At 64.9% G+C, this 226,666-nt stretch carries 206 protein-coding genes, 2 tRNA genes, 2 other RNA genes and 1 pseudogene (2 of these 211 only partly in view); 112 read left to right on the forward strand and 99 right to left on the reverse strand.

Annotated elements, in window-relative coordinates:
* Positions 1-1,012, reverse strand: the start of a protein-coding gene (locus OU426_RS01080) for a penicillin acylase family protein (RefSeq protein ID WP_267632000.1). The gene continues 1,454 nt to the left of window position 1, outside the view; 1,012 of the gene's 2,466 nt are visible here — the first part of the coding sequence; its start codon is at positions 1,010-1,012; its stop codon lies beyond the left edge, outside the window.
* Between the two features lie 128 nt (positions 1,013-1,140).
* Here OU426_RS01080 and OU426_RS01085 point away from each other — a divergent pair, with 128 nt between their 5' ends.
* On the forward strand, positions 1,141-2,013 hold the full coding sequence (locus tag OU426_RS01085; protein ID WP_267632002.1) for an NAD(P)-dependent oxidoreductase: 873 nt from the start codon (positions 1,141-1,143) through the stop codon (positions 2,011-2,013).
* 87 nt (positions 2,014-2,100) lie between these two features.
* Here the strand turns inward: OU426_RS01085 and OU426_RS01090 are convergent, their stop codons facing one another.
* Together OU426_RS01090 and hemB are read right to left on the reverse strand one after the other, a co-directional pair.
* On the reverse strand, positions 2,101-2,655 hold the full coding sequence (locus tag OU426_RS01090) for a lipid-binding SYLF domain-containing protein (RefSeq protein ID WP_267632003.1): 555 nt from the start codon (positions 2,653-2,655) through the stop codon (positions 2,101-2,103).
* A 114-nt stretch (positions 2,656-2,769) separates the two neighbouring features.
* Entirely contained in the window at positions 2,770-3,744 is a 975-nt protein-coding gene (gene hemB, locus OU426_RS01095; protein ID WP_267632885.1) for a porphobilinogen synthase, read from the reverse strand.
* A 157-nt stretch (positions 3,745-3,901) separates the two neighbouring features.
* Here hemB and OU426_RS01100 point away from each other — a divergent pair, with 157 nt between their 5' ends.
* Together OU426_RS01100 and mfd are read left to right on the forward strand one after the other, a co-directional pair.
* Positions 3,902-4,426 (forward strand): component of SufBCD complex, encoded by a 525-nt coding sequence (locus OU426_RS01100; RefSeq protein ID WP_267632004.1) that lies wholly within the window; start codon positions 3,902-3,904, stop codon positions 4,424-4,426.
* Between the two features lie 54 nt (positions 4,427-4,480).
* Positions 4,481-7,933, forward strand: a complete 3,453-nt coding sequence (mfd, locus tag OU426_RS01105) for a transcription-repair coupling factor (RefSeq protein WP_267632005.1) — start codon at positions 4,481-4,483, stop codon at positions 7,931-7,933.
* Between the two features lie 7 nt (positions 7,934-7,940).
* Here the strand turns inward: mfd and OU426_RS01110 are convergent, their stop codons facing one another.
* The 5 genes from OU426_RS01110 to purB all read right to left on the reverse strand — a co-directional run bounded on the left by OU426_RS01110 (position 7,941) and on the right by purB (position 12,586).
* Positions 7,941-9,233: an MFS transporter gene (locus OU426_RS01110; RefSeq protein ID WP_267632006.1), complete on the reverse strand. Its 1,293-nt coding sequence runs from the start codon at positions 9,231-9,233 to the stop codon at positions 7,941-7,943.
* 90 nt (positions 9,234-9,323) lie between these two features.
* Positions 9,324-10,394, reverse strand: coding sequence for a flagellar motor switch protein FliG (locus OU426_RS01115; protein WP_267632007.1), 1,071 nt, complete (start codon positions 10,392-10,394; stop codon positions 9,324-9,326).
* Between the two features lie 77 nt (positions 10,395-10,471).
* Positions 10,472-10,636: a hypothetical protein gene (locus OU426_RS01120; RefSeq protein ID WP_267632008.1), complete on the reverse strand. Its 165-nt coding sequence runs from the start codon at positions 10,634-10,636 to the stop codon at positions 10,472-10,474.
* A gap of 11 nt (positions 10,637-10,647) precedes the next feature.
* On the reverse strand, positions 10,648-11,190 hold the full coding sequence (locus OU426_RS01125; RefSeq protein WP_267632009.1) for a tetratricopeptide repeat protein: 543 nt from the start codon (positions 11,188-11,190) through the stop codon (positions 10,648-10,650).
* 91 nt (positions 11,191-11,281) lie between these two features.
* Positions 11,282-12,586, reverse strand: coding sequence for an adenylosuccinate lyase (gene purB / locus OU426_RS01130; RefSeq protein ID WP_267632010.1), 1,305 nt, complete (start codon positions 12,584-12,586; stop codon positions 11,282-11,284).
* Positions 12,587-12,661: 75 nt separating this feature from the next.
* On the opposite strand from purB, the gene OU426_RS01135 reads away from it, so the two are divergent.
* Positions 12,662-13,006, forward strand: a complete 345-nt coding sequence (locus tag OU426_RS01135) for a hypothetical protein (RefSeq protein WP_267632011.1) — start codon at positions 12,662-12,664, stop codon at positions 13,004-13,006.
* Positions 13,003-13,425: a DUF6314 family protein gene (locus tag OU426_RS01140; RefSeq protein ID WP_267632012.1), complete on the forward strand. Its 423-nt coding sequence runs from the start codon at positions 13,003-13,005 to the stop codon at positions 13,423-13,425. The genes OU426_RS01135 and OU426_RS01140 overlap by 4 nt, the downstream gene beginning before the upstream one ends.
* A gap of 4 nt (positions 13,426-13,429) precedes the next feature.
* Here OU426_RS01140 and dddP read toward each other — a convergent pair whose 3' ends face one another.
* Positions 13,430-14,776: a dimethylsulfonioproprionate lyase DddP gene (gene dddP / locus OU426_RS01145; protein ID WP_267632013.1), complete on the reverse strand. Its 1,347-nt coding sequence runs from the start codon at positions 14,774-14,776 to the stop codon at positions 13,430-13,432.
* Between the two features lie 108 nt (positions 14,777-14,884).
* On the opposite strand from dddP, the gene OU426_RS01150 reads away from it, so the two are divergent.
* Entirely contained in the window at positions 14,885-15,676 is a 792-nt protein-coding gene (locus tag OU426_RS01150; protein WP_324289790.1) for a heme-dependent oxidative N-demethylase family protein, read from the forward strand.
* Between the two features lie 9 nt (positions 15,677-15,685).
* On the opposite strand, the gene OU426_RS01155 is transcribed toward OU426_RS01150, so the two are convergent.
* The 3 genes from OU426_RS01155 to OU426_RS01165 form a co-directional block, all read right to left on the reverse strand.
* Positions 15,686-15,889, reverse strand: coding sequence for a hypothetical protein (locus tag OU426_RS01155; protein WP_267632014.1), 204 nt, complete (start codon positions 15,887-15,889; stop codon positions 15,686-15,688).
* A 160-nt stretch (positions 15,890-16,049) separates the two neighbouring features.
* Entirely contained in the window at positions 16,050-17,459 is a 1,410-nt protein-coding gene (gene glnA / locus OU426_RS01160; RefSeq protein WP_267632015.1) for a type I glutamate--ammonia ligase, read from the reverse strand.
* Positions 17,460-17,509: 50 nt separating this feature from the next.
* A complete protein-coding gene (locus OU426_RS01165) occupies positions 17,510-17,848 on the reverse strand; it encodes a P-II family nitrogen regulator (RefSeq protein WP_267632016.1) in 339 nt (112 codons plus the stop codon).
* Between the two features lie 168 nt (positions 17,849-18,016).
* Between OU426_RS01165 and OU426_RS01170 the strand changes: the two genes are divergently transcribed.
* Positions 18,017-19,633 (forward strand): NAD(P)H-hydrate dehydratase, encoded by a 1,617-nt coding sequence (locus OU426_RS01170; protein ID WP_267632017.1) that lies wholly within the window; start codon positions 18,017-18,019, stop codon positions 19,631-19,633.
* Between the two features lie 19 nt (positions 19,634-19,652).
* Here OU426_RS01170 and OU426_RS01175 read toward each other — a convergent pair whose 3' ends face one another.
* Complete coding sequence (locus OU426_RS01175; protein WP_267632018.1) at positions 19,653-20,147, reverse strand: Hint domain-containing protein; 495 nt, start codon at positions 20,145-20,147, stop codon at positions 19,653-19,655.
* 176 nt (positions 20,148-20,323) lie between these two features.
* Here OU426_RS01175 and OU426_RS01180 point away from each other — a divergent pair.
* The 5 genes from OU426_RS01180 (at position 20,324) to OU426_RS01200 (ending at position 26,752) form a co-directional block, all read left to right on the forward strand.
* Positions 20,324-20,408, forward strand: a tRNA-Leu gene (locus tag OU426_RS01180).
* 23 nt (positions 20,409-20,431) lie between these two features.
* Positions 20,432-21,766: a trigger factor gene (tig, locus tag OU426_RS01185; protein WP_267632887.1), complete on the forward strand. Its 1,335-nt coding sequence runs from the start codon at positions 20,432-20,434 to the stop codon at positions 21,764-21,766.
* Between the two features lie 181 nt (positions 21,767-21,947).
* A complete protein-coding gene (locus OU426_RS01190; protein ID WP_267632019.1) occupies positions 21,948-22,136 on the forward strand; it encodes a hypothetical protein in 189 nt (62 codons plus the stop codon).
* Between the two features lie 88 nt (positions 22,137-22,224).
* Positions 22,225-23,112, forward strand: coding sequence for a DMT family transporter (locus OU426_RS01195; protein ID WP_267632020.1), 888 nt, complete (start codon positions 22,225-22,227; stop codon positions 23,110-23,112).
* Between the two features lie 310 nt (positions 23,113-23,422).
* A complete protein-coding gene (locus tag OU426_RS01200; protein WP_267632021.1) occupies positions 23,423-26,752 on the forward strand; it encodes a PKD domain-containing protein in 3,330 nt (1,109 codons plus the stop codon).
* Between the two features lie 108 nt (positions 26,753-26,860).
* On the opposite strand, the gene OU426_RS01205 is transcribed toward OU426_RS01200, so the two are convergent.
* A complete protein-coding gene (locus OU426_RS01205) occupies positions 26,861-28,708 on the reverse strand; it encodes a monovalent cation:proton antiporter-2 (CPA2) family protein (RefSeq protein ID WP_267632022.1) in 1,848 nt (615 codons plus the stop codon).
* A 19-nt stretch (positions 28,709-28,727) separates the two neighbouring features.
* A complete protein-coding gene (locus tag OU426_RS01210; RefSeq protein WP_267632023.1) occupies positions 28,728-29,201 on the reverse strand; it encodes an Lrp/AsnC family transcriptional regulator in 474 nt (157 codons plus the stop codon).
* A gap of 116 nt (positions 29,202-29,317) precedes the next feature.
* Here OU426_RS01210 and hppD point away from each other — a divergent pair, with 116 nt between their 5' ends.
* Entirely contained in the window at positions 29,318-30,421 is a 1,104-nt protein-coding gene (gene hppD / locus OU426_RS01215) for a 4-hydroxyphenylpyruvate dioxygenase (protein WP_267632024.1), read from the forward strand.
* A 53-nt stretch (positions 30,422-30,474) separates the two neighbouring features.
* Here hppD and OU426_RS01220 read toward each other — a convergent pair whose 3' ends face one another.
* Positions 30,475-33,108: a hypothetical protein gene (locus OU426_RS01220; protein ID WP_267632025.1), complete on the reverse strand. Its 2,634-nt coding sequence runs from the start codon at positions 33,106-33,108 to the stop codon at positions 30,475-30,477.
* A gap of 159 nt (positions 33,109-33,267) precedes the next feature.
* Between OU426_RS01220 and OU426_RS01225 the strand changes: the two genes are divergently transcribed.
* The gene (locus OU426_RS01225; protein WP_267632026.1) at positions 33,268-33,954 is read left to right on the forward strand and encodes an SIMPL domain-containing protein; all 687 of its coding nucleotides are present in this window, start codon (positions 33,268-33,270) and stop codon (positions 33,952-33,954) included.
* Between the two features lie 40 nt (positions 33,955-33,994).
* Here OU426_RS01225 and OU426_RS01230 read toward each other — a convergent pair whose 3' ends face one another.
* The 5 genes from OU426_RS01230 to OU426_RS01250 form a co-directional block, all read right to left on the reverse strand.
* Positions 33,995-35,281 carry an O-acetylhomoserine aminocarboxypropyltransferase/cysteine synthase family protein gene (locus OU426_RS01230; protein ID WP_267632027.1) on the reverse strand — a complete coding sequence of 429 codons (1,287 nt, stop codon included), beginning with the start codon at positions 35,279-35,281 and terminating at the stop codon, positions 33,995-33,997.
* A gap of 70 nt (positions 35,282-35,351) precedes the next feature.
* Entirely contained in the window at positions 35,352-36,221 is an 870-nt protein-coding gene (locus OU426_RS01235) for a dimethyl sulfoxide reductase anchor subunit family protein (protein WP_267632028.1), read from the reverse strand.
* Entirely contained in the window at positions 36,221-36,955 is a 735-nt protein-coding gene (locus OU426_RS01240; RefSeq protein WP_267632029.1) for a 4Fe-4S dicluster domain-containing protein, read from the reverse strand. The genes OU426_RS01235 and OU426_RS01240 overlap by 1 nt, the downstream gene beginning before the upstream one ends.
* Complete coding sequence (locus OU426_RS01245; protein ID WP_267632030.1) at positions 36,952-39,741, reverse strand: molybdopterin oxidoreductase family protein; 2,790 nt, start codon at positions 39,739-39,741, stop codon at positions 36,952-36,954. Before OU426_RS01245 ends, OU426_RS01240 begins: the two co-directional genes overlap by 4 nt.
* A 163-nt stretch (positions 39,742-39,904) precedes the next feature.
* Positions 39,905-41,569, reverse strand: coding sequence for a Na/Pi cotransporter family protein (locus tag OU426_RS01250; RefSeq protein WP_267632031.1), 1,665 nt, complete (start codon positions 41,567-41,569; stop codon positions 39,905-39,907).
* Between the two features lie 225 nt (positions 41,570-41,794).
* Here OU426_RS01250 and OU426_RS01255 point away from each other — a divergent pair, with 225 nt between their 5' ends.
* The 7 genes from OU426_RS01255 to OU426_RS01285 all read left to right on the forward strand — a co-directional run bounded on the left by OU426_RS01255 (position 41,795) and on the right by OU426_RS01285 (position 48,829).
* A complete protein-coding gene (locus OU426_RS01255; RefSeq protein ID WP_267632032.1) occupies positions 41,795-42,697 on the forward strand; it encodes a LysR family transcriptional regulator in 903 nt (300 codons plus the stop codon).
* A gap of 173 nt (positions 42,698-42,870) precedes the next feature.
* A complete protein-coding gene (locus OU426_RS01260) occupies positions 42,871-43,356 on the forward strand; it encodes an ester cyclase (protein ID WP_267632033.1) in 486 nt (161 codons plus the stop codon).
* Positions 43,357-43,384: 28 nt separating this feature from the next.
* Positions 43,385-44,536 (forward strand): ABC transporter substrate-binding protein, encoded by a 1,152-nt coding sequence (locus tag OU426_RS01265; RefSeq protein ID WP_267632034.1) that lies wholly within the window; start codon positions 43,385-43,387, stop codon positions 44,534-44,536.
* Between the two features lie 104 nt (positions 44,537-44,640).
* Positions 44,641-45,633: an ABC transporter ATP-binding protein gene (locus tag OU426_RS01270; protein WP_267632035.1), complete on the forward strand. Its 993-nt coding sequence runs from the start codon at positions 44,641-44,643 to the stop codon at positions 45,631-45,633.
* On the forward strand, positions 45,630-46,574 hold the full coding sequence (locus tag OU426_RS01275) for an ABC transporter permease (RefSeq protein WP_267632036.1): 945 nt from the start codon (positions 45,630-45,632) through the stop codon (positions 46,572-46,574). The genes OU426_RS01270 and OU426_RS01275 overlap by 4 nt, the downstream gene beginning before the upstream one ends.
* Entirely contained in the window at positions 46,564-47,379 is an 816-nt protein-coding gene (locus OU426_RS01280; protein WP_267632037.1) for an ABC transporter permease, read from the forward strand. The genes OU426_RS01275 and OU426_RS01280 overlap by 11 nt, the downstream gene beginning before the upstream one ends.
* 13 nt (positions 47,380-47,392) lie before the next feature.
* On the forward strand, positions 47,393-48,829 hold the full coding sequence (locus OU426_RS01285; protein WP_267632038.1) for a gamma-aminobutyraldehyde dehydrogenase: 1,437 nt from the start codon (positions 47,393-47,395) through the stop codon (positions 48,827-48,829).
* A gap of 99 nt (positions 48,830-48,928) precedes the next feature.
* On the opposite strand, the gene OU426_RS01290 is transcribed toward OU426_RS01285, so the two are convergent.
* Together OU426_RS01290 and OU426_RS01295 are read right to left on the reverse strand one after the other, a co-directional pair.
* Entirely contained in the window at positions 48,929-50,086 is a 1,158-nt protein-coding gene (locus OU426_RS01290; protein WP_267632039.1) for a CaiB/BaiF CoA transferase family protein, read from the reverse strand.
* A gap of 93 nt (positions 50,087-50,179) precedes the next feature.
* Positions 50,180-52,024: an ABC-F family ATP-binding cassette domain-containing protein gene (locus tag OU426_RS01295; RefSeq protein WP_267632040.1), complete on the reverse strand. Its 1,845-nt coding sequence runs from the start codon at positions 52,022-52,024 to the stop codon at positions 50,180-50,182.
* 179 nt (positions 52,025-52,203) lie between these two features.
* Here OU426_RS01295 and ndk point away from each other — a divergent pair, with 179 nt between their 5' ends.
* Positions 52,204-52,626, forward strand: a complete 423-nt coding sequence (ndk, locus tag OU426_RS01300; RefSeq protein WP_267632041.1) for a nucleoside-diphosphate kinase — start codon at positions 52,204-52,206, stop codon at positions 52,624-52,626.
* A 63-nt stretch (positions 52,627-52,689) separates the two neighbouring features.
* Here ndk and OU426_RS01305 read toward each other — a convergent pair whose 3' ends face one another.
* On the reverse strand, positions 52,690-53,310 hold the full coding sequence (locus OU426_RS01305; protein WP_267632042.1) for a YdeI/OmpD-associated family protein: 621 nt from the start codon (positions 53,308-53,310) through the stop codon (positions 52,690-52,692).
* Positions 53,311-53,492: 182 nt separating this feature from the next.
* Here OU426_RS01305 and alaS point away from each other — a divergent pair, with 182 nt between their 5' ends.
* From alaS to OU426_RS01325, 4 genes are all read left to right on the forward strand, one after another.
* On the forward strand, positions 53,493-56,153 hold the full coding sequence (gene alaS / locus OU426_RS01310) for an alanine--tRNA ligase (RefSeq protein WP_267632888.1): 2,661 nt from the start codon (positions 53,493-53,495) through the stop codon (positions 56,151-56,153).
* Positions 56,150-56,446: a DUF1330 domain-containing protein gene (locus tag OU426_RS01315; protein ID WP_267632043.1), complete on the forward strand. Its 297-nt coding sequence runs from the start codon at positions 56,150-56,152 to the stop codon at positions 56,444-56,446. Before alaS ends, OU426_RS01315 begins: the two co-directional genes overlap by 4 nt.
* Positions 56,446-56,919: an MOSC domain-containing protein gene (locus OU426_RS01320; protein ID WP_267632044.1), complete on the forward strand. Its 474-nt coding sequence runs from the start codon at positions 56,446-56,448 to the stop codon at positions 56,917-56,919. Before OU426_RS01315 ends, OU426_RS01320 begins: the two co-directional genes overlap by 1 nt.
* Before the next feature lie 232 nt (positions 56,920-57,151).
* The gene (locus OU426_RS01325; RefSeq protein WP_267632045.1) at positions 57,152-57,949 is read left to right on the forward strand and encodes a class II glutamine amidotransferase; all 798 of its coding nucleotides are present in this window, start codon (positions 57,152-57,154) and stop codon (positions 57,947-57,949) included.
* Between the two features lie 70 nt (positions 57,950-58,019).
* On the opposite strand, the gene OU426_RS01330 is transcribed toward OU426_RS01325, so the two are convergent.
* On the reverse strand, positions 58,020-58,271 hold the full coding sequence (locus OU426_RS01330) for a hypothetical protein (protein ID WP_267632046.1): 252 nt from the start codon (positions 58,269-58,271) through the stop codon (positions 58,020-58,022).
* Between the two features lie 220 nt (positions 58,272-58,491).
* Here OU426_RS01330 and OU426_RS01335 point away from each other — a divergent pair, with 220 nt between their 5' ends.
* Positions 58,492-60,021, forward strand: a complete 1,530-nt coding sequence (locus OU426_RS01335) for a winged helix-turn-helix domain-containing tetratricopeptide repeat protein (RefSeq protein ID WP_267632047.1) — start codon at positions 58,492-58,494, stop codon at positions 60,019-60,021.
* 33 nt (positions 60,022-60,054) lie between these two features.
* Here OU426_RS01335 and typA read toward each other — a convergent pair whose 3' ends face one another.
* The 3 genes from typA to OU426_RS01350 all read right to left on the reverse strand — a co-directional run bounded on the left by typA (position 60,055) and on the right by OU426_RS01350 (position 63,853).
* Entirely contained in the window at positions 60,055-61,872 is a 1,818-nt protein-coding gene (gene typA, locus OU426_RS01340; protein WP_267632048.1) for a translational GTPase TypA, read from the reverse strand.
* Positions 61,873-61,937: 65 nt separating this feature from the next.
* On the reverse strand, positions 61,938-62,540 hold the full coding sequence (locus OU426_RS01345; protein ID WP_267632049.1) for a YitT family protein: 603 nt from the start codon (positions 62,538-62,540) through the stop codon (positions 61,938-61,940).
* Between the two features lie 98 nt (positions 62,541-62,638).
* Positions 62,639-63,853, reverse strand: a complete 1,215-nt coding sequence (locus OU426_RS01350) for an NADP-dependent isocitrate dehydrogenase (protein WP_267632050.1) — start codon at positions 63,851-63,853, stop codon at positions 62,639-62,641.
* 176 nt (positions 63,854-64,029) lie between these two features.
* Here OU426_RS01350 and OU426_RS01355 point away from each other — a divergent pair, with 176 nt between their 5' ends.
* Positions 64,030-65,211: a T6SS phospholipase effector Tle1-like catalytic domain-containing protein gene (locus OU426_RS01355; RefSeq protein ID WP_267632051.1), complete on the forward strand. Its 1,182-nt coding sequence runs from the start codon at positions 64,030-64,032 to the stop codon at positions 65,209-65,211.
* Positions 65,212-65,219: 8 nt separating this feature from the next.
* Here OU426_RS01355 and OU426_RS01360 read toward each other — a convergent pair whose 3' ends face one another.
* Genes OU426_RS01360 through OU426_RS01370 form a run of 3 tightly spaced genes read right to left on the reverse strand, consistent with a single transcriptional unit; the run spans position 65,220 to position 66,740 of the window.
* Positions 65,220-65,810 carry an HD domain-containing protein gene (locus OU426_RS01360; protein ID WP_267632052.1) on the reverse strand — a complete coding sequence of 197 codons (591 nt, stop codon included), beginning with the start codon at positions 65,808-65,810 and terminating at the stop codon, positions 65,220-65,222.
* A gap of 5 nt (positions 65,811-65,815) precedes the next feature.
* Entirely contained in the window at positions 65,816-66,076 is a 261-nt protein-coding gene (locus OU426_RS01365; RefSeq protein WP_267632053.1) for a hypothetical protein, read from the reverse strand.
* A 4-nt stretch (positions 66,077-66,080) separates the two neighbouring features.
* The gene (locus OU426_RS01370; protein WP_267632054.1) at positions 66,081-66,740 is read right to left on the reverse strand and encodes an alpha/beta hydrolase; all 660 of its coding nucleotides are present in this window, start codon (positions 66,738-66,740) and stop codon (positions 66,081-66,083) included.
* 190 nt (positions 66,741-66,930) lie between these two features.
* Here OU426_RS01370 and iscR point away from each other — a divergent pair, with 190 nt between their 5' ends.
* The 12 genes from iscR to OU426_RS01430 all read left to right on the forward strand — a co-directional run bounded on the left by iscR (position 66,931) and on the right by OU426_RS01430 (position 76,203).
* A complete protein-coding gene (gene iscR, locus OU426_RS01375) occupies positions 66,931-67,389 on the forward strand; it encodes a Fe-S cluster assembly transcriptional regulator IscR (RefSeq protein WP_267632055.1) in 459 nt (152 codons plus the stop codon).
* A gap of 124 nt (positions 67,390-67,513) precedes the next feature.
* Positions 67,514-68,524 (forward strand): cysteine desulfurase family protein, encoded by a 1,011-nt coding sequence (locus OU426_RS01380; RefSeq protein WP_267632056.1) that lies wholly within the window; start codon positions 67,514-67,516, stop codon positions 68,522-68,524.
* Between the two features lie 35 nt (positions 68,525-68,559).
* Positions 68,560-70,086, forward strand: a complete 1,527-nt coding sequence (gene sufB, locus OU426_RS01385; protein WP_267632057.1) for a Fe-S cluster assembly protein SufB — start codon at positions 68,560-68,562, stop codon at positions 70,084-70,086.
* Complete coding sequence (locus OU426_RS01390) at positions 70,086-70,283, forward strand: hypothetical protein (protein ID WP_267632058.1); 198 nt, start codon at positions 70,086-70,088, stop codon at positions 70,281-70,283. Before sufB ends, OU426_RS01390 begins: the two co-directional genes overlap by 1 nt.
* Positions 70,284-70,305: 22 nt before the next feature.
* Complete coding sequence (locus tag OU426_RS01395; protein ID WP_267632059.1) at positions 70,306-70,623, forward strand: heavy metal-binding domain-containing protein; 318 nt, start codon at positions 70,306-70,308, stop codon at positions 70,621-70,623.
* Position 70,624: 1 nt separating this feature from the next.
* Complete coding sequence (locus tag OU426_RS01400) at positions 70,625-71,533, forward strand: component of SufBCD complex (protein ID WP_267632060.1); 909 nt, start codon at positions 70,625-70,627, stop codon at positions 71,531-71,533.
* 141 nt (positions 71,534-71,674) lie between these two features.
* Positions 71,675-72,184, forward strand: a complete 510-nt coding sequence (locus OU426_RS01405) for a hypothetical protein (RefSeq protein ID WP_267632061.1) — start codon at positions 71,675-71,677, stop codon at positions 72,182-72,184.
* 79 nt (positions 72,185-72,263) lie between these two features.
* Entirely contained in the window at positions 72,264-73,019 is a 756-nt protein-coding gene (gene sufC, locus OU426_RS01410) for a Fe-S cluster assembly ATPase SufC (RefSeq protein WP_267632062.1), read from the forward strand.
* Between the two features lie 11 nt (positions 73,020-73,030).
* A complete protein-coding gene (locus OU426_RS01415; RefSeq protein ID WP_267632063.1) occupies positions 73,031-74,332 on the forward strand; it encodes a SufB/SufD family protein in 1,302 nt (433 codons plus the stop codon).
* Positions 74,329-74,817, forward strand: coding sequence for a YIP1 family protein (locus OU426_RS01420; protein WP_267632064.1), 489 nt, complete (start codon positions 74,329-74,331; stop codon positions 74,815-74,817). Before OU426_RS01415 ends, OU426_RS01420 begins: the two co-directional genes overlap by 4 nt.
* 8 nt (positions 74,818-74,825) lie before the next feature.
* Positions 74,826-76,046, forward strand: a complete 1,221-nt coding sequence (locus OU426_RS01425; protein ID WP_267632065.1) for a cysteine desulfurase — start codon at positions 74,826-74,828, stop codon at positions 76,044-76,046.
* An 80-nt stretch (positions 76,047-76,126) separates the two neighbouring features.
* Positions 76,127-76,203: transfer RNA gene (locus OU426_RS01430), tRNA-Arg, on the forward strand.
* A 98-nt stretch (positions 76,204-76,301) separates the two neighbouring features.
* Here the strand turns inward: OU426_RS01430 and OU426_RS01435 are convergent.
* The 14 genes from OU426_RS01435 to guaA form a co-directional block, all read right to left on the reverse strand.
* The gene (locus OU426_RS01435) at positions 76,302-77,690 is read right to left on the reverse strand and encodes an NAD(P)/FAD-dependent oxidoreductase (RefSeq protein WP_267632889.1); all 1,389 of its coding nucleotides are present in this window, start codon (positions 77,688-77,690) and stop codon (positions 76,302-76,304) included.
* Between the two features lie 57 nt (positions 77,691-77,747).
* Positions 77,748-78,323 (reverse strand): retropepsin-like aspartic protease family protein, encoded by a 576-nt coding sequence (locus tag OU426_RS01440; RefSeq protein ID WP_267632066.1) that lies wholly within the window; start codon positions 78,321-78,323, stop codon positions 77,748-77,750.
* Positions 78,323-78,940, reverse strand: coding sequence for a MarC family protein (locus OU426_RS01445; RefSeq protein WP_267632067.1), 618 nt, complete (start codon positions 78,938-78,940; stop codon positions 78,323-78,325). The genes OU426_RS01440 and OU426_RS01445 overlap by 1 nt, the downstream gene beginning before the upstream one ends.
* Positions 78,941-79,027: 87 nt before the next feature.
* Positions 79,028-79,255, reverse strand: a complete 228-nt coding sequence (locus tag OU426_RS01450) for a ribbon-helix-helix domain-containing protein (protein ID WP_267632068.1) — start codon at positions 79,253-79,255, stop codon at positions 79,028-79,030.
* Positions 79,256-79,263: 8 nt separating this feature from the next.
* Positions 79,264-79,455, reverse strand: a complete 192-nt coding sequence (locus OU426_RS01455; RefSeq protein ID WP_267632069.1) for a DUF4169 family protein — start codon at positions 79,453-79,455, stop codon at positions 79,264-79,266.
* A complete protein-coding gene (gene fumC / locus OU426_RS01460) occupies positions 79,455-80,849 on the reverse strand; it encodes a class II fumarate hydratase (RefSeq protein WP_267632070.1) in 1,395 nt (464 codons plus the stop codon). The genes OU426_RS01455 and fumC overlap by 1 nt, the downstream gene beginning before the upstream one ends.
* A gap of 91 nt (positions 80,850-80,940) precedes the next feature.
* Positions 80,941-81,495, reverse strand: a complete 555-nt coding sequence (locus OU426_RS01465) for a class I SAM-dependent methyltransferase (RefSeq protein WP_267632071.1) — start codon at positions 81,493-81,495, stop codon at positions 80,941-80,943.
* Positions 81,496-81,523: 28 nt separating this feature from the next.
* Positions 81,524-81,997 carry an SspB family protein gene (locus OU426_RS01470; protein ID WP_267632072.1) on the reverse strand — a complete coding sequence of 158 codons (474 nt, stop codon included), beginning with the start codon at positions 81,995-81,997 and terminating at the stop codon, positions 81,524-81,526.
* 79 nt (positions 81,998-82,076) lie between these two features.
* Complete coding sequence (gene chrA / locus OU426_RS01475; RefSeq protein ID WP_267632073.1) at positions 82,077-83,351, reverse strand: chromate efflux transporter; 1,275 nt, start codon at positions 83,349-83,351, stop codon at positions 82,077-82,079.
* The gene (locus tag OU426_RS01480; protein ID WP_267632074.1) at positions 83,348-84,157 is read right to left on the reverse strand and encodes a chromate resistance protein ChrB domain-containing protein; all 810 of its coding nucleotides are present in this window, start codon (positions 84,155-84,157) and stop codon (positions 83,348-83,350) included. Before OU426_RS01480 ends, chrA begins: the two co-directional genes overlap by 4 nt.
* Positions 84,158-84,271: 114 nt before the next feature.
* Positions 84,272-84,931, reverse strand: a complete 660-nt coding sequence (locus OU426_RS01485) for a DUF1194 domain-containing protein (RefSeq protein WP_267632075.1) — start codon at positions 84,929-84,931, stop codon at positions 84,272-84,274.
* A gap of 43 nt (positions 84,932-84,974) precedes the next feature.
* The gene (locus tag OU426_RS01490) at positions 84,975-85,400 is read right to left on the reverse strand and encodes an ester cyclase (RefSeq protein ID WP_267632076.1); all 426 of its coding nucleotides are present in this window, start codon (positions 85,398-85,400) and stop codon (positions 84,975-84,977) included.
* Between the two features lie 183 nt (positions 85,401-85,583).
* Positions 85,584-85,938, reverse strand: a transfer-messenger RNA (tmRNA) gene (gene ssrA, locus OU426_RS01495).
* A 79-nt stretch (positions 85,939-86,017) separates the two neighbouring features.
* Positions 86,018-87,574, reverse strand: coding sequence for a glutamine-hydrolyzing GMP synthase (gene guaA / locus OU426_RS01500; RefSeq protein WP_267632077.1), 1,557 nt, complete (start codon positions 87,572-87,574; stop codon positions 86,018-86,020).
* 211 nt (positions 87,575-87,785) lie between these two features.
* On the opposite strand from guaA, the gene OU426_RS01505 reads away from it, so the two are divergent.
* The gene (locus OU426_RS01505) at positions 87,786-89,327 is read left to right on the forward strand and encodes a trimethylamine methyltransferase family protein (RefSeq protein WP_267632078.1); all 1,542 of its coding nucleotides are present in this window, start codon (positions 87,786-87,788) and stop codon (positions 89,325-89,327) included.
* Positions 89,328-89,382: 55 nt separating this feature from the next.
* On the opposite strand, the gene OU426_RS01510 is transcribed toward OU426_RS01505, so the two are convergent.
* Positions 89,383-89,667: a DUF6477 family protein gene (locus OU426_RS01510; RefSeq protein ID WP_267632079.1), complete on the reverse strand. Its 285-nt coding sequence runs from the start codon at positions 89,665-89,667 to the stop codon at positions 89,383-89,385.
* A gap of 222 nt (positions 89,668-89,889) precedes the next feature.
* On the opposite strand from OU426_RS01510, the gene OU426_RS01515 reads away from it, so the two are divergent.
* Entirely contained in the window at positions 89,890-91,002 is a 1,113-nt protein-coding gene (locus OU426_RS01515; protein WP_267632080.1) for a DUF6456 domain-containing protein, read from the forward strand.
* Positions 91,003-91,046: 44 nt separating this feature from the next.
* Here OU426_RS01515 and OU426_RS01520 read toward each other — a convergent pair whose 3' ends face one another.
* Positions 91,047-92,423 carry a M20/M25/M40 family metallo-hydrolase gene (locus OU426_RS01520; RefSeq protein ID WP_267632081.1) on the reverse strand — a complete coding sequence of 459 codons (1,377 nt, stop codon included), beginning with the start codon at positions 92,421-92,423 and terminating at the stop codon, positions 91,047-91,049.
* A gap of 258 nt (positions 92,424-92,681) precedes the next feature.
* Between OU426_RS01520 and hemA the strand changes: the two genes are divergently transcribed.
* From hemA to OU426_RS01555, 7 genes are all read left to right on the forward strand, one after another.
* On the forward strand, positions 92,682-93,905 hold the full coding sequence (hemA, locus tag OU426_RS01525; protein ID WP_267632082.1) for a 5-aminolevulinate synthase: 1,224 nt from the start codon (positions 92,682-92,684) through the stop codon (positions 93,903-93,905).
* Between the two features lie 109 nt (positions 93,906-94,014).
* A complete protein-coding gene (locus tag OU426_RS01530) occupies positions 94,015-95,235 on the forward strand; it encodes a helix-turn-helix domain-containing protein (protein WP_267632083.1) in 1,221 nt (406 codons plus the stop codon).
* Positions 95,236-95,301: 66 nt separating this feature from the next.
* Positions 95,302-96,444 (forward strand): flavodoxin-dependent (E)-4-hydroxy-3-methylbut-2-enyl-diphosphate synthase, encoded by a 1,143-nt coding sequence (gene ispG / locus OU426_RS01535; RefSeq protein ID WP_267632084.1) that lies wholly within the window; start codon positions 95,302-95,304, stop codon positions 96,442-96,444.
* Positions 96,445-96,542: 98 nt separating this feature from the next.
* Complete coding sequence (locus OU426_RS01540) at positions 96,543-97,187, forward strand: hypothetical protein (RefSeq protein WP_267632085.1); 645 nt, start codon at positions 96,543-96,545, stop codon at positions 97,185-97,187.
* Complete coding sequence (locus tag OU426_RS01545; protein ID WP_267632086.1) at positions 97,184-97,897, forward strand: DUF3307 domain-containing protein; 714 nt, start codon at positions 97,184-97,186, stop codon at positions 97,895-97,897. The genes OU426_RS01540 and OU426_RS01545 overlap by 4 nt, the downstream gene beginning before the upstream one ends.
* A 22-nt stretch (positions 97,898-97,919) precedes the next feature.
* On the forward strand, positions 97,920-98,303 hold the full coding sequence (locus tag OU426_RS01550; RefSeq protein ID WP_267632087.1) for a HesB/IscA family protein: 384 nt from the start codon (positions 97,920-97,922) through the stop codon (positions 98,301-98,303).
* Between the two features lie 6 nt (positions 98,304-98,309).
* On the forward strand, positions 98,310-98,633 hold the full coding sequence (locus tag OU426_RS01555) for a TfoX/Sxy family protein (RefSeq protein ID WP_267632088.1): 324 nt from the start codon (positions 98,310-98,312) through the stop codon (positions 98,631-98,633).
* Between the two features lie 25 nt (positions 98,634-98,658).
* On the opposite strand, the gene OU426_RS01560 is transcribed toward OU426_RS01555, so the two are convergent.
* The 4 genes from OU426_RS01560 to OU426_RS01575 are packed head-to-tail and all read right to left on the reverse strand — an operon-like array spanning position 98,659 to position 105,968.
* Positions 98,659-100,932, reverse strand: coding sequence for a DNA/RNA non-specific endonuclease (locus OU426_RS01560; protein WP_267632089.1), 2,274 nt, complete (start codon positions 100,930-100,932; stop codon positions 98,659-98,661).
* On the reverse strand, positions 100,925-102,226 hold the full coding sequence (locus OU426_RS01565; RefSeq protein WP_267632090.1) for a hypothetical protein: 1,302 nt from the start codon (positions 102,224-102,226) through the stop codon (positions 100,925-100,927). Before OU426_RS01565 ends, OU426_RS01560 begins: the two co-directional genes overlap by 8 nt.
* Positions 102,227-102,234: 8 nt before the next feature.
* Positions 102,235-103,344: a trypsin-like serine peptidase gene (locus tag OU426_RS01570; RefSeq protein WP_267632091.1), complete on the reverse strand. Its 1,110-nt coding sequence runs from the start codon at positions 103,342-103,344 to the stop codon at positions 102,235-102,237.
* Positions 103,345-103,361: 17 nt separating this feature from the next.
* Entirely contained in the window at positions 103,362-105,968 is a 2,607-nt protein-coding gene (locus tag OU426_RS01575) for a DNA/RNA non-specific endonuclease (protein ID WP_267632092.1), read from the reverse strand.
* Positions 105,969-106,297: 329 nt separating this feature from the next.
* Between OU426_RS01575 and OU426_RS01580 the strand changes: the two genes are divergently transcribed.
* From OU426_RS01580 to OU426_RS01600, 5 genes are all read left to right on the forward strand, one after another.
* On the forward strand, positions 106,298-108,214 hold the full coding sequence (locus tag OU426_RS01580) for a trypsin-like serine protease (RefSeq protein WP_267632093.1): 1,917 nt from the start codon (positions 106,298-106,300) through the stop codon (positions 108,212-108,214).
* Entirely contained in the window at positions 108,211-109,101 is an 891-nt protein-coding gene (locus OU426_RS01585) for a S1 family peptidase (protein ID WP_267632094.1), read from the forward strand. The genes OU426_RS01580 and OU426_RS01585 overlap by 4 nt, the downstream gene beginning before the upstream one ends.
* A complete protein-coding gene (locus OU426_RS01590) occupies positions 109,083-110,396 on the forward strand; it encodes a DUF2059 domain-containing protein (RefSeq protein WP_267632095.1) in 1,314 nt (437 codons plus the stop codon). The genes OU426_RS01585 and OU426_RS01590 overlap by 19 nt, the downstream gene beginning before the upstream one ends.
* 152 nt (positions 110,397-110,548) lie before the next feature.
* Positions 110,549-112,768, forward strand: coding sequence for a peptidoglycan-binding domain-containing protein (locus OU426_RS01595; RefSeq protein ID WP_267632096.1), 2,220 nt, complete (start codon positions 110,549-110,551; stop codon positions 112,766-112,768).
* 13 nt (positions 112,769-112,781) lie between these two features.
* The gene (locus OU426_RS01600) at positions 112,782-113,471 is read left to right on the forward strand and encodes a hypothetical protein (protein ID WP_267632097.1); all 690 of its coding nucleotides are present in this window, start codon (positions 112,782-112,784) and stop codon (positions 113,469-113,471) included.
* Positions 113,472-113,641: 170 nt separating this feature from the next.
* On the opposite strand, the gene OU426_RS01605 is transcribed toward OU426_RS01600, so the two are convergent.
* From OU426_RS01605 to OU426_RS01665, 13 genes are all read right to left on the reverse strand, one after another.
* Positions 113,642-114,142, reverse strand: a complete 501-nt coding sequence (locus OU426_RS01605) for a hypothetical protein (RefSeq protein ID WP_267632098.1) — start codon at positions 114,140-114,142, stop codon at positions 113,642-113,644.
* Positions 114,142-115,134 carry a hypothetical protein gene (locus OU426_RS01610; RefSeq protein ID WP_267632099.1) on the reverse strand — a complete coding sequence of 331 codons (993 nt, stop codon included), beginning with the start codon at positions 115,132-115,134 and terminating at the stop codon, positions 114,142-114,144. The genes OU426_RS01605 and OU426_RS01610 overlap by 1 nt, the downstream gene beginning before the upstream one ends.
* A 21-nt stretch (positions 115,135-115,155) precedes the next feature.
* Positions 115,156-116,346: a PASTA domain-containing protein gene (locus OU426_RS01615; RefSeq protein ID WP_267632100.1), complete on the reverse strand. Its 1,191-nt coding sequence runs from the start codon at positions 116,344-116,346 to the stop codon at positions 115,156-115,158.
* A gap of 2 nt (positions 116,347-116,348) precedes the next feature.
* Entirely contained in the window at positions 116,349-116,885 is a 537-nt protein-coding gene (locus OU426_RS01620; RefSeq protein ID WP_267632101.1) for a phage tail protein, read from the reverse strand.
* Positions 116,872-119,421 (reverse strand): baseplate J/gp47 family protein, encoded by a 2,550-nt coding sequence (locus OU426_RS01625; RefSeq protein ID WP_267632102.1) that lies wholly within the window; start codon positions 119,419-119,421, stop codon positions 116,872-116,874. The genes OU426_RS01620 and OU426_RS01625 overlap by 14 nt, the downstream gene beginning before the upstream one ends.
* On the reverse strand, positions 119,414-119,845 hold the full coding sequence (locus OU426_RS01630; protein WP_267632103.1) for a GPW/gp25 family protein: 432 nt from the start codon (positions 119,843-119,845) through the stop codon (positions 119,414-119,416). The genes OU426_RS01625 and OU426_RS01630 overlap by 8 nt, the downstream gene beginning before the upstream one ends.
* On the reverse strand, positions 119,842-120,189 hold the full coding sequence (locus tag OU426_RS01635) for a hypothetical protein (RefSeq protein ID WP_267632104.1): 348 nt from the start codon (positions 120,187-120,189) through the stop codon (positions 119,842-119,844). The genes OU426_RS01630 and OU426_RS01635 overlap by 4 nt, the downstream gene beginning before the upstream one ends.
* A gap of 2 nt (positions 120,190-120,191) precedes the next feature.
* Positions 120,192-121,697: a phage baseplate assembly protein V gene (locus OU426_RS01640; RefSeq protein WP_267632105.1), complete on the reverse strand. Its 1,506-nt coding sequence runs from the start codon at positions 121,695-121,697 to the stop codon at positions 120,192-120,194.
* A complete protein-coding gene (locus OU426_RS01645) occupies positions 121,694-122,542 on the reverse strand; it encodes a CIS tube protein (protein WP_267632106.1) in 849 nt (282 codons plus the stop codon). Before OU426_RS01645 ends, OU426_RS01640 begins: the two co-directional genes overlap by 4 nt.
* Positions 122,543-123,658: 1,116 nt before the next feature.
* Positions 123,659-124,129 carry a phage tail protein gene (locus tag OU426_RS01650; RefSeq protein ID WP_267632107.1) on the reverse strand — a complete coding sequence of 157 codons (471 nt, stop codon included), beginning with the start codon at positions 124,127-124,129 and terminating at the stop codon, positions 123,659-123,661.
* A gap of 25 nt (positions 124,130-124,154) precedes the next feature.
* Positions 124,155-125,336, reverse strand: coding sequence for a phage tail sheath family protein (locus OU426_RS01655; protein WP_267632108.1), 1,182 nt, complete (start codon positions 125,334-125,336; stop codon positions 124,155-124,157).
* A gap of 84 nt (positions 125,337-125,420) precedes the next feature.
* Positions 125,421-125,882 carry a hypothetical protein gene (locus tag OU426_RS01660; RefSeq protein ID WP_267632109.1) on the reverse strand — a complete coding sequence of 154 codons (462 nt, stop codon included), beginning with the start codon at positions 125,880-125,882 and terminating at the stop codon, positions 125,421-125,423.
* Between the two features lie 335 nt (positions 125,883-126,217).
* On the reverse strand, positions 126,218-127,354 hold the full coding sequence (locus tag OU426_RS01665) for an aminotransferase class V-fold PLP-dependent enzyme (protein ID WP_267632110.1): 1,137 nt from the start codon (positions 127,352-127,354) through the stop codon (positions 126,218-126,220).
* A gap of 138 nt (positions 127,355-127,492) precedes the next feature.
* Between OU426_RS01665 and OU426_RS01670 the strand changes: the two genes are divergently transcribed.
* Complete coding sequence (locus OU426_RS01670) at positions 127,493-128,290, forward strand: crotonase/enoyl-CoA hydratase family protein (RefSeq protein ID WP_267632111.1); 798 nt, start codon at positions 127,493-127,495, stop codon at positions 128,288-128,290.
* 5 nt (positions 128,291-128,295) lie between these two features.
* Positions 128,296-129,222 carry a DMT family transporter gene (locus OU426_RS01675; RefSeq protein WP_267632112.1) on the forward strand — a complete coding sequence of 309 codons (927 nt, stop codon included), beginning with the start codon at positions 128,296-128,298 and terminating at the stop codon, positions 129,220-129,222.
* Between the two features lie 83 nt (positions 129,223-129,305).
* On the opposite strand, the gene dtd is transcribed toward OU426_RS01675, so the two are convergent.
* Both dtd and OU426_RS01685 read right to left on the reverse strand, forming a co-directional pair.
* Entirely contained in the window at positions 129,306-129,743 is a 438-nt protein-coding gene (dtd, locus tag OU426_RS01680; protein ID WP_267632113.1) for a D-aminoacyl-tRNA deacylase, read from the reverse strand.
* Positions 129,740-130,666, reverse strand: a complete 927-nt coding sequence (locus OU426_RS01685) for a carbohydrate kinase family protein (RefSeq protein ID WP_267632114.1) — start codon at positions 130,664-130,666, stop codon at positions 129,740-129,742. The genes dtd and OU426_RS01685 overlap by 4 nt, the downstream gene beginning before the upstream one ends.
* A 186-nt stretch (positions 130,667-130,852) precedes the next feature.
* On the opposite strand from OU426_RS01685, the gene OU426_RS01690 reads away from it, so the two are divergent.
* Entirely contained in the window at positions 130,853-131,281 is a 429-nt protein-coding gene (locus OU426_RS01690) for an Hsp20/alpha crystallin family protein (RefSeq protein ID WP_267632115.1), read from the forward strand.
* 2 nt (positions 131,282-131,283) lie between these two features.
* Here OU426_RS01690 and OU426_RS01695 read toward each other — a convergent pair whose 3' ends face one another.
* From OU426_RS01695 to OU426_RS01710, 4 genes are all read right to left on the reverse strand, one after another.
* Entirely contained in the window at positions 131,284-132,447 is a 1,164-nt protein-coding gene (locus OU426_RS01695; RefSeq protein ID WP_267632116.1) for a TFIIB-type zinc finger domain-containing protein, read from the reverse strand.
* A 2-nt stretch (positions 132,448-132,449) separates the two neighbouring features.
* Positions 132,450-133,583: an SPFH domain-containing protein gene (locus OU426_RS01700; protein WP_267632117.1), complete on the reverse strand. Its 1,134-nt coding sequence runs from the start codon at positions 133,581-133,583 to the stop codon at positions 132,450-132,452.
* Positions 133,584-133,607: 24 nt separating this feature from the next.
* Positions 133,608-134,477 carry a DUF2927 domain-containing protein gene (locus tag OU426_RS01705; protein ID WP_267632118.1) on the reverse strand — a complete coding sequence of 290 codons (870 nt, stop codon included), beginning with the start codon at positions 134,475-134,477 and terminating at the stop codon, positions 133,608-133,610.
* A 190-nt stretch (positions 134,478-134,667) separates the two neighbouring features.
* Positions 134,668-136,317 carry a pseudouridine synthase gene (locus OU426_RS01710; protein ID WP_267632119.1) on the reverse strand — a complete coding sequence of 550 codons (1,650 nt, stop codon included), beginning with the start codon at positions 136,315-136,317 and terminating at the stop codon, positions 134,668-134,670.
* A gap of 133 nt (positions 136,318-136,450) precedes the next feature.
* Here OU426_RS01710 and OU426_RS01715 point away from each other — a divergent pair, with 133 nt between their 5' ends.
* The gene (locus OU426_RS01715) at positions 136,451-136,903 is read left to right on the forward strand and encodes a nucleoside deaminase (protein WP_267632120.1); all 453 of its coding nucleotides are present in this window, start codon (positions 136,451-136,453) and stop codon (positions 136,901-136,903) included.
* A gap of 400 nt (positions 136,904-137,303) precedes the next feature.
* Positions 137,304-137,534: a hypothetical protein gene (locus OU426_RS01720; protein WP_267632121.1), complete on the forward strand. Its 231-nt coding sequence runs from the start codon at positions 137,304-137,306 to the stop codon at positions 137,532-137,534.
* A gap of 75 nt (positions 137,535-137,609) precedes the next feature.
* Here OU426_RS01720 and OU426_RS01725 read toward each other — a convergent pair whose 3' ends face one another.
* Positions 137,610-138,314, reverse strand: a complete 705-nt coding sequence (locus tag OU426_RS01725; RefSeq protein WP_267632122.1) for a metal-dependent hydrolase — start codon at positions 138,312-138,314, stop codon at positions 137,610-137,612.
* Positions 138,315-138,425: 111 nt separating this feature from the next.
* On the opposite strand from OU426_RS01725, the gene OU426_RS01730 reads away from it, so the two are divergent.
* From OU426_RS01730 to OU426_RS01765, 8 genes are all read left to right on the forward strand, one after another.
* A complete protein-coding gene (locus OU426_RS01730) occupies positions 138,426-138,983 on the forward strand; it encodes an RNA polymerase sigma factor (protein ID WP_267632123.1) in 558 nt (185 codons plus the stop codon).
* Complete coding sequence (locus tag OU426_RS01735; RefSeq protein ID WP_267632124.1) at positions 138,967-139,335, forward strand: DUF6768 family protein; 369 nt, start codon at positions 138,967-138,969, stop codon at positions 139,333-139,335. The genes OU426_RS01730 and OU426_RS01735 overlap by 17 nt, the downstream gene beginning before the upstream one ends.
* A gap of 88 nt (positions 139,336-139,423) precedes the next feature.
* Complete coding sequence (gene gatC / locus OU426_RS01740; RefSeq protein ID WP_267632125.1) at positions 139,424-139,711, forward strand: Asp-tRNA(Asn)/Glu-tRNA(Gln) amidotransferase subunit GatC; 288 nt, start codon at positions 139,424-139,426, stop codon at positions 139,709-139,711.
* 11 nt (positions 139,712-139,722) lie between these two features.
* Complete coding sequence (gene gatA, locus OU426_RS01745; RefSeq protein ID WP_267632126.1) at positions 139,723-141,210, forward strand: Asp-tRNA(Asn)/Glu-tRNA(Gln) amidotransferase subunit GatA; 1,488 nt, start codon at positions 139,723-139,725, stop codon at positions 141,208-141,210.
* Positions 141,211-141,245: 35 nt separating this feature from the next.
* Positions 141,246-141,980 (forward strand): hypothetical protein, encoded by a 735-nt coding sequence (locus tag OU426_RS01750; protein ID WP_267632127.1) that lies wholly within the window; start codon positions 141,246-141,248, stop codon positions 141,978-141,980.
* Between the two features lie 12 nt (positions 141,981-141,992).
* A complete protein-coding gene (locus tag OU426_RS01755; protein WP_267632128.1) occupies positions 141,993-142,676 on the forward strand; it encodes an N-acetylmuramoyl-L-alanine amidase in 684 nt (227 codons plus the stop codon).
* Between the two features lie 12 nt (positions 142,677-142,688).
* Positions 142,689-143,091: RNase P RNA component class A (gene rnpB / locus OU426_RS01760), an RNA gene on the forward strand.
* A gap of 67 nt (positions 143,092-143,158) precedes the next feature.
* The gene (locus tag OU426_RS01765; protein ID WP_267632129.1) at positions 143,159-144,979 is read left to right on the forward strand and encodes an ABC-F family ATP-binding cassette domain-containing protein; all 1,821 of its coding nucleotides are present in this window, start codon (positions 143,159-143,161) and stop codon (positions 144,977-144,979) included.
* Positions 144,980-145,101: 122 nt separating this feature from the next.
* On the opposite strand, the gene OU426_RS01770 is transcribed toward OU426_RS01765, so the two are convergent.
* The 9 genes from OU426_RS01770 to OU426_RS01815 all read right to left on the reverse strand — a co-directional run bounded on the left by OU426_RS01770 (position 145,102) and on the right by OU426_RS01815 (position 153,961).
* Positions 145,102-145,653 (reverse strand): fasciclin domain-containing protein, encoded by a 552-nt coding sequence (locus OU426_RS01770; protein WP_267632130.1) that lies wholly within the window; start codon positions 145,651-145,653, stop codon positions 145,102-145,104.
* A gap of 95 nt (positions 145,654-145,748) precedes the next feature.
* A complete protein-coding gene (locus tag OU426_RS01775) occupies positions 145,749-146,405 on the reverse strand; it encodes an anti-sigma factor (RefSeq protein WP_267632131.1) in 657 nt (218 codons plus the stop codon).
* A complete protein-coding gene (locus OU426_RS01780) occupies positions 146,402-147,016 on the reverse strand; it encodes a sigma-70 family RNA polymerase sigma factor (RefSeq protein WP_267632132.1) in 615 nt (204 codons plus the stop codon). The genes OU426_RS01775 and OU426_RS01780 overlap by 4 nt, the downstream gene beginning before the upstream one ends.
* A 91-nt stretch (positions 147,017-147,107) precedes the next feature.
* Positions 147,108-149,144, reverse strand: a complete 2,037-nt coding sequence (locus OU426_RS01785) for an ASKHA domain-containing protein (RefSeq protein ID WP_267632133.1) — start codon at positions 149,142-149,144, stop codon at positions 147,108-147,110.
* Positions 149,145-149,234: 90 nt separating this feature from the next.
* Complete coding sequence (locus tag OU426_RS01790; protein WP_267632890.1) at positions 149,235-150,401, reverse strand: low temperature requirement protein A; 1,167 nt, start codon at positions 150,399-150,401, stop codon at positions 149,235-149,237.
* 137 nt (positions 150,402-150,538) lie between these two features.
* A complete protein-coding gene (locus OU426_RS01795; protein WP_267632134.1) occupies positions 150,539-150,853 on the reverse strand; it encodes a hypothetical protein in 315 nt (104 codons plus the stop codon).
* Between the two features lie 46 nt (positions 150,854-150,899).
* Positions 150,900-151,547 carry an aquaporin gene (locus OU426_RS01800; protein WP_267632135.1) on the reverse strand — a complete coding sequence of 216 codons (648 nt, stop codon included), beginning with the start codon at positions 151,545-151,547 and terminating at the stop codon, positions 150,900-150,902.
* Positions 151,544-152,023 (reverse strand): arsenate reductase ArsC, encoded by a 480-nt coding sequence (locus OU426_RS01805; protein WP_267632136.1) that lies wholly within the window; start codon positions 152,021-152,023, stop codon positions 151,544-151,546. The genes OU426_RS01800 and OU426_RS01805 overlap by 4 nt, the downstream gene beginning before the upstream one ends.
* 162 nt (positions 152,024-152,185) lie before the next feature.
* Entirely contained in the window at positions 152,186-153,961 is a 1,776-nt protein-coding gene (locus OU426_RS01815; protein ID WP_267632891.1) for an extracellular solute-binding protein, read from the reverse strand.
* 376 nt (positions 153,962-154,337) lie between these two features.
* On the opposite strand from OU426_RS01815, the gene OU426_RS01820 reads away from it, so the two are divergent.
* From OU426_RS01820 to OU426_RS01840, 5 genes are all read left to right on the forward strand, one after another.
* Positions 154,338-155,111: a 3-hydroxybutyrate dehydrogenase gene (locus OU426_RS01820; RefSeq protein WP_267632138.1), complete on the forward strand. Its 774-nt coding sequence runs from the start codon at positions 154,338-154,340 to the stop codon at positions 155,109-155,111.
* A 115-nt stretch (positions 155,112-155,226) separates the two neighbouring features.
* Complete coding sequence (locus OU426_RS01825) at positions 155,227-155,616, forward strand: response regulator transcription factor (protein WP_267632139.1); 390 nt, start codon at positions 155,227-155,229, stop codon at positions 155,614-155,616.
* Between the two features lie 3 nt (positions 155,617-155,619).
* Positions 155,620-155,898 (forward strand): hypothetical protein, encoded by a 279-nt coding sequence (locus OU426_RS01830; protein WP_267632140.1) that lies wholly within the window; start codon positions 155,620-155,622, stop codon positions 155,896-155,898.
* Positions 155,898-158,627, forward strand: a complete 2,730-nt coding sequence (locus OU426_RS01835; protein ID WP_267632141.1) for an ATP-binding protein — start codon at positions 155,898-155,900, stop codon at positions 158,625-158,627. Before OU426_RS01830 ends, OU426_RS01835 begins: the two co-directional genes overlap by 1 nt.
* A gap of 72 nt (positions 158,628-158,699) precedes the next feature.
* Positions 158,700-159,785 (forward strand): FliM/FliN family flagellar motor C-terminal domain-containing protein, encoded by a 1,086-nt coding sequence (locus OU426_RS01840; RefSeq protein WP_267632142.1) that lies wholly within the window; start codon positions 158,700-158,702, stop codon positions 159,783-159,785.
* Between the two features lie 72 nt (positions 159,786-159,857).
* Here the strand turns inward: OU426_RS01840 and OU426_RS01845 are convergent, their stop codons facing one another.
* The 3 genes from OU426_RS01845 to OU426_RS01855 are packed head-to-tail and all read right to left on the reverse strand — an operon-like array spanning position 159,858 to position 161,144.
* Positions 159,858-160,265, reverse strand: a complete 408-nt coding sequence (locus OU426_RS01845; RefSeq protein ID WP_267632143.1) for a protein tyrosine phosphatase family protein — start codon at positions 160,263-160,265, stop codon at positions 159,858-159,860.
* Between the two features lie 14 nt (positions 160,266-160,279).
* A complete protein-coding gene (locus OU426_RS01850; RefSeq protein ID WP_267632892.1) occupies positions 160,280-160,714 on the reverse strand; it encodes a DUF6691 family protein in 435 nt (144 codons plus the stop codon).
* Between the two features lie 4 nt (positions 160,715-160,718).
* Positions 160,719-161,144 (reverse strand): YeeE/YedE family protein, encoded by a 426-nt coding sequence (locus OU426_RS01855; protein WP_267632144.1) that lies wholly within the window; start codon positions 161,142-161,144, stop codon positions 160,719-160,721.
* 130 nt (positions 161,145-161,274) lie between these two features.
* Here OU426_RS01855 and OU426_RS01860 point away from each other — a divergent pair, with 130 nt between their 5' ends.
* Together OU426_RS01860 and OU426_RS01865 are read left to right on the forward strand one after the other, a co-directional pair.
* A complete protein-coding gene (locus tag OU426_RS01860; RefSeq protein ID WP_267632145.1) occupies positions 161,275-161,634 on the forward strand; it encodes a TraR/DksA family transcriptional regulator in 360 nt (119 codons plus the stop codon).
* A 64-nt stretch (positions 161,635-161,698) separates the two neighbouring features.
* Complete coding sequence (locus OU426_RS01865; protein ID WP_267632146.1) at positions 161,699-163,792, forward strand: enoyl-CoA hydratase-related protein; 2,094 nt, start codon at positions 161,699-161,701, stop codon at positions 163,790-163,792.
* Positions 163,793-163,884: 92 nt separating this feature from the next.
* Here the strand turns inward: OU426_RS01865 and OU426_RS01870 are convergent, their stop codons facing one another.
* A complete protein-coding gene (locus OU426_RS01870; protein WP_267632147.1) occupies positions 163,885-165,942 on the reverse strand; it encodes an ArnT family glycosyltransferase in 2,058 nt (685 codons plus the stop codon).
* Positions 165,939-166,934, reverse strand: coding sequence for a glycosyltransferase family 2 protein (locus tag OU426_RS01875; RefSeq protein WP_267632148.1), 996 nt, complete (start codon positions 166,932-166,934; stop codon positions 165,939-165,941). Before OU426_RS01875 ends, OU426_RS01870 begins: the two co-directional genes overlap by 4 nt.
* A 307-nt stretch (positions 166,935-167,241) precedes the next feature.
* On the opposite strand from OU426_RS01875, the gene bcoG reads away from it, so the two are divergent.
* From bcoG to OU426_RS01910, 7 genes are all read left to right on the forward strand, one after another.
* The gene (gene bcoG, locus OU426_RS01880) at positions 167,242-168,159 is read left to right on the forward strand and encodes a 3-dehydrocarnitine:acetyl-CoA trimethylamine transferase BcoG (RefSeq protein WP_267632149.1); all 918 of its coding nucleotides are present in this window, start codon (positions 167,242-167,244) and stop codon (positions 168,157-168,159) included.
* 68 nt (positions 168,160-168,227) lie between these two features.
* Entirely contained in the window at positions 168,228-169,679 is a 1,452-nt protein-coding gene (locus tag OU426_RS01885; RefSeq protein ID WP_267632150.1) for a carnitine 3-dehydrogenase, read from the forward strand.
* Positions 169,676-170,428: an SDR family oxidoreductase gene (locus tag OU426_RS01890; protein WP_267632151.1), complete on the forward strand. Its 753-nt coding sequence runs from the start codon at positions 169,676-169,678 to the stop codon at positions 170,426-170,428. The genes OU426_RS01885 and OU426_RS01890 overlap by 4 nt, the downstream gene beginning before the upstream one ends.
* 10 nt (positions 170,429-170,438) lie before the next feature.
* Complete coding sequence (locus OU426_RS01895; protein WP_267632152.1) at positions 170,439-171,602, forward strand: acyl-CoA dehydrogenase family protein; 1,164 nt, start codon at positions 170,439-170,441, stop codon at positions 171,600-171,602.
* A gap of 45 nt (positions 171,603-171,647) precedes the next feature.
* The gene (locus OU426_RS01900) at positions 171,648-173,708 is read left to right on the forward strand and encodes an acetate--CoA ligase family protein (protein WP_267632153.1); all 2,061 of its coding nucleotides are present in this window, start codon (positions 171,648-171,650) and stop codon (positions 173,706-173,708) included.
* Between the two features lie 3 nt (positions 173,709-173,711).
* Complete coding sequence (locus tag OU426_RS01905; RefSeq protein WP_267632154.1) at positions 173,712-174,515, forward strand: carnitinyl-CoA dehydratase; 804 nt, start codon at positions 173,712-173,714, stop codon at positions 174,513-174,515.
* 48 nt (positions 174,516-174,563) lie between these two features.
* On the forward strand, positions 174,564-175,040 hold the full coding sequence (locus tag OU426_RS01910; RefSeq protein WP_267632155.1) for a hypothetical protein: 477 nt from the start codon (positions 174,564-174,566) through the stop codon (positions 175,038-175,040).
* Positions 175,041-175,054: 14 nt separating this feature from the next.
* On the opposite strand, the gene betC is transcribed toward OU426_RS01910, so the two are convergent.
* Entirely contained in the window at positions 175,055-176,557 is a 1,503-nt protein-coding gene (gene betC / locus OU426_RS01915; RefSeq protein ID WP_267632156.1) for a choline-sulfatase, read from the reverse strand.
* Between the two features lie 95 nt (positions 176,558-176,652).
* Between betC and OU426_RS01920 the strand changes: the two genes are divergently transcribed.
* From OU426_RS01920 to OU426_RS01955, 8 genes are all read left to right on the forward strand, one after another.
* Complete coding sequence (locus OU426_RS01920; RefSeq protein WP_267632157.1) at positions 176,653-177,546, forward strand: LysR substrate-binding domain-containing protein; 894 nt, start codon at positions 176,653-176,655, stop codon at positions 177,544-177,546.
* On the forward strand, positions 177,543-179,537 hold the full coding sequence (locus tag OU426_RS01925; protein WP_267632158.1) for a CocE/NonD family hydrolase: 1,995 nt from the start codon (positions 177,543-177,545) through the stop codon (positions 179,535-179,537). Before OU426_RS01920 ends, OU426_RS01925 begins: the two co-directional genes overlap by 4 nt.
* 95 nt (positions 179,538-179,632) lie before the next feature.
* Positions 179,633-181,219 carry an ABC transporter substrate-binding protein gene (locus OU426_RS01930; protein WP_267632159.1) on the forward strand — a complete coding sequence of 529 codons (1,587 nt, stop codon included), beginning with the start codon at positions 179,633-179,635 and terminating at the stop codon, positions 181,217-181,219.
* A 141-nt stretch (positions 181,220-181,360) separates the two neighbouring features.
* Positions 181,361-182,947 carry an ABC transporter substrate-binding protein gene (locus OU426_RS01935; protein WP_267632160.1) on the forward strand — a complete coding sequence of 529 codons (1,587 nt, stop codon included), beginning with the start codon at positions 181,361-181,363 and terminating at the stop codon, positions 182,945-182,947.
* 64 nt (positions 182,948-183,011) lie between these two features.
* Positions 183,012-183,968 (forward strand): ABC transporter permease, encoded by a 957-nt coding sequence (locus OU426_RS01940; RefSeq protein ID WP_267632161.1) that lies wholly within the window; start codon positions 183,012-183,014, stop codon positions 183,966-183,968.
* Positions 183,965-184,798, forward strand: coding sequence for an ABC transporter permease (locus OU426_RS01945; protein WP_267632162.1), 834 nt, complete (start codon positions 183,965-183,967; stop codon positions 184,796-184,798). The genes OU426_RS01940 and OU426_RS01945 overlap by 4 nt, the downstream gene beginning before the upstream one ends.
* A 1-nt stretch (position 184,799) precedes the next feature.
* The gene (locus OU426_RS01950) at positions 184,800-186,440 is read left to right on the forward strand and encodes an ABC transporter ATP-binding protein (RefSeq protein ID WP_267632893.1); all 1,641 of its coding nucleotides are present in this window, start codon (positions 184,800-184,802) and stop codon (positions 186,438-186,440) included.
* Positions 186,441-186,474: 34 nt separating this feature from the next.
* On the forward strand, positions 186,475-187,308 hold the full coding sequence (locus OU426_RS01955) for an alkaline phosphatase family protein (RefSeq protein ID WP_267632163.1): 834 nt from the start codon (positions 186,475-186,477) through the stop codon (positions 187,306-187,308).
* Positions 187,309-187,311: 3 nt separating this feature from the next.
* Here OU426_RS01955 and OU426_RS01960 read toward each other — a convergent pair whose 3' ends face one another.
* The 3 genes from OU426_RS01960 to OU426_RS01970 form a co-directional block, all read right to left on the reverse strand.
* Positions 187,312-188,064, reverse strand: coding sequence for a class II aldolase and adducin N-terminal domain-containing protein (locus OU426_RS01960; protein ID WP_267632164.1), 753 nt, complete (start codon positions 188,062-188,064; stop codon positions 187,312-187,314).
* Between the two features lie 11 nt (positions 188,065-188,075).
* Complete coding sequence (locus OU426_RS01965) at positions 188,076-189,020, reverse strand: alpha/beta hydrolase (RefSeq protein ID WP_267632165.1); 945 nt, start codon at positions 189,018-189,020, stop codon at positions 188,076-188,078.
* A gap of 84 nt (positions 189,021-189,104) precedes the next feature.
* Entirely contained in the window at positions 189,105-189,719 is a 615-nt protein-coding gene (locus OU426_RS01970; protein ID WP_267632166.1) for a hypothetical protein, read from the reverse strand.
* 261 nt (positions 189,720-189,980) lie between these two features.
* Here OU426_RS01970 and OU426_RS01975 point away from each other — a divergent pair, with 261 nt between their 5' ends.
* Entirely contained in the window at positions 189,981-190,583 is a 603-nt protein-coding gene (locus OU426_RS01975) for an outer membrane protein (RefSeq protein ID WP_267632167.1), read from the forward strand.
* A gap of 55 nt (positions 190,584-190,638) precedes the next feature.
* Here the strand turns inward: OU426_RS01975 and OU426_RS01980 are convergent, their stop codons facing one another.
* The gene (locus tag OU426_RS01980) at positions 190,639-191,490 is read right to left on the reverse strand and encodes a TPM domain-containing protein (RefSeq protein ID WP_267632168.1); all 852 of its coding nucleotides are present in this window, start codon (positions 191,488-191,490) and stop codon (positions 190,639-190,641) included.
* A gap of 220 nt (positions 191,491-191,710) precedes the next feature.
* Here OU426_RS01980 and OU426_RS01985 point away from each other — a divergent pair, with 220 nt between their 5' ends.
* Positions 191,711-192,346: a DUF6778 family protein gene (locus OU426_RS01985; protein WP_267632169.1), complete on the forward strand. Its 636-nt coding sequence runs from the start codon at positions 191,711-191,713 to the stop codon at positions 192,344-192,346.
* 11 nt (positions 192,347-192,357) lie between these two features.
* On the opposite strand, the gene OU426_RS01990 is transcribed toward OU426_RS01985, so the two are convergent.
* Positions 192,358-192,702, reverse strand: a complete 345-nt coding sequence (locus OU426_RS01990; protein ID WP_267632170.1) for an MmcQ/YjbR family DNA-binding protein — start codon at positions 192,700-192,702, stop codon at positions 192,358-192,360.
* Between the two features lie 224 nt (positions 192,703-192,926).
* Between OU426_RS01990 and cysS the strand changes: the two genes are divergently transcribed.
* The 3 genes from cysS to OU426_RS02005 all read left to right on the forward strand — a co-directional run bounded on the left by cysS (position 192,927) and on the right by OU426_RS02005 (position 196,922).
* On the forward strand, positions 192,927-194,396 hold the full coding sequence (cysS, locus tag OU426_RS01995; protein ID WP_267632171.1) for a cysteine--tRNA ligase: 1,470 nt from the start codon (positions 192,927-192,929) through the stop codon (positions 194,394-194,396).
* Positions 194,397-194,529: 133 nt separating this feature from the next.
* Entirely contained in the window at positions 194,530-196,149 is a 1,620-nt protein-coding gene (gene cimA, locus OU426_RS02000; RefSeq protein WP_267632172.1) for a citramalate synthase, read from the forward strand.
* Positions 196,146-196,922: a squalene/phytoene synthase family protein gene (locus OU426_RS02005; protein WP_267632173.1), complete on the forward strand. Its 777-nt coding sequence runs from the start codon at positions 196,146-196,148 to the stop codon at positions 196,920-196,922. Before cimA ends, OU426_RS02005 begins: the two co-directional genes overlap by 4 nt.
* 66 nt (positions 196,923-196,988) lie before the next feature.
* Here OU426_RS02005 and OU426_RS02010 read toward each other — a convergent pair whose 3' ends face one another.
* The gene (locus OU426_RS02010) at positions 196,989-198,209 is read right to left on the reverse strand and encodes an MFS transporter (protein WP_267632174.1); all 1,221 of its coding nucleotides are present in this window, start codon (positions 198,207-198,209) and stop codon (positions 196,989-196,991) included.
* Positions 198,210-198,302: 93 nt separating this feature from the next.
* Between OU426_RS02010 and OU426_RS02015 the strand changes: the two genes are divergently transcribed.
* The 3 genes from OU426_RS02015 to OU426_RS02025 all read left to right on the forward strand — a co-directional run bounded on the left by OU426_RS02015 (position 198,303) and on the right by OU426_RS02025 (position 200,644).
* Positions 198,303-198,932 (forward strand): DNA-3-methyladenine glycosylase family protein, encoded by a 630-nt coding sequence (locus OU426_RS02015; RefSeq protein ID WP_267632175.1) that lies wholly within the window; start codon positions 198,303-198,305, stop codon positions 198,930-198,932.
* A complete protein-coding gene (locus OU426_RS02020; RefSeq protein WP_267632176.1) occupies positions 198,929-199,591 on the forward strand; it encodes an alpha/beta hydrolase in 663 nt (220 codons plus the stop codon). Before OU426_RS02015 ends, OU426_RS02020 begins: the two co-directional genes overlap by 4 nt.
* A 453-nt stretch (positions 199,592-200,044) precedes the next feature.
* Positions 200,045-200,644, forward strand: coding sequence for an HNH endonuclease (locus tag OU426_RS02025; RefSeq protein ID WP_267632177.1), 600 nt, complete (start codon positions 200,045-200,047; stop codon positions 200,642-200,644).
* Here OU426_RS02025 and OU426_RS02030 read toward each other — a convergent pair.
* Complete coding sequence (locus OU426_RS02030) at positions 200,617-201,180, reverse strand: GNAT family N-acetyltransferase (protein WP_267632178.1); 564 nt, start codon at positions 201,178-201,180, stop codon at positions 200,617-200,619. The two genes, OU426_RS02025 and OU426_RS02030, sit on opposite strands and share 28 nt — an antisense overlap.
* Before the next feature lie 116 nt (positions 201,181-201,296).
* Here OU426_RS02030 and OU426_RS02035 point away from each other — a divergent pair, with 116 nt between their 5' ends.
* Positions 201,297-202,265 carry an agmatinase gene (locus tag OU426_RS02035; protein ID WP_267632179.1) on the forward strand — a complete coding sequence of 323 codons (969 nt, stop codon included), beginning with the start codon at positions 201,297-201,299 and terminating at the stop codon, positions 202,263-202,265.
* Here the strand turns inward: OU426_RS02035 and OU426_RS02040 are convergent.
* Positions 202,234-202,656, reverse strand: coding sequence for a hypothetical protein (locus tag OU426_RS02040; RefSeq protein WP_267632180.1), 423 nt, complete (start codon positions 202,654-202,656; stop codon positions 202,234-202,236). The two genes, OU426_RS02035 and OU426_RS02040, sit on opposite strands and share 32 nt — an antisense overlap.
* 182 nt (positions 202,657-202,838) lie before the next feature.
* Between OU426_RS02040 and OU426_RS02045 the strand changes: the two genes are divergently transcribed.
* The 14 genes and pseudogenes from OU426_RS02045 (at position 202,839) to OU426_RS02110 (ending at position 222,152) form a co-directional block, all read left to right on the forward strand.
* Positions 202,839-203,873: an ATP-binding protein gene (locus tag OU426_RS02045; RefSeq protein ID WP_267632181.1), complete on the forward strand. Its 1,035-nt coding sequence runs from the start codon at positions 202,839-202,841 to the stop codon at positions 203,871-203,873.
* A 141-nt stretch (positions 203,874-204,014) separates the two neighbouring features.
* Positions 204,015-205,079 carry a substrate-binding domain-containing protein gene (locus OU426_RS02050; protein WP_267632182.1) on the forward strand — a complete coding sequence of 355 codons (1,065 nt, stop codon included), beginning with the start codon at positions 204,015-204,017 and terminating at the stop codon, positions 205,077-205,079.
* A 56-nt stretch (positions 205,080-205,135) separates the two neighbouring features.
* Positions 205,136-206,149 (forward strand): annotated as a pseudogene (locus OU426_RS02055) (PstS family phosphate ABC transporter substrate-binding protein); the annotation flags it as partial.
* Positions 206,150-206,275: 126 nt separating this feature from the next.
* Entirely contained in the window at positions 206,276-207,454 is a 1,179-nt protein-coding gene (pstC, locus tag OU426_RS02060) for a phosphate ABC transporter permease subunit PstC (protein ID WP_267632894.1), read from the forward strand.
* Positions 207,451-208,755 carry a phosphate ABC transporter permease PstA gene (pstA, locus tag OU426_RS02065; protein WP_267632183.1) on the forward strand — a complete coding sequence of 435 codons (1,305 nt, stop codon included), beginning with the start codon at positions 207,451-207,453 and terminating at the stop codon, positions 208,753-208,755. Before pstC ends, pstA begins: the two co-directional genes overlap by 4 nt.
* 7 nt (positions 208,756-208,762) lie before the next feature.
* Positions 208,763-209,557 carry a phosphate ABC transporter ATP-binding protein PstB gene (gene pstB / locus OU426_RS02070; RefSeq protein WP_267632184.1) on the forward strand — a complete coding sequence of 265 codons (795 nt, stop codon included), beginning with the start codon at positions 208,763-208,765 and terminating at the stop codon, positions 209,555-209,557.
* Positions 209,558-209,567: 10 nt separating this feature from the next.
* Positions 209,568-210,293: a phosphate signaling complex protein PhoU gene (phoU, locus tag OU426_RS02075; RefSeq protein ID WP_267632185.1), complete on the forward strand. Its 726-nt coding sequence runs from the start codon at positions 209,568-209,570 to the stop codon at positions 210,291-210,293.
* 2 nt (positions 210,294-210,295) lie between these two features.
* On the forward strand, positions 210,296-210,985 hold the full coding sequence (gene phoB / locus OU426_RS02080) for a phosphate regulon transcriptional regulator PhoB (protein WP_267632186.1): 690 nt from the start codon (positions 210,296-210,298) through the stop codon (positions 210,983-210,985).
* A 178-nt stretch (positions 210,986-211,163) separates the two neighbouring features.
* The gene (locus tag OU426_RS02085; protein WP_267632895.1) at positions 211,164-213,566 is read left to right on the forward strand and encodes a glycogen/starch/alpha-glucan phosphorylase; all 2,403 of its coding nucleotides are present in this window, start codon (positions 211,164-211,166) and stop codon (positions 213,564-213,566) included.
* 4 nt (positions 213,567-213,570) lie between these two features.
* Positions 213,571-215,745 (forward strand): 1,4-alpha-glucan branching protein GlgB, encoded by a 2,175-nt coding sequence (gene glgB / locus OU426_RS02090; RefSeq protein WP_267632187.1) that lies wholly within the window; start codon positions 213,571-213,573, stop codon positions 215,743-215,745.
* A 4-nt stretch (positions 215,746-215,749) separates the two neighbouring features.
* Complete coding sequence (gene glgC / locus OU426_RS02095; protein WP_267632188.1) at positions 215,750-217,021, forward strand: glucose-1-phosphate adenylyltransferase; 1,272 nt, start codon at positions 215,750-215,752, stop codon at positions 217,019-217,021.
* A 46-nt stretch (positions 217,022-217,067) separates the two neighbouring features.
* Entirely contained in the window at positions 217,068-218,525 is a 1,458-nt protein-coding gene (gene glgA, locus OU426_RS02100; protein WP_267632189.1) for a glycogen synthase GlgA, read from the forward strand.
* A complete protein-coding gene (gene glgX, locus OU426_RS02105; RefSeq protein ID WP_267632190.1) occupies positions 218,522-220,513 on the forward strand; it encodes a glycogen debranching protein GlgX in 1,992 nt (663 codons plus the stop codon). The genes glgA and glgX overlap by 4 nt, the downstream gene beginning before the upstream one ends.
* Before the next feature lie 7 nt (positions 220,514-220,520).
* On the forward strand, positions 220,521-222,152 hold the full coding sequence (locus OU426_RS02110) for an alpha-D-glucose phosphate-specific phosphoglucomutase (RefSeq protein ID WP_267632191.1): 1,632 nt from the start codon (positions 220,521-220,523) through the stop codon (positions 222,150-222,152).
* Between the two features lie 63 nt (positions 222,153-222,215).
* Here OU426_RS02110 and OU426_RS02115 read toward each other — a convergent pair whose 3' ends face one another.
* From OU426_RS02115 to OU426_RS02135, 5 genes are all read right to left on the reverse strand, one after another.
* The gene (locus OU426_RS02115; RefSeq protein WP_267632192.1) at positions 222,216-223,214 is read right to left on the reverse strand and encodes an ABC transporter ATP-binding protein; all 999 of its coding nucleotides are present in this window, start codon (positions 223,212-223,214) and stop codon (positions 222,216-222,218) included.
* A 2-nt stretch (positions 223,215-223,216) separates the two neighbouring features.
* A complete protein-coding gene (locus tag OU426_RS02120) occupies positions 223,217-224,242 on the reverse strand; it encodes a Gfo/Idh/MocA family protein (protein WP_267632193.1) in 1,026 nt (341 codons plus the stop codon).
* A complete protein-coding gene (locus OU426_RS02125; protein WP_267632194.1) occupies positions 224,239-225,078 on the reverse strand; it encodes a carbohydrate ABC transporter permease in 840 nt (279 codons plus the stop codon). The genes OU426_RS02120 and OU426_RS02125 overlap by 4 nt, the downstream gene beginning before the upstream one ends.
* A gap of 7 nt (positions 225,079-225,085) precedes the next feature.
* Entirely contained in the window at positions 225,086-225,997 is a 912-nt protein-coding gene (locus OU426_RS02130; protein WP_267632195.1) for a carbohydrate ABC transporter permease, read from the reverse strand.
* Between the two features lie 97 nt (positions 225,998-226,094).
* On the reverse strand, positions 226,095-226,666 hold the end of the coding sequence (locus OU426_RS02135; protein WP_267632196.1) for an ABC transporter substrate-binding protein. It continues 682 nt past the right edge of the window; only the last 572 of its 1,254 coding nucleotides appear in the window; its start codon lies off the right edge, out of view — the gene reads right to left on this strand; its stop codon occupies positions 226,095-226,097.

The raw sequence follows: 226,666 nt of genomic DNA on the forward strand, positions 1-226,666 counted from the left end.
GGTCATCCGCGTAAGAGGCCGCGATACCCCAGCCGAAAGCCTCGTTCCGCCCGGCGAGGATCGCGGGAACGCCGGGGATGGTGGCGCCGATGACGCCGCCCGAGGCAAGCTCCAGCCGGGCGAGATAGAAGGGCGCGGGCGCAGTGAAGGCCATGTGGGGATCGTTGGCAAGAAGCGCCCCGCCAGCGGCCGCCCGTCCGGGCGCCGCCGCCCAGGCGTTCGAGGCGCCTGCAATGTCGCGTGGCCGCATCGCCAGAAGCGGATCGCGCGCCTCGTCATCGCCCGCATAGTGCAGCGCCGGATCCGGCAGAAGGCCGGGCGCAAGTGCCGCATAGGGGGGCAGGGCCGCGACCGGTGGGCCGGGCACGGCAGGCATCAGATCGTCGGCCCAATCGGCCGACAGAAGCGACAGGCGCGCGCGCATGACCTCGTTTTGCAGTTGCGAGGTTTCCTGAAAGGCGAACAGCTTCATGAGCGCGATCGAATCTGCGGGCTGCCAGACGGCGATCTCGGCGGGGAAGAGGAAAAGTTCCGGTGCGCCGCGCCCGCGCGCCTCGCTGTTCACTGTCTCGATCCAGGCGTTCACCCCGCGCGCATAGGCGTCGAGCGCGACCCGTGTCGCATCGTCCTGCGCCGTGACCGACTTTACGGCCAGCCCGTAAAGATCGAGCCGTCGCATCAGCTCGTCGCTCTTCACCGTCCGTTCGCCGAAAACCTCCGAGAGCCGCCCCTGCACCGTCCAGCGCGCCACCAGCATCTGCCAGAGCCGGTCCTGCGCATGGGCGTAACCGAGGGCGAAGAAAGTATCGGCATCGGTTTCGCCGAAGATATGCGGCACATCAGCCGTATCGCGCACGATCTCGACCGGTGCCGTGATGCCGGCCACCGTGCGCGCCTCGTCATAGTCCGGCAGCGAGCGTGAGGCGAAATAATAACCGCCCGTCGCGGCGAGGATCACCGCGAAGATCATCAGGGCGACAAGGCGGACGAGCCAGCGGAAGACAGAAACCATGGAAACCGGCCGGTTTGAGTGCAGCGCCCGAACCGGCGGGGTTGACGGAAGGGGCAGGGCGGTTAACTACGGCGTTTGAGGCCGATGCGCAATCGGGCGCGGCCACAGGATGGGAAGGACGGCGCGCAATGGCCAGGGTTGCATTCCTCGGGCTCGGGGTCATGGGCTTTCCGATGGCGGGGCATCTTATGGCCAAAGGCCATGAGGTGACGGTCTGGAACCGCACCGGAGCCAAGGCGGACGCCTGGGTGGCCAAGCATGGTGGCCGGGCGGCACCCACGGCGCGCGCGGCGGCCGAGGGCGCGGAGTTCGTGATGGCCTGCGTCGGCAATGACGATGACCTACGCGCGGTCTGCACCGGCGCGGACGGCGCCTTCGCCGGAATGGCGACGGGCGCGATCTTCGTCGATCACACCACCGTATCTGCCGCCGTGACACGGGAGCTGGCGGGCACTGCTGCCTCCCATGGCCTCGGCTTCGTCGACGCGCCGGTTTCGGGCGGACAGGCGGGGGCGGAAAACGGTGTCCTTTCCGTGATGTGTGGCGGCGACGAGGCCGAATATGCGCGCGCAGAGCCGGTGATTGCCGCCTATGCGAGGATCTGCCGCCGCCTCGGCCCCTCGGGCGCGGGCCAGTTGGCCAAGATGGTCAACCAGATCTGTATCGCAGGCCTCGTCCAGGGCCTCTCCGAGGGCCTTCACTTCGCCGAAAGGGCCGGGCTCGACATTGAGGAACTGGTCGAGGTAATCAGTCAGGGCGCAGCAGGCAGCTGGCAGATGGTCAACCGCCACAAGACGATGAAGCAGGGCAAGTTCGACTATGGCTTCGCCGTCGACTGGATGCGCAAGGACCTCGACATCTGTCTTCGCACAGCCGAAGAGAACGGCGCAAGCCTTCCGGTCACGGCCCTGATCGACCAGTTCTACAAGGATGTGCAGAAGCTTGGCGGCGGTCGTTGGGACACATCAAGCCTGATCGCGCGGCTTCGCGCGATCGGCTGACCGGACTCATATTCCGTCGGCCCCACTTCCGTTCACAAATATCCTCGGGAGAGCGCGAGAGGGCAGAAAGCCCGCTCGCTCCGCCATTCAGGGAATGATCCGCGTATATTTGGTGCCCTTGAGGGACACGCCCGCGATGATACCCGCCTGTCCGAAGACATAGGCGATGACCGGGGCGGTCGCGGTCGCGGTGCTGAGGCCGGCACTTTTGCCGCCATCGGGGAAAGCATATTGAACATCTGCGCCAGCGGTCCATCCGGGCGATGCACGGAAAGTCGCCAGCGCGTCGGGCGTCATGAACAACAGCACATGCGCATATTGCTGAGCACCGGCCTGCAGCCCCCAACTCGCCTGCGCGGCCGTGTAGTAATCCACCGTGACATCGTTGATCCTGAGCGCGCCGCGCCCGTAGGCGCCGCCAAAGATGAAGCCTGCTTCGGTCACGAGCGGCATGTAAAGGATGCCCTGTGCACGGCTCATATTCGCCGCTGCATCAGGGAAATTCGTGCGCATATAGTCGCGCGTCGCATCAACGCGCGCGTCGATCGTCGCACCGCCCTTGCTGCCCACGCCATTGCCGCAAGAGGCGAGGCCCAGGGCCGCGCCGCCCAGTATGAGTTCGCGTCGAGAAAATTTCATCATGCTCGTGCCCACCTGTTGTCATTGTCCCGCGCGGGTCCCTTAAGGGCGCTGACGGGATGTGCGAAAAGTATAAGCTACCGCAGGCGGCCTGTCACCCCGGGCGGGGTACCAAGCTCAACGACCGGCCAACATCCGCGCGGCCTCGGGCGCGAAGTAAGTGAGGATGCCGTCACAACCCGCACGGCGGAAAGCGAGAAGGCTTTCAAGGATCACCTCCTCCTTCACCCAGCCATTCAGGATCGCGCCCTTCAGCATCGCATATTCGCCCGACACCTGATAGGCGAAGGTCGGTGCGCCGAAGGCGTCCTTCACCTCGCGGCAGATATCGAGATAGGGCATGCCGGGCTTGACCATCACCATGTCCGCGCCTTCATCAAGGTCGCGACCGACAAGGCGCAGCGCCTCGGCGCGGTTGGCCGGGTCCATCTGATAGGTCTTCTTGTCGCCCTTGAGCGCGCCGGACGCCCCCACCGCATCGCGGAACGGGCCGTAGAAGGCGGACGCATATTTGGCGGCATAGGAAAGGATCGCCACATCCTTGTGACCCGCCGCCTCCAATGCCATGCGGATCGCCCCGATCCGGCCATCCATCATGTCGGACGGCCCGAGGATGTCAGCGCCGCTTTCGGCCTGCGCCAGCGCCATGCGCACCAGGGCCTCGACCGTCTCGTCATTCAGGATCACGCCGTCGCGCACCAACCCGTCATGGCCGTTGGCGTTATAGGGGTCGAGTGCCACATCCGTCATCACCGCAACTTCGGGCACCGCCGCCTTGATCGCCCGGATCGCCCGGTTGGTCAGATTGTCCGCGTTCCAGGCCTCGGCACAGGCTTCGGTCTTCAGCGCCGGGTCGGTATAGGGAAAGAGACAGACAGCGGGAATGCCAAGCCGCGCCGCCTCGGCCGCCGCGTGGACGGCACCGTCAATGGTCAGGCGGCGGACGCCCGGCATCGAAGGCACCTCGACATCGGCACCCGGCACGTCAGTGATGAACAGGGGCCAGATGAAGTCAGCCACCGACAATCTTGTTTCCGACACGAGTGAGCGCAGGGCACCTGTCAGGCGCAGGCGACGGAAACGATGGGACATCTGAAGACCGGTCACGGGCGACACTCCTTCACTCAGGGCTGCAGCTTTCCCCTTCCGCTGCCACGCTTTTTCCGCGATCACAAGGGTGGAAACCGTCGGAGGGCGCGGTTAGCATCCCGCCAACGGGCGCCGCCCGGTCCTTCGAGGGGAGATTCGCTTGAAACTGACGCAGCTTCTGCTCGATCTCATCGACCTGCGCTCGTTCTCCAATCTCTGGTACTGGATCGCCCTCGCCGTCACCTGGTCCACCGCCTCGCACTGGGTGCTTGGTATTCCGTTCGACATGGTGATCCGCGCGCGGCGGCAGGGTGGCGCGGCGATGGACGACCTGGTGGCACTCGCCCGGATCAACATCAACCGTATCCAGTTCATTGTTCGCGAGGCCGGGACCGTGCTCTCGGCCCTCGCGGCCTGCATCCATACGACCCTCGCGCTTCTCGGCTTCTGGTATGGGGTGGAATTCTGCCAGGCGGTGTTCCTTCTGCTGTTCCCGGTTACCATCGTTGGTATCTTCACCGCGCGCACCGCGCGGCGCATCCGTGACGAGGGGGGCGATGGAGAGCAACTGTGCCACAGGCTGCACTGGCACCGGATTCTCGTCCAGGCCATCGGCGTTCTGGCGATTACCATCACCGCGGCCTGGGGGATGCTGGTCAATTTCAACGTCTCTCCGCTTGGCTGAGAGGAACCAGCCGCTACGGCTTGACACGACCGCCGGGGCGGATAGGTCAGGCGCATGACGACCCCCGGCCAGATCACCCTTTCCGGCGCGCCCGAAGGTTTCGACGCCCGCCTTCTCGCCCGCGAGCTCGAGCGCGGCGCGACGGTCCTTTTCGTTGCCCGCGACGACAAGAGGATGGAGGCGATGCGGGCAGCCCTTGCCTTCTTCGCGCCTGCTGCCCCCGTCCTGACCTTCCCGGCCTGGGACTGCCTGCCCTATGACCGCGTTTCGCCCAATGCCGACATAGCCGCGGCCCGGATGGCGGCGCTCGCGACGCTCGCGCGCGGGCTAGCCGCACCGGTCGTGCTGCTGACCACGCTCAATGCCGCGACCCAGCGCCTGCCGGCGCGCGCGGTCGTGCGCGAGGCCGCTTTCGCGGCGAAGGTCGGCAGCAGGATCGACGAGGCGGGCCTGCGCGCCTATCTCGTCCGTATGGGCTTCTCGCCAACCTCGACCGTGTCGGAGCCCGGCGATTATGCCGTGCGCGGCGGCATCATCGACATCTATCCGCCGGGGCAGGGCGGGCCGGTGCGGCTCGACCTTTTCGGCGACGTGCTTGACGGCGCGCGCCGGTTCGACGCGGCGAGCCAACGCACCATCGAAAAGCTGGACCGGATCGAACTGGCGCCGGTTTCCGAAGTGATCCTCGACGAGGCGGCGATCACCCGTTTCCGCCAGAATTACCGGATCGAGTTTGGCGCGGCGGGCACTGACGATCCCTTGTACGAGGCGGTAAGCGCGGGGCGCAAGCACGCGGGGATGGAACATTGGTTGCCCTATTTCCATGAGGAGTTGGAGACGCTCTTCGACTACCTCCCCGGCGCGTCGGTCATGCTCGACGATCAGCTGACGCCAGCGCGGCTTTCCCGCTGGGAGGGGATCGAGGACCAGTATGACAGCCGCGCCGAGGCGCTGAAGCGTAAAGACCGGGTCGATACGATCTACAAGCCCTGTCCGCCGCATCTTCTCTATCTGGATGACAAGGGCTGGAGCGACGCCATCGCCGGCCTCCGCACCATCCAGCTCGTCGCGCTGCCGCAACCGACCGGCCCGGGCTTTCTGGACGCGGGCGGGCGTATCGGCCGCAATTTCGCACCCGAACGGCAGCTGGAAAATGTCAGCCTTTTCGGTGCCTTGTCGGATCATCTGAAAGCGCGGCTGAAGGAGGGACAGGTTGTCGTTGCCTCTTACTCCGAAGGGGCGCGCGAGCGGCTGAAGGGCCTTTTGGAGGACGAGGGCGTCAAGGGCGCGCATCTTGTTCGTGACATCCGCGAGGTGCCCGATGGCAAGGGCGCGCTGCATCTGGCCGTCTGGGCACTGGAACACGGGTTCGAGGCCTCTGGCCTGACCGTGATCTCGGAACAGGACGTGCTGGGCGACCGACTGATCCGGGGCGCGAAGAAACGACGGCGGGCCGAGAACTTCCTGACCGAGGCGCAATCTTTGTCGCCCGGCGATCTGGTCGTCCATGTCGAACATGGCGTCGGCCGCTACAAGGGTCTTGAAACCATCACGGCACTTGGCGCGCCGCATGAATGCGTGCATCTGGAGTATGCCGAGGGCGCGCGGCTTTACCTGCCGGTCGAGAATATCGAGCTTCTGAGCCGCTATGGCCATGAGGAGGGGCTGCTCGACAAGCTTGGCGGCGGGGCATGGCAGGCCAAGAAGGCCAAGCTCAAGGAACGAATCCGACAGATCGCCGAACGGCTGATGCGGGTGGCGGCCGAACGCGCGCTGCGCCAGGCGCCGATCCTTGAGGCGCCGCACCATGAATGGGACACGTTCGCCGCGCGCTTCCCATATCAGGAAACCGACGATCAGCTGGCCGCAATTGGTGATGTGATCGCCGATCTGGAGGCCGGGTCGCCGATGGACCGGCTGATTGTCGGCGACGTGGGCTTCGGCAAGACCGAGGTGGCTATGCGCGCGGCATTCGTCGCCGCCATGTCCGGGGTGCAGGTTGCGGTCATCGCGCCGACGACGCTGCTCGCCCGCCAGCATTTCAAGACTTTCGCCGAACGGTTCCGGGGGACGGCGATCACGGTCCGCCCACTGTCGCGCTTTGTCTCTGCGCGCGACGCCGCCCTGACGCGTGACGGGCTTGCCGATGGCACGGTCGATATAGTGATCGGCACCCATGCGGTCCTGGCCAAGGCGGTGAAGTTCCGCAACCTCGGGCTTCTGGTGATCGACGAGGAACAGCATTTCGGCGTGCAGCACAAGGAACGGCTGAAGGAGATGCGGTCGGAGATCCACGTCCTGACCCTGACCGCGACGCCCATTCCGCGCACGCTGCAACTGTCGCTGACCGGCGTGCGGGATCTGTCGATCATCGGCACACCGCCCGTCGACCGGCTGGCGATCCGCACCTATGTCAGCGAGTTCGACGCGGTGACGATCCGCGAGGCGCTTTTGCGCGAACGCTATCGCGGCGGGCAGTCCTTTTATGTGGTGCCGCGCATCGCCGACCTGCCCGCGATCGAGGACTTCCTGAAGAACCATGTGCCGGAAGTCAGCTATATCGTCGCCCACGGCCAGCTGGCGGCGGGCGACCTCGATGAGCGGATGAACGAGTTCTACGACGGCAAATATGACGTGCTGCTGGCCACGACCATCGTGGAAAGTGGCCTCGACATTCCCACCGCGAACACGATGATCGTCCATCGTGCCGACATGTTCGGCCTTTCCCAGCTGTATCAGATCAGGGGACGGGTCGGGCGTGCCAAGACTCGCGCCTATGCCTATCTGACCACCAAGCCCCGCGCGCCGCTGACGCCTGCGGCGCAGAAACGGCTCCGGCTGCTCGGGTCGCTCGACAGTCTCGGCGCGGGCTTTTCGCTGGCAAGCCAGGACCTTGACCTGCGTGGCGCGGGGAACCTTCTGGGTGAGGAGCAGTCCGGCCATATCCGCGAGGTCGGATACGAGCTTTACCAGGCGATGCTGGAAGAGACGATTGCGAAGCTGAAGTCGGGCGAGTTGCAGGGGGCGGATGCCGACGACGGGCAATGGGCGCCGCAGATCAATCTTGGCGTGCCGGTGTTGATCCCCGAGGATTATGTGCCCGACCTCGACGTACGGCTCGGCCTCTACCGGCGCCTGTCGCATCTGACCACGAAGGCAGAGCTTGAGGGCTTCGCCGCGGAACTGATCGACCGGTTCGGCGCGCTGCCGCGCGAGGTGAACACGCTTCTTCTGGTCGTGCGGATCAAGGGCACCTGCAAGCGGGCGGGCATAGCGAAGCTCGACGCCGGGCCCAAGGGGATTACCGTGCAATTCCACAATGACAAGTTTGCCAATCCGGCGGGGTTGGTCGAGTTCTTGCAAGCTCAGGGCGGGGCGGCGCGGGTCAAGGACAACAAGATTGTTGTCGCTGGCGATTTCCCGCGTGAGGGCGAGCGGATCAAGGCCGCCTTCGGCGTGGCGCGCGATCTGGCAGAGAAGGTGGCCGCGGCGAAAAAAGCGGGCTGAGACTCAGCTACTGGGCCGCCAGCGACGACTTCGCCGTTTCGGCCTCATCAGGCTGGTCCTTGCCGTCGAGCCGGTCGGCATCGCGCAGTTCGGGGAACCACTTCGCCCAAAGGCCGGTGACGACGAGCGTGCCGACCCCGCCGAAGATCGCCGCGCCCACCGGGCCGAGAAGACGGGCAGCGACGCCGCTTTCGAACTCGCCAAGCTCGTTCGAGGCCGAGATGAAAAGGCCCGAGACGGCAGAGACCCGGCCGCGCATATGGTCGGGCGTCACGATCTGCACCAATGTCTGACGGACATAGACAGAGATCATATCGGCGGCGCCGAGGATCGCGAGCGCGGCGACCGACAGGACCATCGACCGCGAGACAGCAAAGACCAGGGTCGCCACGCCGAAGAGGGCTACGGCCCACAGCATCCTGCGCCCAGCGTGGCGTACCATCGGCCGCCGCACCAGCAGGTAGGCGGCAAGTGCCGCCCCTAGGGCTGGGCCGGAGCGGAGAAGGCCGAAACCTTCCGGACCGACATGAAGCACGTCGGCGGCAAAGGCGGGCAGAAGCGCAATGACGCTGCCCAAGAGCACGGCGAAGAGGTCAAGCGACATGGCGCCGAGGATGATCTTGTTGGTCCAGACATAGATGAGCCCCTCGCGGATTTGGCGCATAGCGCTGCCCGCCTGCCGAACCGGCGTGGTCGAGATGCGGATCGCGAGGCAGATGACGATTCCGGTCATGTAAAGGCAGGCGACGATGCCGTAGGCAAGGCTGGGCGAGGCACTGGCGATGATCAACCCGCCAATCCATGGGCCGAGGATCACCGCGAACTGCCAAGCGAGCGAGCTGATCGAGATCGCACGCGGCATCTCCTCGCGCGGTACCAGCATTGGTTTCATTGCCGTCGAAGCCGGTTGCAAGAAGGCGCGCGCGGCACCGAACAGCGCGATACTGGCGAAGATCGGCAGGAAGGTTTCGTCGCCGCGGAGCGCGAAGAGGCCAAGTAGGATCGCAGTCAGCGTTTCGATCCCGAGCGCGCCGAGCACGATTGCCCGGCGGCTCATCCGGTCGGCGAGCGATCCGCCGATGAGTGCCAGACAGAAAAGTGGCAGAAATTGCGCGAGCCCCGCCATGCCGACGAGAAAGGCGCTTTCCTTCACGCCCATCGTGCGGCGCGCGATATCGTAGATCTGCCAGGCGATGGTCACCGCCTGGATCTGACCACCGATGTTGACGAAGATCATCGCGGTAAAGAAGCGCGCGAAATCGGGGTGGCGGGCGAGGAATCGAAGCGGGCTCGATGACATGATGAGGCTTTCCAAGTGCGCGGCACTCTGGCGCTGGCCCGCGCCGGGCGCAAGGGTCCGGGCGCGGTATTTTGCCGGCAACTAGACGTATCAGCCCTCTTCCTCTTCCTCCGGAACGATCATCACCAGTTCGCCCGCCGCCTCAAGGTCGCGGATCGCGATGACGACGGCGGTCTGCGCGACCTCGACATCCTTTTCCTTCAGGCGGCCGATTGCGGCCATCTCTTCGCGCAGGCTCCCGGCCATCCGCTGCGACATGTTCGCCAGAAGGAATTCGGCCGCATCTGCCGCCTCACCTTTGGCGCCTGCCAGCGCCTTGATCAGCACGTCCTGCTCGACCACCTTGATGATCTTGGGCACATCGCGGGTCAGGAGGCGCGCGGGGATATGGGCGAAGGTGAAGATGGTCTTGCGGACCTCCGCCGCAAGCACGCTGTCCTCTTCCTCCAATGCTTTCAGCACATCCTCACGCGTCGCTGCAGGCGAGACATTTAGGATCGCCCCCACCCGGTCCGCCGGGCTTTTTTCGAAAGCCGGGGTCTTGACCACCTCGATCTGGCCAAGAATGGCATGGCCGATGCGCTTGACCGTCTCGGGCTCGACATCGGCGGTCTTTGACATGGAAAAGGCGATCCGCCGCGCCCGGTCGCCGGGCAGAAGACCAAGGAGTTCGGCCGCGCGGGGTACGGCAATCTTCGACAGGATCACCGCGGCCACTTCGGTGCTTTCCTCTGTGATGATCGGCAAGAGCCGCTCGACCTCGACGCCCCTGATCTTTTCCCAGGGGTCGAGCTTCGACGCACCGCCCGCGAGCCGCCTGAGGCGACCCGCCGCCGCGTCGGAGATATGGCCGTCGAGCACCTTCAGTGCGCCATCAAGGCCGCCGGGGAAGGACAGTCCCATCCGTTCAAGCGTATCGCAAAACTCCTCGACCACGGCGGCAAGCGTGTCGCGGTCGATGGCGCGCATCGCCGCCATCTGTTCGGTCAGCGCCGCCTGCTGATCCTCGGGCAGGGCAGCGAGCGGTACGCTTGCCCCCTGCGCGATCAGAAGCCGCACGATTACAGCCGCCTTCTGGCGACCGGTCAGAGCATGGGCGGGCTGAAAAACCGCCGTGTCCGGTGGCGTGGCTGGGCGCGAAAGCGGGGCGACGGCGGGCATGGCGGCCTCTGGCACAGGAAATATGCCCCAGCCTCGCAAGTCAGGGTAAAGCCCGGGTTAAGCGCCGCCCGAGATCCTCAGCTGTCGAGCACGACGCAGCGCGCTTCCTTGGCGTCCCAGACCTGGCCTTCGGCGCAGCTGATTTCGGCCGATTGCTGGCGGGCATGGGTGCAACCTTCGGCCATCGCCAAGGCCGGGCCGAGCCCGCCCAGAAAGGCCGTCACAAGGGCAATGATACGCATTCTTGCCTCCCTCAGTAGCTATAGGTCACGCCGGTGGCGATTGCCTGCCGCAGCGAGCGTTCCGGCCAGCCGCCGGCGCCGCCCCGCGCGACGATCTCGTCGAGCTCAAGGCTCGCCAGTTCCATCTCGTTCATTTCGACATAGGCCTGGCCCATGTAGGAGCGTGCAATCAGGTTGTCGGGGTTCTGCGCCAGCGCCGCCTGATAGAAACCCATGCCTTCCTCGACATGGCCCGCCTTGCGGCTGGCAAAGCCGAGATAGGTCAGAACCCGGTCGGTCCGCCCCTCGGTCATCGCCGAGAGGACGATCAGCGCATCGTCGGCCCGGCCCGCATAGGCCAGTTCGCGCGCGCCTTCGAAAAGCGTGTCATTGTCCAGAAGCCCCGATTGCGCATCGACGCATTTCTGGGTCTTTTCGTCCCAGATCTCGGTCTTCTTGCATTTGGTCGAGGTCTCGGTCGGCTTCGGCTCCGACCCGCTATCCGATCCTGCCGCGAGCGCGATGCCGGGCAGCATCAGGCCCATGGCGAGCGCGAGCGGCGCGAGAATGGTCATGTCTGCCTCCGTCAAGGCGTTCCTTGCGGGATTTGGCCAGTCTTGGCAGCCTCTGGCAAATCACAAAGCCATGAGGGGGCAGGGGCGGCGGTCAGCCGCCGAAGACCCGGGCGAAGATCGTGTCCACATGTTTGGTGTGATAGCCGAGGTCGAACTTCTCCTCGATCTCGGCGGGCGACAGGGCGGCGGTGACTTCGGCGTCGGCCAGAAGCTCGGTCCTGAAGTCTGCGCCCTTCTCCCAGACCTTCATCGCGTTCCGCTGGACCAGCCGGTAGGCGTCCTCGCGGCTGACGCCCGCTTGCGTCAATGCCAGCAGCACGCGCTGTGACATCACCAGACCTTTGAACTTGTTCATGTTGGCGAGCATGTTCTCGGGGTAGATCACCAGTTTCTCGATGACGCCCGCCAGCCGGTTCAGCGCGAAATCGAGCGTTACGGTCGCGTCCGGACCGATACCGCGCTCGACGCTTGAATGGCTGATGTCACGCTCGTGCCAGAGCGCCACATTCTCCATCGCCGGAACCACAGCCATGCGGACGAGGCGGGCAAGGCCGGTGAGGTTTTCGGTCAGCACGGGATTGCGCTTGTGCGGCATGGCCGAGGAGCCCTTCTGGCCGGGCGAGAAGTATTCCTCGGCCTCCAGCACCTCGGTGCGCTGCATGTGGCGGATTTCGATGGCGACGTTTTCGATCGACGAGGCGATGACGCCCAAAGTGGCGAAGAACATCGCATGGCGGTCGCGCGGGATGACTTGCGTCGAGATCGGCTCGGGGCGGAGGCCCAGTTTTTCGCAGACATGTTCCTCGACGGCGGGGTCGATATTGGCGAAGGTGCCGACCGCGCCGGAGATGGCGCCGGTCGCCACTTCCCAACGCGCCTTTTCAAGGCGGTTCTTGTTGCGGTCCATCTCGGCGTAGAAGCGGGCGAAAGTCAGGCCCATGGTCGTGGGTTCGGCATGAATGCCGTGGCTGCGGCCAATGCGGACCGTGTCCTTGTGCTCAAAGGCGCGCTTCTTCAGCGCCGCCAGAAGCCGGTCCATGTCGGCCAGCAAAAGGTCCGCGGCCCGGACAAGCTGGACGTTGAAGGTCGTGTCAAGGACGTCCGACGAAGTCATGCCCTGATGGACGAACCGCGCCTCCTCGGCGCCGATATGTTCGGCGAGATGGGTGAGGAAGGCGATCACGTCATGTTTCGTCACCGCCTCGATCTCGTCGATGCGCGCGACGTCGAACTCTACATCTTTCGCCCGCCAGACGGCCTCTGCATTCGCCTTGGGGATCACGCCCAAGGCGGCCTGCGCGTCGCAGGCATGGGCCTCGATCTCGTACCAGATGCGGAACTTGGTTTCCGGCGACCAGATGGCGACCATTTCGGGGCGGGCGTACCGGGGGATCATCGCGGCCTCTTGATTGTTCGGAAATTCGCGGCTGTCCTAGACTGCATGACGCGGGGTGACAATGGGCGAGGCGGGATGAAAAGACTGATTGCGACGGTTCTGCTGTTTTCTCTGCCGTCGGCGGTGCTGGCGGAGGATTGGACGCGCCTCACGGGCAGCGATGTGACCAATGCGCTCAACGCCCGCCATCTGGTCTATGAGAGCGGCGCGACGCAGGGCTTTGGCGAAGATGGGAGCACGCGCTACACCGGCGGCGGGCCGACGATGGGGCAGTGGCGGGTGAAGGAACACCAGTATTGTTCGATCTGGCCGCCATCGGACGCTTGGACCTGTTACGATGTCGAACGCAGCACCGATGGCAAGTCCCTGCGCTTCACCGGCCCCGACGGCAGTCAGACGGTGGGGCGCTACGACCGGTGAAGAGGCGCGTTCAACTTGCCGATTTCGAAGGCCCTTGGCGGATCGAGAGAGAAATCGAGGACAGTCTCGGCGGAAAGCCAGGCCGGTTTTCCGGGACGGCGGTCTTTTCCGCCGATGGCGCGCTTCTGCGCTATCGCGAGACCGGGCTGCTGACCTATGGTGACGCATCGCCGCTTCATGCGACGCGCGAGTATATCTGGTCGGCGGACGGGGCCGGGATCGTCGTCACCCATGGTGACGGGCAGCCGTTTCACCGCTTCGATACGGCCGATCTGACTCCCGAGGCCGACCATCATTGCGCCCCCGACCTCTACCATGTGCGCTATGATTTCACCCGCTGGCCGGACTGGCGGGCAGAGTGGGCGGTCAGCGGCCCGCGCAAGGATTACCGGATGGTGTCACGTTATCAGAGGGTTTGAGGCCTCAGGCGGTTCCGACAAGCGCCGGGTCGAACGGATAGGTGGTGAGGTTCTCGCAGCCCGTTTCGGTGATCAGCACCTGATCCTCGAGCTTGATCGAGAAATCGCCCCCCTCGGGCGAGACCAGCGCCTCGACACACAGGACCATGCCCGGCTCAAGCGCCACTTCGAAAGCGCCATCCACCCAACCGTCAGGGTAGGGGACGAAAGGCCATTCGTCGCAGAGGCCGACGCCATGCATCTTGCAGGAATATTTCTGCTTCCAGTACTGCGCGCCCAGCTGATGGCCGCCATGCGTTAGCTCGCGGATGGTGACGCCGGGCCGCAGTCGCGCCTGATGGTCGCGGATATGGTCCAGCCCGTGGTTCATCGCGCTGATCATCGCATTCGTCGGGCGCTGATCGCCGATCCACCAGCTGCGCGAAATGTCGATGCAGATGCCGTAGGAACCGATCAGGTCGGTGTCGAAGGCGACGATCTCGTTATTCTGCACAATCCGTGGTCCGCATTCCTGAAACCAGGGGTTCGTCCGTGGTCCCGACGCCAGAAGCCGCGTTTCGATCCATTCCCCGCCGCGCCTTATGTTGCCCCGGTGCAGTTCGGCCCAGATATCGTCCTCGCTGACGCCGCCCCCCGGCACGTTCTCCCGCGCAAACGCCTCCATCTCGGCGATCGCCGCCTCGCAGGCGCGGTGGGCGCATCTCATCGCCAGAATCTCATCCGGCCCCTTGATCGAGCGCGCCCGCTCGGTCAGCTCCTCCCCCTCCATCACCTCGAACCCCGCGCGCTCCAGCGCGCGCAGCCCATGGATCATGATCTTGTCGACCGCGATCCGCCGGTTGGTGCCTGCATGAGCCGCCATCACCTCTTGAACCTGCGAGACGAAGGCCTTCGCGTCGCGCTCCGTGCCGTCGCCGCAGACATTGTAGAAGAACGAGGCGCCGGAGCGCAGTTCCTTGACCAGCGGATTGAAGGTCACGAGGAACGGGGAATTCTTGTATTCCCAGACGACCATATGGCCGTCGGCGCAGACCATGCAGGCGCGGAACGGATTGTGGCTGTTCCAGAGCTGCATGTTCGTCGTGTCGGTCGCATAGCGGATGTTCAAGGGATCGAACATCAGGACGGCGCCATAGTCGCGCTTGCCCAGGGCATCGACCAGCCGCTGCCAACGATACTCCCGCATCCGGTCGAGGTTCGGCAATGTCAGCCCCGCCGCCTCCCATTCGCGGAACGCAAGCTGCGTCGGTCCGATCTCTACCCGGTCATTGTCGTTGGGCGTGCCGTCGCCCAGCCGGTCCCCCCGGTTCGGATCGATCTTGCGGCGGGTCTGGGCGTAATGATCGTGCATGGCGTGGCCTCCCTTCGGCGAGCGTCGTCGCGCACGGCGCGTCACGCTTCCCCGTTTCCGACCCGGCCTGTCGGATTTGCCTTTCCGGCCTTTGAAAGAGGCGCTCTGATGACCGCCATGAGCGAACTGATTCTACAGGACCGGCTGCCCTTCGTCCCCTGGATGGACCCGCGCACCCAGCGGCTGCCGGGTATCCTGCCGCTTGAGGATGGCGCCTGGCTCGTACGCGACGAGGCGTTCGCGGGCCAGATGGCCGAGCGCGACCGGCTCGTCGCGACGATGCCCAAGGTGGTGACGGCCAGCACCGAAGGGGCCGGACCGGCGATTGCCGAACTGTGGGATTGTGTTCTGACCCGGCTGAGCGCTGATCCGGGCTATCGGATGTCGGAGGACAGTGTCCTGCGCCCCGACGGTGTGACAGTGCCGCTCGATCCCGGCGCAAAGCTCCTCACGCTCGGGCGGCTCGTCCAGGAGGATCTGTGCCTGATGGAGCGGCGCGGGGAAGAGCATGTGCTGACCGCCGCCGTTCTCTGCTTCCCGGCAAGCTGGACGCTTGACGAAAAGATCGGTCGGCCGCTTCTGCGCATCCACGAGACGGTCAAACGCTATGACGGCGATGTCGCACCGCGCGTCCAGCGGCTCTTCGACGCGATCCGGCCCGACCGGCCGCTCTGGCGGATGAATCATCTGATCTACCGCGACCCGATCCTGCATCAGCCCCGCCGCGAAGGCGATCCGCGTCTTGACCGGACCGGCGGGCAGTTCCTGAGGGCCGAGAAGCAATGTCTCGTCCGGTTGCCGCTTAGCGGCGCGGTGCTCTTTTCCATCCACAGCTATGTGGTGGCACTTTCGAGCCTTTCGGAAGAGAAGAGGGCGGCGCTCGCCGCCATTGTGCACTGAGAGTTGGGCTCAGCAGCCAAGCCGCCGCGACAGGTCTGTGAGCAAGCCGTCGCGCTTGGCGATATCGACGACACTCGGCAGTTCAGAGGGGCGCCGCGTCGCCTCGACCCAGCGCCTGACATCGCGGCTGTCCAGAAGTTCCTGCCAGGCAAGCACCTGTTGCAGCGTCGCGCCCTGTCCAGGCATCGTCATCGAACGGTGATGGCTTTTCATGATTCCGCCCCTCCGGTCCCATTCATCCACAATCCGGTTACCGAAGGATTACGACCGGATTGAGAAACGTTCGGGACGCTTTGTCGTTCAAATGACGGCGAATGAAAAGGGGCGCTCGACAGCGCCCCTTCCGGTTGTGCAATGCCGTGAACCATCGGTCTCAGCAGGAATAATACATCGCATATTCGACGGGGTGGGGCGTATGCTCATAGGCATAGACCTCTTCCCATTTCAGCGCCATGTAGCCCTCGAGCTGGTCGCGGGTGAAGACGTCGCCCGCCAGCAGGAAGTCCATGTCCTTTTCCAGCTCCTCGAGCGCCTCGCGGAGCGAACCGCAGACGGTCGGGATTTCCGCCAGTTCCTCGGGCGGCAGATCGTAGAGGTCCTTGTCCGACGCCGGACCCGGATCGATCTTGTTCTTGATGCCGTCGAGACCGGCCATCAGGAGCGCCGCAAACGCCAGATAGGGGTTCGCCGCCGGATCGGGGAAGCGGGCCTCGACGCGCTTGGCCTTCGGGCTTTCGGTCCACGGAATACGGACGCAGCCCGACCGGTTCCGCGCCGAATAGGCGCGCAGCACCGGGGCCTCGAAGCCGGGGATCAGGCGCTTGTAGCTGTTGGTCGCGGGGTTCGTCAGCGCGTTGAGCGCCTTGGCATGCTTCAGGATGCCGCCGATGAACCACAGGGCTTCCTGGCTGAGATCGGCATACTTGTCGCCCGCGAAGAGGGGCTTGCCGCCCTTCCAGATCGACATGTTCACATGCATGCCCGATCCGTTGTCGCCCTTCATCGGCTTCGGCATGAAGGTCACCGACTTACCGTAGGCATGGGCCACATTGTGGATCACATACTTGTATTTCTGGATATTGTCGGCCTGCTCGACAAGGCCACCGAAGATCAGCCCAAGCTCGTGCTGTGCGGTCGCAACCTCGTGGTGGTGCTTGTCGACCTTCATGCCCATGCGCTTCATGGTCGAGAGCATCTCGCCGCGGATGTCCTGGGCCGCGTCGACCGGGTTCACCGGGAAATAGCCGCCCTTGTGGGCCGCGCGGTGCGCCTGGTTGCCGCTTTCGTACTCGGTGTCGGTGTTCCACGCCGCGTCATGCGCGTCGATCTGGTAGGCGACCTTCTGCGGCGTGACCGAATAGCGCACGTCGTCGAAGATGAAAAACTCGGCTTCCGGCCCGAAATAGGCGGCATCGCCGATTCCGCTAGCCTTGAGGTAGGCCTCTGCCTTCAGCGCCGTACCGCGCGGATCGCGGCTGTAGGGCTCGCCCGTGTCGGGCTCGACCACGGTGCAATGCACGCACATGGTCTTTTCGGCATAGAACGGGTCGATATAGACCGATCCGGCATCCGGGATCAGTTTCATGTCGGACTGGTCGATCGACTTCCAGCCGGCGATCGAGGAGCCGTCGAACATGAAGCCTTCCTCGAAGAAGTCCTCGTCGACCAGATCGACGTCCAGCGTCACATGCTGCAGCTTGCCTTTGACGTCGGTGAAGCGGATGTCCACATAGGCCACCTCTTCGTCCTTGATCAGCTTCAGAGCATCCTTGACTTTGCTCATGCCTGTTCCTTTCGGGGTTGATACCTGGGGCCGGTCGCCCGGCCGGTTCTTCAGATCGCGTCCTCGCCGGTCTCGCCGGTGCGGATGCGGATGACCTGTTCGACGGGGGTGACGAAGATCTTGCCGTCGCCGATCTTGTCGGTGCGCGCGGCCGAAATGATCGCCTCGATCGCCTGTTCGACCATATCGTCGGCAAGGACGACCTCGACCTTCACCTTGGGCAGGAAGTCCACGACATATTCGGCGCCGCGATAGAGTTCTGTGTGGCCCTTCTGGCGGCCGAAACCCTTCACTTCGGTGACAGACAGGCCCTGAACGCCCACTTCCTGAAGCGCTTCCTTCACCTCGTCGAGCTTGAAGGGCTTGATGATGGCTTCGATCTTCTTCATGGGCGACTCCTTCCCCCTCGTCTCGGCGCCAGTCAGCACTTCCGCTTCGGGGGCACAATTGGTTAGGGTCGCAGGGCAGGGCAGGCGCCGGGGATTCCGGCGCTCTTGCTCAAAATTTGTGCAACTGGCCCGATTTGCGGGCAGAATGCGAATCCGAAGGGCTGGCGCATGACCGAACTCCTCACCGCTGCGCAGATGCGGGCCATCGAACAGGCGGCGATCGCCTCGGGAGAGGTCACGGGGCTCGAGCTGATGGAGCGCGCCGGGCGGGGGGTGGTCGAGGCGATCTTCGAGGAGTGGCCGGAGCTAAAGGCGACGTCACACCGGGCGGTGGTGCTGTGCGGCCCCGGCAACAATGGCGGCGACGGGTTCGTGGTGGCCCGGCTTCTGAAAGAGTGGGGCTGGGAGGTGGAGGTCTTGCTCTACGGCGACCCCGAGAAACTGCCGCCAGATGCAAGGGTGAATTACGAGCGGTGGCGGGGGATGGGGGAAGTTGTGGCCTGGAATGACAACGCTCAGAAGGTTCGTCTCGAAGAAGGCGGCGATTTTGATCTCGTAGTTGACGCTCTTTTTGGTACCGGCTTGTCGCGGCCGATGTTGGACGACACCAGTGAGACGTGGCAATCGCTCATGCCCGGGCCATTGGCACAATATGCGCATAGCGACGGCGACGTTCGTTTCGTTGCAATCGACGTTCCGAGCGGCATGTGCAGCGACAGTGGCAAAGATATGGGAGCGATGCCAGCGCACCTAACAGTGACATTTCATCGTCCCAAGGTGGGACACTATTTGCAGGAAAAGTGTGGACCCTACGGTGGGGCTAATTCCTGCAACAAGTTGTCTCTGATCGACATCGGTCTGCCCCAAGCCGCTATCGAGAATTCAGTCTGGCTCACGACGGGACATCACATAGACGTCAAAAAAATCTGTGGGCACAAATACTCCCACGGGTACGCTCTCATCCTTTCCGGCCCGCCCGGCCAAACCGGCGCTGCCCGGCTTGCGGCGCGCGGCGCTCTCCGGATCGGCGCGGGGCTGGTGACCGTGGGCGCGGTGCCCGACGCAATCCCCGAACATGCGGCACAGTTAACTGCGATCATGTTGCGCGAGGTGGCGAACGGCGCCGCGCTGACCCAGGCTCTCGCCGACCCCCGCATCAATGCCCTCTGTCTTGGCCCTGGCCTTGGCCTTGACGACCGGGCGCGGGGGCTGATGGGGGCAGCGCTGCAGAGCCTGGGTGATCCCGGACCGACGCGGGACGAGACTGTAGGTCGGGATTCACGCCGACTCGTCCTCGACGCCGACGCGCTGACGCTCCTCTCCCGGCACCCCGAACTATTCGCTGCCCTGAACGAAAACTGCATCCTCACCCCGCACGCCGGCGAATTCGCCCGCCTTTTCCCCGACATCGCCGAGAAACTCGCGGCGCCCGCCACCACAGGTCCCGCCTATTCCAAGGTTGATGCCACGCGCGAGGCCGCGAAACGGGCGGGCTGCGTCGTCCTCTACAAAGGCGCCGACACCGTCATCGCCGACCCGCAAGGCCGCTGCTCGATCAACTCCGCCCACTACGAACGTGCCGCACCCTGGCTTGCGACCGCCGGGTCGGGCGATGTGCTGTCTGGCTTTATTGCCGGATTGCTCGCGCGTGGCTTCACGCCGATGCAGGCGGCCGAAACCGCCGCCTGGCTGCATGTGGACTGCGCGCTGTCGTTCGGGCCGGGCCTCATCGCCGAGGACCTGCCCGAGGAACTGCCGAAAGTGTTCAGGAAACTCGGGCTCTGAGCGCCGCGGGCAGGGCTGCTCAGGCCTCGACCTCGACGTCCGCCTCGACTGCGTCGCAGCACAGTTCCACGCCCTCGGCATAAACCACCTGCGGCGTGTCGAAGAGCACTTCGTACAGGCGCAGGCTCTTCACCTCGGTCATCGCCACGAACTCGCCATCGACCAGCCGCTCGGCCGGGAGAATTGCGCGATCGGCGCCATAAAGTGCGCCCGCGCGCCAGTCGCGGATCAGGATGCGGGTCTGGGCCGGAAGGGTCAGATCCTGTTCGGGACGGTCATGGCCGAGCGCGGAAGCAGAGATGCGCACCGCGGGGCCGGAATAACGGTGGACGCGGACGGCACGCACAATACGCATGCCGTCCCGCGTCACCACCCGATCGCCGGGCTCGACGAAATCGATCGGCAGAAAGCCATCCAATGTGGCCAAGACCGTTCCCGAAGCGATTCCCTTCGGTCCCGTATCCCTTTGCGCCGCCGCCGCAACGCCCAAGGCCATACTGGTTTCCTCCTGCATCGAGCCTCCCTCGTCAGACCTCTCATTCTGTCAAGGATTGTGGCGGAAGTTCGTCTTTCGCGTGTGGAAAGCGAGGCGAGTACAAAAAACTTTTCCGCTCGCATCCCCGAAACCTTCTTGCTAGAAGGGCGCGGATTTCAGGGGCCGTTCCTTTTGGGGCGGCCCTTGGGGATATTGCGGGTGTGGCGGAATTGGCAGACGCACCGGATTTAGGTTCCGGCGCCTCACGGCGTGGGGGTTCAAGTCCCTCCACCCGCACCAGGATGGATATGAAGGACGAAAAGATGCAGGTCACCGAGACCCTGAAGGACGGACTGAAGCGCGGCTACACCATCACCGTCACTGCGGCGGAACTGGATGCGAAAGTGACCGAAAAACTTCTGGAGGCGCAGCCGGAAGTCGAGATAAAGGGCTTCCGCAAGGGCAAGGTGCCGATGGCGATGCTGCGCAAGACCTTCGGTCAGCGCGTCATGGGCGATGCAATGCAGGACGCGATTGATGGCGCGATGAAGGGCCATTTCGACGCCTCGGGTGACCGCCCGGCCATGCAGCCGAAGGTCGAGATGAAAAACGGCGAAACCTGGAAAGAAGGCCAGGACGTCGTGGTCGAGATGACCTATGAGGCACTGCCGGAAATCCCGGATGTGGACGTCTCGAAGGTGAAGCTCGAAAAGCTCGTGGTAAAGGCCGAGGACAAGGCCGTGACCGAGGCGCTCGAGAACCTCGCGAAATCCGCCCAGAACTTTGAAGAGAAGAAGAAGGGCACCAAGGCCAAGGACGGCGATCAGGTGGTGATCGACTTCAAGGGCTCGGTCGATGGCGACTATTTCGAAGGTGGCTCGGGCGAGGATTACCCGCTGGTTCTCGGCTCGAAAAGCTTCATCCCCGGTTTCGAGGACCAGCTCGTCGGCGCCAAGGCTGGCGACGAGGTGAAGGTTGAAGTCACCTTCCCGGAAAGCTATGGCGCGAGCCATCTCGCCGGCAAGGCCGCGGTCTTCGAATGCACGGTGAAGGCAGTCAAGGGCGCGAAAGCGGCTGAGATCGACGACGAGCTTGCCAAGAAGTTCGGCGCCGAGAGCCTAGAGGCCCTGAAGGGCCAGATTGCCGAGCGTCTGGAGGCCGAATATGTCGGCGCCGCCCGCGCTGTGATGAAGCGTGCGCTTCTCGATCAGCTGGACGGTCTGGTGAAGTTCGACCTGCCACCGACGCTCGTCGAAGCCGAAGCGCATCAGATCGCCCACCAGCTCTGGCATGACGAGAACCCCGATCACCATGGCCATGACCATGGCTCGATCGAGGCGACCGACGAGCACAAGAAGCTCGCCGAGCGCCGGGTACGCCTTGGCCTTCTGCTGGCCGAGGTCGGCCGCAAGGAAAAGGTCGAGGTTTCCGACGCCGAGATGACGCAGGCCGTGCTGAACCAAGCCCGCCAGTATCCGGGTCAGGAACGTGCCTTCTTCGAATATGTGCAGAAGAATCCGCAGATGCAGCAGCAGCTTCGCGCGCCGATCTTCGAAGATAAGGTCGTCGACCTGATTTTCGCGGGCGCCAAGGTGACCGAGAAGGAAGTGTCGAAAGACAAGCTCCAGAAGGCCGTCGAGGCGCTGGACGAGATGTAAGCCTGACGGTCGCGACCGTCGCGAAGGCCGCCCCAACGGGCGGCCTTTTTCTTTGGGCCGGGTGGAGGCTGCCCGCCGGGGCAGTCTGCTTTCCGCCGCTTTGATCCTGTGGGACCGCGCCGTCATGAAACCGTGCGCCCTGTGTGCCAGGGTGGGATTGCGGTCAATCTGGGAGGACGCCATGCATCATCCGGTAAACGCAGAGCTGATCGAAAGGGCGCTGGACCGCGCCGCTGCCGCCCCCGACCGCGTTCCTGCGCTGAAGCGGCTGTTGCGCCGGAGGCTGGAGGCGCCACCTTCGTCCGTCCGCGGACCTACCACAGCAAGCGACCCCTTGGACGACAATCTGTGGGACAATGTGCCGGTCTGACCGGTTCGCTCATCACGTCGGCGGCTTAACCGCTTGACTTCGCCTCGCGAAACCTGTGCGGTCCGCGAGGCAAGGGCAGGGCGGGCAGATGCGCAAAGATCACATGGACGCATTCGGGGCCGTCTCGTTGACGCTCTTCGGCATCTTTCTGGCTTTCAACCAGATCATCATCAAATTCGTCAATCAGGGCATACAGCCGGTCTTCTTCGCCGGGCTGCGCTCGGCGCTTGCGATCCTGTGCCTCGGGGCCTGGCTTGTCTGGAAAGGTCGCCCGCCACGGTTCGAGGGGCGCTATCTGGTACCCGGGATCGCGGTCGGGCTGGCCTTCGCGGGCGAGTTTCTCTGCCTCTTCCTTGCGCTCGACCTGACCACCGTCACGCGCACCTCGATCATCCTTTACTCGATGCCGGTCTGGCTGTCGCTCGCCGCGCATTTCGTCCTGCCCGGTGAACGGATCACGCCCATGAAGGCGCTCGGGCTTGCGCTTGCGTTCACCGGCGTTGCCTGGGCGATCCTCGACCGATCCTCGGCAAACGGGGAGGCGAGCCTTGTGGGCGATCTCTGTGCGCTTCTCGCCGCATGGGGCTGGGCGGCGATTGCGCTGATCGCGCGGGGCACGCGGCTCAGGGAAATGCGCCCAGAGATGCAGCTGTTCTGGCAGGTCACGATATCGGCGCCGGTCCTGATCCTTGCTGCACCTTTCTTCGGCCCGCTGATCCGGGCATTCGAGCCGATCCACATTGCCGGCCTGATCTTTCAGGCTGTGGCCGTTGTCTCTGCTGGTTTCGTTTTCTGGCTCTGGCTTCTGTCCATATATCCGGCGGCGTCGGTGGCAAGCTTTTCCTTCCTCACGCCCATCTTCGGCGTGGCGCTCGGCTGGCTCCTCCTCGGCGAGCATGTCGGGCCGGTGATCCTCGGCGCCGCCGCGCTGGTCGCCGTCGGCATCATTCTGATCAACCGCCCACGTCAGAGCTAAGGGCGGCACCCCGCTCAGTCGGGCGATGTTCACGCGTGTGTGACCGCCGTGACACGCTGTTTTCGGAATGAACGGTAAAATTCAAATATTCGTTTGCGTGCGCCCCAATCTTGACCGAATTCAACGTCAGACGTTTTCCGTCTGACGGGTATTTTGCCGATCAGAATCAACCGCACCTTTTGGTGCAGTGGAGAGGCGCGGACCAGATCCGGGCCACTGCGTAAGTGTGTCGGCGCGTAGGCCAATTTCACCAGAACAAGCCATTCTGCCGTGGGACGGCGGCGAGCGTGGCACAGCGCAGGGGTTGGGAATGCGGGTGCAGGCAGGAGTATTCGGTCGCGCGATGCGGATCGGTTTTGTCGGGTTCTTGGTGGCCTTGGCGATTCTTCGGGGTACGGCGGCCGAGGCGCAACATACATCGACCGAATGTCCCGCCCAGACAGGAACGGTCACAAGCGGCGGGACGGTCACGATCGATATCTCGGACTGCGAGTTTGCCTATCTCGCCGGCGGTGAAGGTGCGATCGACGGCGGTTCTTTCGGGTCTCCCGATTTTGAAAACCATGGCACGGCCACCACTCGCCACGCTGCAGGTCAATGGCTACTCGATTACAGCCACAATGGATCGACGGGCATCGGCGGCACAGATGTGTTCGAACTGACTGACGGGTCACTTCTCGGCAACGGCGACATCCTGTTCACGATCACCATCAACCCTGCAAGCTCTCCGGTAACGGTGTCGCCGGCGTCTCTGCCCACGCTCACCGCCGGAGTAGCCTTCTCACAGACTCTCACCTCTTCGGGTGGTACCGCGCCCTATACCTACACGCTGCAAAGCGGCACGCTGCCTCCCGGTCTCAGCCTGACCTCCGGCGGCGTGATCAGCGGTACGCCGACCCAGCGCGGCGCTTATTCCTTCTCGGTCCGCTCAACGGACAATATCGCCCAGTTCGTGGACAAGGGTTATACCGGAACCGTTCAGAACCCCACACTGACACTCAATACCGCCGCTGGAACGGCAGGCCAGAACAGCGCTTTCAGTCAGACGCTTAGCGTAACCGGTGGCGTTGCCCCCTATTCGTTCCTGCTCGAGACCGGCAGCCTGCCGTCGGGGATCACGCTCTCGTCCGGGGGTGTTGTCAGCGGTACGACAAGTGCGGCGCCCGGAACCTATCCGGTGACAATCCGGGTAACCGACAGCAGCACCGGACCCGGATCGTACTTCGAGGTCGAGAACTATACGCTGACGGTGACTACGAACCTCGCGCCCACGGCCAATGCCGGTCCCGACCAGTCGGTGGCCTCTGCGGCCTCTGTCAGCATGACCGGCGCGGGGTCGAGCGACCCCGAGAGCCAGCCCTTGAGCTACGGCTGGACCCAGACGGCGGGTCCGACGGTGACCCTGACCGGCGCCGCGACGGCGAGCCCGAGCTTCACGGCGCCGACGGTGGCGTGGAACGCTTCGGCGCAGGTCTTGACCTTCCAGCTGATCGTGAATGACGGCGTGCAGAACAGCGTGGCCGATACGGTGGACATCACCGTCAATCCGGCCGCGAACCTCGCGCCCACGGCCAATGCCGGGCCCGACCAGTCGGTGGCCTCTGCGGCCTCTGTCAGCATGACCGGCGCGGGGTCGAGCGACCCCGAGAGCCAGCCCCTGAGCTACGGCTGGACCCAGACGGCGGGTCCGACGGTGACGCTGACCGGCGCCGCGACGGCGAGCCCGAGCTTCACGGCGCCGACGGTGGCGTGGAACGCTTCGGCGCAGGTCTTGACCTTCCAGCTGATCGTGAATGACGGCGTGCAGAACAGCGTGGCCGATACGGTGGATGTCACCGTCAATCCGGCGGCGAACCTTGCGCCGACGGCCAATGCCGGGCCCGACCAGTCGGTGGCCTCTGCCGCCTCGGTCAGCCTGACCGGCGCGGGCTCCTCGGACCCTGAGAGCCAGCCCCTGAGCTACGGCTGGACCCAGACGGCGGGTCCGACGGTGACGCTGACCGGCGCCGCGACGGCGAGCCCGAGCTTCACGGCGCCGACGGTGGCTTGGAACGCTTCGGCGCAGGTCTTGACCTTCCAGCTGATCGTGAATGACGGCGTGCAGAACAGCGTGGCCGATACGGTGTCGATCACCGTCAATCCGGCCGCGAACCTCGCGCCCACGGCCAATGCCGGGCCCGACCAGTCGGTGGCCTCTGCGGCCTTGGTCAGCCTGACCGGCGCGGGGTCGAGCGACCCCGAGAGCCAGCCCTTGAGCTACGGCTGGACCCAGACGGCAGGCCCGACGGTGACGCTGACCGGCGCCGCGACGGCGAGCCCGGGCTTCACGGCGCCGACGCTCGGCTGGAATGCGCCTGCAGCGGTGCTGACCTTCCAGCTGATCGTGAATGACGGCGTGCAGAACAGCGCGGCCGATTCGGTCGACGTGACCGTCAACGCGCCCGTCGACACGACGGCACCCTCGGTCACGCTCTCGGGCTTGCCCGCGACGCTTCTGCCGGGGCAGGGGGCGAGCGTCACGGTGACCTTCTCCGAACCGGTGACCGGCCTCGGGACCGGCAGCTTCAGCCTGACGGGGGGCAGTGCGACCACGCTGACCGGCAGCGGCGCCTCCTATGTGCTGAGCCTCGTGGCCTCGGGCGCGGGCGGCGTGACGCTGAGCCTGCCCGCAGGCGCGGTGATCGACGTGGCCGCTAACGGCAACCTCGCCTCGAACGTGCTGCAGGCAAGCTCGGGCACCGCGACCGAGACCGGCAAGGCCATCGCCCGTTTCATGGAAACGCGCGCCAATAAGCTGGTCTCGGCGCAGCCGGGGCTCATCGGCTTGCTGACCCCGTCGGCAACGCCGAGCCTTTCGGTTTCGCGCGGCGATGTCACCTTTGCGCTCGGCGGCGAGGGCAATGTCTGGACAAGCCTCCGCAGCCAGTGGGGCGAAAGCGGCGGCGCCGACACGCGCTATGTGCTCGGCGCCGTCGGCACCCATATGTGGCTGAACGACCGCACGATCCTTGGCGCGATGCTGGAATTCGATCGGCTGACGCAGACCGAAACCGGACGTGAGATCACCGGTACCGGCTGGCTGATCGGCCCCTATGTGGCTGGTCGCTTCGAGGGACAGCCGCTGTCTTATGAAGCGCGGCTTCTCTGGGGGCGCACCGACAACGAGATCGCGCAGTTCGGCCTGCCCGCCGACCGGTTCGAGGGCGAACGACTGCTGGCGCAGATCAAGCTTCAGGGCGAGTTCTCGCTCGGCGAAACGGTGCTGACGCCCTCGCTCGACGCGACATATGTCACTGAGGCGCAGGACGCGTTCATCGACGGTCTGGGTAATCCGATCCCCGAACAGGAGATCCGCCAGACCCAGCTTGCCTTCGGCCTCGACCTGCACCGCAGCTTCGAGGTAGACGGCGGGACGCTGGTGCCGATGGCAGGTTTCGCAATCGTCTACAGCGACACAAGCGGTACCGGCACGGCGACCCTGGTCACGCCGCCGCACGACGACTGGCGCGGGCGGCTGAAAGCCGGGCTGACCTACAGCCGCGACCTGAGCACCTTCCAGGCCACGACCTTCTATGACGGTGTGAATGCCGACGATTATCGGGACTTTGGGCTGGAACTGTCGTTCGAGACCAAGTTCTGACGGGCTGGCGGCTGCGTCACGCGGCCGCCGTCGACGCGAAGTGGCGACGCCGGGCCAGACCTGCCCGGCGTCGCTTCCTTTTTTTGAGGCTGGGTGCGGGACCTGCCCTCAGTCGCCCTGCGATCCGTCGCGAGACATATGGTTGAGGAGCGCCGATTCCAGATCGCGGTTCAGTTCCTTGGCGCGTGCGACATAGTCGGGGTTCTTGTCCATCGGCACACCGGGCCGCCAGACGCTTGCCAGCTCTCGGACCGACGCACGATCGAGCTCGAAGAAGAGCTTCTGCAGCTCGTAGGCCTCATATTCTGAAAGGCCCATGCTCTCGAGCACATAGCGGGCGACACGCAGGCTTGAGTCGAAATATTCCCGCACGATGTCATTGGCGCCGGCCTGATAGAGCTGGAACACATGTTCGCGGTCATAGGCGCGGGCGATGATATGGATGTCGGGGCGCAGGCGGCGGGCGTATTTCGTCAGCTGCAACGCCTTCTTCGGGTCGTCGAAACAGATGACGAGTACCCTGGCCGTATCGAACCCCGCGGCCTTCAGAAGGTCGGGCCGGGTCGGATCGCCGACGAAGCCCTTGAAGCCAAAGGTCCGCATGACTTCGATAGTCCGGAGATCGGGGTCGAGCACGGTGGTGCGGAAGCCCGATTGCGTGACCATGCGGTTCACCACCTGCCCGAACCGCCCGACGCCAGCGATGATGATCGATTGCTTGTCGTCGATCTCATCCGCCTCCGTCGTGCCCTGTTCCTCCATCCGTCGGGTGAACCGGTCATAGGCCACGAAGAAAAGCGGCGTCAGCAGCATGGACAGCGTGATGACGAGCACGAGCATCTGTGCGGTCGGGATCGGCAGGATGCGCTGCGCAACCGCGAAGGAGGTCAGAACAAAGCCGAACTCGCCGGCCTGGGCGATCGACAGGGTGAAAAGCCAGCGGTTGCGGCCCTTGATCGAGAAAAGCCAGCCAAGCGCATAGAGGATAGCACCCTTGAAGAACATCAGCGCCAGCGTCAGAACCATGACCTTCAGCGGCTTGTCGAGAAGAAGGTCGAGGTCCATGCCGCTGCCGACGGTCACGAAGAAAAGGCCCAGCAGCAGGCCCTTGAAAGGGGCGATATCGGATTCCAGCTCATGCCGGAACTCGGAATTGGCGAGGATCACGCCGGCAAGGAACGTGCCGAGCGCGGGCGAGAGGCCGACGAGCGTCATCAGGGCGGCGATGGAAACGACGATCAGCAGTGCGAAGGCTGTCTGGATCTCTCTCAACCGCGCGGAATGAACAAACCTGTAGGCCGGGCGCACCAGAAAATGCCCGACCAGTGCAACGGTGGCGACAGCGGCGAGGGTCACAAGCGTCACGCCCCAGCCGGGCAAGTCTTGCAAGAAATTCATCGCTGCGTGGTCATCTCGCATCCTCTCGGCCAGGGCGCGTGCGGCGGGCAAGGCCAGAAGCGGCAAAAATGCGAGGATCGGGATCACTGCGATATCCTGCATCAGAAGAACCGCAAATGCGCCGCGCCCGCCCGAGGTTTGCAAAAGCTGCTTTTCGGTCAGTGTCTGAAGAACGATCGCGGTGGAGGAAAGAGAGAGCGCAAGCCCCGCTGTCAGCGCAACCTGCCAACTGAGATTCAACGCGAGCCCTACCGCGAAAATCACCGCTGTCGTCAGCACGATCTGCAACCCGCCAAGACCGAGGAGCTTCTTGCGCATCTTCCACAGCGCGCGTGGATCAAGCTCCAGTCCGATCAGGAACAGCATCAGGACGACGCCGAACTCGGCCACATGCTGAAGGTCAACGTTTTCGGAACCCACAAGGCCGAAGACCGGCCCGATCACGATCCCCGCCGCGAGGTAACCGAGCACCGAGCCGAGACCAAGCCGCGAGGCGAGTGGAACCGCCACGACCATCGCCAGGAGATAAAGCGTCGGCTGGAAGAACAATATGTCCACCTATCTTGCGCCCATTCCCTCAGGTTGGCAGCGGCGCGTCCGGCTTGAATTGGTCCATGACGATCTGGCTTTGCACGCGCGAAACCGCCGGATGCGCCAGAAGTACCTGATGAATCAATCTGTTCAGATCGGCAAGGCTTTCGCAATAGACCCGGAGGAGATAATCGGCCTCGCCGGTCAGAGTCCAGGCACTGACGATCTCGGGCTGCAGCGCGGTCAGGCGCCCGAAGGCCGCCGTCGTTTCCGCCCCGTGGCGGGCCATCTGCACCTGCACGAAGGCCTGTACGGCAAGTCCCAGCCGAGAGGGATTGAGCCGCGCGGCATAAGAGGTGATCAGCCCTTCGGCCTCAAGCCGTTGGCGTCGTCGGCCCGCCTGGCTGGCCGAGAGGTTCAGCTCCTCCCCCAGTTCCTGCGCCGTCAGATGAGCATTGCGCTGCAGAAGCGACAGGAGCCGCTTGTCGGTGTCATCTATGGTAACGCGGGTTTCATGCATGATTTCTAATCATAACGCAAAAGCTCGGCGTCATCATGTGAAATATCCGTGACTATGCGCGAAAACCGCGCGCTTCATGCGTCATACTGTCGCTGATACGCGCACAGGAGAGTTTCATGGGTCCCTTCCCGCATTCCGCCCCGAAATCGGTGATCTCTGCCGCCAACCCGGCAGGCACCGACGGATTTGAGTTCGTCGAGTTTGCCCATCCCGACCCGCAGGCGCTGCGCGATCTGTTTGCGCGCATGGGCTATACCCTGACCGGGCGGCATAAGACCAAGGATATCGAGCTTTGGCAGCAGGGTGACATCACCTACCTGGTGAATGCCGAACCCGGGACCCACGGCACAGAATTCGTCGCCGAACATGGACCTTGCGCGCCCTCGATGGGTTGGCGTGTTGTCGACGCTCGGAAGGCCTTCGACCATGCGGTTTCCAAGGGCGCGGAGCCCTATGAGGGCAATGGCAAGGTCATGGATGTGCCCGCGATTCGTGGCATTGGCGGTTCGCTCATCTATTTCATCGAGAACTACTACGAGACCTCACCTTACAACGAGGAATTCGACTGGCTGGCGCAATCGAAGCCCAGGGGCGTCGGTTTTTACTACCTCGACCACCTGACCCACAATGTTCACAAGGGCAATATGGACAAGTGGTTCCGCTTTTACGGCGATCTCTTCGGCTTCAGGGAAATCCGCTTCTTCGATATCGAGGGCAAGTTCACCGGTCTTCTCAGCCGGGCACTGACCTCGCCCTGCGGCCGCATCCGCATTCCGATCAATGAGGACCGGGGAGAGACGGGCCAGATCGTCGAATATCTCAAACGCTACAATGGCGAGGGCATCCAGCATATCGCGGTCGGGACCGAGGATATCTATGGCGCCACGGACGCGATCCACGACCGCGGCCTGCGTTTCATGCCGAAGCCGCCGATGAGCTATTACGAGATGAGCCGCGCGCGGGTGCACGACCATGACGAGCCGCTCGACAAGCTGGAAAAGCACGGGATCCTGATCGACGGCGAAGGCGTGGTCGATGGCGGCGAGACGCGGATCCTGCTGCAGATCTTCTCGAAGACCGTGATCGGACCGATTTTCTTTGAGTTCATCCAGAGGAAGGGCGACGACGGGTTCGGTGAAGGTAACTTCAAGGCCTTGTTCGAGTCGATCGAGGCCGACCAGATCGCGCGCGGCGTGTTGAAAGGTAGCGACGCCGCCTGATCAAGGCCGAGCGCTTCGCCGCCTTTGGACAAGGGCGGCGCAGCACCGGCGCATCAACCCTTATCCATGATCCGCAGGACGAGGGTCTTGCCCTTCTTCACATAGCGTAACTCGGTGTCGCCGATTGCGGCGACCTGGCCGCCGTCTAGCCGGTCGCCGACCTTGACCTTCACATAGCGCCCGCTCGGCAGGCGAACGAGGGCGCGCCTCGCCGCTGACGAGCCATAGACCCCGATCAGGTTGATGTCGCCGAGGTCGATGGCATTTGCGAAGGTGGATTTCTTGGCAACCGTCCGTGTCGTCGGCAGTGTGGCGATGCCCTCGGTGAGTTCCGGCTCGTCAATATCTTCTGTAGCGGGTGCACTTGCCGGTTCGGGTTCCGCGCTGGCCTGCGCTTCCGCCAGCGCCGCCTCGACCGCGCCGGAATCGACCGAGGCCGGGGCAGGAGTGGCCGCTGCCAGCCGGGCCGCTGCCGCAGCAGACACGGCGGCGGCGCTGCGCTGCGCGGGTTTGCGGGAGCTGGTGACGGCCAGCGGGCTGGCTGACTCCAGCGCCCGTTCTGCCGCTTCGGCCTCGGCCCGTGCCGCTGACGCGGCAGCCTCGGCTATTGCCTCGTCGGCGTTGCGCTTGGCTTCGGCGGCTGCAACGATCTTGTCAGGGCGCGCGGAGGGTCTCCGGGCGGCATGGCGCGGATCGACGGGCGGAGAGAGTGGCGGCAGGGTGGTCTGGTCGCCGGGCGCAGGCGATGCATCCGGCGCGTTCTCGGGCGCGGCTGGCGGTGTCGTCTCCACGGGTGGCGCGGGTACGACGAGCGTGGCGGGACGACCGCGCGGCGCCTTGCCGACCACGCGCGGATCAGGCGGCGCGACGGTTTCGGGCGCCTCGGCCGGGTCTGCCGACGATTCGGTCGGCGTCTCGGCGTCAGGCGTGGGTTGCGGCTGAGCGGCGGCAATGACGCTTTCGGGCCGTGCAGTCGGCAGACGGGGCGGGCGCCCGGCGAAGAGCGTGAAGCCGCCGGGTGTCGTTACACCATCGGGCGTCGCGATGATGCTGCCATCGGCAGCATAACGCAGCAGCGTGCCGAAGGGCGGCGGTGCGGGTTGCGGCGGCAGGGCCGGATCGCTCGCGGGCAGGGCGTCCGCGCCAGCCGGGTCGGCCTTGGCGCGCGCGACGGACGTGTCTGCGCCAAGATCTGCGGACCCGCTCGTGTCGGCAGCGCCGCTTGCCGTCGGTGCCGGGGCGGCGTCGCTGATCGTCGGTGTGGGCAAATCTGGCACCGCACGCGGCACGGGCGCCGGGGTGGGGTCGGCACCGGTCGTCACAGCCGGGAACGTGGATGACTCAGAGCCAGTGGCGGTCACGGTTTCCGGGGCGGCGGCGGTTTCGACGACAACCGGCTCGCGCAGGAAAAGCGCCCAGGCGCCGAGGGCGGTCACCGCCACCGCCGCGGCCAGTCCGGCGGGCAGTGCCCAGGTGGGAAGACCCGCGCGCAAACCGCTGGGGCGCGTAGCGGTCAGCCCCAGATCGGCGGTGCTGCCGCCGCGCTTTTCGACCACGAGCCGCGCAACCCGTGCCGTCGAACTCTCGGCCTCCGGCAGGGATGCGGCTCCGCCGAGCCGTGGCACGATCGTCGCAAGGCGGCTTCCCGCCTCGCCCTGCGGCTTACCACCTGCCTCACCGTGATCGCGCTGGCTGTGGAAGGTGGGTATCATCGTCGCAGGTTGCCCGACGGTGTCCTCATCGTCTTCCGTTTCTGCGTCGTCCTCAGCTAGCGCCGGATCAGCGCCGTCATCAGACGGGTCGGGGGCAGGCACGATATTTGCGATCGGAGACATCTCCGCCAGCAGCGGCTCGTCGACCGTTGCTGGTTCGACAGGCGGAACGGTTTCCGGCGGCGGGGCAGCCGTCTCGTGCTCTTCGTCCTCCATGACCGCAATGAAGGGTGCCTCGTCCTCTACCGGATCGGTGGCAGCCCCGTCAGCAGTCTCGGCCTTGATGTCGGCGCGCGGATCAGTCTCGGAGGCGCCTGTTTCGACGGTGGTCGCCTCTTCGCTCACCCTTTCGGCCGGAGTTCCGGCTTCCGGAGCCTCTGCGGGCAGCGCCTCCGGATCGATCTCGGGTGGGCTGGCATCCGATGGCAGATCGGCAACCACGCGCACCGGATCCTGATCGCGGTCAAGCCGGATGCCGTCTGCAAGATAGTTCGACACAACGGAAGTAGGGCCGAAGAACGGCTCCCCCGCGAACCGGTCGGGCTCGGGTGCCGCCACGAAAGCCACCGGGTTGAAACCGTTTGCATCCGCAAAAGCCTCGGCCTCATCCAGCGTCACGCCAGCAACGACCGCAACACGGGCACGGTTGCCCGAGCGCGAGAAATCGAACACCAGTTCGCTCAGCGGATAGGGCGTGCGTCCATCGAGCGCCGCGCGGATCTCGGCGCGCCGGGTCGCCTGATCGGGGCCGGTAACTTGGCATTCGAAGTAGAGGATCTGCGAATTGGGCAGGATGAGTTTCGAGGTGAAGCCTTCGGGCGCGCGCTTCTGCGCTATCTCCCTGAGCATTGCCAGCCGGGCGTCGAAATCCTCGGCATCAAAGGCGGCCTCGCCCAGCCGGACCCAGCCGTCCGGGCCGCGTTCCAGAAGCGAAACGGCCTCGTTCGTCAGCTCGAGAGCGAAACGTGGTTTCATTGCCCGCACTTAACATGGCGAGGGCAGCCACCCCAGCAACCCTTTCCTCACCATCGGTCCTAGAGCAGAAATTCGCCTATTGGAAGATCAAGCGCCAAGGAAAGGCTTGCGGCAGACGTCATACATCCGAAAGTTGACGCGCATCTTTGGAGGATTCCCATGCGTATGATGACCGCCCTCGCCACTGTCGCCTGCCTGGCGACCCCGCTTCTGGCCGAGGAGCAGAGACCGATGATCACCGTGACCGGCGAAGGCTCGGTCAAGGTCTCGCCCGATATGGCGACGATCTCGCTTGGCGTGATGGTCAACGGCGAGACGGCAAAGGCCGCGCTTGACGCGAACAGCACCGCCCTTGCCACCGTGATCGATCAGCTGAAGGCGGCCGGTATCGCCGACAAGGACATCCAGACCTCGAACCTGTCGCTGGGGCCGGTCTACGATTATTCGTCCCTGAGCGGGGTGCAGAAAGTCACCGGTTATTCTGCCTCGAACATGGTGACGGTTCAGGTGCGCGATATCTCGACCGTGGGCGCGGTGCTGGATGCATCGGTGACCGACGGCGCCAACACTTTGAACGGCATCACCTTCGGCCTGCAGGAACCATCGCCGCGGCTGGATGAAGCGCGCGCCGAGGCAGTCGCCGAGGCCCGGCGCAAGGCGGAGTTGCTGGCGGCGGCGGCGGGCGCAAGCCTTGGCCCGATCATCTCGATCAGCGAAACCGGCGGGTACATGCCGCCGGTCCCGATGGCCGGCATGGCGTTCGAGAAATCCGACGCGGTACCGATCCAGGCCGGGCAACTGGCGATCACTGCGGCGGTTTCGGTGACCTACGCGCTTGGCGAGTGACAGGTGAGTAGGGGCGCCGGGTGACCGGCGCCCCGTCTGATCAGGCAGTTGCCTTCGCCAGTGCCTGATCGAGGTCGGCGATGATGTCGTCCGCATCCTCGATCCCAATCGATACACGCACCACATTTGGCGCTGCACCCGCCGCGACCTGCTGCTCTGGCGTAAGCTGGCGGTGGGTCGTGGAGGCGGAATGGATGACGAGCGAGCGGGTGTCGCCGAGGTTCGCGACATGGCTGAAGAGCGCGAGATTGTCGACGAGCTTCACGCAAGCCTCATAGCCACCCTTGACCGCGAAGGTGAAAAGCGCGCCGGCGCCCTTGGGGGTGATCTTCTTCGCCCGCTTGTGATAGGGTGACGATTTCAGGCCCGCATAGGTGACGAACTCAACGCGCGGATCTTTCTCAAGCCATTCCGCCACTTTCTGTGCGTTCTTCACATGGCGTTCCATGCGCAGTGACAGGGTCTCGATCCCCAGAAGCGTGTAATGCGCGCCTTGCGGGTTCATCGTCATGCCAAGGTCGCGCAAGCCGACGGCAATCGAATGGAAAGTAAAGGCAAGGCCGCCGAGCGTCGGGTGGAAGGTCAGGCCGTGATAAGCGGGCTCGGGCTGGCTGAGCGAAGGGAACTTGTCCGAGGCCGACCAGTCGAACTTGCCCGAATCCACAACCACGCCACCGGTGACCGTGCCGTTGCCGGTCAGATATTTGGTTGCCGAATGAACGACGAGAGTCGCGCCATGCTCGATCGGGCGGCAAAGCCAGGGGGTGGCGGTGGTATTGTCGACGATTAGGGGGATGCCCTTCTGATCCGCGATCTTCGCAAGTGCGGGAATGTCGGTGACATATCCGCCGGGGTTGGCGATCGTTTCACAGAAGATCGCGCGGGTGTTCTTGTCGCAGGCCTTGCGGACGGCGGCGAGGTCGTCGGTGTCGACGAACTTGGCCGACCAGCCGAAGCGTTTGATTGTCTGGCTGAACTGGGTGATCGTCCCGCCGTAAAGCCTTGAAGAGGCAACGATATTCTTGCCCGGGCCCATGAGCGGGAAGAGCGCCATGATCTGCGCCGCATGGCCCGAAGAACAGCAGATCGCGCCCGCGCCGCCTTCCAGCGCGCAGACCCGCTCGGCCAGTGCCGAGACGGTGGGGTTGGTCAGGCGGGAATAGATATAGCCCACCTCTTGCAGGTTGAAGAGCCGCGCCGCGTGGTCCGCGTCTTTGAAGACATAGGCGGTCGTCTGGTAGATCGGCACCTGCCGAGCGCCGGTGGCCGGATCTGGCTTGTTACCCGCATGAACCTGCAACGTATCGAACCCGTAGGTCTTGGACATCTGCCCCTCCTGTGAACTTTCGGATTGGACGTTAGGGGAAGGTTCCCGCTGCGGCAACTGGCCTTCGCATTCAGCCGGGCGCACGGCCGTAATAGTGGCCGACGACATGTTCTGCCTCGGCGAAGAACAACCAACGTTGCACCATGGCCCCGGCGAGATGGCAGGCGAAGGCCGGAAGGGCGGCGACGGGCCCGGCGGGGAGGGCAAACAGCAGCGCGGCGGGCAGGAGGCAGGCCAGAACGATTGCGATCAGCCTGAGCTTTCGCGCGTGCTTGCGGCCGACCTGATGGATCATTTCCTTGGTCACGTAGCTTTGCGCAGTATGGGCGGCAAAGGGGCGGACCTCGCCGGGAAGGCCGGTTGCGGCATTGGGCGTCGATCCGGCCGTTGCAAAACGGTCGTCGCCGAGGCGCCAGGCCAGAAGCATCGCGGCCGCGAGCACGAGGCAGGCAAGTCCTGCGGCCCAGCCCCAGCCCGAAAGGATTGCCCCGCCTGTCAGGGCGAAGGCCGCATAGGTCAGGGGCGTTGTCCAATGGTTCCAGCGCGGTACCGTTCGCAACTGCGCATAGATCATCGCAGTCGCAAGCACCGTCGCCGCCGCCAGCGCCGCCCCGGCCAGGCCCACAAGGTCCGGCCCGCCACCGCCCATCCGCTCCAGCGCCGCAAATGCACTCAGGATCAGCGTTGCGCTCGAGAACCAGGCCTCGCGCGACAACCAGCTTGTCCGCCACTGGCTGAAGGCGCGCCACGCCCGCCCGGGATTGCCGAGATGGAAGGTCGATGCCAGAAGGCCCGCGACCGCGAGCGCGCCGCCTACGGCGTAAGCCACAAGGGCGCCAAGCCCGGTCCCTCCCGCGAGGCCAAGGTTCAGCAGAAAGAGAAAGCCGAAGCCAGCGCCGGACAGGGTGGTAAAGACAATGACCGAAGGCGCGGGATGCATCAGAACCTCTCCAACAGCCGGTCGAGCCAGCCCGCGAATCCGGTTGCCTCGATTTGTGGCAGGGGCGCGAGCGCAGGCCGCTCGGACGTGCCCTTCGGGCGCGGCGGCAGATAGCGGTTGACCGGCTTCGTACCAAGGTCGGGCATCAGTTCGAAGCCACCCCGCGCGGCGACAAGCTGGCTGACCGCGCTGTCGGGATCGCCGAGATCGCCGAAATGCCGCGCACCAGTCGGGCAGGTACGGACACAGGCCGGCACGCGATCTTCCTCGGGAAGGTTGTCATTGTAGATCCGGTCGACGCACAGCGTGCATTTCTTCATCACGCCCGCTTGGGCATCCAGTTCGCGCGCGCCATAGGGGCAGGCCCAGGCGCAGAGGCCGCAGCCGATGCAGGCATCCTCGTTCACCAGAACGATCCCGTCCTCGGCCCGTTTGTAGGAGGCGCCGGTCGGGCAGACGGTCACGCAGGGCGCGTCCTCGCAATGCAGGCACGACCGGGGGAAGTTCACAATCTCTGCCGCTCCCTCGGCAGGGGTGACCTCATAGCTGTGGACGCGGTTGAGGAACGTTCCGCACGGGTCAGACCCATATGCGTCATTGTCCGATAGTGGTGCGCCATAACCCTGATCATTCCAGCCTTTGCAGGCAGTCACGCAGGCATGGCAGCCCACGCAAGTGTCAAGATCGATGACGAGGCCAAGTTTCTTGGCGGAGGGGGGTGGAAGGGCTGTCACGGGCGGCTCCGCTTGGGTTTATCCACGGGCGAGCCAATGGGGGCAAATACTGGTTGGGCCTCGGCGGGGGGCGGGCACTTATCGACCCGGACGCGCAGGTCGAACCAGGCAGCCTGGCCGGTCACAGGGTCGGAATTCGACCAGCGGCGGCCATCGCCGCGATCGGGCAGCAGTTCGTCGATCAAATGGTTGAGCAAGAAGCCCTTTGTCGCCTCAGGCGCCTCTTCGGACAATCCCCAGGCACCTTTCCGCTTGCCGATGGCATTCCAGGTCCAGACGGTCTTTTCGTTCAAGGCCGCCATATGCGCGACCGGTACCGTGATTTCGCCGGACGGTGACGTGACACGCGCCCAATCGCCATCCTTGAATTCCTGCGCCTGCCAGACCTTCGTCGGCAGATAAAGCGGATTGTGGCCGTGGATCTGCCTCAGCCAGGCATTCTGGCTGCCCCAGGAATGGTACATGGCCATCGGCCGCTGGGTGATCGCATGCAGGGGAAAGTCGGACCCGGCCGCGGCACCAAGAGGGGGATACCAGATTGGCAGCGGGTTCATCGTGGCGCGGATCCGGTCGCGCAGATGCTCGGGGGGCTGGCGTTCATGGTAACCCTCGGCGGCAAGCTGGAAGCGCCGCATCGGCTCGCAATAAAGCTGGAAGAGATAGGGCTGCGGCTGGTCGTAGAAGCCCATGGTCACGGCCCAGTCCTGATAGGCCTTGTTCCAGGGTTTGAAGAAACGCGCCTCTTCCGGCACTTCGGCAGCGTAGAAGCCGCCATTGGCGATATAGGCGTTGAGTTGATTGGGGTTCGGTGCGCCTCGTCCGACGGCATCGCCGTTGCCCCGCCAGCCGATCAATGGCCCGACGCCGGGGCGGCGTTCGTGGCGGACGATATAGTCGGCATAGTCACGGTATTTCGGTCGGCCTTCGTCGGTCACGAAGCCGGGCAGGCCAAGCCGGCCCGCCAGATCGATCAGAACCGACTGGAAGCCGCGCACATCACGGTCGGGTTCCGTCACCGGCCAGCGGATTGCATCGGCGGCATGATCGGCCTCGCAAATCGGCCGGTCGAGAAGCGAAATGCAATCGTGACGTTCCAGATAGGTCGTATCGGGCAGAACGAGATCGGCATAGGCGACCATCTCGGAGGCATAGGCATCGGAATAGATGATGCGCGGGATCTTGTATTCGCCATTGCCGTCCTTCGCCGTCAGCATGGCCATGGTCTCGGCCGTGTTCATCGACGAATTCCAGGCCATGTTGGCCATGTAGAGCATCAGCGTGTCGATCGGATAGGGATCGCCCGCCACGGCGTTCGAGATGACCATGTGCATCATGCCGTGGCAGGACAGCGGATTTTCCCAGGTGAAGCCCTTGTCGATGCGGGCGGGCGTCTGGTCGTCGAGCTTCAACGCCAGATGTTCGGGGCCCTGCGGAAAACCCAGATGCGGTCCGTCCAGCGGGCGGCCGGGCATGAAATAGCTGTGGGGCGTCGGATGGGCGTGCGCGGGCTTGGGGTAGGGCGGCTTGAAGCGGAAGCCGCCGGGCACCTCGACCGACCCCAGAAGGATCTGCAGGATATGCAGCGCGCGCGCGGTCTGGAAGCCGTTCGCATGAGCCGAAAGCCCCCGCATCGCATGGAAGCTGACTGGGCGGCCGACCATCCTGTCATGGCGCTCGCCGCGGAAATCGGTCCAGGGCTGGTCAAGGGCGACGGAATGGTTGAAGGCCGCGTCGGCGATCTCGGCCGCGAGCGCGCGGATGCGCGCGGGGGAAAGGCCGCAGCGGTCGGCCACGGCTTCCGGGGCGAACTCATCCGCAAGATAGCGCTCGGCCAGATGTTGAAAGACGGTTCGGCAACCTTTCCAGCAGGCGCCAAGGTCGGGACGGACGCCTGGCTGATCGTAGGGGGCGGGCTGGCCGGTGGCGCGGTCGATAACGATGGGCTTGCCCAGTTCGTCGCGGATCAGAAGGCCCTTTTCCTCGCCTTCGGTCTCGTCGATCAGGCAGGGGGCATTGGTGTAGCGGGCGAGGTAGTCGAGGTCGATCTTGCCTGCGACGAGCAACTCGTGGATCAGCGCCAGGATCAGAAGCCCGTCGGTGCCGGGCGTGATCCCGTACCAGTCGTCGGCAACACCATTATAGCCCGTGCGAACCGGATTGATTGCGATCATCCGGCCGCCTTGCGCCTTCAGCTTGCCGATGCCGATCTTGATTGGATTGCTGTCATGATCCTCGGCGACGCCGAACAGCACATAGAGCCGCGTTCGGTCCCAGTCTGTCTGCCCGAACTCCCAGAAGGCGCCGCCCATCGTGTAGATGCCTGCCGCCGCCATGTTGACCGAACAGAAGCCGCCGTGGGCGGCATAATTCGGCGTACCGAAATTCTGCGCCCAGAAGCTGGTGAAGCTCTGGCTCTGGTCGCGGCCGGTGAAGAAGGCGAGCTTTTCCGGCGCCGTGGCACGCAAGGGCCCGAGCCATTGCACGGCGAGACCGAGCGCCTCGTCCCAGGAAATCTCCTCGAAGGCCCCCGATCCTCGGGGGCCCACGCGTCGTAATGGTGCCCGCAACCGCGAGGGCGCGGTGACCTGCATGATGCCGGAGGCGCCCTTGGCGCAAAGGACGCCCCGGTTGACCGGGTGATCGCGGTTGCCTTCGATGTAGGAAACCTTGCCTGACTTCAGATGCACATTGATCCCGCAGCGGCAGGCGCACATGTAGCAGGTGGTCTGCCGCATCTCGTCGGAGACCTTGGGCGATCTGTCCAGTTCCGGTTCGCGCAGAATCATGCCTGTCCCCATCCGCCTCAAGCGGATGTTCGGCGGGGCGGGGACGCATTGCAATCCAATGGTTATGTCTGGACCAATCGGTCGTTCGCCGAACCTTGCGGCTTTCCTCGCTGGGGTTGCCCGGCGAAGAGCTCCACAAAGCGCGATGAGCCGCCCCTTCCGGTCAGCCCTTGGCGCGGGTCAAGCGACTGGACAGGAGGTCGCCGGTCTCGGACAGGATCGGGTAGGCGACCTGGGTGAAGGAGGTGTTCACCTGCTTGAGGGCGCGGAGCGTTTCCTGATGGATGTTCGAGGTCTCGATCGATTCCGTCCGCCCCTCTTTCAGCCGCTCCAGATGCGAGCGCTGCAGCGCCTGTTCAATGTCGCGGACATGGTCCTTTTCCTCGACAAGCGCGCGGGCCGCATCGGGATTGAGCGTCATCAGCACATTCAGAGCCGCCTGGGCGTTCGACAGCACCCGGTCGTGGAAATCGCCGATCTCGGCCCGGCCGGTTTCGGAAAAGCTCAAACCCTCCTGATCCAGCCGCTGGGCGAGCGTCAGCATCGTCTGGCTGATCACATTCCCCGCGGTTTCGAGATTGACCGCCATTTCCGCGAGGTCGAGCGCCTTGTGGCGCATCTCGTCGCTGATATCGGCGCGCTGGAGCTTCGCAAGATAAAGCTTGGTGTCGAGGTGGATCCGGTCGACCTCTTCCTCCTTGCGGCGGATCGCGTCGGCGGCACTCGCATCCCAGCCGGAGTAAAGTCCGGTGACCGACCGCAGCATGGTTTCGACCTGTTCGCCCATTTGCAGGATCTCTCGCGCGGCGCAGGCGAGCGCGCGATTGGGCGTGCCGAGCGCCGCCGGGTCGAGCGCGCTGACCCGGTCGAGCCGGGCCGGTTGCTGTGGCGGGGCAACGAGCCGGTCCGCAAGCCGCATCAGCGGGCCGGTGAAGGGCAGGGCGAGAAGTAGGATTGCGAGGTTGAAAAGAAGGTGCAGGTTGATGACCTGACGTGCGGGCGTCGCGCCGATCGTGTCGAGGGGCAGCTGCAGCATCGAGAGACCGAGAAGCGCGAGCAGCGCGCCGCCGCCGCGGACGATCAGGTTCGCCATCACCACCCGCCGCGCGGCGATGTCGGAGCCGAGCGTCAGGATGAAGGCGATGAAGGACCCGCCGAGATTGGCGCCGAGCACCATGGCCGCGCCGGCGCTGACCGGCAACACATGGGCGGCGGAGAGGGTGACGAAGAGAAGGACGGCCGCGACCGAGGAATGCACAGCCCAGGCGAAAAGCGCGCCAAGCGCGAAAGCGGTGAGAGGATCGCCGCCCAGATAGGCCAGCGCCGCCATCACGCCCTTCGCCTCGCGCAAGGGCTCGGTCGCGTCGCGGATCATCGATAGCGAGACGAAGATGAGCGCAAGCCCGATCAGGACACGCCCTGCCATCCGCCATTCACGGGCGGTGGATTTCTGAAAGATCGCGACGCCCGCGACCAGAAGCACCGGCACCAGCCAGTCGGCGCGCGCGACGAGGATCTGCGCGACGATCGCCGAGCCGAGGTCGCCGCCGAGAAGGACGGCGAGGCCCGCCGTAGCCGCCAGCGTTCCGGCCGCGACGAAGTTCGAGGTCAGGATGGCAACGGCGGTCGAGCTTTGCAGGACCACAGCTGCGCCGGTCCCGGCGAGTGCCGCCGCGATCCGGTTCTGCCCGCCGCGCCTCAGCCAGCCGCGCAATTGCACTGCCCAGCCCCGCTCTACCCCCGTCCTGACCAGCCTGACCGCCCAGATGAGAAGGGCGGCGGCCCCGGCAACATGAAGGACGAAGAGCAAGGGCGAGGTTTCGGGCACAGGGCGGGTCCTTTCGACTCAGCAGATCATCAAGACTGTCATAAAACTGTTACAATCACGGACCGCTGCCCGGCGCAACGGTGCGCACAAGGAATTCAGCCGTAGCCTACAGATAACCCACCCGGTTGACAGCGCTGCAACAGCGGTCAATCTCGGCGCATGACCGAAATCGCTAAAGACGAAGCGAAGTCGAAGCTGCCCGCGCTTGATCGGGCTCTCTGAAGCATGGCCTTCACCCTTCGCCAGTTGCAGTTCTTCGTCGCCGCTGCCGAACAGGCGTCGGTCTCAGGTGCGGCGCGGGTGCTGTCGATCTCGCAATCTTCGGTGACCGAGGCGATCCAGGCGCTGGAGGACGATCTTGGCGTCACGCTTTTCGAACGGAAGGCGCGGGGGCTGGAACTGACGCACAAGGGATCGCTCTTCCTGCGCCATGCGACCCAGATCCTCGCCGATGTATCGACCGCGCGCATGGCTTTCCGGGAGGAAACCGGCGATCTCGGTGGCGCTTTGTCGCTGGGCGTCACCTCGCTGGTCGCGGGTTACGTGCTTTCCGATATTCTGTCGCGGTTCCGGCGCGCCTTCCCGAAGGTCGAGGTCACTGCGATCGAGGACAATGCCGATTATCTGCAGCATCTTCTGATCGGCGGTGAACTGGATGTTGCGGTCGTGCTGACGTCGTCGATCCGCGACCGGGCCGCGATGCAGGTCGAATCCCTTCTGGTCTCGCCCTACCGGCTGTGGCTGCCGACGGGCCACCGGCTGAACGAGGCAGAGGCGATCACGCTCGACGATCTGGCAGGCGAGCAGCTGATCGTGCTGACAGTGGACGAAATCGAGGAATCGACTCGGCGGCTGATGGCCGCCCTGTCGGTCAAGCCTGACATCGCCTTCCGCACCCGCTCGGTCGAGGCGGTGCGTTCGCTGGTCGCGACCGGGGCAGGCGTGGCGCTTCTTCCCTCGCTTGTATACCGGCCATGGTCGCTTGAAGGCGACCGGATCGAGATCCGCGATGTCTCGGGCGATCTGCCCTCGGTTCAGGTGGGCCTCGTCTGGCGCAAGGGCGCGCCCTTGTCGACCGTAGCGCGCAACTTCATCCGCGCGGCGCAGAGCGCGGTGCCAGAGCGCTGATACTCGCCGAGTGCGAAAAGGCGCGCGCTCCTCCGATCAAGAAACCATCCATCCATCGGCAAAACCGATTGCTCCGTTCTTTGTTTTGATATTGCGATTGATCCGCGCCGGGCGCAGAGTTTGCGTGAAGTTCTGGGGGCGCCAGCTGCGCCCATGAGGCCTTGGGGGGAAAGATGAGCTTCATCTCTATGACTTTGCGCGCCGCCGCCGTTACCGGCGCCTGCCTGCTCTCAACGACCGCATTCGCACAGGACGCGCTGTCGGTCGTAACTGGCTATCTCGCCGCCTGGAATGCCCATGACGGCGCGGCGGCCGCGGACTTTTTCGCCGACAACGGGACCTACTACGATGCCTCGGTCGGCACGCCGGTCGAGGGCAAGGAAGCTGCGAAAACCCAGGTGATCGACGCTTTCCTGAATGCCGCGCCGGATGCAGTCTGGCAGATGGACGGCGATCCGATCGTCGCGGGCGACGCGGTCGCTTTCGAATGGACTTTCTCGGGCACCAACAGCGGTGCCTGGGCGGACGGGACCGAAGCGACCGGCAAGAGCTTCAGTTTCCACGGCGCCTCGGTCTTCCGGATCGAAGGCGGCAAGATCGCGCATCAGGCGGACTATTACGACGCGCTTGGTTTCTACAAACAGCTCGGGCTGATGTGAACAACCCGGACAAACAGGGAGAAGGCTGATGAAGAAAATCCTGATTTCAACCACCATGCTCGCCTTTGCGGCATCGAATGCCGCGGTCGCACAGATGACCGCCGTAGGCGATGGCGAGGGCGAACTGTCGATCGTTGCCTGGCCGGGCTATATCGAGCGGGGCGAAACCGACAAGGCCTTCGACTGGGTGACGAAGTTCGAGGAAGCGACGGGCTGCAAGGTCTCGATCAAGACCGCGAACACCTCCGACGAGATGGTCGCGCTGATGAACGAGGGCGGGTTCGATCTGGTGACCGCTTCGGGCGACGCGTCGCTGCGTCTTGTGGCTGGTGGGCGCGTGCAGGCGGTCAATACCGACCTGATCCCGTCCTGGTCGAAGGTCGACGAGCGGTTGCAGAACGCGCCCTGGTACACGGTCGATGGCACCCATTACGGCGTGCCCTACCAGTGGGGGCCGAACGTCCTGATGTATAATACCAAGGTCTTCCCCGAAGCGCCGAAGAGCTGGTCGGTGGTGTTCGAGGAACAGACCCTGCCCGACGGGCAATCCAACAAGGGGCGCGTCCAGGCCTATGACGGGCCGATCCATATCGCCGATGCCGCGCAGTACCTGATGGCCCACAAGCCGGAACTCGGCATCACCTCACCTTACGAGCTGAACGAGGATCAGTACAAGGCGGCGCTCGACCTTCTGCGCCAGCAGCGCGAACTGGTGGGCCGCTACTGGCATGATGCCTTCATCCAGATCGACGATTTCAAGAACGAAGGGGTCGTCGCCTCGGGCTCCTGGCCGTTCCAGGTCGGGCTTCTGGCGGGCGAGGGCCAACCGGTCGCCTCGACCATACCGGAAGAGGGTGCGACGGGCTGGGCCGATACGACGATGCTCGCGGCGGATGCCAAACATCCGAACTGCGCCTACAAATGGATGGAACATACATTGTCCTCCAACCTGCAGTCCGACCTTTCGGTCTGGTTCGGGTCGGTTCCGGTGACGCCCGCTTCCTGCACGGACGGGTCGGGCATGCAGACCGCCGAGGGTTGCACGGCGAACGGTCTTGATGACTTCGACAAGATCCGCTTCTGGCAGACGCCGGTCGCCAACTGCAGCCAGGGCGAGGGCGCCTGCGTGCCCTATTACCGCTGGGTGTCGGACTATATCGGGGTGATCGGCGGGCGCTGAGCCTCCGTCCTCCCTGGTGCGCGGGGGCCACCCGCGCACCACAACCTGCCTTTCCTCCAGGACCACGCGCCCACTGGCGCGCTTGAAAGACTATTGGATCTGCTATGCCCGCTGCCGTCGAATTCCGTTCCGTCTCGCGCCATTTCGGCGCGGTGAAGGCCGTCGACTCTGTCGATCTCACCATCGCGGAAGGATCGTTCTTCGCCATGCTCGGGCCGTCCGGGTCCGGCAAGACGACCTGCCTGCGACTGATTTCCGGCTTTGAAAGCCCGACGGCTGGCGAGATACGCATCTTCGGCGAGGACAGCGGCGCGGTGCCGCCGAACCGGCGGAACGTGAACACGGTCTTTCAGGATTACGCGCTCTTTCCTCATATGAACGTGCGCGACAATGTAGCCTACGGGCTGATGGTGAAGGGCGTGGGCCGCGCCGCCCGCCATGCCAAGGCCGAGGAGCTTTTGGCGCTTGTCCACCTTGACGGGTTCGGCGACCGCAAGCCTGCACAATTGTCGGGCGGGCAGCGGCAGCGAGTGGCGCTCGCGCGGGCGCTGGTAAACGAACCCAAGGTGCTGCTTCTGGACGAACCACTCGGCGCGCTGGACCTGAAGTTGCGCGAGGCGATGCAGGACGAACTGAAAAGCCTGCAGCAGAGGTTGGGCATTACCTTCGTTTTTGTCACCCATGATCAGGGCGAGGCCCTGTCGATGGCCGACCGGGTCGCGGTCTTCGCCGAAGGCCGTGTCGCGCAGGTCGGCACGCCGGGCGAAATCTATGAACAGCCAGCGAACCGCTTTGTCGCCGATTTCGTCGGCTCCTCAAATGTGCTGCCGCCCGAACAGACCCAGCGCTTCGGCGGTCCCGCCCGTTGGGCGAGCCTCCGGCCCGAGGCAATCCGGCTGGAGCGCGGGCAGGGCGGAACGGTGCGAGGCCGGGTGACCGGCCTGCGCTATCTCGGCGCCGCCACGCGCGTCACCTTGGATTGCGGCGGCCACGAACTGGCCGCCCAGATCCCCGCCGGGATCGCCGTCCCGGCCGTCGGCGAGGAGGTGGGTCTCGGCTGGCAGGTCCAGTCGCTTCACCTGATGGAGAAGGCATGATGCCCGCCGCCTCGCAGCCCGCCCCCGCGCCGGGGATCGCCGAGCGGCTGACCGCGCTCTTCTGGAGGCGGCCGGGTCTCTTGCTGGCACTTCTCCTTGCGCCGCCGCTTCTGTGGCTTGGCATCGTCTATGTCGGCTCGCTCATCGCGCTTCTGTGGCAGAGCTTCTATTCGATCGACCCGTTTTCCGGCGTCGTGGTGCGGGAATTCACGCTGAAGACCTACGGCGAACTCCTCCTGCCGCAGAATTACGACATCATCCTGCGCACCGTAACCATGGCTGCCGCCGTCACTCTGGCGTCTGCTGTCCTTGCCTTCCCCATCGCCTTCTATGCCGCGCGCTTTGCGAAAGGTCGCTGGAAGGCAGTCTTCTATCTCGGCGTCATGCTGCCCCTCTGGTCCTCCTATCTGGTCAAGGTCTATGCTTGGAAGCTGATCCTCGCCAAGGAAGGGATCGTGACCTGGGCCGCAAACGGCATCGGCGCAGGTTCCGTGCTGGATGCGATCCTGTCGATCCCCGTGATCGGCGGCAATTCCCTGTCGACCTCCTTCATCGGCACTTTCATCGTCTTCGTCTATGTCTGGCTGCCCTACATGATCCTGCCGATGCAGGCCTCGCTTGAACGCGTGCCGAAGTCGATGCTGGAGGCCTCGGCCGACCTCGGCGCCGGTGGCCTGCGCACGCTCTGGAGTGTCACGCTGCCCTTGGCGCTGCCGGGCATTATCGCCGGCTCGATCTTCACCTTCTCGCTGACCTTGGGCGACTACATCATTCCCCAGATCATCGGCAATTCGGCGAATTTCATCGGCATGGCGGTCTATTCGCTGCAAGGCACCGCCGGGAATATTCCGCTTGCCGCCGCCTTCGCGGTGATCCCGATCCTGATCATGCTCGTCTATCTGGCCATCGCGCGCCGTCTGGGGGCTTTCGATGCGCTCTGACCGTCCTCCCTTTGTCCTCACACTCGGCGCCATAGGCGGGCTGATGTTCCTGCATCTGCCGATCCTGCTGATCTTCCTCTATGCCTTCACCACCGAGGAGAAATCCTATCAGTTCCCGCCGCCCGGGCTGACCACCGAATGGTTCGGCGTCGCCTGGAACCGCGCCGACATCTGGCCGCCGCTGTGGCTGTCGCTCAAGGTCGCGACCATCGCCTCGGGCCTCGCACTCATCCTCGGCACGCTGTGCGCCGCCGCAATGGCGCGGGCGAAGTTCTTCGGGCGCGACACGATCTCGCTTCTCGTCATTCTGCCCATCGCGCTGCCGGGCATCATCACCGGCATGTCGCTGCGCTCTGCCTTCGCCATCGCCGACATTCCCTTCTCGATGTGGACGATCATGCTCGGCCACGCGACCTTCTGCATCGTCATCGTCTACAACAATGCGGTTGCCCGTTTCCGGCGGTTGGGATCATCGATGCTCGAAGCCTCGGCCGATCTCGGCGCCAATGCCTTCCAGACCTTCCGACATGTGATCCTGCCGAACCTCGGCACGGCGCTGCTGGCAGGCGGCATGCTGGCCTTCGCGCTCTCGTTCGACGAGGTGATCGTCACCACCTTCACCGCAGGCACCGGTAATGCGGCCAAGACCCTGCCAATCTGGATGCTGGACGAGCTTGTCCGGCCGCGCCAGCGCCCTGTTACCAATGTCGTCGCCATCGTCGTGTTCATGGCGACCTTCCTGCCCATCCTCGCAGCCTATTACCTGACCTCCGGCGCCGAAGAGACGGCCGGCGGCGGCAAATGAAAGGACCGAACCCATGACCAAGCATTTTGACACGTCACTTCTGATCGGCGGCGCGCTGGAGGGCGGGCAGGAGACGGCGGAAAAGGTCCTGAACCCGCGTACCGGCGCGCTGATCCTTGACGTGCCCGAGGCCTCGACCGACCAGATCGACCGCGCGGTGGCCGCTGCCCGCAAGGCCTTCGTCAGCTGGTCGCGCACGACGCCTGCCGACCGGTCCGCGGCGCTCCACCGGATCGCCGATGCGATCGAGGCCGACGCCGACGCTTTCGCTGCGCTGGAGGCACTGAACTGCGGCAAGCCGATCAACGCCGCGCGGAATGACGAGATACCGGCCATCGTCGACTGCTTCCGTTTCTTCGCGGGCGCGGTGCGCGTCCAGCATGGCGCGGTGGCCGGGGAATATCTGGCCGGTCACACCTCGATGATCCGCCGCGACGCGGTGGGGGTCGTCGCCTCGATCGCGCCCTGGAACTATCCGTTGATGATGATGGCCTGGAAAGTTGCCCCGGCGATCGGCGCAGGCAACACGATCGTCTTCAAACCGTCCGAGCAGACGCCGCTGACCGCGCTGAAGCTCGCGGGCCTGCTTGCCGACGTTCTGCCTGAAGGTGTGGTGAACATCCTTCCCGGCAGGGGCGAAACGGTGGGGAATTACCTAATCAACCACCCCGGCGTCGATATGATAAGCCTGACCGGCGATGTTGCGACAGGCAAGAAGATGCTGGTCGCCGCCTCGAAATCGGTCAAACGCACCCATCTGGAGCTGGGCGGCAAGGCGCCGGTCGTGGTGTTCGACGACGCCGACATCGGAGCGGTCGTCGAAGGGCTGCGCGCCTTCGGCTATTACAACGCCGGGCAGGACTGCACCGCGGCCTGCCGGATCTACGCGGGCAAGAAAGTCTACGAAAACCTCGTTGCCGACCTCTCCGCCGCCGTCTCGACCATTGAACTCGGCAATGACGACGACAGCGTGAACGAGATCGGTCCGCTCATCTCGCTGCGCCAGCGCGACCGGGTGGCGAGCTTCGTCGAGCGCGCCCGCGAGCTTAGCCATGTCGAGGTCACGACGGGCGGCGCGGTGATGGGCAATGGCGGCTTCTACTACAAGCCCACGGTGATCGCCGGCGCGCGCCAGGAAGACGAGATCGTGCGCCGCGAAGTGTTCGGGCCGGTGGTTTCAATCACGCCGTTTTCGGACGTGGACGAGGCGGTCGGCTGGGCCAACGACAGCGACTATGGCCTCGCTTCCTCTGTCTGGACCCGAGACGTGGGCCGGGCAATGGAAACCGCGGCGCGGCTCCGCTACGGCTGCACCTGGATCAACACCCATTTCATGCTGGTCAACGAAATGCCGCATGGCGGGCTGAAGCAGTCGGGCTACGGCAAGGACATGTCGACCTACGCGATCGAAGACTATTCGGTCGTCCGCCATGTGATGGTGAAGCACTAGCGGGGCAAGCAGGCTCGTCCCGTCCTCTTTCGTTCCGAAATATCCCCGGGGGTCCGGGGGGCAGGGCCCCCCGGCGGGTCGGCGCCGAAGGCGACGAAATCAGCCTTGCCCCTCGTCCAGCCAATGCAGGATCGCAGCGCGGTCACCGTCGAGGCGTGGCGCGATTGCCCGGGCGGCTGGCTCCGCTAGCCCGGTCATCTTCACCGGGTTGCCCGCTGCCATGAAGTCGGGCCGACCCGGCTCCGAGGCGACAGGCAAGACCATATTGCGCGCCAGAACCTGGGGGTCGGCCAGTGCTTCGGCCATGTCCTGCACCTTGCCGGTCGGGACTCCATTAGCCTCCAGCAACCCGATCCAGTGGGCACTGGTGTGTTCCAGCGTAATCGCCTCGATCCGGCGCTTCAGCAGATGGACATTCTCGCAGCGCGCGGCATTGGTGGCAAAGCGCGGGTCCGTTGCCAGCGCAGGATCGCCGAGTGCCACGCAAAGCCGCGCAAACAGCGCATCGTTGCCCGCCGCGATCACGAAGAACCCGTCCGAGGCACGGAAGGTCGAGAAGGGCGTGATCGTCTGATGGCGCGCGCCGGTGCGACCGGGGGCAACGCCCGTCGCGGTGGTGATCGCAATCGCATGTTCCTGAATGGCGATTTGGGCGTCGAGCATGGAAATATCGATCTTTGCGCCCCGACCCGAGGTCTGGCGCGCGAAAAGCGCGGCCAGCACACCCTGCACCAGATACATACCCGCAACGATATCGCCGATCGAGGCGCCGACGCGCACCGGCGGGCCATTTTCCTCGCCGGTGATCGACATGACGCCGCCGCGCGCTTGCACCACCATGTCATAGGCGGGCTTCCCCGCCTCCGGACCGGTATGACCGAAGCCAGAAACCGCGCCATAGATCAGGCGGGGATGGTGCGCGCGCAGCGCCTCCCAACCATAACCGAGCTTCTCCATCGTGCCGGGCCGGAAGTTTTCGAGGATCACATCCGCTCGCGCGAGAAGCCGGTCGAAGATGGCGCGGTCTTCCGGGGCCTTGAGGTCGAGTGCGATCGACTGCTTGCCGTGATTGAGCGCCGCGAAATAGGCGCTTTCGCCCTGAACGAACGGGGGAAAGGCACGCGTATCGTCGCCGCTGCCCGGTCGCTCGACCTTGATCACCCGCGCGCCGAAATCCTGCAGCTGCGTGGACGCGAACGGTCCCGCCAGCACATGGGTCAGGTCAAGGACGGTGATGCCGTCGAGGGGCGCGGTCATGGTGGGCACCTGTTTCGAAGCGGATGATCCGAAGGTAGGCAGGAAGCTGGACCCCGGCAAGACAGGCTACGCAGTGCCTCAATCGGCGCAGGGTCAGCCCTCCACTGCCTCCAGCTTCTCGGCTGCCTTCATCCACAGGTCTTCGGCCCGGTCCAGCCCCTCCATCACCTCGGCATATTTCTTCTGCCAGACAACGGCCTCGTCGGGGCGCTCATAGAGCGCGGGATCGGCGAGTTTCACTGCCAGCTTGTCACGCATCTCATTCAGCTTCGCGAGCCGTTCCTCGCATTTCCGGACCTCGGCCTTCAGCGCAAGAAGTGCCTCGCGTGAGGGTTTCGGGGCCTTTTCCTTGACCTTCTCGGCGGGCTTTTCCGCTTCGTCGCCCAGCAGGAGTTCGCGGCGATAATCCTCAAGATCGCGCGCATAGGGCGCCACTGCGCCCCCCTTCACCAGCCACAGCCGGTCGGCCACAAGGCCCAGCAGATGCATGTCGTGGGAAACAAGGATCACGGCGCCGGAATATTCGGTCAGCGCCGTCACCAGAGCTTCCCGGCTTTCGATGTCGAGGTGGTTGGTCGGTTCGTCGAGGATCAGAAGATGCGGTGCATCAAGGGTGGCCAGCAGCAGCGACAGTCGCGCTTTCTGACCGCCGGACAGGCGACCGACCAGCGTTTCGGCCTGATCGGCGCCAAGGCCGAAGCCCGCAAGGCGCGCGCGCAGTTTCGCCTGGCCCTCGTCGGGGCGCTGGCGCTGGATATGCTGCAGGGGCGTTTCGTCGAGGTGCAGCTCGTCGACCTGATGCTGGGCGAAATAGCCGATGCGCAGCTTGGAAGAGCGGGTGAAGGTGCCGCCCTGCGCTGGGAGTTTCCCGGCGAGGAGTTTCGAGAGCGTCGACTTGCCTTCACCGTTGCGGCCCAGAAGTGCGATCCGGTCATCCTGGTCGATGCGGAGTGACAGGCGTTTCAGCACGGGCGGGCCGTCATAGCCGACCGACGTGCCCTCCATCGTGATGATGGGCGGCGACAAGGTCTCGGGTTCGGGGAAGCTGAAGACGACCTTCTTCGCCTCTTCGGGCGCAAGGATCGGCTGCATCTTTTCCAGCATCTTCACCCGGCTTTGCGCCTGCACCGCCTTCGAGGCCTTGGCCTTGAACCGGTCGACGAAGGATTGCAGATGCGCGCGCCGCGCCTCCTGCTTCTTGGCCTCGGCCGCCTGCACGGCGCGCAGTTCCGCCCGCTGGCGGGCGAACTGGTCATAGGGGCCCGACCAGTAGGTAAGCTTCCGGTTTTCCAAGTGCAGGATCGAGCCGACGGCCCGGTTCAGCAGGCCCCGGTCGTGGCTGATGATGATGACGGTGTGGGGATATTTCGCGAGGTAGCTTTCGAGCCACAGCGCGCCTTCCAGATCGAGATAGTTGGTCGGTTCGTCCAACAAAAGCAGGTCGGGCTGCGCGAAAAGGACGCCCGCCAGCGCCACCCGCATCCGCCAGCCACCGGAGAAATCCGAACAGGGACGTTTCTGTTCCTCGGGTTCAAAGCCCAGACCCCTGAGGATTGCCGAAGCGCGGCCCTCCGCCGACCAGGCGTCAATATCGGCCAGCCGGTGCTGGATCTCGGCGATCCGGTGGGGGTCGGTCGCATGGTCGGCCTCGGCCATCAGCGCGGCGCGCTCAGTGTCGGCGGCCAGAACCGTATCGAGAAGCGAGGTCGAGGAGGACGGCACTTCCTGCGCCACGCCGCCGATCTTCGCCCTTGACGGCAGCGCGATCTCGCCGCCTTCCAGCGCCAGCTCCCCCCGGATCAGCCGGAAGAGCGTGGTCTTGCCGGTGCCGTTCTGACCGACGAGGCCGACCTTGTGGCCGGCGGGAATGGTGGCCGAGGCGCCCTCGAACAAAGGGCGCCCCTCGACCGAATAGCTGATATCGGAAATCCTGAGCATAGGCGCGCCTTAGCAGAGGCTTCGCGTCCAAGGAAGCGCTCCTGCCTTCATAGTGGCTCAAATATCCCTGGGGGCTTGGGAGCAGAACCCCAACCCGCTTTCCTTCGCGGCCGAGCCATGCTAGGGCGCGCGCCATCAAATCCCCGGGCCGCCGCGCCCCCCATCGAAACGAGACCGACATGGCCACCGAACGCACCCTTTCCATCATCAAGCCCGACGCCACCAAGCGGAACCTCACCGGCGCCATCGTCGCCAAATTCGAGGATGCTGGCCTGCGCGTCGTTGCCTCGAAGCGCATCCACCTGAGCCCTGCTCAGGCCGGCGCGTTCTATGCCGAGCACAAGGAGCGCGGTTTCTATGGCGAGCTCTGCGCGTTCATGGCGTCCGAGCCGGTCGTCGTGCAGGTGCTGGAAGGCGAGGGCGCGATTGCCAAGAACCGCGAAGTGATGGGCGCGACCGATCCGGCGCAGGCCGCCGACGGCACGATCCGCAAGCTGTTCGCGCTGTCGAAGGGCGAAAATTCGGTCCATGGCTCCGACAGCCCGGAATCGGCGGCGCGCGAGATCAGCTTCTTCTTCTCGGGCCTCGAACTCGTCGGCTGATCGTTCGACTGTCTGAATGAAGTCGTGAGACGGGTCGCTTCGGCGGCCCGTTTTCGTTTCCGGTCAATATTCGTTTGCGCCCTTGCCTGCGAGGATGCGCTGGCGAAAGCCCTGGATGCGGTTCACCCGGGTTTCGGGTTTCTTTGCCGAACCGATGGCGATCGCGTAGCTTTTCTGTCGCCCCGGTGTCAGCGCCTGAAAAGCGTCCGCCAGCTCGGGGTCGGCATCGAGCGCGTCGAGCAGTTCGTCGGGCAGGTCGATTTCGCCCGCCTCACGCGGCGGCGTGATACCTGCCTCGGCATAGGCCATGGCTTCGGCGAGATAGGACAGGATCAGCGCCTCCCGCGCCGCGACCTGCGCGTTTTCGTCAAAGCGGATCATATCGGGGTGCCGGGTGTTCGGCCCCTGCCGTTCCAAGACGCCACTTGGATCTTTCATCAGCGCGGCATTGAAGAAGGTCAGCCGGAAATCGCCACGAAAGGCGCCGATGAGGGCGATGTTGCGGCCCGCGTGCATGTAACAGGGATGGCCCCATTTGACCGTCTCGGTCAGCCCAGCCGCACGACAGATGCGGCGGAGGTCGGCGAGGCCCGCGGCCCAGCGTTTCGTCGAACAATCCGGCGTGTCAAAGCGCGGGCAGCGGCCGCAGCCTCTGGTGAAGAAGTCCTCGATCTCGGTGATCATCCCGGCCGGCCCCCTTGACCCACTGCATGACCGATCCTGAAGCAGAACCGACGCTAGGGAAACACCCTCGCTTCAGCATCGGCGATCCCTTGCGCCGCAGTGCGGAAAACGCCGTGGACAGGGCATATCGCGGACGCTAAACCGGCAAGGCTAAGGACTTTGCCTTGAAGGACCGCCCGCCCATGGCCTCGCTGAACGACATCCGCTCGACCTTCCTCGATTTCTTCCGCCGCAACGGCCATGAAGTTGTCGCCTCCTCGCCGCTGGTGCCGCGGAATGACCCGACGCTCATGTTCGCCAATTCGGGCATGGTGCAGTTCAAGAACCTGTTCACCGGGGTCGAGACGCGGGATTACAAGCGCGCCACCACCTCGCAGAAATGCGTGCGCGCGGGCGGCAAACACAATGACCTCGACAATGTTGGCTATACCGCGCGGCATCACACATTCTTCGAGATGCTGGGGAACTTCTCGTTCGGTGACTATTTCAAGGAAAGCGCGATCCCCTTCGCCTGGGAGCTTCTGACCAAGGATTTCGGCCTCGACAAGTCGCGGCTTCTGGTCACCGTCTATCATACCGATGACGAGGCGGCTTCGATCTGGAAGAAGGTGGCGGGGCTGCCTGACGACCGGATCATCCGGATCGCGACCGACGACAATTTCTGGCGCATGGGTCCGACCGGCCCTTGCGGCCCCTGCACCGAAATCTTCTACGACCATGGCCCGTCGATCTGGGGCGGTCCGCCCGGTTCGGCCGAGGAGGATGGCGACCGGTTCATCGAGATCTGGAACAACGTCTTCATGCAGAACGAGCAGCTGCCGGACGGCAGCCTGCGGGTTCTTGACATGCAGTCGATTGACACCGGCATGGGGCTGGAGCGGATCGGCGCGCTTTTGCAGGGCAAGCATGACAATTACGATACCGACCTGATGCGGTCGCTGATCGAGGCGTCGGCGCATGCCACGTCGAGCGATCCCGATGGGCCGGGCAAGGTCCACCACCGGGTGATCGCCGACCACCTGCGCTCGACCTCGTTCCTGATCGCTGACGGGGTGATGCCGTCGAACGAGGGGCGCGGCTATGTGCTGCGCCGGATCATGCGCCGGGCGATGCGCCATGCGCATATGCTGGGTGCGAAGGATCCGGTCATGCACCGGCTGGTGCCCGCGCTTGTGCGGCAGATGGGCGGGGCCTATCCGGAGCTTGTCCAGGCTCAGGCGCTGATCGAAGAGACACAGCGGCTGGAAGAGACGCGCTTCCGCCAGACGTTGGACCGGGGCCTTGGTCTTCTGGAGGATGAGGTCGCGAAACTGGGCGAAGGCCAGCCTCTGCCGGGGGCTGCGGCCTTCAAGCTTTATGACACATACGGTTTTCCGCTGGACCTGACGCAGGACGCGCTGCGCGAGCAGGGGCGCGAGGTCGATGTCGTGGGCTTCGATCATGCGATGGCCGAACAGAAGGCCAAGGCGCGGGCCGCCTGGGCTGGTTCGGGCGAGGCGAAGGATGCGGCCATCTGGTTCGAGCTCGCGGACAAGCACGGGGCGACGGAATTCCTGGGTTATGACACCGAGACGGCCGAGGGTGAGATCACGGCGATTGTTGCCGACGGCAAGGAAACCGGCAGCGCCGCGACCGGCGCGAAGGTGCAGATCGTGGTGAACCAGACGCCTTTCTATGCCGAAAGCGGCGGGCAGGTTGGCGACAGCGGCCTGATCCGCACCGATACCGGGCTGGCAACCGTAACGGATACGAAAAAATCGCAAGGCGTCTTCATCCATATGGCCGAAGTGACCGAGGGCCAGATCGCCCGTGGCCAGCCTGCGAAGCTGGAAGTCTCGCACAAGCGCCGCAGCGCGATCCGCGCCAACCATTCGGCGACGCATCTTCTGCACGAGGCGCTGCGCCGCGCGCTGGGCGATCATGTCGCCCAGAAGGGATCGCTGAATGCCGAAGACCGGCTCCGGTTCGACTTTTCCCATTCCAAGGGGCTGTCGGGCGAGGAACTGGCGACCGTTGAGGCCGAGGTGAATGACTTCATCCGGCAGAATTCTTCCGTCGAAACGCGGATCATGACGCCGGACGATGCCCGGGCGCTGGGTGCGCAGGCGTTGTTCGGCGAGAAATACGGCGACGAGGTGCGTGTCGTGTCGATGGGCCGCCTTAGCGGTTCGGGCAAGGGCACGGACGGCGCGACCTATTCGCTGGAGCTTTGCGGCGGCACCCATGTGGCGCGGACGGGCGATATCGGCGCCTTCGTGGCGCTGGGTGACAGCGCCTCGTCGGCTGGCGTGCGGCGGATCGAGGCGCTGACCGGGCAGGCGGCACTGGATCATCTGCGCGGGCAGGACCGGCGTCTGATGGACGTGGCGGCGGCGCTGAAGGCCCAGCCGCAGGATGTGGCGGACCGGGTGAAGGCGCTGATGGATGAGCGCAAGGCGCTTCAGAACGAGGTTGCGCAGCTTCGGCGCGAGCTGGCGATGGGTGGCGGCGGTTCTGGCCCCGACGCCAAGGAAATCAACGGGGTGAAGTTCATTCCTCAGGTGGTTTCGGGTGTTTCCGGCAAGGACCTGCCGGCGCTTGTCGACGAATTGAAGGCGCGCGTCGGTTCCGGTGCGGTGCTGGTCGTGGCCGATACCGGCGGCAAGGCGGCGGTGGCGGCGGGCGTGACGGCTGATCTGACGGCGCGTCTGTCGGCGGTCGATCTGGTGAAGGCGGCGGCCGAGGCCTTGGGCGGGAAGGGCGGCGGTGGCCGGCCCGACATGGCGCAGGCCGGTGGTGCCAGCGCCGAGAACGCCGAGGGCGCGATCAAGGCCGCCGAAGCGGTGATTGGAGGCATGAAATGACCGAGACCAAGGGAGCCTTCTGGATCGCCCATGTGAAGGTGCTGGATGCCGAGCGCTACGGCAAATATGCGGCCTTGGCCGGTCCCGCGATCGCCAAGCATGGCGGCGCGTTCCTTGCGCGCGGCGGGCGCTACGTGCAGCTTGAGGGCAATGATCGGCCGCGCAATGTGGTCGCACGCTTTCCGTCCTTGGAGGCGGCGGTCGCCTGCTATCACAGTCCCGAATATCAGGAGGCGCTGAGCCACGCCAAGGGCGCCTCGGAGCGTGACCTGATGGTGGTCGAGGAAGGCTGATGGAAGGCGCGCTCGCCCGGCTGCTGGCGACGCATGCCGGGCCAGGGCGGGTGGACTGGATCGGCATCCGACCGGAGCGGCGGGCGCCGATGCAACCGATGGAACGTGCGGCGGTTGCTCTGGACGGGATCGCGGGCGATCATGCGAGGCCCGGCAAGCGGGCGGTGACGCTTTTGCAGGCCGAACATCTGCCGGTGATCGCGGCGCTGGCGCAGAGGGGTGCGGTGGCGCCCGATCTGCTGCGCCGCAACCTGCTGATCTCGGCGATCAACCTGTCGGCGCTGAACGGCCAGACGGTTCGGGTCGGCGGGGCGATGCTGCGCCTGACCGGGCCCTGTGCGCCTTGTTCGCGGATGGAAGAGGCACTCGGCCCGGGCGGCTACAATGCGATGCGCGGTCATGGCGGCTGGTGTGCCGAGGTGCTGGAGCCGGGAGAGATCATGCTGGGGGATGCGGTTCTGGTATCGGCCTAGCGGATCTGATTTCCGGCGGAAAACAGGGACTTTGTTCTAAATATTGACATATAAAAGGAACAATTCTCCCAAAACATTGGTATTGTCGGAACATTCATCCTTTGCTTTCCCCAAGATCCCTGATATTTTGCCACAATCCCGGCGAAAGGGTCTGGTAAGAACCCTGTAGCAGACTGGGAGGGCAGGCGCGCCACCGTTCGAGACTTGGGCGCGGAGTGAAGGGTGAAGGGCCATGTGCAGATGGGCCGCCTATATTGGGCAACCGATCTTTATTGAAGACATCGTCAGCCGACCTGGCCATTCGCTGGTTGAGCAAAGCCATTGCGCCAGCGAATGCAAGACTGCAATCAATGCCGACGGGTTCGGGCTTGCCTGGTACGGCGACCACCCTGAACCGGGCCTTTTCCGCGATATCCTGCCCGCCTGGTCCGACCCGAACCTCGCCTCGATCACAAGGCAGGTCAGGTCGCGTCTCTTCCTCGCCCATGTCCGTGCCTCGACCGGCACGGCCACCAGCCGCAACAACTGCCATCCGTTCGCGGTCGGGCGGTGGAGCTTCATGCACAACGGCCAGATCGGCGGCTACAGCCAGTTTCGCCGCGATGCCGAGATGATGATCCCTGACGCGCTTTATCCGCACAGGAAGGGCGCGACCGACAGCGAAGCACTGTTTTTGATCGCGCTCGGCGAAGGGCTGGACGATGACCCGAAAGGCGCGCTGGAACGGGCGACGGCGCGGATGGAGGCATTGTCGCGGCAGAAGGGGACGACACCGCATTTCCGGATGACGGCCGCTTTTTCGGATGGCGAACGGCTTTACGCGGTGCGCTATGCGTCGGACGATCATGCGCCAACGCTCTACCACCGCTGGTCCGACACGCGCGGGGGCAGGGCGGTTGTGTCCGAGCCGCTGGAAGCGGGCGAATGCTGGGAGGCGGTGCCGGCGGGGACGTTCTGCACGTTTGAGGGGAATGGGGTCAGGGTCGAGCCATTTCAACCCACGATGATGAAGGCGCTGGCTGCCGAATAGCCAACGCCTCAATCCCGGAGCCGATGTCGCGAGCAAGGCTGCATTCCTCGACCGCAACGCTCGGCGTCTTTCAAAGGTGCTTGAGCCGGTTTGCCTGGCGAACAAGTTCGTCCGAAGAGGCGTCCGCCGCGCATTCGATACCGATATCGGCCAGCAGGTGTGCGGAAAGTGACTGCATGCGTTCCAGTTCGTGGCGCAGAATCAGGTCTTGATCCGCAGTTTCCGTATCCTGTTTGCGGCTGAACAGGCGGCCAAGCCACAAGGGAAAGGACATGTTGATAGCGTGCGGACGGTCGGTCTGGCTGGTGAGGTGGTAGGACATTTTCAGCTCCTTCTGGTTGAGGGTCCGGATGTTCCGGGGTGAAGACATCCTCGCATCTGCGCCGCGCCTGATCCTGAAAGCGGTCTGAAATATTCCCGAAATCTTTCCGCAATTCAGCGTTTCAGAGAGTACCCGGCCTGTCCGTCGACATGCTTGACTCGCTTGGCCAATCCCTCGACCCTGCCCGAAGGGGAACGCGGGTGGCGGGGTTCTGGCCCACATGTCAAAGCTGAGGCTGAATGATGCTGTCCTTGATATCGCCGCGGGCACGCTGACGCGAGGAGGCAATGTCATTCCTCTTCGTGCAAAATCCTACCAGTTGCTCACTTGCTTGGCAGCACGGCCGGGTCAGGTGGTCACTAAGGACGAACTGATGGCGGCTGTGTGGCCTGACGTGTACGTCACAGAAGATTCGCTCACCCAGACCATTCGCGACATTCGGACGGCGGTGAACGATGAAGGGGCACGTCTGATCCAGACTGTAAGGGGGCGCGGATATCTGCTGGATATTTCGACAAATCCACAGATTCAGTCTGCTGCGCCCGATGTCCGGCAGCTTCCGCGATTAGCAATCCTGCCCTTTGCCATGCCGCCCGAGGCGCAGGACATGCGTTTCCGCGCAGACATGTTGCGCGAGGATGTCGCCGGCGGATTGTCACGTTTCAAGACGTTGCGCATGATTTCCAACGGATCGTCGAGTGTCGTGGCAAAGGAAAGCGGCGACCCCGATGTCATCGCCCAGAGGCTCGATGCGGACTATCTGGTCGAAGGCAACGTCTACCCCGCCCCTCAGGGTTTTCAACTGCGCCTGACGCTGACCAGCACGGCCGCACGCACCATGATCTGGAGCGACCTTTTCGATTGTACCGGTGCCGCCCTTTTGGACGCGAGCGGCGAAATCGCGGGACGGATCGTCGGTCGTCTGTTTGCCGGCCTGGAACAGGAGGCGATGGCGCGTGCCAATTCGCGAGCCACTGCGAACCTGACCGCCTACGACCACTTTGCGCGTGGTTACGTGCTGTGGACAACCGACGCGCCGGATATGGTCGGGGTGGCACGCGAGCATTTCCTTGCCGCAACACAGGCCGATCCCGAGTTTGCGGTTGCTTGGACCTATCTGGCCTGGACGGAGGTGTCGGCCAACGACTATGGGGCGGCATCGCAGGAGGTGTTCGCGCGTGCGCTCGAATACGCACGCACGGGCCTGCGGCTTGCTCCCAGCGAGGCGCGGACCTTGTCGGGGCTGGGCTATATCCAGGCCCTCATGCGTGACTTTGCGGCGGCCGAGGCGAACATCCGCAGCGGTCTTGCAATCAACCCCTTCAGTGCCGATACGCTGTTGGACTTCGCGCTCGTCAATATCTGCCGTGGCAGGCCGATGGAGGCTTTGCGGGCTTTGGACCGCATGCGCGAGCTTGATCCAATGCGCGTGGGCATGGAACCACATCTGAGGGGCGAGGCGCTTTATATGGTCGGCCGCTATGCCGAAGCGGTCGAGGTTTTTGCCCGGACCCCCGACCTGCCCGGCAGACGGCGGGCATTCCTGGCTGCCGCCTTTGCCATGGCCGGACGCGAGGATGAGGCAGTCGCCCAGCTTCAAATTGCTGCGCGCAACGAGGAGGAAGAACACTTCCTGGCGCTAGCGCGTGCTTGTTACCGGTACGAGAACAAGTCCGATGATGCACACTTCGAGGAAGGGCTCAAAAAGGCCGTCGCAGCATGGCACGCTGCAAGGCCCACAGGCTTCTGACCTGGGGCCCTAGCCGGTCTAACTGGCTGGCCATCACCCCGCCCGGCTCTGCCGCTTCCGCTCATGCGGATCAAGGAACCGCTTCCTCAGCCGCACGATCTTCGGCGTCACCTCGACCAGTTCGTCATCTTCGACATAGGCGATCGCCTCTTCGAGGCTCATGCGCACCGGCGGCGTCAGGCGGACGGCCTCGTCTGTACCGCTGGCGCGGACGTTCGTCAGTTTCTTGCCTTTCAGCGGGTTCACTTCCAGATCATTGTCGCGGGAATGTTCGCCGATGATCATACCCACATAGACCTGCTCCTGTGCGCCGATGAAGAGCTTGCCGCGCTCTTCGAGGTTCCACAGCGCATAGGCGACCGAAACGCCGTTCTCCATCGAGATCAGGACGCCCACGCGGCGGCCCTGGATCGAGCCCTTGTGCGGTGCCCAGCCGTGGAAGATGCGGTTCAGCACACCGGTGCCGCGCGTGTCGGTCAGGAACTGGCCGTGATAGCCGATGAGGCCGCGCGAGGGGACGTGGGCGACGATGCGGGTCTTACCGACGCCAGCGGGGCGCATCTCGACCAGGTCGCCCTTGCGCTCGCCCGTCAGCTTGTCGATGACCGCGCCGGTATAGTCGTCGTCAACATCGACGATGACCTCCTCGATCGGTTCCATCTTCTGGCCGTTTTCATCGCGGAAGATCACGCGGGGGCGAGAGATCGAGAGTTCAAAACCTTCACGGCGCATGTTCTCGATCAGGACGCCCATCTGCAGTTCGCCCCGGCCCGAGACAATGAAGGCCTCGCCGCCGGGCGTATCCTCGATCTTGATCGCGACATTGCTTTCGGCTTCCTTCAGCAGCCGCTCGCGGATCACGCGGGACTGGACTTTGTTGCCGTCCTTGCCGGCAAGCGGGCTGTCGTTGATGCCGAAGGTGACAGAGATGGTTGGCGGGTCGATCGGCTGGGCGGGAAGCGCGGTGTCGACGTCCAGCGCGCAGAGCGTGTCGGCGACGGTGGCCTTCGACATGCCGGCAATCGTGACGATGTCGCCCGCCTGTGCCTCGTCGACAGCAGTCTGGGCAAGGCCGCGGAAGGCGAGGATCTTGGTGATGCGGAACTGCTCGATCCGCTCGCCGGTGCGGCTCAGCGCCTTGATGCTGTCGCCGACCCGCGCCGTGCCGCTTTCGATGCGGCCCGTCAGGATGCGGCCGATGAACGGGTCGGCCGACAGGGTGGTCGCAAGCATCCGGAACGGTTCTGCCGCCTTCGCGACCTGTTTCGGCGCGGGGACGTGGCGGGTGATGAGGTCGAAGAGCGCGGACAGGTCCTTGCGCGGCCCGTCAAGCTCGTTGTCGGCCCAGCCCGAGCGGCCCGAGGCATAGACATGCGGGAAGTCGAGCTGTTCGTCGCTCGCGCCGAGGTTGGCGAAGAGGTCGAATACCTCGTTCAGCGCCCGGTCGGGTTCGGCGTCAGGTTTGTCGACCTTGTTCAGGACGACGATGGGGCGCAGGCCAAGCGCGAGCGCCTTCGAGGTCACGAACTTCGTCTGCGGCATCGGGCCTTCGGCGGCATCGACCAGAAGGCAGACACCGTCGACCATGTTCAGGATCCGCTCGACCTCGCCGCCGAAATCGGCGTGGCCGGGCGTGTCGACGATATTGATCCGCGTGCCCTTCCATTCGACCGAGGTGCATTTCGCCAGGATGGTGATCCCGCGCTCGCGCTCGATGTCGTTCGAATCCATCGCGCGTTCGGCCACCGCCTGATTTTCGCGGAAGGCGCCCGATTGCTTGAGAAGCTCGTCGACCAGCGTCGTCTTGCCGTGGTCAACGTGCGCGATGATCGCGATGTTGCGAATGTCCATTTAAGTCCGCCGTATCTAGGGTTGGCGGCGGGATAGTGGAAAAGCCCCCGATTGGCCAGAGCCAATCAGGCCGCGACGTAGCGGTCGCGGCGATGATTGACGGCGATTGTCAGGTTCACGACGAGCGCGCCGAGGGCCGAAATCGTGACCGTCGGCACATCACGCAGCATCAGTGCCGCCGCGAAGAGGGCCGCATCGAAGAGGAGCTGTGTCCAGCCCGCGCGAAAGCCGGTCCGGTCCTGCAGGTACAGGGCGACAATCCCGATGCCGCCGAGGCTCGCCCCGTGGCGGAAGAGCGCCAAGAGCGCCGAGCCCGAGATCGCGCCGAATAGGAGCGCGCCGACGATGGGATCGAGGGTTTCAAAGCTGACCCAGCGCGGCATCAACATCGACAGGACAGACATGAGCGTGACCGCCGCGAGGGTCTTTCCCACGAACCGTGCGCCCATGCGCCGGTAGCCGAGCCAGTAGAAGGGCAGGTTGATCGCGAAGAAGACCGGCCCAAACGCCCAACCGGTCGCGTAGGAGACAAGGACGGCAAGCCCCGCCGTCTGGCCGGTGACAAGGCCGAGATGGGTCAGGATGGTGATGGCGAAAGCCGCCATGCCCGCGCCATAGGCAATGCCCTGTGCGTCTTCGAGAAGGCTGTGTTGCTTGGGATCAGTCATGATGGCGACATGCATCGGCAGACATCAGACGTCCAGTGGCCAGCTTGTCGCAGGGTAAGCAGCACCCGGACGAGTCGCGCCGGGTGCTGCCAGAGATGTCAGCCCTTGAGGGCCTTGTTCAGGTATTCGTCGACCTTTTCCAGATAACCCATCGTCGTCAGCCATTTCTGGTCCGGACCGACCAGCAGCGCGAGGTCCTTGGTCATGTGCCCGTCCTCGACTGTCTGCACGGTGACCTTTTCCAGCGTCTGGGCGAAATTGGCGAGCGCCGCGTTGCCATCAAGCTTCGCGCGGTGCTTCAGGCCGCCGGTCCAGGCGTAGATCGAGGCGACAGAGTTCGTGGAGGTCTCCTTGCCCTGCTGGTGCTGGCGGTAGTGGCGGGTGACGGTGCCGTGCGCGGCCTCGGCCTCGACCGTCTGGCCATCGGGTGTCATCAGGACGGACGTCATCAGGCCCAGCGAGCCGAAGCCCTGCGCCACCGTGTCGGACTGCACGTCGCCATCGTAGTTTTTGCACGCCCAGACATAGCCGCCCGACCATTTCAACGCCGAGGCGACCATGTCGTCGATCAGCCGATGTTCGTACGTGATGCCCGCCGCCTTGAACTTGTCGGCGAACTCCTCGTCGAAGACCTTCTGGAACAGGTCCTTGAAGCGGCCGTCATAGGCCTTGAGGATGGTGTTCTTGGTCGAAAGATAGACCGGCCACCCCTTCACGAGGCCATAGTTCATTGAGGCGCGGGCGAAGTCGATAATCGACTGGTCGAGGTTGTACATCGCCATCGTGACACCGGCGCCCGGGGCGTCGAACACGTCTTTCTCGATCACCGTGCCGTCCTCGCCCACGAACTTGATCGTGAGCTTGCCCTTGCCCGGGAAACGGAAATCGGTTGCGCGGTACTGGTCGCCGAAAGCGTGACGGCCGACGACGATGGGCTGGGTCCAGCCTGGCACCAGGCGCGGCACGTTCTTGCAGATGATCGGCTCGCGGAAGATCACGCCGCCGAGGATGTTGCGGATCGTGCCGTTTGGCGACTTCCACATCTGCTTCAGACCGAACTCTTCCACGCGGGCTTCATCCGGGGTGATCGTCGCGCATTTGACGCCGACGCCATGTTTCTGGATCGCATGTGCCGCGTCGATGGTGATCTGGTCGTTGGTGCGGTCCCGCTCTTCAATCCCGAGGTCGTAATAGTGCAGGTCGATGTCGAGATAGGGCAGGATCAGCTTCTTCTTGATGAAGTCCCAGATGATCCGGGTCATCTCGTCGCCGTCAAGCTCGACGACGGGGTTGGCGACTTTGATCTTCGACATGTCTCTCTCTCCGCAGGGCGCATCGCTTGGCGGCTCATAGCTGAAAAGCTCGTGCATGAAAAGGAAGTATGCGATGGTATACTGAAAAAGATGATAAACCACTTCACGAAACGAGTGGCCTGATGCACGTTTGACGAGAGAAGGCGGCAAAATCTGTTTTGCGGGGTGTACCGGCGATGAAACGCATAGCTATTTTCTGTGACGGGACGTGGAACGGGGCCGAAGGCGATTGGCCGACCAATGTGAAGATCCTGGGTTACGCCGCCGCGATGAAGAGCTCGGCCTATCAACAGGTAAGTTACTTCAAGGGCGTCGGCGTGCCTGAAGGCGGCACGTGGCTGGAGCGACTGAACGAGAAGATATCGGGTGGCGCGATGGGATGGGGTCTGGATGCGAAGATCGCGCTGGCCTACGTCGCTCTGGCCAAGGCTTACGAACCAGGTGATCAAGTATTTATTTTCGGATTTTCGCGTGGTGCCTATACGGCGCGTTCGCTTGTGGGGCTGATCCGCTATTCAGGCATTCCGGCCTCTACAGCCAAGTCGGTGATCGATGCCTGCTTCGAGAATTACCGGGGGCAGAATCGAGGTGAAGCGCCCCCTACGGGTCGGTCACTCGCCGATACCGACCACAACCTCGCATTTCGCGCGCGGCTTTCTCCTCACGTCGCGACGAGCGCTTTTGAGCGTGACTGGCGGGTGAAAAGCGGTGAGCAGCCGCTGCCGTTGTTTTCCGTCGCCTACCTTGGGGTGTGGGATACCGTGGGCGCGCTCGGCATCCCCAGTTACTGGGGGCTGCCGGCGCGGATCCTGAACCGCAAATACCGGTTCCATAACACTGATCTCAGTTCACTCGTGCTCTCTGCCCGCCATGCCGTTTCGATCGATGAGAGGCGGAGGCCGTTCGAGCCGACGCTGTGGACCAATCTCGATACACTCGCTGCGGAAGGCGGAGATTACCGGCAGGAATGGTTCGCCGGGGATCACGGATCGGTTGGTGGCGGTGGCGATATCGAAGGGCTTTCGTCAATCACGCTCTCGTGGATAGCTGAAGGCGCGCGCGCAGCGGGGCTGGAGTTCGATGGCGCACGGATGGACGAAGCCTCCGCCCCTTGCGACCCGTTTGCAAAACTCAGGAACCGGTCAGCCACGCCAACGCTCGCCGAGCGCGTCATGAGCATCACCTCGCGGTGGCGGCGGGGACCCACGACAGCTTCGGATGTTTCGCATCCGGTTAAGAGCCGCTGGCTCAAGAAACGGGACTACCGGCCAAAACCGCTGCTCACCGTTGCAGGGGATCTGGACCAGACACCGCTAGCCGATCTCAGGGACTATCGTTGGACTGCGGGTCTGGCCTGACCCGCCAGCTAGCGACCGTCAAACCAAGCAAGGGCAATGGCGCGTACATGATCCCAGATCGCGGGCGCGCCGCGCGCCACCTTGTGGCCGACTCGCGTTTCAAGTTGGTCGAAAGTTACATTGTAGTCGGTCCAGCTGCCGCCGCCCGACGCGATATTGTGGAGGACCGGCTGAACCCGGTCGATCGACTTGGCGAAGATTGCGTCGGGGCTTTCGTTTGCCTCGAACTCTTCCCAAAGCGCGCGCAAGGGGGCGCCGATATCAGGGGGCAGGAGGCCGAAGATCCGGTCGGCGGCACGCGCCTCGGCCTCGGCGACCTCGGCCGATCCGTGCGCCTGACCGTTGGCGGAATGGATCGGCACGTCGCCCGTGTCGATCTCGACCAGATCATGGAGGATCAGCATCTTCACCACCCGGTCGATGCTGACCGCTGGTCCCGCGTGATCGGCCAGCACCATCGCATATAGCGCCAGATGCCAGCTGTGTTCGCCCGAGTTTTCGCGCCGCGACCCGTCGGCGATGGGGGTGGCGCGGAGCACCCGTTTCAGCCGGTCTGCCTCCATCAGGAAGGCGAACTGCTGATCGAGGCGCGCCGTCATCTGGATCAGTGCGAGGCGCTGTCGCGCGGGACTTCGGGTGCGGCGCCGCCCTCGCGCTTGGCCTTCAGCACCGCCTCGATGAAATCGAAGCCGCGCACCGAGGCAAGCCGGATGCGGATCGAGGTCATGAAGGCTTCCTGCATCGAGGGCGACAGCGCGCCGATCACCTTTGCCACGTCATTGTAGAACCGGTCGTTGCCGAGTTCCTCCATCGCCTTCAGCGTCTCGACCGCAAGCTTGTCGCCCAGTTCGTCGACGATGCCCATCGGCCTACCTCGTCTGCTCGCCGAGGCGGCGCTGGACATAGTCTTGCACTGTCTGGATCATCGGCATCATCTGGCTTTCCTCATCCTCGAAGAAATGGCCTGCACCCTCGACCTGATGGTGGGTGATGGTGATGCCCTTTTGGTCGCGAAGCTTGCCCACGAGGTTTGCCGTATCCTTCGGCGGCGCCACCCGGTCGGCGGTGCCGTTGATGATCAGGCCCGAGGAGGGGCAGGGGGCGAGGAAGGAGAAATCGTACATGTTGGCGGGCGGGGCGACCGAGATGAAGCCGGTGATTTCGGGCCGCCGCATCAGAAGCTGCATGCCGATCCAGGCGCCGAAGGAGAAGCCCGCGACCCAACAGTGCTTGGAATTGGGGTTCAGCGTCTGCAGATAGTCGAGCGCCGAGGCAGCGTCGGAAAGCTCGCCGATGCCCTGATCATATTCGCCCTGGCTGCGCCCGACCCCGCGGAAGTTGAAGCGCAGGACGGTGAAGCCAAGCTCATAGAAGGCATAGTGCAACCGGTGGACGACCCGGTTGTTCATCGTGCCGCCGAACTGCGGGTGCGGATGCAGGATGATGGCGATCGGCGCGTCTGGCGCTTTCTGGGCATGGTAACGGCCTTCAAGGCGTCCGTCGGGGCCGGGGAATATCACTTCGGGCATGTCAGTCGCGCGGCTTCTTCTTTGTTGGGGAAGGTGAGGCAGAAGGCGGAGCCATTCTTGACGATTTTTCTCAAGTTCCCTAGAATGGTTCTAAATCGCGGCCGCCCTACCGGGCAGGTCCAGCGGGCCGGATAGGGTGGAGTTAAGCGCGCCGCCGTCCGGCGTCAATGTTTTTGGGGGCCTGAGGGCAATGAAACTCTCGACGAAGGGAAGATATGCGATGGTTGCGCTGACCGATCTTGCCACGGCAGGGCCGGAGACGCTGACCTCGCTGGCCGAGATTTCGCGCAGGCAGGACATCTCGCTGCCCTATCTGGAGCAGCTGTTCGTCAAGCTGCGCCGGGCGGGTCTGGTGGAATCGGCACGGGGGCCGGGCGGCGGCTATCGTCTGGCCAGGGCGCCGGGCGAGATCAGGGTCAGCGATGTTCTGGGCGCGGTCGATGAGACGGTGAGCGCACTGCACACAGGTGCGGGTGCCACAGGCGGCGTGTCGGGCAGCCGGGCGCAATCCTTGACCAACCGTCTGTGGGAGGGGCTTTCGGCGCAGGTCTATGTGTTCTTGCATCAGACGAGCCTCGAGGATGTGATCGGCAATAGTCTGAAGCCCTGCCCGGCGGTGCCCGCGCTTTTCACCGTGGTGGATGAATGAGAGGGTGTGATCCAATTGCGGCGCCTGCGGCGCCACGCCTTTTGTCTCGCCGCCGCGCCGGTGGCGCGGTCGGCTCGGGGTGCCTCCGCCGGGAGAATTTTTGGACAGAGCGTGGAGGCCCGGCGTGAGCGGGCGCGTCTACCTCGACTGGAATGCGACGGCGCCTCTGCGGCCCGAGGCGCGGGACGCGATGGGCGCGGCGATGGATGTCGCGGGCAATGCCTCTTCGGTCCATGCTGAAGGCCGGGCGGCGAAGATGCTGATCGAGCGGTCGCGCGAGGAGATCGCGGCCGTTGTCGGCTGCAAGCCGGTCGAAGTGTACTTTACCTCGGGCGCGACCGAGGCGGCCGGGGTGCTGGCCGGGTTCGAGGCGGTCGAGGTCGAGCCCACGGCGCATGATTGCCTGATCGCCCATGCGAAGGGCGAGGGCGGCATTCTGGCGATGGGGCTGGCCAACAGCGAGACAGGTGCGATCGCGCCGGTGCCCGAGCGCGCCGGACTGCTTCTTGATGTGGTGCAGGCGGTGGGGCGGATGCCCTTTGCCTTCGGCTGGTCGGGGGCGGATTTCGCCATTATCTCGGCCCACAAGCTGGGCGGGCCGAAGGGTGTAGGCGCGCTGATCGTGCGCGAGGGCCTCGATTTTGAAACTCTCCGGCCCGGTGGCGGGCAGGAGAAGGGACGGCGGTCGGGGACCGAGAATGTTATGGGCATCGCCGGTTTTGCCGCGGCGGCGAAGGCCGCGGAGCGCGATCTGGAAGCCGGCGTCTGGGACCGGGTGCGGGCCTTGCGCGACGGGCTTGAGGCGCGGCTGCTGGACGGAGCGCCGGGATCGGTGATCGCCGGGGCGGATGCGGAGCGTTTGCCCAATACAACGCTGATCGTCACGCCCGGCTGGAAGGGCGAGACGCAGGTGATGCAGATGGATCTGGCGGGGTTCGCCGTTTCCGCCGGATCAGCCTGTTCGTCCGGCAAGGTCAGGCTCAGCCGGGTCTTGACGGCGATGGGATTTGACGATCTGGCGGCAGCCTCGGGGTTGAGGATTTCGCTCGGGCCGGTGACGCGCGAAGCGGATGTGACGAGATTTGCCGATGCCTGGCTTCAGGCGCAGGCCCGGTTCCGGGCAAGGGCTGCCTGAGGAAAGACGCGGAAGATATGGAAAAGGAACAGAAAATGGCGCTTGAATCCGAGCAGGTACTTGAGGTCCGCGAGGGCGTTGACCGCGAGACGGTCGAGACCGTGCAGAACATGGGCGCCTACAAATACGGCTGGAATACCGAGATCGAGATGGAGTACGCGCCCATTGGCGTGAACGAGGATATCGTCCGCCTCATCTCGGCCAAGAACGACGAGCCCACGTGGATGACCGACTGGCGGTTGCAAGCTTTCCGGCGCTGGCAGGCGATGGAAGAGCCGAAATGGGCGATGCTCCATTATCCAGAAATCGACTATCAGTCGCAGTATTATTACGCCAAGCCCAAGAGCATGGCGGAAAAGCCGAAATCCTTGGATGAGGTCGATCCGAAGCTGCTCGCCACCTACGAAAAGCTTGGCATCCCCTTGAAGGAACAGATGATTCTGGCCGGCGTCGAGGGGGCGGATGGCGTGCCGTCCGAGGGCCGCAAGGTTGCCGTCGATGCGGTCTTCGACAGCGTGTCGGTGGGTACGACCTTCAAGGAAGAGCTGAAGAAGGCGGGCGTCATCTTCTGTTCGATCTCCGAGGCGATCCGCGAATATCCCGATCTGGTGAAGCAATATTTGGGCTCGGTCGTGCCGCAGTCGGACAATTTCTTCGCTACGCTGAATTCGGCGGTCTTCTCGGATGGCTCCTTCGTTTATATCCCGCCGAACACCCGCTGCCCGATGGAACTATCGACCTATTTCCGCATCAATGCGGAAAATACAGGCCAGTTCGAGCGTACGCTGATCATCGCCGACAAGGGGTCTTATGTCAGCTATCTGGAAGGCTGCACGGCGCCGAAGCGCGACACCGCGCAGCTGCATGCGGCGGTGGTCGAGATCGTCATCCTTGAGGATGCCGAGGTGAAATATTCGACCGTGCAGAACTGGTTCCCGGGCGACGAGGAAGGCAAGGGCGGCATCTACAATTTCGTGACCAAGCGCGCCGATTGCCGGGGCGACCGGTCCAAGGTGATGTGGACACAGGTCGAGACCGGGTCGGCGATAACCTGGAAATATCCGTCCTGCATCCTCAGGGGCGAGGCGAGCCAGGGCGAGTTCTATTCGATCGCCATCGCCAACAACATGCAGCAGGCCGACACCGGCACCAAGATGGTGCATCTGGGTAAGAATTCGCGCTCGCGCATCGTGTCGAAGGGAATTTCGGCGGGCAAGGCGCAGAACACCTACCGTGGGCTTGTCAGCATGCACCCGAAGGCGAAGAACAGCCGCAACTATACCCAGTGCGACAGCCTGCTGATCGGTGACAAGTGCGGGGCGCATACGGTTCCCTATATCGAGGTCAAGAACAACTCCTCGCGCGTTGAGCATGAAGCGACGACCTCGAAGGTCGATGACGATCAGCTGTTCTACTGCCGCTCGCGCGGGATGGATGAGGAAGAGGCGGTGGCGCTTGTGGTGAACGGCTTCTGCCGCGAGGTGCTGCAGGCCCTGCCGATGGAGTTCGCAATGGAGGCGCAGAGCCTTGTGGCGATCAGTCTTGAGGGAAGTGTGGGGTGATGAGCGCCGCAAGCTTCATTGACCTTGCTTTCACGCCATTGGCGGGCGGCATCGGCGCTTGGCTTGGTTTCGTCGCGCTTGCTCGACGGAAGGATGCGGCAGGTGAAACTGTCGCGGTGCGACCGGTCGTCGTTGGAGTCATCGTTGCAGTCGCGCTTCTCGCGGCGAAACTGGTGCCCTTGCTCCGAGCGAGTTGATGGAAATGATCAAGGATTCCAGATGATTGTCACCACCACACCCTCCGTCGAGGGCCAGAAGATCACCCGCTACCACGGGATTGTCACCGGCGAGGCGATCCTTGGGGCGAATATCTTTCGTGACCTCTTCGCCCAGGTCCGCGACATCGTCGGCGGTCGCTCGGCCGCCTATGAGCAGGAACTGGGACGGGCGCGCGAAACCGCACTGCGCGAGATGGAGGATCGGGCGGCAGCGATGGGCGCCGATGCCATTGTGGGTGTCGACCTTGATTATGAGGTGATCAACAACATGCTGATGGTCTCGGCCTCCGGCACCGCCGTGTCGCTGGGCAAGGCCTGACATGCGCGCTATCGCGGCCATACGCACCAACAGGTGGGGTGAAGAGGAGGCGCGGCTTTTCTCGGCACTTCGGCCGGTGTTCGGTTCGGAATTGGCGGTGGTCTTCCACAATCGGCCGACAGACCTTTCCTTGCCTTTGCCGGTCGTGGATATCGGATCGGACTGGGTGACGGGGGCGGGGCTGGCGGCTGTGCCCGATTGGGGGTGGCGCTGCGGCGATTATTTCTACTATGCGCTGCGCGCGGCACGGCCGGACTATGACCAGTACTGGCTGATCGAGCCCGACGTCCATTTCACCAGCTCCCCCGCGGATTTCTTCGCGCGTTTTTCAAGCGTGACGGCGGATGTGCTGGCGTATGATCTTGGACCTTTCACCCGGGACATCCGCTTCACGAGGGGGCTGCCCGGGCTCAGCCACTATCAGGCGGTCTTTGCCATGACCCGGTTTTCGGGGCGGGCGCTTGACCGGCTTTTCGCCGCACGGCGGGATCTGTCGAGCCGTCCCGTTTCGCTGCGGAACTATCCAAACGATGAAATCTTTAGCTTCTCCAAGGTGATGAACGATTCGGATCTGGACTGCCGCCGCCTTGAGGAGTTTGCGGCCGATTGGTACGAAGAGAGCCAGTTCACGTCTGATCCCGATTTGTTGTACGATATGGTCGAGGCGTCTGCGCCTGCGGGAAAAGTCTTGCATCCCGTCCGCAGCCGAGGTGCGTTTGTGCGTTCCCTCGGCATGAGATTGTCGGCCAACACTGGAATCCTGAGCCGAATGGACGCGAGTATCGAGGCGCTTTCAGCCGAGGATATTGAGCGTGTGGCGCAGATATCGGCCGACAATGTACGTGCGGCATTGCAGGCCGTGCAACGCCGTCGCGCGCGCGGGCGCAGACGCGAGGCGCGAAACGCATGACCTCAGGTAAACTTTTGACCGTTCGGTGTGAATTGTGGCGAGGCTCGTCCAGAAGCGCCACAATGATTAGCGCTTTCAATCCTGAATTCCGCCAAGAATCTCCGTCAGTGTCGCGTCAAAGAATAAGACGGTGGCGACGGGATGACGGTGGCTGTGCTCGATCAGAAGGCAGCATTTGCGGAACGGCTGAAGCGGATCGGCTCCGGTCAGCAGTTCGAGCATGCCGACGTCGTTGGTTATCAAACCCAGAAGGCCTGGAAGCGCAAATATGGCGAAAAGGCGAAGCGGCCGAAACGGTCATTCGCCGACCGGCTGATGATTCTCGTCGCCTTCCTGTGCGGTGCATCCGCAGTTCTGTCGGGCAAGCTTGGCTATTTCTACCTGTCCAAACTCTCCGGACTGCCCGAAGCATTCTACGGGCTGAACGGGCGCGGCATGGCCTTGTTCGCCTTCGTCATGGCGCTGATCCTGATCGTGGTCTTCCAGCTCTTTACGCGCGGGCGGCTGCAGTCGCTGGCGCTCGGCTGCGCGCTGATGCATTTCGGCGAGGCCGCGGTGGCGCAGACTGTGCCGGAACTTTACGCCGAGATCTTCGCGGCGGACTATGTGGCGACGATAGCCGACATGTCGGCCGGTACGCCCCAGAGCTAAGTCATACCTATCCGATGAACCCTGCGGCCCGGGCGGGTGCCCGTCTGGCCGCCTATCCGCATTTGTGAAAGAGGCTCCGATGCTTGAGATCAAGAACCTGCATGTGAAACTGGAAGAAGAGGACAAGCCCATCCTCAAGGGGCTCGACCTCAAGGTCGGCTCGGGCGAGGTGCATGCGATCATGGGGCCGAACGGCTCGGGCAAGTCGACGCTCTCTTATGTGCTGTCGGGCCGGGACGGTTATGAAGTGACGGACGGTGCGGCCTCGCTTGACGGTGAAAGCCTGCTGGAGATGGAGCCGGAGGAGCGCGCAGCGGCGGGTCTCTTCCTTGCATTCCAGTATCCGGTCGAAATTCCGGGCGTGGGTAACATGACCTTCCTGCGCACCGCGCTCAATGCGCAGCGCAAGGCGCGCGGTGAGACGGAACTGAGCGCGGGCGATTTCCTAAAGCTGGTGCGCGAGAAGGCCAAGGCGCTGAAGATCGACGCCGAGATGCTGAAGCGCCCCGTGAATGTGGGCTTTTCGGGCGGCGAGAAGAAGCGCAACGAGATCCTGCAGATGGCGATGCTGGAGCCGCGCATGTGCATCCTCGACGAGACCGATTCAGGCCTAGATGTCGATGCGATGAAGCTTGTGGCCGACGGCGTGAATGCGTTGCGGTCCAAGGACCGGTCGTTCTTGGTCATCACCCATTACCAGCGGCTGCTTGATCATATCGTGCCCGACGTGGTCCATATCATGGCCGAGGGCCGGATCGTGAAGACCGGCGGGCCGGACCTGGCGCTTGAGGTCGAACAGAACGGCTATGCTGACATTCTGGCCGGGGCGAACTGATGGCGGCCCCGATGCGAAAGGATGCCGGGCGCGACAGCACGACGGCAGAACGGCTTGCGGCGCTCGACCTGCCGACGGGCGGCTTTACCGCGCCCGCGCGTGCGGCGGCCTTGGCGCGGTTCAGGGAAATGGGCCTGCCGGGGCGGCGCGATGAATATTGGCGCTTCACCGATCCTGCGCCACTGAATGCGACTTCGGCGCCCGAGGCCGCGCTCTTCACGGGCTTGGTGGAACCGCAACTTTTCGGTGAGCGCGACCGGATCGTCCTGACCTTCGTCGACGGGGAATTCGACCCGGCGCAATCCTCGCCGAATGTCGCCGCCGAGGGGTTGGAGATTTCGCGTCTCGCCGAGGCGGATCGTGTCGACCTGCATTGGGCGCAAGGCCTGTATGGCGTGCTGGAAGCGGCGGGCCAGCGGCCTGTCCCGCGCCCCTTCGCAGCGCTGAACACGGCGGCGGCGAGTGACGGCGTCCTGATCCGCGCGACGGGCAAGGTCGACCGCCCCGTTCACCTGATCTATGTCCATGCCGATACGCAGTCTGACGCGATATTGCATCATTGCGTTCGCGTGGAGGCGGGGGCGGAGCTGACGGTGCTGGAAACCGGCCCGGCGGCGGCGCGCTTCAGCAAGGTGATGGAGGTCGATGTCGCCGATGGCGGCCGTTTCCACCATATCCGCGCCCAGGGACGCGACCATTCCCGCCGCGCGATCACCCATATCTTCGCGCGTCTCGGGGCCGAGGCACTTTTCAAGAGCTTTACGCTGACCGCGAATGGCGTCCTGACCCGGAACGAGGCAGTGATCACGCTTGCAGGCGACGGCGCCGTCGCCCATGTCGCCGGCGCGGCGCTTGGCGATGGCGCGACCGGCGCTTTCCATCACGATGACACGGTCTTCGTCACGCATGAGGCGGAGGGCTGCGAAAGTCGTCAGGTCTTCAAGAAAGTGCTCAGGAACGGCGCGGTCGGCGTCTTTCAGGGCAAGATCCTCGTCCGGCAGGGCGCGCAGAAGACCGATGGCTATCAGATCAGCCAGTCGCTGCTGTTGGACGAGGACAGCCAGTTCCTGGCAAAGCCTGAACTGGAAATCTACGCCGATGACGTGAAATGCTCGCACGGCTCCACCACCGGCGCCATCGACGAGACCGCGCTTTTCTACCTGCGCTCGCGCGGCGTCCCGCGCGAAGAGGCGCAGTCGCTTCTGGTCCTCTCCTTCCTCGCCGACGCGATCGCCGAGATCGAGGATGAGGGCCTGCAGGCCGAGATCGTCGGGCGGCTGGAGAATTGGCTCGCCCGCAGGCGCAAGGGATGACCGTCACGGCTGAAATCCTCGCCACCTGGCGCGACCCGGCGGGCCCGGTCGGGCGGCTGGTGGCGACCGGCCCGCGCGAAGACCGGTCGCTTGCCATCCTGATGGCGGCGGCGGTCCTGATGTTCGTCGCACGCGCCCCCTCGGTCGCGCGCGCGGCGCATCTTGACCCGTCCGCACCTCTGGACGCGCGGCTTGGCATCACGCTGTTCGCGATGCTTTTCCTCTTGCCCTTGCTGGCCTACGGGCTCGCCCTTGCCCTGCACCTTTGCCTGCGTGCGCTCGGGCGGCAGGGCGCGGCCTCAGGCGCAAGGATCGCACTCTTCTGGTCCTTCCTCGCACTCAGCCCGGCGCTTCTCTTGCAGGGCCTTGCCGAGGGGATGCTCGGCCAGACCGGGGCGGTGCGTGCGCTTGGCCTTCTGGTCTTTGCGGCCTTTCTCTGGTTTCTCCTGCGCGGCCTCGCCGCTGCCTATCCGCGCGCAGATTGAAGGACAAAATGTACGACGTCGAACAGATCCGCGCCGATTTCCCGATCCTCTCGCGTCAGGTGAACGGCCGCCCGCTTGTCTATCTCGACAATGGCGCCTCGGCCCAGAAGCCGCGCGCGGTGATCGAGGCGATGAACCTTGCCTATTCCGAGGAATATGCGAACGTCCATCGCGGCCTGCATTACCTGTCGAACCTCGCGACCGAGAAGTACGAAAGCGTGCGCGGCATCGTTGCCCGCTTCCTTGGCGTGAGGGACGAAAGCGAGATCGTCTTCACCACCGGTACGACCGAGGGGATCAATCTTGTCTCCTACGCCTGGGCGGCGCCGCGGTTGCAAGCCGGGGACGAGATCGTTCTTTCGGTGCTGGAACATCACGCCAATATCGTGCCCTGGCACTTCCTGCGCGAACGTCAGGGCGTGGTGCTGAAATGGGTGGAGCCGGAGGCGGACGGCGGGCTTGACCCTCAGAAGGTCATCGACGCCATAGGCCCGAAGACCCGTCTTGTCGCCGTCACCCAGATGTCGAACGTGACCGGCGCGCGGGTGGATGTCGCGGCGATCGGGCTTGCCTGCAAGGCGCGCGGCGTGCCCCTGCTGGTCGATGGCTCGCAAGGCTCGGTCCATGCGCCTGTGTCGGTGCCCGACCTGCACTGCGATTTCTACGCGATCACCGGTCACAAGCTTTATGGCCCCTCGGGGTCAGGCGCGATCTGGATCGCGAAGGAGCGGATGGCAGAGATGCGCCCCTTCCTCGGCGGCGGCGACATGATCCGCGAAGTGTTCCGCGACCGGGTTACCTATGCCGATCCGCCGATGAAGTTCGAGGCGGGCACGCCCGGCATCGTCCAGCAGATCGGCATGGGCGTGGCGCTTGACTATCTCATGGCCCTCGGGATGAAGAATGTGGCGGCGCATGAGGCCTCCTTGCGGGACTATGCGCTGGAGCGGTTCAAGGGCCTGAACTGGCTAAACCTTCAGGGCACGAGCCGGGACAAGGGCGCGATCTTTTCCTTCACGCTGGACGGCGCGGCGCATGCGCACGATCTGTCGACCGTCCTCGACAAGAAAGGGATCGCGGTGCGCGCGGGCACCCATTGCGCCATGCCGCTTCTTCAGCACTTCGGCGTCAGCGCCACCTGCCGCGCCTCCTTCGGCCTTTATAACACCCGCGCCGAGGTCGATGCGCTGGTCGAGGCGCTGGAATTTTGCCACGAGCTTTTCGGCTGAAGCCTTTCAGCAGACCGGCGCCAACTATTTTCCATGGCCCGTTGAAACCCGCGCCCGCACTGGCTATAGACGCCTCACCGGCACCCGTAGCTCAGCTGGATAGAGTGCTGCCCTCCGAAGGCAGAGGTCACAGGTTCGAATCCTGTCGGGTGCGCCAGTTTCCAGTCATTGAATAGTTGGACCCGGCGTGTAGCGCCTCATCCGCCCTGACAGGTGTCTTCGGCGCGAAGTGGGCTTGAGCGGCCCGATCAGCGGCTAGCCCCGGCCGGTCAGCCAGTTGCCGAGGCTCGCAAGGCGAGAGGGCGGGCCTTGCCGGCGTGCTTCGCTGCGGTCCGCTGCGTTCAAAAGCGCATACATCCCGGTGACGCCGAGCCAGCGGAGCGGTTCCGGTTCCCATTTGCGGACGCGGCGGTTGACCCAGGGCAGGCGGGTCAGGTCGCTGGCCTCGCCCCGTGCCAGGTCGGCGAGCGTGCGGCCCGCAAGGTTCGAGGTCGAGACGCCGACGCCGACATAGCCACCGGCCCAGCCGATGCCGGTTCCGGGGTCGAAGCCCACGGTCGCGCACCAGTCGCGCGGCACGCCGAGGACGCCGCACCATGCGTGGGCAATGGGCACATCCTTCGCGGCCGGAAAATGATCGTGCAGGATCGCGACGAGCCGCCGCACGGTCTCGGGGTCCGGCGCGCCGGAACGGTCGAGCGACGAGCCGTAGAGGTAAGGCACGCCACGCGCGCCCACGGTGATCCGCCCTTCGCGCGTGCGCTGGCAGTAGCAATAGGCGTTCTTGAAATCGCCAAAGATCTCATGTCCCTGCCAGCCGATCTTCGCCCAGATGTCATCGGGCAAAGGTTCGGTTGCGATCTGCGCCGAATTGAGGGGCAGCCAGTCCCGTTTCAGGCCCTTCAATGTCGCGGTGAAGCCTTCGGTCGCCCGCAGGATCACCGGCGCGCGGACGGCGCCACGAGTAGTCGTCACGCGGCCTGGTGCGATCTCCAGCGCCTCGGTACCCTCGGCGATGGTGACACCCAATCGCTCGACAACCGAGGCGAGTCCGCGCACCAGTTTCGCCGGCTGCACCCGCGCCACGCCCTTCACGATCATGCCGCCAAGCGTTCCGGGCACATTCACACGCGCAAGCGCCTCGTCGCGGCCGATCTCGAAGACGCGCTCTTCCTCGCCCCAACCGCGCCGATGGGCGACCTCGGCCTTCATCCGCGCCACTTGGGCGGGGTTCTTGGCGATCATCAGCTCGTCTGCCGGCAATATATCGGCCTCGATCCCCTCGAGTGCCGCCACCCGCATCACCTCGGCCACCGTGCCATTCATCGCGCCGACCATCGCCCTCACAGCCTCGGGCCCATGGGTCGTCGCATATTTCTCGTGGCTCCAGGCGAAACCGCCGGTCAGCCAGCCGCCATTGCGCCCTGAGGCTCCGAAACCGGCGAAATGTTTCTCGACGACGATGATCCTGAGACCCGCATCCGCCTTCTTCAGGTAATAGGCGGTCCAGAGCCCGGTATAGCCCGCACCGATAATGCAGACATCGGCATCGCGGTCGCCCGGCAGGGGCGGTCGCCGCTCCGGCAGGCCGATATCGGCATACCAGAAAGATACATCGCCCAGCCTGCGCGGCTCTGTCATGATCGTCTCCCCGTTGCCCGGGGACGCTAGCGCATCATGCCCTGCCTCGCCAAGCCCGGCTCAGCGCGACAGGAGCAGTCTGTCGCCCTCGATTCTCATCGAGAAGTTACGCAGGTAGCTCATGCCGAGCAGCGAATCCGTCATCTCGCCACCATTGACCCGTGCCCTGACCGCGCTGTCGTTGTAGGGACCGAGAAGGATTTCGTCGATCTGGACGCGGGCGGTCGGCACCGGACCGTTCGCGGTATCGGCGATACCGTCAAAGCTGAGCGTTGCCGGGTCGATGCCGATGTGCGCAGCATCCGCCTTGCTCAGCACGATGTCGCTTGCACCGGTGTCGATCAGTAAGGTGATCCGCTGTCCGTTTACCTGCGCGTCGACATAGAAATGCCCGTCGCGCGCGCGGGAAAGCTCCAGACTTCCGTCGCGCGATACGGCGCTGCGCGGGTTGAGCGCGCGCTGGATGTCGGGCCAGAGGCCGTAGCCCGCCACAAGGCCCGCGAAGAGGAAAGCCCAGATCAGCACCTGTTGCAGGGTCTGGCTGGTGCGCTGCCTCAGGCCCGAAAAGAGCGCGCCCGAGACGGCGAGGAGCAGGAGGCTCAGATAGATCAGCCGGGCGGTCGTGTCGCCATCCATCACAGAAGCCCTGTGCCCTTGATGCCGTCGAGCACGAACTGGACGGACAGCGCGGCCAGAAGCATGCCGAGCAGACGCGTCACCACGATGATGCCGGTGCGGCCGAGAAGCTTTTCGATAAGGCTCGCCATCTCGAACAATAGGAAGGTCACGACGATGACAAGCGCCATGATTGTGAGAATCGCAAGCGTATGGGGCACGCCGGTCGCAGGCGTGTTGTTGATCAGAAGGATCATGGTGGTAAAGGCGCCGGGGCCCGCGATCAGGGGCGTCGCCAGCGGAAAGACCGACGGGTCGTGATTGGGATCGGCCTGCTGGCCCTCGCGCCGTTGGGTGCGGCGTTCGAAGAGCATGTCGAGCGCGGTGATGAACAGAAGAAGCCCGCCCGAAATTCGGAAGGCGGGCATCGAGATGCCGGTCACCTGCAGAAGCTTGTTGCCGACGAGCCCGAAGACGGCAAGCAGAAAGGCCGCGATCAGACAGGCGCGGAGCGCCAGCGTGCGGCGGTGGGCGCGGTCCATGCCGCGTGTCAGCGCGATGAACAAGGGTACCAGCGCGATCGGATCGACGATCACGAAGAGCGTGACGAAGGTCGTCAGGTAGAATTGCGGCTCCATCGGTCTTCCTTGCGCCCGTTGTCTGATCTTGGTCGCCTGTAAGCGCGCGCGATGCAAGCCTCCTCGCGCGTTGGTCGAACGGAAAGCCTAGCGCAGGCGCCGCCGGTAGTCGGCCAGAACGAACAGGCGGATCGCAGTGGCAAGGCCGCAATCGGCCGGGCGGTTCTCATCCACCTCGGCCGCCAGCGCGTTGATCGCAAGGCCGCGCTCGGCGGCGATGTCGGTGAACGCCTCCCAGAACGGCCGTTCGAGCGAGACCGAGGTGCGGTGGCCGCGCAAGGTTAGGGAATGTTTCTGGGGGCGGGCGCTGTCCATTCCGCGGGTTAATCGCTATCGGCGCCACTGTCGCGCCGGTGCTGGTCGAGATGCCTGACCGCCTTTTCGGCCTCCGCGAGATACCTGTCCCGCGCGGCTTTGGTCTCACCATGCCGCGCGGCATTTTCGGCGGAGCTTTCGCGGGCGGCCGCGCGGGCCGCCTGTTTGCGCTTGGTGCGAAGGTTGACGACCTCTGCCATCAGCCTTTGGGGCCGACCATGTCTTCGGGGCGGACGATGCGGTCGAAGGTCTCGCCGTCGACGAAGCCGAGCGCGATGGCCTCTTCGCGCAGCGTCGTCCCGTTTTTGTGGGCCGTCTTGGCGACCTTGGTCGCATTGTCATAGCCGATGGTGGGGGCAAGCGCCGTCACCAGCATCAGGCTTTCCTTCATCAGCTTGTCGATCCGCGCGGTATTGGCCTGTGTCCCCACCACCATATTGTCGGTGAAAGACCCCGCCGCATCGCCCAGAAGCTGCATCGACTGCAGCACATTGTAGGACATCATCGGGTTGTAGACGTTCAGCTCGAAATGACCCTGGCTGCCCGCGAAGCCGACCGCCGCGTCATTGCCCATCACATGAGCGCAAACCATGGTCAGAGCTTCCGCCTGGGTCGGGTTCACTTTGCCCGGCATGATCGAGCTGCCGGGTTCGTTTTCCGGCAGGATCAGCTCGCCCAGGCCCGAGCGCGGGCCGGAACCTAGCAGGCGCAGGTCGTTGGCGATCTTGAACAATGCTGCCGCTACGGTCTTCAAAGCGCCCGAGAACATCACCATCGCGTCATGGGCCGCGAGCGCCTCGAACTTGTTCGGCGCAGTGACGAAGGGCAAGCCGGTGATCTTGGCGATCTCCGCCGCCACACGGGTATCCCAGCCCACGCGGGTGTTCAGCCCGGTGCCGACCGCCGTGCCGCCTTGGGCCAGTTCATAGATGTCGGGCAGGCAGGCCTTCACCCGCGCGATGCCCTTGTCGACTTGGGTCGCATAGCCCGAGAATTCCTGCCCAAGCGTCAGGGGCGTTGCATCCTGCGTATGGGTCCGGCCGATCTTGATGATGTCCTTGAACTCGGCTGACTTGGCCCAAAGGGCCTTCGACAGCTTCTCCAGCCCCGGGATCAGCACATCGCGGGCCATCATGCCGATCGCCACATGCATCGCGGTCGGGAACGTGTCGTTCGAGGACTGGCCCATGTTGCAGTGATCGTTCGGATGGACAGGCTTCTTCGAGCCTCTCACGCCGCCCAGCATCTCGATCGCGCGATTGCTGATCACCTCATTGGCATTCATGTTCGACTGGGTGCCCGAGCCGGTCTGCCAGACGACCAGCGGGAAATTGTCGTCGAACTTGCCGTCGATCACTTCCTGCGCGGCGGCGGCAATGGTTTCGCCCAGTTTTGCGTCAATGTCGCCCTGCGCGATGTTGACCAGCGCGCAGGCCTTCTTGATGACGCCAAGCGCGCGGATGATCGCCACGGGCTGGCGTTCCCAGCCGATCGGGAAATTCATGATCGAGCGCTGGGTCTGCGCGCCCCAATATTTGTCGGCGGGAACCTCAAGGGGGCCGAAGCTGTCGGTCTCGGTGCGGGTGGCGGTCATCGTGCGTCTCCGGCAGAAAGGGTCGCGCCCGTCATAGGCGCGCGCCGGTCGCGATTCAATTGAAATGGCCAGTGCGCCCCAAAGGTTAGCGCTATTTCTGGAAGAACCGGTGAACGCGGGCCGGGGGAAGGTTGGCCCAGACAAAGGCGGTCTGTTCGACCGACAGGCCAAATTCCTCGATCACTGCGGCCGGGACGGAAGGTTTCGGCCCATAGGTGAACTGGATATAGGGCGCGCCGGGGGCGAGGATGCGGAAAGCCGACGCGACGATGGCGCGACTGACGGGGGCGGGCATCGACAGAAGCGGCAGACCCGAGACGACCGCGCCCACGCCCGGCGCGACATGGTCATGCGCCCGGTCGGCGGGCTGGTTCAATACGCGCACGCCGGGAAAAGCCGCCGACAAGGCGGTGGTGAAAGTCTGGTCCAGTTCGAAAAGCGTCAGGTCGGCCGAGGCCACACCGGCGGCAAGGATCGCACGGGTCAGGCTGCCGGTGCCGGGGCCGAATTCCACCACACGGCCGGTTTCTGGCCCGAGGCCGCGCGCCATTGCCCGGCCGAGAAAGCGCGAAGAGGGCGCGATGGCGGACACTTGTTTGGGATTGCGGATCAACCGGCGAAGGAACAGGGTCTTGTCCGCAAGCATGATATTCTCGGATAGGAGGGAGGGGGCGTCAGGTCTTGCGGAACTTGTCGAGGCTCACGACCTCGGCCTCGCGAGGAGCAGGTTCCTCAGCTTCGGCATCTTCCGCCATCGGCGCGCCGTCGTCCTCTTCCTCGTCGTCATCCTCGGCATCGTGGGTCTCGAACCTCAGGCCGAATTCCACCGCCGGATCGACGAAAGTGCGGATCGCATCGAAGGGGATATAAAGCGGCTCCGGCTGGTCGCCGAAATTCAGAGTCACCGAAAAGCCGCCTTCATCGACATGCAGCCCTTCGAACCAGTGCTGCATCACGACCGTCATATCCTCGGGGTAACGTTCGCGCAGCCAGTCGGCCAGTTCGGCATCGGGATGGGACGTGTCGAAGGTGATGAAGAAATGATGATTCCCCGGCAGACCATTCGCCTCGACATCCTTCAGCACCTGAATGATCAGGCCGCGCATGGCGCGGTGCATCAGGTTGCCATAGTCGATCTTGCGGGCCATGCCTCATCTCCTTCGCCGGTCAGCATAGGGCTTTTGACCCCGAAAGGAAGGGGGCGCAAGCCCGGGCGCGGGAAAGTTTTCAGACGGCGGCGAAGCCGTGCCGGAGAAGGCCGATGACCGCGCTGAGCAGAAGAACCAACGGCAGCGGCCAGTGCCGCCGGATCAGAAGCCAGCCACTGGCAAGAGCAAGAGCAAATGCTGCAATTTCAAAGCTTTCCGGGCGAGGCGCTGGGAGCGATACCGGACCTGCCTGCCACGTCCCGACCTCGGTAAAGACCACATGCAGCGCAAACCAGAGCGTCAGGCTGGCGATCGTGCCGACCACGGCGGCGCTTATGCCCGCGAGCGCGCCCTTCAGGCGCGGCCGGGCCGTGATCGCCTCGATCTGCGGCGCAAAGGCGAAGATCCACAGGAAGCAGGGCAGGAAGGTGACCCACAGGCAGAGAAGGCCCGCAAGGACGGCAAGCGACGCGCCGCCCTCTTGATAGCCGGCCAGTACCGCCACGAATTGGGTGACCAGAATCAGCGGTCCTGGCGTGGTTTCCGCCAGCCCCAGCGCATCCATCATCTGCGCGGTTGTCAGCCAGCCTTTGTCGGCGACCACGGCCTGCGCCATATAGGTCAGCACCGCATAGGCGCCGCCGAAGGTCACAAGGGCGAGCTTCGAGAAGAAGAGCCCGATGTCGAACAGGAACCGCTCCCCGGCGGCCCAGAGAAACGCCAGCGCGCCACCCCAGAGCAGCGCCCCCGGCAGGAGCGTGCGCCAGACGCCCGCAAGGGTGATGGGTCCGGCGGCTTTCGCCTGTGCCTCTGTCGCGGACAGGGCGAACGTCCCGAAAAGGCCGCCCGCTACCAGAACCAGCGGGAACGGCAGGGCGAAAGCAAAGACTGCCACAAAGGCCAAGACAGAGATGGCGCGTTCCGTCCGGCCCTTCAGCGCCCGCTTGGCCACCCGCATGAGCGCTTCAAGCACGATCGCGGCGACCGAAGCCTTCACTCCCCAGAAAAGCGCCGCAACCGGGCCAACCGCGGCCCAGAGCGCGTAAAGAAAGGCCAGAAGGAAAATAACTGCCGCGCCAGGCAGAACGAAGAGAAGCCCGGCTACCAACCCGCCGCGCAGGCCGCGAAGCCGCCAACCGCAATAGGTGGCAAGCTGCATCGCCTCCGGTCCCGGCAGGAGCATGCAGAAGGACAGGGCGCGCAGGTAGTCCTCTTCGGCGAGCCAGCGTTTCTCGTCGACCAGGATGCGGTGCATCAGCGCGATCTGGCCCGCTGGACCGCCGAACGACAGAAGCCCGATCCGCCCGAAGGTGCGCCAGAGCTCGCCCCAGCCGGGCGCGATTGCCGCGATCATTCCCGCCGCCCCGCGGGCCAGTCATGGCCTTCGTCAAACCCGTCACGTGCCCAGCGGTAGAGCGCATCGTAAAGCGTCATGCCCGCGTCGAGCTGCGCGAGGTCATCGCGATACTGGCGCGAGAGGCCAACCGACAGCGCAAGAAGTCCCGCCGCCTGCGGTGCCAGGTCGTGCCGGTCGGTATCAGCGGCACGTACCACGAGAGCCAAACGATCAAGGGCGGGCGTGTGCAGGCCAAAGTCGTCGAGGAAAGCGTCGAAACTGCACATTTCGCCCCGATGCGAATAGGTCACGCCTTCGATGTCGAACGGTGTTGCCCCGAACCGGTCTGCCACGGCCGCGACTTCCGAGGGCGCCACGAACAGGAAGCGCGCCGCCGGGTCGATGAAGCGCTTTATGAGCCACGGGCAGGCGATCCGGTCGATCTTCGGCCGGTGGCGGGTGACCCAAAGGCTTGGTTGTCCGGACACGGGCAGCAGGCGGGCAGGCAGGGCAGGCAGACCGGCGGCACGTGCCGCCTCCCATCCGCCTTCCAGGTGTTCCGCTGACACGCCTTCGGTGCGCAGAAGGGCTGCAGCACCCTCGGACAGTTTCAGCCCGCGCTGGCACAGAACGACGGCGCCCTGCGCGCCGAACCGCGACGCAAGCGCCGCCACTTCACCATGTTGGGCGCGAAGGCTGCAGGGCAAAAGGTACGGGTCGAGTGCGAAGTCCTCTGCCGTTCGCACATCGATGAGTACCGGAGCCTCCGGTGTGCCGATCAGGCGGGAGAGTTGAACAGACGTTATCGAATTGAAACCGGGCATGGCATCCTCATTCAATCGGGATGCGTCGCTTGGGCCGTAGCCTCACGGGGCGCGCCGCTTGGGCCCCATGCGATCTTGATGGCAGCGGCGGGCCTGCCGGTCAAGCCCTGCATCTTAGCCGATCGGGCGGACGAGTTCGCGCATGATCTTCAGACGTATGGCGCGCGGGTAATCGAGATGCCCGCCCGCCGTCACCACGAAGCCACCCTTTGTGATAACCGAGCGCAGGTAGAATTCGGTGATCGCGAAGCCCACGCCCTCGATGGCGATCGCATTGATGGAGATTCCGCCGTCGATGGCACGCTGGCGCGCGACGGCAAGCGAGCCACCGGCGTTCTGGACGCCGTCGCCCGAGATGTCGATCACCCGGCGCGGGCAGTCGGGAACCGCGGCGAACTGATCGACCGCAAAGGCAATGGCGTCGCCCACGGCGGTATCGGCCTTGCCGAAGGCCCGTTCCTGCGCCATCGCTGCCCGGGCGAAGGCAGCCGCGTCGCCCTCATTGCGGATCCGCCGCCACGGCTGCACCATCTTCTGCATCCCGACCGAAGACCATTGCATGACGCTCAGTGCTACTTCGCCCTGTACCAGCGCATCGACGATCACCGGATCCTCAAGCGCCGCTGCCGTCCCTTCGACCTGCAAGAGATATTCCGCATCGTCGACCGACCCGGATATGTCGATGGCCAAGAGAAGTGCCATGCGGCAGGCGGCCGTGGCTGGCGTCGCCAGCATCATGAGAGTGCAGAAAAGCCAAAGGCGGGGGCGTCGCATGGCCGGATCATGGCCTGCCACCCGGCGTCGGGCAAGGATTCTGTCAGCCCAGCCGTTCGCCCGAAAGGAGAAGAAGGAATGCCTCCTCCGGCAAGAGGCCGGCGCTCGCGAAGAAAGTGAGGAAATCAAACGAATTATAGGCCTCGACGATCTTGCCGCCCTCGAACCGCATGGCGACCTGCCCTGTGGTGCGCACCTCGCGCATGTCATGGGCGCCGAGCGCCTTGACCGAGATCTGCGCCCAGAGCCAATCCTCCGTTTCGAACGACCTGTCGAAGATGAATTCCAGATCCCGGACGAGCGCGGTCAGCGCGGGCACCAGGGCGCGGAAATCCTCGGGCCCGACCTGGCCATCGGGCATCAGCCCGTCGGCGCCGACATGGGGGGCGAAATAGGCGTCAATCGCAGCCAGATCCTGTTCGATCCAGATGCGGTGATACCAGTCCTTCAGGATGTCGAGATGACTCATCACACGTTCGCTTTCCAGTCAGTGCCCCACGGGAAAGAAGCGGCCGGAAAGAAGCACGCTAACCCTCGACACTCGCACCGTTTCGTCCGGCCGCCCGCACCGCATACCCGTCGCAGAACAACAGCATCCTGCAGGCCCGACCCTAGGGCCAAGGGATTGAAGAAACGTGAAGGGGAAAGGGAAAGTGCAGGTTTCTGTTGCCAGGTACCTGCGAACCCCGCCTTACGCGGCTAAGCGCAAGGGCTTAGTTTCGGCGACCCGAACTGCTTACGCAGCCAGAGCCATTGCCGGAGCACGGTTGTTATTGGCAACTGTACTTTGCGGACCGATAACGGTGGCACCCCGCCGAGACAAAGCAAACCCCTTTAGGCGTTCGTCGATCCTATTTCGGCCCCATGTCCCGCCAATACGGGGTTTGGTGGAGCCGCCGGGTACCGCCCCCGGGTCCGATCCGATTATTACGAGCGCGTTTATGTCCATAGTCCGGGCGAACCCGAACGGAAGGAATATAGGCGGCGGCCCGAGCGGGGGCAAGTGGCGGCCGTCCTGCCGCAGCTGATTGAAGCGCGCGGCCGGGGCAGAAAATCCTTTGCTAAGGATTTTCCGCGGCACCATTGCTATTCCAGCTCGATCGTTCCCGGCGGCTTCGAGGTGCAGTCATAGAAGACGCGGTTCACGCCCTTCACCTCGTTGATGATCCGCGTCGCGGTTTCGCCGAGGAAATCGTGGGTGAACGGGTAATAATCCGCCGTCATCCCGTCGACCGAGGTCACGGCGCGGAGGCCGATGGCGTAATCGTAGGTGCGGTAGTCGCCCATCACGCCCACGGTGCGCATCGGCAGGATCGCGGCGAAGGCCTGCCAGATCTCGTCATAAAGCCCGTGTTTGCGGATCTGGTCGATATAGACGGCGTCCGCCCGGCGCAGGATATCGAGTTTCTCGCGGGTGATCTCACCCGGGCAGCGGATCGCAAGGCCGGGGCCGGGGAACGGGTGGCGGCCGATGAACGACTGCGGCAGGCCAAGTTCGCGGCCAAGGGCGCGCACTTCGTCCTTGAAAAGCTCGCGCAGCGGTTCGACGAGCTTCAGGCCCATCTTTTCCGGCAGGCCGCCGACATTATGGTGCGACTTGATCGTGACCGATGGCCCGCCGGAAAAGCTGACCGACTCGATCACGTCGGGGTAGAGCGTGCCCTGCGCCAGGAATGTCGCGCCGCCGACCTCGGCCGCGTGCTTCTGGAAGACGTCGATGAAGAGCTTGCCGATGGTCTTGCGTTTCACTTCGGGGTCGGAAACCCCGTCCAGCGCGCCGAGGAAGAGGTCGCTTTCATCCGCGTGGATCAGCGGCATGTTGTAATGGTCGCGGAACATCGCCACGACCTGTTCCGCTTCGCCCAACCGCAGAAGGCCGTGATCGACGAAGACGCAGGTCAGCTGGTCGCCGATCGCTTCGTGAATCAGGACGGCGGCGACGGACGAATCCACCCCGCCCGACAGACCGCAGATGACCTTCGCATCGCCCACCTGCTCGCGGATCTTCTTGATCGCTTCCTCGCGGTAGGCGCCCATCGTCCAGTCGCCCTTGAACCCGGCGAGCCGCACGAAATTCTCGTAAAGCTTCGCGCCCTTCGGCGTGTGGTGGACCTCGGGGTGGAACTGCACCGCAAAGAAGCGCCGGTCGGGGTCGGCGGTGATCGCGAAAGGCGCGTTCGGAGAAGTGCCATAGACCTTGAAGCCCGGGGCGATGCGGCTGACATGGTCGCCGTGGCTCATCCAAACCTGTTCGGGACCCTCCTCGTACCATCCCTCCAAAAGTGGTATGGTCGCGTCGGTGGGCGTCACGAAGGCGCGGCCAAACTCCGCCGTGCCATGCCCGCCTTCTACCTTGCCGCCAAGGCAGTGCATCATCACCTGCTGGCCGTAGCAGATGCCGAGGATCGGCACACCCATGTCGAAGACGCCCTTGGGCGGCATCGGCGCACCCTCGGCGTAGACCGATGCGGGGCCGCCGGAGAAGATCACCGCTTTCGGGGCGAAATCCTTGAGGAAGGCATCGTCCACCCGGTTGAACGGATGGATCTCGCAATAGACGTTCAGCTCGCGAAGCCGCCGCGCAATGAGCTGCGTCACCTGAGAGCCGAAATCGATGATGAGAAGTCGATCATGCTTGGTCATGGCCAGCCAATATTGGCTTCGTCAGGCCTGCGCAAGGGGCGCATCCGGGCAAGCACGACCGCTGCCCGCCCAAGACGGACCAAGCCTGCCGGCGTAGGCCCGGACCGACATCGACCAATGTCGTTTTTGGGCGCCAAGTGCCGCTTGGCGCCGGAGGCCCGCAAGGCAAAGGCGTAAAAGCCGAAGAAGCGAATTCCAAGGAGCCGTTAACATGAGTGATGTCGTCGAGGGCCGCAGGGCAAGGGGTGGCGGCGGAGCCGCGCGCCGGGCGGAGCGGACCGCCGTCCGCATCGAGGCCGCGCGCTACATCGAGCGCAATATCCCGAACCTCGAGATCCTGAACGAGGAAGCGCTTCAGATCATCGAGGCGAATGCCGAGACGATTCTCGAAGAGATCGGCGTCAATTTCGTCGAGAACCCCGGCGCCCTGGCGCTGTGGAAAGAGGCGGGGGCCGATGTGCAGGGCGAGCGCGTCCGTATTCCGCGCGGCCTTGCCCGGCAGCTCTGCAAGACGGCGCCCTCGTCCTACGTCCAGCATGCCCGCAACCCCGAACGCTCTGTCACCGTCGGCGGTCGTGGTCTGGTGCTCGCGCCGGTATATGGCCCACCCTTCGTGCGCGATGAAAACGGCCGCCGCTATGCGACGATGGAGGATTTCCAGAAGTTCGTGAAGCTCGGCTACATGTCGAAATGGCTGCACCATTCCGGCGGCACGGTCTGCGAGCCGACCGACATTCCGGTGAACAAGCGCCATCTGGACATGCTCTATGCCCACATGACGCTGTCGGACAAACCCTACATGGGGTCGGTTACGGCGCCCGAACGCGCGGCGGATTCGGTCGAGATGTCCGACATTCTCTTCGGCGGGCTCGACGGGCGCACGGTGATGACCTCGCTCATCAACATCAACTCGCCCATGACCTTCGACGGGATCATGATGGGCGCGCTGGAAGTCTACGCCAAGGCGAACCAGGCCGCGATCATCTCGCCCTTCATCGTCGGCGGCGCCATGTCGCCGGTGACGGTCGCGGGCACGCTGACGCAGGTCATGGTCGAGGTTCTGGCGGGTGTCGCCTACAGCCAGCTGGTGAAAAAGGGCGCGCCGGTTATCGCGGGCGCTTTCGTGACGTCGACCGACATGGCCTCGGGTGCGCCGACCTTCGGAACGCCCGAAGCGAGCCTCATCACCTATGGCGCGGGCCAGTTGGTCCGCCGTCTGGGCGTGCCCTACCGGTCGGCCGGGTCATTCTGCGGCTCCAAGCTTCCCGATGCGCAGGCGGCTTATGAAACCGCGAACAGCCTCAACATGGGGCTGATGGCGGGGGTGAACTTCATGCTCCATGCCTGCGGCTGGCTGGAGGGCGGGCTGGTGTCGTCCTTCGAGAAGTTCGTGATGGATGCCGATCAGCTGGGCGTTCTGCATCATATCGCCAAGGGCATCGACATGTCGGAAAACGGCCTCGCGATGGACGCGCTCCGCTATGTGGGCTCGGGCGAGGCCAGCCATTTCCTTGGCACCGACCATACCCAGGCGAACTTCCGCAGCGCCTTCTGGAAATCGGACCTCTTGGACTACAAACCGTTCGAGACCTGGGAAGAGGAAGGCGCGCGCGACACGGTCCAGTTGGCGCGTGAGCGCGTGGCGAAGCTTCTCAATGATTACCAGAAGCCCGCCATCGACCCGGCGGTGGAAGAGGCGCTGACGGAATATGTGGCTAAGAAGAAGGCTTCGATGCCAGACGCCTTCATGTGATCTACCTCACGCGGACAGGAATTGAAGGGCGCGGCCTCTGCCGCGCCCTTTGTCGTCACACCGGCCGGGGCAACAGCCGCGCCTCGGCGATCATGGCGATCAGCACGTCGATATGGCGCGCGAAGGAATAGGTGGCGTCACCCTTGCGCCGGATATCCTCCAGCCGCTCCTCCTCCTGCAAAAGCGCCGACACCGCGGCCTCCGGCTGCGGAACCTCGGCGGTACGCATCACCCGTTTCAGATCGCGGCGCCGGTTATAGTCCATCAGCCCGGCACGGGCGGCGCGCACCAGAAGGGCGGGGCGGCGCAGATCGGATACGAGGCGGAAGAGGTCGGTCATCCTGGGTCTCCTGTTCAATACAACCCAAGAGTGTTTTCTGTTTTGGTGCCGTTGCGCACTGGCGCGAAACAGCGAACGTTTCGTTCGAAGAAATTTATAATTTATCAATAATTCTCTGGATCGAGCCGGGAATTAACGCCCGGGTAAGAATTGCAACCGACGGTTGCTATGGTCTGCAACCGCGCGGCCGGTCAAGAAAACCGCGCGACAACGGGGAAAATCATGCTGGTCAATGCCATAGGCCCGGCGGCTTTGCCCGCCTGGTTGCCGGAGGACGCACGCCTGTACCTCGCCCATGTCTGCGGCGCCCGCACGTTGAGAGAACTGGCGCGCGCCGAAGGCTGCCATGCCTCCACCGTAATGCGCCGGGTCCGCGCCTTCGAGATGCGCCGCGACGACCCGCTTGTGGACGAAGCGCTGTCGGCCCTCGAGGCCGCGCGCCCGACCGCGCTGGAAGAATCTGCAACGAAAGAGGGAAGCCCCATGTCCGCACCGATCCGCACCGGCCTGAAATCCCATCCCGATCAAGCCACCGTCGACCGCGAGGCGAGGCGCATCCTGCGGCGCCTCTGCGAGGCGGGCGCGGTTCTCGCCGTGGCGCCCGACATGGAAAAGGCCGTGGTCTTCAAGGGCACCGTGCGCACGGCGGTGGTGGACAGGACCGTGGCGCAGGCCTTCGCGCTGAAGGACTGGATCGCGGTCAGGGACAGCGGGCGGCTCATCACCTACGAAATCACCGGCGCCGGTCGCGCGGCGCTGAAGCGGCTTCTGGACGCCGAGCGCGCCCATCAGCCCGGCTTCGCCGAGGCCCGTGCGCCCTTCGCCGATCAGCACCGGACATGGGGCGAGCGCAATGTGATGGAGCCGGGCGAGGCGGAGCCCAAACGCATGCGCTACAACCTCGCCGAAAGCCCATTCGCAGCGCTGGCGCGGCGGCGCGACAAGGTTGGCAAACTGTTTCTTGAGCCCGATCTCGTGGTGGCGGGCGAGCGACTGCGCGAGGATTTCGAGCTGGCGCAGATGGGGCCGCGCGTCGCGCAGAACTGGGACAAGTTTCTGACAGCAAGCGGCCGGGGCAGCTTTCAACCCGATGCAGGCAAGGCCGAAGGTCCGGCGAAGGCCCGTGCCCGCGTTGCCGCCGCGCTCCGCGATCTCGGGCCCGGCCTCGGAGATGTCGTCCTGCGCTGCTGCTGTTTCCTCGAAGGGCTGGAGGTCGCCGAAAAGCGCATGGGCTGGTCGGCACGGTCAGGCAAGATCGTGCTCAGGATCGCGCTCATCCGGCTGAAGCGGCACTATGACGAAGTCTATGGCGGCAAGATGCCATTGATCGGCTGACCGCCGCGCGGGGGACGGGGGCCGCATGGCCCCCGTTTCGTTTCTCAGGCCAGCCGCGCGAGAACACGTGCCCAGCTGCGGATGCCCTTGTGGAAGCTTTCGACGTCGTACTTCTCGTTCGGGCTGTGGATCGCGTCATCGTCGTTGGCAAAACCGATCAGCATCGCATCCATACCGAGAACCGACTTGAAGAAGCCAGCAATCGGGATCGAGCCGCCCATGCCGACGAAGACCGCCTCGCGGTTCCATTCGTCCGAGAGCGCGGCGCGCGCTAGCTCGAACTCGGGCCGGGCGATGTTCATCACCGCGGCGGGCGAACCTTCAAGATCCTTGTCCCAGGTGACGTGGGCGTCTGGCGAAAGGCGTGCCGCGACGTGGGCGCGGATCTTCTCGCGCAGTTTGTCGGGGTCCATGTCGCCGACCAGTCGGCAGGTGATCTTGCAATGGGCTTCCGACGGGATCACCGTCTTCGACCCCGCGCCCTGATAGCCGCCCCAGAGGCCGTTCACTTCGAGCGTCGGGCGGGCCCATTGCAGTTCCAGTGTCGAATAGCCCTTTTCGCCGCTGGAAACCGTGTAACCCACAGAATTGAGGTATGTCTGTTCGTCGAAGCCACAGTTTTCCCACTGTTTCTTCAGCGCGGGCGACAGTTCATGGACGCCCTCGTAGAAGCCTTCAACCGCGACGCGGCCGGTCTCGGGGTCATGGAACGAGGCGACGATACGGGCGATTTCCTTCAGGGGGTTGAGGCCCGGGCCGCCGTAGTGGCCGGAATGCAGGTCGATGCGCGGCCCGCGGATGGTGAATTCGTCCTTCAACATGCCCCTGAGTTGCGAGGCAATCGAGGGGATGCCGGGCGAGACCATCGACGTGTCGCAGATCAGCGCAAGGTCGGCGGTCAGTTCGGAGGCGTTTTCCTTCATGAACGGGATGAGCGAGGGCGAGCCGCTTTCTTCCTCGCCCTCGAGGAAGATCGTCAGGCGGCAGGGCAGGGTGCCATGCACGGCCTTCCAGGCCCGGCAGGCCTCGATGAAGGTCATGAGCTGGCCCTTGTCGTCCGACGAACCCCGGCCGCGGATCACCTTGCCGTTCGGCGTCTCCTCGATCGCCGGATCAAAGGGCGGGCGTTGCCAAAGGTTCAGCGGATCGACCGGCTGCACGTCGTAATGGCCGTAGAAGAGGAGATGGCGGTCGCCCGCGCCGCCGTGGCCCACGACCATGGGATGGCCGGGCGTGGGCCGCGCGGCGGCGTCGAAGCCCAGATCGTTGAGGTCAGCGGCGATCATCTCGGCCATCCTGGCGCAATCGGCCTTGTAGGCGGGGTCGGTCGAGATCGAGGGGACGCGCAGCATCGCCATCAACCGATTGATGGCTTCGGGCAGGGTGTCGTCGATCCGGGAAAGGACGGCGTCGAGAGTCATGGCGGGGCTCCTTATTCTTGGCGCGACCATAGGCGCGGCGCCGGGCAGTGGCAATCGCTGGCCAAGGGCTTGTAGATGGCTCCTCGTCCTCTTCGAGGCTCGTCGCACGAAGAGCGCATGAAATGCGACGATGAGTGCCACTCCAACCGTGCGCGGCAATTTGTTCCCTCGCAAAGGGTTGACTTGACCTCTATCAAGGCGTCCGATTCCCTATCAGGCCTATCCAGCCAGGCAGAAGACCGACCGCGCGAGGACCAGATGAATTACGATACCGCACTCGACAGCGCGATTTCCCGCCTGCATGACGAAGGCCGCTACCGGACCTTCATCGACATCGAACGGCAGAAGGGCCAATTCCCGAAGGCTATCTGGAACCGGCCCGATGGCACGCAGAAGGAAATCACCGTCTGGTGTGGCAACGATTACCTTGGCATGGGCCAGAATCCGGTGGTGCTGGACGCCATGCACGAGGCGCTGGATGCGACCGGCGCCGGCTCTGGCGGCACGCGCAACATCTCGGGAACCACGGTCTATCACAAACGGCTCGAGGCCGAGATCGCCGACCTGCATCGCAAGGAAGCCGCACTTCTCTTCACCTCGGCCTATATCGCCAATGACGCTACGCTTTCGACCCTGCCGAAGCTCTTCCCCGGTCTCATCATCTACTCGGACGAACTGAACCATGCCTCAATGATCGAGGGCATCCGTCGCAATGGCGGGGCGAAGCGCATCTTCCGGCACAACGACCTCACCGACCTCCGCGCGAAACTGGAGGCCGACGATCCGGCGACGCCGAAGCTCATCGCCTTCGAGTCCGTCTATTCCATGGACGGCGACATCTGCCCGATGGAAGCGATCTGCGATCTGGCTGACGAGTTCGGCGCGCTGACCTATTTAGACGAGGTCCATGCCGTCGGCATGTACGGGCCGCGTGGGGCAGGGGTGGCCGAGAAACTCGGCCTGATGGGCCGCATCGACATCATCAATGCGACGCTCGCCAAGGCCTACGGGGTAATGGGCGGCTATATCGCCGCGAGCGCTAAAATGTGCGACGCCATCCGCTCCTACGCGCCGGGCTTCATCTTCACCACCTCGCTGCCGCCTGCAGTGGCGGCGGGTGCGGCCGCCTCGGTCAAGTTCCTCAAGACCGCCCAGCACCTGCGCGACAAGCAGCAGGAGCATGCGAAGATACTCAAGATGCGGCTCAGGGCGCTTGGCCTGCCGATCATCGACCATGGCACCCATATCGTACCGGTTCATGTCGGCGATCCGGTCCATTGCAAGATGATCTCCGACATGCTTCTCGAACAGTACGGGACCTACGTCCAGCCGATCAATTTCCCGACCGTCCCGCGCGGCACCGAGCGGCTGCGCTTCACGCCCTCGCCGGTTCACACGCCGAAGGATATCGACGCGCTCGTCGCGGCGATGGACCGGCTCTGGGCGCATTGCGCGCTGAATCGCGCCGAACTTTCTGCCTGAGGCGGCTTATCCGGTGCATGTGCCCTTGCGCTGTGCTAAACAATCCACAATAGGCGGACTGATTAACACGAATCGTTGACCGCCAAACTGGGGACAGGACGTAACAGGCATGATCGGGCGGAGGGCCAAACCTTCGACGGACGAGATGGACAAACCCAAGGGGTTTGACGATTTCGAAGTGCGCCTGGGCGATGTGATGCGCGGTGAACGCGCGACGCTGTCCAAGTCGCTTCTTGATGTTCAGCGCGAGCTCAGGATCAAGGCAAGTTACATCGCCGCGATCGAGAATTGCGATGTGGCGGCCTTCGATACGCCGGGCTTCGTCGCGGGTTATGTACGGTCCTACGCACGCTATCTCGGCATCGATCCCGAATGGGCCTTCGACCGCTTCTGCAAGGAAGCGAATTTCACCGTGGCCCACGGCATGTCCGCCGCTGCCTCGGGCAGCGTCGGCAAGGCGCGGCGCAAGGTCGAATATGCCGATCCGCTCGCCGATCCGAACGCCTCCTTCATTCCGCGTGCTGAAAGCCTCTTCGCGGGGTTCGAACCCCGCGCCTTCGGTTCTATCGCGGTCCTTGTCGCGCTCGTCTCCGGTATCGGCTATGGCGGATGGAAAGTCCTGCAGGAAGTGCAGCGCGTCCAGCTGGCCCCGGTCGCCCAGGCGCCTGGCGTGATCGCCGAACTTGATCCGCTGACCGGCGCCGTCGCCACACCCGCCCAACCCGCGATCGAGGTCGCAGCCGCCTTGCCGGGAACTGATCTTCAACCCGACCCTGAGGCGCTCGACCGACTCTATCGGCCGCAGGCGCTTGATACGCCGGTGCTGGTTCCGCGTGATGGGCCGATCGCGGCGATCAATCCAGAGAGTGTCGGCGTCCTCAGCGACCCGACCGCCAGCCGCGTTGCTGAGGCGGTTGCAGCCGAACCCGGTCTTGGTGAGACCCCGGTTCAGGTCGTCGCAGCAGATGCGCCCGCGGTCGAGCTGATCGCCGCGCGCCCTGCCTGGGTGCGCGTTCAAGCGGCAGACGGGTCGATCCTCTTCGAGGGCACGATGGACGCGGGCGACCGCTATGCCGTGCCCGCGACCGACGAGCCGCCGCTTCTGCGCGCGGGCGAATCCGGTGCGATCTATTTCGCAGTGAACGGAGCGACTTACGGACCTGCGGGCACTGCTGGGCAGGTGACGAAGAACATTGCCCTGACCCCCGAGGCGCTGACTGAACGCTACCTCGTCGCCGATGTTGCGGCTGACGGCGATCTGGCTCGTGCGGTTGCCATGGCCTCTGCGACGCCGGTCGCTCCGACAGAACCGGTAGCGCCGTCGCAATAGGTGCCGTTGCACCCGGGGGCCGCGGGGTCTATCTAGGCGGCTGACCGAGTGACGGAGCCGCGCCCCATGTCCCACAATCCCATCCGCCCCTGGCGTTCGATCGAGCGGCGTGTGTCGCGCCAGATCCGTGTGGGCAAGGTTCTGGTGGGCGGCGATGCGCCGATCTCGGTCCAGACGATGACCAACACGATCACCTCGGACGTGGCCGCGACCATCGAACAGGTGCAGCGCTGCGCTGTGGCCGGGGCGGACATCGTCCGCATCTCGACGCCCGACGAGGATGCGACCCGCGCCTTGAGGGAGATTGTCGCGGAAAGTCCCGTGCCGATCGTCGCCGACATCCATTTCCACTACAAACGCGCCATCGAGGCGGCTGAGGCAGGTGCGGCCTGCCTGCGCATCAATCCCGGCAATATCGGTTCGGCCGACCGGGTGCGCGAGGTGGTGAAGGCCGCGAAGGATCACGGCTGTTCGATCCGCATCGGCGTGAACGCCGGGTCATTGGAAAAGCACCTTCTCGACAAATATGGCGAGCCTTGCCCGGCGGCGATGGTCGAAAGCGGGCTCGACCATATCAAGCTGTTGCAGGACAACGATTTTCACGAATTCAAGATCAGCGTGAAGGCATCCGACGTTTTCCTTGCCGCCGCCGCCTATCAGGAACTGGCGCAGGTGACTGACGCGCCGATCCATCTGGGCATCACTGAGGCGGGCGGGCTTGTCTCCGGCACGGTCAAATCGGCGATCGGGCTTGGCAACCTTCTGTGGATGGGGATCGGCGATACGATCCGCGTCTCGCTTTCGGCCGATCCGGTCGAGGAGGTGAAGGTGGGCTTCGAGATCCTGAAATCTCTCGGCCTTCGCCATCGCGGCGTCACCATCATCTCTTGCCCCTCTTGCGCGCGGCAGGGGTTCGACGTGATCAAGACGGTCGCAGCGCTGGAAGAACGGCTGGCGCATGTCACCACCTCGATGTCGCTCTCGATCATCGGCTGCGTGGTCAACGGCCCGGGCGAAGCGCTGATGACCGATATCGGCTTTACCGGCGGCGGCGCGGGCAAGGGCATGGTCTATCTCGCCGGGCGCCAGCATCACACGATGGGCAATGACCAGATGATCGACCATATTGTCGAGCTGGTCGAGAACAAGGCCGCCGAGATCGAGGCCACGGCAGCGGCCGAGAGTGCAGGCGCTGCGGCGGCGGAGTAGGGCGCCAGCCCCTTCGACGCGTCCGGGCCAGGGCTTGCATTACATAAAAGCAAATCCACAGACTTGCATAAGGCGATTGCAAGCCCTATAGTTTGCACATGAGCGACAGATGCGCCGTCCTGACCGGAGATATCGTGCGTTCCTCGGCCGCCGGGCCAGAGGCGACGGATCGTGCCATGGCTGTCCTTTCTGCCGCCGCGCGTGATGTTGCGGGCTGGACAGGCGGTGACACCCGTTTCACCCGCTATCGTGGCGACGGCTGGCAGATCTATCTGCAAGACCGCCCCGGCCTAGCCTTCCGCGCCACGCTTTTCCTTGCCGCACGGCTTACCGCAACACTCCCCGGCATGGCGACACGCATCTCCGTCGGTATCGGCCCGGTCGCGCGGCTCGGGGCGACCGGCCTCTCCGGCGCAAGCGGTGCGGCTTTTGAAACGTCCGGTCAGGCACTCGACGCACTGAGCAGCGGTTGGCACCGCCTCGCGATTGCCGGCGAAGGTGTTCTCGGCTTGCACGCGGCGCTCTTCGAGGTTGCCGACTGGATGATCCGGCGCTGGTCGCGAGAACAGGCGGAGGCCGTGGCGCTGGCGCTAGAGCACGACGGCGCGCCGATGGCGGAACTGGCGGGCCGTCTCGACATCACACGGCAGGCTTTCGAGGCGCGGATCGCCGCCTCGGGCTTCCGGGCGCTCGCCACCGCCTTGCACGAGATGGACCGCGAAACCTTCGGAGGGGCGGCATGATCGAGACCTTCGCGGCACTGCTCTTTGCCCATGTGCTCGCAGATTTCGTCCTGCAGACCGGCTGGATGGTCGCCAACAAGCGCGCGCCCGCCGCGATGCTGTCGCATATTGCCGTGGTCTTCGTAACCGCTGCGGCGACCATAGGCACGCTCCATCCAATTCTTCTCGGCCTCGCGGGCGCGCATCTTCTCATCGACACGCTGAAGACCTTCTCCGGGCGGCGCGGCCTGATACCCTTCCTCGCCGATCAGGCGGCCCATCTGGCAAGCCTTGCGGCACTCGCCCGGCTCGCGCCTGATCTCTGGGACGGCGGGCAGTGGTCCGGCCTTACGGCCGCGCCCGCCTGCTTCGCCCTCGCGGCGGGCCTGATCCTCGCCACCCGGGCGGGCGGCTTCGCCGTCGGCTTCCTGATGGAGCCATGGGCGCCCGACATGCCGGTCGGGCTTCTGGGCGCGGGCCGCGCCATCGGCATGCTGGAACGGGGCCTCGTCTTCATTCTGGTGATGACCGGCCAGACCGGCGCCATCGGCTTTCTGATCGCGGCGAAATCGGTCCTCAGGTTCGGGGCCGTGGGCGATGACCGCAAGATCAGCGAATATGTGATCGTGGGCACGCTCGCATCTTTCGGCTGGGGGATCGTGACGGCCATCCTGACGCTTTCGCTTCTGACGTACCTGCCGCCGCTTGGAATTCCCGACCTTCCTCCTTAGATTAGAGGGAAGGAGACCTGACATGTTCGGCATACCCGGAAAACCACCCGTAACCCTCACGCCGCGCGCCGTCGCGCAAATCGCGCGCCTGATGGCCAAGGACGGCGCCCATGGCCTGAAGGTGGGCGTCAAGAAGGGCGGCTGCGCGGGCATGGAATATACGATGGAATTCGCCGCCGCACCCGGCCCGATGGACGAGGTGGTGGAGCAGGACGGCGCGCGGGTGATGATCGCGCCCATGGCGCAGATGTTCCTTTTCGGCACCGAGATCGACTATGAAACCTCGCTTCTGGAAAGCGGCTTCAGGTTCATCAATCCAAACGTCGCCGAGGCCTGCGGCTGCGGGGAATCGATCAAGTTCAAGGACGCGCCCGAGGCCGGTGCCGGTTCGGGTGCGGGTCTCTAGCCCGCGATGAGCGTCTCAGCCGCCGACATCGCCTTTGCCGAAGAGCTGTTCGAAGGGTTGAGGCCTCTCACCAGCCGCAAGATGATGGGCGGTCTTTGCCTCTACCGCGACGGCACGATCTTCGCGATCCTGCATGGCGACGGCTCGATCTGGCTGAAAGGCGCGGGCGCCTTCGCCGACCGGCTGACCGCCGAAGGCTGGGAACGCTGGACCTACAGCCGCGACGGCGGGAAGGTCACCGCCATGCCCTACTGGCGCCTGCCGCCCGGGTTGCTCGATGATCCGGATGAAGCCTGCCGCTGGGCGCGGCAAGCGCTCGCGGCCCTCTGAAGCCGGCCAAGCGCCGCCCACACCATCATGGCAGACGGATATCGATCCGCCCCGCGCTAGGCTTTTCCGGCGCTGTGGCTTTTGCCGGATAACCGGCGCTGGCAAGATCGGCGGCCAGCATTGAACCCGCCCCCTGATCCGCATCGGTGAAAGCAATCACGGATTGCTCCGGCCCGCTGCCCGTCCGTTCCGCTGCGCCAACCCGCCAACCAAGCCCCGTCAGATAGACCGCCAGCGCCTCAGCTTCCGCCCGCGGGGTCAAGGAGAAGCGGATCGTCACCTCATGCTCGGGCGGTGGCAGGATGGCGAGTGCGGCGGGCAAACCTTCGGGCAGCGCGGCGATCCCGCCGAGCGCTGCGGGCAGAGAGGCGACCGCGTGCCGCGCGCGGGCACGGATCGTCTGCCAAGCCGGATCGGCCCAGCGATCGGGCGGGACCAGCGCGAGAGCCGTCAGCAGATTGTCGCGGATCGCGGGATTGGCGGTTGTAGGCAGGGTTTCGTCGGCAAGCGCGACCAGGGCGGCGGCGAGGGCCGTCTGCTCCTCGGGAACGAACCCGCCCGGCGCGAAGGCGGCGGCCAAAGCGTCAAGGATCGACCCGCTCGTATCCCGGTCGGCGGTCAGAAGATCGCCAAGCCGGGCGGCAAGCGCCTCACCGGGCGACAGGTCCGGCGGCATTTCGCCGCCCGCTTCGATGCCGAAAAGTATGGCAGGGAATATGAGGCCGGTCTGGCGCTCGATCTCCTCCAGGCTCGTCCGGTGCGCCTCGGGTAGGAACGTGGCCGGAAGCGTGTCTGTCTGCATCAGGATGAACGGATCGACGATCAGGCCAGCACTGCCATTCCGGCGCGAAACAACGACCTTCCAGAAGCCGGACGGTACCTGGGTGCCGTAAGGGGCGGGATCCTTCTCGGTCAGGATCGGGCCGGTGAAGATCACGATCCGGTCGGCCGAGGGATTGTGCCCGGACAGCGCCCAGTTCTCCAGCCTGCTCCAGATGCCGCGATTGAACCAGCCGAACTGGGGGCTGGCGTTCGCGTAAGTATCCACGATGCCGTTCAGGCGCAGCGCCGCCGCTTTCAGATCGCCCTCGAAGACCGGACCCCAGGTGATACCGTTGCGCGGGATCAGATGACCGCGGTCGATATCCGGGCCGAGGAACCAGGCCGGATCGGCCTGCTGCTCTTGTGGAAGGCGCGGGTCGAAGGAGAAGGCCCCCGGTACGCGCCTGAGCGACAGGCGGGCCTTGCGGTCCACCATTTCGGCAGCAAAGAACGGCTGACGCCGGGCGGCGTTCATCACGAGGCTCGCATTCGGATAGTCGAGCGGCGCGCCGCCGAGGGCGGCTGACGGGCGCAAAGCCTCGCCGAGGGCGGGCATCGGCAAGTCGAGGCCAAGGAAGGCGGGATCGTAGCCACTGTAGCCACCTGCCTCTTGCGCTGCAGAAATCACCGCCGAGGTCTCTGGAAGGGCGTTCTCCACCGTTGCCTTCAGGTCGGGCGGCAGGTCTTCCGTCTCGACACCTGTTGCCTTGGCACCTTCGTTCAGCGCCGCCGCAAGGCGCGCATTCTCGGAGATAAGCGCGTCGATCCGCGTCTGACTCGATTGCGCATCGGCACGCGATCTCTCGATCGTTAGCTGAAGCTCAGCTTTTTCGAGCGACAGGACCTCGTTCGCGTTGGCGAGGCCCGTCCTGGCACGCTCTGCCGCTTGCCATTGGTACCACGAGATAACGGCAAGCGCGGTTGCGGCGACCAGCAGGAGCGCAAGAATGGTAATGACCGCCTGACGGCGGCGCGCCTGCTGGGCGATCGTCGCCTGTTCGTGGCGATTGCTCGCGGTGACGAAGGCCGCAATGTCAGGATCGCGATCGGTAAAACGCGCCGCCGCGAGGAGCGCGTCACCCTGCAAAAGGTAACCCGGCGCTTCGCCGGAAGTTTTCCATTGCCGGGCGAGGGCGGAAAGCCGGATCAGTTCGCGCGCCGCCTCGGCGCGGCCCGCGAGGTCTGTGGCAGCATCTGCCCTGTCGCCTGCCGCCTCTTCCCCGAACGGATCGAGAATCGCCGGGTTGAAATCCTCCGCCGTCAGGTCGCGGCTGCCCAGAAGTTCCGCCGACCAGAAATCGAGAATGCGCTGCGCCTCGCGCCGCTCATGCGCAGTTTCAGTATGGGCGCCGCTCGCGCGGGCGCGTCCGAGGAAACCGCGGATCGCGGCAGCGTCGCGGGTCTTGTCGTCCATGAACGCCAGATGAGCGGCGCGCAGATCGCCGAGCGTCGGAAAAGGGGCAGGGGACTCAGTCATCGGATAACTCCGCCACGAGAGACTGCAGGGGGGCGCTGATCGCGACGAGCGCCCCGCAGTCGGATTTCAGGCTCCGGTCGACCGCGAAGAACCGGAAGCGCGCCTTGACCCGGACATTGGCGAAGGCGGCGACCAGCGCGTCATCCATCTGGTCGCGCGTGATCTGGTCGTCGAGCCGCCCGGCATAAAGACCAGTGTCCTTGGCCCATTGCGCCTCCGGCTCGTAGGCCGAAAGATCAAGGATCGCGCGCTTGAGGTCGGGCCAGTAGATCGCGAACTCGGCGAGAGCATCCGGCCCGCGATGATCGCAGAGATCGTCGATATAGCCGATCTTTATGTCGATCTCCTGCCAGGCCCGATGTTCGGCGACCCGTCCGTGCAGGGCGGGCGCGATGAGGGTGAGCGCGGCGCCCGCCCGCGCCACCTCCTCGCCCGCAGGCGCGGGCAGGGCGGGGCGAATGCCGCCCAGCGCCGCGCCCAGCCGGTCAAGCTCCAGCGCGTCGGCGGCGACCACGATCTGTTCGTTCAGCCGCGAGGGCACGGTCGCAAGGATGCGCGCCACATCGGCGAGCGCCACCTGCGCGGGGCCGGATTGCCGGTCGGCCAGCGCCTGCCTCAGGTCCGCGTTCGCCTTCGCAAGCCGGTCGAGCCACGCCCTCTCCAGTTGTTGCGTCAGCCCGGTGGCGGGCAGATCGGCGATCCAGCCGTCGATCAGCGTGCAGGCACTGTCGAGCCGGGTCTGGTAATCGACCAGTTCCGCCTCGCGCAGCGGATCGTCCCCCAGCGCTCGCGCCGCGCCGCGCAGGTTGCTCAGCTGGCGAAACTGCAGCTGGTGAAGGCAGTCATGAATTTCCTTGTAGGTGCGAAGCGTGCCGACGGTTTCGGCAATGCCGCCGATCAGCCCTTTCGAGGTGGCAAGAGCTGCGCGCACCTCCGGATCGTTCAGGCTTACAGCGGCGGCGGCGAGCCCGGTCAGAAGCACGCCTACCTGTGCCTCGGTTGCGGGCAAGGCCTCCAGCGCTTCAGGGCAAGCGGTCCGGATCGCATCTGTGAGCGGGGAGTCGGTGCGCCGCCGCAAGGCGATCTCGGTCAGGACCGCGCGCTCGATTCCCCGGTCGGAGAGTTTGCGCAGGAGCTCCAGCACCGTGTCGCGCATCGGCTTGCCCTGACCGACCCAGGCCTTGAAGAGGCCGCCACCTGTGGTCTTGCGCATCACGATATCAAGCTCGTCGGGCCCGAAACCGTCGCCGATCAGGATGGAAAGCGCGTCGATGGCGGCGGGGTCCAGCGGCATCGCGCCCCTCAGCGGTCGATCAGCCCGCCCTGACCCATTGCGATCAGGCGGCGGGTGACAAGCGCGATGGGCACGCCCTGATTGAACAAGGGATGCTGCCAGGCCGGATCGCCATAATGGTGCAGCGCAAGGATCTGCCAATCCATCGAGAAACAGGGCGAGCCGGAAGAACCGCCCTCGGTATTCGTCGCATAGCGCAGGCGGCGGCCATCGCCCGCCGGACCGAGGATCGCCTCGGTGTCGATGGCAAGCTTCATCGGCGCGCCGTCGGGGTGCTGGACGATGAGGAGGGGCGCGCCCTTCGGCGCGGGCTGGTCGGCCTCCGGCAGGCGGACGAAGCCGCGCGCGCCACTTTCTACCGGATCGTCGCCCGCCGGTTCAGAGAGTTCCAGGAGCGCATAGTCGAGTTCGTCGGCGGTGGGCGGCGTTTCGTCGGGCTGGTTCTTCGCCTCGGCGGGCGAGTAGGGGCTGTGGTCGGCGACGGCGGCAACGCTGGCCGTACGGCCCTCGGACCGCCCGCCGGCAGGTAGGGTGACATAGTCGAAGCGGCAGGCGATCTTCGACGCTTCCGCCTTTTCGACCACATGCCAGTTCGTCAAGACCGCCCTCGGCCCTACAAGAAACCCCGTGCCCGCCGCCGCGCCGCCAATCTCGACCCTGCAGACGCGGGCCTGCGCCCGTTCCAGCTCGCTCAGCCAGACCCGCACGTCGAAGGGCGGCAGGTCCGGCTTGACTATCCGCTCGAACCCCGGCGCATAGGCGTTCTTCGAGGCGTCCGCCTCGGGCGCCCCTGCCGTTTGCAGCGACAAATCGGCCTTGGGCGGCGGGGGCGCAAGCGCCACCCCAGGTAGGGCGGCGGCGATCACCGCCTGCACATCGGCCCGGCCCGGTCGGGCGCGGTAGAGCGCCGACAGGACCGGCCCTTCGCCACCCCGCGCGCCCGCCTTGGTCAACAGCTTGAAGAGCGCTTCCTCCAGCGTGTCGGCCTTGGCGGCATAGTGCTTGAACAGACGGTCGCCGGTGGCGAGAAAGACGATCCGGTCAAGCTCGTCCGTGTCGTCGAGCGTATCGACGAGCTTGGGAAGAAGATCGCGGATCGCCTCTTCGCTCAGCGCCATAGGTCAGACCCTAGCTCTCACAGCACGATATCCTCAAGGCTTTCGACCGGCTGATAGGCAATGGCGCCCTGATCGATTGCCTCATTGCCGCCCCGGGCCTTGGCCAGCGGATCGGCATCGCGGAGCGCGGGGAAGGAGAGGGACGCCAGCTCCTCTATATGGGCGATGGCCACCTGAAAAGTGCGGAACTCGCCCAGGACGAACCCTTCTGCCGCCTCATCGAGATTGCGTGCCTCTTTCAGGTCGCGGATCAAATCGCCCTGACTGAGCAGATAGGCGGTCGCATGCAGGCGGCCCTCGGGCGTCGGCATGGCGATCACCTTCCAGAATTCGCGCGGAATGGGCGCGTTCGAGGGCGGCATCAGCATGTCATCCTCGCGGCAGACCGGGCCGGTGAAGACAGAGGCCCGGAAGCCGTGGGTGCGCGAGGAGTTGAGGATGTAGTTTTCCAGCCCCAGCCACATGGTCTTGGCGCGGTTGAGGCCGGAATGCTGAAGCGCGGAATTGGTATAGTGGAACGTGTCGAAATTCGCGCGCCTGGCCAGCTCGCCCCAGTTCGGATCCTCGCGCCGCACCATATGGCCGCGGTCAAGCTCGGGGTTCTTGTAGGCGCCAGAGCCGAGCTGGATGTCGCGGTCGATCCGGAGATCGTAGAACCATTTGTCGCGTTCGCGCTTGATGCGCACAGCCTGTTCGCCGTCGATATTGACCGCCGTCACCCGCGGACTGCGACGGGCGCGGGAATAGAGAACGCCGAAATGCGAATAACGCAGTTCGTAGTCTTTCTTGCTGCGTGCGTCGGACGGCTGCGCGAGATCGGCGACAAGTGCAGGCGCGAGGTCTGGCCAGGGCACCGATAGTCCGCCGCCAAGGAAGTCGGGATCATAGCCCTCGCGGCCCTGCAGGTCGGCGGCATCATGTTCGCCGTCCGCGAGCCCCTCGGCCGCTTCCAGCGCGGCGCCTGGCACGGTGACCCGCGCGCCCTTCAGGATGCGCTTCACCGTCTCGGCGCTTACGGCGGCATTCGCAACGCCGTATTGGCCGGAATAATGCAGGCCCACCACCGCCTTCTGCTCGAGGCTGAGAAGGCAGGAGCCGGAATTGCCGCCAAGCGTCGTGCAATCGTGCGACAGGATCGTGCCCGCGCCGCCGGTCTTGATCCGGCCTGGCGCGAAGCGTTTCACGTCGTAGAGATCGCCGAAATATTTCTCCATCGCCGCGCGGTCATTGCGGCTGTCGCGTGCCGGATAGCCGATCGTGGCGACCAGTTCGCCATCCTTCGCGCGCTTGTCCGCAAGCGGGATTGGCGCCGGCGCCAGCCCCTCGCGCACGGCGATTTCGAGGATCGCCATGTCGGCCTCGGTATCGTCGGCAATATATTCGATGCGGGTGACGGGCAGTTCGAACGCGTCGGACCGTGCCGCATTCGCCTCTTCGCGCATGTCGAGCTTGGCGCCATAGCGCGGCCCGAGGGCCGAGCGCAGGAAAATACCCGACCCGTCCGCCGCGCGGCGCGCGACGATCGAGGCGACGTGGCGGTTCGTCACCACCCGGCGGCGGCCGTTCGGCGCCTCTTCGACCACGAAACCGGTGCCGCCCCAAGCCATGTCGTGATTGACGAACTCGACCCGCCCGACCGAGGGCACGAACCGTTCGGCGCCCTGCGCCACCTTCTCGGTGAAGTCGGGCAAGAGGTCGATCTTTTGCCAGGCGATACGATCATTGCGGATCAGAAGCGGCGGGCGACCGGTCTTGAGGATGATGGCCTCCAGCCCGAGCGGGTTTTCATTCGCCCAAGCCTCGACATCGGGGCCCACACTTTCAAAGCCGCTGCGTGGGGCGAAGCCGAAGCTCTCTGGCGCGATCCTGCCTTCCCGGATCGCCTTTTCGGCGGCCTCGAGGCCTTCCTTGCCCCAGCGCGCCAGCCTGTCGCGCGACGCGGCCGCCTCGGCGCCGGTGAAGGGGGCGGCGCCGTCGCCATGGCTGTGATCGGGCATATGGCTGCGGTCAGCGGCCAGGCCTTGATCGGTTTCGGGTATCTCGTCGAAGGACCGGCCGCCCACAAGGCCCTCCTGACCGGTGAAGCTCATCAGAAAATCTACCTCATCCGCCGTATAGGCCGGATCCCAATGGGTGTTCTCGGGCACGTTGGAATGGCCGTAATGACCGCCCTTCGTGTCCCAGGTCTTGGCATCTCGGTTATGCCCGCCCGGGTCCTTGCCATTCTTGGCGGGCTTGGGGAGACCGTTCGGCCAGACCTTGGGTACGCCATGTGTCGCCTCGATCCAGCGGCAGAGGAGCGCCACATTTCGCAGGACGGCCTTCGACTTCGGCCGGTGGGCGAAACCCACGACCTCGATCTGGACGGCACTGTCGCGGTTGGTCTCGACCCCGCCTGGCGGATTGCGCAGCGCCCGCGCGGCCATGTCCGTGTCGATATGCTGGTAAACCGTCGTTTCATCTACGGTGAAATGCGGGTCCGACCGGTGGGCGGCGAAGGCCGAGAACGCGCCCTGCGCGCTTGACCCTTCGGTCGTGTGATGAACGATCTTGAACGGGCCGCCAAGATATTGGCCGGAAGGGCCGGAAATCGGGTGCCACTGCGCCAAAGGATAGATCGGCATTATCTCCTCCCTGGAAAGTTCCGAATAGAATTAAAGGCTGGTAACGGGCCGCCGCCCGGGGGCAATCGGGCTGGATGGCGGCGCACTCGGAAGCGAAAATCCTGACCCGAAGTCTCGCGCCGATAGAAAATTGACGCAAGGTCAGGTATCCCTTACCGCAAGCGCGCCGGAAAGCTGACGCAGGGTAAGGTTTTTCTGACTTTGCGTTCTGCAAATGCGGACGTAGCGTGAATGCAAGATTGCGGATGAGGGCCCAGGGGCTGGCCGAACCGCCGTATTTGACCATTTAGACCGTCGTTCTGGCCACCTTGGATTCCTGGGAGGAGAACATGCCTATTTTTGCCCGTGCTTTTTCGAAATCCATTCTTCGCTGTCTTTGCCTGATCGTTGTCGCCTTCGGCGTCGCGGGACCGGCGTCCGCGACGCCGGGGCTTTTGACAATGGAGGACCTGCAGAAGATCGCGCCGAATGCGCGCGTTGAATTCCTGCAGGCGATCCTGGATGCCGAACCGGAACTTGACGCCGCCGGGATCAACACAAGGCTGCGGATGGCACATTTCCTCGCCCAGGTGATGACCGAGACCGGCGGTCTTGGCCGTCTGGACGAGAACATGAATTATTCCTTCAAGACCCTGATGCGGGTCTTCAGCCGCAAGACAATTTCTGAAACCAAGGCCCGCCAGATCGCGGGCAAACCGGTCGAGATCGCCAACTGGGTCTATGGCGCGCGGTTGGGCAATCTCGGCCGCGATACGATGGACGGCTGGGACTTTCGCGGCTCGGGCTATATCCAGCTGACGGGCCGGTCGAACTTCCGGGCGCGGGGCGCAGAGATCGGCATTGACCTTGAAAGCGACCCCGAAGTGGCGCGACAGGCGGCAGAGGGCTTGCAGGCGGCGATCGCCTACTGGACGGCCCGCAACCTCAACCCGGCCGCCGACGACAACGACCACCATCGCGTGCGGCTTCTGGTCAATGGCCCGGCCGCCCATGGCGAGGCGCAGGCCCGCATCTGGTTCAACCGCGCCTGGACCCGGGTCTTCTCGGCGAAGGAGGCCGAAGGGTTTGAGGGCGGCGCGGTGCTGCCGGGTGGTCCGGTCAGCGAAGGCGCGCTTTTCGATCAGATCCTGACTGAAAGCGGCCTTGTGAGCGTCGAGGAACTTGGCAACGAGGCAGGTGGCGCGGACGCGCGCGGCGAGGCGCTCAAATCCTTCCAGGCCGAGGTCGGCTTGCCGGAAACCGGCGAACTCGATGAAGCTACGCAGGAAGCGTTGCTCGACCCGCGCGAATGGCGCTATCAGGAGGACGTGATCGAGGCCTCGGCCCCGCAAGCGACCGACGGCAATCAGAGCGTCTCGTTCGATCTTGCGGACGGCAGTGAAGAGGCGGCGCCCGCGCCGCGCGATCCGAATGAAGGCACCGGCGCGCTCGCCGCCGACATTGGCCTCGGGGCGGCGGAGCGGGAGTTTCTGGACGGCGCCCGCAGCATCTACTCTGACTACGAGATGGGAGCTTTGGCCGAGACGGCACCGGAAAGCTTCAAACCCTTCTCGGTCATTGGCACCGACGACCGGGTTGCGATCACCGATACAACCACCTTCCCAGCCCGCGCCATCGTGCAGATATTGTTCGAGAGCCCGCGCGGGCGGCAGCTTTGCACCGGCGCGATGATCTCGCCCGACACGGTGCTGACGGCCGCCCATTGCATCCATAGCGGCACGCTGTCCGGCGTTCCCTTCACCGATTATACCGTCGTTCCCGGCCGCAATCAGGGCGCGGCGCCCTTCGGCAGCTGCGGTGTCACGCGCAGTTTCGTCCTGTCGGGCTGGGCGACCTCGGCCTCGGTCAGCGAGGCGCGCTATTATGACCTTGGCGCGCTGAAGCTCGATTGCCGGGCGGGCGAGGCGACCGGCTGGTTCGGGCTGACGCCGCTGGCCGACACGGCAATGGACCTGCCGATCGTCATCGAAGGCTATGCCGCCGACCTTGCCCCCACCGGGCGCCAATGGCGCAGCGAAGACCAGATCCGGCTGCTGTGGGACCTGAAGGGTTTTCATCAGGCCGACACCTACGGCGGCACGAGCGGCGCACCGGTTGCGGCCCTCGACAACCCGTCGGTGATCCTGGGTGTGCATACAAACGGACTTTTCGGCGATGAGGAGCCATGGGCCGCCAACAATGCCTTCACCCGGCTGACGCCGGAACGGCTGGCGCAGATCCAGGCCTGGATCGGGGGCGGACCATGAGGGCCGCTCTTCGCGTGGCGCTTTCAGCGCTTTTGCTCATCGCCGGCGGCGCGGCGGTCCGGGCGTCCGACGATGTGACCGTCTATGTCGAATGCACGGCTGCCGGAAAGACATCGCGCGGCAGCGGGGTACTGGTCAGTGCGCAGGGCCATGTGCTGACCGCCCGGCATGTGGTGCCCGAGGGCGCGAGCTGCATGGGGTCCGTCGGTGTGGCCGACGCCAATACCGCCGCCAAGCTGATCGTCCAGCCCTCGAACCTGCCGGTCGACATGGCACTTCTGCGCTTTGCGAAGCAGGGAACCTATCCGTTCGCGCCCTATTGCCCGCTTCAGGACTGGATGGTCCGGCGCGAGATCGTGGTGGCGGGCTTTCCGGGCCGGACGGAAACCGGCGCGGTTTCCTACCGGCAGGGGATCCTCTCGACCGTCACGCCCAATCAGGCGGGGGTTCTTGAGACCGATGGCCAGACGGTCGCGGGGATGAGCGGCGGGCCGGTCTTCTCACGCAATCTGCGCGGCGTTCTCGGTATCGTCGCGGGCGCGGACTTCGCGGTGGACGGGACCGTCAGCTATTATGGCATCGTACCCCTGGCCGATTACGCCGGACAGCTGCACCTTACCGAAAGCCCGCTGCCCTGCTACCGGCAAAGCGCCGATCCGGGCCTTGGCGCGGGCTTCGACGCCGTTTGGAAGGCGGGCGATGCGCCCGTGGCACTCAATGTCAGCCCCGACGAAGGGGTCTGTTTTCTTTACGAGACCTTCGGCGAGTTCAACTCGGTCGGCGACCGGGTCTGGGTGATGCCGAAGGAGGGGCATTATGAACTTGCCGGCGCCGAGAAGGCCGGCGGCACCCATGGAGGGAGGGCGAGATGCGTCTTCTATCCCTGAAGCCTGCGCACCGGCGGATGCGGCGCATCCTGCCCGCCCTGTGTGCGGTCCTTGCCGTCACAGGCGCCGCCCGGGCGCAGGACGAGGGCGGGCGCGATGCCGACTGGGCCCGCTCCGTCGCCGCTGCCGCGCTCTTCGACCTCAAGGTGACCGGCACGTTGAGAGCGGCCGATGGGCAAGCGCCGCAAGCGGAGGAGCGGCATGGCAAGGCCTTCGCCATCGGTCCGAACCTCCTCCTGACCTCGAACCATGTGCTCGGCGACTGGTCGGAATGGGCAACGGCCGAGGAAGACCGCAAGGAGGTCGCGCGCGCCGTCCGGCCGATCGACCGCCATATCACCATGCTGACCGCCGACAGCGATCCGGACCGGCCGATCGCCGACCCGGTGGTGATCCCGCCCTTCTCGCCCTCGGTCGATGCCGCCACCATGGTGGTCCCGAGCCTTGATCTGCCGGGCGGCGCGGTCTTCCGGCTGAGCCTCTGCGCACTGACGAAAGGGGAAAGCTATGCGGCCCTGCTTGTGGGCGGCGACCCACGCGATGCGGGCGCCATGTCGAACCCCGGCCTCGTATCGCTGAAGGCCGAGGGCTATGACCCGTCGCATTACGGCGGCCTGTTCGTCTTTTCCGTCGAGGGCGGCGACCGGTTCGAACCCGAACCCGAGGGCCATGACGGGGCGCCGATCCTCGATCAGGCAATGGATGTCGTGGCGCTCGTCTCGGCGGTGACCCGCGACGCGGGGCGGACGAAGGTACTTGCGACCCCGATCCAGCCCCTGATCCCGGGGACCGACCTTCTGCTGTCGCAGGCGCCGCAACTCGCGCAGGGCGGCGGGGCACGGCCGCGCTGCTCGGTGGCCGAACGGGTAGGCGAGATCGACTACAACGTCAGCACCCACGCGGTCTGGAACGCCTCGCGCGATCAGTTCACCAGCCAGCTCCGGCTGACCTACGACAATATCTACAGCCGCGGCACGATCAGCAAGGTCTCGGTCCAGTATGATTTCTTCGGGCGGCGCAAGAAGAACAGCCGCTATGCGAGTCTGCCGCTTTCCGGCGGCGACGGCAATTTCGACGGCGAACTGGTGCTTGAATCGATCGACCCGAGCTCGCGCCAGTTTCTGGACAGCGAAGTGGTGGTGGCGGGGCGGAACCTGTCGAAGAAGCTCGATTCCGACGGTGGCTATATCTCCTGGGTACGGCTCTTGATTACGCCCACCTATTCGGACCTGGGCGTCGAGGCGGCGGACCCGGTTGAGATCGGCCTCGCCTGGAGCGAGCTGGCGGCGGAGTGAGGATGGTGCATATCGAGCCATCTGCCGACCGAACTCGTCGAGAACTGCGTGCACTCCTCGCCAGGGTGCCCGACGCGTGCACGCAGTGCTCGAAGAGGCTGGGTGCCTTACCGGCGGCAGGTGTGCGGGCATGAAGGGCAGGGGGTGAGCGGATGAGGGCGCGAATATTGCGGTACTATGTCGGCTTGCTCGTCAGGCTTGCGGTCGCCTTGGTGACCTCTGTCGCGTCCGCCTGGGCATTCGCGCCCCCATCTTGGTTCAGCGGCAGTGTGACGGTCGATGTGCCATTCGAGGCTTCGGGCCTCGTCCCCGGACCGGATGGGACGGCGCTTATCCTCGGTGCGGGCGGCGAGCTTGCGCTTTTCGACATTGCCACAGCTAGCATCGTCGGGATGGCCGAGCTCGAGGGCCAGCCGGTCGCCGTGGCGGCCGGATCGCGGATGCGGACCGAGGCGCGGATCGCGGTTGTCACCCGGGCGGCGGACGGTAGCCTGTCACTGACCGGGCTATCCTTGGGCGCGCGCGGGCCGATCGGCACGATCGCGCTGAAGCTCGACGAACGGTTCGCCGACGCGGTCGCACCCGGCGCCATCGTCATCGGTTCGGACGAGGATCGCGCGGCAGGTGGGCGGCGGCTTCTTCTGTGGGACCGGGCGCCGGTGTCGCCGATCCAGTATTTCAGCCTGTTGAAGCCGGGGGGCTATGTCGCGGTGCCGGTAAAGGATATTCCCCGCGCGCTTGCCCCGATCGGGGCGGGCAAGCTGATGCTCGGCATCCATCCCGAAAGCGATCTCCTCTCGATTGTCGATCCCGCGCAAGGCGATCTGATCGACCTCGTCTCAGTCGATGGCCTTGCCTACACGGCGCCGGAAAGCCTCGCGCTCTTCGCGCCGATGGCGCCGGAGGGCGGTTCCGGGTCGGTCGTGATCGCCAATGCCGAAAGCGGTATCCTCACGATCGTCACCGTCGGCGGCGTGTCGCGGCCCCGGCTTGATCTGCCGCTTCAACTCACATTGCCCGACCCATTTCGGGCCGCAGGCGCACGCCCTGCGGTGGCTGCCGATCACGATGCGCAATTCATCTTGACCGGTATCGAGGGCGCGGCCGAATTGCGTGTCGTGCAGCGCCTGAAAGGGGCGCTCAGCTTTGGCGATACTCTGGTGCTGGATGCACCCTTGCGCGCCCTGACGGCGGTGAGTCCGCCATCGGGTTCGGGCGAAGACGCTTTCTTGTTCATCACTGGCGACGGGCGAAGCCTGACAGTCAGCGATATCGCGAGCCTGCTGCAGCGCGCCCGCAATGGCGTCACTTTCCAGCCGCAGGTCGCGGCGGCGCCGAACGTGCCGCTTGAGGCGGGGTCACTCAATGGGCTCGCCACGATCGAGGTGATGCGGCTGCAACGCGCGCTTGGCGGGCTTGGCTACAAGATCGGCGCGGTGGACGGGATGGGCGGGCCGCTGACCGAAACCGCGCTGCGCGCCTTCCAATTGGATCAGGGGCTGGAGCCGACCGGCAAGCTCGATCCCGAGACGGCAAAGGCGCTGCAGGCCGCGCTGTCGGCCAGCGGCGGGCAGACGGCGAACGGCCGGGTGCTCGACGCGTTCGACCGGACGATTGACACAGCGCTTGGCGAGGATTTCGACAGCGGGCGGCTTCTGGCCATGGGGCCGACGCAGACCAATGTCGACCATCCCTGTTTCGGCATGAACGACGTGCCGCCCGAGGCGCTCTGGCCGAATGCGGTCAAGTTCGCCAATCTCCTGCGCCGGATCGAAGGCGAGCTCGGGCAGGCGGTCGAGGTGGTCGCGGGCTATCAGAACGAGGCACTGACCCGCTGCCTCGGCGTCGGTGCCCATCCGCTGCATGGGGCCTTCCAGGCTTTCGATATCCGGCTTGCCGGTGCGGGCGACGGCGGTGTGAAGGACCTGTCGCGCCTTCTCGACGGTCTGGAGGCACGCGGGCTGGCCAGTGTCGAGCTGCAGGCCGATGGCGCGCTTCTGCATGTCGGCATCGAGATCGGCCGCAATCTCGCGGTCGTCGCCTCGTACCCGGCCGGGCCCCGAACCTGCGAGGCGGCGAAAGCGGATGTCGACGAGTTCGCCCGGCTTCTGGCGGGCGGCGATCTGGCCGGGCGCGAGATATTCGTGGCCAGGCTTGCCGACCGCGACATCTATGCGGTGGTGGTTGACGCCAATTCCGATCAGCGCGCGGCGGATGCGGCGAGCCGGGAGATCGCGGCGGTGGCGCCGCAGAGCAGTGACCGCAAGACCGGCGCCGATTCCTATGTGATCCGCAATCGCGACCTGTTCTTCGATCCGGCCTGCACGCGCGTCGCGGTGATCCGCGATCAGGCGCAGCGCAAGAAATACTGAAGGGCGGGCGGACATGGTCAAGATCGGCCTCTTCCTCCTCGGCTTTCTCTGCTTTCTTCTGGCGGTGCTGGCCGAGGTCGGCCTCGGCCTGGGGCTAAGCTCCGGCGGCGTGGCGGCGACCGACCGCGCCACACCGGGCATCGGCATCCGGATGCTGGCGCTGATCGACGCGGGCCTCGCCTGGACGCTGCTTCTGATGGCGATCGACTTCATCCGCCCGATGAGTACTGTCGCCCGCATTCAGGGCATCGTGACGCTGATCCTGTCGTTCTTCGGGGTGCTGGGCGGGATCGTGCTGATCTTCACCACGCTGGCGCTGATCATGCTGATGATCTCGCTTCTACTGGCGGTGCCCTTCGGCACGCTCGCCTATCTCGCCGCCTGGGGCGATTTTCCAAAGGGAATGGCGCGGGCGGCGCTGGGGTTGATCATGGTGCTGAAGCTCCTTGGCGCGCTGTTCCTCGTGCTCGCGAGCCCGAGCCTTTTGAAGAACAAGGGGCTTGTGGTACTGCTCCTCTTCTCGATCGGCAGCACTTTCCTGACCGGATTCCTCATCGCTTTCGTTCCCGCCTTCGTTGCGGCGATCGCCGACGCGATCGGCGCGCTCATCTCGGCGATCCTTGGCACGATCTGGCTTGTGGTGATGCTGATCGGTGCCATCTTCGCGGTGATCCGCGCGATCCGGAGCTTGGCACCGGGGTAGGCGAGCCGCTCGTCGAGCCCTTGCGTGCTCTCCTCGCTCTGGCACCGACGAGGCACGAAGGTGCCGAGGAGGCCTGCGGCGAAGCCGCCGGGACAACGCTCGTCGCCTGCGCCTCGCACCGCGCCGACGAGGCACGAAGTGACCGAGGAGGCGCCGGGCCGGGTGGCGCGTCAATCGTCGATGGTGATCTGCGCCGGACCGTTGCCATCGTTCTCCACGGAAAGGCTGCCCCCGCCGAGCCGGACCGAAAAGCTGCCACGACCACTCGGCTTTTCCTGTTCGGAACAGTCACCGTGAAGCGGCGCGCCAAGGCACAGGACCTCTGTCCTGGCCTTGCAATCGCTTTTCGGTGCGGGCGCGCAGCGATAGCTGACCCGGACCGGTCCGCCCTGCACCAGCACCAGCGTAAGTAGCCGGTTGTCGCGCTTGGGATCGCGGGCGAGCGCGCGCTGCGCGGTCTCGCCCTTGGCGAGCGAGACCGATGTGCTGCCGTCGGCGAAGCTGTCGAGATGCGGGGCGAAGGCGGTCGCGACACCGCCCAGCGCCTTCGCCCAGCCGGGTGGGGGAGGGGCGTCCTCCCCCGTCTTCCAGCTCCGCCCGTTGGGTGCAAAGATCATCGCCGCGACGAAGATCAGGCCGAAAAGCCCCAGACCGATGAACAGCCAGCGCATCAGGGGAACCAGATGCGCCAGATGGCGAGCAGGATGAGGGCAAGCAGGATCGCCTCGCCGATCACCGACAGGATCACCTTCACCACCACCGGCCAGTCGAGCCAGCCGGTCCCGTCGCCCGCAGGCAAGTTGCCGGTCCGGCCGGTCGGGTTATGGGTATAGGCCCAAAGTTCCCACGGGTTGTTGAAATATCCCCACCACATCGGAAAATTGTTCGATATCCGGACGTTGGCGGAGTTCTTGCCCGGCGCGATCATGCCAATCAGGCCCGCTGCCCCGAAGAGGATCAGCCAGCCGAAATAGGTCATCCAGAAGAAGGGGCCAAAGAGGCGGTTCTGGAAGACATGGGTCTGTTCGTGGGTGTAGATGCCTGCGCCGGGACCGTTCCCGAGGCTTGAAAGGACATTGCCTTGCGTGAAGGCAAATCCCGGCTTGATCGCGAAGCCGCGCGCGTAGCGATGCGCGCCGCGCCGCCCGTCGCCGTCCTGAAAATTCCCCCAGCCGAGATTGATCAGATGGATGAGGAAGGCGTTGACATTCAAGGGCAGGCCCCAGGTGAAGTCCGAGAGGAAGGTGACGACCCCGAGCCCGGTCCAGTTGTGGACCTTGTGGAACCCGTCGAACCAGCCGCCGCCCGCGCCAAGCGCCATCGCGATCCAGAGATAACCGGGCACGCCCCAGAGGCTGTCGCCGGTCGCGGCAAGGCCGATCATGTCGATGATCCCCGGCCAGATCATCAGGAAAAAGCCTGTGCCGATCATCGCCGCATCGGTCGCGCCGCCAAGCCAGATGAAGAAGGCGACGATCAACTGGGCGAAGAGGGCGCCCACGAGTGTCGTCAACCCGGCCTCTACCGCGTTCTTCGCGGCCTCGCCCGCAGACTTGCCCTGGATCACACGAACGATCAGCGCCAGCAGGAAGCCGAGGACCGCGAGACCCAGCCAGACAAGGATGCGGATCACCGAATAGAATTCGAGGAATGGATTGTCCATGATGGCCTCCCAGCCGCCGGATCAGGGTTGCACGAACTGGCCCTTCATCGTCTTGGTCATGAAGGGCGACCAGATGACCGGGCCGTCGATGATCTCGATCCGGTCGAGGACGCCGCAGCGGATACCGCTGCAGGGCACGGGGTTGTAAAAGATCGCGACCGTGCTGCCCTGTTCCAGCCGCACCGGACCGGCGGGATCGCTGCGCTGGACAAGGCCGTTCGCGCTGCCGCTCGAGACCTTGTTGTAGGCGACGCCAAGGCCAAGGCCGCCTAGAAGCGTTACCGCATCGGCCACGCTCTTGCCCTTCAGGTCGGGCAGGTTGACCTGCGGTGCCGCAGGCGCGGCATTCTTGATCGCGTCAAGTCTTGCCGCGTCGAGCGCCACGACCCCGTCCGCCACAGAGAGGGCGGGGGCGTATTTCACGTCGAACCCTTCGGCCACCAGCGTGGTGATGACATCTGCCGGGAAGACCGCGCCGGGGAAACTGCAGACGAGCGAGGAACAGGCCGCATTCGGCGCCTGGATCGTCAGCGTTGCGTTCGCCGCCTCAGCCAGTTTCTTACCGGCCTTGGGCACGGTTTCCAGAACCGTCAGTTCCGTGGCCCCGCTTTGCCGGACGGTGGTGAAGGTCACGCCATGTCCCACGGTCGCCACCTGCATCGCTGCCGCCTCGGCGCGTTGCTGCAAGACATCCGGCATCTCGGCAAGGTCCTTGCCTCCACCGCCGCGCATTACGAAGAAAGCGACGGCGCCGCCGACCACGAGGATAAGGACCGCAGCCACCGCAAGGATCCACCAGGGGAAAGATTTCTTCGGCGCATCGACGACAGGGGGGGCGGCGAGGTCGAAAGCGACGGTCGGGCCGGTGACGAAATCGGTGTCGGGATCCTGTTCGGCCGTCACTTTCAGCTGGAAGCCGTACTTTCCGGCGGGCGCCCCTTTCGGTGGGCGGACGGTTACCTCCACCGCCTCGTTGCCGCCGAAATCGAACTCCTTTTCAACCTCGCTCGGCGATGTATCCGGCGCGCCGGCGATGGCGAACCAGCTTGCATCCGCGCCGCTTTGCGGCTCGATCCTGATCCGGCCGGTCTGGGCGCGCGGGCCCATGTTGCGCACGGTGAAGCCGACCTTGCCGGGCGGGATCGTGCCGTCGGGCCCGGGGGGCTGCATCTCAAGGCGCGTGGGCGCGTCGGAAATCTGGAATGTGGGCACTGTCAGTCCTCCTCTTCTGTCTTTCTCGGCGGCTGGGCGGCAGCGACGAGGTCGAAGGTCGCGAAGGCCGGCTTCTCGCCATGGATGATCGAAAGCACGAGTTCGCGGCGCGGGGCCGCCGCCTCGGGCAGGGTGACGCGGAAATGGAAGGGCTGGTGCGGGTCTTCCTCGACCGTGAAACCTGAAATGCCGGTCGCGGTCTCAAGGAAGCGCACCAATGTCGCGGCGCTGCCCCTGCGGCGGCCAAGTTCGGCGCCAAGGGCTGCCAGTTCGCGCAGATCGCCGGGGAAGGGACGGTCAGCGCTTTGATCGTCGGGACGGTCGAGATAGCGAGCAAGGCCCACCCAGCCCGCGAGCGTCGAGACCAGCCGGTCGGGCGCACGCCGCGGGTCGATCAGCGACGGCGGGTCGGCGATTGCCGCCTCAAGCGAGCCGTGCAGCGCCGACATAATCTCCAGCAGGGCCGCGAGCGGTCCGCCCTCATCCATGTTGGTTCGGTATATCTCCGGCAGAAGAAGCCCGATTTCAACCGCGCGCATTTGCCGCCTCCTTCTTGGCCTGAAGATCGCTCATGAAGGTCAGCCGGTGCTCGCCCGCGCAGTAAAGCCAGCCCGGCGGCAAGGGCGCGCGGTCGGTGAAGCGACGCCCGCCGACCGGATGGAAGGCAAGGCCCTGCGCATCGCCCCGGAAGAGGCCCTGCTCGGTCCCAGCCAAAAGAAGGGGCAGATCGCCCTGTCCGAGCGCGACGGCATCGACCGGCAGAAGCCGCGCGCGGTCGGCGTCGATCGGCAGGCCCGATGTCAGAAGCGGCGCCGTCCAGGCCGGATCGGCGGCGGACGCGTCCAGGATCAGGACGCCGCCGTCACGGGTGCCCGCCGCAACCCGGGCGCCCGCAACTGCGAACGACAGGCAGGAGCCGCCCTTCCAGCCCTTTGATAGAACCGTCCAGCCCTGCGGGTCGAGCCCGTCGGCCCGCACCGATATCCGCATCAGGCCCTTTCCGACCTCGCCGCCCTCGGTCCAGATCGAGGCCCAGAGCCAGAGCTGTCCGCCATCGCGCACGAATTCCACTGCGCGGATGTCCTGGCCCTGCGAGCCGGGCAGAAGCTGGAAGGTGCCGGGCACGCCAGCGGCGGCGGACAGCCAGACGCCCGCCTTGCCGCGCGCGGCCACGGCGGCGAAGCGCTGGCCGGACTGGCTGGTGCCTGTCGCAACCGCATAGAAGCCGCCCTGATCGACCGCGCCGCCATCGACCTTGACCGGCAGGATGCCGCGCGGCCCGTCGCGGTCGGTCTGGAACAGCCCGTTCTTCGCCGCGATCATCAGCCAGCGGCGGCTGTCATGCACCGTGACCGCCAGATCGTTCACCTGATGCTGGATACGTTCCAGCTCCTCCCAGGCCCCACCGCAGGTGTGCGAAACCACGATCCGCGACTGGCCGTCTGCGGTCAGGCCGACGACCGCCAGGAACCCCGGCAGGTCGGGATCGGCGGCAATCGCCATGGGCCGCGCGTCGGGCCAGGTCAGCACCCGTTCCCAGCTTGTGGCATAGTCGAGCGAACGATAAAGCCCGTCGGCCATCAAAGCATAAAGGCAGCGCGGCTGGTGCGGATCGGTGAACAGCCGCGCCGTGTCGCCCTCGGGGCCAAGTTCGGTCGTCAGCGTCAGCTGTTCGGCATAGCGCACGCCCGGATCGTCAAGGATCGCCTCATAGACGTCCGATACCCGCAGCGTCTTGCCGAAGGGCCAGTCACCCAACGGCGAGACGAGCGCATTCAGCCGACGTATCACCCGCCGTTCCACCGCAGCGAGATCCTCGGACGGTGCGGCAGCGATGCGGCCCGAGATCGACAGGGGCAGGCAGTTGGCCCATTTGACTTCGGTCCTGACGCCGATCGGGCGGCGGGCGTCGATGGTCATGCGGATGCGGTCACGCAAAGGCTCGGTTCGACCCGCTGCCAGCGCATCTGCCGACACTGCGCCGGTGTCTGGGTCGGGCGCCACGCCCGGGACGGCCAGAACCTCGACCACGCCATGACGGCCGAAGATCCAGGCCTCGCGCTCGGCATAGGCCTTGGCGCGGGCAACCCCGCCTGCCGACAGGGCAGCCTGGGTAAAATCGTCAGCCGTCACCGCGCATTCAAGATTCCGCACCGCATCCCGGCCACGTGCGAGGAAGGCGGCGATGGTCTCGCCATCCTCGCCGCCAGCCGCCCGTACCGGGTTGGTGATGCTGATCGCCGGTATCCGTTCGCGCAGTTGGGTGAGCGTTCCGGCCGCCACATTCCCCGCTCGCCCACCGCCGGTCATGTACCAGACGCGGACCTGCGCGGCGGCAGGCGGCACATCGGCCAAGGTCGCGGTCAGCGCCCGCGCCGCGCCGGTCGCGGGCGCGAAGGTGATCCGTCCGGTGCTCCGGTCGGCGACATAGGCACGGGCCGCGATGCGGCCGGCAAAATTCTCGACTTCCTGCCACAGAAGGAAGGTGCGGCCGTCCACCGTGACCGTCCGCGCTTCGGCGGGCAGATCGCCGCCCTGCCATTCGACGCCCACGCGCAATTCCTCGGCCGCGCCCAAGGGTCGCAGGATCGGCGCACGGCGCACCGCGAAACTTTGCCCGCCGTCGCCATTGCCGGTGCCGATCACCTCGGCCGCCACGATCTCGGCATTCACGGCCAGCACTTCCGCCTCGGCCGCGTCTTTCGGGAAATGAACCGGCGCGAGGGTCACGAAGGTGATCTTGCCGCTCGCGTCCGACACATGCAGGCCCTGCGGCAGCTCGGCCTCCGGCCGCTCGTCGCCCTCGCGGGTGAAGCGCAGTGTCACCACGGCGGCGGCGGGAGCCATCGGTGAGACGCCAAGGAGCTTCAGAAGCTCCGCATGCATCCGCTCTGGCAGGCGGTTCAGCCGGTAAAGCATCGTCTCGGTCAGCCAGGCATAAACCTCGACCAGCGTCATGCCCGGATCGCCCGGGTTAAGATCGGTCCAGCCCGGGCAGCGGGCGGCGATGATCTCCTTCGCCTCGGCCACCAGATCGGCGAAACTGCGGCTGTCGAGGGGCGCGTCGTCACGCATCTTCGCTCACTCCACTGAGGTCGAGCGCGAAGGAAAGCTCCCCCCGCACCTGGGACAGGCGCACCCGGTATTCGAGCCAGATGCGCAACCGTTCGGGGGCGCCCGATGGATCGGCGCCCGCGTCGAGCCTGAGGATCGTCACGCGTGGTTCCCAACGCTGGATCGCCTGGCGCACGTAATGGATGGCAAGGCCCGCCGTCGTCGCATCGTTTGGCGCAAAGACCAGCCGGTCTAGCGGGCAGCCGTAAAGCGGCCGCATCACCCGCTCGCCGGGGATGGTGGCGAGGAGGAGCATCAGCGACTGGCGGATCACCGCATCGCCCGAAACCATCGCGACCCCGCCAGCAGGTGTCAGAGCGACGGCGCGGCCCGCGACGGCCTCGCCGTTCAGTCCGTCGAATGTCCATCCGGTCAGCATCGTCATTCACTCACCGCCAGAAGCTCCTGCCGCGCACTGGTCACGCCGAACGGCACGATATTGAGCTGGCTCCAGTTGGTGCGGCCGGTGGCCGTATCCTTGCAAAGCGCCTTGCCCCCGATGGTGACGAAGGCGGAATAGGCGGGGCTTTCGTCGACCGCGACGGTCTTGGTGCAGGGGGGCGTCGAGGGGGTCGCGTGCGGGCAGGCGGCGATCGGGCGGTCGAGGAGGTCCGGTTTCACCAATGCAAGGACGCCGTCCACGGTGACGAAATCCTGTGAGGCGTCCAGACCGACCGTCCCGGAATGGGCGCATTGCAGGAACGACTTTTCGGTCAGCGCGAAGGCCATTTTCATCCCCTTTCGAACTTGATCGCATCGGCGCGGATGGTGATCACCTTGCCCGGCGCCTCGATCACCATGTCGGAGGCGGCGGCAAGCCGTGTACGGCGCGGCGTGATGTCAAGAAGGCTGCCCGAGCGGTTGGCGAGGCGCAGCGCGCCGTCCTTGCCCTTCAGCTCCAGCACCTGCCCATCCTGCGAGCGCAGGTAGAGGCCGCGTGGCTGATCCTCGGCGCCCTTCGGCAGACGTTCGGTGCCGTAAAGCCCGCCCACAACATAGCCGCGCGCGGGATCACCGTCGGGCAGAAGGACCAGCACTTTGTCGCCCCGGTCGGGCAGGGCGGCGAGGCCCTTGCGGGCGCCCGCGCCGGGGATGACGACATGCATCCAGCCCGCCGCCGCCGCGCCGAAATCGGTCAGCGTCACCGCACAGCGGCCGAGCCCTTCGGGGTCCTTCACATCGGTCACCTCGCCGATAGTGACCGATGTCGAGCGGGCGGGCGCGGGGCGCTTCGGCCGTTCGGTCGAAAACTCCGTCACATAGCCCTCGGCGGCAGTGATCCGGTGCAACGTGCGGGTCAGCGCATAATCGCCCGCGAACGGACCCGGCGTGCCCTCGATCCGGGCGATCCGGCCGGGCGCCAGCAGGGGATCGCCCTCGGCAAGCCCCTCGATCACCGCCACAGCCGCCGCTGCCCGGTCGATCCCGCCCTGAAGCTCTGCCTCGGCCCCGCCTGCGCTGTCGCTTGTCCGGTTCAGCCAGACGCGGTCGCCCATACCGAGATCGCCGCCGGGATCGCGCATCTCGACCCGGTCCTGACGGGCGAGCGACAGTTTCGCCTCGCGCGGGTCGAGCGTTACCGCGTCGCGGCCGAGATGCCTGCCGCCCGGCAGCCAGCCATCGCCCGAAAGGTCGGCGCGATAGGCCAGAAGGTTGCGGCCACGGGCGAGTGTGACAGGCTCCTCCCCATCGCCCGCAAGCGACAGAAGGCGAAGCTCGCCGTCGCGGAGGGTGGGGTAGAGGCCCGCCTCAGCTGCGATGTCGCAGAGAAGATCGAGGTCGGTCTGTTCGCCCTGCAGGATCAGATGGCGGGCGGGCGCGGCCTCGTCGACCCGTGCCGCGAGTCCGATGTCGCCCGCGAGCCGCCGGGCCAGATCGGCGGCGGAGGCGCTTTCCAGCGCGATCAGGCTCTGGCGGCGGGCAAGCTGGTGCAGGGCATCGCGGGCGATCAGCCGGAATAGGGCGAGCCCGTCTGCCGCTTCTTCCGCGGCGACCGCCGTGACCTTGCCTTCAAAGAGCGCCGCGGCCCCGGCGAGGCCAACGATAAGAACCGCGCCGGGCATCAGACCGGACGTCGCCCCGCCGGGCGGATCGGCGAAGACAAGTTCGGCGACGGCGGGTGCGCCAAGCGCCTGTGTCACCCTCACTTCGGTCAGGCGCGCGGCAAGCGCGCCGTCAAGGACAGCGCCGTCAAGCGTCAGCGTCAGGCGCGGCAGCTGGAGGAGCGCGAGCGTCATGCGCTGCCTCCCGCTGATGCCGTTGCCGTGCCTGCTGCGGGGATGGTGAGGACGGTTCCGGCCTCGATCCTCAACGGGTCCTCGATGCCACTGGCGGCGGCGATCGCCGACCATCCGGCGGGCGAGCCCAGATGATCGTTGGCGATCTGATAGAGCGGGGTCGCGACATTGCCGTCGGCGTCCGCGATCACCTCGACATAGGCCGCGTCGGTTTCGCCGCCCGCGCCCGGCAGCGGATAGTCGCCGGGCCCGGGCAGGGTGGGCGCGGGCTCGAACCGGTCGGGCGAGGGCGGCTGGGTATCCGGCACCCGGCGCAGCCGCAAGGTCAGCCAGGACCGCTGCGGCATGCCGCCGAGGCTGAACCGTTCCAGCCGCTCGGCGGCGGCGGTGACGACGGCGGGCAGATTCCAGGCCCGGCCCCAGATGAAGCGCACCACCGGCGCCTCGGTCGCCGCGCCGCTTGCGCGGGAAGGTTCGGCGAGACTCCAGAGCGGGCGCGTCAGGTCGCGCACATCCGGATCGGGCGGCGGAAGGGCGGGCAGGGGGGCTTCACCTCCGGCGCTCTGTCCGGCCGGAACGGGTGGGGTCACGGGCGCCGAGAAACTTGCGGCCGGATCGAGGCTTTGCGCCAGATCGGTATCGAAGAGAAGCTGCAATTCGACCTCGGTCACCCCGCCGCCGGTTACGATCAGGGGATCGTCCGCCCCGGCGGCGCCGAGGATCGTGCCGCCGCGCGCCATGCGGGTGCGGAGCCCCGCCTGCCGGGAGAAGGTCAGGCTTTCGGGGTTCAGAAGGCAGGCGATCCGCTCGCCAGTCGCTTCGATCAGAAAGACTACCCGGTCCATGTCGGCGCCTCCTGATCAGGGCGGGGCACTGCCCAGCGGACGGGCGAGTATGGGGGGGCGGGTTCCGTTCGGGCCGCCGCGGGGTCTGAGGGCAGGGTGGGCCAGACGGTCTCCGCCACCTGTCGCGGCTCCGCCTGTGGATCAGCCTGGCGCAAAGCCGGTGTCGCGCGGGGCGTCCGGACCTCGGGCGCTGGTGGCCGGGTTGGCGCGGTCCCACTCCGGTGCAGAGGCGGAGCCGAGGCGGCGACCGGGGCGCCGATGCCGGTCGGGCCATCCCGCCATGCGCCATATGCGCGTGGCGCCTGGGGCAGCGCGTCGAGCGTCCGGACGGGCGCGGCAAGCGGCCAGCCCCGAACATCAAGCGGGGCAGGGACGGGCTCTTCGGGCAGCGGCGGCACGAAAGCGGCGGCCCGCCCGCCCGGGCCGCTCGTCGAGCCCTGCGCGCTCTCCTCGCTGGGCTGGCCCGACGAGGGAACGAAGGGACCGAGGAGGGGCGCGCGCAGGAAGGGGGCCGCGTGTGGGCTTCGGGGCTGCTGCGCAGTGTCGACAGGAGGGGCGATATCGGCGACGTGGCGCGCCTTGGCGTCCGGCGCGAAGTCAAGCAGGGTCCGGGCCTGCCGGACGGGCGCGCTTGCCATGGTAGGACACGATGCCGGTGTGTCGCTCGCGTCTGAGAGGCCCGCAAACTCCGGTCGCGGGCGTAGTTTCCTCGCAATCGGCCCATGCGGTACATTCGTTGGCATCGGGTGCACCGACTTGGGCGCGGGTGTCGGAAGATGGGTGATTTGACCCTTCGCCGGTGAGGTAGGCACGCTATAAGGAGTTGGGTCGGTTGGCGTCGGAAGGTTTTTGTGGCTCGGGGCGTTCAGTTCACTGACCGGCGCTGATTTCCCGCTGCCGTCGCTGCCGACAGAGCGTTCCGCAGGCGTCGCCGCCGCGAGCGCGCGGAGCCAGACCTCCGGCGCTCCCGGATAGCGCAGGCGGAGCGCGGCGAGCGGGTCGGGGGCGACGTCCTGCCCAGCCACGGCCGCCTTCGGCGCAAGCGCGTCGGCGCAGCGGCGCAACAGCTCGGCCGCGCCCTGCCGGATATGGAGGATCAGCCCCACCGCCGCCCCCTCAGGCCCTTTCCAGCCGGTCGAAGGCGAGCCTCAAGGTTTCGACCGCGATCTCGCGCCCGAGCGCATCAAGGGGCGCGCCTTGCCATTCCGACGGCCAGGCCGCGAAGAGGTTCCAGCGCAGCGCCTCGGCCGAACCGGACGCATCGAGCATCAGGATCGAGATGTCGCGGCGTTCGACACGTCCCTCGATCGACTTGTGCATCCAGTCCCACAGTTCGCGACCGCGCGTCAGGCCATAGCGGAGCGTCACTTCCGCATAATCGACCCGGCCGGGAATATGGCGCACGATCTGATTGAGGCCGCCTTCGCGGTATTTGATCGGTTCGACCCGAACGCCAAGGCCGGTCACTTCGGTGAAATGCCCGGCGGTCACGCCGCCGATCTCGACCTGGAACTGAAAGGCGCGCAAAGGATCTTCGGGCATTGCTGCCTGGGCGGCATTGGTCTGGGCTTGGGCTGCTTCAGCCATTTTCTTTCTCCTTACGGGAAACGGGTCAGATCACATCGGGCGCGGCATGGCCGATGCGGAAGATCACAAACTCGGCCGGTTTCACCGGGGCGAGGCCGATCTCGATCACCACGCGGCCCGCGTCGATCACGTCCTGGGTGTTGGTCTCGGCGTCGCACTTGACGAAGAAGGCCTGTTCGGGCGTCGAGCCCATCAGGGCGCCCTGACGCCAGAGCAGCGTGAGGAAGGACGAGACATCGCGGCGGATGCTCTTCCACAGCCGCTCGTCATTCGGCTCGAACACCACCCAGTCGGTGCCGCGCTTGATCGAGGTCTCGACCATGGTGAAGAACCGCCGGATCGGGACATAGCGCCATTCGCTGGCTTCCGCCGCGAGCGTCCGCCCGCCCCAAAGGACCGTGCCGCGGCCGGTGAAGAAACGGATCACGTTAACGCTCTTGGGATTGAGCTGTCCCTGCTCGGCATCGGTCAGGCGACGGCTGAGGCCGAGCGCGCCGCGCACCACCATGTTGGCCGGTGCTTTGTGGACACCGCGCTCGGTATCGTTGCGGGCGAACATGCCCGCGATATGGCCCGAGGGCGGGATCGTCACCAAAACAGAGGCGTCGCGCGCATCGCGGATCTGGATATGGGGGAAGTAGAAGGCGCCATAGCCCCGCTCGCTTTCGCGCGGGCGAAGCGCCGCCTCGGCCTTCTTGTCGGGGGCGTCGGCCTTGCCCTTCTTGTCGCCATCGGCGGGCGGCGCACCGACCCGGGTCAGGGCGCCCAGATCGTCACTGTCCGCCGGGCCGTCGAGGATGGCAAAAGAGGTGCTGCCCTGCCGCTCGCAGAAGGTCAGAAGCAGGTCGGCGACCGCGAAGTCGCACAGGCCCGGCGCCGCGACCATCGCCACATCGTCGAGCGCCGCGAGCCGTTCCAGCGCCGCGGGAATATCGCCCGCGCCCGCGACATTGACCACATAGGCCCGCGAGCCGCCATTGAGAAAGAAGCCCGCCACTGCGTTCTCGAAGGGCGTGGCGCGCGGCGCCTCGGCCATGAACCGGTCGCGAAACTCGCCCCAGTTCACTACCTGTACCGGCTCTCCCCGCCGGAAATCCTTCGAGGCGGTGCCGATGAAGGCGGCGGTCGTGGTGCCGACGGCGGCAATCGGCCGTGCGCCGGTGCTTACCTCTTCGACATAGACGCCGGGGGTCAGATATTCACCCATTGCGACTTTCCTCCTGTTCGAGGGGCCTGATGCCCCGGTCGCGTCGATCCTTGCCGCCCGGGCGTTCGGCCCGGCGGCGACTAATCAGTTCATCCGCTTGGTGCGCAGCACCGGCGGCTCCTGCACCACGCCCGCGGTACGGCCCGGGCGGGCGCGTTCGATGGTCACATCGAGGTAAAGGCTCGCCGGATCGGCGAAGGCGCCGTAGCGCGCGATCGCCGCCTGACCCGAGACGAGAGCCATCGGCAGCGACAAAACATCGCCAGCGGGCGTGGTCACGGTCAGCACCGGGGTCGCAAGCGCGGCGAACATCAATTCGATCAGCGCGGCGTGCGCGGCGGCGGGCTCGTCATCCGAAACCGAGATCCGGTAGGTGAGGCACAGCCGGTGCGGCCGGACAGCGAGATCGCTGAGGCTCGTCGCCTCGGACGCCGCAACAAGGCGGAGCGTGATGCCGGTCCTGTCCTCAGCCGCACCTGCGGCGAGCGAGACGGGAAGCGCGCCCGCGTTGGCTTTGCACCAGTCAAGAAGCGCATGTGTTGCCATTTGCAATCCTGCAGTCAAAAGCGGTCAAGAATGGACAGACCCGGTCACTCGCTACGGACAGTCAATCAGACAGGCCCGGCGGCCGGGAAAATCCCGCCAGGCGCCGGAACGCTTGGGCGCTACCGGCTGGAAAACATCTTCAATATCGCAATCACTCGCATGCCGGACCTCCCGCGCCTGCGCCTCCTGACGCTGGAACACGAATGGCGAGGGCCCCGCACGGCCTGAACTGACGTTAGGTCACCTTTGCAAGCTGCAAAAGTCTGCAAAACCTTACCTTGGGGCAGATTGCACGCGGAAGGCGAAAAGGTCTGCGAAGGTCGATGGTTTCGAGGTCAGCGCAGGGCGCCCGCGAGGCTTGCGATCAGCGCCGCGACCCCGTCCATCGTCGTCATCACGCCGGGTGACAGCCGCAGCGTCTGCCCGCGCGCATCGCAATTTACTCCCTCCTGTCGCAGCCGGTCGACAAGAGCCGGGGCAGGCCGGCCTTCCGGCAAACGCACCATCAGCGAGCCGCCGCGCTGGTCCGGGTCGCGAGGCGAGGCGAGCGTCAGGCCGAGATCGTCGAGACCTTCAAGGATCGCGGCGGAAAGGGACCGGTTATGCGCGAGGAGCGCCGCCGGATTCTGCCCCGCATGCCAGTCAAGCGCGGGTAGCGAGGCGGCGGCGGCCATCACGCCCGGCGTGCCATGATCGAAGCGGCGCGCGTCGGGGGCAAAGGCAAATCGGTCGAGGTCCCAGCGGAAGGGATTGTCCTGGCTGAACCAGCCGCGCAGCAGGGGCTCGCAGTCGGGCAACAGCGTCGGCGCAACATAGAGCGCACCGGCACCCGGCGTGCCGCACATCCATTTCAGACTGGTCGAGACGGCGAAATCGACAGCAGGCGCGGTGACATCGAACGGCAGAAGGCCCGCACCCTGCGTGATGTCGACGCCGATCAGGCTGCCCATACGCCGCCCGTGCGCGACCAGCGGTTCAAGCGCAATCCGGTGCGACGATGTCGACGAAACCCAGGTGAGAAGCGCGAGACCGACACTTTCGTCCCAGCTCGCAAGATAATCCTCGTCCTCGACCCAGTGCGCGCCCTGCCGCAAGGGCACGGTGTCGAGCGTGAAGCCCATCGGCGCGGCGAGACCTGCAAGCAGGAAATGGACTGACGGAAAACAGTCCGCCGCGATCAGCAGCCGCTTGCCGCGCAGCCGGTCCGCGGGCAGGGCGGTAATGAGCTGCGACACCGCCGCCGTCACGCTTTCGGCAGTCGTGACGCTGCCTTCGGGCGCGTTCAATATCCCCCGCCAGCGGTCGATGAACCGTTGCCTGAGGCCGAGGACAGCAGGCCATTGTCCGTCATCAGCGCGGCCCCAGACAGCCGCAAACTCCGCCATCGCGCGGGTAAGATCGGCCGACTTGCCCTGATACTGGCCGATGGAGTGATAGAGAAAATAGCGCGATCCGTCGGGCAGGTCTGTCATGGGGCACCTCTCGGGCCGCAGATTGCCCTTCAGCGTAGGGTGTTTCAAGCTTGAAATACCGCTCGCACCAAGTTTTCCGCCGGGCATGGCCTTTGACTGCGGCCTCTGGCAGTCTCCGCCCGACGAAAGGAACTGACCATGCGCTTTCCCGATTCCCTGAAGCTTGAGAACCTCGCCGTTTCTGTAGATGACGACGGTATCGCGACAGTCGCTCTGAACCGACCCGAAAAGCGCAATGCGCTCGACAGCGCGACGGTGGAAGAGCTGGTCAATCTCTTCACTGCCCTGCCACGTTCGGGCGTGAAGGTCGTGGTGCTCCGGGCCGAGGGGCCGCATTTCTGCGCCGGTCTCGACCTTGTCGAACATTTCAACGAAGACCGGGAACCGGCCGATTTCATGCACCTGTGCCTCCGCTGGCACGAGGCGTTCAACAAGATGGAATATGGCGGCGTGCCGGTGATCGCCGCTTTGAAGGGCGCTGTCGTGGGTGGCGGGCTCGAACTCGCCTCCGCCGCCCATATTCGCGTGGCCGATGCCTCCACTTATTTCGCCCTGCCCGAAGGCCAGCGCGGCCTTTTCACGGGGGGCGGGGCGACGATCCGGGTGGCCGATCTTGTCGGCAAGGCACGGATGATCGACATGATGCTGACGGGGCGCATCTACAAGGGCGAAGAGGCGGTGGCCGTGGGACTCGCCCAGTATCTCGTCGAGGACAGCGAGGCCAAGGCGATGGAGCTTGCCCGCATCGCCGCCGCGCACCCGCCGCTGACCAACTTCGCCATCTGTTCGGCGATCAGCCATATGCAGAACATGTCAGCCCTCGATGCCGCCTACGCCGAAGCGGTGGTCGCGGGCGTGGTCAATACCCAGAAGGCGGCACGCGGGCGGCTTGAGGCCTTTGCCAACAAGACCGCCGCCCGGGTCCGGCCCGAGTAGCGGCGATGGCCCTGCAGGGCCCCCTGCGCGGCATTGCGCTGAAGCTTGCCTCGGTCGTGGTGTTCATGACCATGGCGACGCTGATCAAATTGGTGGCTGACCGGGTGCCCGCGGGCGAGGTGGTCTTCTTCCGCTCGGCCTTCGCGATGCCGGTGATCCTTGTCTGGCTCGCGGCCACGCGCAGCCTAGGCGCGGGCCTTAGGACCGATAGCTACATCGGCCACCTCTGGCGCGGGCTGGCGGGGACGACGGCGATGGTCTTCAGCTTCGCGGGCTACGGCCTTCTGCCACTGCCGGAGGTGACAGCGATCGGCTATGCCGCGCCAATCCTGACCGTGGTATTCGCCGCGATGTTTTTGGGCGAGGAGGTGCGCGCCTTCCGTATCCTGACCGTGGCGCTCGGGCTGTTGGGCGTGCTCGTCATCCTCTCGCCGCGCCTGACCGCGATGGAGGCCGAAGGGCTCGGCGCGCGCGAGGCGCTTGGCGCGGTCGTGGTGCTGACCGGCGCGGTCTTTGCCGCCCTTGCACAGGTCTTCATCCGCAAGCTGGTGGCGAGCGAAACCACAAGTGCCATCGTTTTCTATTTTTCGATGAATGCCGCGATCTTGTCGCTGGTGACCTTGCCCTTCGGCTGGGTCTGGCCCGACGCAGTGACCGCTGCGATCCTGATCGCCTGCGGTCTTCTGGGCGGGATCGGGCAGATCTTGCTGACCTCCGCCTACCGGTCCGCCGATGCCTCGGTGGTTGCGCCTTTCGACTATGCCTCGATGCTGCTCGCGCTTGCCATCGGCTATGTTGGCTTCGGCGAAGTGCCGACGCCCGCCGTCATCGGCGGCGCGGCGCTGGTGATCTTGGCCGGGATCCTTATCATCTGGCGCGAGCGCCAGCTCGGGCTGGAACGGGCGCGCCAGCGCCGGTCGATGACGCCCTGAAGGGGCGGCTCGTCGTCGACTTCGTCGCTCCTCGCCGGGCAGCCCTAGCGAAGAGAAGCCGAGGGCGCACGATGAGCGCCCCCTCAGACCTCAAGCCAGATCGTCACCGGCCCTTGATTGACGAGGCTCACATCCATGTCGGCGCCAAACTCGCCATTGGCAACGTGAATGCCCTGCGCCCGCAACGCGGCCGAGAAATGTTCGTACAGCCGCTTGCCTTCGTCCGGCGGGGCCGCCGCCGAAAACCCCGGCCGGTTGCCGCGCGACGTATCGGCGGCGAGCGTGAACTGGCTGACCACCAGTGCAGACCCGCCCATGTCGAGCAGAGACCGGTTCATCCGCCCTTCATCGTCGCGGAAAATCCTGAGTTTCGCGATCTTCGCGGCAAGCGCGTCTGCCCGGTCTTCATCGTCGCCCGCCATCGCGCAGACGAGGATCAGGAGTCCCGCGCCGATCGCCCCGATTTCGCGCCCGGCGACCGTTACCCGGGCCTCATGCACACGTTGAACGAGCGCCCTCACTGACCAAGCTCCGCCGCCCAAGGCGGGTTGGCGCCGGGGCGCGAGACCGTGACCGCCGCCGCCCGGACCCCGAGGTCCAGAGCCGCCCTGACCTCTGCCTCCGTAAGCTGCGACAGGGCCGCCTTTGTCAAAAGCCCCGCAGCATGAAGCGCAGCCAGAACTCCGGCATTGAACGTATCGCCCGCGCCGACCGTATCGGCGACCTCTACCTTCCGCGCCGGGACGAAGACCGACCCACCGCGCGTGACGCCGTGAGCCCCCTGCGCGCCTTCGGTGACGAGGACGAGTTTCGCCCCGCCCGCCAGCACCTCCTGCGCCCCGGCCTCGATGCCGCTCTCGCGATATAGCCAGCGCAGGTCCTCGTCCGAAAGCTTCACGATATCTGCAGCCGCGATCATCCGGCCGATCCGCGCCCGGTAGGCCGCTTCGTCCTTGATGAAGCCGGGGCGGATATTGGGGTCGATCATCGTGACCCGCGTGCGCGCCTCGCGCAACATCAACGCTTCATAGGCGCCGCCACAGGGTTCTGACACCAGGCTGATGCCGCCGAAGAACAGGGCCGTGACATGGGCGGGCAGGGCGGGCAGGTCCACTACACCCAGCATCCGGCCAGCCGTCCCCTCGTCGTAAAAGGCATAGCTCGCCTGACCATTCTGCAGCGTGACAAACGCCAGAGTCGTCGGCCGGTCGCTGCGCGCGAGAAGCGTGCAATCGACCTTTGACGCCGTCAGCACCTCTTCGAGCTGCCTTCCGAACAGATCGGTTGAGACGCCGGAAAAGAAACCAACCGGAGCGCCGAGGCGGCCTAGAGCGATGGCGGTATTGAAGACCGCGCCGCCCGCATGCGGGGCGAAGGTCGCCTCTCCGGCCGCGGTTTCGCGGGGCAGCATGTCGATCAGCGCCTCGCCATTGCACAGGATCATTGCATCCCCCTGATCTGATCCGACCGCTCACGCCTGATGTTCGCGGTAACAACGCCCTCTTAGCGACGCTCCACATGCCTCGCAACCGAAACTGGGTGCTGATTCCCATTGTTCTGTTGACGCAGGTCAAGGCGTCGCCCGGCGACATGCAGTAGAATGACGCATTCCCAACGAGAGGAGGCCATCATGGTCGAGAAAGCGTCCCTGCCGGGTCTGTCGGGCGGGTTCTGGCCGTCTTTCTACGAGCCCTTCCGCCAGTTCGGCGCCAAGATTGCCGAATGGGTCGCGCCCGCGTCCGAAGCCTCGTCCGACGACAAGCTCTACCGGATCTCGCTGGAGCTGCCCGGGGTCGAGGAGAAGGATATCGAGGTCACCATCGATGACGGCGTGGTCAGCGTGAGGGGTGAGAAACGCACGACCCGCGAGGAGAAAGGTGAAACCTGGTATTTCAGCGAACGCCAGTTCGGCAGCTTTTCCCGCTCATTCCGCCTGCCGCCCGATGCGGACGGCGGCCATCTGTCGGCGGCGCTGAAGGATGGGGTTCTGACGCTGACGGTGCCGCGCGCAGCCCCCGAGGCAACGAAGGTCCGCAAGGTGCCGATCGGCAAGGCCTGAGGTCAGCGCCCGATCAGCTGGCGCAGCGTCGCGAAGGCCCGGTCGGGGTCCTGCCCGATCCACAGGCCTGCGCCGATCACAAGCGCCAGAAGAACAACCGCAGCGGCGATCTTGACGCCCGACCAGGGCCTGTCGCCGCTGACCTTGCCGGTCTGGCCGTTCACGACAAAGCCGAAACTTCTGCCGCGAAACCGGTAGGCAGCGGTCCAGGCCGGCAAGAGAATATGTTTGAAGGTCACACCGGAAAGCTCTGTATTCACGTCGTTTATCTGCTGGCGGTCGCCGCCGATGTCGAAGCGGATATCACGCTCGATCGTGCGGTCCATGACCGCACGCGCCGCATCCATACCGTCGTCGAGCGTCACCGAATAGGTTTCCGACCGGAAGCCCGCCAGATATTCCGGTTGGTAGGGTTCCAGCCGCGTGAGGTCCCAGGGCGCGAGCGCCTCGCCGTGGCTCGCGGGGAGCGACCGCGAGGCGGCCACCAGAACATCGTCGAAATCGCGCGCGACCCGGCCTGAAACCGCAGTCCAGCGGATGTGCTGTTCGCGTCGCATCTCGGTCCGCATCCGCCCGGCCTGATCGCGAACCGTCACCGGGCGCTCGGTGTAATAGATCGTGCCGCGCCGACCGCTATAGTCCGACCGGGTGCGCGCGTCGAAGGTCCAGAAGGGTAGGTAAATGCCTTCCAGACGACGGCCCTTGCGGGCATAGTCGACAAGGCCGGAAGGCGCGAACCACAGGGAGCCGAGCCAACGGCTCATCGCCTGATGCGCCTCGTTTTCCGTGACAAGGAAAGGCGCAACCCCTTTCGGCCTGATCTGCCGTGTGGTGCCAGGATCGGCGACGACCGGCGTGGCGCAGAATGGGCAATCCATCGCGTGAAGGCCCGGATCGAAGGTAATTTCGGCGCCGCAATTGGGGCAGTGCGACAGGCGCTTTTCCTCGGTCTCGGCGGCGGGCAGTTCCGCCTCGATCCCGCGCCGGAAGGCGGTCTCGGAGATTGCGCCGCGTGCGGGGCTGGGCGAGGCGAGCGGTTCGGTATGACCGCAATGGTCGCAGATGAGCCGCCCCTCGCCGGGCTGGAAGCGCAAGTCCGCGCCGCAGCTCGGGCAGGGAAAGCGGCGGTCTGCTTTCGGCACGCCGCCCAGATCGCGACCGTCCATCCTTACTTCTCGGGTTCAGGCAGCACCGTGGGCGCAGAGGGCAGGGGCGGTGGCTGGACGGTGAAGAGCCGCGCGAGGTCGGGGATGTCGCCCGCCGGTTTCCAGCCGTCCTGTCCGGGGGTCCAGACCAGACTTTCGCGGCTGAACCGGCCCTCGGACACCAGCCGCGCCAGATGGGCACGGCCATAGGGGCCGGTGGCCTGCCCGCCTTCGGCCAGATGCCAGACAATTTCTGCCGCTGCTGGCGGCGGCGGAGCCGCCTGAGCGGGCGCGGCCCCCCATGGCCCGATCTGCGCGCCCATGTTCATCCCCATGCCTGCACCCATGCCAGCGCCGATCGCAGCCCCCATGGCGCCGCCCGCAGCGCCGCCGGGCTGGCCGAGCGCCTCTGCGGCGGAATACTGGGTGAAACGATTGAGATCGCCGACGATCCCCATCGAGGTGCGCTTGTCAAGCACCGCCTCGACCGCCTCGGGCAGCGAGATATTCTCGATATAGAACTCAGGGATTTCAAGGCCATAGACTGCAACGGCAGGCGCTATGCCCTTGGCCACCAACTTGCCCAGTATCTCGGTATTGGCGGCCATGTCGAGAAGCGGAATGCCGGAACTGGCGATCATCCGCGAGAAGTCCTGCACGATGATATTGCGGATCTGAAAACTGATCTCGTCGGCAGTGAACTCGCCGTCGGTGCCGACGATCTCCTTCACGAAGAGGCCCGGATCGGCGACCTTCATCACATAGGTCCCAAAGGCGCGAATACGGGTCGGGCCAAACTCCGGGTCGCGGACGATGATCGGGTTCTTGGTTCCCCATTTCTGATCGGTGAAGCGGGTGGTGTTGACGAAATAGATTTCCGACTTGAAGGGCGAGGAAAAGCCGTGGTCCCAGTGCTGCAGCGTCGTCAGGATCGGCAGATTGTTGGTCTCGAGTTGATAGAGCCCGGGGCGGAAGACATCGGCGATCTGACCTTCATGGACGAAAACCGCCGCCTGACCTTCGCGCACGGTAAGCTTCGCGCCGTACTTGATCGCGTGGTCATAGCGTTCGAACCGCCAGACCATCGTGTCGCGCGTATCGTCGGTCCAGTGGATGACGTCGATGAATTCGCCGGTGAGAAAATCCAAGATACCCATGTCACTCTCCCTGGAAGGTAGGACCTAACTGTCGCCGGGAACAAGCTCGGCTGCAATGGTGTCGATGATCGGTCGCGCCTCCGCGAGGGCCATGCCCGGCCTTAGGCGCGGATCGTAGAGGAGCCGGATCATCAATTCGTCCTGTCGCGTCAGTGTCCCGAATTCCTGATTGTCATTGAAGATCGACGGCCGTGCGCGCGAGCTGTCGTTCACAAGCCCGAGCGCCTGGGCGATCTCCTCCTCGATGCAGGCCTGCCGCATCAGGTCGGGCAACTCGCCGCGGATCACCGCAAGCGCGCGGTCATAGCGCCCGCTGCCGCCGGCAGTATAGCTGAAGGCGGTGCAGTAGGTGGCGGGCGCCATGGCGACGACCGACCGGATCGCCGCCTCGGACGTATCCGGCCGGAAGGCGCGGATACGGGCATCGAGCGAACGGCGCTCGGCCGGATTTTCGATCAGGACGAGGAAATTCGGCCGGTCGGCGACCAGCCGGATCGGCAGGCCGCTCAGCCGTGAAAGCCGCGCGATATAGCTCTGGATCACCGAGCGGTCGGCACGGCGCTGGTCGAGCGGCACCGAGGCGCCGAATTCCACCGCCAGCCGGATCGGCTGCGCCCAGCGGTGCAGCCGGTTCTCGCGGTTGCTGGCGACCAGCCTGCCGCCGATTTCGGAAAACTCGTCATGGAAGGCGATGGCCGCGACATTGCGGGCGAGGTCGGCCGCAGTGAAGGGCGTGTCCGGCCCGCCGCCATCGTTGCGAAGCTGGCCCCTGGACAGATAACCCGCCTCGATCCGACCGTAATAGGCGGCGGCGATTCGCGTCTCATCATCGAGCGGGGTCACCGTGGGATCGGGCGGCGGGTTATCGGCGAGGCCTGGCGGCTGGGGCGCCATGCCCGGTTCCGGCAGGTCGCATCCGCCAAGCGCAAGTGCTGTGCAAAAGGCGGCGATGAGCCCGCGAACGGTTCCTGACCCGCGCCCTGTCACCTGATACCCCACTCCAAGCGCCCGCCTTATTCTGCGGCCGCACTTTGCCACGGCGGATGGCCAAGGCCAAGCCGTTCAGCGGGATGACCTCTGGCGTTTAGCCTTTCCGGGGCTTGTCGCCGCCGGGTTTCGGTCTGGGGCCGCGCGCGGGCCGGTCGGCGCCGCCACCGGCCTTGAAGCCGCTGCCGCCCTTGCCAGCTGCCTTGGGCTTGCTGCCGGCGGCGAAGCCACCGCCTTCGCGCCGGGGACGGTCACCAGCTTTGTCGCTGGCCTTTGCACCAAACTTTCCACGGGGCGCATCGCGGTCTCCGAAGGACCGCCCCGCGCCGCCGCGCCCGCCAGAACCGCCACCAGCACGGTCGCCGAACTTGCCTTCGCGCTTCGGTCCGCGCGACGGGCGCTCCTCAGCGGCGCCGTCACGCGCAGGGCCTTTTCCGCCGCTGCGGTTCGGGCCACCAAAAGACTTGCGCTCGCCCGCTCCCTTGTAGCCGTCACGCCCGCCGGGCTTGCCGTCACGATCCTCACGACGGCCGCCGAAGCTGCGGGCAGGCCTGTCGCCATCCCGCCCCTCGGTCTTGCGCGGCGGACGGTCGCCCTGCGGGCCGCTGCGGCGTTCACCGCCACCGTAACCCCGATCCGCACCCCGATCCGCACCCGGCCTTGCGCCGGGTCCCGAGCCGTGGCGCGGCTTGCGCGGCCGTTCCGCACGCTCGCCCTGATCTCCATCAGACGCCGCCTGTCTGGGGCCACGTGGCGCGAACCCTTCGGACGGGCGACCGAAGGATTTGCGTGGTCCACCTTCACCCGGCGCACCGCCCGGCCTGCGGTCGCCCGCACCGCGCGCGGTGCCGAATTCCCGGCGTTCGGGCTTGTCCCGGCCACGCTCACCGCGGTCATCGCGCCGCTCTGGTCCGCGGCCACCCGGCCGCTCGCTTCGCTCGCGCGGGCCCGTGCCCGGCTTGCGGGCGGGGCGCTCGCCGCGTCCGCGTCCGGCCTCTTCATCCTCTGCCCGCGTGGGCTTCTCGCCCAGCTGATCGCGCAAAACGCGCGCCTTCACCTCAATCACTTCGCCCGGCTTCATCTCGTTCAGGCGGAAGGGGCCGTAGCTCACGCGGATCAGCCGGTTCACGGTCAGGCCCACCTCGGCCATCGCCCGGCGGATCTCGCGGTTCTTGCCCTCGCGCAGGCCGACTGTCAGCCAGGCATTGGCGCCTTGCTGGCGGTCGAGGTGGATTTCCATCGGCTGGAATTCCTCGCCGTCAATCGTAATCCCGCGCTTCAGCGGATCGAAAGTGGCCTCGTTCGGCCGCCCGTTCACCCGCACCCGGTATTTCCTGAGCCAGCCGGTCGACGGCAGTTCCAGCTTCCGCTTCAGATCGCCGTCGTTGGTCAGAAGCAGCAGCCCCTCGGAATTCAGATCGAGCCGCCCCACCGACATCACCCGCGGCATGCCGTCTGGCAGGCTTTCGAACACGGTCTGGCGGCCCTTTTCGTCTTTCTCCGACGTCACGAGCCCAAGCGGTTTGTAATACAGCCAGACACGTGCGGGCTGCGGCGCGTCAATCGGCTTGCCGTCGAGTGTCACTCGGTCGCCGGGCAGAACATCGAGCGCGGGGGAAGTGACTTTCTTGCCATTGACCGACACCCGACCCTCGACGATCAGCCGTTCGGCATCGCGGCGCGAGGCGACGCCTGCGCGGGCCATGACTTTGGCGATCCGTTCGCCGGTTTCGGGTCTATCGGTCATGGCCTACTCTATCGTTCGGGGGGCAACGAGGAAAGCGCCCCCATACAGGGCTTTTCGCTGCGCGTGAAGGCTTGATCGGCGGGCCTGATCGCGCGGGCCTTGATTGCGCGGGCCGCGCGGGGCATCAGGGGGCATGAGCGATTTTCGCAGTCAGATGGAGGCGGCGCTGGCCGAGGCGCGGGCGGCGGCCGGGCGCGGCGAGGTGCCGGTAGGCGCGGTCGTCGTGGCGCCGGACGGGCGCGTCGTGGCGGTCGCGGGCAACCGCACGCGCGAGCTGAATGATCCAACGGCGCATGCCGAGATACTGGCACTGCGTGCCGCCTGCGCGGCCATGGGCAGCGAGCGGCTGGAGGGGCACGACCTTTACGTCACGCTCGAACCCTGTCCGATGTGCGCGGCGGCGATCTCCTTCGCGCGGATACGCAGGCTATACTATGGTGCGTCCGATCCCAAGTCGGGCGGCGTCGCGCAGGGCGCGCGCATCTTCGACCATCCTCAGTGCCACCACCGACCGGAAGTCTACGACGGGATCGCCGGGGATGAGGCGGGCAAACTGTTGACGGACTTCTTTTCCGGGCGCCGTTGAAAGGGCTGTCACCGCAGGATTGTGGCAGCTCAGGCACATACAATCGCCCACCTTCGGAAGGTACAATCCAGCGCTTTGTAGTGCCGCGAATCCGTGTATTGTGCGCCTCAGGTCGCAGCTCAAAGAGAAGGAGGCGCGAGATGAATGTATTTCTGATCCATACGCGCCTTTGGGAGCGGACCGGAGCCTATTGCGCTTATGGGGTGACCCTCAGCGCCGCACAGGGCTCGCGCCGCGGCTAAGGCGCCAGAGACGGCACCGGACCTGATCCGGCCGTCATCTTTACCAACCAACCCCTAACGCCCTCGGCCCGGCAGCTTCGCGTCTTCGCACGCCCGCTTTCCGGTCCGCCCATTGACCCTACCGAGAGGACCAGTGCCAGACCGGCCTGGATACATCCATGAACGCACAATTCATTGCCCCGAACGAACGTCCGCCCTTCGCGGTCATCGACGGTCTCATCGCCGAATATGGCATCTGGCGCACGCTGCGCGCCGTCGTCGGCGCCATCCTGGCCCGCGACCGCAGGGTGGCGCGCCGGATGAACTACGAGCTGAACGCGCATCTGCAGCGTGACATCGGGCTCGTGCCAGAGGTGCATGCCCCGAAATACTGGGAACTGCGCCTGTGATTGGCCTGAGAGCCCGTGCGCCGCCTGTCCGTCTGCGAACCCGTGCAGCGTACAGGCGGCGCACAGCCTGCTCGGTCAGTCTTCTGCGCCGAAGGGGATTGGTTTCAGTACTTCGGGTTCTATCACCGACACGCCAGGCAGGCCCGCGACCAGCTCCTCCGCCGACTGCGCGAGAAGCGGGAAGGTGCGGTAATGGCAGGGGATCACGGTGCGGAAGTTGAAATACTTCCGCGCCGCCCAGGCCGCGCGCTTCATGTCCATCGTATAATGGCCGCCGCAGGCGAGAATGCCGATATCGGGTGCGTGATATTCGCCCATCCAGCCCATGTCGGCCATGATGTCGGTATCGCCTGACACATAGATCACATGGCCTTCGCCCGCGATCATGAAGCCGGTCTCTGATCCGGCGGGCACCGGATCGCCGCCCTTGAAATCGACCGACGAGGAGTGGCTGGCGTTGACCATCGTCACCTTCGCGCCGCCAAGGTCGATCGTGCCGCCCTTGCCGAAGCCGATCGACTGTGCCCCCTGCCTTTCGTACCATTCCGACAGTTCGTGGACGCAGGCCACCGCGATCCCGCGCTCCTTGGCGATCCGAAGTGTGTTTGCGGCATGATCGCCATGGCCGTGCGTGACAAGAATATGGGTCGCGCCCGCTACCGCCTCGGCTTGCCGCGCCTCGGGAAACATCGGATTGCCGGTGAGCCATGGATCGATCAGCAGGACCGCTTCCTCGATCTCGATCCGGAAGCCGGAATGGCCAAGCCAGATGATGTTCATCGCTCTCTCCCTGATGTCTGATCGCCCGGGGACTCCGCTGCGCGAAAATTTTCCGCCGGGCCCGTGAACTTTTGCGACTGCCCTGCCCACATGAAGGACAAAGGAGCAAGAATGACCGAGGCAGGCAAGGAAAGATTGCGCGACGCGCTGGACCTCGCCGCCTGGCGTGGCGGCGACGTGGCGGCCTTCGGCGATCTGGTGCGCCGCCGTTCGCCACGGCTTTACGCCCATGCCCGGCGTCTGTCCGACGATGCCGAGTCCGCGCGCGACACCCTGCAGGAGGCATGGGCGGAGATTTGGCGCGGGCTGCCCGGCCTGAGGGACGATCTCGCCTTCCTCCCCTGGGCCTATGCGATCACCACCCGTGCCGCCGCCCGCGCGGTCCGGCGACGTCAGGCGGGCAGGGCGCTTTCTGCCGATCTTGCGGTGCTTGCGCCGCGCACGGCTGCGCCGGATCAGGCCGAGGCCGCCCATGTCAGCGGCGTCCTCATCTGCCTGCCGGCGCCCGACCGAGCGCTTCTGGCGCTTGCGGTGCTCGACGGGCTGTCGCTGGGCGAGCTTGCCCAGGCGCTTCACATACCGGTCGGGACGGTGAAGTCCCGTCTGCATGCCGCGCGGGCCCGCCTGCGCGCCCTTCTGGACGGAGAGAAAGATGACCAAGGATCATGACCGCGCAGTTGAGGCCCGGATGGCCGAACTTCTGGGCGACGAGGACCGGGCCCTCATGGCCGAATTCGAAGAAAGACCCTTCGTCGCCGAGGCGTTGGGCCTGTTCAAGGGGCGCAACGGCTGGGTCGCCGCCGTCACCATGGTGTCCCAGATCGCGATGTTTCTCGCGGCCGTCTGGTGCGGCTGGCATTTCTATCGCGAAACCGACCTGCTTCTCGCGCTGAAATGGGGGCTTTCGGGCGCCACGCTCCTGATCCTCGCGACCGTGGTGAAGATGGCGCTTCTGCCGATGATGCAGGCCAACCGCATTCTGCGCGCCCTGCGTGCGCTTGAAGGCCTTGCCCGGCGCTGATCGCCTTCCACCGCTTGCAGCTTCGGGCGGGTGCGGCTAAACCCGCGCCCAGTCGAAAGCCTTTAAGGAACGGACGGAGTTTGCCCCCATGTCGATCGACAAGGACACGGCGCGGAAAGTGGCGCATCTGGCGCGCATCGCGGTCAAGGACGAGGACCTGCCCGCGCTCGCCGGTGAGCTTTCGGCGGTTCTGGCCTTCATGGAACAGCTGAACGAGGTGGATGTCGAGGGTGTGGAGCCGATGACTTCGGTCACGCCAATGCGGCTGAAGCGCCGGGTCGATCAGGTCACCGATGGGGGTATCCAGGCGCAGGTGCTGAAGAACGCCCCCGACGCCCGCGAAGGTTTCTTCGCAGTGCCGAAAGTGGTCGAGTGAGGGGCGGGAAGATGAGCGAGCTGAACAACCTGACCATCGCCGAGGCGCGCGACGCGCTCCGCAAGGGCGAAACCAGCGCCACAGACCTGACCATGGCCTGCCTGACCGCGATCGATGCGGCCGACGGGCTGAATGCCTTCGTCCACAAGACACCGACGCTGGCGCTTGAACAGGCGCGGGCAGCGGACGCGCGGCTGAAGGCAGGGGATGCGCCTGCCATGTGCGGCATTCCGCTGGGGATCAAGGATCTTTTCTGCACCAAGGGCGTGCCGTCGCAGGCAGCCTCGAACATCCTTTCAGGCTTCAAGCCCGAATATGAATCGACCGTCACCTCGAAGCTGTTCGACGCGGGCGCGGTGATGCTCGGCAAGCTGAACATGGACGAATTCGCCATGGGCTCGTCGAACGAGACCTCCTGCTACGGCAATGCGGTCAACCCCTGGCGCCGTCAGGGATCGAATGTGGCGCTGACGCCCGGCGGCTCGTCAGGCGGGTCGGCCTCGGCCGTTGCCGCAGACCTCTGCCTAGCCGCGACCGGCACCGATACCGGCGGCTCGATCCGTCAGCCCGCGGCCTTCACCGGCATCACCGGCATCAAGCCTACCTATGGTCGCGTCTCGCGCTGGGGCATCGTCGCCTTCGCCTCCTCGCTCGATCAGGCCGGGCCGATGACCAAGACGGTGCGCGACGCGGCGATCATGCTTCAGGCGATGGCCGGGCATGATCCGAAGGATTCGACCTCGGCCGATCTCGCCGTGCCGGATTTTGAGGCGGCGCTCACCGGCGACATTCGCGGCAGACGGATCGGCATTCCGCGCGAATACCGCATGGACGGCATGCCGGACGAGATCGAGGCCCTGTGGAAGCGCGGCACCGAGATGATGCGCGATGCAGGCGCCGAGATCGTCGATATTTCGCTGCCGCACACGAAATACGCGCTGCCCGCCTATTACGTGGTGGCGCCCGCCGAAGCCTCCTCGAACCTCGCGCGCTATGATGGGGTGCGCTATGGCCACCGCGCAAAGCTCGCCCAAGGCGACGGCATCACCGAGATGTACGAAAAGACCCGCGCCGAGGGGTTTGGCCACGAGGTACAGCGCCGGGTGATGATCGGCACCTATGTGCTGTCGGCTGGTTTCTACGACGCCTATTACAACCGCGCCCGCAAGGTGCGCGCCCTGATCAAGCGCGATTTCGAGACCGTCTTTGCCGAAGGAATCGACGCGATCCTGACGCCTGCCACCCCGTCCGCCGCTTTCGGTCTGGGCGAGATGGCCGATGCCGATCCGATCGCCATGTACCTGAACGACGTCTTCACCGTGACGGTGAACCTCGCGGGCCTTCCCGGCGTCGCCGTGCCTGCCGGTCTTGACGCGCAGGGCCTGCCCTTGGGCCTTCAGCTGATCGGACGGCCGTGGGAAGAAGGCGATCTTCTGAATCACGCCTATGTGCTGGAGCGGGCCGCGGGCTTTGTTTCCAAGCCCGGCAAATGGTGGTAAGTGGCGCTTCAAGCGTGACTTTCGAAGGTTTTGCGATGTCTCTTCGCCTTTCTCTGCCGGTTCTCGGTTCGGTAGCACTTCTTGGCGCCTGCGTGGCGCCTGAACATCTTCAGCCCCAGCAGACCACCGGCTTCGGTGCCGGGGCCACCGGCTATGGCGCCTATGTGCCCGCACCGACGGCGCAGCCGGCAGGCACCTATGCCCCGGCAACCGTCGTGCCGCCCTCGGGCGCGGCCAATGGCGCGATCCCGTCATCCGAGATCAATCAGGCCCTGTTCGGCACTCAGGCTGCTCAAGGTTACGCGCCGGTCACGACCTACCCGGCGGCGACGGCTCCGGCCGCTCAGCCCGTCGTGACTGTGGATCCGAACGCCACCGCCTCGGCGGGTCTCTCTGACGAGCAGGATTTCAGTGCGGTTTCCTCGCGCGAGACGATCGAAAGCGACAAGGCGCGGATCGAGGCCAACAAGGCGCAATACGTCCAGATTCAGCCCGGCGCCCTGCCGGAGCGTCCGGGCGAGGCGACATCGGCCGTCGTGGCCTATGTGCTGTCGGCGCCGAACAGCCTTGGCCAGCCGATGTATGACCGCCGCTCGGTGAAGGCAGACGACCATCAGCGCGCCTGCCAGAACTACACCAGCGACGAATCCGCCCAGGAGGCTTTCCTTAAGGCGGGCGGTCCAAAGCGTGATCCCAAGAAGCTCGACCCCGACGGCGACGGCTATGCCTGCGGCTTCGACCCGACGCCCTACCGCAGCGCCGGAAACTGAGCGGGCGCGCCGGTGAGTGCCACGCCGCTGCCCTCCCCGAATTTCGGCGACCGGCGGGGCGGCGTGCGGCCCGATCTGGTTGTGATCCATTACACGGCCATGCCTTCGGCGACCGAGGCGCGGGCGCGGCTGTGCGATCCGGCGGCGGAAGTGTCAGCGCATTGGCTGATCGCCGAGGATGGCACCACCGAGCAGCTCGTCGATGAAAGCTGCCGGGCCTGGCATGCCGGGGCAGGGGCCTGGGGCGGGGTGAGCGACGTCAACTCCCGATCTGTCGGCATCGAACTGGCAAATCCCGGTGATGCGCCTTTCCCCGAGCCGCAGATGGCGGCGCTGGAGAGGTTGCTCGCAGCGATCCTTGACCGCTGGTCGATTCCGCCCGAACGGGTGATAGGCCATTCCGACATGGCGCCGGGACGCAAGCGCGATCCGGGGCCGCGCTTCGACTGGCGGCGGCTTGCCCTTCAGGGCCTGTCGGTCTGGCCGGGCGTCTCCGGCGCGGATGGCTCAGCCGGGCCGCTGCGCGGCGCGCTTGCCGCCTTCGGCTATCCCGACGTGGGTGATGATGTCTTGCTTGCCGCCTTCCGGCTGCGGTTCCGGCCCTGTGTCAGCGGCGCGGAGGATGCGACCGACCGGGCGCTGGCCGCCGACCTCGCCCGCCGCTTTCCCGTTGACGGCGGCACTCTGAGCGCCTAACTCCCATCCCGCGCGGAGGGCCGGGTGATCGCGGGTCGCAAGACACGAGGAAAGTCCGGACTCCCTGAAGCAACGGTGCCGGGTAACGCCCGGCGGGGGCAACCCTAGGGAAAGCGCCACAGAGAAGAGACCGCCCCTGACCTCGGTCAGGGGTAAGGGTGAAACGGTGGGGTAAGAGCCCACCGCGGGACTGGCAACAGGACCGGCAAGGCAAGCCCCACCGGGAGCAATGCCGAATAGGGGTCTCGCGCGGGCCTTGGTCCACTGGCAACAGCGGATACCGCCGCAGGGCAGCTTCGGCCCGAGAGACCCGGGTTGGCAGCTTGATCCCGCCGGTAACGGCGGGGCGAGAGGAATGATCGCCCACGGGGTTTCGGCCCCTGGACAGAATCCGGCTTACAGGCCCTCCGCGCATATCTCACTCCGGTCGTCGGCAACCGCCCCGGCTTGACCGCCGCCGGGCGCCCGGATAGCTGACGCCCATGGCACGCGCACCCCTTCTTCAGCTCTCCTCGATCTCGCTCACCTTCGGCGGCAATCCGGTCTTTGACGGGGTCGACCTGACCGTCCAGCCCGGCGACCGGCTGGCGCTTGTCGGCCGCAATGGTTCTGGCAAGTCGACGCTGATGAAGATCATGGCGGGGCTCGTCGAGCCCGACAGCGGCGCGCGCAGCGTGCCGCCGGGCGTCAGCGTCGGCTATATGGAGCAGGAGCCGGATTTCAGTGCCTTCGACACGCTCGGCGCCTTCGCGGCCTCGGGCCTGCCCGATGGCGAGGCCTATCGGGTTTCGGTCGTGGCCGAAGGGCTGAAATTCGATCCCGCAACCCCGGTCGCCGCTGCCTCGGGCGGCGAGAAGCGCCGCGCGGCACTCGCGAAGCTTCTGGCCGAGGCGCCGGAGCTGATGCTGCTGGACGAGCCTACCAACCATCTCGATATCGAGGCCATCGGCTGGCTCGAACGCGAACTGATCGAGACCCGCGCCGCCTTCGTCGTCATCTCGCACGACCGCGCCTTCCTGCGCGCCCTGACGCGCGGTACGCTCTGGATCGACCGGGGAGAATTGCGCCGCAGCGACCGCGGGTTCGAGGCCTTCGAGGACTGGCGCGAGACGATCTGGGCCGAGGAAGACCTCGCCCGCCACAAGCTGGAACGCAAGATCAAGGCCGAGGCGAAATGGGCGGTCGAGGGCATCTCTGCCCGCCGCAAGCGCAACATGGGCCGGGTCCGCGCCCTGCAGGCGATGCGGGCCGAACGTGCCGCAATGATCCGGCGGCAGGGCACGGCGGACATGGCGCTGGAGGCGGGCCAAACATCTGGGCGGCTGGTTGTGGAAGCGAAAGGCATTTCAAAGGCTTTCGGCGAAAAGCTCATCCTCCGGCCCTTTGATCTGACCGTGCTGAGGGGCGACCGCGTGGCCTTCGTCGGTCCGAACGGCGTGGGCAAGACCACGCTTCTGAAGATGCTGACCGGAGAGGTCGCGCCCGACAGCGGCAGCCTGCGCCTCGGCACCAACCTTGAAATCGCGGTCTTCGATCAGACGCGCTCCGCGCTCGATTTCTCGATGACGCTTTGGGACGGGCTGGTGAATGACCCGGACATGGCGGTTTCCGGCCGGTCCGATCAGGTGATGGTGCGGGGCGAGCCGAAACATGTGGTGGCTTATCTCAAGGATTTCCTCTTCGACGAGGCACAGGCCCGGGCACCCATCGGCTCGCTTTCCGGTGGCGAAAGGGCGCGGCTGCTGCTCGCCCGCATCATGGCGCGGCCGTCGAACTTGCTGATCCTCGACGAACCGACCAACGATCTGGACGTCGAGACGCTCGACCTGCTTCAGGACATTCTCGGCGAATATGACGGAACCGTGCTTCTGGTCAGCCACGACCGGGATTTCATCGACCGGGTGGCGACGACGACCGTGGCGATGGAGGGCGACGGGCGCGCAACGCTCTATGCCGGTGGGTGGAGCGATTACCAGTCCCAGCGCGGCCCCCAGCCCGACAAACAGCGCGCGCCTGCGCCGAAACCGGTGAATATGCCGGTGCAAAAGGATGGGCGCGAGGTGAAGAAGCCCGCGCAAGGCCTTACATTCACGGAAAAACACCGGCTCGATACCCTGCCATCTCTGATCGAGAAGCTGGAGGCAGAGATTGGCAAACTATCGGATTTCCTGTCCGATCCCGACCTCTTTGCCAAGGCACCGGACAAATTCCGCAAGGCCTCTGAAGGCCTAGCGGAACGGCAGGCCGCGCTGAGCGCTGCCGAGGAAGAATGGCTGACGCTTGCCGAGCGCGCGGAGGGCTGAGCCCGGCAATAGCCAAGCCGCCCCTTTCGGGACGGCCCCGCCGCGCGGGATGACTAAGATTTCTGCTGAAATACGACCCGCGTGACGGTACGGCCCGGCGGGGCCGATACCGATAGGTGCGGTCACATCTTCGGCAGCAGCACCGTGTCGATCACATGGATGACGCCGTTCGACTGCATCACGTCGGCGATGGTCACGGTGGCCCAGTTGCCCTGCTCGTCGCCGATCATCACCTTGCCGCCCTCGGACTTGGCCCAGAGTTTGCAGCCGCCGACGGTATCGATCTCGTGCTTGCCGCCGTCCTGCTGGATCATCGCCTTGACCATTTCGGCATTGGCCTTGGCGGCCACCACATGGCAGGTGAGAATCTTGGTCAGCATCTCCTTGTTTTCGGGCTTCAGAAGGGTGTCGACCGTGCCTTCGGGCAGTTTCGCGAACGCGTCATTGGTGGGCGCGAAGACGGTGAACGGGCCTTCACCCGCCAGCGTGTCGACAAGGCCGGCAGCCTTCACCGCGGCGACGAGCGTGGTGTGATCGGCCGAGTTTACCGCATTCTCGACGATATTCTTGCTCTCGTACATCGCGGCGCCGCCGACCATCGGATTTTCGGCGAAAGCGGGCAGGGCGGTGCCGAGCGCGAGGGCGGCGATGGCGATACGGAAGGTGGTTTTCATCTGTCTCTCCTGTCGTGACCGAAGGGACCATCCCCTCGTTCCTGACCGGAGTTACGGACGCTGCCCAAAGGAAGTTGCAGGCGCGATGAAAAAAATCAGCCCTTGCCGATGACCGCTGCGACCAGAAGCGGCCCCTGCGCCACACCCGTGGGCGATCCGCCCTTCGTCTCAAGCGTTACGGCGAGGGTGGTGCCCGCGGGCAGGTCTTCAACGGGTACCCGCAGTTCACCGTCACGCAGAACGCCAAGCGAGATGGCGCCTTGGCCCTCGGGGATGATCCAGAGCTCGTAATCCTGCCCTTCGGCCGCCGCAGGACCCGCCGTTCGGACGAACGACAATTCGCCCCTGTCCTCGTAGAAGGCCGCAGCGACAGTCAGCGGCTGGTTCTCACCAGTGAGCGTTGCGGTTAGTGTTGCCTGTGGCTGGATTGCGGGCATGAAGACGGCGATCAGCATCGCCAGAAGCCCCGCCGCAAGCGCACCGAAGAGCGGCAGGCGCCAGCGCGGGGCGGCCGGAGCGGTGGGGAACAGCCGAGCCTCGATCCGCGCCTGCAGGTCGGAAGGCGGTTCAACGGGCATGTAACCTGCGTCGAGCGGTGCGAGATGCGCCTGCCAGCGCGCGACAAGCGTGGCGAAGTCCGGATCGGACGCAATCAGCCGCTCGGCCTCAAGCCGGTCGGGCAGGGGCAGCGTGCCGAGAACATATTCGGCGGCCAGCCCGTCGCGGTCGTCCATGTCCCGCCCTTCGGTCATGCCTCCAGACACTCCTTCAGTCGCAAAAGCCCCCGGCGCAGCCAGGAGCGCATGGTGTTGAGCGGCACCGCGTGACGCGCCGCCAGATCCTCGTAGCTCAGTCCGTTCAGATAGGCGCCCCGGATCGCGTCGGCGCGGGCCGGTTCCAGGGTGCCAAAACAATCGGCGATCCGTCCGGCTTCGCTTCGCGCGATGGCGGCGGCTTCCGGGCCGGGTGCGGGATCGCGCAGGCGCTCTGCCGCCTCGTCACCCTCGGCGGGGGCAGGGCGGGCGCGCAGCCGGTCAATCGCATGGTTGCGGGCCACTGCGATGAGCCAGGTCATGCCGCGCGCCCGTCCCGGTTCGAACCGGCGGGCGTTCAGCCAAATCCGTGTAAAGACTTCCTGCACCGCATCCTCGGCTTCGCTTCTGTCCTGTAGGATACGAAGCGCGACACCGAAAAGTTTCGCCGATGCCGCCTGATAGAGCGCGCGGAAGGCCGCGCGGTCGGACGCGGCCACCCTGAGGATCAGTTCGGCAATGGGGTCGCCCTCGCTCACCCGGTCCTTCTCCCGCCTGGTTCCGCTGACAGCATCGCCGGGGGTGCGGCGCTTGTCCAGCCTCTGTGACATGTCGTCCCGCGCGGGGCGCGCGCGGCCGATCCGTGCGAGGGGGCGCTGCCCCCTCGCGCTCCCCCGGGATATTTGGAAACGAAAGAGAGTATCAGGCCCGGCGACGACGTCTGCCGCCCTCGCCATCGCCGCCGCCGGTGTTGAAGGAGACGTCGGGAAGCGTGACGATCTTCATCAGTTCGGGGAAGGGGGCGGTGGCGTGCGGGATCGCGTTCGCGGCGACGAAATGTTCCTGGAAGCGCGGTTCGATCGCAGTTTCGACCTTGTGGATCCGCTTCACCTCGCCCTCGATCGCGGCGCGGGAGGAGACGTTGCAGAGCGCGATGCGGGCGCCGGTGCCAGCGGCGTTGCCGGCGGAGGTGACCTTGTCGAGCGGCACGTCGGGGATCATGCCGAGAACCATTGCGTGTTTTGGCGAGATATGAGCACCGAAGGCCCCGGCGAGGGTGACGCGGTCGACCTTCTCGATTTCGAGCTCGTCCATCAACAGGCGGGCGCCCGCGTAGAGTGCGGATTTCGCGAGCTGGATCGCGCGGATGTCGCCCTGGGTCACGGTGATCAGCGGGCCGCCGTCGGCGGTGCCATCGTGCAGGACATAGGCGTGGGTGCGCCCGGTCGGTACCGAGCGGGCGGTGCCGGTCTGTTCGGCCGAACCGATGAGGCCCGAGGGGTCGAGGAGGCCCGCGAGGCGCATCTCGGCCACCACCTCGATGATGCCCGATCCGCAGATGCCGGTGATGCCGGTCGTCGCCGTGGCGGCCGCAAAGCCCGGATCGTCGGACCAGAGGTCGGAGCCGATGACGCGGAAGCGGGGTTCTTTCGTGACCGGGTCGATCTCGACCCGTTCGATGGCGCCGGGGGCGGCGCGTTGGCCGGCGCTGATTTGCGCGCCTTCGAAGGCAGGGCCGGTCGGCGAGGAACAGGCGAGCACCCGGGTCTCGTTGCCGCAGAGGATTTCGGCATTGGTGCCTACGTCAACGATGAGGACCATGTCTTTGTATTTGTTCGGTTCTTCCGACAGGGCGACCGCCGCGCAATCGGCGCCGACATGGCCTGCGATGCAGGGCAGGATATAGACCTGCGCCTTGTCGTTCAGGGCGGAAAGGTCGAGGTTTGCTGCCGGGATTGACAGGCTTTCGGAGGTGGCGAGCGCGAAGGGCGCCTGGCCAAGTTCGACCGGGTCGATGCCCAGAAGCAGGTGGTGCATGACCGGATTGCAGACGAAGACCGCCTCGACGATGTGACTGGGGTCGACATTCGCCTCGGTCGCGATCGACTGGGCGAGGCCGTTGAGCGCCTGACGCACGGCCTGTGTCATCTCGCGGTCGCCGCCGGGGTTCATCATCGCGTAGGAAACGCGGCTCATCAGATCCTCGCCGAAGCGGATCTGGGGGTTCATGAGACCCGAGGAGGCGAGCACCGCGCCGTCGGTCAGGTCACAGAGATGCGCGGCGATGGTGGTGGAGCCGAGGTCGATCGCAAGGCCGTAGAGATGGCCCTCGAAGAAACCGGGCCAGATGTCGAGAAGTTTGGGCTGGCCGTGATGGTCGCGGTGGATGGCGACGGTGACTTTCCATTCGCCCTTGCGCAGGACCGGCTGCAGCCGCGACAGAAGATGAAGATCGGCCTGCAAGCCTTCGATCTGCCACTGTTCTTTCAGTGCTTCGCTCAGGCGCTGGAAGTCGCCCGAGGGTTCGTGCATGTCGGGCTCGGCCACTTCGACGTAATAGGTGCGGGTGGCAGGGTCCATCGTGATGTCGCGCACGGTCGCGGACTTGCGGATGACCTGGCGGTGGACCTGGCTTTCGGGTGGCACGTCGATCACGACGTCGCCCATCACCTTGGCCTGACAGCCGAGGCGGCGGCCCTGGGCGAGGCCGCGGATGCGGTTGTAGCGATCCTCGACCGCATTCCATTCGGACAGCGCGCCTTCGGCGACTGTCACGCCGTGTTTCGGGAATTCGCCGTAGCCCGGGGTGATCTGGCATTTCGAACAGATGCCGCGGCCACCGCAGACGGAATCGAGATCGACGCCGAGCTGGCGGGCGGCGGTCAGGACGGGTGTGCCCAAGGCAAAGCGCCCCCGCTTGCCCGAGGGGGTGAATATGACGAGCGCGTCTTCGGTCATGGTCGGTCTTTCGAACTGTTCGCCTGCCTTCGATAGCCGGATTTGCGGCAGGTGCAATGCCTGCAGGCGGCAGGTTGCGGTCAGGAGGCGTCAGCCGTGGGGCGCATGTGCCTGCCGGACCGGCGATGCCACCCCCCATGTGCGCCAGAGGACCGCAAGCGCAGACAGGAGTGCGAAGGCCCAGGCTGGCAGTCCGGTGAGACCAGCGGCGAGCATGACGAGCGCCATCGCGGGCATGGCAAAGCGGCGGCTGGCGGGCAGGACCATGACACGGTCGCGCACGAACCAGAGCGCGAGGTAGGTGAGCGCCAGCGCTGCGCCGAGATAGCGGGCGATCTCGGCCCCGGTCGCGTGGGCGTGATGGGCCGCCAGGTCGATCTCTGCCCCGATCGCGGCACCGGTCGCGGCGGTCGCGCCAAAGATGAAGACATGGCCGTAACCCCAATTGAAAACATAGAGAAAATCCATCTTGGCCAGATGATCCTTCTCGCAGAAATACAGCCACCAGATCGCATAGACGATGACGAGCGCGGCTGCCGAGGTGACGATGACGCCGCTGTCGGCCGTGCCTTCGTAAAGCAGACCGAACCCATGGGCGATCGACAGCATGATCTCGCCCAGAGAGATGATCATCAGAAGGCCGTAGCGTTCGATGATGTGATGGCGGTGGAAGGGTGTGCCATTGGCGCGCTCGGCGAAGGGCGGGACCGACCATTCAACGAGGAAGCAGAAGGCCCCGGCGACGAAGAAAGCGGTCGAGCCGGGCTCGGTCGCGTAATAGAAGACCGTCCAGGCGAGTTGCGCGATGAAGATGCCGCCCGCATAGCGCAGCGCCGTGACGCGGTGGTCGGGACTGCCTGCGGCGGCGCGCAGCCACAGGCCGATCATGCCGATCCGCATGATGATCCAGCCATGCAGGCCGTAGCCGAAGTCGAGCGTCTCGAAGATCTGACCGGCGCCGCCGGCAAAGAGCAAAGCGCCCCCCATGATCACAAGGACGAGGAGCCGGTAGAGCGCATCGTCATTGTCGAAGGCTGAGGCGAACCAGGTGAAATTCATCCAGGCCCACCAGATGGCGAGGAAGAGGAAGATGAAGCGCGGCAGCGCCTCGATCCCGTGGCCGTCCGCGATCGCATGGTGAAAGCCCGCTGTCACCGCAGCGATGGCGATGACGCTGACGAGATCGTAGAGCAGTTCCAGCGTCGTTGCCGGGCGGTGCTGTTCCGCCGGGTCGCGGGGGGTAAGTGCGCGTATCATGGTCGGCACGGCCTTCCTTTGAAGAAACCAGGCCCAATCTTGACCGCTGGATGCAGCGTGGCAACCCCCCTTGGCTGACGGGCAGCTCTTTACCCAAACCGGGCAGCTCTGGCGAAGGACGTCAGGCGCGGGCGCAGTCAGCCGTCGCCGTAGCGGGCGTCGTCGTCGGATTCGTCCTCGCCCTCGGGCAGGAACTTGGCCGACAGAAGGATGGAATGGTCGTCATGGGCAGGGTCCATCACCACGTCGGACGGCAATTCACCCGCCAGCCATTCCTTGATCTCGTCGCGGGCATCCTCGGGTGACTGGCCGGTCACCTCGGCGATATGGAGGACGAAGGCGCGCTGGTCACCGTCGATATCCTCAAGCGTTTCTTCGTCGCTTTCGGGCCAGCGGTCGATGATCGCCTCGAAGAAGGCGGGCCAGTTTTCGGCGACATGGTGCCATTTCATGACCGGATCCTCGGATGGTTCGCAGGTCCAGTGTGCCCCCAAACGCCTAGCGCGAAAAGAGTTTTGGCAAGGTGAGGGCGGCTACCAGTGCCGCCGCCAGTTGCGCGGCGATATAGGCGGGCGCGTTGGCGGGCAGGATTCCGGTGAACGTGTCGGAAAACATCCGCGCGACGGTGACGGCCGGGTTGGCGAAGCTTGCCGAACTGGTGAACCAGAAGGCAGAGGCAATCCAGGCGCCGACGAGCGCGGGCAACTGGCCCGGCGCATGCAGGCGTGCGCCGGCGATTGTCAGGCAAAGGCCGAAGGTGGCGATGGCTTCCCCGAGCCAGAGTCCGGGCGCAGCGCGTGCGGTCGTGGCGGTCTGCACGACCGGTTGACTGAACATCAGATGCGAAAGGCCGACGGCGAGCAGGGCGCCCGCGAGTTGCGCCACCACATATCCGCCGGCGCGGGCAGGGCCGATCTCGCGCGACAGAAGGAAATAGAGCGTGACAGCGGGGTTCATATGGGCGCCGGATACCGGTCCGAGGATCGTGATCAGCAGGTAAAGCACCAGGCCGGTCGCGAAGGCATTGGCGAAAAGCGCGATGGCAAGATTGCCCTGGGCAAGGTCGGTGCCCATGATCCCGGTGCCGATCCCGCACGTGACAAGGATCAGCGTTCCGATCAGCTCGGCGGCATAGAGGCGGGTCATTCGATGGTTCCGACGCGGGAGAGTTCCGTCTGAAGTGCGGCGCGGCTCAGGCGGCCGGGCTCAAGTGCCACAAAAGCCTCCGCGCGACGGTAGAGGCGGGCATGGGCGGCCTCGAAGGCCTCTTGCTGATCCGCCGGGGCGGCGGCGGCCGGGTCTTCCACGCCCCAATGGGCGCGGAGCGGCGTGCCGGGCCAGACCGGGCAGGCCTCGCCCGCGGCCGAGCCGCAGACGGTAATCACCATATCCATCTGGGGGGAGGACGTGCCCGCAAATTCGTCCCAACTCTTGGAGCGTAGGCCAGTCGTGTCGTAGCCCTTCGCCGTCAATAGTCGCAGCGACTGGGGATGGACGGCCCCTGCGGGCCGCGATCCGGCGGAGTAGGCCGTGATGCCGCGTGCGCGTCCAAGGCGATTGAGGATCGCCTCAAGCAGGATCGAGCGGGCGGAATTTCCGGTGCAGAGGACGAGGATGTTCATGCGCGCCCTCTTGCCCCGGAAATGTAACGGCCGTGCGACAGGCTCAGTTCAACGCATTCTGCGTCGCCCGCGCGCCGCCAGAAATGTCCTCGCCGATCCCGGCGATCGTGTTGCACCCGGCAAGTGCCGCGAGAAGCCCCAGAAGGATCAGTTTCTTCATGTCTATTCCTCGTACCACCAGACATCAGGCTGGAAACCCGGCCAGTCGCCGTATAGCGGAATGCGGTCCGGATGGTGAAGATGTTTCGAATAGGCCAGCCGCGAGACCTTGGAATACCAGACCGGGATCACATACCGCCCAGCCAGAAGCGCCCGGTCAAGGGCCTGGGTCGCGGCGGTGAAATCCTCGGTCGAGCGTGCGCCGACCATTGCGGCGATCATCGCGTCGATGGCGGGCGATTTCGCCCCCATCCAGTTGCGCGACCCGGGGCTGTCAGCCGCAGCCGTGCCCCAGTAAAGCGCCTGTTCATTACCGGGCGACAAAGACAGGGTGCGCCATATCCAGGTCATGTCATAGGCGAAATTGTTGGTCCGCTCCTTGTATTGCGGGCCGTCGACCATGGTCACGGTCGGGGTGATGCCAAGCTGCTTGAGCGATTCAAGGTAGATATTGACCGCCGCCTCCGCGTCCGTCGATCCGGCGGCAAGCACGATCTCGAAGGTGAAGGGCTTGCCGTCGCCGCCTTTCATCACCCCGTCAGATACGGTCCACCCCGCCTCTTCCATCAGCACGAGCGCCTTGCGGATATTCCCGCGATCGGTCGGTTTCGACGGATCGGCTACCGGCAGGTCATAGCCCTCGATCGTGCCGGGCGGCAGGTCAGCGGCGAAGGGCTGCAGAAGCTCCGCGACCTTGCCCGCGGCGGGGCCATGGTCGGTTCCGAGGACCGAGTTCGAGAAATAGGAGGTGATACGCGGCTCGGTTCCGCCGTTTACCGTCTGGTTGATGAACTCGAAATTGAAGGCGAGGATCATCGCCTCGCGCACCCGCCAGTCGGCGAACACGGGCGAGCGGCTGTTCATCACCAGACCCTCGATGCCCGAGGGTCGTTGATGCGGAATTTCTTCCTTGATCACGTCACCGGAGGCCACGAGTGGAACATCATAAGCGGTTGCCCATTTCTTGGCGCTGAATTCGCGGAAGGAATCGGTCTCGCCGGCGGTGAAGGCCTGGAAGATCACGTCGCCGTCGCCAAAGTAATCATAGCTGATCACGTCGAGATTGTTCTGGCCGCGGTTGAAGGGCAGATCCTTGCCCCAATAGTCAGGGTTGCGGCGGTAGGTGATCCGCTTACCCGGATCGACCGCGTCGATCACATATGGCCCGGATCCGATCGGCACTTCCATCGAGCTTTCCTCGATGTTCCGCCCCTCCCAGTCAGCCTTCTTCAGGACCGGCCGCAGGCCCATGAGAAGCGCGAGCTCCCGGTCGGCCACGTTGAAGGTGATCCTCACCTTACGCTCGCCGGTCTTTTCGATCTTCTCCACCTTCTTCCAGGCGCCCGCATAGCGCGGATGGACGGTGCCAAGCGTCTCGAAGCTCCAGATCACGTCTTCCGCCGTCACCGGACTGCCATCAGAGAATTTCGCCTCCGGTCTCAGGGTGAATTCGACCCAGGTCCGGTCTTCGTCCGTCTCAATCGATTCGGCCAGACGCCCGTAGAGCGAGAAAGGCTCGTCCATCGAGCGGCCCATCAGCGTTTCGATGGTGAAGATGGTGATCCCGTAGGGCGTGGTGCCCTTGACCGAGAAGGGATTGAGGCTGTCGAAGCCCCCCGGTTCGCCGAAACGCAACGTGCCGCCCTTGGGGGCGTCGGGGTTGGCATAGGGAAGCGCCACAAAATCGGGTGGAAGAGCGGGCTCGCCATACATAGCTATGCCATGTTTCGGCTCTGCCACGGCAACTCCCGCACCAAGCAATGCGACCATTGCAATCATCGGTGCCAGCGATCGTTTCAAGACCCATGCCCGCATACCGTCCCCCTGTATTATTGTTCCTGCGAGGCGCAACACTATCCGCTTGGCCATTGGCTTTCAAACTTTTCACTTGGACAACCGGCAACTTACCGCGTATAACGAAGGCACTGCTCGATAGGTTTCTTGCCTGTATGAAACCTGCCTCAATGACTGAACGCCCGCCTTGTGCGGGCGTTTTTTTCTGGGGTGCCCGGCGGGCCGCTCTTCGGTCGCGCCGCTCCCTCATCGCTGGCGAATCGGCTGGCGGTCAGGCGGTCGCGCGCGGGCGAAATTTCCACTCGACCTTTCGCACTCGCGGCACATATTCTCTGCCCCGCAGCATCAACGGGGACGGCGCATGACACTGGCGGGCAGAACGGCAATCGTGACGGGGTCGAATTCCGGCATCGGCCTGGGTGTGGCAGAGGCGCTTGCGGCGGCAGGTGCCGACATCGTGCTGAATTCCTTCACCGACCGCGATGAGGATCACGCGCTCGCTGAGGCGCTCGGCAAGCGTCACAAGGTCCGCGCCCGCTATATCAAGGCCGACATGTCGCGGGGAGAGGAATGCCGGGCGCTGATCGCCGCGGCGGGCGGGTGCGACATTCTGGTGAACAATGCGGGCATTCAGCATGTGGCGCCGGTCGAGGAATTCCCGGTCGAGAAATGGGACCAGATCCTCGCGATCAACCTGACGTCGGCCTTTCACACCAGCGCAGCCGCGCTGCCGGGGATGCGCGCGAAGGGTTGGGGGCGGATCGTCAATATCGCCTCGGCGCACGGGCTGACCGCTTCGCCCTACAAATCGGCCTATATCGCCGCCAAGCATGGCGTCGTCGGCCTGACCAAAACCGTGGCGCTAGAGGCGGCGGGGCAGGGGGTGACCTGCAATGCGATCTGCCCGGGCTATGTGCTGACGCCCTTGGTCGAGGCGCAGATCCCCGATCAGATGAAGGCCCACAAGATGGACCGCGAAACGGTGATCCGCGAGGTGATGCTCCTGCGCCAGCCATCGCGCCAGTTCGCGACGGTTGAACAGATCGGCGGCACGGTGGTCTATCTCTGCTCTGCCGCTGCAGATCAGGTGACGGGCACCACGATCAGCGTCGACGGCGGCTGGACGGCGCTCTGATCTCTCGCGCCCCAAAGCTATTCACGAAATTTCTTCCGGCTGCCTGCAGTCCGCGACCGGCTTTGACAGGAGCGTGGCACCTGTCAGATAGTGACCCCGGGGGGAACGGCGCAAAATGCTACCAAGCCTGCTGGTGATCGAGGACGAGGCCCATATCGCCGAGGCGCTGCGCTTTCTGCTGTCGCGCGCCGGTTGGCAGGTCGAGGTCCATGCCGACGGCGCGACGGCAGTCGAGACGATCCGGCGGCTTCAGCCTACGGCGCTGGTTCTCGATGTGATGCTGCCGGGCCGGTCGGGCTATGAGATTCTCGAAGAACTGCGTGCCGATCCGGCGCTTCGCGACCTGCCGGTCCTGATCCTCACCGCGCGCGGGCAGGAGCGGGAAAGGGCGCTGGCAGAGATGAAGGGCGCGAGCCTCTTCATGACCAAGCCCTTCGCCAATGACGAGCTGGTCGCCAATCTCAAGCGCCTCGCCGGCGATCCCGCCGCCACCCGGGCGGGCTAGCGCATGCGTCAGCCGCTCTTTCTTGCCCGCAAATCCTACCGCCTGAGACGGCTTGTCGACGCCGCGCGCCTCCTGCCCTTTCTTGGCGCCTTTCTCTTCATCCTTCCGGTCTTCTGGCGAGACCCGGCGAGCGGGCAGAGCCGGACGGCGCCGGGCGCGGTCTTTCTCTTCATCGCCTGGGCGGGGCTGATCGCCGCAAGCGCGCTCATCGCCCGCCGCCTTGCGCGGACAGAAAGCGGCGATCCGGACGGGCCGGGTGCGCCGGAGGAGCGGCAGGGCTGATGTCCTTCAACCTTCTCGTCATCGTCTGCCTTCTCTATGTCTCGCTCCTTTTCGCCGTGGCCTTCCTGGCCGAGCGGCGGGCCGAGGCGGGGCAGGGCGGCTGGCTGCGCTCGCCGCTGGTCTATACGCTGTCGCTGTCGATCTATTGCACCGCCTGGACCTTCTATGGCGCGGTCGGCTATGCGGCGCGTTCGGGGCTCGAATTCGTGACGATCTATCTCGGACCGACGCTTGTCTTCGCGGGTTGGCTCTGGATCGTGCGGAAACTCGTGCGCATCGGGCGGCGCGAAAGGGTGACCTCTATCGCCGACCTGATCTCGGCCCGCTATGGCAAGTCGAACCTGCTGGGCGTGGTGGTCACCGTGATCGCGGTTGCCGCATCGACCCCCTATATCGCGCTGCAGCTTCAGTCGGTGACCCTGTCGGTCGCGGTCTTTGCTGCCGACCGCCCGGCGGGATGGGCGCTGCCCGACGGCGGCGCTACGGCGGCCTGGGTGGCGGGGGGCCTTGCGCTTTTCACCATCCTCTTCGGCACTCGCAACCTTGACGCCGACGAGCGCCACCATGGTGTCGTCACCGCCATCGCGCTCGAAGCGGTGGTGAAACTTCTTGCACTGCTCGCGGTTGGCATCTTCACCGTCTGGACGGTGGCGGACGGCTGGGCCGATGTCTACGCAAGGATCGAGGCCTCGCCCGTCGCCGAATGGCCGCTGCGGCCCGGCCGCTGGATCGGCCTGACCTTCGTTTCCGCCGCTGCCGTCCTGACCCTGCCGCGCATGTTCCAGGTGATGGTGGTCGAGAATGTCGACGAGCGCCATCTGACGACCGCCGCCTGGGCCTTCCCGGCCTATCTTCTTCTGATGAGCCTCTTCGTCCTGCCTATCGCCGTCGTGGGGCTTGAGCGCTTGCCGCAGGGCGCAAATCCGGACCTTTTCGTCCTGACGCTGCCCCTGGCCGAGGGGCGGGGCGATCTGGCGCTTCTGGCCTTCCTCGGCGGCTTTTCCTCGGCCACTTCTATGGTGATCGTCGCGGCGATTGCGCTGGCGACGATGGTATCGAACCATGTCGTAGTGCCGCTCTGGCTCTCGCTTCGCCCCGCGGGTGCGCGCGCTACGGGGGATGTGCGGGGGCTCGTGCTTCTGTCGCGGCGATTGTCGATTGCCGCGATCCTCGGCCTTGGGCTCCTCTACTACCGGCTATCAGGCGGCTCCGCAGCGCTGGCGGCCATCGGCCTCATTGCCTTCGTGGGTGTTGCGCAGATCCTGCCCGCGATGATCGCGGGCCTCTTCTGGCGCGGCGCCACACGGGTCGGCGCTGGCCTCGGGCTTGTCACCGGCTTCCTGATCTGGCTCTACACGCTTTTCCTGCCCTCGTTCGGGGCCGACGGCATCCTGTCCGCAGAGATCATGGCGAACGGCCCGTGGGACATCGGCTGGCTTCGTCCGCAGGCGCTCTTCGGCACGGCCGCGCTCGACCCGCTTCTGCATGCGCTCTTCTGGTCGCTCGGGCTGAACAGTCTCGCGCTTATCACCGGTTCGCTTCTCTCCTTCCCCGGCCCGGTCGAACGCATCCAGGCTCTCGCCTTCGTCCGGGTATTCGAGGGCGACCGCGCGCGGCGCGGCTGGTCGCAGGGCGGCGCGGACGCCGAGGAGCTATTGACCCTCGCCCAGGGCATCCTCGGCGCCGACGAGGCGCTGGCTTTCTTCCAGGCCGAGGCGGCCTTTCAGGGCAAGGCCGGTTTCCTGCCCGACACGACCCCCGATTTCATCGAAGCCTTGGAACGCCGCCTTGCCGGCGCGGTTGGCGCGGCCACGGCGCATGCGATGGTCGCCCAGTTCACCGGTGCCGCTACCGTGTCGGCCGAGGAGCTGATGGCGGTCGCAAGCGAGGCAAGGGAGATCATCGAATATTCCGCCGAGATCGAGGCCAAGTCGGCCGAACTGGCCCGTACCGCCCGCGCGCTTGGCGAGGCGAACGACAAGCTGCGCGATCTGTCCGTGCAGAAGGACGCGTTTCTCAGCCAGATCAGCCATGAACTCAGAACCCCCATGACCTCGATCCGCGCCTTTTCGGAAATTCTCGGCGACCCCGACCTGCCGCCCGATCTGCGCAGCCGCTATACCGGCGTGATCCGGGAAGAGGCGGTGCGGCTCACGCGCCTCCTCGACGACCTCCTCGACCTCGCGGTTCTGGAAAACCGCAAGCTGCAGATGAATGTGAAGGCCGGGAACCTCCATGACCTGATCAGCCGCGCGGTCGAGGCGGCATCGAACACGCGGCCCGAACGCCAGATGGTGGTGCGCCGCGATCTGGGGGCGGAGTTCCTGCCGGTCTTCACCGATACCGACCGGCTGGTACAGGTCTTCATCAACCTCATCTCAAACGCGCGGAAATATTGCGACGCGCCGGACCCGGAGCTGAAGATCCGCGCCCGCCGCAAGGGCGGGCGGATCATCGTCGATTTCATCGACAATGGCGCGGGCATCCCGAAGAAGGATCAGGGCCTGATCTTCGAGAAATTCGCTCGCCTGACCGATACGGCAAAGGCGGGCGGCGCGGGTCTTGGCCTTGCGATCTGCCGCGAGATCATGGTCAACCTCGGCGGCTCGATCGCCTATCTGCCGGGGCAGGGGGGCGCGGCCTTTCGGGTGACCCTGCCGGTGCGTCCGCAGACCTCGGCCGGACTCGAGGCGGCGGACGGACCCGCGCCGAAAGAAACCCTTTCGTAACCCTGATCAGGCAGGCTTTGACCGAGCCCCGCACGCTGGCGGAAGCGTCCGGGCGGCATGATGAACGGGACGATGGACGCAAGCGACGACCAGATGCCTCTTGCCCGCAAGATCGCGGCGCACCGGCCGCGCCCGGCGGAGGATGGCTTCAGCCTGGAACGTGCGCTCTTCACCGCGCTCGCGCGTGTGGCGGAACGGCAGTTGCACCTGCCCGTCGCGCTGCGCGAGGGCGGGCTGGCAAGCCGGACCGGGGGGGAGATCGCCGAACTGCTGCCGGATCATGCGCTTGTCCTGTTGATCGAGGGACCGGAGGGCGCGCTTGGGACAGCCGTGCTTGATCCGGGCACCCTGTCGGGTCTCTCCGAACAGCTGATGCTTGGCCGGATCGGCGCCACGCCGCCCGACCCGCGCAAACCTACGCGCACCGATGCGGTGATGATGGCGGGTTTCCTCGATGCGGTTCTGACGGAATTCGACCAGCTTATAGCGGAGGAAGGCTTTTCGGGCGCGGGCTGGGCCACGGGTTTCCGCTACAGTGCCCACCTTTCCGATCCGCGCCCCTTGGCGCTGATGCTGGAAGCGCCGCTCTATCACGGCTTGCGCCTTTCGCTCGCGCTCGGTGGTGCCGAAGGACGGCCCGCACTCCTGTCGCTCGCCATGCCCGCCCGCGGCGCGCCCGCGCCGGCGCTGGCCGATTGCCCGCAAAGGATCGCAGCCGGGGCAGCGGAACCCTGGGGCGCGCCGCTTTCTCGGGTGATCGAACGGGTGGAGGTTGAGGTTGAGGCGGTTCTGGGCCGGGTCACGCTGCCGCTCGCCGACCTCCTGCGGCTCGAGGCGGGTCATTCCTTGCCGCTGTCGCGTCAGGCGCTCCATATGGTTCAGGTCGAGGGCGAAGATGGCAGGCTCATCTGCCTCGCCCAGCTCGGTCAGGGCAACGGCCATCGCATCCTGCGGCTGAGGCCCGCCGAGGAAGGGCAGCAGCCGATCGGCCTTGCCATCGGGCCGACGGTCGCGGTGCCTGCCTCCGAACAACCGCTCACACGCCCGCCCGCCCATGCGCCGACTGCGGCCGAGGATGGTCCGCTCGCCGCCGATCTGGCAAGCGCCGGTGGCCAGGGCGATACCGTCCCCGCCGGATTGTCGGAAAGGGTCGCCTGAGCCGCGCGCAGCGGCTCATCCGCCCTGACAGGCGTCTTCGCCGCGAAGAGGGCTGAAAGGCCCGATGAGCGGCTAGCCCAGCATCGGGCGCAATTGCTCCAGATTGTACCCCCAGCGCGCCGCCGCGCCAATCAGCTCATCCGCCGGGCGCTTGCCCGCCTGGGTCAGCGCCCAGGCGATGGACGAGCGGTTGCCGGACGCGCAATAGGCGAAGACCGGCCCGTCCGCCGCCATCGCCTCGGCCTGGCGGGCAAGGATCGCGGGTGAGAAATCGCCCGGCACGATCTGGTTGTCGACGAACTCAAGCCCTGCGGCCTCCACCGCCTTGCGCATCGCCTCCGAATGCAGCTCGGGCGGGATTTCCCGGTCGGGCCGGTTGCAGATCACCCGCACGAATCCCGCCGCCTTCAGGGCCGCGACATCCTCGGGCGCGATCTGCGGCGAGACCGCGTAACTCTCTGTCAGATGCCGGATTTCCATGTGCTTCCCTCCGCTCAGGCCGCCGCGCCGAGCCGGGCGATCCGGGTCTTGAGGGCAGGCGCGGCGACCATACCCGCCACCATGGCGAGAAGGAAGAGGAGACCGCCCGCGCCGGAGAAGGTCGCCGTCGCCATCGCCGGGCCGGGGCAGAGGCCCGCGAGCGCCCAGCCCGCGCCGAAGAGGATCGAGCCGAAGATCAGGTTCGGATCGAGGCGCACATCGGGTTTCGTCGGGAAGGCAGTGCCAAGCACCGACCCGCCGCGCACGCGGGTCATCTGCCAGGCGATCGCCATCGGCAGGATCGCTCCCGCCATCACGAAGGCCAAGGTCGGGTCCCAGGCACCGAACAGGTCGAGCCAGCCCTGGACTTTCAAAGTATCGGTCATGCCGGACAGAAGAAGCCCCAGCCCGAAGATCGCGCCCGCGAGCGCGGCGAAAAGGTTGCGCACCATCTCAGATCGCTCCCAGCAGATGACGGAAGAACAGCATCGCCGCGCCCCCCGCCAGAATGAAGGTCACCGTCGCCGCGATCCCGCGCAGCGAAAGCCGCGAGATGCCACAGACCCCGTGACCCGAAGTGCAGCCGTTCGCAAGCCGCGTGCCGATGCCGACCAGCACCCCGGCCGCGATGATGACCGTGAGATTGTCGGTCAGGTGATTGTCATATCCGCCCCGCATTAGCACGAGCGCGCCCGGCACCAGGATGAGCCCGGCGAGGAAACTCAGCCGCTCAGACGCATTGCCCCACCCCGAGCGGTCGACAAGCCCTCCGATCAGGCCCGACGCGCCCATGATCCGGCCGTTCACCAAAAGAAAGATCGCTCCGGCGAGGCCGATCATCAGCCCGCCCGCGAATCCCATTATCCAGTCTTGTTGCATTTCGCGCGCCTTTCAGACGTTTCTCTTCATACATATATTGAAATGAGAATATGACAAGAGCCGAAAGGTTTGACTTGCGTCAAAGCCCGGGCTTTTGCAGCCTCATATTCAGGCAGACGAAGGAGTTGCCATGAATTCGCCCGACACATCGCTCGACGCCCGCCGCACGCAGTTGACCGGCCGACAATCGTTCCTGCTCAAGCGTCTCAACAAGATCGAGACGGAGCTTGACGCGCATGAAGCCAAGGATTTCGAGGAAATGGCGACCGAGCGCGAAGGCGACGAGGTGCTCGAGGACCTTGGCCATTCCGCCCAGCATGAACTCAGGATGATCGAGGCGGCGCTCAGGCGGATGGAAGAGGGCGAATACGGCTATTGCACGACTTGCGGGTCAGAGATCGACGCCAACAGGCTCGACCTCATTCCGGCGACGCCTTTCTGTGCCTCCTGCGCCTCACGCCATGATGCCGATCGCGGCAGGCACGGATAAGGCGTTGAAATTGCCGCCGGTCTGACAGAGACTTGCCTTAACAGGCGGATAATACCGGGGCGTCATGGGAGATCTGGGCGGCGATCTGGTCGGATATGACCTTGCGAGCGGCGTGGCGACGATCACGCTGAACCATCCGCCTCTGAATGCTTTGTCCCACGCGTTGCGCGCGAGCCTCCTCGCGGCGCTGACCCGTGCCGAGGATGATCCCGCCGTCGGCGCCGTCGTGATCGAAGCAGCGGGCCGGAGCTGGCCGGTCGGTGCGGATATCCGCGAATTCGGCCAACCGCCGAAGGCGCCGGGCCTGCCAGAGCTATGTACCCGGATCGAAGCCTGTGCCAAGCCGGTCATCGCGGTGATGCATGGCACGGCGCTCGGCGGCGGGCTGGAGCTGGCGCTGGCAACGGCCTACCGCGTGGCACAATCGGCGCTGAAGGTCGGGTTGCCCGAAGTGACGCTCGGGCTTCTGCCCGGCGCAGGCGGCACCCAGCGTCTGCCGCGCCTGATCGGGCCCGAGGCGGCGCTGGAGATGATGCTCGACGGCGCGCAGATGGGCGCGGAAAAGGCGCTGGCGCTTGGCCTCATCGACCTCGTGGTGAACGAAAATCCCGGCGAGGCGGCGCGGCGGCGGGCCGCCGATCATGTCAGCGGCAAGCGCCCGCTTGCCACCGCGACCGAGCGGACGGCGCGCAGCGCCATGCCCGCCGGGCGCTATCTGCAAGCGATCGAGGATGCACGGGTCGAGCCGCGCGGGGCGCATGAAAAGGCCGCCCCCCTGATCATCGACTGCGTCGAGGCGGCGCTGCTTCTGCCGCCTGCGCAGGGCTATGCGCGCGAAAGGGCCGCCTTCGAAGATCTGATGGCGACCGCGGAATCGCGGGCGCTGCGTCACGCCTTTCTGGCGGAACGGATTGCCACGAAAAGCTTCGCGGCACCCGCAGATCTGCCGCAGATCGCCCGCGTCGCGATCATCGGCGGCGGCGGCATCGGCGCGAGCCTTGCGCCGCTTCTTTTGCGCAAGGGCCTCAGCGTCACGATCATCGAGGCCGACGCGACGAGCCTCGCGCGCGCGCTGACCATGATCGCACGGGCCGAGGAGGCGGCGGTCGCACTTGGCGATCAGACCGAGGCGGAGCGCGAAGCCTCCTGGGCGCGGCTGAGCGGCGCCCATGGCGCGATGAATGCAGCGGCGGCGGCCGATCTGGTGATCGACGCGACAGCCGACGATCTGGGTCGGCGTGCGACGCTGCTCGCGACGCTTGGCGGGCTCATGCCGCATGATGCGCCGATCCTGTCGGTCACGCGCGCGCTTGATCCCGTGGCGCTTGCAGGCGCGACGGGGGATGCGTCGCTGCATGCCTCGATTTACCTGCGCGAACCGGTCCGGCGGCAGACGATTCTCGAAGTCGCCGCCAGTGACACGGCGAGCCCCGTGGTTCTGGGCGCCGCCGCCGCGCTGGCGCGCCATCTCGGCTGGCGGGTGGTGCGGCCCGGGCCGGTTCCGGGCTTCATCGCGCCCTGGCTCGACAGCGCGCTTGCCGACGCCGCCGACCGTTGCCTCGCGCGCGGCGCGCTGCCGGGCGAGATTGATCGGGCTTGCAAGCAGCTCGGGCTTATCTCGGGCGCTTATGAGGCCGAGGATTTCTACGGACCCGCACATCCTCTCGTCGTGCACCGGCTTCGGCGCGCCGGCGTGAGCGAAGAACCTGTTGCCGCCGACCTGCGCCGCTGGCTGGTGGCCGAGGGCCGGTCCGGCCGCCGCCAGGGTAAGGGCTGGCATATCTACCGCGCCGACGGCAGCTGGCAGGCCGATCCGGCGATCGAGGCAGAGCTTTCGGGCGAACGGCCCCGGTTTCGCTTCCTGCCGGAGGATTTGCAGCGCCGCCTTCTGGCCGCGCTCGCCAATGCCGGGGCCTGGCTTCTCAGCGAGGGCCGCGCCCGCCGCCCGGCCGAGATCGACACGGTGGCGATGGCGCACGGCTTTCCGCGCTGGCGGGGCGGGCCGATGCGGGCCGCAGACGAGGCGGGGCTGCTTCTGATGCGCGATGATTTGCGGAAATGGGCGGACGAGGCCGGTGACGGGTTCTGGTCCCCCGCGCCGATCTGGGATGACTTGATCCGCGAGGGCCGGAGCTACGGCGATCTGAACCGCGACTAAGCCGGTTGATCGGGGCGGAACCGAAATCTTTCAAAGATCTCGGACCGGACCCTTTGGAAAGGGTCCGACCGGATTTCGTGACGAAAACCGGCTTAGCGTCCGGTCCAGTCCGCCCGGTAGCGCACGATCTCGCGCCCCGGGAAAGCGGCGGCAAGGGCAGCTTCGTCCAGCATCTCGCTCTCGGCCAGCCAGATCGTGCCGCGAAGCCAGGGATCGTTCAGCATCAGCGCCGACCCCTTGTCGCCATTCTTTTCAACGATCACGATCTTGCCGTCGAACCGTCCGTCCGACGCATCCTCGCGCACCGTCGGGTGGAAGCCATTATATTCGTAATATTTCGTCACCGCCCGCCAGGGCAGGAACACGCAAATCCCGAAGATGCAGGCATACCAGAAAAGTGCATCGATCTGCACATGCGCCTCTTCGCCCCGGTCGGGAAAGCGCTCGCGCAGCGCCATGTAGCCGCGGGCCGAGAGGTAGAAAAGGGGGAAGGCCGCGAGGAACCAATAGCGCGGACCGATGTAATAGCTGTCGGCGAACCAGTAGAAATACATGGCAAGAACGACGGCGGCGATCACCGCGATCATCGCCCAGTCCGCCCGGTTCGGCCGCTGCCAAAGCAGGAAGGCAAGGACGAGAGCGAGCGAGCCGATTGACCAGCCCATCATGTCGAACTGCAGGCTGGCGGCGAGGTTGATCACATTCACCAGCCCCTCGGTCGCCGAATGGCCAGGCCAGAGATCAAGCGCACCCCAGCCGCCCGGCGGCCCGATCTCGGGTCCGAACCCATAGGCATTGGCGCCGGGCAGCCAGTTCCGGTCGATATAGAGCGTCAGCGGCTGCAGGAAGGCCGAGCCGGTCACATGTGCGTTGTAGAAAAGGGCGACGGAACCGGTCAAAGCGCAGCCCGCGCCATAGATCAGCGCCCGCCCGGGCCCGCCCATCGGCGCGAGCGCCAGAAGCCAGAGCCCGGTCAGCCCGCCCGCCACCAGCCCGTCGAGCGGCCGGGTCACGAAGATCCAGCCCATGGCGAGACCGGCAAGAAACAAGCGCCTCAGCGCGCCGCGCGGCCCGTCACCGGCCCTGAGGATCAGCCACCAGGCCAGAAGCATGAGGAACAGGGTCAGCGTATGGGTCATGAGCGAGGCGGCCATCGCGGCAAGCCAGGGCGAGGCCGCCATCATCATCGCCACCAGATCGGCCTGATCGCGGTCCGATAGTCGCTGGGCGATCGCATGGCCCAGCAGCACCGACAGCGCCGCCAGAACCGGACCGATCAGCCAGGGCACGCCTGCCAGAACGCCAAGCGCCAGTACCGCGGGCCAACCCGGTGCTGTCGCCGCATACCAGCGGCCGTCGGTCTGATCAAAGAGGTAGTACTCCAGACCCGGAGCCGCTGCTTCTGGCGGGGCAGGGGCGGTCAGTGCGCCGCCCGCGAACGTTTTGGCCTGGAAGAGGTAGGCCACCTCATCCTCGACATGCGGCATCCGCTCGAACGCATAGAAGGACAGAAGCAGGCTGACGACGAAAGCGACGACCGCAGGCGCGAGGGCGCTCAACCTGTAAAGCCCGCTGATCGGGCTCTTCACCTGACTCATCGCCGCGAATGTCAGGAAATGGACAAGCGTAAGCCCCACCCCGAGAACTACATGCGCCGCATAAGCAGCGGCAGCAGTCCGCACCATATAGTCGAGCACTGGCACCGAAAGAATACCGGTCATGAGGACGAAAAGCGTGATCTGGGCCAGCCCGAGCCTCTCATTCGCGGTCCGCATGACGCCGCGCAGACCGGCCCAGCCCAGGACCGCAAGCGCCGCCATCGCCTCCGCCCCGATCACACCCCAGGTCGCCCATTCCTTCCAGTTCTTGGGTTGAATACGGATCTCCGGGAACCAATCCGGCCGGGTGATGTAAAGCTGCGCCGCGCCGCCGGTGACGAGGAAGAAGGCAAGAATGCCGAACGCGATCGCCTCGCGCCGCGCGCAGATGCCGAAGACGATCGCAGCGACGCCGCCGACGGTGAAATACCAGCGGTCGATCAGCGCCGAAGGGCGCCCGTACATCTCGTCGGTCACAAGGATCGCCCCGACGATCAGCGCCACACCCAGCCAGATGGCGGCCGCGCCCAATACCCGCATCTCCGCCCTCATGCTCGCGCCTTTGCCTTGGCGATCCGGGCCGGGGGTGCCTCGGCCGCGCTCTCGTTGCCGATGTTCACCAGCTCGCGTTCGATCACCATCGGCCCGCCTCTGACCTGATTGTGGATCGAGGTGATATATTCCCCGAGCATGCCGATGAAGAGAAGCTGGATACCGGAGAGGAAGAACAGCGCCACGATGATCGTGGTCGTCCCGCGTGGTCCTACGCCCCAGCCGAAAAGATAGGCCACAACCGAGAAAAGCGCGAAGAGGATCGAGGCCGCGGCAATCCCGGTTCCGACGAAGGTGCAGGCCCGCATCGGCGCCTTGGTGAAGGCGAAGATCGCATTCAGCGCCTGATCGACCAGCATGAAGAGGTTGTGCTTCGAAACACCCCGCTTCCGCGCCCGCCAGGTATAGGGGATGATGATCCGCTTGAACCCGACCGAGGCGATGATGCCGCGGATATAGGGGTAATGGTCATTGTGCTTCAGCACCGCTTCCAGCACCTTGCGGTCGATCAGCTGGAACTCTCCGACATCGGGCGACAGTTCGAAATCCGACAGCGCATTTACCAGACGGTAGAATATCTTGCGCGATGTTCTTAAGGCAAACGTCTCTTCCCGCGTTGACCGCGCGCCCGCCACGATCTCATAGCCCTGTTCCCACAGTTTCACGAACTCCGGCAGCAATTCCGGCGGGTCCTGCAGATCGACCGGCAACATCACGAGCGTCGCATCGCCCGTGGCATGGCGAAGCCCGTTGAAGGTCGACCGGAACACCCCGAAGTTCCGCGCATTCACCACGATCTTCACGCTCGGGTCCCTTGCCGCGATCCCTTTCAGGATCTCGACCGTGCGGTCGGAAGAGCAATTGTCGATGAAGATATGTTCGCGCTCATATCCCGGCAACTCACGCTCGAAGATGGCCCTGACCGTCTCGTGGCAGGCTTCGACATTGTCCTCTTCATTGTAGCAGGGCGAGACGATCGTGATCTTCTTCATGGGCTGCATCAATCTGTCGGGAAATGAAATGGGCACGACTCGGGCACGCTACGGGACTATTGTTGCACGCTTCTAGCATGGACGGCGGCGGGAACAGCAGTCGGGCGGAAATTGTTGCCAAAAGCGCGCGCTTCTAAGACGGGGCGCAAGATTGTTACTGCCGCAGCCAGGTGACAAGCGCCTCAGCCGGCCTCAGTTTCCGAGGAGTACCTCAGTCGAAACTTGCGTAATTCATCTAAACTATTTCGCTTTGGGGTGAGTGCGCTCTGATTCCTCGGCTATCCTTTCCCGAAACGAGGAGGATTCCATGCCGCTGTCCATGAACCGCGAAGTCTTCATCACCTGCGCTGTCACCGGATCGGGCGGCACACAGGACCGCAGCCCGCATGTGCCGCGCTCGCCCGAACAGATCGCGAATTCGGCGATCGACGCCGCCAAGGCCGGCGCCGCCATCGTCCATTGCCACGTCCGCGACCCTGAAACCGGCAAGCCCTCGCGCGACCCGAAACTCTACCGCGAAGTGACCGAGCGTATCCGTGACAGCGCGACCGACGTCGTCCTGAACCTGACGGCCGGTATGGGCGGCGACATGGTGTTCGGCGATGTGGAAAACCCGCTGCCTCTGAATCCCAAGGGCACCGACATGGGCGGCGCCACGAACCGCATGGAACATGTCGTCGACTGCCTGCCGGAAATCTGCACGCTCGACTGCGGCACGATGAACTTTGCCGAGGCCGATTATGTGATGACCAACACCCCCGGCATGCTGCGGGCGATGGGCGGCATGATGACGGCGGCGGGGGTGCTGCCGGAGATCGAGGCCTTCGACACCGGCCATCTCTGGTTCGCGAAGGAACTGGTGAAAGAGGGCGTCCTGAAATCCCCGGCCATGGTCCAGCTTTGCATGGGCGTACCGTGGGGGGCGCCCAATGACCTCAACACCTTCATGGCGATGGTCAACAATGTGCCCGCCGACTGGAACTGGTCGGCCTTCTCCCTCGGCCGCGACCAGATGGCCTATGTTGCCGCAGCGGTGCTGGCGGGCGGCAACGTCCGCGTCGGGCTCGAGGACAACCTGTGGCTCGGCAAGGGCCAACTCGCGACCAACGCCCAACTCGTCGAGCGCGCGGTCACGATCATCGAGAACATGGGCGCGCGGGTTGTCGGACCGGACGAAGTACGGGCGCGGCTCGGCGTGACTAAGCGGGCGCCGAGGGGGCGCTGATTGTCGGGACGCTGTCGGGACGGATGCCCGACGCGGGCGGGACAGAAAACAGACGGGTAGGGACGGCAATGGCACGGAAAGCGGCAATCATCGGGGGCGGGGTTATCGGTGGCGGTTGGGCGGCGCGCTTCCTGCTCAATGGCTGGGACGTGGCGGTCTTCGACCCCGATCCGCAGGCCGAACGCAAGATCGGTGAAGTGCTGGCAAACGCCCGTGCCGCACTGCCCGCGCTGTCGGACGTTCCGCTGCCGCCCGAGGGCAAGATCACCTTCTGCGGCACGATCACCGAAGCGGTGGAAGGCGCTGAATACATTCAGGAATCCGTCTCCGAACGACTTGGGCTGAAGCACCGGGTCTTCGCCCAGATCCAGCAGGCCTCGCACGGTGTACCGATCGGTTCCTCGACGAGCGGCTTCAAGCCCTCGGAACTGCAGGAGAACGCTGCCGACCCCTCGGTGATCTTCGTCGCCCACCCGTTCAACCCGGTCTATCTTCTGCCGTTGGCCGAGGTCGTACCTAGCGCGAAATCAGACGCAAAAGTCATTGAGAACGCTAAGGAAATTCTCCGTGAAATCGGCATGTTCCCGCTGCATGTCCGCAAGGAAATCGACGCCCATATCGCCGACCGCTTCCTCGAAGCCGTCTGGCGCGAGGCCCTTTGGCTGGTGAAGGATGGTGTTGCCACCACCGAGGAAATCGACGAGGCGATCCGCATGGGCTTCGGCCTGCGCTGGGGTCAGATGGGCCTCTTCGAGACCTACCGTATCGCCGGCGGCGAGGCAGGCATGAAGCACTTCCTCGCCCAGTTCGGGCCCTGCCTGACCTGGCCCTGGACCAAGCTCATGGATGTGCCTGAATTCAATGACGAATTGGTCGATCTGATCGCCGGTCAGTCCGACGAACAGTCGGGCAAATATTCGATCCGCGAGCTGGAGCGCATCCGCGACTCGAACCTCATCGGTTTCATGCGGGTCCTGAAAGACCGCAACTGGGGTGCGGGCAAGGTCCTGAAGGATCACGACAAGATGCTGGCCGCCAGGCTGCCCGAGCCCCCCAAGGCCGAGCCGATGGCGATGGCCCACATGCAGGTGCTGCCGGGATGGATCGACTATAACGGCCACATGACCGAAAGCCGGTATTTGTTCGCCTCTTCAGAAACTTCTGACAATTTTCTCAGGCTGATCGGGGCCGACATGGACTATGTCGCCGGTGGCCACAGCTACTATACGGCCGAGACACATATCATGCATCTGGGCGAAGCAAAGCTTGGCGACCGGTTGACCGGTTCGGTGCAGGTGTTGCATGCCGACGAGAAGCGGCTCCATGTCTTCATCCGCATCACGCGCGGGGACGAGGTCGTGGCGAGCCTTGAACAGATGCTGCTGCATGTCGACATGAAGGCCGGCAAGACCTGCCCGGCGGCGCCGGAGGTGCTTGCGAAGCTCATGCCCATCGCCGAGGCGCACAAGGCACTGCCCATGCCGAAGGACGCCGGGCGTTTCTGTGGGCAGCGCAAGTGAGACGGGTCCTGATCACCGCCGGCGCAAATGGCATCGGCCTGGTGATGGCGCGGGCCTTTGCGGCTGCGGGCGACCGGGTCTGGGTCACTGACGTCGATCCCGCGGCAGTGGGCGCGGCGCCGGCGGGCATCAGGGCGACAGTATGCGATGCGGCCGAAGAAGATTGCATGGCGGCATTGTTCAGCGAAATCAGCGCTGAATGGGGCGGAATTGATGTTCTGTGCTCGAATGCCGGGATCAAGGGTCCGACGGCGGCCATCGAGGAGATGCCGCTGGACGGCTGGCACCAATGCCTGGCCGTCAACCTCGATGGCGCAATGCTGGCTGCCAAGCATGCCGCAAGACTGATGAAGCCTACCGGGTCGGGTGTGATGATCTTCACCTCCTCGACTTCGGGCCTTTACGGCACACCTTACCGCGCGCCCTATGTGGCGGCAAAATGGGCCGTGATCGGTCTGATGAAGACGGTGGCGATGGAGCTTGGACCTTTTGGCATCCGCGCGAATGCCATCTGTCCGGGGTCGGTGAACGGCCCCCGAATCGACCGGGTGATCGAGGCGGAAGCGGAAGCCAAGGGCATGACGCCCGACGCTGTGCGGCAGGGCTATGCGGCGGGCACGGCGCTGAAACGCCTGTCGGACCCCGAAGACGTAGCCAGCATGGCGCTTTTCCTGGCCTCGGACGGTGCGCGCATGATCTCGGGTCAGGCGCTCGCTGTCGATGGCATGACCTACAACGTTGATCCGTAAGGAGAAGAAAATGCATTTCGGATTGACCGAAGAACAGCAGATGATCGTCGACATGACGCGGTCGTTCGTGGAGAACGAGCTTTACCCACATGAAATGACCGTCGAACGCACTGGCGAACTGCCGCTGGAGCTGATCAAGGAAATCCAGAAAAAGGCAATGGAGGCCGGGCTTTACGCGGCGAACATGCCGGCAGAAGTTGGTGGCGCTGGCCTAGATACGCTGTCGTGGCTGCTCTACGAGAAGGAACTGGGCCGCGCGAACTATGCGCTGCACTGGACCTGCGTCGCGCGCCCGTCGAACATCCTTCTGGCGGGGAACGAGGAGCAGCGGGAAAAGTACCTTTACCCCTGTATCCGGGGTGAGACCTGGGATTGCCTTGCCATGACGGAGCCCGGTGCTGGGTCGGATCTGCGCGGCATGAAAGCGAGCGCGCGGCAAGACGGCGACGACTGGATTCTCAATGGAACCAAGCACTTCATCAGCCATGCTGATATCGCCGGTTTCGCCATCGTCTTCATGGCGACGGGTGAAGAACAGACGCCGAGGGGTGCTAAAAAGAAGATCACCGCCTTCTTTGTCGACAAGGGCACGAAGGGGTTCACCGTCCGCGACGGTTACCGCAATGTCTCGCACCGGGGCTACACGAACGCGGTTCTGGAGTTCGACGATTGCCGCCTAAACAAGCGCCAGATCCTCGGCGAGGTGCATAAAGGGTTCGAGGTGGCGAATTCCTGGCTGGGCGCCACGCGGCTGCAGGTGGCATCCACGTGCCTCGGCCGCGCCGAGCGGGCGCTGGGGCATGCGATTTCCTACGCGGCAGAGCGTGAACAGTTCGGCCAAAAGATCGGAAAGTTCCAGGGAATTTCCTTCAAACTGGCAGACATGGCGATGGAACTTAAAGCGGCAGAGCTGCTGACCCGTGAAGCCGCCTGGAAATACGATCAGGGTTCGGTGACCGAGGCCGACATGTCGATGGCCAAGCTGAAGGCGACCGAGGTGCTGGCGATGATCGCCGACGAGGCGATCCAGATCCACGGCGGTATGGGACTGATGGACGAGTTGCCGCTGGAACGGATCTGGCGCGACGCGCGCGTCGAGCGCATCTGGGAAGGGACCAGCGAGATCCAGCGGCATATCATCAGCCGGGAACTGTTGCGGGCATTGGGAGCGTGAGATGCGGGGGCTCTGCCCCCGCACCCCCGGGATATTTGGACCACAATGAAGGATATGAATCAGGTGACGGTACGGCGGGACCTCACGCGGCTCTTTCGGCCGAAATCCATTGCGCTCTTCGGCGGCGGATGGGTGGGCAATGTCATCGCGCAGTTGCAGAAGTCGGGGTACGCGGGCGCGATCTGGCCGGTCAATCCCAAGCGGGCGGATATTCTCGGTGTGCCCTGTTTCGCCTCGATCGACGATCTGCCCGGCGCACCGGATGCGGCCTTTGTGGGCGTGAACCGCGAGGCTTCCATTGACGTCGTGGCGCGACTGTCTGCCATGGGTTCGGGGGGCGCGACCTGCTTTGCAAGCGGGTTCGCCGAAAGCGAGGCCGAAGGGACGGGGGGTGCCGACCTGCAGGCCGAACTGGTGGCGGCGGCGGGCGACATGCCGATTGTCGGACCGAACTGCTATGGGTTTCTGAACTATCTCGACAATGTCACCTTCTGGCCTGACCAGCATGGCGGGCTGACGGTCGAGAGCGGGATTGCCATTGTAGGGCAATCCTCGAACATGGCGATCAACATGACGATGCAGGCGCGCGGCCTGCCGATTGCCTATGTGCTGACCGCTGGGAACCAGGCGCAAACCTCGCTGTCGGAACTGGGGATGATGGCGCTGGATGATCCCCGCGTTACCGCGCTTGGCCTGCATATTGAAGGCTTCGGTGATATCCGGGCGTTCGAGGCGCTGGCGGCTCTCGCGCGGGCGAAGGGCAAGCCGGTCGTGGTGCTGAAGTCTGGTCATTCCGAGGCGGCTCAGGCGGCGACCATGACCCATACTGCCTCGCTTGCCGGCGGGGCTGCGGCCTCGTCGGCGCTGATCGCGCGGTTGGGGATGGTCGAGGTGCGGTCGCTGACGACCTTCCTTGAGGCGCTGAAGCTTCTGCATTTCGGCGGGCCATTGCGGGATGCTGGGATCGGCTCGGTCAGCTGTTCGGGCGGCGAGGCGAGCCTGATGGCCGATTGTGCCTTGGGGACAGCGATTGAATGGCCGGCCTTTTCATCCAAGGGCAAGGCACGGTTGAACGCGATCCTCGGGCCGATTGTGACGGTGGCGAACCCGCTCGACTATCACACGTTCATCTGGGGCGACACCGAGCGGATGACGGACTGTTTCGCGGCCGTTCTGGATGAACAGCGGGCGCTTTGCGTCTTCGTCCTCGATCTGCCGCGGCCGGATCGTTGCAGCCAGGCAGGCTATCGCTGCGCGGTCGATGCGATCATTGGGGCGGCGCGGCGAACGGGTGCGCGGGCGGCGGTCCTGGTCTCGATGCCCGAAAACCTGACCGAGGACCTGGCGGCCGAATTCTCGGCGGCGGGGGTCGTGCCTTTGTTCGGCATGGTCGAGGGGCTTGAGGCCATCGACGTGGCGATCCGGGCAGGGCGGCTGGCGGCGCGCCCGGCGGCTGCGCCGGTTCTGCTGCGCGGCGCGCCGGAGGGTGGTGTGGTTCTGTCCGAGGCCGAGGCCAAGGCCGCACTGGCGGCCCATGGGCTCGACGTGCCGCAATCGGTGACGGCGGCGAGCGCCGAGGCTCTGGCGGTGGCGGCGGGGCGACTCAGGATGCCGCTTGCGGTGAAGGGGCAGGGGATCGCCCACAAGACCGAGGCGGGGGCGGTGAAGCTGCATATCCGGTCGCCAGACGAGGCGGCGGCTGCGGCCCATGCGATGGCAGGCGCGACAGGTTTCCTTGCCGAAGAGATGGTGACGGGGGCGGTGGCCGAGCTTCTGGTCGGGATCACCCGCGACCCGACCGGGCTGATGATGCTGACGCTTGGCGCGGGGGGCGTGATGGCCGAGATGCTGGCCGACACTGCCTCGATCCTGCTGCCGGCGACGAATGACGACATCCGGGCCGCGCTCGGTCGCCTGAAGATCGCGAAGCTGCTGGCCGGATGGCGGGGCGCGAAGGCTGCCGACATGGGCGCCATCGTCCGCGCGGTGCAGGCGATCGCCGCCTATGCGGCGGCCGAGCCGGGGCTGCAGGAGCTTGACGTGAACCCGCTGATCGCGACGCCCGAACGAGCGGTGGCGGTCGATGCTTTGATACGAAAGGCGTGAGAGATGGCTGAGATGCAGATGCGGACCGAGGGGCCGGTCAAGACCCGGCGCGAGGGCGCGATCCTTGAGGTGACGTTGGAAGCGGGGAAGGCGAATGCGATCAGCCTTGCGACGAGCCGGGTGATGGGGCTCGTATTCCGCGATTTCCGCGACGATGACAGTCTCAGGGTCTGCATCCTGCGCGCGGCGGGAGAGAAGTTCTTCTGCCCGGGCTGGGACCTGAAGGCGGCCGCAGAAGGCGATGCAGTCGATGGTGATTATGGCGTGGGCGGCTTCGGCGGGCTGCAGGAATTGCCGAACCTCAACAAGCCGGTGATCTGCGCGGTGAACGGGATTTGTTGTGGTGGCGGGCTGGAACTCGCCTTGTCGGCAGACCTGATCCTTTGTTCCGACAATGCGACCTTCGCGCTGCCGGAAATCCGCTCGGGCACGGTGGCGGATGCGGCCTCGATCAAACTGCCAAAGCGCATTCCCTATCACGTGGCGATGGACCTTCTGTTGACCGGGCGCTGGTTCGATGCCGAGGAGGCGCATCGCTGGGGGATCGTGAAGGAGATCACCACGCCGGAAGACCTGCTGCCCAAGGCCTGGGCTTTGGCGCGGCTTCTCGAAAGCGGGCCGCCGCTCGTCTATGCCGCGATCAAGGAAGTCGTGCGCGAAGCAGAGAACATGCGCTTCCAGGATGCGCTGAACCGGATCACCAAGCGGCAGATGCCGACTGTCGACCGGCTTTATTCGTCGGAAGACCAGCTGGAGGGCGCGCGCGCCTTTGCCGAGAAGCGCGATCCGGTCTGGAAGGGGCGATGAGCCTGCGGGGGGAAGATTTCCGGTCATAGTGCCAGGAAAGGGGGGGCTATGGATTGGGGTTGGGAACAGGTCACCGCGATTGCCACGGTTCTCGGGGTGCTTGGCGGTCTGATCTCCCTTGGCTTTGTCGTCTACGAGGTTCGGCGCAACGCTGACGCGATCGAAGGCGCGACGGTTCAGGGCCTCATGTCGCTTGAGGTTCAGGTGTTCTCCATCCTGACCCAGCATGCAGACGTCTATGAGCGTGGAGCTGAGGATCTGGCGAACCTGACTTCGGGCGAGCGGTTCCTGTTCAACCGGCTGGTTGCCTGCAAGATATCGCTCTTGAACAGCGCCTATGTGCAGTTCGAACAGCAGCTCATCGATCTGGATGTCTGGCAGGCCTATGTCAGGGCCTTCCAGCAGGATGCCGAGGCACCGGGTTACATGACCACCTGGCAGGCGATCCGGCTCAGATATCCCGAGGGGTTTCGGGACAGTCTGGAACAGAACCTTCCTGCGGCCGAACAGGCAGGGTCCGCATGACGGACCGTCCCGGTCTACTCGCCGCGCGGGAACCGTTTCGATTCTTCCAGAATATTCAGATCCATGTGGTTGCGCATGTAGCGTTCGGAGGCAGCCCGGAGCGGCTGGTAGTCCCAAGGGAAATAGGCGCCATTCCTGAGCGCCTTGTAAACGACCCAACGGCGGGCCTGGCTTTGCCGGACCTCTTCATCAAACTGGGTGAGGGTCCAGCGTTCGTCGGCCAACGCGCGCAGGCGTTCGAGTGCCGAGGCGGCGGTGGGGTCACTGACGCGGTTCGCCCGTTCGGCGGGGTCTTCGTCGAGGTTGAAAAGCAACTCCGGGTCGGCCGCGCAGCGGATATATTTCCAGGGGCCGTCGCGCAGGGCAACGAGTGGGGTGATCGAACCTTCGGCGGCATATTCCATGGGAACCGGCGCGCGGGTGTTGCCGGCCGCAACGGGTACGAGGCTTTCGCCTGCCGTCCAGGGCGCCACCTCGTCGAGCGAAAGGCCGGCCAGTGCGGCGAGGGTCGGGGTCACGTCGAGGGTGGAAACTGGCGTGTCGACGCGGCCTGCCTCGATTTCCGGCGCGGCGATCATCAGGGGCACGCGGGCCGAGCCTTCGAAGAAGTTCATCTTGAACCACAGGCCGCGCTCGCCCAGCATGTCGCCATGGTCGGAGGTGAAGAGAATGACCGCCTCCTGCCGGGTCGCTTCGAGCACGTCGAGGATCTCGCCCAGCTTGTCGTCTATGTAGCTGATGTTGGCGAAATAGCCGCGCCGGGCGCGTTCCACATGGGCGGGCGTCACCTCAAGACTGCGCCAGTCGCAGGCATCCATCAGGCGCTGCGAATGGGGGTCCAACGCCGCGTAGGGGATCGGTTCGGGGGCCTTGAGATGCGGGCAGTCCTCGTAAAGGTCCCAGTATTTGCGGCGGGCGACGTAGGGGTCGTGCGGGTGGGTGAAGCTGACGGTCAGGCACCAGGGCCGGGCGTCGGCGCCGCGCGACAGATCGTAGAGCTTCTGGCAGGCCTGGAAGGCGACGTCGTCGTCATATTCGTACTGGTTGGTGATCTCGGCCACGCCCGCGCCGGTTACGCTGCCCAGATTGTGATACCACCAGTCGATGCGCTCGCCCGGTTTCCGGTAGTCCGGCGTCCAGCCGAAATCGGCGGGGTAGATGTCGGTCGTCAGCCGTTCCTCGAAGCCATGGAGCTGGTCGGGGCCGACGAAATGCATCTTGCCCGACAGTGCGGTCTGATAGCCTGCGCGGCGCAGGTGATGGGCGTAGGTCGGGATATCGGAGGCGAACTCTGCGGCATTGTCGTAAACGCGGGTCTTCGAGGGCAGCTGCCCCGACATGAACGAGGCGCGGCCCGGCGCGCAAAGCGGCGAGGCCGTGTAGCAGGTCGAAAAGCGCGCCGAACGGGCGGCGAGACGCTTCAGATTGGGCGCATGCAGCCAGTCCGCCGGGCCATCGGGAAAGAGCGTGCCGTTCAGCTGGTCGACCATCAGGATCAAAATGTTCGGGCGTGACATGGGCGGGCTCCTTTTTCTGTAGCTATGTCATTCAAACCTCATATAGTGCGGGGCGAAAAGCCCTTGAATCACGATGGGCATCATAAACAGGGATTATGGAAAAGCTCGACCTCGGAGCGCTGGATCTTGTGGCCGCGATCGTGCGGGCGGGAACGCTCACCGGCGCGGGGGATGCGCTTGGCATGAGCCAGCCCGCGGTCAGCACCCAGTTGCGGCGGATCGAGGCGGGGCTTGGACGCGCGCTCTTCCATCGTTCGCCCGGCGGATGCCGGCTGACGGCGGCGGGCGAGATCCTGTGGCGGGCGGCGGAACCGGCGCTAGCCCGGATCGAAGCGGCAGTCGATGAGATTGCGGTCATGGGGCGGGACGAAATACTGCGGGTCACGACCGATTTCGGTTTCGCCTCCCTCTGGCTTCTGCCCAATCTGGGTGCGTTCCGCGAGGCCCATCCGGGGATGGAATTGCAGGTCATCGCCTCGCAGGCGCCGCAGGCACCGCGCGTGGGCGAGGTCGCGGTGCGGTTTGCGCGCAAGGGTGCGGTGACGGCAGGCGCGCGGCTGTTGATCGAGGAGCGAGCCATGCCGGTTTGCGCCCCCGCCCATCCGGCAGCGCTTCGGGGACTTGACGGGGCGACGCTTCTGCATTTGCAGGCGAGGACCGATGCGCCATGGCTTGATTGGGACGGCTGGCTCGCCGATAGCGGACAGACAGCCAGACCGGGACGGGGCGACCTCAGGCTGAACACATATGACCTTGTCGTGCAGGCGGCGCGGGCGGGGCAGGGGGTTGCGCTTGGCTGGCTGCCCCTCGTCGAACCTTACCTTGAAGACGGATCGCTGGTGGCAGCGGGGCCGGTCGTGCACCGGACAGATAGCGGATACTGGCTGGAAGTGGGGCCGGGCGGCGGCCGGGCGGCGACGGCATTCTCGGACTGGCTTCGCGGCATGTTGCCCGAAGCGGCGCAACGGACAGAGTTGGAGACGGCATGAAGGTGCGGACGGATTTCCCCCGCAAGGTAGCAGAAACGGCGGACATGGGGATCGTCCTGCAGGACGGCACCCGGCTCTCTGCTCGGGTCTGGATGCCGGAGGATGCCGCCGACAATCCGGTGCCCGCGATCCTGGAATACATCCCCTATCGCAAGCGTGACGGGACGCTGGCGCGCGACGAGCTGATGCACCCGTATTTCGCTGGTCATGGCTATGCCGCGGTCCGCGTCGATATCCGCGGCAATGGCGACAGCGACGGGTTGATGGAGGACGAATACAGCGAGCAGGAACTGGCAGATGCCTGCCGGATCATCGACTGGCTGTCGCGTCAGCCCTGGTGTACCGGCGCGGTGGGGATGATGGGGAAAAGCTGGGGTGGGTTCAATTGCCTGCAGACCGCTTTCCTGCAGCCGCCGGCGCTGAAGGCGGTCATCTCGGTCTGCTCGACCACCGACCGGTTCGCCGACGATATCCATTTCAAGGGCGGCTGCCTTCTGGGCGAGAATTTCGGCTGGGGGATGGTGATGCTGTCCTATTCCTCGCGCCCGCCGGACCCGGCCTTGCGCGCGGACTGGCGGGAGGAATGGCTGAAGCGGCTGGAGGCGGAGCCGTTCCTCGCGCCCCGCTGGGCGAGCCATCAGGCACGGGACGACTATTGGAAACATGGATCGGTCTGCGAGGATTATGCCCGCATGACCGTGCCGGTGCTTTCGATCGGCGGCTGGGCCGACAATTACATGAATACGGTCGCGGCGCTTTGCGAGAATGTGCCCGCGCCGGTGCAGGGTCTCGTCGGGCCGTGGGTGCACCAGTATCCCCATCAGGCGGTGCCGGGACCGGCGATCGGTTTCCTACAGGTGGCTGTCAGATGGTGGGACCGCTGGCTGAAGGGCATCGAGAATGGCGCCGAAGAGGATGGCGCCTATCGTGCCTGGATGCAGCATTCCGCGCCGCCCGATGCCTCGGCGCCTTACCGGCCGGGCCATTGGGTGGTTGAGCGCGACTGGCCGTCAGCGCGCGTCCAGTCGCATCGGTTGCATCTTGGCCCGCAGGGGCTGGGCACATCCGGGCCGCTTCATCACGTGATCAACACGCCGCAACATGTCGGGTTGCAGGCGGGTGAATTCTTTCCGATGGGGCTGAACGCCGAAATGCCAGGCGATCAGCGCGAGGATGATGGCCTGTCGGTATGTTTTGACGGCGCGCCGCTCGACGAGCCGCTCGATCTGCTTGGCGCGGCGCGGATGTCGCTGACCCTGTCGTCAGATCGGCCCCGTGCCAATCTGATCGCGCGGCTCTGCGACGTGGCGCCCGACGGCTCCTCGGTCAGGATCGCGCACGGGATGCTGAACCTCTGCCACCGGAAGGATCGCGCGCGGCCCACGGACATGCTGCCGGGGCAGGCGGAAGAGGTGGTGCTGACGCTTGATCAGATGGCCTATCGGCTGGCACCCGGGCACCGGCTCAGGCTCGCGCTCTCGACCAGCTACTGGCCCTTCGTCTGGCCTGCGGCCGATGCAGCGACGTTGACCCTGACCGAAGGAACGCTCGATCTGCCGGTGCATGCGGGGTCGACTAGCGATGAATGGCAGCCGCCGGAACCGGAAAGCGCCCGCCCCTGGAACCATCGCATCCTGCGCGAGGGCCATGCCGCACGCCGGATCGAGCGCGATCTTTTGTCCGGTCGGCAGGTGCTGGTGGTCGAAGAGGACGGTGGTGACCGCGAGAACCTCGACCACGGTCTGATCAGCGGCGAGACCATGTCGGAACGCTGGGAGATCGACGCGGCCGACCCCCTGTCGGCGCGGGCGACGATCCGCTGGGAACAACGTCTCAGCCGGGGCGACTGGAACGTGCGGACCGAGGCCACAGGTGAGATGACCGCAACCGCCGATGCGCTCGTCACGAAAGCGCGGCTGACGGCCTGGGAAGGTGAGACGGTCATCTTCCAGCGGGACTACGAAGATAGTGTGCCGCGTGTGCACCTATGAAAATTTGCTCACGACGGCATTTTTTGTTGTCAAACCAAAGTGTCAGTGTTCATGATTGACTCGCAAATCAACAAAACCAAACCGGGGAGATGAGGATGAAAGACGATCTGGCCAAACTGCTGGATTTTATCGATGGCGCCGGCCTCAGCCGCCGCAGCTTTCTGACGCGCAGCGCCGCCTTCGGCGCGACGGCCGTTGTGGGTACCGCGCTGACCACCGGCCGCGCGTCGGCCGAAGAGCCCAAGAAGGGTGGTGTCCTGAAGATAGGTCTCGGTGGCGGCGAAGCCACCGATACGCTCGATCCGGGCCTTGCCGACAGCCAGGTACCCTTCGCACTGAACCGCAACTGGGGTGACACGATCGTGCGCGTCACGCCGGACGGCCAAATCGAGCCCCGGCTCGCCGAAAGCTTCTCGTCCAACCCCGAAGGCACGGAATGGACCTTCACCATCCGCCAGGGCGTGAAGTTCCACGATGGCAGCGATATGACCGTCGATGACGTTGTCGCGACCTTCAAGCGCCATTCGGACGAGAATTCCAAATCCGGCGCGCTCGGCATCATGAAGGGCATCAGCGACATTTCGGCCGACGGCCAGAATGTGGTGATGAAGCTCGAAACCGGCAATGCCGACCTTCCCTACCTCTTGGCCGACTACCACCTGGTCATCCAGCCCAAGGGCGGCGTGGACAATCCGGCCGCCGGGATCGGCACCGGCGCCTACAAGGTCGTCTCGGCTGAGGCAGGCGTGCGCTATGTGCTCGAGAAGAACGCCGACGACTGGGACACGACGCGCGGCCATTACGACGGTGTCGAGATTCTCGTCATCAACGATTCGACCGCGCGCAACTCCGCGCTGCAGGCCGGCCAGGTCCATATGATCAACCGGGTCGATCCGAAGGTCGCGCAGCTACTGTCGAAGACGCCGGGCGTGGTCGTCACCAACATCTCGGGCCCCGGCCATTACGTCTTCATCATGCATTGCGATACCGCGCCCTTCGACAACAACGACCTGCGACTCGCGCTGAAATATTCGATCAACCGTCAGGAAATGGTCGACAAGATCCTCAGCGGCTACGGCGGGGTCGGCAACGACATTCCGATCAACGCCTCCTATCCTTTGTTCGACGCGACGCTGGAACAGCGGCCCTACGATCTGGCGAAGGCGGCCGAACACTACAAGGCCTCGGGTCATGACGGCAGCCCGATCGAGCTTCTGGTCGCCGACGGTGCCTTCCCGGGCGCGGTCGATGCCGCGACGCTCTGGCAGGCAAGCTGCGAACAGGCGGGCATCCCGCTTGTCGTCAAGAAGGTGCCGGACGATGGCTACTGGTCGGATGTCTGGAACGTGAAGCCCTTCTGCGCGAGCTACTGGGGCGGGCGCCCGGTGCAGGACCAGATGTATTCCACCGCCTATCTCTCGACGGCGGAATGGAACGACACGCGGTTCAAGGATCCGGAATTCGACGCCCTTCTCATCGAAGCACGCGCCGAGACCGATACGACCAAGCGTCAGGAACTCTACAGCAAGATCGCCCATATCCTGCGCGACACTGGCGGCGTGATCGTGCCGATGTTCAATGACTATATCGACGGTCATTCGGAAACGGTCGCGGGCTGGATCGAGGATCCGACCACCGAAATGATGGGTGGCTGGGCCGCGCAGAAAACCTGGTTCGCCTGACAGCGATCCGCTCTCCCGCCCGGGATCGCCCCGGGCGGGAGGCAACCCGGCAGAAGATCGGGGACAGAAAAGGCTTGCGAATAATCATCATGCGCATAGCGTGATCCTGACGGAAGATAATTGCTCTGGGGAGGAAGCAATATGAATGACGAACTGCGTTATCTTCTTGCGCGCACCGCGCAGGGCAAGCATTCGCGCCGCGATTTTCTCGGTCGCGCCGGGGCGCTCGGGATGACGACGGCGATGGCCGGATCGCTCCTCGCGACCGCCGCCCGGGCCGAGGGACCGAAGAAGGGCGGTACGATCATCGCCGGCATGCAGGGCGGTGAATCCACCAATACGCTCGACCCCGCGCTCGCCGCCTCCGAAGTGCCGTTCGCGGTCAACATGACCTTCGGCGAGATGCTTCTGGACGTAAGCCCGACGAACGAGCTGGTGCCGCGCATCGCCGAGGAATATTCCTCTTCGCCCGACGCGAAGGTCTGGCAGTTCAAGATCCGGCAGGGCGTCGAATTCCATAACGGCAAGACGCTGACCGCCGACGACGTGATCGCGACGCTGCAGCGCCATACCGACGAGAAATCCCAATCCGGCGCGCTTGGTATCGTGCAGGGCATTTCCGAGATGAAGGCCGAAGGCGACATGGTGACGCTGTCGCTTGCCGCCGCCAACGCCGACCTTCCCTATCTGCTGGCCGATTATCACCTGGTGATCCAGCCGAACGGCGGTGTGGACGATCCGGCCGCCGGGATCGGCGCGGGCGCCTACAAGGTGGCGGTGAACGAACCGGGCGTCCGCCATGGTTTCGAGAAGTTCGCCAACTATTGGGATGACGCTTCCGGTCACGCTGATCAGGTGGAAATCCTCGTGATCAACGACACGACCGCGCGGGTGGCAGCACTTCAGGCCGGTCAGGTCCATATGATCAACCGGGTCGACCCGAAGGTCTACAAGCTCTTGAAGGCCGCGCCGGGGCTACAGGTCGTCAATTCGCCGGGTCGCGGGCATTATGTCTTCATCATGCATTGCACGGCAGCACCTTTCGACAACAACGACCTCAGGATGGCGCTGAAATATGCGATCAACCGTCAGGAAATGGTCGACAAGGTGCTGGGCGGGCTTGGCTCCATCGGCAATGATTTCCCGATCAACGCGGCCTATCCTATGTTCGACGAAACGATCGAGCAGCGCGAGTACGATCCCGACAAGGCGGCCTTCCACTACAAGGCGTCGGGCCATGACGGCAGCCCGATCGTCCTGCGCACCGCGACCGGTGCTTTCCCGGGTGCGGTCGAAGCCGCGCAGCTCTATCAGCAATCGGCCGCTGCTGCCGGCATCCCGCTGGAGATCGTGCGCGAACCCGATGACGGGTACTGGTCGAACGTCTGGAACGTCCAGCCCTTCTGCGCCAGTTACTGGGGCGGGCGCCCGGTGCAGGACCAGATGTATTCGACGGCGTACCTGTCGACGGCGGAATGGAACGACACCAAGTTCCACAACGAGAAGTTCGACGGGCTGCTGATCGCGGCGCGCGCCGAACTCGACCAGGCCAAGCGCAAGCAGATGTATTCCGACATGGCCCACATCCTGCGCGACGAGGGCGGTCTGATCCTGCCGATGTTCAACGATTTCGTCGAGGCTGTTTCCGACGCGATCGGCGGCTGGGAAACCGACCCCAACGGCGAACTGATGAACGGTCGCGCCATGACCAAGTGCTGGCTGGCCTGACGGCCGGTCCAACAAGACTATCCGGCTGGCCGATGCGCCAGCCGGATCAATATCCGGGGGGACGATGCATCCAGTCGTGAAACTCATCGCCCAGCGCCTTGCGTTGGGCCTCCTTCTCCTCCTTGCCGTCTCTGTGCTCATTTTTGCAGGCACCGAGATGCTGCCGGGCGACGTGGCGCAGGCCATTCTCGGCCAGTCGGCGACCGAGACGGCACTAAGGAACCTGCGCGAGGAGATGGGGCTGAACCAACCGGCCATCACCCGCTATTTCCAGTGGCTCGGCGGCATCCTGCAGGGCGACCTCGGTACGGCCTTGTCCAACAAGAAGGAAATTGCGACCGAGATCGGTGCGCGGCTCGGCAACACTCTCTTCCTCGCCTTCTGGGCGGCGGCGGTTTCCGTGCCGCTCGCCATCGGGCTTGGCCTTCTCGCGGTGCGCTACCGTAACCGTTGGCCGGACAAGCTGATCTCCGGCGTGACGCTGGCGACGATCTCGCTGCCGGAGTTCGTGGCGGGTTACATCCTGATGTACCTGCTGACGGTGAAATTCCGCATCTTCTCGCCGATCTCCACCATCTATGACAGCATGTCCTTCGGCCAGAAGCTGAACGCCATCGCGTTGCCGGTCATGGTTCTGGTCCTGGTGGTCCTGGCCCATATGATGCGGATGACGCGGGCCGCGATCCTGAACGTGATGCAGTCCGCCTATATCGAGACGGCGGAGCTGAAGGGGCTGAGGCCCCTGACCATCATCGCCCGCCACGCGTTCCCGAACGCCATCGCCCCGGTCGTGAACGTCGTGATGCTGAACCTCGCCTATCTGGTGGTCGGCGTTGTCGTCGTCGAAGTGGTCTTCGTCTATCCCGGCATGGGCCAGTATCTGGTCGATCATGTGACCAAGCGTGATGTGCCGGTGGTGCAGGCCTGTGGCCTCATATTCGCCGCCGTCTATATCGGCCTGAACATCTTCGCCGATGTGATCTCGATCCTAGCAAACCCGCGTCTGAGGCACCCGAAATGAGCCGCATTCCTCTGTCCGCGCTCATCGGTCTGGTGATGACCGGGGCGTTCTTCTTCACCGCGATCTTCGCGCAATGGCTGGCACCCTACGGGCTGAACGAGGCCGTGGGCGATGTCTGGGAAAATCCCTTCTGGTCGTCGGAGCCATCGGAATATCTTCTGGGCACCGACAATATCGGCCGCGATCTCCTGAGCCGGATGATCTATGGCTGCCAGATCACCATCCTTCTGGCCACCGCCTCGTCGGCCGTGGCCTTCCTCACCGGCTCGATCCTCGGCTTCACCGCTGCGGTGGTCGGTGGTTGGGTCGATCAGGTGCTGTCACGCCTCGTCGATCTCTTCATGTCGCTGCCGTCGCTGATCCTTGCGCTGGTGATCTTGTCGGTCCTGAACGTGACGCTTCCGGTGCTGATCCTGGTGATGGGGCTTCTGGATTCCACCCGCGTCTACCGTCTGGCCCGCGCGGTCGCCGTGGATATCGTGGTGATGGATTATGTCGAGGCAGCGCGCCTTCGGGGCGAGGGGACGAAATGGATCATCTTCCGCGAGATCCTGCCCAATGCACTGTCGCCGCTCGTGGCCGAACTCGGCCTCAGATTCATCTTCGCGGTTCTCTTTATCTCGACCCTTTCCTTCCTCGGCCTCGGCGTCCAGCCGCCGCTCGCCGACTGGGGCGGCATGGTGAAGGAAAACAAGGACGGGCTCGTCTACGGCATATCGGCGGCGCTGGTGCCGGCGATCGCCATCGCCGTCCTCGCGATCTCGGTCAATCTCGTGGCCGACTGGGTCCTGAACCGGACCACCTCGCTGAAAGGAGGCCGCGGTGCGTGACATGTCAGACAAACCGCTTCTCGATATCCGCGATCTGAAGATCGAGGCGACCGTCTATCCGCCCGGCGAAAAGCCGAAAACGATGACCCTGGTTCATGGCGTGTCGCTGACCGTCGAGAAGGGCAAGGTGCTTGGCCTGATCGGCGAAAGCGGCGCGGGCAAATCGACCATCGGCCTGTCATCCATGGCCTACGGCCGCGGCGGGGTGCGGATCTCGGGCGGCGAGATTTTCGTGAATGGCCGCGACATCATGAAGGGTGGTGCGCAGGGCTTGCGCGAACTGCGCGGCAAGGAAGTGACCTATGTGTCGCAATCCGCAGCCGCCTCCTTCAATCCGGCCAAGCGGCTGATGGAACAGGTGATCGAGGCCTCGCTTATCCATGGCTTGATGTCGAAGTCCGACGCCGAGGCGCGGGCGGTAGGTCTTTTCCGCAAGCTCGGCCTGCCGAACCCCGAAACCTTCGGCGAGCGCTATCCCCATCAGGTGTCGGGCGGCCAGCTGCAGCGGGCGATGACGGCGATGGCGCTGTGTCCCAAGCCCGATCTGGTGGTGTTCGACGAACCGACGACCGCGCTTGACGTGACGACGCAGATTGACGTCCTGATGGCGATCAAGGAAGCGATCCGCGATACCGGGGTTGCCGCGCTTTATATCACGCACGACCTCGCCGTGGTGGCGCAGGTCTCGGATGAGATCATGGTGCTGCGCCACGGCAAGATGGTGGAATGGGGCACGACCGACCAGATCATCAACAAGCCGCGCGAGGACTATACGCGCGCCTTGGTGTCGGTGCGCTCGCATGAACATGCCGAAAAGCCCTCGTCCGGCGATCCGGTCCTGAAGGTCGAGAATGTAACGGCGCGCTATCGCTCGGTGCCGATCGACGTCCTGAAGAATGTCTCGGTCGAGATCGAGCCTGGCCATACGCTAGCGGTGGTGGGCGAGAGCGGATCGGGCAAGTCGACGCTTGCCCGCGCCATCACCGGCCTTCTGCCGCCGATGCGCGGCCAGATGATCTTCAACGGCCGCACGCTTTCGAACGACCTTGCGGGCCGGACGAAGGAAGACCTGCGCGAGCTGCAGATGATCTACCAGATGGCAGACGTTGCGATGAACCCGCGCCAGACGGTGGCGACGATCATCGGGCGGCCGCTGGAGTTCTACTTTGGCCTCAAAGGCGCGGAGCGCGATCGCAAGGTGCAGGAGCTGCTCGACCAGATCGAGATGGGCAAGGGCTTTGCCGACCGCTACCCGGCCGAGCTTTCGGGCGGTCAGAAACAGCGTGTCTGCATCGCCCGCTCGCTTGCCGCCAAGCCCAAGCTCATCATCTGCGACGAGGTGACATCGGCACTTGATCCGCTGGTGGCGGAAGGGATCCTCAAGCTGCTTCTCGATCTTCAGAAACAGGAGAAGGTTGCCTATCTCTTCATTACCCACGACCTCGCGACCGTTCGCGCCATCGCTGACAGTATCGCTGTGATGTACAAGGGGCAGGTGGTACGTTACGGACCGAAGTCCGACGTGCTGGCGCCACCCTTTGACGATTATACCGACCTTCTTCTTTCGTCTGTGCCTGAACTCAGGCTCGGCTGGCTTGAAGAGGTGATCGCGCATCGCAAGATGGAGAGCGCCGGCAACTGAGCGGCTGGCGCCTTCACACTTTCCGGACAAGAACATGGCCAACAAGCTTCTGCTGATCATCCTCGACGGCGTGCCCTATGCAAACTGGCGCCGCCTGTTCGGCAATCTCGAAGGCTGGGTGGAGGCGGGCGAGGCGCAGGTCTGGCGCATGCGCTCGGTCCTCCCCTCGACCTCGGCCTGCTGTTACGCCTCGATCCATACCGGCCTGACGCCGCAGGTTCACCGGATATGGGACAATGCCGATATCCGGCGGCTGGAATTTCCGGATATCTTCTCGGAAGCGACGAAGGCCGGGATGAAGACCGGTGCCGTGACCCACAGCTACTGGTCGGAATTCTTCAACCGGGCGCCCTTCGATGTTGTGCGCGACATCGAATATGACGAGCCGGGCGGGCCGATCACTCATGGCCGCTTTCATACGATGAAAGGCTATGGCCACGACAACCAGATGACGCCCGCCGATTACGACCTATTTGGCACGCTGACCCGGCTCTGCGAGGTCAAGGGCATCGACTACGGCATCCTTCACACCTGCACGCTCGACAGCATGGGGCACCGGTTCTATCACGACTGCGAGGCGATGGATAATGCCTGTTTCTCGATGGATGCGACGCTTGCCCCCTTCATCGACCGCTGGCGGCGCGGTGGGTACGAGGTGATTGTGACCGCCGATCATGGCCAGGACGGGCGCGGCCATCATGGCGGCACCGGCGAGGCGCAGCGCGATTTCGCGCTTTACTATTTCGGCCCGGCCGAGGGTCCGGCACCCGATGTGCTGCTTGATCAGCTGCAGTTGGCGCCCACGATCCTTTCGCGCCTCGGCGTGCCTCAACCCGAGACGATGAAGGGCGAAAGCTTCCTCTTCTGAAGTTCAGGACCGGTAGTCCGAGCCTTCATCATCGAGGATCGCCTTCATCTCGCTCAGGTGCGCCTGGGCGAAGCCGGGGTAGGTCTCCCATTCACGCGCCGTCTTTTCGGCGATATCGTCAGAGAGCACCCGCAAGGGCCGCCCGGTCTGCAGGGCGCGGATATAGGTCTCGGCCGCGCGCTCGAAATAGTAGAGCCGATGAAAGGCTTCAGCGATGGTCGGGCCGATGACCAGAACGCCATGATTGCCCATGATCATCGTGGTGATCTTCGGGTCCGACAGCATCTGCGCGCAACGCGCGCCTTCCTCCTCGAACGCCATGCCGCCGAAATGATCGTCCACCACATGGCGGCCGAAGAACATCGCGGTGTTCTGGTCGATCGCGGGCAGGCGGGAATCGGCAAGGCTCGCGAGCACCGTCGCATGGACGGAATGGACATGCATCACCACCCGCGCATGCGGGCAGGCGCGGTGGACCGAGCCATGCAGGCCCCAGGCGGTCGGGTCCGGCGCGTCCGGGCGATCCATCGTGGCGGGATCGTTCGCGTCGATCTCCAGAAGGTCCGAGGCGCGGATGCGGGCGAAATGCCGCCCGTTGGGGTTCATCAGAAAGCGCGAGCCGTCGGCATTCACCGCGCAGGAGAAATGATTGGCGACGGCCTCGTGCATGTTGAGCCGCGCGGTCCAGCGGAAACAGGCGGCAAGGTCGGTACGCTCTGCCACATGGGTGAGGTTCGGGCGTTCATGCTGGGTCATTCTCGTTCCTTTCACAAAGCGCCGCGCCAGGGAATTTCTCCGCGCCCGAGCGCGCGGATACCATCGACGATGTTTGCAAAACTCCGCCCGGCGCGGCCGACGGTGCGGCGAGCCCGCAGATAGCCGTGGACGAGGCCGGGCTCGGTCACCGAATGGGCCTGCCCGCCCGCGCGGCGGACCTTTTCGGCATAGGCGGCGCCGTCGTCGGCGAGAGGATCGCATTCGGCCACATGGATGAGCGTCGGCGGCAGGCCGGTGAAATCGTGGTCGATGAGCGGCTGCGCGGTCGGGTCGCTTTCGGGCTCGATGCCATCCTCATAGCGAACAGTGCCGTAGAACAGTACGTCATCGCGGGTCAGCATCGGCGCCTTTGCATGGTCGATGTAGCTGCCCTTGTCCTTGTCGCCTCCGAGGACGGGATAGATCAGCACCTGACCTCGCAGAGGCAAGCCAAGGCCACGCGTCGCATGGGCGACCGCGGCAGCAAGGTTGCCACCTGCACTGTCGCCCGCAAGGACGAGCGGACCGGGAAAGGCCGCCGCCACTGCACTGAAGGCCGCCAACGCATCGTCGAAATGGGCCGGGTGACGATATTCTGGCGCGAGGCGATAGTCGGCCGCGACAACCCGATAGCCGGTGCCAACCGCGATCTCGGCGCAGACATCGTCGTGGCTTTCAAGCCCGCCGACCACGAAGCCGCCGCCATGCAGATAGACGACTGTCGCGGTCGGCGGTGTCCCCTCAGGCACATAAAGGCGGCAGGGAATGCCGCCAAAGGCGCGATCCTCGACTGTAAGGCCGGGTGGATAACCGCGATGGAAGGCGCGGCACATCGCATCATAAATCTCTCGCTGACGTTCGATCGGATAGGTCGCGGTTTCCGGCGGGTACCAACTTTCGCTTTCCCGGATGAAGGCCCAGGTCTCGGCGTCGATCAATTTCTTATAGTCGGGCAAGGGCGCTTCCTCTTCGCTTTCAGAGTTCCACCGCCGGGCGGGGCGGGCGCGCGCATTTGCGACACCGGCGCGCCGGAACCGGCCTCAGCCTGCGGAAGGATGGATCGCTGGCCGGTAGCCTGCAGCGATGATCCGGACGAAGGGATCGGGCGTCAACACCGGAACCGTCTGCGGTATCCGGCAGGGCAGGGCAGGGGAATAGCCGCCGGGGCGCCAGGGCAGGAAAGCCTTTCGCAGGCGAAGTGCGGGCTGGCCGTCGATCAGCGCAAAAGTGCCGTCGGGCAGGTCCTCCGCGTGCGCGTCAAAGCGGCGCTGCCTGCCGGTCGCCGGATCAAGCCGCGCCGCATGAAGGATGAAGTCCATCGCGTCGGCACCGGGCGCGTCCGGCAGACCCGCACGGCGCCAGGCAGCCTGAAAACGTTCATAGTCAGCGCGACGGCATTCGGCGCAGGGGCGATGACCGGCGGCGAAAGCCACGGCTTCATCAAGGAAGAACAGTTCAGTATAGCGGCCGGGCTGCAAGAGCGCACGCCTGCGATCCTTGAAGCGGGTCAGGCAGGTGATCCAGCGTTTACCGTTGCAGTTCCGGCGAATGTTGCCGTCCGCACCGTGCAGGCAGCCGCGATTGCCCATGAAGAGGCCGCGCGCCGGATCGGCGATGATCGAAGAAAAGGGTGTCACGCGGTTCTGGTGGGGCATCCTCGATCTCAGGTGGCGCCGCTCCGGCTCAACCTTGCTTGCGGGCGCCAGCATGGGCTGGCTTTTGCCGATGCCGCAAGCCGAAAGATGCCGATGGCAGGACAGTTACCGCCGACCCGATCACGCTTGCGTAGGGCCCCCTTGGCTTGGGGGCGGTGCCGCTCCATGTCGGTGGCGACCGCAGGCCCGGCTCTTCCCAACGGAGCATCGCTCCCTTCCCCTCCGACCCGGCCGGGTCTGCGGCAACAAAAGGAGAAGAGAATGAAAGAGGCACTTTTCAAAGCCGGGCTGGCGCTCGCGTTCGGGGCCACGCTTGCCGTTCCCGCAAGCGCCGGGGGCCTGTCTGCGCCCCAGTCCGAAGCGCCGGTTGTCGCGCCCGCTCCGATCATCGCGCCCAGCGCGGACTGGACCGGCGGCTGGGTCGGCGCCAAGCTCGGCTACGGCGATGCGTCGTACGGGGCAAATGACGGGACCGGCGCCACCTACGGCATAGCGGGCGGCTATGACTGGGATTTCGGCCAGTGGATCGCCGGTGTCGGCCTCGATTGGGACAAGACGAATATCGATCTCGGCAACGCGGGCGACAACCTCGATTCGATCGCGCGCCTGAAGTTCCGCGCCGGCGCAGATCTTGGCCGGACCTTCCTTTACGGGACGGCGGGTGCTGCGCGCGCCAAGGCCGATATCGGCGGGGCGAGCGTCAGCGACAATGGCTGGTTCGGCGGTGTGGGTCTAGATTATGCGCTCACGAACCAATGGACGCTTGGCGGCGAGATCCTGACCAACCGCTTCAACGATTTCGGCAACACCGGCACCGACCTTGATGCCACCACCGCGAGCGTCAATCTCGGCTTCCGCTTCTGACCCGACCGCCGGATGCGGGCTTGCACCGGCCCGCGTCCGGCCCGCGACCGGGCCGTCACCACCGGCCGGTCGCCCCTCCGCCGGACGAGCGTCCGCCCCCGAAGGAGTCGTCGCTGCTGTCGCGGTCGGACATGCGGCCGAGGCTGTCACGACGCTCCTCGCGCCAGTCGCAATTGTCGCACCGGGTAGCGCCGAATCCGCGTACTGTTCCGGCATCTGGAGCAACATGGTCGCGATGCAAGCCGCGGCGTCCGCAGGACGGGCAGCGGCGATAGGGAAGCGCCCAGCCTTCGATCCGACGCCGAAATACAGCGAAGATCATGAAACCGGCGGCGGCAAGTCCGATCAGCAGCGAGAAAAGGTCATGGCGGCTCCAACGCTCGGCCGCAGGCAGCGTTTCGGGCGGCAGTTCGGCCAGATGGCGGCGGGCGATGCGCTCGATCAGCTGATCGACGCCCGCGCTGATCGCTGTGCCCGGCCGCCCGGCACGCAACTCGGGCACGATCCAGCGGCTGACGATATCCTGCGCGGTCACATCAAAGCCCTGATCATAACCCGCGCCAAGCTGTACCCGCACGATGCGATCCTCGCTCAGCACCAGCAGCATGATGCCATCGTTCAGATCGGGCCGCCCCACGCCCCAGTGATTGAACAGATCCTGCGCGAAACGCTCAACCGTCACACCAGCATCGTAGGCGGCCTGTGAGGAGAGCGTGACGACGGTCACCTCGACGCCTGTCTCGGTTTTCAGCGCACGAAGACGGTCGCGCAACGCCGCAGCATCCCCGTCGGGGACGAGATGCGCCTCATCGGTCAGATAGGGATCGGTCGAGGACGGATAGGTCGCGGCCATGGCGGCACCGCCGAGGCTCAGAAGCGCAAGCAATATGCGAAGGAAAGACATCATTCTTTACTCCCACCGGCCTTTCCTGCCTGTCTAACCCGCAGAACAGCCCAGCGGCAATGCCGCTCAGCCGCAGGTCCGGCCTGTCGTATGACCGTCGCGGTTTCGCGCCAATTCCGACATTTTCTTCTGAGAGATACCGATAGATCATTGTTCATGATATTGACACATCATCGGGCGGTATTTCCGTCCCAACCAAAGAAGAACAGTAACGAGGTCTGACATGTCACTCTCACGCAGGGCACTTCTTGGAACGGCGCTCTGCGCCCTCGGTGTGACCGCCGGCTGCGTCGGCGGCGGGGGCGAAGCCTTCCGAACTTACTATGATCAGCCGGTCCCGTCCGACGTGGCGCGCAGCTGGCGCGTGACCCAAGTCGTGGTGACTGCGCCGCATTCGCTGAAAGTCTCCGAAGAGCGGAGCTATGAGCCGAAGGCGGATATCGTCTGGCGCGAGGATCCCGAGGGCGACCGTTATGCGCAGGTCGAGAAGCTCATGCGCGATGCGATTGCACGGGGCGCGAGCGGCCTGCGCGGCTCGGTTCCGGTACGGTTCGAGGTCACCATGACCCGCTTCCACGCCCTGACATTCGAGGCGGAATCGCTGCCTTACAAGAACATCGGCGTCCACAACGTCAACTTCATCATGAAGGTCGTGAACGCGCGCACCGGCGAAGTTCTGGTCGGTCCGTCGGAGATGGAGGCCTCGCTACCCGCGATGACCGGCAACGAGATGATCGCTGCGCGGATTCGCGGCGAGACGCAGAAATCGCAGATCCAGGCACATGTTGCCCGCACGATCCGGGCCTGGCTGAGCCTTGCCCCGGACAATCGCGGCAGCTTCAGCCGCGCGGGCGCCTGACCGGCGCCACCCTAGTCGAACGGGGCGAGCGCGGCCTGAGCCTTCCGGGTCAGGCCCGCCCGCACGATCCTGTAGGATTGCGACAGCCTGTGGCGCAGTTCCTCATGCGATGTGTCGACCGGCAGATAGATCCATGACCGGTGGAAATAGGGCGCACGCTCGCCCACGCCCGCGGCAATCAGCATCTCGGCCGTTTCAACGGAGTCGGTCTTGACCGAGACGCCGGTCTGGATGGCGCCCACGCAGGCGAACATCTTGCCGCCCACCTTCCACGCATCGTGCCCGCCGCCCCACGGGTCCGAAACTTCGGCCCCCGGGAGGGTCGCACACATCTGGTTCACCCGCTCGCGGCTCATGCGACGAGGATCGCACGGGAGGACCCCCAAGAAAAGCCGCATAAGAAAAGCTTTGCCTTTTGCCGCTGCTGCGCTATGCAAAGCCCATGACGACGAACGGCATCATCTGCATTTGCTGCATTACCCTCTGACTTCGTCAGGCGGGCCGTTCCTCTGTTTCCCAAGCACTGTGAACAAGGTATGTCCCGCCTCAGGGCAGATGCGCGCAGGCGTAAGGGACGGACATGACCGATATCAGGCTTTACAATACCAGGACGCGCAAGAAGGAGAGCTTCGCGCCGATCGACCCCGAGAATGTCCGCATGTATGTCTGCGGGCCCACCGTCTACGACCGCGCCCACCTCGGCAACGCCCGCCCCGTAATCGTCTTCGACGTGCTCTATCGGCTTCTCCGCCATGTCTATGGCGAGGATCACGTGACCTACGTTCGCAACTTCACCGACGTTGACGACCGGATCAACGAGACGGCGCTGGCCCGCAAAGCAGCCGGCGCGCCCGGAACGCTTGAGGAGCTGATCCGCGAGCGGTCAAACGAAACGATCGACTGGTATCATGCCGACATGGGTGCCTTGGGCGCGCTGCCGCCGACGCATGAGCCACGGGCGACCGACTTTATCGCCCAGATGGTGGCGATGATCGAGGGCTTGATCGCGTCGGGCCATGCTTATGCGAAGGAGGGACATGTTCTCTTCCGCGTCCGGTCCTATGAGGATTACGGCAAACTCTCCGGCCGCTCGGTCGACGACATGATCGCGGGCGCAAGGGTCGAAGTCGCGCCCTTCAAGGAAGACCCGATGGATTTCGTTCTGTGGAAGCCATCCGACGCCGATCTGCCCGGCTGGGACAGTCCCTGGGGTAGGGGGCGGCCGGGCTGGCATATCGAATGCTCGGCCATGAGCCATGACCTCTTAGGCGAAAGCTTCGACATCCACGGCGGCGGGATCGACCTGCAGTTCCCGCATCATGAGAACGAGATCGCCCAGTCGAAATGCATGCACCCGGAGGCCGTTTTTGCCAGGGTCTGGATGCATAACGAGATGCTGCAGGTCGAGGGCAAGAAGATGTCCAAGAGCTTGGGCAATTTCTTCACCGTGCGGGATTTGCTGGACAAGGGCGTGCCGGGCGAGGTGATCCGGTTCGTGTTCCTGCAGACGCATTATTCCAAGCCGATGGATTGGACTGAGGAGAAGGCGCGGCAGGCGCGACAGGAAGTCGATCAATGGGTCACGATGCTTTCGGTTCGGCACTGGTTGCTGGATGAGGAAATAAAGGAAAGCGGCGCGGATGATGGTGTCTTGGCCGCGCTGGCCGATGATCTCAATACATCGTTGGCGCTGACAAGGTTGCGAGCGCTCGGTCGGTTTCTCGAAGGAGTTGAATACCTCAACCTTTCGGATGGGGAGCAGTATCGTATGGACTGCATGTTCATCTCCACAGCAAGGCTCCTCGGATTTGATCTGGTAAGCTTGGCAAGGAATGCGAGGGCGAAAGCACCTGTCAGAGACCTGGAATACTTCGAATTGCGTCTGGTTCAGGAGAGAAGCGAGGCGAGAGAGTCTGGCAACTTTGCTACCCTAGATGCGCTGAAGTCCGCACTCGTCGCTGCAGGGGTTGAGGTGCGCATGTCGAAGGATGCCGTAGAACTGAAGGTTACGCCACATTTTGACGCGGCCAAACTGGAGGTTCTGAAATGAGCCCGCTCTTGGGAGCCAGAGCGCAACAGAGGCTTGCGCCGGGCCCGCGGGGAGGGCGCGTTTGCGCCCGCCCCGGGGGGGCGGGTCGGGCGCAAGCCGGTTCGCAAGCGAACCGGCAAGATGGGGAAGCGCCATGACCAAGGACCGCCTTTCCCTCTACGACACCACCCTGCGCGACGGCCAACAAACCCAGGGTGTCCAGTTCTCGGTCGCCGAGAAACTCCAGATCACGCAGGCGCTCGACCAGCTCGGCCTCGACTATATCGAGGGTGGCTGGCCCGGCGCGAACCCGACCGACAGCGATTTCTTCGCGGCCCGACCGAAGACCCGCGCCACTTTCACCGCCTTCGGCATGACCAAGCGCGCCGGACGGTCGGCGGCGAATGACGATGTGCTGGCGGCCGTCCTGAACGCGGGCACACCTGCGGTCTGCCTCGTCGGCAAGACCCATGATTTTCATGTCACGACCGCGCTCGGAATCACGCTTGAGGAAAACCTCGACAATATCCGCGCCTCGGTCGCCCATCTGGTCGCCCAGGGCCGCGAGGCGCTTTTCGATGCGGAACATTTCTTCGACGGCCACCGCGCCAACCCGGCCTATGCGCTGGCCTGCCTGAAAGCCGCCCATGACGCGGGCGCCCGCTGGATCGTGCTGTGCGACACGAACGGCGGGACGCTTCCGGCCGAGGTCGGCCGGGTGACGGCCGAGGTGATCGCGGCGGGGATCCCGGGCGACCGTTTGGGCATCCACACCCATAATGACACCGAGAACGCCGTCGCCTGTTCCCTCGCGGCTGTCGATGCGGGCGCGCGCCAGATCCAGGGCACTTTGAACGGATTGGGCGAGCGCTGCGGCAACGCGAACCTGACGGCGCTGATCCCGACGCTGCTGCTGAAGGAGCCCTACGCCAGCCGTTATGAGACTGGCGTGACCCTCGATGCGCTGAAGGGGCTGACGCGCATCAGCCGGATGCTTGATGACATATTGAACCGCGTGCCCCTGAAGGCCGCCGCCTATATCGGCGCCTCGGCCTTCGCCCACAAGGCGGGGCTTCACGCCAGCGCCATCATCAAGGATCCCACCACCTACGAACATGTCGATCCCGCCGTGGTCGGCAACGACCGCATCATCCCGATGTCGAACCAGGCGGGCCAGTCGAACCTGCGCGCCCGCCTTGCTGCCGCCGGGATCGAGGCGCCGGACAATGGTGCGCTCTCCCGCATCCTCGACGAGGTCAAGCGGCGCGAGGACGAGGGCTATGCCTATGACGGGGCCCAAGGGTCGTTCGAACTGCTGGCGCGGCGCGAGCTTGGCCTTCTGCCGGACTTCTTCGAGGTCAAACGCTACCGCGTGACGGTCGAGCGGCGGAAGAACAAGCACAATCAGATGGTGACGCTGTCCGAGGCGGTTGTCGTGGTGAAGATCGGCGGCGAGAAGATGCTGTCGGTCAGCGAGAGCATGGACGAGACCGGATCGGACCGCGGCCCCGTCAACGCCCTCTCGAAGGCGCTTGCCAAGGACCTCGGCCCCTACCAGCGCTATATCGCCGACATGAAGCTTGTGGATTTCAAGGTCAGGATCACGCAGGGCGGCACCGAGGCGGTGACGCGCGTCATCATCGACAGCGAGGACAGCGCGGGCCATCGCTGGTCGACGGTGGGCGTCAGCCCGAACATCGTCGACGCCTCGTTCGAGGCGCTTCTTGACGCGATCACCTGGAAGCTCGTCCATGACGGCGCGGTGCCGGCGTGAGCCTCGATGATTGCGCCGCGCTGGTTCAGGCGGGCGATCCGGTGCGCTTTGCCGCTGCGATGGCGGCGCCCGTCGCTGCGCGGGCGAAGCTCTGGCCGCTTTATGCGCTCAACCTCGAGATCGCGCGCGCGCCCTGGGCGTCGGCGGAACCGATGATCGCCGAGATGCGCCTGCAATGGTGGATCGACACGCTCGACGGGCTGGGGCAGGGGCAGGCGCGCAATGGCCATCCGGTGAGCGCGGCGCTCCTGCCGCATCTGTCGGGAAGGGCGGATCTGGCGGGGCTGCTTGCGGGCATCGCCGAGGAGCGGCGCTGGGATTGCTGGAAGGAACCGTTCACCGATGATGGGGCGTTTGAAGCTTATGTCGACGCGACCTCCGGCAACCTGATGTGGGCTGCGGCGCGGCTTTTGGGTGCGGACCGCACCGCCGAACCTGCCGTCCGCTCCTTCGCCTGGGGTGCTGGGCTTGCCGCCTATCTGATGGCGGCGCCGGAACTGGAACGCCGCGGGCGCATTCCCTTCACGGATGGCCGTCCTGAAGCGCTTGCGTCTTTGGCGGACGAGGGCCTGCACCGGATGGCCGAAGCGCGCAAGGCGGCGAAAACGATACCGCCTGAGGCGCGGCCCGCACTCTGGCCCGGCGCTTCGGCCGCAGCCATCCTGCGCCGCGCGGCCCGAGCCCCCGCGCTTGTTGCCGCAGAAGCGCTCGCCCCCTCGCCCTTCATCCGGCACTGGCACCTCGCCTCTCGGGCGCTTCTCGGGCGCTTCTGACCCCTCTTCCGTTCAAAATATCCCGGGGGAGTCCCGGACCTGTCCGGGACGGGGGCAGCGCCCGCGTCAGCGGGCGGCTGGCCTGAGCAAAAGCCAGATGAGCGAGGCACCGGCCAGCACGAGGAAGGGCAGCATGGCAATGTTGACCGCGTTCCAGCCCGCCACCACGTTCGTCCCCGAACAGTTCATCAAAACACCGGAAGAGAGCGAGGCCGCGGTGACACCGCCGAATACGACAAAGTCGTTGATCCCCTGGATCCGGCCCTTTTCTTCGGGCCGGTGCGCTGAAGACAGAAGCGTCGTGGCGCCTATGAAGCCGAAGTTCCAGCCAAGCCCCAATAGGATAAGCGCGAGATAGAATTGCTCGATCTGCACTCCGGTCAGGGCAACCGCTCCGGCACCAGCCAGGATCGCGAGACCGGTGCCGATTATCACCGGCGCACCGAAGCGGGCGATGAGATGACCGGTGAAGAAGGCGGGCGCGAACATTGCCAGCACATGGGCGCGGACGATATCGGCGGCATTGCCGGTCGAATAGCCGCAACCGACGACGGCGAGCGGCGTCGACGTCATCACGAGGTTCATCAGCGCATAGGCGACCATCGCGCAGATCATCGCGACAACAATCGTCGGATCGCGCAGAAGCTCGCGCCGGGTGCGGCCAGGCGAGGCGCCTTCCGCGCTGCGCGCGGGCCTCGGAATGTCAAGGCCGAGGAACAGGAGCGAGCCCAGAAGGTTCAGCGCCACCACCGCCAGATAGGTACCGAGGAAGGTGACGGCCAGAGCGTCATTGGTGTGTTTGGCCAGTTCCGGCCCGACAAGAGCCGAGGCTAGGCCGCCCGCCATTACGTAGGAAATGGCTTTCGGACGGAACTCCGGGCTCGCGGTATCGGCTGCCGCGAAACGGTAAAAGCCCTGCGCCGACATATATGTCCCGGTCAGCAGCGAACCCGCCAGGAAGAGCGGGAAGGACCCTTTGATCAGCGCGAATGCCGCCACCCCGGCACCGAGCGCACCGAAAAGTGCGCCCGCGACAAAGCCTGCGGCACGGCCGTAGTGCGCCATCAGCGCGGACAACGGATTGGCCGATAACATCGAGCCGAGCACGATCATCGAGATGGGCAGCGTCGCCCAGCATGGGTTCGTGGCAAGCATCTGCCCGGCAAGGCCGCCGACGATGAAGATCATCGGCATCTGCGAGCCCATGATCGCCTGCGCGGCCACAAGCACCATCACATTGCGACGGGCGCGACGGTCGTCGGACTGAGGAAGGCTCATGTCGGTCATGGGCGGAGCTAGAGCCGAAAGTTCTGACCTCCGCAAGCCGAAAGCGCTTTCGCCTTGGTAACACAGCCGCTAGGTGAGGGCAGGGGGGGCGCCATGGTTGGACGCATCATCGAAACGGCGGACGATCTGGCGGAGGGCGCGGCCTGGCTTTCGACCCGCGACCCGCGCCTCGCGCAGGCACTGGCAGATGTCGGCCCCTTGCCGCTCAGGCGCAATCCCGGCGGCTTCGCCGCGCTTCTCGACGCGATCATGTCGCAGCAGGTATCCGTTGCCTCGGCCGATGCGATCTGGCGGCGGCTTGAGGCCGCGGGCCTTACCGAGGCGCCTGCCGTCGCGGCGGCGGGCGAGGAGGCTTTGCGCGCCTGCGGATTGTCGCGGCAGAAAATCCGCTATGCGACGGCGCTGGCAACCGCAGGCCTCGACTTCGAGGCGTTGGCAGAATACCCGGACGAAGAGGCGATCGCAGCCCTTGTCGCTTTGCCGGGGATCGGGCGCTGGACCGCCGAAATCTATGCGATGTTCTCGCTCGGCCGCGCCGATGTGTTCGCGCCGGGCGATCTTGCCCTGCAGGAAGCGGCGCGGATGCTGTTCGATCTGGAGGAGCGCCCGTCTGAACGCGCGCTCAGGGCGATGGCCGAGGATTGGTCACCCTGGCGGGCGGTTGCGGCACGCGCGCTCTGGGCCTACTACCGCCATGTGAGAAGCCGGGAAGGGATAAGATGACACGAGAGTTGCAGTTCGCGACAAAGGCGGCACGGTCTGGCAAGGCCCGGTCGCTGGTGATCTTCCTGCATGGATATGGCGCCGATGGTGCCGATCTTCTCGGCCTCGCCGATCCTTTGGCGCCACATCTGCCCGATACCGCATTCATCGCGCCCGATGCGCCTGAGCCTTGCGCGGGCAACCCGTTCGGGCGGCAATGGTTCCCGATCCCCTGGCTGGACGGATCGAGCGAGGAAGAGGCCAAGGCGGGGCTCGCCCGCGCGTCGGACGACCTCGATGCCTTCATCAACGCGCGGCTCGCCGACTATGCTCTCGCGTCCGGCCGGCTCATCCTCTTCGGCTTTTCGCAAGGCACGATGATGGCGCTGCATGTCGCGCCACGCCGGGTCGAGCCGGTCGCGGGGATCGTCGCCTTTTCCGGCCGCCTTCTCGCGCCCGAACGGCTTGAGGTCGAGGCTCAGTCCAAACCACCGGTCCTTCTGGTCCATGGTGATGCCGATCCGATGGTGCCTTTCGCCGACATGCAGCTTGCCGGACAGGCGCTGACGGCTGCAGGGTTCGAGACCTATGGCCATGTCATGAAAGGCACCGGGCACGGCATCGCACCAGACGGGCTGTCGGTCGCGCTGCAGTTCATGCGCGAGCGGCTTGGCGGCTGAGCCACCCGCTCGCAGTACGTTTCTTGCGCGATCGACGGCCGGAAAGCAGGAAGATTGTCGCGTGTCAGGCAAAAATCCGCCGCCCGCCCTTGCATCCCGTCGTCTGGTTGTTACGTTGGACGTACCGAATCTTTGGGAGACGACCGAATGAGCCTTCTCGCCCTGACTTCGCTGGTGCTTCTCGCGCTGATCGAAGCCCGTGCGCGGCGCGTTCCGGTCAAGGCCGAGGCAACCGCTCGCCGCACGCGCCGGTCCTGACGCCCAGATCGTCCGTATTTCTTTTCCCTTCTTGCCGTCTGGGCCGCTCTCGTTTGCCTTGGCGTCACATTTCTGTGCGGCGCAAGGAATATAGCGGGGCTTGTCAGGCGCGAAACGCCAGATATAGTTGTGGATAAGGTGGAGCGGCGCTCCCGCTCCTGGATCCGCAGGGTCCATGCGTGAGGTGTCTTTGGAATGCTCGACCGGACGGACAGCGACGATTTCAGGACGACATTCGTGCGGGAGCCTTCGGCGCTCAAGCACTATCCCGCGCTGGTCCTGAACGCGGATTTTCGGCCCTTATCCTACTACCCGCTGTCGCTCTGGCCTTGGCAGGAGGCGATCAAGGCGGTCTTTCTCGACCGGGTGACGATCCTGGCCGAATATGAGCAGATGGTGCACAGCCAGCGGACAGCCTTCCGAATACCGTCGGTCGTGGTGCTGAAGGAATATGTAAGACCCCAGAAGCGCGTGGCCTTCACGCGCTTCAATCTTTTTCTGAGGGACGAATTCTGCTGCCAATATTGCGGCTCGAGGGGCGATCTGACCTTCGACCATGTGCTGCCGCGCTCGAAGGGCGGGGTGACCAGCTGGGAAAATGTCGTGGCGGCCTGTTCTCCCTGCAATCTCAGGAAGGGCAACAAGAACCTCAAGCAGTCCGGCCTGCATCTGCGCCGTGCGCCGCACCGGCCGACAGCCGAGGAGATGCAACAGGTCGGCCGCCGCTTCCCGCCGAACTACCTGCACGACAGCTGGATGGACTTCCTTTATTGGGACGCCGAGTTGGATGCCTGAGGAGGCAGGATCGCCTTCCGCATCTTGATGAGCGGAACAGGCGCACCGCCGCGAGAGTCGGTGAGATTTTCAACCGGTTCGAAGCCGAAGGCACGATAAAGCGGCGCGCCGGACAGGGTTGCCATCAATTCCAGCATCTTGAAGCCCTCTGCGCGCGCCGCATCCTCGCACAAGCGCAGGATCAGCCGGCCGACCCCGCGACGCACAAATTCAGGGTCGGTATACATGGCCCGAATGCGCGCGGGGTCACTGTCCGGGTTCAAGAGTGCGGGATCACGCCCTGGCGTGGCGCTACTGCCATACAGCGTTGCCCGGCGACTCCAGCCGCCACACCCGGCAATCCTGCCGTCCGATTCGACAACGAAGTAAGTCCGGTCGTCGACCAAGAGCCGGTCCAGCCCCATGATTGCGCGGCTGGAGGCGATCTCGTCGGGCGTCAGAAAGCCCTTTTGCAGCTCGGCAATGGCGCGGTCCATCACTATGGACATCTGCTCGATGTCGGCATGATCAGCAAGGCGTGACAGAAGACCGTCCATGTCATCCTCCATATCGCCCCTGGTCGGCGGCTCGGGCTGCGTCCCGGCAGGCGCGGGCACAGCGCCTTTACCTTTGCCAAGCCTACACTATGCTCTCTGTCAGGGGGAGTTTGATCATGACCGACAGTTTCTTTCGGCCCGTCTCGGGCATGCAGATGCCGCGTTTCGCGGGCATTCCGACCTTCATGCGGCTGCCGCATGTGCCGCTCGATCATCCCCGCATCGCCGAGGTCGATATTGGCCTGATCGGCCTGCCGTTCGACAGCGCCGTCTCGAACCGCCCCGGGCCGCGACATGGGCCGCGCGCAATGCGCGATGCCTCGACCATGATCCGCGCCGAACATCCGATCCACCGCATCCGCCCGTTCGAGGCCGCCAACTGCGCCGATCTGGGTGACGTGGGGCCGAACCCGGTCGATGTGATGGACACGCTCGATCGCTTCACCGCCTATTACAAGGATCTGAAGGCGCGCGGTATCCGGCCGCTCAGCGCGGGTGGCGATCATCTCTGTACGCTGCCCGTCCTGCGCGGCATCGCCTCTGACGGCCCGCTCGGCCTCATGCATTTCGACAGCCATACCGACCTTTACCCTGTCTATTTCGGCGGCAAGGTCCTGACCCATGGCAATCCGTTCCGCCAGGCGGTCGAGGAGGGGCTTCTCGACCCCAAGCGCATGGTCCAGATCGGCATTCGCGGCACGACCTACGATTTCGTCGATATCGACTTCGCTGAGGCAAACGGCATCCGCATTATCCGGATCGAGGAGTTTCATGCGCGCGGCGTGAAGGACGTGATGGCAGAGGCGCGCGAGATCGTCGGGCAGGGGCCTACTTACCTCTCTTACGATATCGATTTCATCGACCCCTCGGTCGCGCCCGGCACCGGCACGCCGGAATGGGGCGGGCCGAATGCCTATCAGGCGCTGCAGGTGGTGCGCGAATGCCTCGGGCTGAATATCGTCGGCGCCGATGTGGTCGAGGTTTCGCCGCCCTTCGATCCGACCGGCAATACCGCCTATCTCGGCGCTACGGTGATGTTCGAGATCCTCTGCCTCATGGTGCGGGCGCTTGAACGCCCGCGGTGAGGTCGGCCTCGCCCTCGCCGATCTCGACCAGTTCGGCGCGGAAACCGGTGCAGGCGCCGCGGATCTCGGCGAGAACCGTGCCGGGGTCCGGCAGATGCGGGGTGGAGATCAGAAGGACACCGCGAAAACCCAGCCTTGTGAGCCGCTCGGCCACGTCCAATATGTCGAAGTCCGGCGCAAGCAGGGGCGCAAGTACCGCGTCTGGCGGGGCGCCGTCTGCCCAGTAGGCGGCGGTCAAGGCGGCGAGGCCGCAGGCGCTTTGCCAGGCGGCCACGTCATTGATTCCGCAACCGCCCTGGCCCCGGCAGGAGCCGAGAACGAGCAGGCGGAGGTTCTTCGAAAGGATGTCGCGGAGCACATCGGGAAGTTGAGAAAAATCTTCGTCTGTCACAGTATCGCTGTCTGAAAAGGACTGGGAAGAAACATGCGGTCGGCCCCATCGGCCGCGTCACCGTGAACAACGCCTCGATCCTATTTCTGGACATGGCCCAAAAAAGGTAAAATATTGGCGCAAACAGATTATTTCAAAATTTCGACATATCCGGCGGCGACTGTGCTACGAGGCAGTTGATCATGGCAGACACACTGTTCGCGACAGTCTTGAACGCCCTTCCCATGCCGGTTCTGTGGCTGGAGGAGGTGGACCGAGTAGTCCTTGCCAATTCCGCCGCCGAGGGCCTCTTTGGCGCGGGGCTGGAAGGGCGCTTGGTCACCGACGTTCTGCGCCACCCGGACTTCCATGACACGTTGGGCGAATGCCTGCGCCTGAGTGAAAAGCGCGTGATCCGCATCGCGCTCATGACCCGGGCCGGTGACCGGCAGTTCGATGTCCATATCGCGCCCACCGGCAGCGAGGCTTCCTCGGTCGTCTCGTTCGACGATCAGACCGCGCTCGATCAGGCCTCGGCGATGCGGCGGGATTTCGTCGCCAATGTCAGTCATGAACTGCGCACGCCGCTGACTGCGCTCGTGGGGTTCATCGAAACCCTGCGCGGCGCGGCGCGCGACGATGCCGCCGCGCGTGACCGGTTCCTCGCCATCATGGAGCGGGAAGCGGGCCGGATGATCCGGCTTGTCAGCGATCTTCTGTCGCTGTCGCGTGTCGAGGCCGAGGAACATCGCCGCCCGCTCGGCACGGTCGAGATGGCGGGGCTGATCCGCGGCGTGATCCAGACCCTGCGCGATCAGGCAGAAGCGGCGGGGCTGGAAATCGCGCTGATGGAGGACGGCGCACCCTATCCGGTGCGCGGCGAATCGGATCAGCTTGTGCAGGTGCTGCAGAACCTTGCCGAAAACGGCATCAAGTATGGCGGGGCGGGGCAACGGCTGGAATTCCGCCTGACGCGGGTTGCGCGCGAGCCGAAGATTCAGGGGCCCGCCATCGCGGTCGAAGTGGTGGATTTTGGCGATGGAATCGATCCGATCCACCTGCCGCGCCTGACCGAACGATTCTACCGGGTCGACAGCCATCGCTCTCGCGAGAAGGGCGGAACGGGTCTCGGACTCGCAATTGTAAAACATATCGTCAACCGCCATCGCGGGCGGCTGAAGATCGAAAGCGATCCCGGAAAAGGCAGCAAATTCAAGGTGATACTGCCCGCTGGCTGATCCGGCCGAAAGGTGGTTGCCAAAGGTCGGCGCCGCCGGGCGTCATCAAACTGTTACGCAGCCGACACAAAAGCATGACGGCAAGCGCCTATGCCGCCCTCAAGGTCGTCGAAGGGACGGCCGGATGTGACGGAGACAGATATGACCATCCTGAAATTTTCCGCGCCGATGATCGCACCGGTGATCGCGCTCGCCGCCGCCGCGACCGCCGCTGACGCCCGCGACCAGCTGCAGATCGCCGGTTCCTCGACCGTGCTGCCCTATGCCACCATTGTCGCCGAAGCCTTCGGCGAGAATTTCGACTTCCCGACCCCGGTCGTGGAAGGCGGCGGTTCGGGTGCGGGCCGCAAGAAACTCTGCGAAGGCGTGGGTGACACTACGATCGATATCGCCAACTCCTCCTCGCGAATCAAGCAGTCCGACATCGACCTCTGCGCCCAGAATGGCGTGACCGAGATCATGGAAGTCCGCATTGGCTATGACGGGATCGTCTTCGCCTCTGACATCAACGGCGCCGATTTCGCGCTGACGCCCGCCGACGTCTGGGGCGCGCTTTCGGCGCAGACCGTCAAAGACGGTGCACTGGTCGCAAATGGCGCCAAAAGCTGGGCCGACGTGAATGCCAGCCTGCCCGCGCAGGACATTCTGACCTTCATCCCCGGCACCAAGCACGGCACGCGCGAAGTGTTCGACGTCAAGGTTCTGGAAGAGGGCTGCAAGGCCGCCGGTGCCTATGACCTGTTCCTCGCCGCCTCGGCTGGCGCCGATGACGATGCCAAGAAGAAGGACGCCATTGCCGGCTGCACCACGCTGCGCACCGACGGCGTCTCTGTCGACGTGGACGGCGACTATACCGAGACGCTCTCGCGCCTCGATGCCAACAAGAATGCGGTCGGCGTCTTTGGCCTGTCGTTCTACGAGAACAATACGGACAAGCTGAAGGTCGCGACGATGGACGGCGTGGTGCCCTCGGTCGAGACGATCTCGTCGGGCGACTATCCGGTCTCGCGCCCGCTTTTCTTCTACGTGAAGAAGCAGCATATCGGCGTGATCCCGGGCCTGAAGGAATTTGTCCAGTTCTTCGTCTCCGACGAGATGGCGGGGCCCGATGGCGCGCTGGCTGACTACGGCCTGGTGCCTGACCCGGAGCTGGCCGCGACCCAGGCTGCAGTCGATGGCGAAACCATCATGAAGCCGCTGAACTGATCCTGACGACATTTCCGGGGGCGGCACTCGCCCCCGGATCATCCGGAAAGACCGAAATGACGCTTCGCTGCCTTGCCCTGATTGCCGCCGCGCTCCTTCTTCCGGGTGCGACCTTCGCGCGCGACCAGATCCAGATCGCGGGTTCCTCGACGGTGCTGCCCTACGCGACCATCGTTGCCGAGGCTTTTGGCGAGAACCGCGGCTTTCCGACCCCGGTCGTGGAAGGCGGCGGATCGGGTGCGGGCCGCAAGAAGCTTTGCGAAGGGCAGGGGGAGGCGACGCTCGATATCGCCAACTCCTCCTCGCCGATCAAACCGTCGGATATCGAGCTTTGCCGCGCGAACGGCGTGACGGCGCTGATGGAAGTCAGGATCGGTTACGACGGCATCGTCTTTGCCTCGCGCCGCGAAGGCCCGGAATTCGCGCTGACGCCCGAACTGATCTGGCGCGCGCTCGCGGCCCAGGTGCCGCAGGGCGGCGCGCTTGTTGCGAACCGCGTCTCGCGCTGGAGCGAAATCGACCCGGGCCTGCCCGACCAGCCGATCACCGCCTTCATCCCCGGCACCAAACATGGCAGCCGCGAGGTCTTTGACCAGAAGGTGCTGGAGACAGGTTGCGCCGCCGCCGGGGCCGAAGCGCTGTTTGCCGCCGCCGCCACGGGTAGCGAGGACGAAAAGGAGCAGGCCGCCCAGAAAGCCTGCCTGATGCTGCGTGCCGATGGGCGGTCCGTCGATATCGACGGCGATTATGCCGAGACGCTGGCCCGCGTCGCGGCCAATCCCGATGCGCTCGGGGTCTTTGGCCTGTCGTTTTATGAAAACAACGCCGACAAACTTAGGGTGGCGACGGTGGGCGGCATTGCGCCCACGGTCGAGACCATCGCCAAGGGCGAATACCCTGTGTCGCGGCCGCTTTTCTTCTACGTGAAGCCCGCGCATTTCGATCTGGTGCCGGGCCTGCGCGATTATGTGCTCTACTTCCTGTCGGACGAGATCGCCGGGCCGGGAGGGCTTCTGTCAGGCTACGGTCTGGTACCCGACCCCGAGCTTGCTGCATCCCGTGCCGCCGTCGAGGCGGGTCAGGTGCTGGACATGGGCGGAGAGGCCGCCCAGGCACCCGCAGCCGCGCCGGAGCCTGCCAACGCGGCGTCCGAAGCAACCGGATCAGCCGGGACAACGGATGGTCGGCCGGTCCTCATTGCCCTTCTCGCCCTTGCCGCGCTCGGGCTGGCTGCCTTCCTTTTCGGTCGTCAGCGCGCCGCGCGCCTGCGGGCGGCCGGGACAGCGATCTTCCATTCGGTGCCCGCCTATCACGGCGCGCTTGTTCTTCTCTCGACCGTCCTGCCCGGCGCGCTTGGCCTTCTGGCCTGGGGCGGGGCCGGGCCGCACGGCTCGCCTGCGCTCGCCGCGACGGCGACCCTTCTTCCCGGCTTGGCTGGCGGTGCCTACGGCTATGGCCGCATCTCCCCCGATCTCAGGGCGCGGACAGCGGTCGAGCGGGTGGTGATGGCGGCGCTGATCGGCTGTTCGCTGATCGCGGTCCTGACCACGGCGGGCATTTTTGCCTCGCTCGTGGTCGAGGCCGGGCATTTCTTCCGCCTCTATCCGGCGGCGGATTTCTTCTTCTCGACCACCTGGAATCCGCAGTTCCGGGGCGGCTCTTCGCTTGGCATCTGGCCGCTGATCTGGGGCACATTCTATGTCTCGCTCATCGCGCTTCTGGTCGCCGTGCCGGTCGGGCTGATGTCCGCGATCTATCTGGCCGAATATGCCTCGAAACGCACGCGCGCCTGGGTGAAACCGGCCATCGAGATCCTCGCGGGCATTCCGACCATCGTCTACGGCCTCTTCGCGCTGATCACCGTCGGCCCCTTGCTGCGCGACTGGTTCGCTCAGCCCCTGGGCCTCGGCTCCTCGTCCTCATCGGTGATGACCGCCGGTCTGGTTATGGGGATCATGGTCATTCCCTTCGTCTCCTCCCTGTCCGACGACATCATCAACGCCGTGCCACAGAGCTTGCGCGACGGTTCGCTCGGCCTTGGCGCCACGCGGTCCGAAACGGTGCGCCAGGTGGTGCTGCCCGCCGCCTTGCCGGGGATCGTTGGCGCGATCCTGCTGGCTGCCTCGCGCGCCATCGGCGAGACGATGATCGTGGTGATGGGTGCGGGCGCGGCGGCGAAACTGTCGCTCAATCCGTTCGAGGCGATGACCACCGTCACCGTGAAGATCGTGAGCCAGCTGACCGGCGATACCGAATTCGCGAGCCCCGAGACGCTTGTGGCCTTCGCGCTCGGCCTGACCTTGTTCCTCGTCACGCTCGGCCTCAATGTGCTGGCCTTGGTGATCGTGCGCAAATATCGGGAGCAATATGAATGAGCGGCAGATCGCTTTTCGCCAAGGACGCCCGCACCGCCGCCCGCAACCGGGCCGAACGACGGTTCCGCGCCTTTGGCTTCTCGGCCATCTTGCTGGCGCTTCTGGCGCTCGTCTGGCTGCTCGTCTCGATCCTTACGGCGGGTGCGCCCGCCTTCCGCCAGACCTTCCTGACCTTTCCGGTGACGCTGGAGGCGAAACTTCTCGACAAGTCGGGCATCGCCGATCCGGCGGCCTTGTCGAAGGTGACGACCACCACATATGGCAAGCTGCTCGCCAAGGCGCTGGAGGCCGAAATCGCCGCGCGCGGTATCGAGGCGGGAGACATGAAATCCAAGGACTTCGCCAAGATGCTGTCGGAGGAATCGGCGGCAACCCTGCGCAATATGGTGCTCGCAGACCCGTCGCTGATCGGCCAGACCATCACCTTCCGCGCCCTCGCGTCCGGCCGGATCGACGGCTATTACAAAGGCCGGGTGACGATGGAGAGTGCTGCACTCGACAAGAATGTCTCGCCCGCACAGCTCGCTCTCGCCGAACGGCTGAAGGAAGCGGGCGTTCTGACCATCACTTTCAACCCGGGCTTCCTGACCATGCCCGATGCGTCGGACAAGCGGCCCGAGGCCGCGGGTCTTGGAATCGCCATTGTCGGCTCGTTCCTGATGATGGCGGTTGTGCTGGTGCTGTCCCTACCAATCGGTGTGGCCGCCTCTGTCTACCTTGAGGAATTCGCGCCGAGGAACCGCTGGACCGACCTCATCGAGGTGAACATCGCCAACCTCGCCGCTGTCCCCTCGATCGTTTACGGTATCCTAGGTCTTGCGATCTTCATCAACTTCGCGGGTCTGCCGCAATCGGCGCCCATCGTCGGCGGCCTTGTGCTGACGCTGATGACGCTGCCGCGGATCATCATCCCCACGCGCGCCGCACTGAAGGCTGTGCCGCCCTCGATCCGCGATGCCGCACTCGGGGTAGGGGCCTCGAAACTGCAGACGGTCTTTCACCATGTCCTACCGCTCGCGATGCCCGGCATCCTGACCGGCATGATCATCGGCCTCGCCCAGGCACTTGGTGAAACCGCGCCCCTCCTCCTCATCGGCATGGTCGCCTTCGTGCGCGACTTCCCCGGCGGCTTCTTCGATCCGGCCGCAGCCCTGCCGGTGCAGGTCTATAACTGGACCACCCGGGGCGATCCCGGGTTCGTCGAACGGGCCTCGGGCGCGATCATCGTGCTTCTGGCCTTCCTCATCCTCATGAACGCGGTCGCGATCTTCCTGCGCCGCAAATTCGAACGTCGCTGGTAAGATCACCATGAAAGACCAAAGAGCGGAGCGCGCCGTGGATATCGAGACGGTAAAGATCAGGGCCGACAAGGTGCAGGTTTTCTATGGCGAGAACCATGCGATCAAGGATGTCGACGTGAACATCCTGGACAAGACGGTGACCGCTTTCATCGGCCCCTCGGGCTGCGGCAAGTCGACCTTCCTGCGCTGCCTAAACCGGATGAACGACACGATCCCCTCCTGCCGGGTGGAGGGCGGGATCACGCTCGACGGCGAGGATATCTACGACCCGCGCGTCGATCCGGTCCAATTGCGCGCCAAGGTGGGCATGGTGTTCCAGAAACCCAATCCCTTCCCGAAGTCGATCTACGACAACGTCGCCTACGGGCCGCGCATCCACGGGCTGACGCGGTCGAAGGCAGAGCTTGACGAGGTCGTGGAGAAATCGCTGCGCCGCGCCGCGCTTTGGAACGAGGTGAAGGACCGTCTTCAGGCGCCGGGCACCGGCCTGTCGGGGGGCCAGCAGCAGCGCCTCTGCATCGCGCGTGCGGTCGCGACCGAGCCGGAGGTGCTTCTGATGGACGAACCCTGTTCGGCGCTCGACCCGATCGCCACCGCCCAGGTCGAGGAATTGATCGACGAGCTGCGTGAAAACTTCTCGGTCGTCATCGTCACCCATTCGATGCAGCAGGCCGCCCGCGTCAGCCAGAAAACCGCCTTCTTCCACTTGGGCAACCTTGTCGAATATGGCGAGACGACGCAGATTTTCACCAACCCGCGCGACCCGCGCACCGAAAGCTACATCACCGGCCGGATCGGCTGAGGAGACGGACATGGCAGAACAACATATCGCCCGCGCCTTCGACCGCGACCTGGAAGCGATCCAGGCGCTTGTGATGAAGATGGGGGGCATGGTTGAAACCGCGATCCTCGATGCCGCGAAGGCGCTGGAGGCTCGCGACGAGGAGCTGGCCGAAGAGGTGCGCCGAGCCGACAAGGCGATCGACGCTCTGGAGATGAAGATCAACGAGGAAGCCGCACGGGTGATCGCGCTCCGGGCGCCGACAGCATCCGACCTGAGGCTGGTGCTGACGGTGATGAAGATTGCCGCCTCGCTGGAACGCGTGGGCGATTATGCCAAGAACATGGGCAAGCGCACCCAGGCTCTGGCACAGATGGGCGCGCAAGGGACGGTCACTGGTTCCGGCGCCTCGCTCAGGCGGATGGCCAAGACGGTGACCGAGCTTCTGTCGGATGCGCTGAACGCCTATGCGGGCCGCCATCTGGACCTTGCGCAGGACGTCCGCACCCGCGACCGCGAGGTCGATCAGATGTACAATGCGCTCTTCCGCGAGTTCCTGACCCATATGATGGAAGACCCGCGCAATATCACCGCCTGCATGCATCTGCATTTCATCGCCAAGAATATCGAGCGGATGGGCGATCATGCCACCGCGATCGCCGAACAGGTGGTCTATCTGATCACAGGCGATCTGCCTGACGATGACCGGCCCAAGGCGGAGAACGTCGCCGATCTGAAACCTGCCGCGGGGGCGTGAGGATGGACCGCAATTCTCCCTCGGTTCTGGTCGTCGAGGACGAACCGGCGCAGCGTGAGATCCTGGCCTATAACCTCGAGGCGCAGGGGTTCCGCGTCGCCCAGGCCGATGACGGCGAAGAAGCGCTGCTGATGGTGGCCGAGGATACGCCCGATGTCATCGTCCTGGACTGGATGCTGCCGAGCGTCTCGGGGATCGAGGTTTGTCGGAGGCTGAAGAGCCGGGCAGAGACCAAGGGGGTTCCGATAATCATGCTCTCGGCACGGTCCGAAGAGGTGGATCTGGTGCGGGGTCTTGAAACCGGCGCCGACGATTATGTGGTGAAACCCTATTCGGTCGCCGAACTGATGGCGCGCGTCCGCACCCAGTTGCGCCGCACGCGGCCCGCGAGCCAGGGCGAGCTTCTGGAATATGAGGATATCACCCTCGACGCCACGACCCACCGCGTCCATCGTGGCGGGCAGCTTCTGAAGCTCGGGCCGACCGAGTTCCGGCTTCTGACCACTTTCCTCGAAAAGCCCGGCCGGGTCTGGAGCCGCGAGCAATTGCTCGACCGCGTCTGGGGACGCGACATCTATGTCGATACGAGGACCGTGGATGTACATGTCGGCCGGTTGCGGAAGGCACTTTGTGCCCATGGCGGCGAGGATCCGCTCCGCACCGTGCGCGGCGCGGGCTACGCGCTCGGCTGAGGCGGAATTCCGTCGACGGCAGGGATCGCCGCAGAATGACGCCCCGATCAGCGGATTATCTGCGTTAGCGCTAACAAACTTATTGCATTCCCTTGCCAAAACACCGAAACCCGGCTTGACCGGTCCGCATTTTTCAGTATCGCAGGACCTCGTCGAAGGGCAGGGCAGGTTGAACCAGATGACAAAGGCACTTGGTCTTGGCAGGGGCTCCACTGAGGCGCTCAAGACCGACATTCTCAGGCATCTGACCTTCACGCTCGGCAAGGACGCTGATCATGCAGCGGCCTATGACTGGCGACTGGCGATCTCTTTCACTTTGCGCGACCGGCTCGTCGAACCCTGGTTCCGTGCGACCCGACGCACCTGGGCCGAAGACCGCAAGCGGGTCTATTACCTGTCGATGGAATTCCTGATTGGCCGGATTCTGAAGGACGCGGCCATCAATATCGGTCTGTGGGACGATCTTCAGGAAGTGGCGCAGGGCCTCGGCCTTTCACTCGATGAGATTGCAGGCGATGAACCGGATGCAGCCCTTGGCAACGGCGGGCTCGGTCGCCTTGCTGCTTGCTATATGGAAAGCATGGCAACTCTCGGATGTCCCGCCTATGGCTATGGCATCCGCTACGAACACGGCCTCTTCCGGCAACGTTTTCAGGGCGGCCAACAAGTAGAAGCGCCCGAAGACTGGTTGACGATGCGCAACCCGTGGGAATTCGACCGCCCCGAGGCTGCCTACACGATCGGCTTCAAAGGCGAGATAAAGAATGGCCACTGGCAACCAGCCGAGACAGTGTCGGCTTGGGCCCACGACATGCCGGTCATCGGCTGGCAGGGCAAATGGGCGAACACGCTGCGTCTCTGGTCGGCCAAACCCACCACGCTTTTTGATCTTGAGCGGTTCAATCGGGGCGATCATACGGCTGCGGCCGAGCCGGAGGCGCTGGCGCGAACGCTGAGCCGGGTGCTTTACCCCGACGATACGACTTACGCCGGCAAGGAATTGCGGCTCAAGCAGGAGTTCTTCCTCACCTCTGCCGCGTTGCAAGATATCGTTCGGCGCTACAGTGACGCCCATGGGGATCTGCGCGGCATCGCCTCGAAGGTCGCCATCCAGATGAACGACACCCATCCGGCGATAGCGGGGCCAGAATTGGTGCGTCTCTTGTGCGACGATCACGGGTTAGGCTTTGATGAGGCCGCAGACATTGCGCAGCAGACACTTGGCTATACCAATCATACGCTTTTGCCCGAGGCGCTTGAAACCTGGTCGACCTGGCTCGTTGGCAATGTTTTGCCGCGCCACATGCAGATCATCGAGCAGATCGATGCGCGCCATGCGAAAACCCACCCCAGCCGCAACCCGCGCACGGCCATCGTGCGCGACAACAATGTACATATGGGCGAACTCGCCTTCATCACCTCGCACAAGGTGAACGGCGTTTCGGCGTTGCACAGCGAACTGGTGAGGAAGACGCTCTTTCCCGAGCTTGATGCGCTGCATCCCGGCCGGATCGTGAACCAGACGAATGGCGTCACCCCCCGGCGCTGGCTGCGGCTGGCCAATCCCGGACTGTCAGCCCTGATCACCGAGTCTATTGGCCCCGGCTGGGAGGCCGATCTCGATCGGCTGAAGGCCCTGGAGCCGCTGGCAGACGATGCCAAGTTTCGCGCCGCATTCCGTGCTGCGAAAGCAGCCAGCAAACGGGATGTAGCTGACTGGATCGAACGGACAATCGGGACGCAGGTTGATCCTACTGCAATTTTCGACGTGCAGGTCAAACGCATCCATGAATACAAGCGTCAACTTCTGAACCTCCTGCATACGATTGCGCTTTGGCACCGCATCCGCAGCAATCCCGACGTCACCCTCGCGCCCCGCGTGAAGATTTTCGCCGGCAAGTCGGCGCCGGGCTATGCGGTCGCGAAAGAAATCATTCATCTGATCAATGATGTTGCGGCGGTTGTTAATAGCGACCCCGCCATGCGCGGTCGTCTCGCCGTGGTTTACCCCCCCAACTACAACGTCTCGATGGCCGAAAGGCTGATCCCGGCAACCGATCTGTCGGAGCAGATCTCAACGGCGGGCATGGAGGCATCGGGTACCGGCAACATGAAATTCGCCTTGAACGGGGCGCTGACGATAGGGACTCTCGACGGCGCGAATGTCGAAATCCGTGAGAAAGTGGGGGCCGAGAATTTCTTCCTGTTCGGCCTTGCCGCGGGGGAAGTGAACGACCGCCGCCGCAACGTGCTGCATGCGCGCCAGGCGATCGAGGCGAGCCAAAGTCTAAAAGACGTGCTGATGATGATCGCGGAGGGCCGGTTCAGCCCCTCCGCTCCCGGCCGCTATCATGGTCTGGTCGATCGCATGTGGCAGCATGACCACTTCCTCGTCGCATCGGACTATGCCGCCTATGAGGCGGCGCAGGATCAGGTCGATGCAGTCTGGAGCAATCCTGACACTTGGGACCGGATGGCGATCCTTAACGTGGCGCGCATGGGCTTTTTTTCCTCGGACCGAGCAATCCGTGGTTACATGAAAGAAATCTGGCAGGTGGAGTCGGCTCTCGAAGGAGAATGACGGGATGATGGCCGGACGCGAACGGTTCTTGTCGACCAGCGAGGCGCTGGCCCTGTCTGACGCGCGACACGGCGACCCGTTCTCGGTTCTCGGCCCGCATGACGGCTGGCTTCGCACCCTTGCGCCCGGTGCCCGACAAGTATGGGCTGTCACAGACGATGGTCGGCTTGCGCTTGCTCGGAACTCGCGTGTGCCCGACCTTTGGGAGGGTGCGGTCGCGGGCGCCTACTGGCTGGAGGCGCAGGGCGCGGACGAGAGCGCCTGGCAGTGGGAGGATCCCTACCGGTTCGGGCCGGTGCTTGGTGAGATTGACGAGTACCTTTTGGGGGAAGGCAGCCATTTGCGGCTTTGGCATGTGCTCGGCGCCCATCTCGCCACGCACGAGGGCCTGCCCGGAACTCATTTCGCCGTATGGGCACCAAACGCTGTCCGGGTCTCGGTGGTGGGCGACTTCAACCAGTGGGATGGGCGCCGGGCAATGATGCGCCGCCGTGGCGCAACGGGTGTCTGGGAAATCTTTTTGCCGCATGTCGGTGAAGGGGCGGTCTACAAATACGAAATCCTCGGACAAGCAGGCCTCTTGCCCCTGAAAGCCGACCCGGTCGGCTTTGGCGCAGAAATGCCCCCCGCGACCGGATCGCGCGTTCGTGCGTTGGACCGTCATGTCTGGGGAGACGGGGACTGGATGTCAGGTCGTGCGACCCGTCACAGGGTCGATGCCCCGGTCTCGATCTACGAGGTTCATCTGGGCAGTTGGCAGCGCGACCACGAAGGGCGGGCTCTGACTTACCGCGAACTAGCGGACCGACTGATCCCGTATGTGACTGGTATGGGTTTTACCCACATCGAGCTTCTGCCGATTACCGAACACCCGTTCGACGGGTCCTGGGGCTATCAGCCGATCGGCCTGTATGCTCCGACCTGCCGACACGGCACACCCGAGGATTTTGCATTTTTCGTCGATCACTGCCATCGCGCCGGTATCGGCGTGATCCTCGACTGGGTTCCCGGCCATTTTCCGACCGACCAGCATGGGCTTGGACGGTTCGACGGAACTTCGCTTTACGAGCATCAGGATCCCAAGGAGGGATTTCACCAGGACTGGAACACACTCATCTACAATTACGGGCGGCGTGAAGTCCTGAATTACCTGATTGCCAACGCCCTGTATTGGCTTGAAGAATTCCACCTGGACGGGTTGCGCGTCGATGCCGTCGCCTCGATGCTGTACCGGGATTATTCGCGGCGTGACGGTGAATGGGTGCCGAACAAGGACGGCGGCCGAGAAAATTACGAAGCGATCGATTTCCTGAAGAACATGAACCGGCTTGCCTATGGCGCCCATTCCGACATCCTTACAGTGGCCGAGGAATCCACGGCATTCCCCGGCGTCTCAAGACCTGTCGATCATGGCGGCCTGGGCTTCGGCTACAAATGGAACATGGGCTGGATGAATGACACGCTCAGCTACATGGCGAAGGATCCGATCCACAGGCGCTGGCACCACAACCAGATGACTTTTGCCCTGACCTATGCCTGGTCAGAGAACTTCATCCTTCCCATCAGCCATGACGAAGTCGTCCATGGCAAAGGGTCCATGATTACCCGGATGCCCGGAGACGGAGAGCAAAAATTCGCCAACCTGCGCGCGCTCTACGCCTATATGTGGTGTCATCCGGGAAAGAAACTCCTGTTCATGGGGCAAGAGTTCGCGCAGGGGCGTGAATGGAACCATGACGGGCCGCTGGACTGGTTCCAGGTTGACCACCCTTCTCACCGCGGCGTGCAGACGCTGGTGCGCGATCTTAACCGGCTATACCGGACGGAACCGGCGCTGCATGCCACCGACACGAGGGCCGACGGGTTCTTCTGGCTTGACGCGGACGACGCAAACCGTTCGATCTATGCGTTCGTCCGGCAAGCAGCGGATCAACCCCGCATTGCGGTGGTTGCGAACATGACCCCGGTCATGCAGGTGGGCTACCGACTGGGATTGCCTTCACAAGGACACTGGCACGAGGTTCTGAACACCGATGCCGGGGACTATGGCGGGGCAGGGCGCGGGAATATGGGCTCCGTGAGCACAGAGCCTATTCCCGCGCAAGGTCAGAGCCAGTCCGCCGCGATCGTCCTGCCACCTTTATCAGTTCTGGTATTCAGGGAAACAAAGGGAGAGTGAGGCCATGCGACCCAGACCAAACGCACGTCTATCTTCGCAAGCCATGGCCTTTGTCCTGGCGGGGGGGCGTGGCAGCCGGCTGAAGGAACTGACCGACAAGCGCGCGAAACCTGCGGTCTATTTCGGAGGCAAGACCCGGATCATCGACTTCGCGCTTTCGAACGCCCTGAACTCTGGCATACGCAAGATGGCGATTGCGACGCAGTACAAGGCCCATTCACTGATCCGCCACATGCAGAGGGGATGGGGTTTCTTTCGGGCCGAGCGGAACGAGTACCTCGACATCCTTCCCGCCTCCCAACGCGTGGACGAGACGCACTGGTACATGGGAACAGCCGATGCGGTTCGACAAAATATAGATATCGTAGATAGTTACGGGGTTAAGTTCATTATCGTTCTGGCGGGTGATCATATCTACAAGATGGATTACGAAATCATGTTGCGCCAGCATGTCGATACCGGCGCGGACGTGACCATCGGCTGCCTGACCGTGCCACGCAAAGAAGCTTCGGCTTTCGGAGTCATGGCCGTCGACAAGACCGGTCGGATCACTGAATTCATGGAGAAACCCAAGGACCCGCCCGGCATGCCGGGTGATCCCGACAGCACGCTCGCCTCGATGGGCATCTATGTCTTTGACTGGGCCTTCCTGCGCGACCTGCTTTTGAAGGATTCCGAGGACGAGAACTCCAGCCACGATTTTGGAAACGACCTTATCCCAGCCATCGTCAAGGGCGGAAAGGCAGTGGCGCACAAGTTCTCGGAAAGCTGCGTCAAGAGCGGTCTTGAAGAAGAACCCTATTGGCGCGACGTCGGTACGATTGACGCCTTCTGGCAAGCCAATATCGACCTGACCGATTTCATCCCGAAGCTCGACATCTACGACAGTTCATGGCCGATCTGGACTTATGCCGAGATCGTTCCCCCGGCCAAGTTCATCCATGATGAAGACGGGCGGCGCGGCTCTGCAGTGTCTTCTCTGGTCTCGGGAGATTGCATTGTTTCGGGCTCTGAAGTACGCAATTCCCTGTTGTTTACAGGGGTTAGATCGCATTCTTATTCCTCCCTGGAGTATGCGGTGGTGCTGCCTTATGCCGTGGTCAACCGCAAGGCCCGGCTGAAGAATTGCGTGATTGACCGTGGCGTCATCATCCCCGAAGGACTGGTGATCGGAGAGGATCCGGAGGAGGATGCGCGCTGGTTCCGCCGCACGGACGCAGGCATAGTGCTGATCACCCAGGAGATGCTGGACCGACGCGCGGTGGCGTTGGACTAACGAGTCCGATGGAAGGGGACCCGGCGCAAGGATGAACGAGGAAGGAATGTCAGCGCAGAAAAGGGAGGGAAGCGTTCTGTCGGTCGCGTCTGAGTGCGTGCCGCTGGTCAAGACTGGCGGGCTTGCTGACGTGGTCGGCGCACTGCCTGGCGCTCTGGCGCCCGAGGGCTGGGAGGTTCGCACCCTGCTGCCCTCTTATCGGGGTCTGGTTGAGCGTCTGGACGGCGCACGCGATGTCTGGGCGGCGCCCGATCTCTTTGGCGGTCCCGCACGGATTGTCGCGGGTAGCGTCGGATCGGCGGAGTTCTACCTTCTTGACGCGCCGCACCTTTTCGACCGTACGGGCGGCCCCTATTCGGTCGCGGGGTCGGATCATCCAGACAATCCAGAGCGTTTTGCCGCGCTCTCTTGGGCGGCAGCCTCAATCGCGGCTAAAGGGGACGCCGACGGCTGGCGACCAGACGTGCTGCATGCCCATGACTGGCAGGCGGGGCTTGCGCCTGCCTATCTGAGCTGGGCCTTCCCGGGCACGGGCGTTGGCACCATCCTTACCATTCACAACATCGCCTTCCAGGGCATCGCCCCCGCGGCCAAACTGATGCGCCTAAGGCTTCCATCAACACAGTTCCACCCTGGTGCTCTGGAATACTGGGGCAATATCAGTTCGTTGAAGGCCGGTCTTATCACAGCCGATCGCGTTACTACCGTCAGTCCCACCTACGCCGAGGAACTGAGGCGCCCGGCTTTTGGCATGGGTCTGGAAGGGGTGATCGCTGATCGGGGCACGTCTTTGTCGGGCATCCTGAACGGGATTGATACCACAGCCTGGAATCCTGCGACTGACTCAGCCGTCACGCCCTATTCTGCGACTTCCATGGCGGGCAAGGCAGAAAACCGCAAGCTTCTCGCCGCCGAATTCGGGCTTGGTCCCGACAGCGGACCTCTTGCCATTGTCGTCAGCCGACTGTCCCACCAGAAGGGCATGGATATCCTGGTTGATGCGCTTCCTGGCTTTGTTGCCGGAGGCGGAACGCTCGCACTGCTTGGGTCTGGAGACAGTGACCTAGAGGCTGCGCTCAGCACGCTCGCCGCACGCTTTCCCGGCAAGGTCGGCGTGAGGATCGGCTATGATGAAGACCTCTCACACCGGATGTTCGCGGGTGGCGATGCGGTCATCGTGCCTTCGCGGTTCGAACCCTGCGGGCTGACGCAGCTATATGGGTTGCGCTACGGCACAATTCCGGTCGTGGCCCTGACAGGTGGGCTGGCCGATACGGTCATCGGTGCCACTCCTGCCAGTCTCGGGGCGGCCGCGGCGACGGGGATCACCTTCCATCCTGTCGATCGGCTGGCCCTGACGCGGGCGCTTGACCAACTCCTGCATCTTTATGCCGACAAGCCGGTCTGGAAAGCGCTGCAGAAGCGGGCGATGAAGGCTGATTTCGGCTGGGGCCGTGCGGCTCGCGCCTATGCTGATCTCTATGCTTCGGTGGCAGCTGAATGACCGCTCACGCGTCAAGGGCGCTGACCCCGGACTTCGGGGCGCTGGCCGGCCCGGGCGGCACGCAATTCACACTTTTCTCGGCCAATGCCGAACGGATCGACCTTTGCCTGTTCGAGAACGGGACAGAGCGGCGTATTCCCATGCAACGAGCCGGACACCTCTGGCAATCCTTCGTCCCGGGCATTGGGCCGGGGCAGGCTTACGGCTACCGCGCCCTGGGACCATGGGCACCCGAGGCAGGTCATCTGTTCAATCCCGCAAAACTGCTGCTAGATCCCTATGCGCGCGCGTTGGACGGTCGGCTTTCCTGGCATCCCGCGATGACCGGATACGCCGGCGCCTCTCCCTTCACCAGCGGCCCCTCGCATGAAGACAGCGCACCGCACGTCCCAAAATGCCTGGTCACTGCGTCGCCGCCGCCAGCAGCGCGTGCGCCTGACCGACCGGTCGAACTGGTCTACGAGGCACATTTGAAGGGTCTGACACGGCTACACCCGGCACCGGCAGAGGCTTTGCGCGGTACGTGGGCAGGCCTGTCCGATCCTCATATGATTGCCCATCTGCGAAGCATCGGGGTGAGCCATGTCGAGCTTCTCCCGGTTGCAGCCTTCATCGACGACCGCCATGTCGCAGAACGCGGCCTGCCCAACTACTGGGGCTATCAGCCGATCTGCCATCTGGCGCCAGAGCCGCGCTATCTGGGCGCCGGGCAGGACCCGCGCACGACCATCGCGGCGCTTAAGGCGGCGGAAATCGGGGTCATCCTCGATGTCGTGTTCAACCATACTGGCGAGGGCGATCTGACGGGGCCGACCATCGCGTTCCGTGGCCTTGACAACGCCAGTTACTACCGCCTCACGCCGGGCGGCGGTTATGTCAACGACACCGGCTGCGGAAATACGATGAACCTTGCCCATCCGATGGTTGCGCAACTTTGCCTTGACGCGCTCCGCCACTGGGCGGCCATGGGGATCGCGGGGTTCCGCTTTGATCTGGCGGTGACTTTGGTGCGGGACGGCGCGAGTTTCCTTGACCAACTGCGCGCCGACCCGATCCTCGGCCGGCTCATCCTGATTGTTGAGCCCTGGGATCTTGGACCGGATGGCTACAGGCTTGGCCGTTTCTCCGCACCGTTCCGCGAATGGAATGACCGGTTCCGCGATGATGTTCGCAGGTATTGGCGTCACGACGGACGGCAGGGTGATCTGGCGCGGCGGCTGGCCGGCTCCGCCGAAATCTTCGATGCTCCCGGTCGGCAGCCAGAGGCGTCGGTCAACCTTCTTAGTGCGCATGACGGCTTCACGCTTGCTGATCTCGTGAGTTTCGCTGACAAACACAACGATGCGAACCGCGAAGGCAACCATGACGGCCATACCCACAATCTTTCAGACAATCTGGGCGTTGAAGGGCCGACGACCGATCCCGTGATCGCAGGCGCCCGGGCCCGGCGGGTACGGGCAATGCTCGCGACGCTGTTTGTATCGCAAGGCACGCCGATGCTGCTCGCAGGTGATGAGCTGGGGCGCAGCCAGAACGGCAACAACAATGCCTATTCGCAGGACAATCCGATCAGCTGGACCAATTGGACCGGCGCAGACACCGCGCTTGCGAGCTATGTGGCACGCCTTGCGGCCTTGCGCCGACGCTTTGGTGCGCTTCGCCAGCATCGCTTCCTGCATGGTGCACTGGGGCCTGACGGCCGGCGCGATCTGGCCTGGTACACCGCCGACGGGCGTGAGCCTACGGGAGTCGACTGGGACGCACGAGGCGAATGGCCGTTCGGCATGTGCCTCAGCGACACGCGCGGCAGGATATTCGTGATCTTCAATAGCGGAGGCGAAGGGCACTTTCTGTTGCCTGCAGGTCCCTGGCAGCTGGAACTTGACAGCTCCGCCCCCGACCGGCCAGTGACCGCCCATACCGGCAAGATCGCCGTGGCCGCCCAATCCGTTCTTCTGTTCAGCCAAACCGGCCCGGCCGGAAAGTGAGGTTCCGATGCAGTTTCTGACCATCCCAACCCAACCGATCGAGGGGCAGAAGCCGGGAACCTCGGGTCTGCGCAAGAAGACCAAAGTCTTCATGGGTCGGCACTATCTCGAAAACTTCGTGCAGGCGATCTTCGACGCAATTGGCGGCGCCGAAGGCAAGACCTTCGTCCTTGGCGGCGACGGGCGCTATTTCAACGACCGTGCTGCCCAAGTGATCCTGCGCATGGCAGCGGCGAACGGCGCCAAGAAGGTAATCGTCGGGAAAGGGGCCATTCTGTCTACGCCGGCCGCCTCTCATCTGATCCGCCTGAACCGGACCGACGGCGGGATCATCATGTCCGCCAGCCATAATCCCGGCGGGCCGGACGAGGACTTCGGCGTGAAATTCAACATGCCAAACGGTGGTCCGGCGCCAGAGGCGGTGACCGACGCGATATTCGCGCAAACGAAGGCGATCAGTCACTATCGCATTGCAGAGACGACCGATGTCGATCTGATGAAGATCAGCGACCAAACTATTGGGAATATGACAGTATGCGTCGTCGACCCGGTGTCTGACTATGCCACCCTGATGGAAAGCCTTTTCGATTTTACGAAGATGCGCGCCCTCTTTGCTGGCGGCTTTCGGATGCGGTTCGATGCGATGTGTGCGGTGACCGGGCCCTATGCAAAGGAAATCCTGGAAAACCGCCTGGGCGCACCCTCGGGGACTGTGACCCACGCCACGCCCTTGCCGGATTTCGGCGGAATGCATCCCGACCCGAACCCGACATGGGCGCATGAGCTCATGGACGAGATGATGGGCCCGGATGCACCCGACTTCGGAGCAGCTTCGGACGGCGACGGCGACCGCAACATGGTTGTCGGGCGGGGCATCTATGTGTCGCCATCGGATTCGTTGGCGGTTCTCGCCGCAAACGCGCATCTGGCGCCGGGCTACCGGGCGGGTCTGAAGGGCGTCGCGCGCTCCATGCCGACGTCTGCGGCGGCGGACCGGGTGGCCGAGGCGTTGGGGATCGGTTGCTATGAGACTCCGACAGGGTGGAAGTTCTTTGGCAACCTGCTTGACGCCGGCCGCGCCACGCTTTGCGGCGAGGAGAGCTTCGGTACTGGGTCTGATCACGTCCGTGAAAAAGACGGGCTGTGGGCGGTGCTTCTGTGGTTGAATATCCTCGCCGAACGCAAGGAAACGGTTCAGGAAATCCTTTCCACGCATTGGCGGAAGTTCGGTCGCAACTATTATTCACGGCATGATTATGAAGCGCTGCCGGTCGCACAGGCCGAAGGGATTATGGGTGCACTCCGCGCGCGGCTCGCGGATCTGCCGGGGCTGGCGGTCGAGGGGCTGAAGATCGCCTCGGCAGACGATTTCGCCTATAAGGATCCAGTCGATGGCTCGCTCTCTAAAGGGCAGGGCATCCGCATCGCGTTCGACGGCGGCTCCCGTTTCGTCCTGCGCCTGTCAGGCACCGGAACGGAGGGCGCGACAATCAGGCTCTATCTGGAACGGTTTGTGGCAGGACCCGAGGGGCTCGATACCGAAGTGCAGGCGGCATTGCAGCCAATGATCGACGCGACCGAGATCCTGGCTGGGATCAAGGCGGCGAGCGGACGCATGGGGCCTGATGTTGTGACCTGACGCAAGGCCGGGGGTTCAGCACCCCCGCACCACTGTGGGATATTTGGCCCACAGTAAGGGGGTTTAGCCTCTGATCCTCAGACCTTGCGCATCGAAGGCATAGGCGTGGCGCGGGTCGAAATCGAGGGCGACCGTTTCGTCGACGCAGTGGGGGTGCTGACCGAAGAGGCGGACTGTCACGGTTTCGCCCGCTTCTGTCGTGACCAGAAGGTTGGTATCGCCGCCCAGCCGCTCGACATGGGTAATACGGCCCTTTATGCGGCCGGTTTGACCGACGGTCAGATGTTCGGGCCGGATGCCGAGCGTTGCGCCAGATGCACCTAGCTGGCCTGCGGCAAGGAAATTCATCGAAGGCGCACCAAGGAAACCAGCAACGAACTGGTTGGCCGGATCGTTGTACAACGCCATGGGCGAGCCGACTTGCTCGATCCGCCCGTCGCGCAGAACAACGATCCGGTCGGCGAGCGTCATTGCCTCGGTCTGATCGTGGGTGACGTAGATCATGGCCGCGCCCAGTTCGCGGTGCAGCCGGGCGATTTCGACGCGCGTCGCCATGCGAAGTGCTGCATCGAGGTTGGAGAGCGGTTCGTCGAACAGGAAAAGATCAGGCTTCCGCACGATTGCCCGGCCGATGGCCACCCGCTGGCGCTGGCCACCCGACAGTTCCGCCGGGCGGCGCTTCAGATAGGGCTCCAGACTCAGCATCTGGGCAGCGCCCTGGATGCGTTCAGCGATCACGGCCTTTGCTTCGCCGGCCTGCTTCAGGCCAAGCGCCATGTTCCCCTCGACATCCAGATGGGGGTAAAGCGCATAGGACTGGAATACCATCGCGATGCCGCGTTTTGCAGGCGGCGTCATCGTCACATCCTTGCCGCCGATCTCGATCCGGCCCGAGGTTGCATCCTCGAGCCCGGCGATGGTGCGCAGAAGCGTCGATTTCCCGCATCCTGACGGGCCGACGAAGACGATGAACTCTCCCGGCTCGACGGTCAGGCTGATGTCTTTCAAGACATCAACGGAACCGAAGGATTTATTGATGTTTTCAAGGGCTAGGGCGGTCATCTTCAACCTTTCAGATCGATGGCGCGGCCGGTGCGGATGCTTTCGTCGGCGGCAAGGCAGATGGCAAGCGACTGGACGGCGTCTTCCATGTGGCGAGTGAGGTCGATGTCTTCGGCGATGGCCCGCAGCATGTAGGCCTGTTCGGCATCACACAGCGCCTGGTGCCCGGGTTCGCCCGGGAAGTCGATATCGCGGTCGGTGCCGTTCACGCGGTGGATGCGAAGCGCGCCGACCTTTGTGTGGCCTTCAACGCTGTCGCTGTCGGGGTGCATGCCGGAAAGGATCGAGATGGCGCCATTGGGGCTGATCACATCCTTCACGAAATAGGCAACCTCGGACATCATCGGACCCCAGCCGGCTTCGTACCAGCCGACGGAACCGTCTTCAAAGACCACCTGGAACTGGCCGTAATTGTACATGTTTGCCGCGATCTCGTCCGACAGACGCAGCCCCATGCCATGGACGCGGACAGGTTTCGCGTCAGTGATCTGGCACATTACGTCGACATAATGCACGCCACAGTCGACGATGGGCGGTGTCGTCTGCATCAGCTGCTTGTGGGTGTCCCAGGTCGCACCGGTCGATTGCTGATTCAGGTTCAGCCGGAATACATACGGCCCGCCAAGCGCCCGCGCCTCTGCGATCAGCCGCTGCCAGGAGGGGTGGTGACGCAGGATATATCCTACGACCAGTTTACGGCCGTTCGCCGTGGCACAATCCACAACCCGGCGGGCGTCAGCGACGGTGGTCGCGAGCGGTTTTTCGACGAAGACATGGGCGCCCGCCTCCATCGCAGCACAGGCGTAGTCAGCGTGACTGTCGGAATAGGTCGCGATGACGGCGAGGTCCGGCCGAGTCTCGGTCAGCGCCTCGTAGTAGTCGCCGAAGGCCGGATATGCGGCAAGATCGGGGTGCGCGCAGCTGCCGCTGCGATTCACGAGGCCGACGATTTCCGCATCGGGGTGGTGATGGTGGGCTAGGGCGTGGCTCAGCCCCATATTGCCGAGACCGGCGACCAGAACCCTCATTTGACTGCCCCCGAGGTGATGCCGCGGATGAGCTGCCGTGAGAAAATGACGTAGAGCACCAGCACCGGCAGGATGGCGAGCGACAAGGCTGAGAGAACGGCATTCCAGTCCGTCACGAATTGGCCGATGAAGACCTGGGATCCCAGCGTCAGCGTCTTTGTGCTTTCGCCCGGGGCAAGGATCAGCGGGAACCAGAGGTCGTTCCAGATCGGGATCATGTTGAAGACGGCGACCGTAGCCATAGCCGGACGAACAAGCGGTAATACGAGCTTGAAAAAGATCGCATATTCGCTCATCCCGTCGATGCGGCCGGCGTTCTTCAGATCGTCCGACACCTGGCGCATGAACTCCGACAGGATGAAGACGGCCAGTGGTAGGCCTTGCGCGGTATAGACGAGGATCAGCGCCAGAAGCGTATTGATAAGGCCGGTCTGCACCATGAGTTCCAGGATAGCGACGGTACCAATGCGGATCGGGATCATGATGCCGAGCGCAAGATAGAGGCCCATCAGTGTGTTGCCCCGGAAGCGGTATTCCGACAGCGCGAAGGCTGCCATCGCGCCGAAGAGAAGGATGAAGAACAGGGAAACCACGGTGACGATGAAGGAATTCTGGAAATAGAGGAAGAAATCCCCCTGCTTCATCACCGTCTGGTAGCCGATCAGCGAAAAGGCGTCGCCCACCGGCGGGGTCAACGGTTCGGCGAAGATCGCCTTACGCGTCTTGAACGAGTTGATGATGATCACGAAGACCGGGAACAGGGCGATCAAGGTGTAGAGGATCAGCGCCCCGTGCGCGGCGGCGGAATTCAGCGGGTTATGGCGTGCCTTGTTCATCGGACCCTCAGAACTGGTAGCGGCGCATGCGGGTCTGGATGCCCCAGAGGTAGATGCAGACGCCAGTCAGGATGATGACGAACATCGCGGTTGCGATGGCCGAGCCCATATGGGGGTCGCCCAACTGCAGCTGGAAGCCGAAGAAGGTGCGATAGAGGAAGGTGCCCAGGATATCGGTCGAGAAATTCGGCCCAGCCAGCGCGCCCTGTGCGGCATAAATAAGGTCGAAGGCATTGAAATTGCCGACGAATGTCAGGATCGAGATGATGCCGATCGAGGGCAGGATCAGGGGTAGTTTGATTTTCCAGAAGGCCGCCCAGCCAGTCAGGCCATCGATCTCGCCCGCCTCCAGCACCTCTTCGGGGATCGACAGAAGGGCGGCGTAGATCAACATCATCGGGATCCCGACGAACTGCCAGACCGAGATCAGCGCGAGCGTGGTGAGTGCATATTCCTCTTTCCCGAGCCACGGTGCGAACAAAGATTTCAAGCCGACCGCGTCGAGCATGCCGGGCGCGATCCCCCAGATCGGCGAGAGGATCAGCTTCCAGGCAAAGCCTACGATCACGAAAGAGAGGATTGTGGGGATGAAGATTGCCGAGCGATAGAAGGCCGAAAAGCGCAGGCGCGGATGCGACAGGATCGCCGCAAGCGCGATGCCGATCGGGTTCTGCACGATCATATGGATGATGAAGAACCAGACATTGTTGCCGAGCGCGTTCCAGAAGGACGCCGACCAGCGCGGGTCGCCGAAGAGTGTTCGGAAATTCGCGAGGCCGGCAAAATGGCGCCCGCCCGCTTCGCTTACATAAAGAGAAAGCCGCAACGTATTGAAAAGCGGCCATATCATCACCGCCGTATAGACCAGCACCGCGGGTGCCAGAAAGATGATGATATGGGAACGCGGTCGCCCGGCCATCTCAGCCCCTCTTTCCTTCACTGTGGTTCAAATATCCCCGGGGGGGTGCGGGGGGCAGGCAGCCCCCCGCTGGATCGGGCGCATCAGCGCCCGGTCCTCATTGCTGCGGCGCGTACCAGGAGGCGAGGCCCTCCTGCAGTCGCTTGCCGGCGTCCTCCGGCGTTTCGGTGCCCTTGATCGTGTTGACGCTGGCGTTCCAGGTCTCGGTCTCAAGGTTCGGCGTGCCGCGCGACAGGATCTGGTAGGTCGAGCGGATCGTCGAATGGCACTTGTCGCGCCAGCTGACAAATTCCTGCGCCAGCGGGTCTTCCATGGCGACCGGCGACGAATTCAGGCTGAAGAAGCCAGGCAGGGCGTTTGCATAGAGCGCCGCGAATTCGGCCGAGCCGACCCAGTCGAGGAAGACCTTGGCCTCATCCGGGTGCGCGGACTTGGCATTCATCCCAAGCGCGATGTCGGTATGGTCCGAAATGTAGCACTCGTCGCTCGCGTTCGCGACCGGCGGCGGGAAGGCGCCCATCTTGAAGCCTGCCTGGGCATTGAAGCCCGAGATTTCCCAAGAGCCAGCCGGATAGACGGCGGCGCGACCCAGCGTGAACAGGTTCTGGCTGTCGGGGTAGGTTTGCGCCTCGTAACCGTCGCCCAGATAGGCGCCCCATTTGGCCAGTT

The organism is Frigidibacter sp. RF13 (genome assembly GCF_026626305.1).
In the GTDB taxonomy this organism is placed as follows: domain Bacteria; phylum Pseudomonadota; class Alphaproteobacteria; order Rhodobacterales; family Rhodobacteraceae; genus TMP-24.

What these genes read in the sequence shown, in the direction of transcription:
- OU426_RS01225 (WP_267632026.1), top strand. Translation starts at nt 33,268, where the DNA reads ATGCGTATGATGACCGCCCTCGCCACTGTCGCCTGCCTGGCGACCCCG.
- ndk (WP_267632041.1), top strand. Translation starts at nt 52,204, where the DNA reads ATGGCCACCGAACGCACCCTTTCCATCATCAAGCCCGACGCCACCAAG.
- OU426_RS01555 (WP_267632088.1), top strand. Translation starts at nt 98,310, where the DNA reads ATGAGCGTCTCAGCCGCCGACATCGCCTTTGCCGAAGAGCTGTTCGAA.
- OU426_RS01925 (WP_267632158.1), top strand. Translation starts at nt 177,543, where the DNA reads ATGAAGGTGCGGACGGATTTCCCCCGCAAGGTAGCAGAAACGGCGGAC.
- OU426_RS02085 (WP_267632895.1), top strand. Translation starts at nt 211,164, where the DNA reads ATGACAAAGGCACTTGGTCTTGGCAGGGGCTCCACTGAGGCGCTCAAG.
- OU426_RS01365 (WP_267632053.1), bottom strand. Translation starts at nt 66,076, where the DNA reads ATGGGCATCGTCGACGAACTGGGCGACAAGCTTGCGGTCGAGACGCTG.
- OU426_RS01690 (WP_267632115.1), top strand. Translation starts at nt 130,853, where the DNA reads ATGGTCGAGAAAGCGTCCCTGCCGGGTCTGTCGGGCGGGTTCTGGCCG.
- OU426_RS01245 (WP_267632030.1), bottom strand. Translation starts at nt 39,741, where the DNA reads ATGATTCTGCGCGAACCGGAACTGGACAGATCGCCCAAGGTCTCCGAC.
- OU426_RS01975 (WP_267632167.1), top strand. Translation starts at nt 189,981, where the DNA reads ATGAAAGAGGCACTTTTCAAAGCCGGGCTGGCGCTCGCGTTCGGGGCC.
- OU426_RS01875 (WP_267632148.1), bottom strand. Translation starts at nt 166,934, where the DNA reads ATGAAGAAGATCACGATCGTCTCGCCCTGCTACAATGAAGAGGACAAT.
- OU426_RS01540 (WP_267632085.1), top strand. Translation starts at nt 96,543, where the DNA reads ATGAGCGACAGATGCGCCGTCCTGACCGGAGATATCGTGCGTTCCTCG.
- OU426_RS01785 (WP_267632133.1), bottom strand. Translation starts at nt 149,144, where the DNA reads ATGACCGAAGACGCGCTCGTCATATTCACCCCCTCGGGCAAGCGGGGG.
- OU426_RS01260 (WP_267632033.1), top strand. Translation starts at nt 42,871, where the DNA reads ATGAGCTTCATCTCTATGACTTTGCGCGCCGCCGCCGTTACCGGCGCC.
- OU426_RS01860 (WP_267632145.1), top strand. Translation starts at nt 161,275, where the DNA reads ATGAATTCGCCCGACACATCGCTCGACGCCCGCCGCACGCAGTTGACC.
- OU426_RS01415 (WP_267632063.1), top strand. Translation starts at nt 73,031, where the DNA reads ATGCGAAAGGATGCCGGGCGCGACAGCACGACGGCAGAACGGCTTGCG.
- OU426_RS01910 (WP_267632155.1), top strand. Translation starts at nt 174,564, where the DNA reads ATGGATTGGGGTTGGGAACAGGTCACCGCGATTGCCACGGTTCTCGGG.
- OU426_RS01305 (WP_267632042.1), bottom strand. Translation starts at nt 53,310, where the DNA reads ATGATCACCGAGATCGAGGACTTCTTCACCAGAGGCTGCGGCCGCTGC.
- OU426_RS01395 (WP_267632059.1), top strand. Translation starts at nt 70,306, where the DNA reads ATGATTGTCACCACCACACCCTCCGTCGAGGGCCAGAAGATCACCCGC.
- OU426_RS02035 (WP_267632179.1), top strand. Translation starts at nt 201,297, where the DNA reads ATGACCGACAGTTTCTTTCGGCCCGTCTCGGGCATGCAGATGCCGCGT.
- OU426_RS01585 (WP_267632094.1), top strand. Translation starts at nt 108,211, where the DNA reads ATGAGGGCCGCTCTTCGCGTGGCGCTTTCAGCGCTTTTGCTCATCGCC.
- OU426_RS02015 (WP_267632175.1), top strand. Translation starts at nt 198,303, where the DNA reads ATGGTTGGACGCATCATCGAAACGGCGGACGATCTGGCGGAGGGCGCG.
- OU426_RS01595 (WP_267632096.1), top strand. Translation starts at nt 110,549, where the DNA reads ATGAGGGCGCGAATATTGCGGTACTATGTCGGCTTGCTCGTCAGGCTT.
- OU426_RS01830 (WP_267632140.1), top strand. Translation starts at nt 155,620, where the DNA reads ATGCGTCAGCCGCTCTTTCTTGCCCGCAAATCCTACCGCCTGAGACGG.
- OU426_RS02020 (WP_267632176.1), top strand. Translation starts at nt 198,929, where the DNA reads ATGACACGAGAGTTGCAGTTCGCGACAAAGGCGGCACGGTCTGGCAAG.
- OU426_RS01620 (WP_267632101.1), bottom strand. Translation starts at nt 116,885, where the DNA reads ATGCGCGCGGTTGAAATCGGGCTTCTTCTGCCGGAGATATACCGAACC.
- OU426_RS01900 (WP_267632153.1), top strand. Translation starts at nt 171,648, where the DNA reads ATGAAGGATATGAATCAGGTGACGGTACGGCGGGACCTCACGCGGCTC.
- OU426_RS01280 (WP_267632037.1), top strand. Translation starts at nt 46,564, where the DNA reads ATGCGCTCTGACCGTCCTCCCTTTGTCCTCACACTCGGCGCCATAGGC.
- OU426_RS01600 (WP_267632097.1), top strand. Translation starts at nt 112,782, where the DNA reads ATGGTCAAGATCGGCCTCTTCCTCCTCGGCTTTCTCTGCTTTCTTCTG.
- dddP (WP_267632013.1), bottom strand. Translation starts at nt 14,776, where the DNA reads ATGCACGATCATTACGCCCAGACCCGCCGCAAGATCGATCCGAACCGG.
- OU426_RS01370 (WP_267632054.1), bottom strand. Translation starts at nt 66,740, where the DNA reads ATGCCCGAAGTGATATTCCCCGGCCCCGACGGACGCCTTGAAGGCCGT.
- OU426_RS01825 (WP_267632139.1), top strand. Translation starts at nt 155,227, where the DNA reads ATGCTACCAAGCCTGCTGGTGATCGAGGACGAGGCCCATATCGCCGAG.
- tig (WP_267632887.1), top strand. Translation starts at nt 20,432, where the DNA reads ATGCAGGTCACCGAGACCCTGAAGGACGGACTGAAGCGCGGCTACACC.
- mfd (WP_267632005.1), top strand. Translation starts at nt 4,481, where the DNA reads ATGACGACCCCCGGCCAGATCACCCTTTCCGGCGCGCCCGAAGGTTTC.
- OU426_RS01220 (WP_267632025.1), bottom strand. Translation starts at nt 33,108, where the DNA reads ATGAAACCACGTTTCGCTCTCGAGCTGACGAACGAGGCCGTTTCGCTT.
- OU426_RS01120 (WP_267632008.1), bottom strand. Translation starts at nt 10,636, where the DNA reads ATGCGTATCATTGCCCTTGTGACGGCCTTTCTGGGCGGGCTCGGCCCG.
- OU426_RS01390 (WP_267632058.1), top strand. Translation starts at nt 70,086, where the DNA reads ATGAGCGCCGCAAGCTTCATTGACCTTGCTTTCACGCCATTGGCGGGC.
- ispG (WP_267632084.1), top strand. Translation starts at nt 95,302, where the DNA reads ATGTCCCACAATCCCATCCGCCCCTGGCGTTCGATCGAGCGGCGTGTG.
- OU426_RS01315 (WP_267632043.1), top strand. Translation starts at nt 56,150, where the DNA reads ATGACCGAGACCAAGGGAGCCTTCTGGATCGCCCATGTGAAGGTGCTG.
- OU426_RS01945 (WP_267632162.1), top strand. Translation starts at nt 183,965, where the DNA reads ATGAGCCGCATTCCTCTGTCCGCGCTCATCGGTCTGGTGATGACCGGG.
- cimA (WP_267632172.1), top strand. Translation starts at nt 194,530, where the DNA reads ATGACCAAGGACCGCCTTTCCCTCTACGACACCACCCTGCGCGACGGC.
- OU426_RS01350 (WP_267632050.1), bottom strand. Translation starts at nt 63,853, where the DNA reads ATGTCGAAGATCAAAGTCGCCAACCCCGTCGTCGAGCTTGACGGCGAC.
- OU426_RS01530 (WP_267632083.1), top strand. Translation starts at nt 94,015, where the DNA reads ATGATCGGGCGGAGGGCCAAACCTTCGACGGACGAGATGGACAAACCC.
- OU426_RS01940 (WP_267632161.1), top strand. Translation starts at nt 183,012, where the DNA reads ATGCATCCAGTCGTGAAACTCATCGCCCAGCGCCTTGCGTTGGGCCTC.
- OU426_RS01805 (WP_267632136.1), bottom strand. Translation starts at nt 152,023, where the DNA reads ATGAACATCCTCGTCCTCTGCACCGGAAATTCCGCCCGCTCGATCCTG.
- OU426_RS02115 (WP_267632192.1), bottom strand. Translation starts at nt 223,214, where the DNA reads ATGACCGCCCTAGCCCTTGAAAACATCAATAAATCCTTCGGTTCCGTT.
- OU426_RS02025 (WP_267632177.1), top strand. Translation starts at nt 200,045, where the DNA reads ATGCTCGACCGGACGGACAGCGACGATTTCAGGACGACATTCGTGCGG.
- OU426_RS01150 (WP_324289790.1), top strand. Translation starts at nt 14,885, where the DNA reads ATGACCGCCATGAGCGAACTGATTCTACAGGACCGGCTGCCCTTCGTC.
- hemB (WP_267632885.1), bottom strand. Translation starts at nt 3,744, where the DNA reads ATGTCCCATCGTTTCCGTCGCCTGCGCCTGACAGGTGCCCTGCGCTCA.
- alaS (WP_267632888.1), top strand. Translation starts at nt 53,493, where the DNA reads ATGGCCTCGCTGAACGACATCCGCTCGACCTTCCTCGATTTCTTCCGC.
- OU426_RS01815 (WP_267632891.1), bottom strand. Translation starts at nt 153,961, where the DNA reads ATGATTGCAATGGTCGCATTGCTTGGTGCGGGAGTTGCCGTGGCAGAG.
- OU426_RS01650 (WP_267632107.1), bottom strand. Translation starts at nt 124,129, where the DNA reads ATGGCTGAAGCAGCCCAAGCCCAGACCAATGCCGCCCAGGCAGCAATG.
- OU426_RS01610 (WP_267632099.1), bottom strand. Translation starts at nt 115,134, where the DNA reads ATGGACAATCCATTCCTCGAATTCTATTCGGTGATCCGCATCCTTGTC.
- OU426_RS01665 (WP_267632110.1), bottom strand. Translation starts at nt 127,354, where the DNA reads ATGACAGACCTGCCCGACGGATCGCGCTATTTTCTCTATCACTCCATC.
- OU426_RS01780 (WP_267632132.1), bottom strand. Translation starts at nt 147,016, where the DNA reads ATGTCACAGAGGCTGGACAAGCGCCGCACCCCCGGCGATGCTGTCAGC.
- OU426_RS01655 (WP_267632108.1), bottom strand. Translation starts at nt 125,336, where the DNA reads ATGGGTGAATATCTGACCCCCGGCGTCTATGTCGAAGAGGTAAGCACC.
- OU426_RS01090 (WP_267632003.1), bottom strand. Translation starts at nt 2,655, where the DNA reads ATGATGAAATTTTCTCGACGCGAACTCATACTGGGCGGCGCGGCCCTG.
- OU426_RS01625 (WP_267632102.1), bottom strand. Translation starts at nt 119,421, where the DNA reads ATGCGTGACGACGCGCCCCTCGACAGCCGCAGTTTCGCCGATCTGGTG.
- OU426_RS01485 (WP_267632075.1), bottom strand. Translation starts at nt 84,931, where the DNA reads ATGCGACGCCCCCGCCTTTGGCTTTTCTGCACTCTCATGATGCTGGCG.
- OU426_RS02110 (WP_267632191.1), top strand. Translation starts at nt 220,521, where the DNA reads ATGCAGTTTCTGACCATCCCAACCCAACCGATCGAGGGGCAGAAGCCG.
- chrA (WP_267632073.1), bottom strand. Translation starts at nt 83,351, where the DNA reads ATGATCGCGGCAATCGCGCCCGGCTGGGGCGAGCTCTGGCGCACCTTC.
- OU426_RS01190 (WP_267632019.1), top strand. Translation starts at nt 21,948, where the DNA reads ATGCATCATCCGGTAAACGCAGAGCTGATCGAAAGGGCGCTGGACCGC.
- OU426_RS01360 (WP_267632052.1), bottom strand. Translation starts at nt 65,810, where the DNA reads ATGACGGCGCGCCTCGATCAGCAGTTCGCCTTCCTGATGGAGGCAGAC.
- OU426_RS01765 (WP_267632129.1), top strand. Translation starts at nt 143,159, where the DNA reads ATGGCACGCGCACCCCTTCTTCAGCTCTCCTCGATCTCGCTCACCTTC.
- OU426_RS01590 (WP_267632095.1), top strand. Translation starts at nt 109,083, where the DNA reads ATGCGTCTTCTATCCCTGAAGCCTGCGCACCGGCGGATGCGGCGCATC.
- OU426_RS01930 (WP_267632159.1), top strand. Translation starts at nt 179,633, where the DNA reads ATGAAAGACGATCTGGCCAAACTGCTGGATTTTATCGATGGCGCCGGC.
- glnA (WP_267632015.1), bottom strand. Translation starts at nt 17,459, where the DNA reads ATGAGCAAAGTCAAGGATGCTCTGAAGCTGATCAAGGACGAAGAGGTG.
- OU426_RS01720 (WP_267632121.1), top strand. Translation starts at nt 137,304, where the DNA reads ATGAACGCACAATTCATTGCCCCGAACGAACGTCCGCCCTTCGCGGTC.
- OU426_RS01695 (WP_267632116.1), bottom strand. Translation starts at nt 132,447, where the DNA reads ATGGACGGTCGCGATCTGGGCGGCGTGCCGAAAGCAGACCGCCGCTTT.
- hemA (WP_267632082.1), top strand. Translation starts at nt 92,682, where the DNA reads ATGAATTACGATACCGCACTCGACAGCGCGATTTCCCGCCTGCATGAC.
- OU426_RS01570 (WP_267632091.1), bottom strand. Translation starts at nt 103,344, where the DNA reads ATGGCGCTGAGCGAAGAGGCGATCCGCGATCTTCTTCCCAAGCTCGTC.
- OU426_RS01295 (WP_267632040.1), bottom strand. Translation starts at nt 52,024, where the DNA reads ATGCTCAGGATTTCCGATATCAGCTATTCGGTCGAGGGGCGCCCTTTG.
- OU426_RS01235 (WP_267632028.1), bottom strand. Translation starts at nt 36,221, where the DNA reads ATGCATCCCGCGCCTTCGGTCATTGTCTTTACCACCCTGTCCGGCGCT.
- OU426_RS01895 (WP_267632152.1), top strand. Translation starts at nt 170,439, where the DNA reads ATGCATTTCGGATTGACCGAAGAACAGCAGATGATCGTCGACATGACG.
- OU426_RS01685 (WP_267632114.1), bottom strand. Translation starts at nt 130,666, where the DNA reads ATGATCCTGTGCAATGGCGAGGCGCTGATCGACATGCTGCCCCGCGAA.
- purB (WP_267632010.1), bottom strand. Translation starts at nt 12,586, where the DNA reads ATGATCCCCCGGTACGCCCGCCCCGAAATGGTCGCCATCTGGTCGCCG.
- pstB (WP_267632184.1), top strand. Translation starts at nt 208,763, where the DNA reads ATGAAAGACCAAAGAGCGGAGCGCGCCGTGGATATCGAGACGGTAAAG.
- OU426_RS01835 (WP_267632141.1), top strand. Translation starts at nt 155,898, where the DNA reads ATGTCCTTCAACCTTCTCGTCATCGTCTGCCTTCTCTATGTCTCGCTC.
- OU426_RS01520 (WP_267632081.1), bottom strand. Translation starts at nt 92,423, where the DNA reads ATGACTCTCGACGCCGTCCTTTCCCGGATCGACGACACCCTGCCCGAA.
- OU426_RS01985 (WP_267632169.1), top strand. Translation starts at nt 191,711, where the DNA reads ATGTCACTCTCACGCAGGGCACTTCTTGGAACGGCGCTCTGCGCCCTC.
- OU426_RS01710 (WP_267632119.1), bottom strand. Translation starts at nt 136,317, where the DNA reads ATGACCGATAGACCCGAAACCGGCGAACGGATCGCCAAAGTCATGGCC.
- OU426_RS01420 (WP_267632064.1), top strand. Translation starts at nt 74,329, where the DNA reads ATGACCGTCACGGCTGAAATCCTCGCCACCTGGCGCGACCCGGCGGGC.
- OU426_RS01870 (WP_267632147.1), bottom strand. Translation starts at nt 165,942, where the DNA reads ATGAGGGCGGAGATGCGGGTATTGGGCGCGGCCGCCATCTGGCTGGGT.
- OU426_RS01885 (WP_267632150.1), top strand. Translation starts at nt 168,228, where the DNA reads ATGGCACGGAAAGCGGCAATCATCGGGGGCGGGGTTATCGGTGGCGGT.
- OU426_RS01905 (WP_267632154.1), top strand. Translation starts at nt 173,712, where the DNA reads ATGGCTGAGATGCAGATGCGGACCGAGGGGCCGGTCAAGACCCGGCGC.
- hppD (WP_267632024.1), top strand. Translation starts at nt 29,318, where the DNA reads ATGGGTCCCTTCCCGCATTCCGCCCCGAAATCGGTGATCTCTGCCGCC.
- OU426_RS01320 (WP_267632044.1), top strand. Translation starts at nt 56,446, where the DNA reads ATGGAAGGCGCGCTCGCCCGGCTGCTGGCGACGCATGCCGGGCCAGGG.
- OU426_RS01960 (WP_267632164.1), bottom strand. Translation starts at nt 188,064, where the DNA reads ATGACCCAGCATGAACGCCCGAACCTCACCCATGTGGCAGAGCGTACC.
- OU426_RS01705 (WP_267632118.1), bottom strand. Translation starts at nt 134,477, where the DNA reads ATGGCGCCCCAGCCGCCAGGCCTCGCCGATAACCCGCCGCCCGATCCC.
- OU426_RS01990 (WP_267632170.1), bottom strand. Translation starts at nt 192,702, where the DNA reads ATGAGCCGCGAGCGGGTGAACCAGATGTGTGCGACCCTCCCGGGGGCC.
- OU426_RS01455 (WP_267632069.1), bottom strand. Translation starts at nt 79,455, where the DNA reads ATGGCAGAGGTCGTCAACCTTCGCACCAAGCGCAAACAGGCGGCCCGC.
- OU426_RS01285 (WP_267632038.1), top strand. Translation starts at nt 47,393, where the DNA reads ATGACCAAGCATTTTGACACGTCACTTCTGATCGGCGGCGCGCTGGAG.
- OU426_RS01660 (WP_267632109.1), bottom strand. Translation starts at nt 125,882, where the DNA reads ATGGCAACACATGCGCTTCTTGACTGGTGCAAAGCCAACGCGGGCGCG.
- OU426_RS01115 (WP_267632007.1), bottom strand. Translation starts at nt 10,394, where the DNA reads ATGCCCGCCGTCGCCCCGCTTTCGCGCCCAGCCACGCCACCGGACACG.
- OU426_RS01505 (WP_267632078.1), top strand. Translation starts at nt 87,786, where the DNA reads ATGAGTGATGTCGTCGAGGGCCGCAGGGCAAGGGGTGGCGGCGGAGCC.
- OU426_RS01450 (WP_267632068.1), bottom strand. Translation starts at nt 79,255, where the DNA reads ATGGACAGCGCCCGCCCCCAGAAACATTCCCTAACCTTGCGCGGCCAC.
- OU426_RS01440 (WP_267632066.1), bottom strand. Translation starts at nt 78,323, where the DNA reads ATGGATGGCGACACGACCGCCCGGCTGATCTATCTGAGCCTCCTGCTC.
- OU426_RS01640 (WP_267632105.1), bottom strand. Translation starts at nt 121,697, where the DNA reads ATGACGCTCGCGCTCCTCCAGCTGCCGCGCCTGACGCTGACGCTTGAC.
- OU426_RS01750 (WP_267632127.1), top strand. Translation starts at nt 141,246, where the DNA reads ATGTCTCTTCGCCTTTCTCTGCCGGTTCTCGGTTCGGTAGCACTTCTT.
- OU426_RS01575 (WP_267632092.1), bottom strand. Translation starts at nt 105,968, where the DNA reads ATGCCGATCTATCCTTTGGCGCAGTGGCACCCGATTTCCGGCCCTTCC.
- OU426_RS01165 (WP_267632016.1), bottom strand. Translation starts at nt 17,848, where the DNA reads ATGAAGAAGATCGAAGCCATCATCAAGCCCTTCAAGCTCGACGAGGTG.
- OU426_RS01800 (WP_267632135.1), bottom strand. Translation starts at nt 151,547, where the DNA reads ATGACCCGCCTCTATGCCGCCGAGCTGATCGGAACGCTGATCCTTGTC.
- OU426_RS01230 (WP_267632027.1), bottom strand. Translation starts at nt 35,281, where the DNA reads ATGTCCAAGACCTACGGGTTCGATACGTTGCAGGTTCATGCGGGTAAC.
- OU426_RS01770 (WP_267632130.1), bottom strand. Translation starts at nt 145,653, where the DNA reads ATGAAAACCACCTTCCGTATCGCCATCGCCGCCCTCGCGCTCGGCACC.
- OU426_RS01175 (WP_267632018.1), bottom strand. Translation starts at nt 20,147, where the DNA reads ATGCAGGAGGAAACCAGTATGGCCTTGGGCGTTGCGGCGGCGGCGCAA.
- OU426_RS01480 (WP_267632074.1), bottom strand. Translation starts at nt 84,157, where the DNA reads ATGCCCGGTTTCAATTCGATAACGTCTGTTCAACTCTCCCGCCTGATC.
- OU426_RS01840 (WP_267632142.1), top strand. Translation starts at nt 158,700, where the DNA reads ATGGACGCAAGCGACGACCAGATGCCTCTTGCCCGCAAGATCGCGGCG.
- phoB (WP_267632186.1), top strand. Translation starts at nt 210,296, where the DNA reads ATGGACCGCAATTCTCCCTCGGTTCTGGTCGTCGAGGACGAACCGGCG.
- OU426_RS01725 (WP_267632122.1), bottom strand. Translation starts at nt 138,314, where the DNA reads ATGAACATCATCTGGCTTGGCCATTCCGGCTTCCGGATCGAGATCGAG.
- OU426_RS01135 (WP_267632011.1), top strand. Translation starts at nt 12,662, where the DNA reads ATGAAAAGACTGATTGCGACGGTTCTGCTGTTTTCTCTGCCGTCGGCG.
- OU426_RS01790 (WP_267632890.1), bottom strand. Translation starts at nt 150,401, where the DNA reads ATGATACGCGCACTTACCCCCCGCGACCCGGCGGAACAGCACCGCCCG.
- OU426_RS02045 (WP_267632181.1), top strand. Translation starts at nt 202,839, where the DNA reads ATGGCAGACACACTGTTCGCGACAGTCTTGAACGCCCTTCCCATGCCG.
- OU426_RS01970 (WP_267632166.1), bottom strand. Translation starts at nt 189,719, where the DNA reads ATGCCCCACCAGAACCGCGTGACACCCTTTTCTTCGATCATCGCCGAT.
- bcoG (WP_267632149.1), top strand. Translation starts at nt 167,242, where the DNA reads ATGCCGCTGTCCATGAACCGCGAAGTCTTCATCACCTGCGCTGTCACC.
- gatC (WP_267632125.1), top strand. Translation starts at nt 139,424, where the DNA reads ATGTCGATCGACAAGGACACGGCGCGGAAAGTGGCGCATCTGGCGCGC.
- OU426_RS02120 (WP_267632193.1), bottom strand. Translation starts at nt 224,242, where the DNA reads ATGAGGGTTCTGGTCGCCGGTCTCGGCAATATGGGGCTGAGCCACGCC.
- OU426_RS01325 (WP_267632045.1), top strand. Translation starts at nt 57,152, where the DNA reads ATGTGCAGATGGGCCGCCTATATTGGGCAACCGATCTTTATTGAAGAC.
- OU426_RS01465 (WP_267632071.1), bottom strand. Translation starts at nt 81,495, where the DNA reads ATGCTTGCGGACAAGACCCTGTTCCTTCGCCGGTTGATCCGCAATCCC.
- OU426_RS01560 (WP_267632089.1), bottom strand. Translation starts at nt 100,932, where the DNA reads ATGACTGAGTCCCCTGCCCCTTTTCCGACGCTCGGCGATCTGCGCGCC.
- OU426_RS01470 (WP_267632072.1), bottom strand. Translation starts at nt 81,997, where the DNA reads ATGGCCCGCAAGATCGACTATGGCAACCTGATGCACCGCGCCATGCGC.
- betC (WP_267632156.1), bottom strand. Translation starts at nt 176,557, where the DNA reads ATGTCACGCCCGAACATTTTGATCCTGATGGTCGACCAGCTGAACGGC.
- iscR (WP_267632055.1), top strand. Translation starts at nt 66,931, where the DNA reads ATGAAACTCTCGACGAAGGGAAGATATGCGATGGTTGCGCTGACCGAT.
- OU426_RS01355 (WP_267632051.1), top strand. Translation starts at nt 64,030, where the DNA reads ATGAAACGCATAGCTATTTTCTGTGACGGGACGTGGAACGGGGCCGAA.
- OU426_RS01405 (WP_267632061.1), top strand. Translation starts at nt 71,675, where the DNA reads ATGACGGTGGCTGTGCTCGATCAGAAGGCAGCATTTGCGGAACGGCTG.
- sufB (WP_267632057.1), top strand. Translation starts at nt 68,560, where the DNA reads ATGGCGCTTGAATCCGAGCAGGTACTTGAGGTCCGCGAGGGCGTTGAC.
- OU426_RS01445 (WP_267632067.1), bottom strand. Translation starts at nt 78,940, where the DNA reads ATGGAGCCGCAATTCTACCTGACGACCTTCGTCACGCTCTTCGTGATC.
- OU426_RS01125 (WP_267632009.1), bottom strand. Translation starts at nt 11,190, where the DNA reads ATGACCATTCTCGCGCCGCTCGCGCTCGCCATGGGCCTGATGCTGCCC.
- OU426_RS01700 (WP_267632117.1), bottom strand. Translation starts at nt 133,583, where the DNA reads ATGGGTATCTTGGATTTTCTCACCGGCGAATTCATCGACGTCATCCAC.
- OU426_RS01400 (WP_267632060.1), top strand. Translation starts at nt 70,625, where the DNA reads ATGCGCGCTATCGCGGCCATACGCACCAACAGGTGGGGTGAAGAGGAG.
- OU426_RS01580 (WP_267632093.1), top strand. Translation starts at nt 106,298, where the DNA reads ATGCCTATTTTTGCCCGTGCTTTTTCGAAATCCATTCTTCGCTGTCTT.
- OU426_RS01545 (WP_267632086.1), top strand. Translation starts at nt 97,184, where the DNA reads ATGATCGAGACCTTCGCGGCACTGCTCTTTGCCCATGTGCTCGCAGAT.
- sufC (WP_267632062.1), top strand. Translation starts at nt 72,264, where the DNA reads ATGCTTGAGATCAAGAACCTGCATGTGAAACTGGAAGAAGAGGACAAG.
- OU426_RS01980 (WP_267632168.1), bottom strand. Translation starts at nt 191,490, where the DNA reads ATGATGTCTTTCCTTCGCATATTGCTTGCGCTTCTGAGCCTCGGCGGT.
- OU426_RS01845 (WP_267632143.1), bottom strand. Translation starts at nt 160,265, where the DNA reads ATGGAAATCCGGCATCTGACAGAGAGTTACGCGGTCTCGCCGCAGATC.
- OU426_RS01200 (WP_267632021.1), top strand. Translation starts at nt 23,423, where the DNA reads ATGCGGGTGCAGGCAGGAGTATTCGGTCGCGCGATGCGGATCGGTTTT.
- OU426_RS01820 (WP_267632138.1), top strand. Translation starts at nt 154,338, where the DNA reads ATGACACTGGCGGGCAGAACGGCAATCGTGACGGGGTCGAATTCCGGC.
- OU426_RS02130 (WP_267632195.1), bottom strand. Translation starts at nt 225,997, where the DNA reads ATGGCCGGGCGACCGCGTTCCCATATCATCATCTTTCTGGCACCCGCG.
- OU426_RS01085 (WP_267632002.1), top strand. Translation starts at nt 1,141, where the DNA reads ATGGCCAGGGTTGCATTCCTCGGGCTCGGGGTCATGGGCTTTCCGATG.
- OU426_RS02125 (WP_267632194.1), bottom strand. Translation starts at nt 225,078, where the DNA reads ATGAACAAGGCACGCCATAACCCGCTGAATTCCGCCGCCGCGCACGGG.
- OU426_RS01265 (WP_267632034.1), top strand. Translation starts at nt 43,385, where the DNA reads ATGAAGAAAATCCTGATTTCAACCACCATGCTCGCCTTTGCGGCATCG.
- phoU (WP_267632185.1), top strand. Translation starts at nt 209,568, where the DNA reads ATGGCAGAACAACATATCGCCCGCGCCTTCGACCGCGACCTGGAAGCG.
- OU426_RS01855 (WP_267632144.1), bottom strand. Translation starts at nt 161,144, where the DNA reads ATGCAACAAGACTGGATAATGGGATTCGCGGGCGGGCTGATGATCGGC.
- OU426_RS01290 (WP_267632039.1), bottom strand. Translation starts at nt 50,086, where the DNA reads ATGACCGCGCCCCTCGACGGCATCACCGTCCTTGACCTGACCCATGTG.
- OU426_RS01335 (WP_267632047.1), top strand. Translation starts at nt 58,492, where the DNA reads ATGTCAAAGCTGAGGCTGAATGATGCTGTCCTTGATATCGCCGCGGGC.
- OU426_RS02030 (WP_267632178.1), bottom strand. Translation starts at nt 201,180, where the DNA reads ATGGACGGTCTTCTGTCACGCCTTGCTGATCATGCCGACATCGAGCAG.
- OU426_RS01565 (WP_267632090.1), bottom strand. Translation starts at nt 102,226, where the DNA reads ATGCCGCTGGACCCCGCCGCCATCGACGCGCTTTCCATCCTGATCGGC.
- OU426_RS01715 (WP_267632120.1), top strand. Translation starts at nt 136,451, where the DNA reads ATGAGCGATTTTCGCAGTCAGATGGAGGCGGCGCTGGCCGAGGCGCGG.
- OU426_RS01775 (WP_267632131.1), bottom strand. Translation starts at nt 146,405, where the DNA reads ATGACCGAAGGGCGGGACATGGACGACCGCGACGGGCTGGCCGCCGAA.
- OU426_RS01920 (WP_267632157.1), top strand. Translation starts at nt 176,653, where the DNA reads ATGGAAAAGCTCGACCTCGGAGCGCTGGATCTTGTGGCCGCGATCGTG.
- OU426_RS01635 (WP_267632104.1), bottom strand. Translation starts at nt 120,189, where the DNA reads ATGGCCTTCGCGCTGACCGAAAAGTCGTTCCTGCAATGCGCCCATTCC.
- OU426_RS01795 (WP_267632134.1), bottom strand. Translation starts at nt 150,853, where the DNA reads ATGAAATGGCACCATGTCGCCGAAAACTGGCCCGCCTTCTTCGAGGCG.
- glgA (WP_267632189.1), top strand. Translation starts at nt 217,068, where the DNA reads ATGTCAGCGCAGAAAAGGGAGGGAAGCGTTCTGTCGGTCGCGTCTGAG.
- OU426_RS01170 (WP_267632017.1), top strand. Translation starts at nt 18,017, where the DNA reads ATGACCGAACTCCTCACCGCTGCGCAGATGCGGGCCATCGAACAGGCG.
- OU426_RS01425 (WP_267632065.1), top strand. Translation starts at nt 74,826, where the DNA reads ATGTACGACGTCGAACAGATCCGCGCCGATTTCCCGATCCTCTCGCGT.
- OU426_RS01955 (WP_267632163.1), top strand. Translation starts at nt 186,475, where the DNA reads ATGGCCAACAAGCTTCTGCTGATCATCCTCGACGGCGTGCCCTATGCA.
- OU426_RS01735 (WP_267632124.1), top strand. Translation starts at nt 138,967, where the DNA reads ATGACCAAGGATCATGACCGCGCAGTTGAGGCCCGGATGGCCGAACTT.
- OU426_RS01345 (WP_267632049.1), bottom strand. Translation starts at nt 62,540, where the DNA reads ATGACTGATCCCAAGCAACACAGCCTTCTCGAAGACGCACAGGGCATT.
- OU426_RS01935 (WP_267632160.1), top strand. Translation starts at nt 181,361, where the DNA reads ATGAATGACGAACTGCGTTATCTTCTTGCGCGCACCGCGCAGGGCAAG.
- OU426_RS01255 (WP_267632032.1), top strand. Translation starts at nt 41,795, where the DNA reads ATGGCCTTCACCCTTCGCCAGTTGCAGTTCTTCGTCGCCGCTGCCGAA.
- OU426_RS01645 (WP_267632106.1), bottom strand. Translation starts at nt 122,542, where the DNA reads ATGGACCGGGTAGTCTTTCTGATCGAAGCGACTGGCGAGCGGATCGCC.
- OU426_RS01630 (WP_267632103.1), bottom strand. Translation starts at nt 119,845, where the DNA reads ATGACGATGCTGACCGGATGGACATTCGACGGACTGAACGGCGAGGCC.
- guaA (WP_267632077.1), bottom strand. Translation starts at nt 87,574, where the DNA reads ATGACCAAGCATGATCGACTTCTCATCATCGATTTCGGCTCTCAGGTG.
- OU426_RS01330 (WP_267632046.1), bottom strand. Translation starts at nt 58,271, where the DNA reads ATGTCCTACCACCTCACCAGCCAGACCGACCGTCCGCACGCTATCAAC.
- OU426_RS01675 (WP_267632112.1), top strand. Translation starts at nt 128,296, where the DNA reads ATGGCCCTGCAGGGCCCCCTGCGCGGCATTGCGCTGAAGCTTGCCTCG.
- cysS (WP_267632171.1), top strand. Translation starts at nt 192,927, where the DNA reads ATGACCGATATCAGGCTTTACAATACCAGGACGCGCAAGAAGGAGAGC.
- OU426_RS01605 (WP_267632098.1), bottom strand. Translation starts at nt 114,142, where the DNA reads ATGCGCTGGCTGTTCATCGGTCTGGGGCTTTTCGGCCTGATCTTCGTC.
- glgB (WP_267632187.1), top strand. Translation starts at nt 213,571, where the DNA reads ATGATGGCCGGACGCGAACGGTTCTTGTCGACCAGCGAGGCGCTGGCC.
- OU426_RS01730 (WP_267632123.1), top strand. Translation starts at nt 138,426, where the DNA reads ATGACCGAGGCAGGCAAGGAAAGATTGCGCGACGCGCTGGACCTCGCC.
- OU426_RS01670 (WP_267632111.1), top strand. Translation starts at nt 127,493, where the DNA reads ATGCGCTTTCCCGATTCCCTGAAGCTTGAGAACCTCGCCGTTTCTGTA.
- glgC (WP_267632188.1), top strand. Translation starts at nt 215,750, where the DNA reads ATGCGACCCAGACCAAACGCACGTCTATCTTCGCAAGCCATGGCCTTT.
- OU426_RS01550 (WP_267632087.1), top strand. Translation starts at nt 97,920, where the DNA reads ATGTTCGGCATACCCGGAAAACCACCCGTAACCCTCACGCCGCGCGCC.
- OU426_RS01490 (WP_267632076.1), bottom strand. Translation starts at nt 85,400, where the DNA reads ATGAGTCATCTCGACATCCTGAAGGACTGGTATCACCGCATCTGGATC.
- typA (WP_267632048.1), bottom strand. Translation starts at nt 61,872, where the DNA reads ATGGACATTCGCAACATCGCGATCATCGCGCACGTTGACCACGGCAAG.
- pstA (WP_267632183.1), top strand. Translation starts at nt 207,451, where the DNA reads ATGAGCGGCAGATCGCTTTTCGCCAAGGACGCCCGCACCGCCGCCCGC.
- OU426_RS01275 (WP_267632036.1), top strand. Translation starts at nt 45,630, where the DNA reads ATGATGCCCGCCGCCTCGCAGCCCGCCCCCGCGCCGGGGATCGCCGAG.
- glgX (WP_267632190.1), top strand. Translation starts at nt 218,522, where the DNA reads ATGACCGCTCACGCGTCAAGGGCGCTGACCCCGGACTTCGGGGCGCTG.
- OU426_RS01110 (WP_267632006.1), bottom strand. Translation starts at nt 9,233, where the DNA reads ATGTCATCGAGCCCGCTTCGATTCCTCGCCCGCCACCCCGATTTCGCG.
- OU426_RS01155 (WP_267632014.1), bottom strand. Translation starts at nt 15,889, where the DNA reads ATGAAAAGCCATCACCGTTCGATGACGATGCCTGGACAGGGCGCGACG.
- OU426_RS01210 (WP_267632023.1), bottom strand. Translation starts at nt 29,201, where the DNA reads ATGCATGAAACCCGCGTTACCATAGATGACACCGACAAGCGGCTCCTG.
- OU426_RS01865 (WP_267632146.1), top strand. Translation starts at nt 161,699, where the DNA reads ATGGGAGATCTGGGCGGCGATCTGGTCGGATATGACCTTGCGAGCGGC.
- OU426_RS01515 (WP_267632080.1), top strand. Translation starts at nt 89,890, where the DNA reads ATGCTGGTCAATGCCATAGGCCCGGCGGCTTTGCCCGCCTGGTTGCCG.
- OU426_RS01270 (WP_267632035.1), top strand. Translation starts at nt 44,641, where the DNA reads ATGCCCGCTGCCGTCGAATTCCGTTCCGTCTCGCGCCATTTCGGCGCG.
- OU426_RS01195 (WP_267632020.1), top strand. Translation starts at nt 22,225, where the DNA reads ATGCGCAAAGATCACATGGACGCATTCGGGGCCGTCTCGTTGACGCTC.
- OU426_RS01510 (WP_267632079.1), bottom strand. Translation starts at nt 89,667, where the DNA reads ATGACCGACCTCTTCCGCCTCGTATCCGATCTGCGCCGCCCCGCCCTT.
- OU426_RS02050 (WP_267632182.1), top strand. Translation starts at nt 204,015, where the DNA reads ATGACCATCCTGAAATTTTCCGCGCCGATGATCGCACCGGTGATCGCG.
- gatA (WP_267632126.1), top strand. Translation starts at nt 139,723, where the DNA reads ATGAGCGAGCTGAACAACCTGACCATCGCCGAGGCGCGCGACGCGCTC.
- OU426_RS02010 (WP_267632174.1), bottom strand. Translation starts at nt 198,209, where the DNA reads ATGACCGACATGAGCCTTCCTCAGTCCGACGACCGTCGCGCCCGTCGC.
- fumC (WP_267632070.1), bottom strand. Translation starts at nt 80,849, where the DNA reads ATGACCGCCACCCGCACCGAGACCGACAGCTTCGGCCCCCTTGAGGTT.
- OU426_RS01950 (WP_267632893.1), top strand. Translation starts at nt 184,800, where the DNA reads ATGTCAGACAAACCGCTTCTCGATATCCGCGATCTGAAGATCGAGGCG.